The sequence below is a fragment of the Pseudoxanthomonas composti genome (assembly GCF_004122095.1).
Lineage (GTDB): Bacteria > Pseudomonadota > Gammaproteobacteria > Xanthomonadales > Xanthomonadaceae > Pseudoxanthomonas_A > Pseudoxanthomonas_A composti.
This window is the reverse complement of record NZ_SAWZ01000009.1, coordinates 1-165,691: the sequence shown is the minus strand read 5'-3', so window position 1 is coordinate 165,691 and position 165,691 is coordinate 1. Positions and strand designations below refer to the sequence as shown.

Here is a 165,691-nt window from a genome sequence, read left to right as displayed (position 1 = left end):
TCTAACTGGCCGTGATCAAACCGTCAACACCGCGCTTTTCAGCTCGTCCCCGCCAGCGAAGCAATTCGCCGTCGGGAGCAGGAAATTATGCGAGGCCTTCACAACTTCGTCAACTTCTTTTCGAAGAAATTTTCGAAGCGTTCTGCCCTGCAACACTCCCTCACCTTGCCCCGGTTCAACTTCAAACCAGGCCGCCGGTGAAGCGGCCGCGCAGTCTAGGGGAAGGTTCCGGGAAAGGAAAGCCTTTTCTTCGTGTGCCTCAGCTTCTGCAGCAGGGACTGCCCAGGGCCGCCCCGGCTGCATCGATGCGTCAGTGCTCGCGCGGTGGCGCGGGCATGCGCTCGGTGCCGGCGCTGCGGTCCTGCTCGCGCAGTTCGAACCACATGCCGTTGAGGATGGCGAAGAATGCCGCCAGGCTGACGCCGAGGATCCAGGAGAAGTACCACATGGTGCGCATCCCTCTCGATTAGTACGCGTTGGGGTTCTGGCCGACGTCGCCATCGCCGACCTTGCCGCGCAGCACGCGGTACACCCAGGCCGTGTAGGCCAGGACGATCGGCAGGAACAGCGCGGTGGCCAGGAGCATGATGAACAGTGTCAGCTGGCTGGAAGAAGCATCGAAGGCGGTCAGGCTGGCGCCGGGCTGCGTCGAGGACGGCAGCAGGAAGGGGAACACCGCAAAGCCTTCGGTGAGGATGATGCCGGCCACGGCCGCCGACGAGGCCAGGAACGCCATCCCCGCCCTGCCCGCCTTGAATGCCGCTGCGCTGGCCAGGGCACCGGCGATGCCCAGCAAGGGGAAGAGCCAGGTCCACGGACGCAGGCTGTAGTTGGCCAGCCACAGGCCGGCCCCCTGCTGCACCGACTTGATCAACGGGTTGGAAGGTCCATTGGGATCCAGGCCGCCGTGCACGGCGAAGCCCAGCACACCCTTGGCCAGCCAGATCCCCGCCAGGGCGAACAACACGGCCGTGGCGATGGCCGCGATGGCGCCGTAGCGGCGTGCGCGCGCAGCGACGGGTCCATCGACCTTCATCGCCAGCATGCCGGCGCCATGCATGGCCAGCATCGCCACGCTCACCAGGCCGCACAGTACCGGGAAGGGCATCAGCAGCTGCAGGAGGTTGCCGGTGTAGATCGGACGCAGGCTGTCGTCGAAGTGGAAGGGTGCCCCGACCAGCACGTTGCCCATGGCCACGCCGAACACCAACGCCGGCACTGCGCCGCCGACGAACAAGGCCCAGTCCCAGCTCGCGCGCCAGGTGGGGTGCTGGATCTTGCTGCGGAACTTGAAGCCCACCGGTCGCAGGATCAGCGCGATCAGGATCAGGAACATCGCCAGGTAGAAGCCGGAGAAGCTGACCGCGTACAGCGGAGGAAAGGCGGCGAAGATGGCGCCACCGCCCAGGATCAACCAGACCTGGTTGCCTTCCCACACCGGGCCGATGACGTTGAGCACCAGGCGGCGCTCGGCGTCGGTGCGGGCCACGGCCGGCAGCAGCGTGGCCACGCCCAGATCGAAGCCATCCATGATGGCGAAGCCGATCAGCAGCACGCCCAGCAGCAGCCACCAGACCATGCGCAGGGTTTCGTAATCGAGCGGAATACTTGTCATGTCAGCGTCCTCAGACGGCCTTGCCGGCGAGCGGCACACCGGATTGATGGGGTTGATGGCCACCGGCCAGCTCGGTGGGCCCCTTGAGGATCACCTTGCGCAGCAGGTAGACATCGATCACCGCCAGCGTGCTGTAGATGACCACGAAGCCGATCAGGCTCAGCACCACCTCGTAGAGCTTCAGGCCGGAGGCTGCGAAGAAGGTCGGCAGCACGCCGTCGATGATCCAGGGCTGGCGGCCGTACTCGGCGATGATCCAGCCCGCTTCGATGGCCACCCAGGGCAGCGCCAGGCTGAAGAAGGCCAGCCGCAGGAACCAGCGACGCCGGTCCAGGGTGTGCGTGGTGGCGTACCAGAACGCCAGGGCGAAGAAGACGATGAAGTAGAAGCCCAGGCCGGCCATGGCGCGGAACAGCCAGAACAGCGGCGCGACCCGCGGCACGGTATCCATCGCGGCCTTGGCGATCTCCGCGTCGGTGGCGTTGCCGATGTCCTGGCGATAGCGCTTGAGCAGCAAGCCGTAGCCCATGTCGCCCCAATGCGCCTGGAAGGTCTGGCGCGCCGCCTCGTCGCTGCGATCCGCGCGCAGGTCCTGCAACGCGGCGAAGGCGATCTGGCCATTGCGGATGCGCCCCTCTGCCCGCTGCACCAGCTCCTTGATGCCCGGCATCTGCGTATCGAGCGAGCGCGTGCCGATCAGGCCCATCACCCAGGGGATATGCACGGCGTAGTCGTTGCGCTGACGCGCCTGGTCGGGAAGGGCGAAGGGCGTGAAGCCCGCCGGCGCCGGCTCGGTCTCCCACATGGCTTCGATGACGGCCAGCTTCATCTTCTGGTTCTCGCCGGCCACGTAGCCGCTTTCATCGCCCAGCACCACCACGCTCAGCGAGGCGGCCAGGCCGAAGCTGGCGGCCACGGCCATCGAGCGCTTGGCGAAGTGCACATGGCGTCCGCGCAGCAGGTACCACGCACTGATGGCCATGACGAACATCGCACCGCAGACATAGCCGGCACTGACGGTGTGCACGAACTTGGCCTGCGCGACCGGGTTGAAGAGCACGGCGGCGAAATCGCTGATCTCCATGCGCATCGTGTCGGGGTTGAAGGTGGCCCCGACCGGGTACTGCATCCACCCGTTGGCGATGAGGATCCACAGCGCGGAGAAGTTGGAGCCCAGCGCGACCAGCCAGGTGACCACCAGGTGCTGCACCTTGGACAGCTTGTCCCAGCCGAAGAAGAACAGGCCGATGAAGGTGGCCTCCAGGAAGAAGGCCATCAGGCCCTCGATGGCCAGCGGCGCGCCGAAGATGTCGCCGACGTAGTGGCTGTAGTAGGACCAGTTCATGCCGAACTGGAACTCCATGACGATGCCGGTCGCCACGCCCATGGCGAAGTTGATGCCGAACAGCGTGCCCCAGAACAGGGTCATGCGCCGCCAGATGTCGCGGCCGGTCATCACGTAGACGCTTTCCATGATGGCCACCAGGAAGGACAACCCCAGCGTCAGGGGCACGAAGAGAAAGTGGTAAAGCGCGGTCAGCGCGAACTGCAGACGGGATAGCTCGACAACGGTCATGTCTGGCATGACGTCACTCCTTGGCGGACCGGAGGCACTGGAACGGCATGAAGCGCCTGATCCGGGCGCGGCGCTTCCCCGGAGCGCAAGGTAGGCAATGGCATGCGCTGCGGCATTGATCCGGATCAACGCCGTGCCGCCAGTGCCGGCGCAGGCACGGTCCGGGCCTTGATCACGATCAATGGCGACCTGGCCGCGCGGCGCTAGCCTGAGGATCAGGAGACCGCCCATGCCCATGCGCACCGCACCCGCCAGTCCCGCACCACCGGCCGCGGCCACCCCGGCCCGGCGCCTGCGCGCGCTCGAGCGGCGCGCCGGCAGGCCGTTGCGGCTGTCCAGCCTGTGCACGGTGCTGGCCGGCTGGCTGCTGGTGCCGCAGGCCGCGGCCATCGCCTGGTGCGTGCAGCGGGTGCTGGTCGAAGACGCGGCGCCGGCGCAACTGGGGCCAGGGCTGCTGACGCTGTTGGGCGCCGCCTTGCTGCGCGCCGGCCTGCAATGGCTGGGCCGGCGACAGGCCGATGCGGCGGTGGAGACGCTCAAGCATCAACTGCGGGAGGAACTGCTGCAGGCGCTTGCCGCGCGCGGGCCGCGCTGGATCCGCCAGCAGCGCAGTGGCGCGCTGGCCGAGCTGCCGGGCACGCATGTCGACGCCTTGGATGGCTACATCACCGGATTCGTGCCGGTGCGCACGGAGATCCTCGGCGTGCCGCTGGTGCTGCTGGCGGCGGTCTTCTACGTGGATGCGGTCGTGGGTGCCCTGCTGCTGTGCACGCTGCCGCTGATTCCGCTGTTCATGATGCTGGTCGGCTGGGGCGCGGAGGCGGCCAGCCGGCAGCAGCTGCAGGCGATGACGCGGATGGGCGCGCATTTTGCCGATCGGCTGCGGGCGCTGGGGCTGATCCGGCTGTACGGCCGGGGCGAAGCGGAGCAACGTGGCGTGCGGGATGCGGCCGATGCGCTGCGCCAACGCAGCCTGAAAGTGCTGCGGATCGCCTTCCTGTCTTCGACCACGCTGGAGTTCTTCGCGTCGGTCGGCGTGGCGATGGTGGCGCTCTACCTGGGCTTGACCCATCTGGGGATGCTGCATCTGCGGGCCACGCCGCTGCCGCTGGCCGCCAGTGTGTTCTGCCTGCTGCTGGCGCCGGAGTGCTACCTGCCGCTGCGACGCCTGGCGGCCCATTACCACGACCGCGCCAGCGCGCTGGCGGCCATGGAGGCGTTGTGCAGCGTCCTCGAAGCCGCCGCCAGCCCCACCACGACGCCGCCGCGCACATCGGCGCAGGCGCCGGCCATCGTGATCGCCCGCGGGCTGCAGCTGGGTCACGGCGCGCAAGCCCCCGCGGTGTTGCGCGGCCTGGACTTGCGGCTCGCACCGGGACAACACCTGGCCCTGGCCGGCCCCAGCGGCTGCGGCAAGAGCACGCTGCTGGAAGCCCTGGCCGGCTGGCTGCCGGCCCAGGCAGGCGAGCTGCGCATTCCCGATGCCTGGCGCATCGGCTACGCGCCACAGCGCCCGTACCTGTTCGCCGGCAGCATCGCCGACAACCTTCGCCTGGCCCGGCCGGGGGCCAGCGATGCCGAACTGCACGCCGCCGCCGAGGCCGCGCAGGTCATGCGCTTTGCCCGCGCCCTGCCGCAGCGGCTGGACACCCGCATCGGCGAGCGCGGTTTCGGACTGTCCGGGGGCGAGGCACGGCGCATCGCCCTGGCGCGGATCTTCCTGCGCCAGCCCGAGCTGATGCTGCTCGATGAACCCACCGCCTTCCTGGATGCCGACACCGAACGAGCCCTGCTGGACGCGCTGGCCGACTTCGCCTGTGGCCGCACGCTGGTGATGGCCACCCACAGCCCGGCGGCGATGCAGATGGCCGGGCAGGTGCTGTGGTTGCCCGGTGGCCAGCTGCAACAGCGCAGGCAGGCCGCATGAGCGCGCTGCATCCCTCGCGCGAGCGCCTGCTGGCCGGTGCCCTGCGCCGCCAACGTCGTCCGATCCTGTTGGCCTGCGCCCTGCTGACGCTGACCTTGCTGGCAGGCAGCGGCCTGCTGGCCTTGGCCGGGCATTTCCTCACCGCCGCGGCCCTGGCCGGCGCGTTGGCGATGGGCTTCAACCTGTTCGGGCCCTCGGCTGGCATCCGCGGGCTGACCTTCATCCGCATCCTCTCGCGCTACGGCGAGAAGCTGATCGGCCATGACGCCACCTTGCGCATCGCCCGCGACCTGCGCGCCGGGTTCTTCGCGCGCCTGCTGCCGCAGGCCCCGCTGGGGTTGGGCGGCCACCGCGTCGGCGACCTGCTGGCGCGGCTGATGGCCGACATCGAGCGCGCCGATGGCCTGCTGGTCCGCGCCGCCGGCCCGCTGGTCGGGCTTGCGGCGCTGGCAGCGACGGCGGTGGCCTGCAGCACGTGGGTGCTGCCGGCCGCGGGTGGGCTGCTGGCGCTGGCGATCGCGCTGCTGGGGATCGCGGTGCCGCTGGCGGTGGGCTGGAACACGCGCCAGGCCGAGGCGCGTCGTGCGCAGGCGCGCGCCGACCTGCACGCAGCCGTGCTCGAAGGCCTGGAAGGCGCGGCCGACCTAGCCGCGCTGCAGGCCACGGCGCCGTGGGTCGCGCGCACGCTGGCGCACAGTGGGCAGCTGCGCGAGGCCGAAGGCGCGCGCCGGCGGCGGTTGGCGCTGGGCACGGCGCTGCATGCGCTGGTCGCGGCCTTCACCCTGCCGGCGATGCTGTGGCTGGTGCTGGATGCCACTTCGCGTCACGCGCTGTCCGCGCCGATGGCGGCAGGCCTGTTCTTCCTGGCCGTGGCGGTGCTGGAAGCGATGGCCGGCGTCGGGCTGGCCTGGCAGCACGGCGCGGCAGCGCTGGAAGCCGAGCGCCGGCTGGAACGCGTGGCGGCCCAGCCCACCAGCCTGGCCGATCCTGCGCAGCCGCGTGCTCCAGCGCCTGGCGCGCAGTCGCTGATGCTCTCGGGCGTGTGGTTCCAGTGGCCCGGCCAGCCGCGGGCATTGCTGCGTGGGCTGGACCTGGTGATCGCACCCGGGCAGCGCATCGCCCTGCGCGGGGACAGCGGGGCGGGCAAGAGTTCGCTGATGGCGCTGCTGCTGCGCCTGGCCGACCCCACCGCCGGGCAGCTGCGCTACGGCGGCGTGGCGCTGCGCCAGTTCTCACAGGCCGCCTGGCACCAGCAGATCGCCTGGCTGCCGCAGGATGCGCAGGTGCTGGCCGGCAGCGTGCGCGAAAACCTGCTGCTGGGCGCGCCCGATGCCAGCGATGCGCAGCTGTGGCATGCGCTGTCCCAGGTGCGGCTGCAGGCGCACTTCCAGCAGCACGCGGACGGACTGGATGCCTGGATCGGCGAAAGCGGCATCACCCTGTCGGCCGGGCAGTCCCGGCGACTGGCGCTGGCGCGCGCCTTGCTGCGCCAGGCCCCGCTGCTGTTGCTGGACGAGCCCACCGAAGGCCTGGATGTGGACACCGCCCATGCCCTGCTGCGCGACCTGGCCGTGGCCGCGCGCGGCCGCAGCGTGGTGATCATCACCCACGACCCCCTGCCGGCGGGCGTGGTGGATGCCAGCTACCGGCTGATGGAAGGACAGCTGCTGCGCGAGTGCTGAAGCGTGTGGCGGGCCAGGAGCCGCTGAGCGCGCGTGCCTTGCTTCAAGCGGCCGCTTCGGCCAGCGCCTCGAGCCGCTTCAGATCCAGCAGCTGCACGGTGTGCGGGTCATCGGTGGCGATCAGGCCTTGGCCACGCAGCCGGGTGAAGCTGCGGCTGACGGTTTCCACGGTCAGGCCAAGATAGTCGGCGATATCGGTGCGGGTCATCGGCAACAGCACCAGGGCCGGGTCCTGGCCCTGGCGGCGGCGTTTGTCGGCCATTTCCAGCAGGAAGCCGGCCAGCCGCTCCAGCGGCGTCATCCGCGCCAGCGACATCAGGTTGTTGCGGGTGGCGTCCAGGTCGGCGCAGGCGCGCTGGTAAAGCTCGTGCTCCAACCCGGGGAAGCTGCCGCACAGGCCTTCCATGTCCTTGTGCGAGACCGCGCACAGGACGCTGTCGGTCACCGCTTCGATGGAATGCCGGTACTTGGGACCGACGCTGAAGCCGATGTAGTCGCCTGGCATGATGAAGCCGGCCACCAGGCGACGCCCATCGGGAAGTGTGCGGATGCGGCGCAGGGCGCCGGAGGTGACGGTAAAGACATAGCGGCGGGCATCGCCCTCGCGCGCCAGCAGCTGGCCGGCGTGCAGCTTCACGTCCCCGGCCAGGGTCTCCAGCGTGCGCGCGTGTTCTTCCGGCAGGGCGGTGCACACGGCCAGGTGGCGGACCAGGCAGGCGCTGCAGCCATGGCGCAGGCCGTGAGTGCTGGCGAGCTCCTGGCGCTCGGCCGTGGAGGCTTCCTGGTGACGCGGTTGGACGCGCAGGTTCATGGCGTTCACGAAACGGACGGGCTGGGCGGATTGTACGCCCCGTTCCCGCGGCGCCTCCCCGGCGGGCCCGGATCGGTTACCATATGCGCCGCCAGCAGGCGGCCGTCCGTTTCCCTTCCGGGCTCCAACGCGGGATGTTCTCCGCGAAACCCACTCCGACGCCTTCCTTCTGCTGTCCCGGCTGCGCCATCCGGCGCCCGCCGTCTTTCGTTTCTCGCAGCGCGGTTCATCGGGAACGCTTCGGGCAACACCAGCGTACGAGTCCACCGATCCGGCGGGCGGCCCATGGCCGTTGGCCGCCGGTGGCTTTGGCGCTTTCACCGGAGTTTATTCATGTCGTTCGAATCCCTGGGCCTGTCCGCCCCGATCCTGCGTGCCCTGTCCGAGCAGGGTTATGACACCCCCACCCCGATCCAGCAGCAGGCCATTCCGCTGGTGCTGGAAGGCCACGACCTGCTGGCTGGCGCCCAGACCGGCACCGGCAAGACCGCCGCCTTCGGCCTGCCGCTGATCCAGCACCTGGCCACCTCGCCGCAGGAAGTCACCCGCGGCGGCCCGCGCAAGCCGCGCGCCCTGATCCTGACCCCCACCCGCGAGCTGGCCACCCAGGTGTTCGATAGCCTGCGCGGCTACAGCAAGTACCTGCGCGTGCCCAGCACCACCATCTACGGTGGCGTGGGCATGGGCCCGCAGATCGACGCGCTGCGCCGTGGCGTGGACCTGGTGATCGCCTGCCCGGGCCGCCTGATCGACCACCTGGAGCGCCGGAGCGTGGACCTGTCCGGCATCGAGGTGCTGATCCTGGACGAAGCCGACCGCATGCTGGACATGGGCTTCCTGCCTTCGATCAAGCGCATCCTGGCCAAGCTGCCCAAGCAGAACCGCCAGACCCTGCTGTTCTCGGCGACCTTCGCCGAGCCGATTAAGGCGCTGGCGCGCGAGTTCATGCACGACCCGCGCGAGGTGCAGGTCACCCCGAAGAACACCGTGGCCGAGACCATCACCCACCGCGTGCATCCGGTCGACGCCGCGCGCAAGCGCGAGCTGCTGCTGCACCTGCTGGCGCAGGACAGCCGCGTGCAGACCCTGGTGTTCGCCAAGACCAAGCACGGCAGCGACAAGCTGGCGACCTTCCTGGAGAAGTCCGGCATCCAGGCCGCGGCCATCCATGGCAACAAGAGCCAGGCCCAGCGCCTGCGCGCGCTGCGCGACTTCAAGGCCGGCAAGGTGACGGTGCTGGTGGCCACGGACATCGCCGCCCGCGGCATCGACATCAACGAGCTGCCCAAGGTCATCAACTTCGACCTGCCGATGGTGGCCGAGGACTACGTGCATCGCATCGGCCGCACCGGTCGCAATGGCGCCACCGGCGAGGCGGTGTCGCTGGTCGCGCAGGAGGACACCAAGTGGCTGCGCCAGATCGTGCGCCTGCTGGACCGCGACCTGGAGATCCGCGACGTGGCCGGCTTCGAGCCGCAGGTGCCGATCCGCTGGGGCAACAGCGCGCCGGGCAAGGCCGAGCGTCCGGGCGGCAGCCAGGCGCCGCGCAAGCACGCCCGCCGCCCGCATCCGGGCAACGGCGCCCCGCCGCGCCATGCGCATGCCGGTCCGAAGAAGCACGGCGGCGCACCGCGCAGCGGCCAGGGCCCACGTGGCCCGCGCCAGCCGCGGAACGAGCGCTCGGGCGCCAACGCCTGACGCCTCCCGGGCGCGCCCCATCACGGGCGCGCCTGTCCCTGCCCCATCGCCGGCCCGTACCGGGCTGGCCTGCCACCTGTTGCGAGAGATCCGACTTGGACATCTTCAAGGTCTTCACCCTGGAAGCGGCCCATCGCCTGCCCAACGTGCCGGAAGGCCACAAATGCGCGCGCCTGCACGGGCATTCGTTCCGCATCGAGCTGCATGTCTCCGGCCAGATCGATCCGCACACCGGCTGGGTCATGGATTTCGCCGACCTCAAGGCGGCCTTCAAGCCGCTGTACGAGCGTCTGGACCATCACTACCTCAACGACATCCCCGGCCTGGAGAACCCCACCAGCGAGCGCATCGCGGTGTGGATCTGGGAGCAGCTCAAGCCGGACCTTCCCGGCTTGTCAGAGGTGGTGGTCCATGAGACCTGCACCGCAGGCAGTCGTTATCGCGGCGTGTAGGGAAAGTAATTCAACTTTCGTCTAATGCATTGATTGTGAAGGAAATTCGACCGCTCGTCGGTTTGTGACCAAAGTCTGTTGCGCCGCAGCAAAAGCAGGTCTACGCTGCACCACAACATCGATCAGGCCACGCATGGAGGCCGTAATGTCCGCTCAGTTCAACGATTTCAGTGCTTACACCCAGCAGTTCGCCGCCATCGCCAGCCGTGCCAACCGCCTGGCGCTGGAAAACGCCGAGTCGGCATTCAGCGTTGGCGTGAAGACCGTCGAGCGCAACGTCGAGGCCGTCACCGATTACTTCAGCGAGCTGGCCAGCGCGCGCGACTTCGACAGCTACAAGACCCTGTGGCCCAAGGGCCTGCAGATCGCGCGTGACAACGCCGAGCGCATGGTGGCTGCCCAGCAGGAAATGTTCGGCCTGAGCCTGAAGACCGGCGAAGCCTTCGGTTCGCTGGCCAAGTCGCACATCGAGTCGGCCGCCGACAGCTTCAACGCCACCGTCGCCAAGGCGACCAAGGCGACCAAGTCCGCCGCCAAGTAATCCCCGGCGCGCGAGCGCTTTACGGGCGCCCCTCCCCCGCCCGGTTCCGAAGGCCCGACAGCGTCCGCGCTGCCGGGCTTTTTGTTTGGGCCTCCGCCGCAGTGCAGGTTGCTGAAGCTTGCCGGCTGGAACATGGAGGACCGTAAAGCAGACCCCCACGCCTCGTTCCTAAGGTTGGCGATGCTTCTCGGCTCGGCCGGCCAGCCATGGCTGAGTCGTCATCGCAAGCCATCCCGATCCCAGGCGTATCGCGGTCCACCTCAATGTGAGGCAAGGCCAAGGCAAGTTGGTCCAGGGGATCTCGATCGACTCCCAACCATCCAGTGGAGCGGCTCCAGGTGGCCTAGGGCCATCAGCCGCGAAGTGGCTCGCTCGGTGACGCCCCTTCGCGGCAGACACCGCTCCCACAGGGCCTGCGCCGGGCGCCTTCTCTGCCGTAATCGCAGCGCGCGGCCTCGCCGCGCACGATCCTGCGTTATGCCTGTTGCCAAGGCGGGCAGTGCGCTGCGGCGTTCGGCGCCGCGCCGCCTCGCAGTTCCCTCAACGCGGATCGCACGCTCTAAAATCGGCCGATGTCCTTCACTTCCCAGACGCTCTCCGGCAGCAAGCCGGAACAGTACGGCCAGCTGCTCGCGCAGGCGCGTGGCCTGATGCACGGCGAAACCGACCGCATCGCCAACGCCGCCAACCTCTCCGCGCTGGTCTATCACGCCCTGCCCGATCTCAACTGGGCCGGCTTCTACTTCTACGACGGCACCGAACTGGTGGTCGGGCCCTTCCAGGGCTTGCCGGCCTGTGTGCGCATCGCGCTCGGGCGCGGGGTCTGCGGCACCGCGGCAACCACGCGCCAGACCCAGCGCGTGCACGACGTGGAGGAATTCCCCGGCCATATCGCCTGCGACGCGGCTTCGCGCTCGGAGGTGGTGGTGCCGCTGTACAAGGGCGACACCCTGATCGGCGTGTTCGACCTGGACAGTCCCAAGGTCGGGCGCTTCGATGCCGACGACCAGCAGGGGCTGGAAGCCATCGCGCACGCCTTCATCGAGACCCTGCCATGACTGTCACCGCACTGCGCAACATCGGTCCCAAGTCCGCCGCCTGGCTGCGCCAGGTCGGCCTGCGTAGCGCGGAAGACCTCAAGGCCGCCGGCGCCGTGGATGCCTTCATGCGCATCCGTCGCGCCGGCTTCCGGCCCAGCCTCAACCTGCTGTACTCGCTGGAAGGGGCGCTGGTGGACTGCCACTGGCAGGAGATCCCCGAGCATCGCCGGCAGGAACTGGTGCAGGCCGTGGAGGCGGCCTCGGCCCTGCTGCCCGCGCCGCGCGGGCGCCCGGCCGCCGCGCCGGTGACCACCACCCATCGCGAGCACGAGGACAGCGCCCCGTCGCTGGATTTCTTCGACAGCCCCGACCGCGAGGATTGAAGGTCTGCGCGTCCGGCGCCGCCTCCTGCGGCGCGCACTGGCGTACACTTGCGCCCGCTTTCAGGTGACCTCTCGCGCGTGTTCGGCGCCCTGGGGTTGAAACGGGAAGCCGGTGGATCCCTCGGGATGAGTCCGGCACTGCCCCCGCAACGGTAAGCGAGTCAATCGGCGACATCGGCCACTGTGCGCAACCGCGCATGGGAAGGCGTCGCCGGGGTGCGCTGGATGCGCCGCTCGCAAGTCCGGAGACCGGCCTGGAAGTCCACGGGTTGCGATGCGGTGGGCGTCGTGGCGTGCCGCATCGGCGTGCCTGCATGCAAGGCCGACGATGTCGCCCGCTGCTTGTCTGCCGCCTCCGATCTTCCTTCCTTCCAAGGCGTGCACCCCATTGCGCGCGCGGAGCAGACACCCTCATGCAGTACCGCCTTCTTTCCCTGGCCATCGCGCTGGGCCTTCCTTCCCTGGCCCTGGCCGAGGACGCCATCGACCTGGACCAGGTCCTGGTCACCGCGACCCGCACCGAAATCTCGCTGCAGGACAGCCTGGTCCCCGCGCAGGTCATCGACCGCGAGGAGATCGACCGCAGCCAGGCCAGCTCCCTGGTCGAGCTGCTGGCCGGCCGCGCCGGTATCGGCTTCAGCAACCAGGGTGGGCCGGGCAAGCTGACCAGCTTCAACATCCGCGGAACCGAATCGGACCACGTGCTGGTGATGATCGACGGCGTGCGCATGGGCTCGGCCAGCGCCGGCACCACCGCCTTTCAGGACCTGCCGCTGTCGCAGATCGAACGCATCGAGATCGTGCGCGGCCCGCGTTCGAGCCTGTACGGCTCGGAGGCCATTGGCGGGGTGATCCAGATCTTCACCCGCGGCGCCGCATCGGGCCTGCAGCTGCATGCCCAGGCCGGCTTCGGCAGCTACGACCTGCGCGATCACAGCGCCGGCTTCAGCTATCGCGGCCAGCGCGGCTGGGTCTCGGCCAATGCCGGGTATCAGGAAACCGATGGCATCAATGCCTGCAATGGCTCGGCTGCGCTGTTCGCCGGCTGCTTCGTCGATGAGCCCGACCGCGATGGCTACCGCAACACCTCCTTCAGTGCGCGTGCCGGCATCGAACTGGTCGAGGGTCTGAGCCTGGAGGGCAACTTCCTCAACGCCGACAGCTTCAACGAGTTCGACGGCAGCGCCTTCGGCGGCAACGAATCGGAAAACCTGCAGCGCGTGGCTGGCGGTACCCTGCGCTGGAAGGCTTCGGAGCTGTTCGCGCTGACGGTGCAGGCCGGGCGCTCGGAAGACCAGTCCGACACCTACTATCGCGATGCCGACAGCCAGGCGCGCAGCTTTGCCAGCGCCTTCGCCACCCGCCGCGATACCGCCTCGGCGCAGGCCGACTTCGCCGTGGCCGAAGACCAGCTGATCAGCCTGGGTGCGGACTGGTTGAACGACCAGCTCGACAGCAGCACCCCCTTCGACCAGACCGAACGCGACAACACCGGCGTGTTCGCCGAGTACCAGGGCCGCTTCGGCGCGCATGCGCTGCAGGCCTCGGTGCGCAGCGACGACAACGAACAGTTCGGCGAGCACACCACCGGCAGCCTGGGCTACGGCTTCGGCTTCGGCAACGGCTTCAAGTTCACCGCCAGTGCCGGCACCGGCTTCAAGGCCCCGACCTTCAATGACCTCTACTACCCGGGCTTCAGCAATCCGGAACTGAAGCCGGAGAAGTCCAAGTCCGCCAACCTGGGCATCGCCCAGTACGGGCAGGGCTGGAACTGGACCTTCAATGCCTACGAGACGCGCGTGGAGGATCTGATCGGCTTCGACAGCGCCTTCAATATCGTCAACGTGGAAAAGGCCAGGATCCGCGGCGCCGAGCTGACCGGTTTTGTCACCCTGGCCGGCTTGGACATCAACGCCCAGCTCAGCCACACCGATCCGCGCGATGACAGCGGCGGCCTGAACCAGGACAACCTGCTGGCCCGTCGCGCGCGCAACACTGCGCGCTTGGATCTGGACTACGCCATCGGCGATTTCCGCTTCGGGGTGACCGGCTTCGGCAGCGGCCATCGCTTCGACAACGTGGCCAACACCGTGCGCCTGGCCGGCTACGGCACCATGGACGTGCGCGTGGAATACGCCTTGAACGCCGACTGGCGTCTGCAGGCCAAGGCCACCAATGTGTTCGACCGCGACTACCAGACCCTGGCCTGGTACAACCAGCCCGACCGCCAATACGCGGTGAGCATCCGTTGGCAACCGGCGAACTGATCGGCTGATCGTTGCAACGAAAAAGCCGGCTTTGCAGCCGGCTTTTTCATTGGCGGAGGCGGCGCCTAGCGCCGCCGCACTGGGACTGCGGTCAGCGCGCAGCCTTGGACACCATCAGCTTGCTCGCGTCGACCTTGGTCACGCCCTCGATGCCTTTGGCCTTGGCCACGGCCTTGTCCTTCTCGGCCTTCGAGCCGACCGTGCCGCTCAGCCAGACCACGCTGTTCTTGGTCTCGACCTTGACGTCGGTGCCGGACACGCCGTCGGCAGCGAGCAGGCTGCTCTTGACCTTGGTGGTGATCCAGGTGTCGGTGCCGGGCTGCTCCGACTCCATCTTCTTGTCCCCGTGCTGCATGGCAGCGTGGTCCTGTGCAAAGGCTGGGGCGCCGGCCAGGGCGAAGGTCAGGGCAACGGCGCTGATCAGTGAAGTCTTCATTTGGAATCCTCGTTAGGCCTTGGGGGTGGCCGGACGGTGATCCTGGGCAGGTTCACGGCAAGTGAGCACCTGGCCGGCGTCGTCGTCTCCGGAAACAAACGTTCTTCACGCCCAGGCGGGCTTGGCTGCGCGGCAGCTCGGTTTGACCGGCACCGCGCCGCCGCAGTGTCTTCACGCCAGTCTCAACGCAGGTTCAACAGCGCCGGCATGTCGTCGATGACGGCATAGGCGCCGGCGCTCGCCAGATCCAATGACTTGCGATAGCCATAGCTGACCATCACCACCGACATGGTGGCGTCCTGGGCCGCGCGCAGGTCGCTTTCGGAGTCGCCTACCATCAGGCAGCGCGTCACCGGCAGGCCGAACTGGTCGGCCAGATACCGGAGCGGCACGCCGCTGGGCTTGCGCTCGGGCAGGGTGTCGCCGCCGACGATGTCGTCGAAGAACTTCAGCAGCCCCCGGGCGGCCAGCAGGGGGCGGACGAACTGCTCGGGCTTGTTGGTGCACAGCGCCAGCTTGATGCCGCCTTCATGCAGCGCCTGCAAGGTCTCGGCCACGCCCGGGTAAGCCTGCCCGTCCAGCGCGGTGTCGCCGTAATGCTTGAGGAAGCCCGGCATGACTTGGTCGATGTCCGCATCGCTTCCCGCCGCCTGGAAGGCGCGGGTGATCAGCACCCGCGAGCCCTCGCCGATCCACAGCGTGATCTGCGCCAGGTCGAAGTTGCGCAGGTTCCAGTCGGTCAGCGTGCGGTTGACCGCCTGGGCGATGTCCGGCGCGCTGTCCACCAGGGTGCCGTCCAGGTCGAAGATCACCAGCGGAAACGGAAAGGACGTGGCGTTGAACAAGGGCATGCTCCGGCTGCGGGGGCGGCCATTGTAGGGGCTGGGTGGCGCGGGCCCTCAGTGCGCGGCGACGGCGTGCTCGCGCAGTGCCAGGTCCGCGCCGACCTCATACCCGCCCACGAACAGGAACCAGGACACCGCCACGGCGGCCAGCACCCAGCCGATGATCTGCGTGCGGGGACGGAACATCAGCCCCAGGGCCTGGAACAGGAAGGCGGCGGAGAACCAGAGCGGATGGGCGCCAACGCCCAACAGGCAGAACCCCAAGCTGATCATCAGCGCCAGGCGCTGAAAGGCCGTACTGCGGAGGCGTTGCGCCAACGATTCCTGCACCTGGATCTCCCTGAGCTGTCGTGGCGTACCTGCCTGTTGCATAGTTTTGACGCCGGTCACGCCAGCGTCAATGCCGGCCTCATTCGGCGAACAAGGCGCCCTGCATCGGCATCTCCTCGCGGTCGCGAAAGCCGCCCAGGCCTACGCCGACCAGCCGGTAGCGCGTGCTGGCCGGCAGCGCCACGCGATCGCGCAGCGACAGGGCGATGCGGGTGAACTCGGCCAGCGAGGCCGGCGGCGCCTCGGGCGTGAAGCTGCGGGTGAGGATGCGGAACTGCGCGGTCTTGAGCTTGAGCACGACGGTGCAGCCGACCCGGTCGGTCTTGCGGGTGGCGGCCCAGGCGCGTTCGGCCATGTGCACGATGGCCGCATCCAGCTCGGACAGCGGCAGGTCGTGCTCGAAGGTGTCCTCGGCCGAGATCGATTGCACCGGCTGGTCCGGCTCCACCGGCCGCTCGTCGATGCCGCGCGCGCGGCGGTAGAGCGCCTCGCCGAAGCGCCCGAAACGCTGCCCCAGCTCCTCGAGGGTGAAGGCGCGCAGGTCGCCCACCGTGTCGATGCCCATCTCGGCCAGCTTGCGCTCGGCCACCTTGCCCACGCCAGGGATGCGCCCCACCGGCAGCGGCGTGAGGAAGGCCTCGACCTGGGCGGGCTTGATCACGAACTGGCCGTTGGGCTTGTTCCAGTCCGAGGCGATCTTGGCCAGGAACTTGTTGGGCGCCACGCCGGCCGAGGCGGTCAGCTGGGTGACCTCGAAGATCTGGGCGCGGATGGTCTGGGCGGTGGCGGTGGCGCTGGGCGAGGCGATCTTCGGCGCGGTGACGTCCAGGTAGGCCTCGTCCAGGGACAGCGGCTGCACCAGGTCGGTGTGCTGCAGGAAGATCTCGCGCACCTGGCGCGAGACGCGCTTGTAGCGGGCGAAATCGGGGGGGATGAAGACGGCATCCGGGCACAGCCGGCGTGCGCGCGAGCCGGGCATGGCCGAGCGGATGCCGTACTTGCGCGCCTCGTAGCTGGCGGCGCACACCACGCCGCGCGCGCTGCCGCCGCCGACCACCACGGGCTTGCCGCGCAGGGACGGGTCGTCACGCTGTTCGACCGACGCGTAGAAGGCGTCCATGTCGATGTGAAGGATCTTGCGCATGCGGCGCTCAGTATCGCGCCGGGCGTCTCGGGTGGCGAGACGTGGGGTTTGGCTGGTGTGATCTGTTACTACTTGTCATCGCGCCGTGCAGATGCGGTGGATTTGACTGCGAGGTCGAGATCGAGGGCTTTCCTTTGACTTCTCTGCAAAACGCGCACTGCGCGCTTGCGCGAAGCATCTATCGACGGGCGTGGCGAAGGGCGAGGTCAAGAGCTTTCGTGCCGCTTCGCGGCCCGACCTACTTTCTTTGCTCGTGCAAAGAAAGCTAGGCAAAGAGGCGCTTTTCAACAGACGCATGTCTGGTCAACACGCCCCTGGCGGTCGGCTTTTCGCTACGCGAAAAGTCCGCTGCGGCCGCCGGAATTTTTGGAAGGGACATCCATGTCCCTTCCAAAAACGACGCGCGTCCTGCGCGTCGCCCTTCGGGTTTGACCGTCGGCCTCCGCCCGACCTCAAGGGGGGGGGATAGGTCAAAAGCAAAGAGCAACAGCAGGAGCAACAGCGACGGCGACGGCGACGGCGACGGCGACGGCGACGGCGACGGCGACGGCGACGGCGACGGCGACGGCAGAATGAAGCATCTGGCTCTGCACCGGTCGGTACAAGCCTCCAGCTCCGCTTTGGCTCTTGCTCTGGTTTTGGCTCTCGCTCTGACTGGCTCTTGCCCTGCTTTGGCTTTTGCTTTGCCTTGGCTTTTGATCTGGCTCTTTGCTTTGCCTTTGACCTTCAACCCCCGTGAGGCACGGCGGAGGGGCGAGGACAAGACCCGCAGGGCGCCACACATGGATGTGTGGCGTTTTCCGAAGGGACATGGATGTCCCTTTGGAAAATCCCTCGACCCGCAGCGGACCCGCGAAGCGGGCGTGCCGCCCGGGGCGTGTTTCTTTGCCTACCTTTCTTTGCACGAGCAAAGAAAGTAGGTCGTGCGGCGAAGCCGCACGAAAGCTCTTGATCTTGCTTTCGATCTTGATCTTCATCTTGGCTTTCGCCACGGCATCGGCATCGGCATCGGCATCGGCTTAAAACTCAAAGCTCCCGCCCAAACCTCAACGCAGCAAAAACCAACAAAGCAAAAGAGCCGGAGCTGCTCACCAGCCCCGGCTCTCCTCATGCCATCCGCAAGAGAAAACGATCAGTCCTGCGGCATCTTCAACTCCACACCCTTCGGCGGCGTGGCGCCCATCAGATACTCGACGAAGTAATCCCAACGCCGACGCGTCACGTATGGCGTGACCTTGCCGTAGCCATGCCGCGCATTGGGGATCATCAGCATGTCGAAATCCTTGTTGGCCTTGATCAGCGCATCGGCCACCAGCAGGCTCGAATAAGGCGGCACGTTGTCGTCCAGCGTGCCGTGCGCCAGCATCAGCTTGCCCTTGAGCTTGGCCGCATGATTCTGGTTGGCCTGATCGTCGTAGTTACTCTTGCCGTCCTTGCTGATCAGCTCGCCGTGATAGCGCTCGGCCCAGTCGTCCTCATAGCCCCGGTTGTCGTGATTGCCGCTCTCGGACCAGGCCACCTTGAAGAAGTCCGGATAGCGCAGCATCGCCCCGGTGGACGCGTTGCCGCCGCCGGAATGGCCCCAGATGCCGACCCGCGCCAGGTCCATCCACGAATAGCGCGCGCCCAGCTCCTTCAGGCCCGCAACCTGGTCGGGCAGCGTGTTGTCGCCCATGTCGCCATACCACGCATCGTGGAAGGACTTGGAGCGCCACGGCGTGCCCATGCCGTCCAGGGCGACGACGATGAAGCCCAGCTCGGCCAGCGACTGGTTGTCGCCGTGGCCGGCCAGGAAGCTACGGCCGCGCACCGAGCCCACCTGCGGACCCGGATAGATGTAATCGACCACCGGGTACTTCTTGGCCGCATCGAAGTTGGCGGGCTTGAACATCACCCCGTACAGGTCGGTCTTGCCGTCGCGGGCCTTGACCGTGAACGGCACTGGCGGCACCCAGCCGGCGGCCTTCAGGCGCGTGATGTCGGCGGTGGCCACCTTGCGCACGATGCGGCCGGTGTCGCTGCTGCGCAGCGTGGTGACGGTCGGCTCGGTGGTGGTGGAGGCGGCATCGACGAACAGCTTGCCGTCGGGCGAGAGCGAGACGATGTGGTCGCTGGCCTCGGGCGTCAGCAGCGTCGGCTCGCCGCCGTCCAGGCTGACCTTCCAGAACTGCTGGTAGTACGGATTGACGCCCTCGGTCCGGCCCACGCCGCGGAACCAGGCGGTGCGCGAGGCGGCATCGACCTTGAGCAGCTCGGTGACATTGCCCTGCCCGCTGGTGATGGCGTGCTTGAGCTTGCCGCTGCCCAGGTCGTACAGGTACAGCTGGCCCCAGTCGCTGCGCTCGGAGAACCAGACCGCCTCGTTGGTCTCGGGCAGGTAGGCCCAGCTGGCCGTGCCGTTGCCGCTTTCGTAATGGGTCTTGACGTGTTCGGAGAACACGGTGCGCACCTGGCCGGTGGCGGCATCGGCGATGCGGAACCAGGCGTCCTTGTGGAAGCGCGAGGTGGACACGAAGGCCACCGTGCGGCTGTCCGGCGCCCACTTCACGTCGTCCCAGCCACCGTCGTTGCCGCAGCTGATGTCGTCGCACTGCGTGGAGCGGTGCTGGTCCGGTTCCATCTGCAGGCGGGTGAGCTTGCGGGTCGGCACGTCGATGATGACGCGCTCGATCATGGTCACGTCCTTGTCCCCCGGCAGCGGATACTTCCAGGCGTGCAGCTTGGGCGCACCGACATTGGTGGTGACCAGGTACATGTCGCTGCTCTTGCGCTGGTCCTGCTGGAAGGTGGCGATCTTGCGCGAGTCCGGCGACCACTCCAGGATGGCCGCGTCGGTGTGCTTCCAGCCGGCGTTGTCGGTGGCGTAGCCGTAGTCCTTGATGCCATCGGTGGTCAGCTGGGTCTCCTTGCCGGTCGCCAGGTCGCGCACCCACAGGTTCCAGTCGCGGATGAAGGCCTCGGACTTCTTGTCTGGCGACAGGTTGCCCGGCTCGGCGCCGGCCTTGGCGTAGACCTTGGCGCAGCGCGCCTTGGCATCGCAGGCCACGTCGGTGCCGCGCACGGTGAAGCGGAGGCGCCCCTGCGCGTCCAGCGCCATCCCGCGCGAGGAGATCTTTTCGACCTTGATCGGCTTGTCCCTGGTCTCCAGCAGCCGGTCCAGCGAGGCGGCCAGCGCCTTGCCATTGAAAAGCGGGGCGGTCTTGCCCGTAGCAGCGTCGGTCAGCAGCAGGTGGTCGCCGCGCGCATCGTGGTCGGTGTAGACGAAGCGGCCTTCGTCCAGCCAGGTGACGCGGCTGACGGCGTGGTCGACCAGCAGTTGCGCGTTGTAGCTGTTGAGCGCATCGGCCCGCAGGTAATCGGCGGCGGTCAGCGTGGAGGTCTGGGCGAGCGCGGGCGCGGCAAAGGCGCCGAGCAGCAGGGCCCCCAGCAGGGGCGAGGACGTGATGGTGGCGGACATGACCCTTCTTTTCGACGATGGAACGCGGAAGACCCAACGCCGCGGCAAGGCGCGCGGCGGGGCCCCCGATCCTACCGGCTCGCCACAGGCCCGCCCCATGCCAGAGGTCCCAGGCGGACCCTGCGAGGGGATGAACCTTGAGGAATCAGTCGCTTGCAAAGACCCCAACGCGCAGCTGCAGCATCCGGATGCGCGAAGCCGGCCCGCGCAGCGCGGGTGCGCCGCGCGGAAGACGCACCCGTGCGCGCGGGCCCGGCCCCCTGCCCTATGCTGACCCTCGATCCGACCGGCCAAGCCTCCGCCAGGCTGGCCTGCTGACGCCTACGCGCTCAACCCGCCTGCTGCGGTCCCACGCACAGCAGCATCGCCGCCCAGTGCACGATCGCCGCGGCCAGCACGTGGCCGTGCCAGATGGCGCGGAAGTACACCAGGCGCTTGCTCATGTAGAAGAACACGCCGATGGTGTAGATCAATCCGCCCGCGGCGATCAGGATCAGCACCGGCATGTCCAGGCTCTGCACGATGGGCTTGACCGCGGCCATCCCCACCCAGCCCAGCAGCAGGTAGATCGCCACCCAGAAGCCCTTGCCCAGTCCGGGCAGGCAGAGCTTGGCGAACACGCCGAACAGGGCGATGGCCCACACCGTCAAGGTCATCGACCACTGCCAGGTGCCGGACAGGGCGTGCACCAGCAAGGGCGTGTAGGACCCGGCGATCATCACGAAGATGCCGGCGTGGTCCAGCTTGCGCAGCAGCGGCTGGCGCGAGGCGCGCGCGAAGTTGTAGGCGGCCGAGCACAGGAACATCGTGGCCAGCCCGATCACGTAGACCACCACGGCCGCCACCATGGCGCCGTCGGCATGCAGGGCCGAGCGCACGATCAGGAAGCTGCCACCGAACACCGCCAGCAGCAGGCCGGAGATGTGCACCCACAGGTCGGCGCGGCGCGCCCCGCGCGTGCGGTAGTGGCGCGATGGCAGGGCGATGGTGGTCTCAGTCACGCACGCGTTTCCTCGACGGCAGGGCTGCTGACGACGAAGTGTAGCGTCGGCCTTTGTAGACTTCGATGACAACCCTCGCCACATCCTGAACTGGCGTGGCGAGGGTGCGAGCGGTCACGCGCGCCGCTTGCCGGCTTGCCTGCTTTGAAGACCTCAGGCCGCCATGCCGCTGTGGCGCAGCAGTGCGTCGATGCTGGGGGCGCGTCCGCGGAAGGCGGTGAAGTTCTCCAGCGCGCCGCGGCTGCCGCCGCGCGACAACACCTCGGCGCGGAAGCGCGCGCCGGTGGCCGCCAGCTGGTCCGGGGCTTCCTCGAAGGCGGCATAGGCATCGGCGCTGAGCACCTCGGCCCACTTGTAGCTGTAGTACCCGGCCGCATAGCCGCCGGCGAAGATATGGCTGAACTGGTGCGGGAAACGGTGCCAGGACGGCGGGCGATTGACCGCGACCTCGTCGCGCACGCGCTCCAGCAGCGCCATCACGCTGTCCTGCGCGGGGTCGAAGCGGCTGTGCAGCTCCATGTCGAACAAGGCGAACTCCAGCTGGCGCACGGTGAACATGCCGCTCTGGAAGTTCCTGGCCGCGATCATCCTGTCGTACAGCGCGCGCGGCAGCGGCTCGCCGGTTTCCACGTGCGCGGTCATCTCCTGCAGGCGCTCCCACTCCCAGCAGAAGTTCTCCATGAACTGGCTGGGCAGCTCCACCGCGTCCCATTCCACCCCGTTGATGCCGGCCACGGACAGCTCGCCGACTTCGGTCAGCAGCTGGTGCAGGCCGTGCCCCATCTCGTGGAACAAGGTGATCACGTCGTTGTGGGTGAAGGTGGCCGGCGCCCCGTCCACACCCTTGCCGAAGTTGCACACCAGGTAGACCAGCGGCGTCTGCTGCTGGCCGTCGGCGCGATGGCGGCGGTTGCGGCAGTCGTCCATCCACGCGCCGGCGCGCTTGCCTTCGCGGGCGTACAGGTCCAGGTAGAACTGGCCCACCAGCCGGCCGGTGGCATCCTGCAGGCGATAGAAGCGCACGTCCGGGTGCCACACCGGCGCTTGGTCTGCCACCACGTCCAGGCCGTAAAGCGCCTTGATCACGCCAAACAGCCCCGCCAGCACCTTGGGCTCGGTGAAGTACTGCTTCACCTCCTGCGCCGAGAAGCTGTAGCGGGCCTGCTTGAGCTTCTCGCTGGCATAGGCCAGGTCCCAGGGCTCGAGCGTGTCCAGGCCCAGCGTGTCGCGGGCGAAGGCTTCCAGCTCGGCGCGGTCCTGCCTGGCGTAAGGCAAGGCGCGGCCGGCCAGGTCGCGCAGGAAATCCAGCACCTCCTGCGGGCTGCGCGCCATCTTGGTGGCCAGCGAATACTCGGCATAGCTGGCAAAGCCCAGCAACTGCGCCAGCTCGGTGCGCAAGGCCAGGATGCGCGCGATCAGCGGGGTATTGTCGAACTTCTCATCGCCGGTTTCCGAGGCGCGCACGCCACTGGCGCGGTACAGCGTCTCGCGCAGCGCCCGGTCCTCGGCATAGGTCTGCACCGGCAGGTAGCACGGCATCTGCAAGGTGAACTTCCAGCCCGGCTGGTCGTCCTCCTTGGCCGCGGCGCGACAGGCGCTGACCACGTCGGCGGGCAGGCCGGCCAGGTGCTGCTTGTCCTTGATCCAGAACTCGTACTCGTCGGTGGCATCGAGCACGTTGTCGGAGAACTTGGCCGACAGGCTGGCCAGTTCCTCCCGCACCGCGGCGAAGCGGGCCTTGGCCTCATCGGGCAATTCGGCGCCGCCCAGGCGGAAATCGCGCAGGGCGTTGTCCAGGCTGCGGGCACGGGCCGGGTCCAGGTCCTGGGTGCCGCTGGCCTCGGCCAGCGCGCGGTACTGCGCGAACAGCGCCAGGTTCTGCCCCAGCGCGCTGGAGAAGCGCGTGACCTTGGGCAGGTTGTCGTTGTAGGCCTGGCGCAGCGCGGGCGTGTTCATCGTGCCCTGCAGATGGCCCACCTGGCCCCAGGCGCGCCAGAGCTTCTCGGTCGCGTCCTCCAGCGGCACCACGAAGCTCTCCCAGGTCACCGGGCTGACCGTCTCGGCATGCTTCACGGCAGCTTCGGCCTGGGCCAACAGGGCGTCGATGGCCGGGGTGACGTGCTCGGGGCGGATCGCATCGAACTTCGGCAGGCCGGAGAAATCGAGCAGCGGGTTGGTCATGACAGGCTCCTGGTGAATCGGGACAAACAACTTCGCAGAGATGGGGCTTGGCGCGCGGCATCCAAGCCCTGGGGCGCTCAGCCGGGCCGGCCTTCCTGGCAGGACTGCGGCAGCTCGGGCAGCGGCGCGCCGGCGACCGCGGCGGCCACGGCCGCATCGGCCTGGACGACATCGATGCCGCGCGCGCCGTACCAGTCCTCGGCATAGTAGCTATGCGCGTAACGGTCGCCGGCATCGCACAGGATGCTCACGATGCTGCCGGCGCGGCCGGCCTTGCGCATGCGCTGGGCCGCGGCCAGCACGCCGATCAGGTTGGTGCCAGTGGAACCGCCCACCCGCCGCCCCAGCGCGGCGCTGGTCCAGCGCATGGCCGCCAGGCTCAGTGCGTCGGGCACCTTGACCATGGCATCGACGCAGGCCGGGATGAAGCTCGGCTCCACGCGCGGGCGGCCGATGCCTTCGATGCGCGAGCCGCAGTGGTGCAGCAGCGAGGCATCGGCGCAGCCGTCGAGCGCGCCGCGGTAGTAATCGAAGAACACCGAGTGTTCCGGGTCGGCGCAGAGAATGCGCGTGGGGTGCTGGCGGTAGCGCACGTAGCGGCCCAGGGTGGCGCTGGTGCCGCCGGTGCCGGGGCTGCACACGATCCATTCCGGGGTCGGGTGCGGCTCCTGCGCCATCTGCTTGAAGATCGACTCGGCGATGTTGTTGTTGGCGCGCCAGTCGGTGGCGCGCTCGGCATAGGTGAACTGGTCCATGAAGTGCCCGCCACGCTCACAGGCCAGCTGCGCGGAGGTGGCGTTGATGGCGCCCGGGTCGTCCACCAGGTGGCACTGCCCGCCATAGAAGGCGATGGCGGCGATCTTCTCCGGCGAGGTGCTGGCCGGCATGACCGCGATGAAGGGCAACCCCAGCAGACGCGCGAAGTAGGCCTCGGACACGGCGGTCGAGCCGCTGGAAGCTTCCACCACCGGCGCGCCTTCGCGCAGCCAGCCGTTGGCCAGCGCGTAGAGGAACAGCGAGCGCGCCAGCCGGTGCTTGAGGCTGCCGGTGGGGTGGCTGGACTCGTCCTTGAGATAGACCGCGATCTCCGGGTAGCCCGGCAAGGCCAGCGGGATCAAATGGGTGTCGGCCGACCGGTTGAAATCGGCCTCGATCTTGCGGATGGCGGAGGCCACCCAGTCGCGCTGCGACATGGACTTGGAGACACGGTGCGGAAGAGAGGCCAATTCTACCGTGGCATGACCACGGCGCCGGCCGGGGACGATGGCAGACATGCGGGTGTCGGCCATTCGGCGCAGCGAGCGCTGCGTAGGCGCTGAACCAGTGGCGCATGCGATGCGCTCACGCCAGGCGGTCTTGCGCAGCGTCATGCAGGCCGCCTGCGGCCTTGATGCGTGGTGCACCTCCACATTGCCAGGCCCTGCGCCAAGCTGCGCTGCAGCACGCCGATGCGGGCCAAAGCCCACACGCGCGCGTATGGAACACCTGCAACCAGGCCTGCGGAAATCGCATCAAATCGCAAGGCTGACAAGCGCGGCAATCGTGATAAAAGGACGCGCGGCGTTTCCCGGCGGCCACAGGCCGTTTTACGTGCAATGAAGCCCTCGGGCGCCGCGATGGAGACCGTGCCGTCCGCATCGGCAGGCGTGCCCCGGCGTCGGGGTCGCATGTCCGGTCGCGGCGGTCCACTGCCATCCACCTTCCATGTGATCCACAGGACCATCGATGACTGCCCTGTCTACACCATCAGCCCAGGTGCTGGTCGTGCGCGAGACCGCACCCGGCGAGCGCCGCGTGGCGGCCACACCGGAAACCGTTAAGAAGCTGGTGGCGCTGGGCGCCACCGTGCACGTGGAGGCCGATGCCGGGCTGTCGGCGGGCTTCACCAACGCTGCCTATGAGGCCGCGGGCGCCAGGCTGGCCGATGCCGCCTCCCCCGGCGCGGCCAACCTGGTGCTGTGCGTGCAGTCCCCCACCGTGGCCGCGCTGGCGCAACTGTCGCCGTTCGCCGCCATCGTCGGCACACTGCAGCCGCAAGCCGATGAGGCGCGCGCCGCGGCGCTGTCCGGCGACACGCGCAAGGTCTTTCCGCTGGAGCGCCTGCCGCGCACCACGCGCGCGCAATCGATGGACGTGCTGAGCTCGCAGGCGGGCATGGCCGGCTACAAGGCCACCTTGATCGCCGCCGAGCTGGCGCCGCGTTTCTTTCCGATGCTGACCACCGCCGCCGGCACCATCCGCCCGTCCAAGGTGCTGGTCATCGGCGCCGGGGTGGCCGGCCTGCAGGCCGTGGCCACCGCCAAGCGTCTGGGCGCGCAGGTGGAGGGCTTCGACGTGCGCCCGGAAACGCGCGAGCAGATCGAATCGCTGGGCGGCAGGTTCCTCGACCTGGGCGTGAGCGCGGCCGGCGAAGGCGGCTACGCGCGCCAGCTGAGCGAGGACGAGCGCACCGAGCAGCAGCGTCGCCTGGCCGAACACCTGAAATCGGTCGATGTGATCGTCTGCACCGCCGCCGTGCCGGGCCGCCCTGCGCCGAAGATCGTCAGCGCCGACATGGCGCGCGGCATGAAGCCAGGCAGCGTGATCGTCGACCTGGCCGCCGAGACCGGCGGCAACTGCGAGCTTACCCAGCCGGGCCAGACCATCGAGGAGGCCGGCGTGGTCATCGCCGGTCCGCTCAACCTGGCCAGCATGGGCGCGGTCCACGCCAGCGAGATGTACGCCCGCAACGTCTACAACTTCGTGGCGCTGTTCCTGAAGGACGGGCAGATCGCCTACGACTGGAACGACGAACTGCTGGCCAAGACGGTATGGCCGGCCGCGCCCGCGCAGAAGCCTTCTTCCACGCCCCTCCAGGAGCCGACCCCATGAGCGACGGGTTCGTTGCGCTGTACATCTTCATGCTGGCGGCCATCGCCGGCCACGTCATCATCTCGCGCGTGCCGGTGATCCTGCACACGCCGCTGATGTCCGGGTCCAACTTCATCCACGGCATCGTGCTGATCGGCGCGATGGTGGTGCTGGGCCATGCCGACACCACGCTGGAGAAGGTGCTGGGCTTCCTGGCGGTGCTGCTGGGCGCGGGTAACGCCGCTGGCGGCTATGTGGTGACCGAGCGCATGCTGGAGATGTTCAAGTCCAGCAAGAAGCCGGAGTCCAAGCCGTGAGCCTTGCGCCTCTGCTGGACTGGCTGGTCAAGGCCAGCTACCTCGTCGCCGCCACGCTGTTCCTGCTGGGCCTGCAGCGCATGGCCTCTCCCAGGACCGCGCGCAGCGGCATCCGCTGGGCTGGCCTTGGCATGTTGATCGCCACGGTGGCCACCTTCTTCCTGCCCGAGCTGCACAACATTCCGCTGATCCTGGCGGCGATTGCGATCGGCGCCGGTGCGGCGTGGTGGTCGGCCAAGAAGGTCGCCATCACCGACATGCCGCAGATGGTGGCGCTGTACAACGGCATGGGCGGCGGATCGGCCGCGGCCATCGGTGCGGTGGAGCTGTTGCGCTACGCCTTGCTGCTGCGCCGGGACACCTCCAACTGGAGCGAGGCGGCCATCGCCGAGCTGGCCGCGCGCCACCCCGGCACCGCCACCCTGGTGCTGGCGGCGATCGGCTCGGCCATCGGCGCGGTCTCGCTGTCCGGCTCGGTGATCGCCTGGGCCAAGCTCGACGGCCGCCTGGACAAGCGCGTGACCTTTCCCGGCCAGCAGGTGTTGAACCTGGTCGTGGCCGTGGCGATGGTGCTGCTGGGCGGCTGGGCCGCACTCACGCTGGACCCGATCGCCATCATCGCCTTCTTCATCGTCGCGCTGGCCCTGGGCGTGCTGATGACGCTGCCGATCGGCGGTGCGGACATGCCGGTGGTGATCTCGCTGTACAACGCGTTTACCGGCCTGGCCGTGGCCTTCGAAGGCTATGTGCTGGGCAACGAGGCGCTGATCATCGCCGGCATGATGGTCGGCGCGGCGGGCATCCTGCTCACGCGCCTGATGGCCAAGGCGATGAACCGGCCGATCAGCGGCGTGCTGTTTTCCAACTTCGGGGGCGGCGGTACCGCGGCGGAGATCACCGGCTCGCAAAAGCCCATCGAGGCTGGCGACGTGGCCGCGATGATGGCCTTCGCCGAGCGCGTGGTCATCGTGCCCGGTTACGGCATGGCCGTGGCCCAGGCCCAGCACAAGATCTGGGAACTGGCACAGCGCCTGATCGAGCGCGGGGTGAAGGTAAAGTTCGCCATCCATCCGGTCGCCGGCCGCATGCCGGGCCACATGAACGTGCTGCTAGCCGAGGCTGGCGTGCCCTACGATTTGATCGCCGACATGGACGACATCAATCCGGAGTTTGCCAACACCGACGTTTCGCTGGTGATCGGCGCCAACGATGTGGTCAACCCGGTGGCCAAGACCGACCCGGCCAGCCCGATCTACGGCATGCCCATCCTGGACGTGGTGGAGTCGAAGAACACCATCGTGATCAAGCGCGGCAAGGGTACCGGCTTTGCCGGCATCGAGAATGCCCTGTTCTACGCCGACAACACGCGCATGCTCTACGGCGATGGCGCCGAAGCCGCCAGCGCGCTGGTCAGCGAGCTCAAGGCCATGGACGGCGGCGGGCACTGACGTCCGCCGACTCATGCGGGCGCCGTGGTGGACAAGCTTCGCGTTGTCCACCCTACGTGGGGTGGATGGCGTTTCTTCCATCCACCATCGTCGCGAAACGAATCACGTATGCGCCGCCGGGCGCCAGCCTTGGTCGCGGCGGATGACTTGGTGGACAAGCTTCGCGTTGTCCACCCTACGCTCCCGTCGCCGTAGGGTGGATGGCGCTCTTCCATCCACCATCGTCGCGAGACGAACCACTTGTGCGCGGCAAGACGCCAGGCTTGGCCGCGGCCGACGCGTGGTGGACAAGCTTCGCGTTGTCCACCCTACGTTCGCCCATCGCCCGTCGGGTGGAGGGCGCTCTTCCATCCACCATCGTCGCGGAATGGGCAACTGCGGCGCGGCGCTTGCCGAGTGCAAGCGTTTCCACATCATCCACCCTTGCAATTCAGGCCTCCGGTGAAGGCAGGCTTCACCCGGGCGCTGCGAGAATGCGCACGACCCGACCCGGACCAGCCGTTCCTTGACCACCATGTGGGCCCTGCTGCTACCGCTCGTGATCGTGCTGCTGGTGATCGCCGCTTCGGCGACCCTGGACCAGGCGATCAGTCTGCTGATGCATGTCCGCCGCCGTGCCCATGCCCGCCAGCGACTGCCGCAGTCGTTGCGCACGCACGCCACGCAGCGCGCCGCGATCCGCTGACACCCGGCCCGACGCGCACCGGTCCGCGCGTCAGCCCGCCTCCTTCGGCTGCGTGCACAGATCCAGCGTCGCCACCGTGCCGCCGCCGTTCGCGGGCAGGAAGCTCAGCGTCCAGCCCAGGTGCCCGCAGAGCTTGGCGATCAGCTCCAGGCCGATGCCGCCGCCATCGCGTGAGGCGCCCCGCGCCATGCGCGCGTAGATCGCGCTGACTTCCTCCGGGGTCATGCCATGGCCCGGATCGGCGATGCGCACCTGGCCCTGCGCCGAGAGCGCGACATGGATCACGCCGCGGTCGCTGTGCTCGATGGCGTTGCGTAACAGGTTGCCCACCACCACCTGCACGATCACCGGCGGGGCCAGCACGCGCACGCCCGCGGCCAGGTCCAGCATGACCTGCAGGTCCTTGCCCACGGCCAGGTGCGCGTGGTCGGCCACCAGCTGCCGCAGCAGCACGTCCAGCTCGACGTCCTCGCTGCTGCCGCGGGTCCGCGCCGGGTCCTTGGCCAGGACCAGCAGCGAGGTGATCAGATGCTCGACCGAGCCTGCGGTCTGGCGGATGCGCGTCAGCTGGGTGCGCATCTGGGTCGGCGTGGCGTTGTCGTCCAGGCCGAGCTCGGCCGCCCCGCCGATGACGGCGATGGGCGTGCGCAACTCGTGGCTGACGCTGTTGACGAAGGCGCGCTCGCGCTCGACGAAGCGATCGTTGCGCGCCAGGTAATCGTTGAGCGCCTCGGCGATCACGCCCTGCTCGGCGCTGGCGCGTGGATCCAACGGCAGCGACTGCCCGGCGCGGTCCGGGCGCAAGGCGCGGATGCGTTCGGCCAGCTCGCTCAAGGGGCGGATCACCCGCCCCATGCCCCAGGCCACCAGCAGGCCCAGCAGCACCACGGCCAGCACGTTCGAGGCCAGCATCCACAGCCCCAGGTTGTCCTCGTGCCCTTGCAGCTCGGTGATGTCCAGCGCCAGCACCAGGCGGCGGCCATCGACGTCGCGCACCAGGACCACCTTGTCGCCCTGCGGCGTGCGCACCCCGTCGTAGATGCCGGGCCCCAGCCCCTGGTAGGCGGCAGGCACCGGCGACTGGTCGTCGTCGCCGAACAGCTGCACGGTGTCCGTATCGGTCCAGCGGTAGCGCGCGTCCTCGCGCGAGCGCTGCAGGAAGTGCTGCAGCTCGGACTCCAGCAGCGAGCGCCAGGTCACCTGCTCGGCCTGCTCGTTGACGATGTAGCCGTGCAGGAACACCGCCAACGACAGCAGCGCGGCGTACAGCACCAGCCAGGAGGTGACCTGCAAGCGCAGGCCGCGGCGGCGGCGGGGCTTGTTCGTCATGTCAGGGGGCCGGCCACGACGTGCGCGGCGGCAGCTGGGCGATGGATGTCCATGCCGCCGATGGTAGAGCCAGCGCGTCGGAGCTTTGTCGGAAGGCCAATGCGTACCGCCGATCGCGGCTGTGCGAGCCAGCGCGGCAAGATCGACTGGTCAGCGAGGTCAGGCCGATCCTCAGGCCCACACCCGCGCCGCGACGCGTGCATGGGGTGCTCACCTGTCCGCCCCGGCCTGGCGCAGGCGCGGCCGCCGTGCCGCCCTAGCCCGCATGCAGGCTGCTGGTCATCAGGAAATCGACGAAGGCCCGCACCAGCATCGAGGTCTGGCGGTGCTGCGGGTACAGCACGCTGACCGGCAGGGGCGGCGGCGCGAACTCGGCCAGCACCGGCTGCAGCGCCCCGCGCTCCAGTCCTGCGCGCACCAGGAAATGCGGCAGGTGGGCGATGCCCTGGCCCTGCACGGCCGCCTCGCACAGGACCTCGCCGTTGTTGGCGCGCAGGTGGCCTGCGACTTCCACGCCCAGCGTGCGGCCGTCCCGCTGAAAGCTCCACAGCCCCCTGCGGCCGTGGCCGTACAACAGGCAGGCATGCGCGCGCAGTGCGGCCGGCTCGGCCGGCGCGCCATGACGCGCCAGGTAGTCCGGGCTGGCGCAGGTCACCATCTGGGTCAGGGCGATGCGCCGCCCTACCAGGGTGGACTCGGCCAGCTGACCGATGCGCAGGGCCAGGTCGTAGCCCTCCCCGACCAGGTCCACGGCGCGGTCGTTGAGGTCCACCGCCAGCTGCACGTCCGGATAGGCCTGCAGGAAGCGCGGCAGCAGCGGCGCCAGGTGCAGGGTGCCGAAGGACATCGGCGCGCTGATGCGCAGCGTGCCGCGCGGGCGCGCGCCCTGCCGGCTGATGGCGCTCTCGGCCTCCTCCACCGCCGCCAAGATCTCCCGCGCCCGTTCCAGGTAGGCCAGTCCCAGCGGCGTGGGGCTGAGCTTGCGCGTGGTGCGGTTGAGCAGGCGCACGCCCAGTCGCTGCTCCAGCGCCATCAGCTTGCGGCTAACCAGCTGCTTGGACGTGTCCAGGCGCTCGGCCGCAGCGGTGAAGCTGCCAGCGTCCAGGACTTCCTGGAAAAGACGCATGTCCTCCAATGCATTGATTGTCATCTGGTGCGTGACGGTTATTCGTTGGAAATGGAATTTATCTCCCCGGACGGTCACAACACAATGCGCTCCATGGTCAACCGACCCCGCACACCCGGAGCCCACCCCATGAACACCGCCGCGCTGTCCCCGCTGTCCAACCCCGCCGTTTCGCCCGTGGCCTCCACGGCGGCTGCCGCGCCGCTGGCCGCCGTTGGCCGCTTGCTGTTGGCGCCGCTGTTCCTGAGCAGCGGCATCGCCAAGCTGCTGGCGCCGGCCGCCACCGTGGCCTATATCGCCTCGGCCGGCGCGCCGCTGCCGCAAGCGGCCTACGCCTCGGCGGTGGTGGTGGAAGTCGGCATCGGCCTGGCCTTCCTGCTGGGCCTGCACACCCGCGCCGCCGCGGCGGTGCTGGCGCTGTTCACGGTGGCCACCGCGCTGCTGTTCCACAGCGGGAGCGACCAGAACCAGGTCATCCACTTCTGGAAGAACCTCGCCATCGCCGGCGGCCTGCTGTCCTTCGTCGCCTTCGGCGGCGGCGCCTGGAGCCTGGATGCGCTGCGCGAACGCGCACGCCTCCAGCGTGCCGAGCTCGAACACGCCCTGTCCTGATCCCTCACCACCGCCCACAAAGGAGCATTCCCATGAACGATGTCATCAAGTCCACCATGCGCGGTGTCGCCGACCACGGCTGGCTGTCCTCGCGCCACACCTTCTCCTTCGGCCATTACTACAACCCGAACTTCATCGGCTTTTCCGACCTGCGGGTGATCAACGACGACCGCGTGGCGCCGGCCAAGGGCTTCGGCACGCATCCGCACCAGGACATGGAGATCTTTTCCTACGTGCTGGAAGGCGCGCTGGAGCACAAGGACAGCATGGGCACCGGCTCGGTGATCCGTCCGGGCGATGTGCAGATCATGAGCGCCGGCAGCGGCGTGGCCCATAGCGAGTTCAATCACTCACCGGAGGCCGGCGTGCACTTCCTCCAGATCTGGATCATGCCGGCGGTCAAGGGCGCGCAGCCGCGCTACCAGCAGCAGTTCTATTCGCCCGAGCAGAAACGCGGCCGCCTGCAGCTGGTGCTTTCGCCCAATGGCGCCGATGGCTCGCTTGAGATCCGCCAGGACGTGCGCGTGTATGCCGGTCTGTTCGATGGCGAGGAAACCGCCACCCTGAAGCTGGCCGGCCACCGCCACGCCTATGTGCACGTGGCCCGTGGCGCGGTGGAGGTCAACGGCCAGGCGTTGGGCGAAGGCGATGGCCTGCGCCTGCGCCAAGTCGAGGCGATCACTCTGGCCAAGGGCGCCGACGCCGAGGTGCTGGTGTTCGACCTGCGCCCCAACGAGCTGCCCGGCATGCATTGACACCCCGGCGTCCTGCCCGCGTCCATGCGGCGCGGGCAGGACCGCACGCCGCGCGTTCCCACACCGATGCGCGCTGGATCTGGCCTCACCTCACCCAACGCGCGGGCATGCAAGCCTGCATGCCCGCCCTCTCGGCCGCGCCCGTCCAGGTAACGCCATCCCATACCTGCGCTTCAACCACCCACTGCCATAAGGATTCCCACCATGAGCAAGTTCGTGACCGTCAAAGATGGTGCCCAGATCTTCTACAAGGACTGGGGCACCGGCCAGCCCGTCGTGTTCGCCCACGGCTGGCCGCTGTCCTCCGATGCCTGGGACCCGCAGATGCTGTTCATGGGCCAGCACGGCTACCGGGTGATCGCCCACGACCGCCGCAGCCATGGCCGCTCCAGCCAGACCTGGGATGGCAACGACATGGACACCTACGCCGACGACCTGGCCGCGGTGCTGGAAGCGGCCAACGTCACCGACGCCATCCTGGTTGGCCATTCCACCGGCGGCGGCGAGATCAGCCACTACGTCGGCCGCCACGGCAGCAAGCGCGTGGCCAAGCTGGTACTGGTCGGCGCGGTGCCGCCGCTGATGCTCAAGACCCAGGCCAATCCCAACGGCACGCCGCTGGAGGTGTTCGACGGCATCCGTGCCGGGGTGGCCGGCGACCGCTCGCAGTTCTATCGCGAGCTGACCACGCCGTTCTTCGGCGCCAATCGCGACGGCGCCAAGGTCACCGACGGCATGCGCGAGAGCTTCTGGCTGCAGGGCATGGCCGGCGGCGTGAAGGGCCAGTACGACTGTGTCCACGAGTTCTCCGAGGTGGACTACACCCAGGACCTGAAGAAGATCGACAAGCCCACCCTGGTGATCCATGGCGACGATGACCAGATCGTGCCGATCGATGCCTCTGGCAAGCTGTCGGCCAAGCTCATCGAAGGTGCCGAGCTGAAGATCTACGCGGGCGCCCCGCACGGGCTGACGGTCACGCACGCCGATCGCTTCAATCAGGACCTGCTGGCCTTCGCCAGGGCCTGATCGCCGCGGGCACCGGGGACGCTGCGCAGTCAGCGCTTCGATGCTGGCGAACCGAAGGGCCGGTCCGTTTGTGCCGGCCTTTTCGTTGCAGCGCAGCTTGACCTTGCTGCACCCCAGCATGGAAGGTCGGGTTGGATCGATTGAATCCAACGAAATCCTGGTCGGCCGCTGGCGCATGCCCGTCATCGCGGCGACCGATCCTCCCACCATACCCAAGAGTGCTGCGCATGCCGATCAACGTCCCCCGCCTGGCCTTGCTTTCCACCGCCGTCCTGACCCTGCTGGCCGCGTGCGCCAAGGCGCCCGATGCCAGCCCGCCCCCGGCCGCGCCCAGTGCCGCCGCACCGGCGCAGGCGCCGCAGTCCGCCGCCGAAACCCCGGCCGCCAGCGATGACGAGACTGGCTTCACGCCGCTGTTCGATGGCAGCAGCTTCGCCGGCTGGCACCTGTACAAGAAGCCGGGCGAGCCGGTCACCGGCTGGGCCGCCAAGGACGGGGCGATCGAGCGCATCAGCGGCGGCGCGGACCTGATGACCGACCGCGACTACGGCGACTTCGACCTGCGCTTTGAGTGGAAGATTTCCGAGGGCGGCAACAGCGGCGTGTTCTATCGCGCCAACGAGAACAACGAATTCGCCTACTGGAGCGGCATCGAGTACCAGGTGCTGGACAACGACCGCCACCCGGACGGCAAGAACGGGCCGGACCGTCATGCCGGCGCGGTCTACGCGATCTACCCGCCGCAGGGCGCGGTGCCCAAGCCGGTGGGCGAGTGGAACCAGAGCCGCATCGTCGCCCAGGGCGCGCATGTCGAGCATTGGCTCAACGGCGTCAAGGTCGCCGACTACACGCTGTGGTCGCCGGAGTGGAAGGAACGCGTGGCGCAGACCAAGTTCAAGGACTGGCCGGACTACGGGCAGGCCAAGCAGGGCCGCATCGGCCTGCAGGACCATGGCGATGCGGTGAGCTTCCGCAACCTGCGCATCCGCGAGCTCTGACGCACGCCCCCCGCGCAGGCCGCTGCTCGCCAGGCAACGGCCTGCGTCGGTTTGACGCCGCTGCCTGCGGAGCTACCGCCTCGGCATTGGCGACACCCGCTTCCTCATCGCACCCGGAGGCCCCGCATGCACCGCCGCCATTTTCTCGGGACCCTGGCTGGCGGCGCGCTGGCCGGCACAGGCCTTGGCGCCGCCTTCGCGCAGACCGGCGCTGGCGCGTCGCCAGAGGCAGGCAAGAAGTTCGCGCTGAAGTTCGCCCCACACCTGGGACTGTTCGAGCATTCCGCCGGGCGCGACCCCATCCGGCAGATCCAGTTCATGGCCGACGCAGGCTTCAGCGCCTACGAGGACAACGAACTGATGGGACGCCCGGTGGCCCTGCAGGAACGCATCGGCCAGACCCTGGCAAAGAACGGCATGACCATGGGCGTGTTCGTGATCGATGCCGGCGACAACTGGAAGATCTCCTACGCCACCGGCGCGGCCGAGTTCCGCGAGCGCTTCGTCAAGCGCTGCCGCGAAGCGGTGGAGGTGGCCAAGCGCGTGGATGCCAAGTGGATGACGATTGTCCCGGGCTTCGCCGAGGCCAAGCTGCCGCTCGGCCTGCAGACCGGCCATGTCATCGATGCCATCCGTGCCGGCGCCGAGGTGATGGAGCCGCACGGGCTGGTGATGGTGATGGAGCCGCTGAGCGACCGGCCCGACCTGTTCCTGCGCACCTCGGCGCAGAGCTACGCGATCGCCCGCGCGGTGAACAGCCCGTCGGTGAAGATCCTCTACGACCTGTACCACATGCAGCGCAACGAGGGGAACCTGATCGCCAACATCGACCTGGCCTGGGACGAGATCGCCTACTTCCAGATCGGCGACGTGCCCGGGCGCAACGAACCGGGCACCGGCGAGATCCACCACCTCAACGTGTTCCGCCACATCCAGGCGCGCATGCGCCAGGACAAGCGCGACTTCGTGTTCGGCATGGAGCACGGCAAGTCGCAGGAGGGCATCGAAGGCGAGCGCCGCCTGCTGCAGGCCTATCGCGAGGTCGACGTCGGCTGAAGCGCCTTGCCGGGGTTCAGCCCTGCAGGCCCGGGCGCACGGTCAGGCACTGGGACACCATCCCCAGTGGACCCTCGATATCGTGCAGCACGCTGTGGGTCAGCCCCATGCCCTCCGGGCCGAAGGCCACGCTGGTCTGGAAGCCCACCCACTCGCCGACCGGCACCCGGAACAGGTGCGCGCCCAGGTCCAGGTTAGGAAACGCCACGCGCTGCGGCGCCACGCGCACGGCCGAACCGTTGGCCACGTCCACCAGCCCCAGCAGGCGCGCGGTGCTGCTGACCGGCGTGTCGGCCAGCAGCGGCACGGGCGTGCGCGCCCAGTAGCTGGCCGCACCAGGCGCGGCCTGGTGACGGCGCAGTTCCACGCTGCGCACGAAGCCGCCGGGCCACAGATCGCCCATGTCCCAGGCGGGCAAGTCCTCCCAGGCGGGCATCGGCGCGGCCTCGCACCCGGCCAGCGCGCGCGTATCGCAGGCGGCCATCAGCCAGGCGCGCAACACCAGGCCCACCCGTCCGCCCTGACGCAGCCGCGCCTCGACCAGCTCGATGGTCTTGCCGGGCCTGACGATCTCGATCTCCACTTCGAACGCGTCCATCGCCAGCTTGCCCAGGATGTCGTAGCTGGCCCGGCCGATGCGCAGGCCATCGTCGCGGCGTGCATCGCGATGCGCCTCGACCAGATGCGCCAGCAGGCCCATGGACGGCGCGATGTGCTGCTCTTGGATGTTCCAGGCCCCAGACACCGCCTGCGTGGGCAGGAACCGCATCGGCCCGACGGCCTGGAAATAACTCGCGTGCATCTGTGCCACACCCAACTCTGAAAAGCCGGGCGCTATTGAAACATGCGCCCGGCGTCGGCCGGGCTTGCGCGCGTTTGCGCCGCAAGGACGTGAACAGCCGCGCACGTGCGCGCGCAAGACGTGGACTGAGCCACGCGCGCAGGCGAGGACCGCGCCGGGCGCATCACCCGGCGTGCAGGCCACGGGCCAGCCCGCGGCCCTCGACCGGACTTACTCCACCGTGACCGACTTGGCCAGGTTGCGCGGCTTGTCCACGTCGGTGCCGCGCGCCAGGGCGGTGTGGTAGGCCAGCAGCTGCACCGGGATGGTGTGCACCACCGGCGAGAGCACGCCGGTGTGGCGCGGGGTGCGGATGACATGCACGCCCGCCGATTCGCTGAAGTTGCTGTCATGGTCGGCGAACACGAACAGCTCGCCGCCGCGCGCGCGTACTTCCTGCATGTTGGACTTGACCTTCTCCAGCAGGCGGTCGTTGGGCGCGATGAACACCACCGGGATGGTGTCGTCCACCAGCGCCAGCGGGCCGTGCTTCAACTCGCCGGCCGGATAGGCCTCGGCGTGGATGTAGGAGATCTCCTTGAGCTTGAGCGCGCCTTCCAGCGCGATCGGATAGCTCAGGCCGCGGCCAAGGAACAGCGCGTTTTCCTTGCCGGCGAAGCGCTCGGCCCATGCGGCGATCTGCGGCTCCAGGTTGAGCGCGTGCTGCACGCTGCCGGGCAGGTGGCGCAGCTCTTCCAGGTACTGGGCCTCGGCCTGCGCCTCGATCTTGCCATGCAGCTTGCCCAGCACCACCGCCAGCTGGAACAGCGCGGCCAGCTGGGTGGTGAAGGCCTTGGTCGAGGCCACGCCGATCTCGGCGCCGGCGCGGGTGTAGCAGACCAGCTCGCTGGCGCGCGGGATCGCGCTCTCCGGCACGTTGCAGATCGACAGCGTGTGCAGGTGGCCCAGCGACTTGGCGTATTTCAGCGCCTCCATCGTGTCCAGGGTTTCGCCGGACTGGGAGATGGTGACGATCAGGTGGCGCGGATTGGCGTAAGCGGCGCGGTAGCGGTACTCGCTGGCGATTTCCACGCTGCACGGCAGGCCGGAGATCGCCTCGATCCAGTAACGCGCGGTCATGCCGGCGTAGTAGCTGGTGCCGCAGGCCAGGATCTGCACGCCTTCGATGCCGCGCAGGACCTCATCGGCACGCTGGCCGAACAGGCTGGCCGGGAACCCGCCGGCATCGATGGCCGCCTCGATGGTGTCGGCGATCGCGCGCGGCTGCTCGTGGATCTCCTTCTGCATGAAGTGGCGGTAGGGGCCCAGCTCCAGCGAGGCCAGCGACACGTCAGAGACATGCACCTCGCGCTCCACGCGTGCATCGTCGGCGTCGTAGATCGCCACCGAGGTGCGCGAGATGTCCACCGTGTCGCCTTCCTCCAGGAAGATCACCTGGCGCGTGGCCTGGATGATGGCCGACACGTCCGAGGCGACGAAGTTTTCGCCCTCGCCCAGGCCCACCAGCAGCGGGCAGCCCATGCGCGCGCAGACCAGGCGCTCGGGCTCGGCGCGGCTGACCACGGCCAGGGCGTAGGCGCCGGTCAGCTCCTTGACCGTCTTCTGCAGCGCGATCAGCAGGTCGCTGCCGGCAGCCAGGTGGTGATGGATGAGGTGGGCGATGACCTCGGTATCGGTCTGCGACTCGAAGCGGTAGCCCAGGGCGGCGAGCTTCTCGCGCTGCGCCTCGTGGTTCTCGATGATGCCGTTGTGCACCAGCGCCACGCCGTGGCTGATGTGCGGGTGCGCATTGGCCTCGGTCACCCCGCCGTGGGTGGCCCAGCGGGTGTGGCCGATGCCCAGGGTGGCGGCGAAGTGCTCGCCCTGCGCGGCCGACTCCATCTCCGACACCCGCCCGGTGCGACGCACGCGCCGGACCTGGCGGTCGGGCGCCTTGCCGGCATCGACCACGGCAATGCCGGCCGAATCGTACCCACGGTATTCAAGGCGCTTGAGGCCTTCGATCAGGACCGGAACCACGTCGCGATCAGCGATCGCTCCCACAATGCCGCACATCCGCAAGCCACCTTATGACAACGTCCACAGACAGGACATTCTACCGGTGACGTCCGCCGTGTCCCGGAGCGGACACCGCAGTGTCCGGCGAGTGTCCGGCGGACACTGCGGACAAGGCACCTAAGCGCGCACCGTCTTACTTTTCAATGAGTTGCGATTGGCACGCGATCTGCGTTGCCTTGTGCGAATCCCAACGCGACCGCAACGATGGCCATCCGTGACACCTCCGCCCAGGACATCCCCGTCGGCCACGGCAGCGACCGCGGCCGTCCGCTGCGCAAGTGGATCTGGCCCGGGGTCGCCGTGCTGATGGTGCTGGCCGGCATCGGCTTGGTCGCCCGCGGCTGGCTGTCTTCGGCGCGCTCCTTCGATGCGGCGCGCGTGCGCATCGCCGAGGTCAAGCAGGGCGACCTGGTGCGCGACATCTCCGCCGATGGCCGCGTCATTGCCGCCAACAGCCCCACCCTCTACGCCATCTCCAGCGGCACGGTGACGCTGAAGGTGGTGGCTGGCGATGTGGTCAAGCAGGGCCAGGAGCTGGCGGTGATCGACAGCCCCGAGCTGCGCAGCAAGCTGGCCCAGGAGCAGGCCACCCTGGCCGGCCTGGAGGCCGAGGCCGACCGCGCCAGCCTCAATGCCACCCTGGCCCGCGCCTCGGCGCGCAAGGTCACCGACCAAGCGCGCATCGACCAGAGCGCCGCCCAGCGCGACCTGGACCGCTACCAGCGCGGCTACGACGGCGGGGTGATCCCGCAGGTGGACCTGGCGCGCGCCCAGGACTCGGTAAAGAAGAGCGACATCACCCTGCAGCACGCCCTGCAGGACGCCGGCCTGCAGAGCCAGGGCGCGGACCTGGATGCCCGCAACAAGCGCCAGCTGGCCGAGCGCCAGCGCGCGGTGGTGAGCGAGGTGCAGCGCCAGGTCGATGCGCTGACCCTGCGCGCGCCCTTCGATGGCCAGGTCGGCCAGGTGCAGGCCACGCAGTACACCAACGTGGCCGCCAACGCGCCGATCCTGGGCGTGGTGGACCTGTCCAAGTTCGAGCTGGAGATCAAGGTGCCGGAGAGCTTCGCCCGCGACCTGGTCATCGGCACCCCGGCACAGCTGACCAGCGGCAGCGGGCAGCCGTTCCCGGGCGAGATCTCGGCGGTGTCGCCGGAGGTGGTCAGCGGCGAGGTCGCCGCGCGCATCCGCTTCACCGACCGGCAGCCGCCCGGCCTGCGCCAGAGCCAGCGCATGAGTGCGCGGGTGCTGCTGGATACGCGCAAGAACGTGCTCAAGGTCGAGCGCGGCCCGTTCCTGGAGCAGTCCGGCGGCCGCTACGCCTATGTCATGGAAGGCGACACCGCCGTGCGTCGCCCGGTCGAGCTGGGCGTGTCCAGCCTGGGCGAGGTGGAGGTCAAGTCCGGCCTCAAGCCCGGCGAACGCGTGGTGGTTTCCGGCGCCGATCAGTTCGGCGACGAACCGCGCGTGCGGATCAACTGATGCACCTCTCTCTTTCCATCGGCTGCCAAGGCGGCGGGTCATCCACTGCACGATGGCTCTCTCTCCGGACACGAAGTTGCAACCCGCTCACGGGGACCCGCACCGGGCCGGTGGCTTTTTCTTCCCTCGCAGCACCCTCGATCCCACTCCCTCTTCCAACGAATCACCGCCAGGAGTTGTCCCATGCTTGAGATGCGCGCTGTTTCCAAAGTCTTCCGCACCGAACAGGTGGAAACCCATGCGGTGCGTGCGCTGGACCTGCACGTGAAGGAAGGCGAGTTCGTCGCCGTTACCGGCCCGTCTGGCTCGGGCAAGACCACCTTCCTCAACATCGCCGGCCTGCTGGAGACCTTCACCTCCGGGGTCTACATGCTCGACGGGCAGGACGTGTCCGGGCTCAACGACAACGCGCGCAGCAAGCTGCGCAACCAGAAGATCGGCTTCATCTTCCAGGGCTTCAACCTGATCCCGGACCTGAACCTGTTCGACAACGTCGACGTGCCCCTGCGCTACCGCGGCATGAGCGCGGCCGAGCGCCGCGAGCGCATCACCGATGCGCTGACCCGCGTGGGCCTGGGCTCGCGCCTGAAGCACTACCCCTCCGAGCTGTCCGGCGGCCAGCAGCAGCGCGCGGCCATCGCCCGCGCCCTGGCCGGCAGCCCGCGCCTGCTGCTGGCCGACGAACCCACCGGCAACCTGGACTCGCAGATGGCGCGCGGGGTAATGGAGCTGCTGGAGGAAATCAACGCCGCCGGCAGCACCATCGTCATGGTCACCCACGACCCGGAGCTGGCCGCGCGCGCCCAGCGCAACGTGCACATCGTCGACGGCCAGGCCACCGACCTGGTGCGCGAGCCGCGGCTGATCGCGGCGGCCGACGCACCCGTCCAGTCCCACGCCTGAGGCGAGGTCCGCATGTTCGGTTACTCCCTGCAGCTGGCCTGGCACAGTCTGCGCCGCACCCCGGCGCTGACCGCGTTGATGGTGCTGTCCATCGCCGTCGGCATCGGTGCGGCGATGACGACGCTGACGGTGATGCGCCTGCTCTCGGGCGACCCGCTGCCGGGGCGTAGCCAGCAGATCTTCTACCCGCAGCTGGACCCGATGCCGAACGAGAAGCCACGCCCGAACCCGCCGGACGTGCTGGACTACACCTCGGCCATGGACCTGTGGCGGGCCAAGCGCGCCGATCGCCAGGCGCTGGTGGTGGATAGCCCGGTCAAGCTGCGCGCCGCCGACAGCGGCGCACCGGCCACGATGAGCTCGATGTTGTCCACCCACGCCGACTTCTTCCCGATGTTCCAGGTGCCCTTCGCCTATGGCGGCAGCTGGAGCGCGGAGGACGATGACCGGCGCGCACGCGTGGCGGTGATCTCGGCCGACCTCAACCAGGCCTTGTTCGGCGGTGGCAACAGCGTCGGTCGCAGCCTGCGCATCCGCGACAGCGAGGTCCGCATCGTCGGCGTGCTGGCGCCCTGGCGGCCCACCCCGCAGTTCTACACGCTCGCCGGTGGCCGCTTCTCCCAGGGCGACACGGCCAACTTCTACCGCAAGACCCAGGACGTGTTCGTCCCCTTCCAGACCGCGCTGGAAATCAACGACGGGCACTTCTACCAGTTCACCTGCTGGGCACAGCCGCCCACGCCCGGGCACCTGCAGAACGCCCCTTGCGTGTGGGTGCGCCTGTGGGTGCAGCTGGACAGCGCGGCCAAGCGAGCCGACTACGAACGGTTCCTGGCCGACTACGCCAACCAGCAGCAGGCCCTCGGCCGGATCCGCCACGCCGGCAATACCCGCCTGCTGTCGCTGATGCAGTGGCTGGATTACAACCGCGTGGTTCCCAGCGACGTGCGCCTGCAATCCTGGATGGCGCTGGCGTTCCTGGCCATCTGCCTGTTCAACACGGTCGGCCTGCTGCTGGCCAAGTTCCTGCGCCGCAGCGGCGAGATCGGCGTGCGCCGCGCGATGGGCGCCTCGCGGCGCGCGATCTTCCTGCAATGCCTATCCGAAACCGGCCTGATCGGCCTGATCGGCGGCACCCTGGGACTGGCCCTGACCCTGCTCGGGCTGTGGAGCGTGCGCAGGCAACCGGTGGAGTACGCCGACCTGGCGCGGATGGACCTGCCCATGTTCGCGGCGACGTTCGCCCTTGCCATTGCCTGCAGCCTGATCGCCGGGCTGTTCCCTGCCGCCCGCGCCAGCCGCATCGCTCCGGCGATGCAGGTCAAGACCCTGTGAGGCCCCGCTTGGAGATCAAACCCATCCTGTCCGCGCTGGGCCGCCACCGCGTTGCCGCGCTGCTGATCACCTTCGAGATCGCCCTGGCCTGCGCGGTGCTGTGCAACGCGCTGTTCCTGATCGCCACGCGGCTGGACCTGATGCGCGTGCAGAGCGGCGTGGACGAGTCGTCGCTGGCCATCGTCGCGTTGAATGGCTGCGATGGCTGCGTCAACGCCGACGTCAATGCCCGTGCGCTGGCGGCGCTGCGCGCCATCCCCGGCGTACGCGCGGCCGGTGTGCTCAACAGCGTCCCCTTCGGCGAGATTGCCCTTAATGCCGGGATCAGGCTCGAGCAGGACGGCGAACACTATCTCGGCGTGCCGCACTTCTACACGTTCGGTCCGGACGCGGTGGCGGCACTGGGCCTGCGGCCGGTGCAGGGCACCGGCTTTGCTCCGGAGGATTTCCAGGCACTGGACGGTTTCCTGCCCCCGTCCAGCCGCGTCTGGATCACCCAGGCGCTGGCCACGCATCTGTGGCCGGGAGAAAACGCGCTGGGCAAGAGTTTCTGGTCGGGCGACTCGAGGCTGCAGGTGGCAGGGATCCTGGCGCATTTGGCCCATCCCACGCCCGGTGGCAGCGAGGACGGCGCGGCCGCCCAGGAATGGTCGGTGGTGGTGCCCACCCGCGACGATGCGCAGGTCGGCACCTATGTGGTCCGGGCCGATCCGCTCGATGTGTCGCGGGTAGCGCAGGCCGCCCGCCAGGCACTGGCGCGTGCCATCCCGGAGGCCGTGATCGACCAGGCCCGCAGCCGCACCTTGGGCGAATTGCGCGAACGCTATTTCCAGCGCGATCGCGCCATGACCGGGCTGCTGGTGACCGTGGCCATCGCCATGCTGCTGGTCACCGCGCTGGGCATCGTCGGCCTGGCCAGTTTCTGGGTCGCACAGCGCACCAAGCAGATCGGCGTGCGCCGCGCCCTGGGCGCCACCCGTGGCGACATCCTGCGCTATTTCCAGACCGAGAATTTCCTGCTTTCCACCGGCGGCATCGCCCTGGGCATGCTGCTGGCCTACGGCGGCAACCAGTTGCTGATGCACTACTTCGAGCTGAACCGGCTGCCGCTGTTCTACCTGCCGGCAGGCGCCGCGCTGCTGTGGGCCGTCGGCCAACTGGCCGTGCTCGGCCCGGCATTACGCGCGGCCGCCGTCCCTCCCGTCATCGCTACACGCAGTGCCTGAACCAAGGAGCTCATCATGCTGGCTTACTACTTCAACCTGGCGCTGCGCAGCTTCAAGCGCCACAAGGTGCTGACCGCGCTGATGGTGCTGGCCATCGGGCTGGGCATCGGCGCCTCGATGACCACCCTGACGGTGTTCCATGTGCTGTCTGGTGACCCGATGCCCGGGCACAGCCAGAATCTGTACACGCCGCAGATCGATGCGCGCGATACCTATCCAGGCATCGAAAGCGAGCCGCTGCCGACCCAGTTCACCCGCGCCGATGCCGAGAACCTGCTGCGCGATGCCAAGGGCGATCGCCAGGTGCTGATGGCCTGGGGCAACGTGGGCATCGAGCCTGCGCGCAATGATCTCAAGCCGATGAACGTGGAGGCGCGCTTCAACTCCGCCGACTTCTTCCCCATGTTCCGTACCCCGTTCCTGTTCGGCCAGGGCTGGGACGCGCAGGCCGATGCGAACCGCGCCCGCGTGGTGGTGATCACCAAGGAGCTCAACGACAAGCTGTTCGATGGGCAGGACAGCGTGGGCAAGGACATCCGCGTGGATCAGCACAACTTCCGCATCGTCGGCGTGCTCGACGATTGGCGGCCTACGCCGAAGTTCTACGACCTGACCAGTCCGAGCTTTTCCAAGCCCGAGCAGGTGTATGTGCCCTTCAGCACCTCGCGCGATGTTGACATGTCGCGCAGCGGCAACATGGACTGCTTCCGCCAGCGCGAGGAGGGCGTACGCGACACCGACATCGGCGCCGGCTGCATGTGGATGCAGTACTGGGTGCAGCTGGACACGCCGGCCAAGGCCGCCGACTACAAGCGCTACCTGCAGAACTACGTGCAGGAACAGCACCGTGCCGGGCGCTTCCAGCTCAACCGCGAGCCGGAGCTGCGCAACACCATGGAATGGCTAGAGTTCCAGCGCGTGGTGCCGTCGGACGTGCGCCTGCAGCTGTGGCTGGCGATGGGCTTCCTGGCCGTGTGCCTGCTCAACACCGTCGGCCTTCTGCTGGCCAAGTTCCTGCGCCGCAGCGGCGAGATCGGCGTACGCCGCGCACTGGGCGCCTCGCGCCAGGAGATCTTCAACCAGTGCCTGGTCGAGGCGGCCACCGTTGGCCTGGCCGGCGGCCTGCTCGGCCTGCTGCTGGCCCTGACCGGCCTGTGGCTGGTGCGCCAGCAGCCGGCCGATTACGCCGAACTGGCGCAGCTGGACCCGGCGATGCTGCTGACCACCTTTGTCCTGGCCCTGGTCGCCAGCCTGCTGGCCGGCCTGCTTCCGGCCTGGCGCGCCATGCAGATCACGCCGGCTGTGCAGCTCAAGAGCCAGTGAAGCAGGAACGAGTGGGGAGGAACGAGAAACGAGAGATAGGCCCACGCCGCAAATCTCGCTCGCCTCTCCTGCTCTGACTCGTTTCTCGTTCCTCTCCACTCGTTCCTCAATCCCCAGGAGCCTTCCATGGATATCCGCCCCATCCTCTCCACGCTGTCGCGGCACAAGACCGCCGCTGCGCTGATCGTGCTGGAGATCGCGTTGAGCTGCGCCATCATTTGCAACGCGGTATTCCTGATCAGCCAACGCATCGAGTCCATCAGCACCACCACCGGCATCGCCGAAGACGAGTTGATACGCATCCAGATCACCGGCATCGGCCAGGACGAACGCGCCATGGCCCTGACCCGCGAGGACCTGGCCGCGCTGCGCGCCATCCCGGGCGTGAAGCAGGCCGAGATGACCAACCAGGTGCCGCTGGTGAACTCGTCCTGGAACACCTCGGTCAACAGTCAACCCGACACCAAGGCGCCGGGCCCGAACGCCACCATGTACATGGGCGGGCCGGCCATGCACGAGACGCTGGGGCTGAAACTGGTCGCAGGCCGTGCGCTGACGCCGGAGGACTACCAGGCTTACGACGACAAGGCGGGCTTCCGCGGCATCAAGCCGGGCGTGGTGGTGATTACCAAGGCGTTGGCCGAACGGCTGTTTCCCAAGCAGGATCCGCTGGGCAAGATGATCTATGGATTCGGCCAGGACCCGGTCCGCATCGTGGGTGTCCTCGAGCGCCTGGTGCGGCCCAACGTCAACGGCTGGGGCAAGGACGAGAGCAACTTCTCGATGATCCTGCCCGTCGCCCTGCCCTACACCATGGGCGGCAACTACCTGATCCGCGCCGATGCCTCGCGCCGCCAGGAAGTCATGGAAGCGGCGGTCAAGGCGCTGCAGGCCAATAGCAACAGCCGCATCGTGCTGGAGCAGCAGCTGTTCGGCGACATCCGTGCCGACTTCTATCGCCAGGACCGTTCCATGGCCTGGATGTTGACCGGTGTGTGCCTGGCCCTGCTGATCGTCACCGCGCTGGGCATCGTGGGCCTTGCCAGCTTCTGGGTGCAGCAGCGCACCAAGCAGATCGGCATCCGCCGCGCCTTGGGCGCCACCCGCGGGCAGATCCTGCAGTATTTCCAGACCGAGAACTTCCTGCTGGCCAGCATCGGCATCGTGCTGGGCATGGTGCTGGCCTACGGCATCAACCACCTGCTGATGAGCCGCTACGAGCTGCCGCGCCTGCCGCTGATCTACCTGCCGGTCGGGGCCATCTCGCTGTGGGTGCTGGGCCAGCTGGCCGTGCTCGGCCCGGCCCGCCATGCCGCGGCGGTGCCGCCGGCCATCGCCACGCGTTCGGCGTAAGCGCAGCGGTTCCATCTACCGATCGCGCAGGGCAAAGACCTGCGCGATCGGCGCTCGAAAAACCATGGGAGCCACTTGTACACTGCGGCTCCCGTCCATCGCTGGGACTTGCCCGGCAACTGCGCTGAACGCAGTGCCAGCCGCGCCAGCGACCTGCGGAACTCAAAGGGGATATCGACGATGCGCATGACGATCCGGGCCCTGGCCCTGCTGGCCTGCACCTTCGCGGCAGGGCTAGCGCCGGCCGCCGAGCCGGCCAGCCTGCAGGACACCATCGCCGACCTGGATGCGCGGGTGTTCGGTGCCTTCAATCAGTGCCAGGATCCGGCCAGGCTGGCCGAGCATGCCGCCTTCTTCGACCCCAAGGTCGAGTTCTACCACGACACCGGCGGGGTGACCTGGACGCGCGAGCAGATGCTGGACAACACCCGCAAGTACGCCTGCGGCCACTTCACCCGCCAGCTGGTGCCCGGCAGCCTGAAGGTGTATCCGATCAAGGATTTCGGCGCCATCGAGCAGGGGCAGCATCGCTTCTGCCACGCCGGCGAACAGCGCTGCGAAGGCCTTGCCGATTTCACCATCGTCTGGCATCGGCAGGATGGGCAATGGACCATCACCCGCGTGCTCAGCTACGGTCACCGCAGCGACTGAGTGCGTGCCCGCCCATCCCGGGCGCGAGTGCGGCCAGCGCCCCCGTCATCCATCATTGATCCAGCGACGCAATGCCCAACATCCTGATCATCGATGACAACCCGGCCGTGGTCACCGCCCTGAGCGTGCTGTTTTCGCTGCACGACATCCACACGGTGCATGCGCACGACCCGCAGGCCGGCCTGGCGCTGCTGGACCGCGGGGGCATCGACCTGGTCATCCAGGACATGAACTTCAGCGCCGACACCACCAGCGGCGAAGAGGGCCAGGCGCTGTTCGCGCAGATCCGCGCGCGTCACCCGGACCTGCCGGTGATCCTGCTGACCGCCTGGACGCATCTGGAAGCGGCGGTGGAACTGGTCAAGGCCGGCGCGGCCGACTACCTGGGCAAGCCCTGGGACGATCGCCGCCTGCTGGCCACCGTCAACACCCTGCTGGAGCTGTCCGAGACCCGCCAGGAACTGGCGCGCCGCCAGGCGCGCGAGCGCAGCCAGCGCATGCAGCTGGCGCAGAAGTACGACCTGCGCGGGGTGGTGTTCGACGATGCGGCCAGCGAACGCGTGCTGGCCCTGGCCTGCCAGGTCGCGCGCTCGGATCTGCCGGTGCTGATCACCGGCCCCAACGGCAGCGGCAAGGAGAAGCTGGCCGAAATCGTGCAGGCCAACTCGTCCGTGCGCGGCGGCGCCTTCGTCACGCTCAACTGCGGCGCGCTGCCGGCCGAGCTGATCGAGGCCGAGCTGTTCGGCGCCGATGCCGGCGCCTACACCGGCGCCAACAAGGCGCGCGAAGGCAAGTTCGAGGCCGCCGATGGCGGCACCCTGTTCCTGGACGAGATCGGCAACCTGCCGCTGGCCGGGCAGATGAAACTGCTGCGGGTGCTGGAGACCGGCAAGTTCGAGCGGCTGGGCTCCAACCGCGAGCGCCACGTGCAGGTGCGGGTGATCAGCGCCACCAATGCCGACCTGCCGGCGATGATCCGCGCCGGCAGCTTCCGCGAGGACCTGTACTACCGGCTCAACGCGATCGAACTGGCCCTGCCCTCGCTGGCCGAACGGTCGGGCGACATCCTGCCGCTGGCCCTGCATTTTTCCGACAAGCCCATCGGCGAGAGCGCGCGCGCCGCGCTGCTGCGGCACCCCTGGCCGGGCAATGTGCGCGAGTTGCGCAACGTGATCCAGCGCGCCAGCCTGCTGTCGATGGGTCCGCGCATCGAGGCCGAGGACCTCAAGCTGCCGGCCGCACCCAGCGCCCCGCGCCCGGTGACCGCGCACGAGCCGGACAAGGCGCAGATCGAGTCGGCCCTGGCGCGCGCAGGCGGGGTGATCGCCCAAGCCGCGACCGAACTGGGCCTGAGCCGCCAGGCGCTTTACCGTCGCATGGACCGCCACGGCATTCCGCGCGAATGAGCCTGCCGCCGAGGAGCCGCCAGGCATGATCAAGCGCTCGCTGGCCGGCCGCCTGCTGCTGTGGCTGCTGCCCGCCTTCATCGTGGCGCTGGTACTGCCGGCGGTGGTGGGCCACTGGATCGACGATCCCTGGCTGTGCGCCTTGATCTGTGCGCCAGCCGTGCTGGCCTGGGTGACCTGGTGCGTGCACCGCGCCCTGCGCCCGGTCAACTCGCTGTTCCGCGCCCTGAGCGGGGCGACCAACAGCTACCGCGATGGCGAATACAACTTCGGCATCCACTGGGCCGGCGACGACGAACTGGCGCGCCTGGTCGAGGCGCACGGCGAGATGGGCCAGGTGCTGCGCGACCAGCGCCAGGGCCTGGTGCAACGCGAGCTGCTGCTGGACACCATGGTGCAGCACACGCCGGTGGCGATGCTGCTGCTCACGCCCGGCGGCGATGGCGAACGCCGCGTGGTCTTCGCCAACGTCGCGGCGCGCACCCTGCTGCATGGCGGGCGCCGGATGGAGGGCTACCCCTTCGACCACGTGCTGCAGCACGCGCCACGGGAAATGGTGGAAGCCCTGGAGCGAGGCGGCGACAGCCTGTTCGCCGTGGCATCCGAAGAGGAAGGCGGCGAGGAACAGGTCTATCACCTCACCCGACGGCAGTACCAGCTCAACGGCCGTCGCCAGGAGCTGTTGCAGCTGTGGCGCCTGACCACCGAGCTGCGCCGGCAGGAAGTGCAGACCTGGAAGAAGGTCATCCGCGTGATCAGCCACGAGCTCAACAACTCGCTGGCGCCGATCGCCTCGCTGGCCCACTCGGGCGGTGAGCTGGTCAGGCGCGGACGCACCGACCAGCTCGGCCCGGTGTTCTCCACCATCGAGGAGCGCGCACGGCACCTGGAGGAGTTCATTCGCGGCTATGCGCGCTTTGCCAAGCTGCCGCAGCCCAACCTGCAGGGCGTCGAATGGGCCAGCTATCTGGCCAGCCTGCGTTCGCAGATCGGCTTCCGCCTGGAGGGCCAGTCCCAGGACCTGCACAGCCGCATCGACCACGCCCAGCTCGGCCAGGCCCTGCTCAACCTGCTGAAGAACGCCCACGAATCCGGCGGCGACCCGGCGGAGGTGACCCTGCGTATCCTGCCGGTTCCAGGCCACGTGCGCCTGGAGGTCATGGACCGCGGCAGCGGAATGAACGAGGCGGTGCTGCAGAACGCGCTGGTGCCGTTCTACTCGACCAAGCGCAACGGCACCGGGTTGGGCCTGGCCCTGACGCGCGAGATCGTCGAAGCTCACGGTGGCCGCATCTCCCTGCACAACCGCGAGGGCGGTGGGCTGTGCGTGATGTTGCATTTGCCGGCGTGAGGGGCTGGGCTGGTTCGAGGAACGGATAGAGAGGAACGAGTTGAGAGGAACGAGGAACGAGTGAAAGCTCGCCTTTGGTCGCTCCTCGTACTCATGCGCCCCGTCGGGGGCCTTGGTGGACAAGCTACGCGTTGTCCACCCTACGCGACTCCAGCTGTTTCGAGCAACGCATGGAAACTCGCTTTGACTCGTTCCTCGTTCCTCTCCACTCGTTCCTCAATCCCAGCACCGTAGGGTGGATGACGCTCTGCTCATCCACCGCGCCCGTGCAATGGCCTCACTTGCCCGCGTAGGCCTTGCAGTCCACCTCCACCAGCGCGCCCATCGGCAAGGCGCTGACTGCCATCGCGCTGCGCGCCGGCAGGTGATCGGGCTTGAACGCCGCGACATACACGCTGTTGAAGGTGGCCCAGTTGCTCATGTCGGTGATCATGGCCGTGCAGTGGCTGACATCGTCCATGCCCAGGCCTGCGGACTTCAACGCGGTGGCGACATTGGCCATGGTGTTGCGCGCCTGGGTCTCGAAATCCGCCGGCAACTTGCCGTCGGCGCCCGCACCCAGCTGGCCGGACACGTACACGGTGTCACCGGCCTTGACCGCCGCCGCATACGGGGCCTTGCTGCCGGCGGGACGGAAGTACTGCAGTTCGCCGGCCGCGGCACCGCTGGCGAAGGCCAGCAGCGCGCACAGACACACGACGCGGGAGAAACCACGGGAACGGATCGATACCTTCATGCGAGGACCTCAGGGTGGGAGGAGGAACGACACACCGGCGCAGCGTCATCCCTGGACGCCCACGCCCAGCCGCGGCGAGCGGCACAAGCACCATTCCGCGGATCCCTGCGGCCGTCCCCGACCTTACTTGCTGCAGCGCCACACCGCCAGCAGGCTTGCACCTGGGGGGGGGGCGCTTTAGCGACGAAAGGCTTTCATGGGAAAGCCCCATTCGCCGATGAATCGGCTCCCACACCAGCAGTCAACAGAAGCGTAGGGCGGATCGTGATCCGCCATCGCACGAGGTCCGCGCCGATAAGACCCGCTTGCGTGCAAACCGCAACTCGGCCCTCATCTGGACCGCGAGATCCAGCATCGCGCCAGCTGGTCGCGACCCGCCCTACTCGCTGACCACCCCTTGTGTGAGTCGCTTCAGCGACGAAGGGCTTTCATGGGAAAGCCCCATCCGCAGATGAATCGGCTCCCACAGCAACCGGCGGCAGGCAGCTAAGCATCGGCATCCCGGAGCCGCAGCGCTACCGACAGCTCAGCTGCGCTTCTTCTTTGGCCGTTCCCAGCCTTCCAGCGTGGTCTGCCGCGCGCGTGCCAGGGTCAGCTTCCCCTCGGGTGCGTCGCGGGTCACCACCGAACCGGCCCCCAGCGTGGCGCCATCGCCGATGGTGATCGGCGCGACCAGTGCGGAGTTGGAGCCGACGAAGACGTTGTCGCCGATCACCGTGGTGAACTTGTTGATGCCGTCATAGTTGCAGGTGATGGTGCCAGCGCCCACATTCGTGCCGCTGCCGATCACGGTATCGCCCAGATAGGTCAGGTGGTTGGCCTTGGTGCCCACGCCCAGCACGGCCTTCTTGGTCTCCACGAAGTTGCCGACGTGCACGCCATCGGCCAGCACCGTGCCCGGCCGCAGGCGCGCGAACGGACCGATCTGCACCGCGCCCTCGGTGACCACGCCTTCCAAGTCGCAATGCGCGCGCACTTCCGTGCCCGGCCCCAGCTTGACGTCCTTGAGCCGCACGAACGGCCCGATCTGCACGCCGTCGGCCAGCTCGACCTCGCCTTCGATGATGACATCCACGTCGATCTGCACATCGCGCCCTACGCTAAGGCGTCCGCGCAGGTCGAACCGCGCCGGGTCCAGCAGGCGCGCGCCGTCGGCGCAGACCTGACGTGCCGCGCGCAGCTGCCAGGCGCGTTCCAGCTGCGCCAGCTGCCAGGGATCGTTGGCGCCTTCGGCCTCGACCGGGTCGGCCACCACCACCAGGTCGGCCGGGGTGAACTCGGCCGCAGCCATGGCGAAGACGTCGGTCAGGTAGTACTCGCCCTGCGCGTTCTCGTTGGACAGCTGCGCCAGCCAGCGCCGCATCGCGGTCGATTCGGTGGTCAGGATGCCGGTGTTGACGGTGCGGATGCGCCGCGTCTGCTCGTCGGCGTCCTTGTGTTCGACGATGGCCGCCACCTTGCCCGCCGCATCGCGCACGATGCGGCCGTAGCCGGTCGGATCCTCCGGCTCGGCCACCAGCACGGCCAGGCGCCCGGGATCGTGCAGCAGGCGCAGCAGCGTCTCGGCACGCAGCAAGGGCACGTCGCCGTACAGCACCAGCACCGTGCAGGCATCGGGCACGTTCGGCATGGCCTGGCGCACGGCATGGCCGGTGCCCAGTTGCCTGCTCTGCTCGGCCCAGAGCAGGTCGGGCTGATCGGCGAAGGCCGCCTGCACCTGGTCCCCGCCATGGCCATAGACCACGTGGATGCCCGCCGGCTGCAGCGCACGGGCCGTGTCGATCACATGCGCCAGCATCGGCTTGCCCGCGATCGGCTGCAGCACCTTGGGCTTGGCGGACTTCATGCGCTTGCCTTCGCCGGCGGCGAGGATGATCACATGCAGGGGAAGCGTCATGAGGGGCGGGTCGGTCGATGGCGTTGCGGGCAATTCTAATCGGTCGGAGGATCGCGCCCGCGCCGTGGCGGAGACGGCCTGCGATAATCCCCGGCTCCGTGCCGCCCGCTCAAGGAAGACCGATTTGTCCGCGCCCCGACCGCATACCACCCCGGCCCTGTCCTGGAAGTTCACCCTGGCCCTGGCCACGCTGCTGACCCTGCTGACCGCGCTGGTCAACGGCCAGGACCGCAACTGGGATCTGCGCAACTACCATCTCTATACCGGTTCTGCTTTGCTGCAGGGACGCCTGGACCAGGACATCGCCGCCGCGCAGCTGCAGACCTGGCACAACCCGGCGACCGACCTGCCCTTCGTGTGGATGGTCCACGCCGGCTGGCCCGGCTGGCTGATCGCCTGCTGGCTGTGCCTGCCCTCGCTGCTGGCGCTGTTCTTCGCCCTGCGCATCCTGGACCGCTGCTGGCCGCAGGCGTCCAGCCGCTGGCGGCTGGCGCTCACTGCGGTGTTGGCGCTGACCGGCGCGGCCGTCGGTCCCAGCGTCGGCTCCACCTTCAACGATGCCATCATCGCCGCCGGCGCCACCGGTGCGCTCTGGTGGGTGCTGCGCACGCGCGCCGATGCCAGTCTGTGGAAGACCTGGCTGCCGGCCGGCCTGATCCTGGGCCTGGCGACCGGCCTGAAGCTGACCGGCATCATCTACTGCGTCGCGCTGGCGGCGGTGGCCCTGCTGGCCGGCCCGTGGCGCCGGGCGCCGCTGCGCGCACTGGCCCTGGCGCTTGGCGGGGTGCTCGGCGGTGTGCTGACTGCGGGCCCCTGGGCCTGGGTGCTGTGGCAGACCTTCGGCAATCCGCTGTTTCCCTACTTCAACCAGGTGTTCCAGTCCCCGTACGCGCAGGCGGTGGCCTACAACGACGCCCGTTTCATCCCGCATGGGCTGGACGCCTGGCTGACGGTGTTTCATTTCACCAAGCGCGGCTTCCTGTTCTCCGAAGCCAGGCTGGCCGATCCGCGCATCCTGCTGGGCCTGCTGTCGCTGGGCCTGAGCGTGTTCCTGCAGCGCAGGCGTCAGCAGCCCTGGCGCGATGTCGGCCTGCTGTTGCTGTTCAGCGTGGTCACCCTGGCGATGTGGACCAGGCTGTACGGCATCTACCGCTACCTGATCGCCGTCGAGCTGCTGTGCGCGGTCGCGCTGGCGGGCGCGGCCAGCGCCTATCTGCCCAAGCGTTGGCCGCGTTTCGTCCTGATCGTCGGACTGGCGCTGGTGATCGGCCTGACCAAGCGGCCCGGCTGGGGACGCAGCCATCCGTTCACCACGCCGATGGTCCAGGTGCGCTTCCCGTCCATAGAACCGGACGCCATGGTGATCATCTCCAGCACCTCGCCGCTGGGGCATGCCGTGGCCTTCCTGCCGCCGTCGGTGCCGGCGATCTCCATCGCCAACAACTTCATGCGTCCGCAGACCTGCACCGCCTTGCAAGCGGACGCCGAGGCGCGCATCGCCCAACACCGCGGGCCGTTCTACCTGCTGCGGGAAACCCGGACCGACCTGGAAGACCCGGTCGCCACCGAGTACACCCACTACGGCCTTGCCCAGCAGGGCCCGTGCCAGCCGGTCAGCGATTCGCTTCGGCCGGTGGAGCTATGCCCGCTGCAGCGCGTGCAAGAGGTCAGCGCGCTGTGCCCGCAGGCCCGCGCTGCCCCAGCAGCTGATCGGTGATCAGCCGCTGGATCTCATTGGCGCGGCGGTTGACCGTATCCAGGATCAGCCCCGTCGCCAGCGAGACCATGCCCACCAAAGTCAGCGCCACGGCCAGCACCGCGGTGGAAGGATGGGTGACCAGGCCGGTGCGGCTGAATTCGGCGATCACGATGCTGCCGAAGGCCAGGCCGGCCAGCGCCAGCACCGCGGCAATCCCGCCAAAGAACAGTAGTGGCCGCATGTCCTTGAAAAGGAACAGCACGGTCTTGAGCACGCGCACGCCATCGCGATAGGTGCTCAGCTTGGATTCGCTGCCTTCCGGCCGCACGCCGTAGGCGATGGGATGCTCGGCCAGCACGAAGCCGTTGCCGAGCGCGAAGACCGTCATTTCGGTCTCGATCTCGAAGCCCTTGGACAACACCGGCATCGACTTGACGAAGCGTCGCGAGAACACCCGGTAGCCCGAGAGCACATCCCGCACCGGGCTGCCGAACAGCATGGCCACGCAGCGGCGCACCAGTTGGTTGCCGACGCCGTGAAAGCGACGGAACGAGGCCGCTTCGTGCGAGTCCAGGCGCGTGCCCACCACCATGTCCGCGCGCCCGGCGATCACGTCGGCCAGCAGCGGCGCTACCGCCTGCGCCGGATACGTGTCATCGCCATCGACCATGACATACACGTCGGCGTCGACGTCGCGGAACATCGCGCGCACCACGTTGCCCTTGCCCTTGGCCGCGACCGGGCGCACCTGCGCGCCTTCGCGCAATGCGATCGCCGTGGTGTCGTCGGTGCTGGCGTTGTCGAAGACCCAGATGTCCGCCTGGGGAAGCGCGGCCCTGAAATCGCGCACCACCTTGCCGATGGTGGTGGCCTCGTTGTGGCAGGGAATCAGAACCGCGACGCGCACGGGAACTCCATGGACTGAATCAGGCGCAGATCTTACAGGGCCGCGCACAGGCATCCCGCTACAATCTCACCCATGCCATCGCGCCTCCTGCATTCGCGCCTGCTGCGCCAGGGCTCCAGCTTCGCCGTGATCGGTGGACTGCAGCTGCTGGTGGACTGGGCCGCCTTCGTCGGCCTGAGCGCGCTGGGCGTGCCGGCCAGTGCGGCCAACGTGAGTGGACGGGTGTGCGGCGCCCTGCTCGGCTTCTGGCTCAACGGGCGCTATACCTTCGCCGATGCGCAGGGCGCCGCGCGCCTGGGCTGGTCGCGCTTCGCCCGCTTCCTGGCGATGTGGCTGGTCATGACCGTGATCAGCACCTGGCTGATGCTGCGCGTGGAGGCCGAGCTCGGCCTGCGCCTGGCCTGGCTGGCCAAGCCGCTGGTGGAAGGCGGACTGGCGGTGGTGAGCTTTTTCCTGGGCCGGCACCTGGTCTACCGCTGAGCATCTGGCCCGCGCCCCGGGGGCCGCCCTCGCCGACGCCGCGCAATGGTGTCGATGTCGCAACGGATGGTGCTCGCCATCGTTCTTCTCTTATGGAGAAACGAGGAACGAGGAACGAGGAACGAGGAACGAGGAACGAGTGAAAGCTTCAGACCGAGACTCGTTTCTCGTTCCTCTCCACTCGTTCCTGGCCCCTTCAGGCCTTCTCAGCCATCTTCTTGGCCCTCACGACGGTGTCGACGGCAGCGCTAGAAACGAAAACGCCGGCGCAAGGCCGGCGTCTTCGTGTCGCGTCAGCAGGCGCTCAGTGCTTGAGGTTCTTACGCAGGCGCTCCAGCGCCTGCAGCTGCACCAGGGCTTCGGTGAGCTGCTGCTGGGCCTTGGCCACGTCCACCGTCTCGCCGCGGTTGGCCAGCAGGCGCTCAGCCTCTTCCTTGGCGGCCTTGACCTTGGCCTCGTCGATGTCCTGCGCGCGGATCGCGGTGTCGGCCAGCACCGTCACCACCTGCGGCTGCACCTCCAGGATGCCGCCGGAGATGGCGAAATCCAGGTGCTCGCCCGCGGCCGTGGTCACCACAACCTTGCCCGGCTTCAGGCGCGTGATCAGCGGCGCATGCTTGGGCGCAATGCCCAGCTCGCCCAACTCGCCGGTGGCGACCACCAGGGTGGCTTCACCGTGGTAGATCTCCTGCTCGGCGCTGACGATGTCGCAACGGATGGTGCTTGCCATGGTGACTCTCTTCTAGAGGAACGAGGAACGAGAAACGAGGAACGAGTGGAAGTTTCAGACCGAGACTCGTTTCTCGTTCCTCTTCACTCGTTCCTGGCCCTTCAGGCCTTCTCAGCCATCTTCTTGGCCTTCTCGACGGCTTCGTCGATGGAGCCAACCATGTAGAACGCCTGCTCCGGCAGGTGGTCGTACTCGCCTTCCACGATGCCCTTGAAGCCGCGGATGGTTTCCTTCAGCGAGACGTACTTGCCCGGCGAGCCGGTGAACACTTCGGCCACGTGGAAGGGCTGGCTGAAGAAGCGCTCGATCTTGCGCGCGCGCGAGACCGCTTCCTTGTCTTCCTGCGACAGCTCATCCATGCCGAGGATGGCGATGATGTCCTTCAGTTCCTTGTACTTCTGCAGGGTCTGCTGGACCTTGCGGGCCACTTCGTAGTGCTCGCTGCCGACCACCAGCGGATCCAGCTGGCGGCTGGTGGAGGCCAGCGGGTCGACCGCCGGGTAGATGCCCAGCGAGGCGATCTCACGCGACAGGGCCACGGTGGAGTCCAGGTGGGCGAAGGTGGTGGCCGGCGACGGATCGGTGTAATCGTCGGCGGGCACGTACACGGCCTGGATCGAGGTGATCGAACCGGTCTTGGTCGAGGTGATGCGCTCCTGCAGCACGCCCATTTCCTCGGCCAGGGTCGGCTGGTAACCCACCGCCGACGGCATGCGGCCCAGCAGCGCGGACACTTCGGTACCGGCCAGCGTGTAGCGGTAGATGTTGTCCACGAACAGCAGCACGTCCTTGCCCTTGCCCGAGGCGTCCTTCTCATCGCGGAAGTACTCGGCCATGGTCAGGCCGGTCAGCGCCACGCGCAGACGGTTGCCCGGCGGCTCGTTCATCTGGCCGTACACCATCGCAACCTTGTCCAGGACGTTGGAGTCCTTCATCTCGTGATAGAAGTCGTTGCCCTCGCGGGTACGCTCGCCCACGCCGGCGAACACCGACAGGCCTTCGTGCGCCTTGGCGATGTTGTTGATCAGTTCCATCATGTTGACGGTCTTGCCCACGCCGGCGCCGCCGAACAGGCCGACCTTGCCGCCCTTGGCGAACGGGCACACCAGGTCGATGACCTTGATGCCGGTTTCCAGCAGCTCGGTGGCCGAGGACTGGTCTTCGTACGAAGGCGCGGCGCGGTGGATTTCCCAGCTGTCGGTGCCTTCGACCGGACCGGCTTCGTCGATCGGGCGACCCAGCACGTCCATGATGCGGCCCAGGGTGGCCTTGCCCACCGGCACGGAGATCGCCTTGCCGGTGTTGGTGGCGACCAGGTTGCGCTTGAGGCCGTCGGTCGAGCCGAGGGCGATCGTGCGCACCACGCCATCGCCCAGCTGCTGCTGGACTTCGAGCGTGATCTCGGTGTTGTCCACCTTCAACGCGTCGTACACGCGCGGCACGTCGGCGCGCGGGAACTCGACGTCGACGACGGCGCCGATGATCTGAACGATCTTGCCCTGACTCATGGTTGGAACCCTCTAGACTCTGAAATGTTTGGCGACCGATCGCCGTTGTATTTTCGGGTGGACGACACGCGGCGCGCCGCAGCCGTCCGAAACTTCTGACTCGTCAGATCGCCGCGGCGCCGCCGACGATTTCCGAGATTTCCTGGGTGATCGCCGCCTGGCGGGCCTTGTTGTAGACCAGTTGCAGCGTGCCGATCATCTTGCTGGCGTTGTCGCTGGCGGCCTTCATCGCCACCATGCGCGCGGCGTGCTCGGAGGCCACGTTCTCCAGCACCGCCTGGTACACCAGCGACTCCACGTAACGCACCAGCACGTGCTCCAGCACGGTCTTGGCGTCCGGTTCGTAGATGTAGTCCCAGTCGTGCTTGGGCGCGCCGCCCTCGGCCGGCGGCAGCGGCAGCAGCTGGTCGAAGGACGCCTTCTGGCTCATGGTGTTCACGAAGTGGTTGTAGACCACGTACACGCGGTCCACCTTGCCGGCTTCGTAGGCTTCCAGCATCACCTGGATCACGCCGATCAGCTGCTCGATGTGCGGCGCATCGCCCAGGTGGGTGACGCTGCCGACCATGTTGACGTCGATGCGGCGGAAAAAGGCCGAAGCCTTCTGACCGATGGTGACCACGTCGATCTCGGCGCCCTTGTCCTGCCAGCCGCGCACCTCGCCCAGCATCTTGCGGAACAGGTTGTTGTTCAGGCCGCCGGCCAGGCCGCGGTCGGAGGAGACCACGATGTAGCCCACGCGCTTGACCTGCTCGCGCTCCACCAGGAACGGGTGCTGGAACTCGGTGTTGGCCTGGGCCAGGTGGCCGATGACCTGGCGCATCGCCTTGGCATAGGGGCGCGAGGTCTTCATGCGGTCCTGCGCCTTGCGGATCTTGGAGGCCGAGACCATCTCCAGCGCGCGCGTCACCTTGCGGGTGTTCTGCACGCTCTTGATCTTGGTTTTGATTTCGCGTCCGCCTGCCATCTTTTTCTCGCTTCGCTCGCGGGATTCGGGATTCGGGATTCGGGATTGGCCTACGCCACCCGAGCCCCGCACCTGCGAATCCCTAATGCCTAAACCCGAATCCCGAATCCCGGCTACCGAATTACCAGCTGCCGGTCTGCTTGAACTCGGCGATGCCCTTCTTGAAGGCCGCCTCGATGTCGCCGTTCCAGTCGCCGCTGGCGTTGATCTTGCCGATCAGCTCGCCCTGGGTGTTGGCGAAGTGGGCGTGCAGGCCCTCTTCCACGGCCAGCAGCTTGTTCACCGGCACGTCGTCCAGGTAGCCCTCGTTGACCGCATAGATGGTCAGGGCCTGCTGGGCGATGGACATCGGCGCGTACTGCTTCTGCTTCATCAGCTCGGTCACGCGCTGGCCGCGCTCGAGCTGCTTGCGGGTGGCTTCGTCCAGATCCGAGGCGAACTGCGCGAACGCGGCCAGCTCACGGTACTGGGCCAGCGAGATGCGGATGCCGCCGGAGAGCTTCTTGATGATCTTGGTCTGGGCCGCGCCACCCACGCGCGACACCGAGATACCGGCGTTGACGGCCGGACGGATGCCGGCGTTGAACAGGTCGGTTTCCAGGAAGATCTGGCCGTCGGTGATGGAGATCACGTTGGTCGGCACGAACGCGGACACGTCGCCGGCCTGGGTCTCGATCAGCGGCAGCGCGGTCAGCGAACCGGTCTTGCCCTTGACCTCACCCTTGGTGAACTGCTCCACGTAGTCCTCGGACACGCGGCAGGCGCGCTCCAGCAGGCGCGAGTGCAGATAGAACACGTCGCCCGGATAGGCTTCGCGACCCGGCGGACGCTTGAGCAGCAGCGAGATCTGGCGGTAGGCCACGGCCTGCTTGGACAGATCGTCGTACACGATCAGCGCATCCTGGCCGCGGTCCAGGAAGTACTCACCCATCGCGCAACCGGCGTAGGGGCTGATGTACTGCATGGCGGCCGATTCGGACGCGGTGGCGGCCACGACGATGGTGTGGGCCAGCGCGCCGTTCTCTTCCAGCTTGCGCACCACGTTGGCCACCGAGGAGGCCTTCTGGCCGATGGCCACGTAGATGCACTTCACGCCGGTGGACTTCTGGTTGATGATCGCGTCGATCGCCAGGGCGGTCTTGCCGGTCTGGCGGTCGCCGATGATCAGCTCGCGCTGGCCACGGCCGACCGGGATCATCGCATCGACGGACTTGTAACCGGTCTGCACCGGCTGGTCCACCGACTTGCGCCAGATCACGCCCGGGGCTACGCGCTCGACCGGGTAGCTGGCGGCGGCGTTGATCGGGCCCTTGCCGTCGATCGCCTCGCCCAGCGCGTTGACCACGCGACCCAGCATGGCATCGCCCACCGGCACTTCCAGGATGCGGCCGGTGGTCTTGGCCACGTCGCCTTCGCGCAGGTGCTCGTAGTCGCCCAGGACCACGGCGCCGACCGAGTCGCGCTCCAGGTTCAGGGCCAGGGCGAAGGTGTTGCCCGGCAGTTCGATCATTTCGCCCTGCATCACGTCGGCCAGGCCGAAGATGCGCACGATGCCGTCGGACACGCTGGTGACCGTGCCTTCGTTGCGGGCTTCGGCCGACAGCTTGACCTGCTCGATGCGGGTCTTGATCAGGTCGCTGATTTCAGAAGGGTTGAGCGTGGTAGCCATGTTGGTTTCCTGGTTGGCGGGCGTGGGGCCTGCCGTACGTGATGGCGGACCACTGCCCGCCCTACGATTGCTTGATTAACTTGCCAGCGCCGTCTGCAGGCGATCGAGCTTGCCCCTGAGCGAGCCGTCGATGACCACATCGCCGGCATCGATCACCGCACCGCCGATCAGCGAGGCATCCACGGCCGTCTCCACTTCGACCTCGCGGCCGAAGCGGCGTGCCAGGGCGGCCTTGATGACCTCCAGCTCGCCCTCCGGCAGGGCCGAAGCGGAGGTCACCTTGGCCCGGACCACGCGCTCGGCCTCGGCCTTGAGCTGGTCGAACAGGCCGGCGATCTCCGGCAGCAGCGGCAGGCGCCGCGCCTCGGCCAACACCGTCAGGAAGCGCGACTGCGAAGCGCTGGCGCCCTGCGGCGACAGCAGCGCCACGGCCTGCTCCTGGGTCAGGGTCGGGTTGAGCAGCAGCGAAGCGACCTTGGGGTCGGCAGCCACCTGGGCGGAAAACCCAAGGGCCGCGGACCAGGCCGCCAGCTGGTTCTCCTCGCGCGCCGTCGAAAAGGCGGCACGGGCGTAGGGTCGGGCGAAGGTGAGAGCCTGGCTCATCGATCAGATCATCCGTTTCAGAGCTGGGCGGCGAGCTCGTCGAGCAGCGCCTTGTGGGCACCGGCATCGATCTCGCGCTTGAGCAGCTTCTCGGCACCGGACACGGCCAGCGCCGAGACCTGCGAACGCAGCTCCTCGCGGGCACGGGTGGTGGACGCCTCGATCTCGGCCAGCGCCAGGTCCTTCTGCCGGTTCGCTTCGGCGACGGCTTCGTTCTTGGCGGCTTCGACGATCTGATTGGCGCGCGCGTGGGCCTGATCGATGATCTCGTTGGCCTTGATGCGGGCTTCCTTCAGTGCCTCGTTCGCCTTTTCCTGCGCATTGGCCAGATCTTTCTGGCTGCGGTCGGCGGCGGCGAGGCCTTCGGCGATCTTCTTCTGGCGTTCTTCGAGCGCCGCGTTGAGCGGCGGCCAAATGAACTTCATCGTGAACCAAACAAGGATCGCGAACGAAATCATCTGGCCGAAGAAGGTCATGTTGACATTCATGACGGGTCCTCGACGGATTGCATGACCCGCCAGGCCTCAAGGCCCGGCAGGCGGTTCGATCAAGCCGCGCGCGTGCGCGGCGTGCGCAACGGGCTTAGCCGGCCTGCAGGGCCGACAGCAGCGGGTTGGCGATACCGAAGAACAGCGCAATGGCCAGGCCGATGATGAAGGCCGCGTCGATCAGGCCGGCCAGCAGGAACATGCGGCCCTGCAGCACCGGGATCAGCTCGGGCTGACGGGCAGCCGACTCCAGGAACTTGGAGCCCATGATGGCGATACCCAGGCAAGCGCCCAGCGCGCCCAGGCCGATGATCAGGCCAATGGCGATGGCGGTCAGGCCCTGCACGTGTGCGATGAATTCCATTGTGTTTCTCCAGCGGGTTGGTTTGGTTGGTGAGGCGAAGGGTGAAGCGAAAAGCGGGGGACGTTAATGACTCTCGCGGGCGCCGGCGATGTACACGACGGTGAGGATCATGAAGATGAAGCCCTGCAGCAGGATGATCAGGATGTGGAAGATCGCCCAGGCGGTGTTGGCCAGGATGCCGGGAACCCAGGTCACCCAGCTGGCCATCAGGCCGGCGATGAGCATGAACACCAGCTCGCCGCCATACATGTTGCCGAACAGTCGCATGGCCAGCGAGATCGGCTTGACCAGCCACTCGATGATGTTCATGGCCAGGTTGACCGGGGCCAGCACGATGGCCGCCGGGCCATGGGCGTGGAAGGGCGCGGTCAGGAACTCCTTGCCCAGACCCATGCCGCCCTTGGCGGCCAGCGCGTGGCCGATCAGGATGAAGAACACCGAGACCGACAGCGCCGCGGGCGTCATCAGGTCGGCGGTGGGCACCATGCGGAAATGCGAATGCTCGGCCGCTTCGGCACCGGCGATGTGGGTGACCAGGAAGGACGGCAGATCCAGCGGGATCAGGTCCATGGTGTTCATGAAGACCACCCACATGAAGATGGTCAGCGCCAGCGGCGTGATCGAGCGGCGGTCGCCATGGAAGGTGTCCTTGACCTGGCCGTCGACGAATTCCATCACCAGCTCGACGAAGGCCTGGCCCTTGGTGGGCACGCCGGCCGTGGCCTTGCGGGCGAAGAACGCAAACCAGGCCACGAAGGCCAGACCCAGCACCAGACCGATACCCCAGCTGTCCAGGTTGAAGCGCCCCAGGGCGCCGTCGCCGACCAGCTGGACGGAGTTGTGGCCCAGGTGGTGGGTGATGTATTCGGTCAGACCGCCCGAGCTGTTGGATTCACTCACGTAACGCACCTATCGCTTAATCGTATTGGCGAGCACCAGCGCCAGCATGGCGGCACACAGGCCGACCAGCAGCGGGAGCCCCGGCAGTCGCAGCAGCCCCAGCGCGATCGTGAACACGACCAGCACCAGCAGCCATTTCGCCACCATCCCCGCCACCAGTCGCGACAAGGCGACACCGGCGGAGCTGACGCCCCCACCCAGGGCTATCCACGTGGACAGCCACGTCCCCAGTGCAAGCGCCCCGCCGCCGACCAACGCGGCCAGGGCAGAAGCCTGTCCCTGGACCAGGAAAGCCAGCGCCACCAGCACGGTCGCGCCGGCCTGCCAGGCTATCGCGCGCTGTGCCAGTCGCCGACTCGCAGCGACGGAGTTCAGGACGTTCAAGGACCTTACAGGGGTTGTCGAGGATGGGGAGGCTTGCGAAATTGCGCCTCTTCCGAGCCGCGGAATTATAGCAGGCGGACAAACGGCGCCACAACCGACAAAGGTCTGATCGGATTGGGAAAACTTGCCCCGGCAAGAGAGGAGACCTGCCTGGGCGGGACCTGAAAACGCAGAGAACGATTTCATTGAACTTTCCCCGCACCCGGCGGTCTGTGACCTTGAGTCTGCCCACAACTCCTCGTCGAAGCACGCTGCGCAGGCTCTTCACGGAGCCCCGGGTCACCGGGGCTCCGCCTATCGCCGCTGATCTTCCGAGCCGGATCGTCGCGACCACAATCCAAAGCGTCCCGTCCCTGACGGCGCACTCCTCTCGCACGCATGGGCGTGCGCAAGACTGCGCCGACGTGTGCGGTGGTCTGGCTTTGGACTGTCATGGTGGCGAAAGTTTCGTCAGCGTTTGCGCGCCACTGCAAGCCTGAGCTGACCTTCCCGTGACCGACTCCACAGCCTGCACGTGCAGACGCGGTGATTCACCCTCTTTCGACATTCGCAAGCGCATGGTCCGTGCCCACTGGCACCACCACTGAACGTTTTTTTTACTGCACGCTTACGAGGAGTTGTTGAAATGACCCTGCGCCTGACCACGCTGTCCCTGGCCATGCTGGCCCTGACCACGACCGCATCGCCGGCCTTCGCCGCCGAAGTGGACGACACTTTCACCCTGCGCGTGGGCGCGATGAGCGCCGATGGCACTGGCCGGCTGCGTGGCGATGGCGATCTGCTCGGGCAGAACGTGAGCTTCGACGAGGACTTCGACTTCGGCAAGGACGAGTGGTCCCCGCGGGTGGATGGCGTGTGGCACATCAGCAACCGCAACCGCCTGATCTTCGACTACTTCCAGTACAAGAAAGACAACCGCCAGACCCTGGGCGAAGGCCTGAGCTTCGACGACACCACCATCCCGGCCGGCAGCTACGCCCAGCTGGACACGCGCTTCCAGCTCGCCAGCCTGATCTACGATTTCTCGGTGGTGGAGAACGAGAACTTCTCCGCTGGCCTGCAGATCGGTGCGGAGTGGGCCAAGATCGACGCCAAGCTGACCGCCGAGGCGGGCGACTTCGGCAGCTACCGTGGCACCGAGAAGGAAGACGGCGTGGCGCCGGTGGTGGGTGCGCGCCTGTCCTTCAAGCCCGGCGAGCGCTGGCTGATCAACATCCAGGGCCAGTACCTGGACGCCGAATGGGGCAGCTTCGACTACAAGGGCAAGATCAAGCGCGCGAACGCGATCGCCGAGTACCGCTTCACCGATAACTTCGGTGTGTTCGCGGGCTACGACTGGTTCAAGATCAACTACGAAGAAGAAGGCAGCGATGCCCGCGGCGGCCTGGACCTGGAGTTCAAGGGACCGATGGCGGGCGTGACGTTTGCGTTCTAAATGCGTTCTAACGCGCTCTAACGCGTGATGCGCGTTAGAGCCCCAAAGTTCGCCGTGCGAACTTCGGGCCCCAGCTTATTAGCTCCCAGATCCCCGCGCCTTCGGCGCGCCCCCTTGACTCAAGGGGGCTCTCCTTCGATGGGGTAGGTCGCGGCTCGGGCGATGCAGAGAGTGATCATGAAAAGCTCCGCCATGTCGGGGCTTTTTGTTTGGCCAGGAGCTAGCGCTCACTTCTTTTTCGGAACGCACAGCGTCGGCACGAGCCTCCTTCGAGGGCGGACCGCGATGCGCCGTACTTTCTAGCGTGGTCATTGGTGAGACGCTGTGGGAGCGGCTCTAGGTGGCCTAGGGCCATCAGCCGCGAAGAAGCTTTACCGGGAAAGCCATTCGCGGCTGATGGCCCTAGGCCACCTAGAGCCGCTCCACAGAATGGTTTCGAGGTCACTAAATGAGTAACCCAGGGCAGGTTCAAGGCTTGGGCTAGCCGAAGCACGGATCCGGACGCGGCGGGCCTGGGTCTGAGTCGGGGATGGCGGAAAGCGGGCCAGGATGGCCCGCGGCGGCGAGTCGGCCAGGGATGGCTGACCGAGCCGAGGAGCCATGCCCGGCTCAGGGCCAGGCGGGTTGGCGAAGCGGGCTTTTCGCGACCAGAGACATTGCCCCGGAAAGCTCGCCCCCCCGCCCCCCGCACTTCGGCGAAGCGCCCTCTCCTGGTCCCCCTGGTATCCCACGCTCGCGATGAAACAAAAAGCCCCGGCATGCCGGGGCTTTTTGGTGCCGCTCATCCCTAGCGCTTACTTCTTCTTCGGGATGTACAGGTCGGTGATGGTGCCGTCGTAGACTTCGGCCGCCATGGCCACCGACTCGCTCAGCGTCGGGTGCGCATGGATGGTGTGGCCGATGTCCTCGGCCTCGGCGCCCATCTCGATGGCCAGGCCGATCTCGGCCAGCAGGTCGCCGGCGTGCACGCCGACGATGCCGCCGCCGATCACCCGATGCGTGGCCTCGTCGAAGATCAGCTTGGTGAAGCCCTCGGTGCGGCCGATGCCGATGGCGCGGCCGCTGGCCGCCCACGGGAACTTGGCCACGCCGACTTTCAGGCCCTTGGCCTTGGCTTCGGTCTCGGTCACGCCGACCCAGGCGATTTCCGGATCGGTGTAGGCCACCGACGGAATCACCCGCGCCACCCACTCCTTCTTCTCGCCCGCGGCCACTTCGGCGGCCAGCTTGCCCTCGTGCGTGGCCTTGTGGGCCAGCATCGGGTTACCGACGATGTCGCCGATGGCGAAGATGTGCGGCACATTGGTGCGCATCTGCGTGTCCACCGGGATGAAGCCGCGGTCGGTGACCTGCACGCCGGCCTTGTCGACGCCGATCTTCTTGCCATTGGGCGAACGGCCCACCGCGACTAGCACGCGGTCCCAGGTGCCCGATTCCAGCTCGGGCTTCTGGCCTTCGGTGGCCGATTCGAAGGTCACGGTGATGCCCTTCTTCTCGGCGGTCACGCCGGAGGCCTTGGTCTTGAGGTGGACGATGACGCCCTGCTTCTTCAGGCGGTCGGCCAGCGGCTTGACCAGGTCCTTGTCGGCGCCCGGCATCAGCTGGTCCATGAACTCCACGACCGTCACTTCGCTGCCCAGCGCGCGGTACACCGTGGCCATTTCCAGGCCGATGATGCCGCCGCCGACGACCAGCAGCTTCTTCGGCACTTCGGCCAGTTCCAGCGCGTCGGTGGAATCCATCACGCGCTTGTCGTCCCACGGGAAGTTCGGCAGCTTCACCGCCTGCGAACCGGCGGCGATGATGCACTGCTCAAAGCGCAGCAGCTGGGTCTTGCCGTCTTCGCCGGTGATCTCGATCTCGTTGGGCGAGACGAACACGCCGGTGCCCTGCACCACGCGCACCTTGCGCTGCTTGGCCATGCCCGACAGGCCCTTGGTCAGGCTGCCGACGACCTTTTCCTTGTACTCGCGCAGCTTGTCCAGGTTGATCTTGGGCTTGCCGAAGTCCACGCCGAAGTCGCCGGCGTGGGCGACCTCGTCGATCACCGCGGCCGAGTGCAGCAGGGCCTTGGAGGGGATGCAGCCGACGTTGAGGCATACGCCGCCCAGGCTGGCATAGCGCTCGATCAGCACCGTATCCAGGCCCACGTCGGCGGCACGGAACGCGGCGGTGTAGCCGCCCGGGCCAGAGCCCAGCACGACCATGCGGCATTCGATGTCGGCCGGCTTGCCGGTGCCTGCGGCGGCCTTGGGCGCCGGCGGGGCATCGGCCGCGCTCGGACCCGAACGCGGGGTCTGCGCTGGAGCCGGCGCAGGTGTGGGCGCCGAAGCCGACGGTGCGGCCTCGGCCGAGGCCTGGCCGCCCTCGCCTTCCAGCACCACCACCAGGTCGCCCTGGTTGACCTTGTCGCCGATCTTGACCTTGATCTCCTTGACCTTGCCGGCGGCCGAGGACGGTACCTCCAGCGTGGCCTTGTCCGATTCCAGCGTGACCAGGCCCTGCTCCTTGGACACGGTATCGCCCACGGACACCAGGATCTCGATCACCGGCACGTCGGAGAAATCGCCGATGTCCGGCACCTTGACCTCGACCGGGCCGCTGGCGGCGGCCGGCTGGCTCGGCGCAGGCGCGGCGGCCTTCGGGGCCTCGGCCTTCTGCTCGACCTTCGGCGTTTCGGCCTGGGCTGGTGCAGCGGCCTTGGGCGCTTCGGCCGCGGCCTGGCCCTCCGCCTCCAGCACCACGACCAGGCTGCCCTCGGAGACCTTGTCGCCGAGCTTGACCTTGATTTCCTTGACCACGCCTGCGGCCGAGGACGGCACTTCCAGCGTGGCCTTGTCCGACTCCAGCGTGGCCAGGCCCTGCTCCTTGGTCACGGTGTCGCCCACCGAGACCAGGATCTCGATCACCGGCACGTCGGAGAAATCGCCGATGTCCGGAACCTTCACTTCAATCGTGTTCGCCATGTGCGCGGCCTCCGGTTACAGCAGGACCCGGCGCATGTCGCCGAGTACCTTGGCCAGATCGGCGGTGAAGCGCGCGGCCAGCGCGCCGTCGATGACGCGGTGGTCGTAGCTCAGCGACAGCGGCAGCATCAGCCGCGGCTGGAAGGCCTTGCCGTCCCACACCGGCTGGATCGAGGACTTGGACACACCCAGGATCGCCACTTCCGGCGCATTGACGATCGGCGTGAAGGCCGTGCCGCCGATGCCGCCCAGCGAGGAGATCGAGAAGCAGCCGCCGGTCATGTCGGCCGGGCCGAGCTTGCCGTCGCGCGCCTTCTTGGCCAGCTCGCCGGTTTCGGCGGCGATGTCGTTGACGCCCTTCTTGTCCACGTCACGGATCACCGGCACCACCAGGCCGCTGGGCGTGTCGGCGGCAAAGCCGATGTGGAAGTACTGCTTGAGGGTGAGGTTCTCACCGCTCGCATCCAGCGAGGCGTTGAAGGTCGGGTACTTCTTCAGCAGCGCGGCGCTGGCCTTGATCAGGAAGGCCAGCATGGTCAGCTTGACGCCGGACTTGGACTTTTCCGCTTCCTTGTTGAGCAGGACGCGCAGGTCTTCCAGGTCTGTGATGTCGGCCGAGTCGAACTGGGTGACGTGCGGAATCATCGCCCAGTTGCGCGCCAGGTTTGCGCCGGAGATCTTCTGGATGCGCGAGAGCGGCTTGACCTCGGTCGGGCCGAACTTGCTGAAGTCCACCTTCGGCCAGGGCAGCAGGCTCAGGCCATTGCCGCCACCGGCCGCGGCTGCTGGCGCGGCGGCACCAGCGCCTGCGCCACCGGAGAGCGCCTTCTTGACGAAGTTCTGCACGTCTTCCTTGGTGATGCGGCCGTTGCGGGCGCTGCCTGCCAGCTGGAACAGGTCCACGCCCAGCTCACGGGCGAACACGCGCACGGCGGGGCTGGCGTAGGGCACCTTGTCCGGCAGCACGCGGTCGGCATCGAAGGTCACCGGCGGGGTGCTGGTCGGCGGCGAGGGCGGCGCGCCCTGGCCTTCGGCGGCGGTGCCCGAGGCGGTGCGCGACTGCGACTGCGCGATCTCGCGCTGGGCCAGCTTGTCCGGCGTGCCGGAGGTGTTGACCGGCTCGACCGAGGTATCGGGCTCGGATTGCTTGCTGGAAGGGGCCTCGGAGGCCTTGGGCGCTTCGGCCTTGGCCGGCGCGGCGGCCTGGCCGCCTTCGGCCGGCTCGATCAACGCAACCACGGCGCCTTCGGACAGCGTATCGCCGACCTTGACCTTGATCTCCTTGACCACACCGCCGAAGGCGGCAGGCACTTCGAGCGTGGCCTTGTCCGATTCCAGTGTGATCAGTCCCTGGTCCTTCTGCACGGTGTCGCCCACCGCCACCAGCACTTCGATCACCGGCACGTCGCTGTAGTCACCGATATCGGGAACGCGTGCTTCCTGGGGTTGCGCCATGGCAAGACTCCGTCGGACATTCATTTAGGGGAGCCCAGCATTGTACGACCGCGGGAAAACCCGCCAAGCTTCGCAAGCGCATGGGGATCATGCGCGTTCGGCATATTGCGGTGCAGATGTTGCACGCACCGCACGCAAACCCCTGTCGCCCAATGATTGTTGCTACGCAACATGCCTGGCAGGCTGAACGGGTCTTTCACTAAAGTATTGCCACACTGGCGCGCATCTCGATGCCCACGCCATCGCCCCACGCCACTGGACACCCCTCACCGATGGCTGCCGTTTCGCCTCAACGCCGTGTCATGCCGCCGCACCTGGACGCGGGCTGCGCCCTGTTCCTGGATGTGGACGGGACTTTGCTGGACTTTGCGCCGACTCCCGACGAGGTGGCCTTGCCCGAGGGCGCGCTGCCAGTCATCACCCGCCTGTCCGAGCTGCTCGGCGGCGCCCTGGCCCTGGTCAGTGGCCGCCCCCTGCACGAGCTGGACCGCGTCTTCGCCCCGCTGCAGTTGCCCGCCGCCGGCCTGCACGGCCAGGAGCTGCGTGGCGCTCCGGCGATGGCCGCGGCCGCGCCGTCGCAGGCGATGCAGACCCTGCGCGCGGCTGCGGTGCGGCTGGCCCAGCAGCACCCGGGCGTGGTGATCGAGGACAAGGGCGGCAACATCGCCCTGCACTGGCGTAAGGCGCCGGAAGCGGGTGCCCACGTCACCGCCCTGGCGCAGGCGCACATCGGGCAGCTGGCTGGCTACCGCCTGCAGCCGGGCGATCACGTGGTGGAAGTGGTGCCGGCCAATGTCGACAAGGGCCGGGCGGTGCAGGCGCTGATGCGGCAGGCGCCGTTCGCGGGCCGCCGGCCGGTGTTCGTCGGCGATGACCTCACCGACGAATACGGCTTCACCGCGGCCAATGCGCTGGGTGGCTGGAGCGTGCTGGTCGGCCAGCGCACCAACAGCCACGCCATCTACCACCTGCCCGACACCGGCGCGGTTCACGACTGGCTACGCCGCAATACCGAGCCCGGCCCCACCAACACGGAGTACGCATGACCTTGCCCAGCGCACACACCCTCAACCTCGGCGTCATCGGAAACGGCACCTTCGGTGCCCTGGTGGACCTCAAGGGACGCGTGGTGTGGAGCTGCATGCCAGCCTTCGACGGCGACCCGGCGTTCTGCCACCTGCTGTCCCCGCGCGACCACGACGGCGGCGACTTCAGCGTGGAGCTGGAGGACTTCGCCTCCAGCGAACAGCACTACATCACCAATACCGCGATCCTGCGTACGGTCCTGCGCGACAGCAAGGGCAATGCGCTGGAGATCATCGACTTCGCCCCGCGCTGGCGCGAGAACCAGCGCTTCTACCGGCCGGTCAGCATCATCCGCCAGGTGCGCCCGCTGCAGGGCAACCCGCGCATCCGCATCCACGCCCGCCCCCTGGCCGAGTGGGGCGCGCGCGCGCCCGAATCCACCTGGGGCAGCAACCACGTCCGCTGGCTGCTGCCGGACTTCACCCTGCGCCTGACCACCGACGTGCCGGTGCGCTTCGTGCGCGAGGGCTCATGGTTCATCCTCAACCATCCGGTCCACCTGGTGCTGGGGGCGGACGAATCCCTGCGCCGCTCCCTGGCCGGCTACGTGCGCGAGGCCGAGGAGAACACCCGCCACTACTGGACCGAGTGGGTGCGCTACCTGTCCATTCCGCTGGACTGGCAGGACGCGGTCATCCGCAGCGCGATCACCCTGAAGCTGTGCCAGTACGAGGACAGCGGCGGCATCATCGCGGCGATGACCACCTCCATCCCGGAGGCCGCCGATACCCCGCGCAACTGGGACTACCGCTACTGCTGGCTGCGCGATGCGGCCTTCGTGGTGCGCGCGCTGAATCGCCTCGGCGCCACGCGCACGATGGAGATGTTCCTGGCCTACATCTTCAACATCGCCACCCACGACGGCTCGCTGCAGCCGATGTACGGCATCAATTTCGAGGTCGAGCTGCACGAGGAGGAAGTGCCCAGCTTGCAGGGCTATCGGCAGATGGGCCCGGTGCGCCGCGGCAACCTGGCCTGGATCCAGAAGCAGCACGACGTGTACGGCTCGGTGGTGCTGGCCTCCACGCAGCTGTTCTTCGACCAGCGCCTGGTCGACCCGGGCGATGCGCACACCTTCGAGCGGCTCGAGCCACTGGGTGATCGCGCCTTCGCCATGTACGACGTGCCCGATGCCGGGCTGTGGGAGTTCCGCGGCCGCGCCGAGGTGCACACCTATACCGCGGCCATGTGCTGGGCCGCCTGCGACCGACTGGCCAAGATCGCACAGCGCCTGGAGCTGGGCGAGCGCGCCACGCACTGGCGCCAGCGCGCGGACACCATTCGCGACACCACCCTGGAACGGGCCTGGCGCGAAGACAAGGGCTGGTTCAGTGCCTCGTTCGAGAGCGATTACCTGGACGCCTCGCTGCTGCTGCTGGCCGATATCGGCTTCCTGCCGGCGGACGATCCGCGCTACATCGCCACCGTGGAAGCCATCGGCCGCGACCTGCGCCGGGGCGATGCGCTGTTCCGCTACGTGGCCGAGGACGATTTCGGCACGCCGGAGACCAGCTTCACCATCTGCACCTTCTGGTACATCGATGCGCTGGCCGCGATCGGCCGCAAGGACGAGGCGCGGGCGATGTTCGAGCGCATCCTGGCCCGGCGCAATCACCTGGGCCTGCTGTCGGAGGACCTGAGCTTCGAGGAAGGCGAGGCCTGGGGCAACTTCCCGCAGACCTATTCGCACGTGGGCCTGATCATCGCCGCCATGCGCCTGTCGCGCTCCTGGCAGGAGGCCTCATGAGCCGGCTGGTGGTGGTGTCCAACCGCGTCGCCCTGCCCGGGGAGAACCGGGCCGGCGGCCTGGCGGTGGGCCTGCTGGCCGCGCTGAAGGAGCGCGGCGGGGTCTGGTTCGGCTGGAGCGGCAAGACCACGCGCGATGAAGGCGGCACCCTGCACGAGCAGGAAGACGGTGGTATCCGCTTCATCACCATGGACATCAACCGCGCCGACCACGATGCCTATTACAACGGCTTCGCCAACCGCACGCTGTGGCCGTTGATGCACTTCCGGCTGGACCTGGTGGACTACCAGCGCAGCACGCGTGAGGGCTACCGCAAGGTTAACGCGCAGTTCGCCGACAAGCTGGCGCCGCTGTTGAAGGACAGCGACACGGTCTGGATCCACGACTATCACCTGATCCCGCTGGGCGCGCTGCTGCGCGAGCGCGGGATCGGCTGCAAGATCGGCTTCTTCCTGCACACGCCGATGCCCTCGGCCGATCTGGTGGCGGCGGTGCCCGACCACCTGCGCTTTTTCCAGTCCATGTATGCCTACGACCTGATCGGCTTCCACACCCAGCGCGACGTGGAGCGGTTCCGCTCGTACGTGCGGCTGTACGGCGGTGGCAAGGTGATGCCGGACGGCGAGGTCGAAGCCCCGGGCGGGCGCAGGCTCAAGACCGGCAACTTCGCCATCAGCATCGACACCGACTTCATCGCCCAGCAGTCCAGGGCGGCGGTCAACAAGACCCAGGTCCGCGACCTGCGCCAGAGCCTGCGCGGTCGCCAGCTGGCCATCGGCGTGGACCGGCTGGACTACTCCAAGGGCATTCCCGAGCGCTTCCATGGGTTCGAGCGCTACCTGGCGCGCCACCGCGACCAGCGCGGCAGCCTGACCTTCCTGCAGATCGCGCCGGTCTCGCGCGGCGATGTGGCCGAATACAAGCAGCTGCGCAGCGAGCTGGAACAGCTGGCCGGCCACGTCAACGGTGGCTACGCCACGCCGGACTGGACGCCGATCCGCTACGTCAACCAGAACTTCAGCCATGCCACGCTGACCGGCTTCTACCGCGCCGCCAGCGTCGGCCTGGTCACGCCGCTGCGCGATGGCATGAACCTGGTGGCCAAGGAGTTCATCGCGGCCCAGGACCCTGAAGACCCGGGCGTGCTGGTGCTGTCGATCCTGGCTGGCGCGGCGGTGGAACTGACCGAGGCCTTGATCGTCAATCCGCATGACCTGGACGGCGTGGCCGATGCCATCGCCACCGCGGCGACCATGACCAAGGCCAATCGTATCGAGCGCTGGCGTTCGATGATGGAGCACCTGCAGCGCCACGATGTGCATGCCTGGTGCCGTGCCTACCTGTCCGAGCTGGAAGCCAGCTAGCGCCTGTGATGCATCTTTGAGGTGAGTGCGAGGCCATCTGTGGCAGGGAGCCGGCGCCACGCGGCGCTGCCAGACCACGCTGCGCCACGCGACACCACCTTTGCACCGCTGACGAGCAACGCGGCTCATCTTCAAGCTCATCGCACGCGCTAGCCGCTCAAGCCGGCTGCACGCAGCCGCCAAGCGCGTGCTCGGCATACCACAGCGCGCGCCGTGCCAGGTCGTAGGCGCTGTCGGCCGCGCGCGGGATCATCTGTTCGGCGCGCAATGGGTCCGCGCCATGCGCCAGGGCATACTCGTTGCGCTTGAGCTCGTCCAGGTGCAGGCGCACCGGCACCAGCAACTGCTGCAGCTGGCCGGGCGCGCACTGTGCCGCACGCGCCTGCAGCGCCCCGATGCCGGCCTCGATGCGCCGGCTGGCGCCGCCCTGCAGGTCCGGTGCCTTCTCGAAACGGATCGGCGCGGCCTTGTAGGCATCGCCGGTGGCCTCGCTGCCCAGGTCGGCCAGGTTCTCGTGCAGCGCAGGATTGGTGGCCACATCCGGCGGTGGGCGTGCTGTCGCCGGCCCGCCGCGCTTCTTGCGACGGAAGGCCTTGGCCAGTGCATCGTCGGCGCGCTGCAGCAGGTTTCCGTCCGAGGCCCAGGCCTCCTCGAAGCGGGTCGGTCGATAGTCGATCGGGTTCTCGCGCTCCAGGATGCCCCTGGCCTCGGCCAGGGCGCGCTCATCGGTCTGTCCTGGCGGCTGCGCCGTGGCGCCCGGCGGCGCGCGCGCGGCATCGGGGATGCGCACCCGGCCATCGGGCGTGTACAGCGAGGCACTAGTGGGCGCGTCCGCGGCGGATGCGACTTGCGCGGGTGTCGATCGCTTCGGGGTCGGCGAGGCGGTTCGGGGCGCGTTGGACGACACGGCCGCGGATTCGACCAGGCGCGGTGGCTGTTCAAAACGGGGCGAGGAAGCAGGCGCCTGCGCAGGCTGCGGGCGTGTCGGTCGCTCGACGAAGTAGACGCGCGTGCTTGAGAGCGTGCGGCGTCCGCCACCCGCCTCAGGACGCGCGGTCAGCAGCCATGTCGCCAGCATCAGCATGGCCAGCGTCGACAACACCGCGATGCCATGCGCGGCCCGCTCATCCAGACGTTCCACGCTTGCGAAGGTGTTCAACGACTGGAGACGCCTCGCATGCGCTGTCACTTGGAAGAGATGGGCGCAGTGTTCCAGACCGGCCTGCGCTGCCGAATGTCGCCCGATGCCGCACCGTTGCCGGCAGCGCGATCCTGCGAGGCTCTGATGCCACACTCCTGCGCCGAGGCATGCGGGACTGTAGCGGCCACGCACGACCGTGCACGACCTGATCGGCACGTCGGGCAGTGCGGATTCACCGCGCGTTTTGGCTTTGAAACGGACTCGGCAGCTGAACGGAAAGGTTTCGTTATTCCGTTGGAAACGTGAAGTTAAACGTCGCTGATTACCCGCAAATCCCACAACGGCGAAGTTCCCGTTTGATGAAGTTGAAGCGCTCCTGAAAACCGGCCTGAACGAATGCGGGCGGGGTGGCAAGCGTTCATGTAGGCGCGCCTACCGTTCGCCCCGCCCTAACCCCAGGGCGCTTTCAGAACGACAAGAGGAGTCCCTCACATGATGTCCATTCGCAACTTGAGCCTGGCTGTTGTTTCCTCGCTTCTGGTGGCTGCCCCCGCATTCGCGCAGGATGCAATGAGCACTTCCACCGACTCGATGGTCGCCCCGGGCCGGGCCACCAATTCCACCACCGGCGGTGACGCTGAAGCTGCTTACAAGCGCTTCGCGGTCGTCGGCAGCGCCACCCTGCTCAACCCGTCCAGCGACCCGCTCAAGGGCACGAACCTGGACGTGGACGGCGACGTCGCCCCGACCATCAGCGCCAGCTGGTACGTGACCCCCAACATCGCCGTGGAGCTGTGGGGCGCGGCCGACAAGTTCAACCACCGCGTCAACGACGGCAACGCCAAGATCGGCACGGTCGAACAGCAGCCGGTGGCCATCAGCGGCCAGTACCACTTCGGCAGCGCCGACCAGGTGTTCCGTCCGTTCGTGGGCGTGGGCTACTACGAGTCCAATTTCAGCAATGAGGACATCGGCCCGGGCGTGGGCATCTCCACGGCCAAGGGCGCCATTGGCACCGTCGGCCTGGACATGAACATCACTCCGACCTGGTTCGCCCGCACCGACGTGCGTTACATGAACACCGACAAGGCCAAGCTGACCGTGGGCGGCGAAGACGCCAGCGGCCGCCTGGGCCTGGACCCGTGGACCGTGGGCATCGGTATCGGCGCGCGCTTCTAAGCACGCCTTGCAACACGCGTTACGATCCGCGGTACTGGATCAAGACGGCGGGCCTTGGGCCCGCCGTTTTTTATGCGCGCAAGTGCGGCCCTGCGCTTGTCACTGCGGCTTAGCGACGCGCTGCGTAGCGTTGCGCCATCGCATTCATCCGGAGTGACCCCATGCCCATCGTCCGCCTGCGCCTGACCGCCGATGCCGACCGCGCCAACGAGTTGATCCACGCCATCGAGGCGATCGAAGGGATCGAGCGCGTGGAGGAGGTCGCCGACCTGATGCCGCACATGGACGATGACGACTCCAGCTCGGCAGGGCTGCCGGACGATGCATCGCCGGGCTTCCATGCGATTGAGATTGAGACACCGAACGAGGAAGGCGACCGCCGTGTGCGCCTGGTGGCCGAGCGCTTCGCCGAGGCCACCGGCAGCGCCGTGGAGATCGTCGACGAGTTCTGAGGCGCTGCGCGCCTATGCGCCGCGCGTACAGGTCTTCAGGAACTCTCGAACAACTCGGAAGCCAATCTGTAGGAGCGGCTTTAGCCGCTAAGGGTCTTGCCGAGCAAGCCCCTTAGCGGCTGATGTCCCTAGGCCACCTGGAGCCTGTCCCACAGCAAGTCCCGCGCTTCTGGACCGTGGCGAAGCGAGACGATCCGAGGCTGCCCTCAGTCCAACGTGCGTGCCGCTCTAGGCCTTATCCGCCAGTACTGCGCCCAGGCCGTGGTGGTCGCATGCGCCAGCAGCAGGCCGCCGAGCGCGAACAGGCTGGCGTGGTCGAAATTCGGGATCCACGCTAGCGCATCGGCCTGCAACGCGCGCCGCCACAGGTCCAGGGCCCCCAGCAGCAGGCGGGCTACCACAACCAGCATCAACACCGTCATCCATAGCGCGCTGGGCGTGTAGTGCCAGCTGCCATCGGGGAAGCGCTCCAGGCGTCCCAGCAGCAGGCCGATCACGCCCGAGGCGATGCCTGCCAACAGGCCCCAGCCCGCATACGCCAATGCCCCCGGCCAGGCCCAGGAGGCGATCCCCGCGCCCAGCAGGAACAGCAGCAGCGACAGCGGCGAAAGCCACGCATTGAGGCGGGCCCAGAACGGCCACAGCCGCCGCCGCGCCTTGCCCAGGCGATAGCGGCGCCATAGCCACAGCGGAAACAGCAACAGCCACAGCGCCAGCACCCCGCCGACGACCAGCAATACGATCAGCAGTGGCATGCATCCTTCCTCATGCGCGCGTCCTCAAGCGTCGGGCCTCATGGCGGTGGCGTGGCCGCGGCGGCACGGGCGGCCACGCGTTCGCGATACAGCACGTAGAGCCCGCTGCCGACGATGATGGCCGCGCCGATCCAGGTGATGCCATCGGGCAGGACGCCCCACAGGGCCACGTCCAGCAGCACGCCCCATAGCAGTGCCGAGTATTCCAGCGGCGCGATCATCGAGGCCTCGCCGCGGCGGAAGGCTTCGGTCAGCAACACCTGCGCCCCGGCGCCGGCCACGCCAACGATGCCGATCTGCAGCCCATGGGCGGACTGCAAGGGCACCCAGCCGGGCCAGGCCAGCAGGCCGGCCGCCACGCCGAGCAGCAGCACCATCCACAGGACCATGGCCTGGGTGCTGTCGCGCCGCGCCAGCAGCCGCGTAGTGAGGAAGCTGGCGGCATAGCAGCAGGCCGCCACCAGCACGGCGCCGCCGGCGGCGGTCATCATGCCGGCGCCGGTCGGCCGCAGGACCACCAGCACCCCCAGCAGTCCGATGCCCACCGCCGCCCAGCGACGCGGCCCGACGTGTTCGCCCAGCACTGGCCCGGCCAGCGCGGTGACCAGGAGCGGGGCGGCGAAGGTGATGGCATAGGCGGTGGTCAGCGGCAGGCGCGCCACGCCGTAGACGAAGCAGGCCATCATCAGCACGCTCAGGCCGCCACGCAGCAGGTGCATCGGCCAGTGCACGCGCACCAGGCTGCGCAGCGATGCGGTGGACAGCGCCCAGACCAGCACCAGCGGAAACGAGGCCAGGCCGCGGATGGCGCCCACCTGCAGCGGCGGATAGTGCGCCGACAGCGACTTCAGGCCGGCGTCCATCGCCGCGAACAAGGCCACTGCGCCCAGCATGAACAAGGCCGCGGGCGCGCGCTGCGGGGAGGTGGAGGTCATGTCGCGGATTATCCCGCAGCGGCCTGCCGCCGTCAGCGATGGCATCGGCGGGCCCCGCTGCACCTGCCCCATCGCGGGGCTGCGTTAACCTAGGCGCCCTTTTCGCAGCCATCCGCCCGCCATGCCCTCATTCGATGTCGTCTCCGAGGTCAACCGCCACGAGCTCACCAACGCGGTGGACCAGGCCAACCGCGAACTCAGCAACCGCTTCGATTTCAAGGGCGTGGACGCCAGGTTCGAGCTGGAGGACAACACCATCAACCAGTCCGCGCCCAGCGATTTCCAGCTCAAGCAGATGGAGGACATCCTGCGTGCGCGCCTGATCGCGCGCGGCATCGATGCGCGCTGCCTGGAGTTCGGCGAGGTGGAGACCAACCTGGCCGGGGCCCGGCAGAAGATCAGCGTCAAGCAGGGCATCGAGCAGAAGCTGGCCAAGCAGATCGCCGCCAAGATCAAGGAATCCAAGATCAAGGTCGATACGCAGATCAACGGCGACAAGCTGCGCGTGAACGGCAAAAAGCGCGACGACCTGCAGGACGCCATCGCGCTGCTGAAGAAGTCCGAGTTCGAACAGCCGCTGCAGTTCGACAACTTCCGCGACTGATCCGACGCCCTGGCCATGGAATCCACGCCCCCCGACGCCTCGCGCGACCCGATCGCCGATACCCGCCGCTGGCTGGAGCGGGCCGTCATCGGCCTGAACCTGTGCCCCTTCGCCAAGGCGGTCTACGTCAAGGAGCAGGTGCGCCTGGTGCTGAGCGATGCCTCCACGCCGGAGGCCCTGCTGGAGGAGCTGATGGAAGAGCTGGTGTTGCTGCGCGACACACCGGCCGAGGTCACCGACACCACCCTGATCGTGCATCCGGACGTGCTGGGCGACTTCCTGGACTACAACGATTTCCTCGACAACGCCGACATGGCGGTCGAACAGCTGGATCTGCAGGGCATCCTGCAGGTGGCCAGCTTCCACCCCGACTACCAGTTCGCCGGGGCGGCGCCGGAGGATGTGTCCAACTACACCAACCGCTCGCCCTGGCCGACCCTGCACCTGCTGCGCGAGGACAGCGTGGAACGCGCGGTAGCGGCCTTCCCGGATCCGGACGTCATCGTCGAGCGCAACATCGCCACGCTGGACAAGCTGGGCGTGGACGGCTGGCGACGCCTGCTGTCGGACTGAAGCCCGGCCCGCGCGCTCAGCGGGCGCGTTCGACCAGGTCCGGCACCAGCGCGATGGCCGGTTCCTCGTCCTCGTCGCGGAAGCTGCCGGCGATCTGCAGGATCTGCTGCTCGATGGCGACGAAGGCCTCCAGCACCACCGGGTCGAAGGTGCTGCCGTCGAGCTCGCGCATCATCGCCATGGCCTGCGCATGCGGGAATGGCTCCTTGTAGCAGCGGCGGCTGATCAGTGCATCGTAGATGTCGGCGGCGGCCATGATGCGCCCGGACAGCGGGATCGCCTGCCCTTTCAGGCCGTTGGGATAACCGCTGCCATCCCACTTCTCGTGATGGGTGGCGGCGATCTCGCTGGCGATGGTCAGAAAATTGTCGCCCTCGATGCGCTGAGCGGTGCTGAGGATGATCTGGCGGCCGAACTCGGCGTGCTTGCGCATGATCACCCACTCCTCCGCCGTCAGCGGGCCGGGCTTGAGCAGGATGTGGTCGGGCACCCCGACCTTGCCGATGTCGTGCAGGGGCGCGGACAGGAACAGCAGGTGGATGTAGTCCTCGCTCAGCGTGTCCAGGTAATGACCGGTCTGCTGCAGGCGCTGGGCGATGGCACGCACGTAGTGCTGGGTGCGCTTGATGTGCGCGCCGGTTTCCGGGTCACGCGTCTCGGCCACGGCCGACATCGATTCGATGGTGACCTGGCGCGCGTTCTCCAGCTGCTTGCGCCAGCGCTGCGCACGACGCTGGTGCACCGCCAGCCGCGCGATGACGCCCGCCGCCAGCAGGCTGCCCAGCACCAGCAGCGGTGCGGCCACCGGGATGAACAACCCGCCGCGCAGGAACAGCGCGCAGTCCACCGCCAGCAACAGCCCCGCCGCACACGCCACGTGGATGCCCAGCCAGCCCATCCCCTGGCCGCGCACGAACAGCGCGCACAGGCCGGCGGCCAGCAGCACGCCGATCAGCAGGGCGACGGGCGCGCCCCAGGCCGGAATGCGCACCACCGCATCGTCCAGGATGTTCTGCACCAGCACCGACTGGATCTTGGCGCCGGAGAAGCTGCGCTCCATCGGCGTGTCGTGCAGGTCGTTCAACCCCACCGCCGAGGAACCGATGAGGACGACCTTGCCGCGCAGGGCGGCCGGGTCCACCCTCCCGGCCAGCACGTCCACCGCCGGCAGGCTGGCATAGCGCCGGGCCGCGCCGTTGAAGTGCAGCACGGCGTGGCCGCGCCGGTCGATCGGGATGGCATGGGGGCCGATGCGCAGCGACAGGCCATCGCGCCCGCTCTCCACGTGCCCGGAAGACAGCTTCAGTGCGCGCATGGTCGCGGCCAGCGCCAGGCTGGCGTGGACCACGCCGTCGTGCTCGATCAGCAGCGGCAGGCGCCGCAGCACGCCATCCTCATCGGGTTGGGTGTTGACGAAGCCGGAGATGCGGGTCTGCGAGGCGATGGCCGGGACGTTGTCGAGCACGCCCGGGGCGCGGTCCAGGGTGAGCTGGTCCAGCGCGCCATCGAAGCCCACGCCGGGGCGCACCGGCTGGTCCTGGCGGGTGGCATGGTCGAAATAGAAATAACGCGCGCCGACCACGTCGGCCCGCGCCATCTGCTCGCCCAGGTAGCCATCGTTGTCCAGCAGGCCATCGGGCACGCCGGCGAAGGACACGTCCAGGTCGAAGTCGCGCTTGAAGGTGCGCTGGATGTCGCTCAGCGAGGCGCGGTCGGCCTCGGGCAGCAGGATGTCCATGGCGATGGCGGCCGGGCGCTGGGCCTGGATGCCCTGGATCAGCGCAGCCAGCCGATAGCGCGGCCACGGCCATTGGCCCACGGCCGACAGGCTGACCTCGTCGATGTCCACCACCACCGTATCCATGGCCTGGGCGCCTGAGGCGGTCTGGCGCTGCAGCGTGTCGAGCACCGCGCGGTCCAGCGCGCGCACCAGCGACTGCTGCTGCAGGCCGGCCAGGCCCACCAGCAAGGCCAGCACCAGGCTCACCACGAAGCACAGCGCCGCCGCGCGTGGCGACGCTTCCAGGGTGGCGGCAAGCGGCTTCATGGCCTACAGAACCACGATCTCGGCGCGACGATTGCGTGGCTCGGGCACGCCGGGCCGGGTCGGCACCAGCGGCGCCTTGTCGCCGAAGTACTGCACCTCCACCGGCAGGGCCGGGTCGATCTGCCTGAGCAGCTTTTCCACCGCGCGCGCGCGCTCGGCGGACAGGGCCAGGTTGTAGTCGGCCGCGCCGGCCGAGTCTGCGTAGCCGAACACGGTGACCTCGGTGGGCAGCCGGCTGCGCACCACCTCCAGCACCTGCGGCAGCAGCTTCTTGGACTCGGCGGTCAGCTCCATGCTGTCGAACTTGAAGTTCAGCACGAAGCTGCGCGGCGGGGTGGGCTGGGCCTGCAGCAGTGCGCGGTGGCTGCTCTCGAAGGCCTGCCGGTCCACGGGCCGTGCCGCGGCCGGCGCGGCGGTGGCGCGCTCGACCGCAACGCTGCCGTAGGCCTGGTCGATGCGCTCCTGCCCCTGCGCGGTGGCGATGGACACCGCGCCGAGGTGGCCGTCTTGGTCGGGCAGCAGGGTGATGCGCGTGGGCGCGGCGGCGCAGCCTGACAACAGCAGCAGCCATGCCAAGGCGGCGACGAGACGGCCGCGCGGGTCTTGCAGGAACGGCATGGTCAGTTCGCTTCGATCAGGAAGCGGGTGCCACGCACGCCGACGGTGGCCTTGGGCGTTTCCACCTTCACCGACGCGGGCGCGAGCTTGCCGATCTTGCCGGACTCGTAGATCGCCGAGCCCTTGGTCATGTACAGCGAGAAGGCGTACTTGCCGGCCTTGGGCTCGAACACGTAGTCGCGCACCAGCACATCGGCATTACCGCCCAGCGTGAGCAGGGTGCCGTCCTTGAACACCACCCCGGCCGAGGCGTCCGGCGCGGCGAGGATGCGGTCGGTGACCTGCAGCTGGGTGCCGCCCGCCGCTTCCAGGGTCTGTCCCTGGCGCAGCACGGTGACGCGACCGGAGACCTGTTTGACCAGGGCCACATGCGTGTCGGCCGCCCACGCGGGCACGGACAGCAGCAACAGCCAGCTCATGGCCAGCAAACACAAACGCTTCATTGATCCCCCCTCAGGGCCTGATGTCCCACACCCGGTTCAGCCATGTCGCATGCGATCCGTTGAAGGAGGCGATGACGAGATAGCGGCCGGCATCTTCGAATATTGAGGATGGCGTGACGTGAAGATGCCTTCACGCCCGATGTGCTTCAGCGCACACTTTCCACCGCGGCACGCGGCGCGCCGGACAGCCCTCGCTCTGCGCAGCGCTGTTTTCCAGCGGCCGCAGTGGGTGGTCCAGGCGCGTCACCAAGTCGCTGATGCCGCAATAGGCGGACTCAGCCGGCAGCCTCGATGAAGATCGGGTTGGAGTAGAACCACAGGTCCTCCCAGGGATCCTCGCCCGGCACGTCCTGCGCCGGGTGCGCCTGGGCGGTGGAGGTACCGCGCACGCGCACGAAGCCGCGCTGGCTCGGTCGCGGCACGCTGACGGTCATCGACAGCGTGCGGCCTTCCTGTTTCCACTGCGCGGCGGTGAGGGTCTGCACCTGCATGGTGGGCGTGCCGGTGCCGGCGCCGGGCTGGCCGCTGATGATGTCGATGTGGTGGAGGATCGGACGGGCGTTGTGGAAATTGGGCGCCGCCGGCAGCGAGATCCGCAGCGTCAGGACCAGCGTGTCGCCGTCGCGGGCGCTCAGGGTCTGGCCGCTTCCAGCGCTGGCCCGCCCGGACTGCAGGCGCATGTCCAAGCCATCGATCAGGTCTCCGGTCACCACGAACATCCGTCCGTGGCGCAGGCCATCGAGCACGTCGGCAGCCTGCGGGCGTGCCCAGACATAGGTCTTGCTGTACTCACCCGGGTAGAAGTCCGAGCCGCCGATGCCGGCGTGTCGATGCGCGTCGGAGTTGGCGGTGATCCAGAAGCGGCGGCCCTCGGCCAGCAGCTGATCCCACACGCCGCCGATCTGCGTGGTCATCTGGTCGAAGCCGCCGTCGCTGGGCGCGGCCGCATTGCGGTACAGGCCACGGGTCTTGCGATCGGCCTGGTGGCCCGGCGCGCCTTCCATGCCGACCAGCACATCGGGCGCGGCGTCCTGCCAGTGGCGCAGTTCCTGCGGGGTGACCTCGCCCCAGCTGCCGGGCGCGGTAGCCGTGCGCGAGGGATGGTTGATGAACATCAACGGCCGCGGCTGCAGGGCCCGCATGTGCGCCAGGGCCTTTCGCATGTCCGCGTCGGTGTCGCGCGCGGCCTTGTCCAGTGGCTCGCGGCGATTGAAGTCGCGTTCGATCTCGTACTGCTGCATCGCCTCGTCAGGACCCGGGGCGATGATCAGCGAGGCGTGCTCGCCCGCCGGCACGTCGAACTCCATGCCGTGAAACTGGATCAGCTCCGGCACCGCCTCGCGCGCGGCCTGCAGTGCTGGCCAAGCGCCCTCGCGGGTGACCGCTGAGTGGCCGGGGCCGCCGTGGTCGGTATGCACCATCCAGCGCAGGCCGTGGAGGCTGGCGGCCCTGGCGTTGTCCGTGCGCGTGTACGGCGAATCGCCGCCGCGGATCGGCCTGGGCGGGCTGACCGATTCGTCCCAGTCCACGCTCCATTCGCTGTGCACGTGATGGTCGCCGGCCAGCCAGCGCCGGCCGTCCTCGTTGGCATGGGCCAGCAGCGGCAGCAGCGCCAGGCAGGTGGACAACACGAGACGGCGCATCGGCGGTTTCCTCATCAATGGCAGGCGCGCCAGACAGGAGGACGACGCATCCGATGGATCGAGACGCGCGGTCGCAAGCGCGCGCGGCAGCCGCTTATTCCACACCGGCACGATGAAACGGTGATGACACCACTCCGGCTTGCCATGCGCCGGCCTAGGGTGGGTGATCCCTTCGCAGGAGTCGCCGCATGTCGCTCGTTCCCGAGATCACGCCGTGGAATCCGCAGCCGCTGGCCGGCCGCGTGGTGCTCATCACCGGTGGCGCGCAGGGCATCGGCCGCGGCATCGCCCAGGCCGTGCTCGGTGCCGGTGGCCGCGTGGCCATCGGCGATCTGGATGCCGACGCCGGCCAGGCTTGCCTGCGCGAATGGGGACGCGGCGGCGATGCGCTGTTCCGCAAGCTGGACGTGGCCAGCGAGCGCAGCGTGGCGGCGATGGTGGGCGCCACGCTGAAGGCCTTCGGACGCCTGGATGGCCTGGTCAACAACGCCGGGCCGCCGGATCCCCATGTGCCGCCGCTGGACCAACTGGACCTGCGGCAATGGCAGGCGCGCCTGTCCAGCCTGCACGGCGCCTTCCTGTGCAGCCGCCAGGCCCTGCCCGCGCTGCGCCAGGCGCAGGACGGCGGCGCCATCGTCAACATCGCCTCTACGCGTGGCCATCAGTCCGAACCGCACAGCGAGGCCTATGCCGCGGCCAAGGGCGGACTGCTGGCCTTCACCCATGCCCTGGCGCTGAGCGAAGGACCCAAGGTGCGGGTCAACGCCATCAGCCCGGGCTGGATCGCCACCGAAGCCTGGCGCGGGCCGGCGCGTCGGCGCGCGCCCAAGCTCTCGCGCGCCGATCATGCCCAGCATCCGGCCGGACGCGTCGGCACGCCGCAGGACATCGCCACCCTCGCCGTGCAGCTACTCGCGCCTGCGCTGTCGGGTTTTGTCACCGGGCAGGAGTTCATCGTCGATGGTGGCATGACGCGGAAGATGCAGTACGCGTAAGGCTGCGCCGTTGAGGGCAACTGTGCAGGCGAGCCTGGTGGGGGCATCTGTGGGAGCGGCTTTAGCCGCGAAGGGGCTCTCCCGGCAAAAGCCTCGGCGGTAATGGGCTTTACCGGTAGAGCCTCTTCGCGGCTAAAGCCGCTCCCACAGATGCATCCACAGATGCGCCCCTGGATGCCTTTCGGCCAGGCTCAGCGGCTCGGCCCGTCCTGCCGCAGCCTCAAAAATCCAGGCTGTAGCCCAGCGTGAGCGTGCGGCCGCGGCCGGCGAAGTAGCGGGCCGGTTCCACCAGGGCGCTCTGCGAGTAGTAGCTGATGTACTGGCGGTCCAGCAGGTTGGACACGGCCAGCGTCAGCTTGCCGGCCTGCAGTGCGTAGTCCAGCGAGCCATCGACCAGCGCGTAGCCGTCGAACTCCTTCTCCAGCTCGTCGAAGCGGCGCGAGAAGGCGTACTGCGCCTGGGCGAAGGAGGACAGGCGCTCGCTCCAGCGCGCGCTCCAGGTGCCGATCACGCGGTTGGGCGCGATGTTCAGGCCATCCAGGTGCGCATCCAGGCGTCCGTCGGCATCGCTGTCGTAGCGTCCGCGCGTCCAGGCATAGGACAGGCCGAGCTGGTGATCCTCGCCCAGGCGATAACGCGCGCTGGCGTCCAGGCCTTCGATGCGCGTCTTCTCGCGCGCCATCTGGAAGGCGCCATCGACCGAGATCAGTCGCGTGCCGTAATCCGAGCGCGACTGGAACAGGCTCAGGTCCACGTCCCAGCCATCGCGACGATAGCGCGTGCCCAGCTCCAGGTTGCGCGTCAGGACCGGCTGCAGCGATCGCAGGCTGGCCACGGTGGTGCCCGGGGTGTTGATCGAGCGCAGCACGCGGCCCACGTCCGGCAGGCCGAAGCCCTCGGCATAGCTGGTGAACACGTTAAAGCCTTCCACCGGCGCGTACACCAGCCCGAGGTTGGCCAGGTTCTGGCTGAGGTCGAGGGTGCCGCCCTGCACGTTCACGCGGTTGTAGCGCGCCAATGTCTGGTAGCTGTCGATCCGCAGCTTCAGGTCTTCATGGCGCAGCCCGCCATGCACCGTCAGCTGCGGCAGCAGCTGGTACTCCCCCTGCACGAACGCGGCCAGGTCGCGCAGTTCCGAGTTCGGCACGTAGGTGCGCCCGGTGCCGTAGAGATCCTGCTTGCCGCTGTCCCACAGCGTGTCCACGCCGCCGGTGAGCTTGAGCCTGCCGTCCAGCAATCCATCCCTGGACAGGCTGGCCTTGGAGCCCCACTTGGAGGCCACCGAGCGCGACTGGTCGTACAGCGTGCCGACCGGTGCGATGCGTGGGTCCTGGAAGGTGGAGGAATTGTCCGCGCCGAACAGGCCTTCGAATTCCTGGTTGAACACCATCGCATCCAGCGTCATCCCGCCCAGGTCGTGATGGCGGTAGGACAGGCCGGTGGTCCACACATCGTTCCACGGTGGCGTGCCTTCGGGGGTGCCGCGGATAGAGGTGGTGGGAATGCCGCGGGCGCGGTCCCCGCCCACGGCCAGGTACTCGGCCTTGGACTTGATGCGATAGCGGTTGGAGCTGAGCTGCAGTTCCTGGGTGTCGTCGATCCAGTAGCCCAGCTTGGCGTGCAGGTCCCAGGCGCGGGTGGCCATCAGGTCGCCCTGGGTGACGTCGGTGCCGATGGCGCGGCCATCGCCGTCCAGGTACAGGCCCTGGTCCTCGTAGCCGGCGCCCAGCAGGTATTCCACGCGGCCGGTATTGCCGCTGACGCGGTACTGGGCGCGGTAGCTGGCCGTTTCCGCATCGAGGTCGGCGCTGGGCACGGTGCCCTGGACCTGGACGTGCTGGTTGACCGTGCCGGGCTCGGGTCGCCGGGTGATCAGGTTGATGGTGCCACCGGTGGCGCCCAGGCCGTTCATGGCATTGGCGCCCTGCACGATCTCGATGCGCTCGACCATGGCGTAATCGATGGTGTGCGCCTCACGGCCGGTGGGTCGCAGAGGATTGGACTGGGGAATGCCGTCCACCAGGATCAGCGGGGTGCGACCGCGCAAGGTCTCGCCACTGCCGTTCATCTTGCCGCGGCTGGGCGTATAGGACGGCAGCAGGTTGGCCAGCAGATCCGAGGAGTTGGTGCTGATGGACAGCTGGCGGGCGATGTCGGCCTTGTCGATCACCACCACCGTCTGCGGCGCGCTCTCGGCCGGCTGGTCGGTGCGCGAGGCGGTGACCACCACGGCATCGAGCGTCTGGTCGGCGGATTGGGCGTGGGCGGTGGCGGCGGCCAGCGCCGCAGCCAGGGACAGGCAAAGGGAATGCAGGCGCACGGAGCTCCTTGAATAATGGGTCGGGGCACTCATGGGCCACCCCTAAATGAGAATGATTATCTTATCAGTTCAGCTCACGGCACCAAAGGCCATGACTGGGGCAGCGCCATCGGCAGTTGCGCACGCCATCCCGAATCCGGCCCGGTGCCATCAGGAAAGGCTTTGCCGCGCCGATATGCGAATCGGGAGAGGAAAGGCCGCGGATGCCCCCGGCCATCGACACCACCATGGCGCCCACATCCGACACCGCCAAGCTGCTCAGCGCCGAGCTTGAGTCAGCACGGCTGACCGCCTTGCGAGATCTGCAGGTCCTGGATACCGAGCCGGAGCTGGTCTTCGATGACCTGGCCTGGCTGGCCGCGCGTCTGTGCGACACCCCGATCGCACTGACCAGCCTGATCGACGCCGAGCGCCTGTGGTACAAGGCTCACTGCGGCCTGGAGGCCGACCAGGCCTCCCGCAACGGGGCCTTCTGCGCGTACGCCATTGCCGCCGACGATCTGATGGAAGTGCCGGACACCTTGCAGGACCCGCGCTTTTGCAGCGCGCCGATGGTGCTGGGACCGCCGCACATCCGTTTCTACGCCGGCGCGCCGCTGATCGGGCGCGAGGGGCATCGCTACGGCACGCTGTGCGTGATCGACAGCCGGCCGCGGACCCTGGACGCGGTGCAGCGTGAGGGCTTGCAGCGCCTGGCCCGACGCACCGTGGACGGCCTGGAGGCGCGTCGCAACCAGCATCTGGCCGAGGCCCGCAAGCAGACCCTGCAGCGCCTGCTGGAGGCCATGCCCGACGGCGTGGTGACCTGCACCGCCGAAGGACAGCTGGACAGCTTCAACCGGCGCGCGCGGGACTGGCTGGGGGTGGACCCTCGCCGCGAGCCCTCGGAGCAATGGTCCAGAGCCTTCGGGATCTATCAGGCCAACGGTCGCGAGCTATGCCCGACCGAGCGGCTGCCGCTGGTGCTGGCACTGCAGGGCGAGCTGGTGCAGGACACCGAACTGGTGCTGCTGCCCCCCGACCAACCGCCCCGGCACATCATCTGCTACGCCGATGCGCTACGCGGCGCCGATGGCCGCATCCTCGGGGCGGTCTGCGTCATGCGCGACATCACGGCCGCGCGCGCCTCGCAGCTGGCCGCGCGCATGGAAGCCCAGCGCTTCCACGAGGCCTTCCACGCCGCCTCCCAGGGCATGGCGCTGATCTCGCTGGAAGGCCGCTGGATGGAGGTCAACGCGGCGACCTGCGCGATCTTCGGCTATGGGCGCGATGCGCTGATGACCCTGGACTTCCAGCAGCTGACCCACCCGGAAGACCTGGGCGCGGATCTCAAGCTGGTCCAGGAGGTGCTGGCCGGGACCCGTGACAGCTACCAGATGGACAAGCGCTACTTCCACCGCGACGGCAGCCTGATCCATGCGCACCTGTCGGTCTCCATCGTGCGCGATGCGGAGGGCCAGCCGCTGCATTTCGTCTCGCAGATCCAGGACCTGACCCAGCAGCGGCTGGCCGAGCAGGCCCTGCGCGAGAGCGAGAACCGCCTGCGCACCATCGCCGACAACGTGCCGGCGCTGATCGGCCGGGTCAGCGCGGACCTGCGCTACGAGTTCGTCAATGCGCACTACGCGCGCTGGTTCGGGCGCGCTCCAGAAGACATCATCGGACGACACATGCGCGAGATCCTGCGGCCGGAACACTACGCCATGGTCCAGCAGCACCTGGATACGGTGCTGTCCGGGCAGCCGGTGTGCTTCGAGGTCGAGGTTCCCACCGAAGCCGGCCTGCGCCACCTGCAGGCCAACTACCTGCCGGTGGAGCGATGCGATAGCGCCGGCCTGCGCACCGGCTTCCACCTGATGGTGCAGGACGTCACCGCGCAGGTGGGCCTGGCGCGCGTGCTGCAGGCGCAGGCGATGACCGACACGCTGACCGGCCTGCCCAACCGCGCGGCGTGGATGGCCCACCTGGAGCACGCGGTGGCCATGGCCCAGCTCAACGACCAGACCGTGGCGGTGCTGTTCCTGGACCTGGACGGCTTCAAGCAGGTCAACGACCGCCATGGCCACCAGACCGGCGACGCGCTGCTGCGCGCCTTCGGCACGCGGCTGAAAACCACGCTGGGACGCGGCGACTTCCTTGCGCGCCTGTCAGGCGATGAGTTCGTGGTGGCCCTGGACTGCGCCGGCCAGGGCCAGACGGCGGCCGTGGACGCGGTGGAGCGGATCATGCGCGCCATGGAACGGCCGCTGCAGGCCGGCGCGCTTGCGCTGCACATCACCCCCAGCATCGGCCTGGCCGTGCAGCGAGGCACTGGCTGCGGCGTGGCCGCGCTGATGCGCGAGGCGGACGCGGCGATGTACGGCATCAAGCGGCGCCGTGCGTCCCAGCGCGGACAGCTGCGCAGCGCCAGCTGACCCCGGCGCTGCCGCCCCGATCCTCACGCAGTGCTGGCCACCCGCGCGGCCAGCAGCGCACGCACGTCCAGCAGCGAGCCGACGATGCGGTGGCCAAGCGCGCGTTGGGCCGCGTCGGGCGCCACCAGGTCCGGCACCTGGATCACGGTCATGCCCGCATCCAGCGCGGCGCGCACGCCCGCCGGAGAATCCTCCAACGCCAGGCAGCGCGCGGGCGCCACGCCGATGCGCTGGGCCGCCAGCAGGTAGATGTCCGGCGCCGGCTTGGGGTGGGCCACGTCGTTGCCGGCGGTGACCGAGTGGAAGTACGGCAGCAGGCCGGCGGTTTCCAGCTTGTGCGGCGCGCGCGGGCGGCGGGTGGACGTGGCCACGCCCCGCGGGATGCCCTGTGCCTGCAGCCACTGCAGCAGCTCGACGATGCCCGGGCGCAGCGGCAGGCCGGCTTCGACCTCGGCGTCGTAGAGCACGTTGCAGCGGTCCATCAGTTCGGCGATGCGGGCATCGTCCATGCGCTCGCGCAGGACCTGCTGGCAGGCGGCGGTGCTGTGGCCGACCATGCGCAGCCAGTAGGCATCCTCGATGCGCAGGCCGACTTCCGCCGCCGCGCGCGACCAGCAGCGCACCGAGGCGCGCTCGCTGTCCAGCATCAGCCCGTCCATGTCGAAGATCACCGCCTCGGGCAGCTCCGACAGCGGTCGCACACGTTCAGTGGACATGGCCGAACAGCACCTCGAGATCGGCCGGGGACAGCAGGCGCCAGTGTCCAGCAGGCAGCTCGCCCAGCCCCAGCCCGCCGATGCGGCTGCGGTGCAGCGCCTGGACATGGTGGCCGACGGCGGCGAACATCCGCCGCACCTGGTGGTAGCGACCTTCATGCAGGGTCAGGCGCACGTGGCGCGCATCGATCGCTTCCAGTTCGGCCGGCAGCAGCGGCTTGGTCTCCGACTCGAGCAGCAGCTCGCCGGTGGCGAAGATGCCGGCCTCCTCGCCGCGCAGGTCCTCGGCCAGGGTGACCTCGTAGACCTTGTCCAGCCGCGCCTTGGGCGAAATGATCCGATGCAGCAGCTGGCCGTCATCGGTCATCAGCAGCAGGCCACTGGTGTCGCGGTCCAGCCGCCCCACCGGCGAGACCAGCGGATCGCGCAGGCGATAGCGCGGCGGCAGCAGGTCATAGATCAGCCGGCCGGTGTCCTTGGTGGAGCAGGTGTAGCCCAGCGGCTTGTGCAGCATCAGGCACAGGCCCGGCGCGCTATCCAGCGGCTCGCCGTCCACGCGCATGTTGTCGTGATCGACCGGGTCGTCGGTGTAGAGCACTTCGCCAGCCGCATCGGTCACCCGGCCCTCGCGGAACAGCGCGGTGACCTGCTTGCGGCTGCCGTAGCCGAGGTTGGCCAGGTGCTTGACGATCTTCATGCGCGCGGCCCGCTGGCGGCGATGACCTTGAAGCCACCGCCCTCGGCCTTGGCCTGCACCTGCGAAAAGCGCTGCGACAGCATGTCCTCGTACGGCAGGTGGCGGTTGGCCACCATCCAGAACTGCCCGTGCGGGCGCAGCGCGTCGGCGGCCACGTCGATGAATCGGCGGCCGATGTCCGGGCGCTCACCCCGGCCCAGCCCGTGGAAGGGCGGATTGCTGACGATCACGTCGTAGCGACCGGGCAGTCCGCGGGTGACGTCGTGCCAGTGGAAGCCCAGCTTCACCCGCGCATCGACGGCCAGGTTCTCGCGCGCCATCGCCAGGGCACGGCCCTCGGCCTCGAACAGATCGATGCTGGAGATGCCGGCGCAGCGCTGGCGCAACTGGTCGGCCAGGTAGCCCCAGCCTGCGCCGAGGTCGGCGGCATCGCCGGCCAGCGAGGGTGGCAGCGCCTGCGCCAGCAGGGCGCTGGCCGCATCCACGCGGTCCCAGGCGAACACGCCCGGGCGGCTGCGGTAGCGCCCGCCCAGGATCGGGCGCGGCGCATCCAGCGCGCGCCAGCGCTGGGCCAGCGCCTCATCGTGCTGGCCGCTCAGCGGCGCGCTCCAGAACACGCGGCAGTGGTGCTTGGTCACCGAGCCGCCCAGCCCCACCAGCTGCGTGAGGTCTTTTTCCACCGAACGTGCGCCTTCGTCGTTGGCCACGCTGCAGACCAGCTGGCCGCCGGGCGCGGCCAGGGCCAGCATGCTCGCCAGCAGGGCGCGGGATTCTTCCTTCTGCCGCGGCGGCAGCGCGATCACCCGCGCCGCGCCGCCGCTCAGCTCTTCCACCCGCTCCACGGTCTGCAGGCGCAGCCGGTCCAGCGCTTCGAAGGCCGGGCGGAAGCTTTGCTGGCATTGCAGCGTCTGGCCGTCGAGCACCTGCAGGGCCGCGCCGGGACGGGCGCGCAGCAGCAGCGTCATGCCCTGCACGGGCGGCAGGCCGCCGCGCTCGAGCGCATACGCCAGCGCCTGCATGGGAAGGTCGGAATCGGTCGCCACGATGGTCCAGCTGGGTCTTGGTGAGCCGCCTATTGTAGCGGCTGGTCTGCTGCCGGCCTCTTCCAGGGTTTTTTAGCTGCGCTGTGGGATCGCCGATGGGCCGGAAGCCCGACTGGTTCTGCGAGGTGCCCATGCAGCGCAGCTGGTTGAGCTTTAGACCTTTGGGGCTTCGACTCTGTGGGACCCTTGGAGGCTGTGGGAGCCCTTGGACTCTGTGGGAGCGGCTTCAGCCGCGAAGAGGCTCTACCGGTAAAGCCTCTTCGCGGCTGAAGCCGCTCCCACAACAACCGCTCCTATCAGCTTGTTCCTCAACCCCTTGCAGAGACTGCTCAGCCAGCCGGGAATGTCAGCGCGACTTGACCCGGCGATCGCCCAGCAGCGCGCTGACCACGATGCCCGCCCCCAGCGCCACGCCCAGCAGGAACATCAGCAGCGCCACGGTGGGATAGCCGAACAGCGTGCTGCTGGTGGGAATGCGCATCATCATGGTCGAGGCCACGATCAGCGCCGCGGTCACCAGGCCAGCGGCGATGCGGTTGGCGATCTTCTGCAGGTTCTCCATCAGGTGCGATTCCTCCAGCCCGGTCACCTTGACCTGCAGCCGGTTGTCCGCCATCAGCGAGAGGATCTCGGACAGCTTGCGCGGCCCCTCGCGGGTGAGGGTCTGCAGCTCCATCAGCTCGGTGGCCAGGCTGGGCGAGGAGAAGGACTGCCGCAAGCGCGCGCGCATGACGTGCTGCAGATGGCCTTCGACCACCTGCTTGGCATCCAGCTCCGGGCTGAGGGTGCGGCACACCGTGTCCAGGTTGAGCAGGGTCTTGCCCAGCAGGCTCAGTTCCGGCGGGGTGCGCAGGCAGTTGGCCGTGGCGATGCGCACCAGCTCCAGCACCACACGGCCTTCGGACATGGTGGTGCGGTGCGCGGAATAGCGGCTGATCAGCTGCCCGACCTCGCGCAGGAAGCGCGGGGCGTCGTAGTCCTCCAGCCGCGTGCCCAGCGCGATCATCTCATCGGCCACCTGCTCACCGCGACCGTCCACCGCGGCGAACAGCAGCTTGAGCAGGCGCTCACGCTGCCGCGGCGGCACATTGGCCACCATGCCCAGATCGAAGATCGCCAGGCGCCCGTCCGGCGTCACCCGCAGGTTGCCCGGATGCGGGTCGGCGTGGATCTCGCCATGCACGAACATCTGGTCCAGGTAGCCGCGTAGCAACGCCGTGGCCAGCGGATCCATCGGCTCCTCGGTGCGGCGCAACCCCGAGACCTGGTCCACGCGCACGCCCTCGACCAGGTCCATGGTCAGCACCCGACGACGGGTCAGGTCCCAGACCGGGCGCGGTACCAGCAGCTCCGGGTATGGCGCCAGGTGCTCGCCGAAACGCTCGAGATTCTCGGCCTCGGCGATGTAGTCCAGCTCGGCCAGCAGCGCACGGCTGAACTCGTTGATCCAGTCCCCGAAGTGGACGCTGCGGCCGACCTTGGTCAGCCGGTCGGCGGCCATGGCGATGCCGCGCAGCATGCTCAGGTCCGAGGTCAGCCGCTGCGACACGCCGGGGCGCTGCACCTTGACCGCCACCGGCGTGCCATCGCGCAGTCGCGCCGCGTGCACCTGGGCGAAGGAAGCGCACCCCAGCGGGGTCTCCTCGAACGCGCTGAAGACCTTGCTGATGCGCACGCCCAGCTCCGACTCCAGCACCTCGCGGATCTGCTCGAACGGCACCGGCGTGGTGTTTTCCTGCATGCGCTCCAGCGCGCTGGCGTAAGCCGGCGGCACGATGTCCGGACGCGTGGACAGCATCTGCCCGAGCTTGACGAAGGTCGGGCCCAGCGCCTCCAGGTCGCGACTGAACTCGGCCGGGCTGCCTTCATCGCCGTTGCCGTGCTCCAGCGCCGGGTCCAGCGTCAGGCCCGAGAACACCCCCGAGTTCCGGTAGCGCAGCAGGAAGCGCAGGATCTGCGTGCGACGGGTGCTCTGTTCCATGCCCGCCGCTGCCGGAGCGGCCTCCTCACGCGCCATGTCGTTGCTCTGTTGAGACATGTGAGGAGTGTGTTGAGGCGGGGGTGAGGCGGCGGTGAAGCAGGAGGCAAGAAACGAGTGGAGAGGAACGAGAAACGAGAGAGAGCAAAAGCACGCAGGTCACACTCGTTCCTCGTTCCTCCACACTCGTTTCTGCCTCAAAGCACCGCCCCGCCCCCCGCGATCGTCACCAGCGCGCCCGAGGTGTAGCTGGACGTATCCGAGGCTAGCAGCACGTAGGTCGAGGCCAGTTCCACCGGCTGGCCGGGGCGGCCAAACGGGACCTGCTCTCCGAAGTGCTCTACCGATTCGGGGTCCATGCCCGCGGGGATAAAGGGGGTCCACACCGGGCCGGGCAGCACCGCGTTGACGCGAACCTGGCGGTCGGCCAGCAGGCCGGCCAGGCCGATCGTCATGTTGGCCACCGCGCCCTTGGTGGAGGCGTAGGGCAGGATGTTCGGGGTGGGCCGCTTGGAATTGATCGAGGCGGTGTTGATCACCGAGCTTCCCTTCGGCATGTGCGGCAATGCCAGTCGGATCAGGTTGAAGGGCGCGTGCACGTTGGTGGTGAAGGTCCGCTCCCATTCGTCCAGGGTGATCTCGTCGAAATCCTGGAAATACTTCTGGTAGGCAGCGTTGTTGACCAGCACGTCGATGCGCCCGAAGGTCTTGGCGGTTTTCTCGACCAGCGCCTGCGCATGCTGGCGGTCGCAGATGTCGCCAGGCAGCAGCAGGCATTGCGCGCCGGCATCGCGCACGTACTTGGCGATCCCCTGGGCGTCGTCCTCTTCCTCGGGCAGGTAGGCGATGGCCACGTCCGCGCCCTCGCGGGCATAGGCGATGGCCACAGCCGCACCGATGCCGCTGTCGCCGCCGGTCACCAGGGTCTTCTTGCCCTTGAGCAGGCCGTGCCCGACATAGCTGCGCTCACCGTGATCCGGACGCGGCTCGATCTCGCGGGTCTTGCCGGGGAAGGACTGCTGCTGGGGCTTGAATGGCGGACGCGGATAGGACGGCACTGGCATATGGAGGGCTCTCTGAGAGGGCGCTGCGGTGGGCAGCGGACACTTCCGAGCCTGCACCGCGGCGCGTCAAAACCCCAGCAAGCAAACGTCATGCAGACGTGAGGGCCGACGCAGGATCAGCGCGTGGCAGGAGAGCTTTCTCTCTTGTCAGCATGAGACCTGGACCACCTGTCATCGCCACACCCGAGCCGCGCTGGCGAATGCATGATTTGATGAGGGAGCGGCTTCAGCCGCGAAAGGCTTTGCCGGGAAAGCCCCATCGCGGCTGAAGCCGTTCCCACAACCGGAGTGAGCAGTGCGGTGATGCTGCTTCCGCTCACTCCTCACTCCTTACCGCTCACTCGTCACTCCTCGCTTCACCCACTCACTCTTCACCCCTCACCCCTCACCCCTCACCCCTCACCCCTAGCCCCAGGCAGCGGCGCCGGCACATTGAGCTTGCCGCCGGCGGCGACGTACTGCGCCAGTGCCTCGCCTTGGCTGAGCAGATGGCGGTTCATGGTGCGCTCGGCCTCGGCGCTGTCGCGGTTGCGGAAGCAGGCCATCAGCTCGCGGTGTTCGGTGAGCGACTTTTCCATGCGGCCTGGGGTCAGCAGCTGGCGGCCGCGGTGCATCTTGAGGATGCGGTGCAGGTCGTGAGTGACGCGGATCAGCCAGGGGTTGCCCGCATAGTCCTGTACGGTCTGGTGGATCAGATAGTTGTTCCGATAGAACTCAGCCATGTCGCCGGCCTCGGCGGCCACTTCCATCGCTGCGTGCAGCGCTTCCAGCCGCTCCAGGCCGGGCGCATCGATCTTGCGCACGGCTTCGAAGGCGCAGCGACCCTCCAGCATGGCCATCACCGGGAACAGCTCGTAGAGGTCTTCCAGCGTCAGGCGCGTCACCCGCGCCCCGCGCCCCGGCTCCATCTGCACCAGGCCTTCGGCTGCCAGCAGCTTGAGGCTCTCGCGCAGGGGGGTGCGGGAAATGCCGAGCTCCTCGGCCAGGGCCGGCTCGTCGATCCAGTCGCCCGGCGGCAACACGTAGTCGTAGATCTTCTGCCGCAGCGTGTCGGCCACCTCCTCGTACAGCGCGCCACGCTTGCGGCGCGGTGATGGCTCGGGCGCAAGGGTCATGGCGGAAGGGGGCCTCGAAGGCGGGAATGATGGATGAATTCTAACGCCTGCATGCAGCAGAACCGACGTCGCGACGCGCGCAGGGATGGGCCATCGAGCGGAGCGGACCGAACGGCGCGCTCAGTCCATCCGCGCGGTCCAGGCACACCGGGCGCGCGTTGCCATCGGCTCTGTTGCACAGTGCCGGGCCCCGCATCGGAAGCGCGTTGAACCAGCAGGCCACAAGAGGAAATCAAGTTCCCGCGCAGCATCCTGTGGGAGCGGCTTCAGCCGCGAAGGGCTTTCTCATTAAAGCCCTTCGCCGCAGATGGCCCGAGGCCACCTCAAGCCGCTCCCAAAACACCCCTCATCTGCCTTTACTCACTCCTCACTCCTCGCTTTGCCCCACTCACTCCTCGCCTCAGAGCCACCCAGGCACCACATACACCAGCCACGCCGCCAGCGGGCCCAATGCCACCACCAGCCCGCTGTAGACCAGGAAGCGGCGGAACAGCTTCTCGCGCTCGTCCTCGGCCGCCGACGCCACCACCAGCGCGCCGTTGGTGGAGAACGGGCTGACATCGACGATGGTGGAAGACACCGCCAGCGCGCAGATCACGCCGGCCGCGCCCAGCTGGCCTTGCATCAGGAACGGCACGGCCAGCGGAATGGTCGCCCCCAGCACCGCCGCCGAGGAGGCGAAGGCCGAGACGATGCCGCCGACGTAGCAGACCAGCAGGGCGCCCAGCAGCGGCCAGCCGATCTCCGACACGCCCACGCCGATGTAGTCCACCGCACCTGACTTCTGCAGCACCTCGATATAAGTCACCACACCGCTGATCAGCAACACGGTGGACCAGCTGATGCTCTCCACCGCGCCCTTTTGCGCGCTGGGCGAAAGCAGGGCCAGCACCACGGCCACGGTCATCGACACCAGGCCGACGTTGAGGTTGTAGATCAGCGCCGCCACGCCCAGGCCCAGCAGGCCCACCAGGGTGAAGATGCGGTCGCGGGTCAGGGCCACCGCTTCCAGCGCGACCGGGTTGGTCGACAAGGTGCCGCCGCCTGCGGCGACCATCGCGCCATGGCCCTCAATGGCGAACTTGCGGTGCGAGGACTGGTCCACCGCCACGAACTCCGCCTCGGCCAGCGAGGCGTGGCTGCGACGCAGCAGGGCAAGCCCGCCGAAGGCGCAGAAGCAGATCAGGCCCATGGCCAGGTTGAAGAACAGGCTGGTCAGGAACACCGACATCTCCGACACCTCCAGCCCGGCCTTCTCCACGACCTTGTTGGTGATGCCGCCATAGATGCTGATGGGCGAAAAGCCGCCGGCCTGCGCGCCATGGATCACCAGCAGGCCCATCATCAGCGGATTGATCCGGTACTGCTTGGCAAAGCGCAGCGCCACCGGGCCGATGATGGCCACCGCCGCCGGGCCGAGCGCACCGAAGGCCGTCAACAGCGCCGAGACGATGAACATCACCCACGGGATCGCGGCGATCTTGCCGCGCACGGCCTTGACCGCCCAGCTGATGAGCAGATCGATGGTGCCGTTCTTCTGCGCAATGGCGAACAGGTAGGTGATGCCCACCAGGGTCAGGAACAGGTCGCCGGGGAAGCCGCCCAGCACCGCCTTGGCATCCAGCCCCACCCACAGACCACCGATGATGAAGGCCAGGGCGAAGGCCACGGCCCCCATGTTGATCGGCAAGGCCGTGGCGACAATGAACATGACCACCAGACCGATGATCGTTGCGATTTGCGGACTCATGCACCCTCCCAAAGACGCGTGCTTCCGTACAGCTTGCGAGTGGCGACCCGCCACCCAGGGTAGTCAAACCTTGCTAGTCAAAACTGCGTGCCGCCATGCGCGCTCCTTGCGCGTGTGCTCCCTGTATGCCGTGGTTTTTGCCCGCCTGCGGCGCCCTCACCCCGCACGCGCCAGCGCCGTCGATACCCACTCGGCCACGCCATCCAAAGTCCTGAAGTCCTCCACCGAGCGCGCCTGACACGAGGGGTCGATCTCCCGCGCCATCTTCGACAGCGCCGCACCTGGGCCGAGTTCGAGAAAGACCCGCGCCCCGCGCTCGACCGCCTGCTGCATCACCTGCTGCCATTGCAGCGGCTGGGCGAGCTGTGCGGCAAGCGTGCGCGCCACTTCCGCACCGCTGGGCACCGGTTGCGCATCGATTCCCGCAAGCACGCGCAAGGCCGGGCGCTGCGGCGGCAGCGCCTGCAGCAGCTGGGCGAAAGATTGCGCTGCAGGCTTCAGCCAGTGGGTATGCGAGGGCACGGCGACCGGCAGCGTCACCACGCGGGCGCCCTGTGCTTCCAGTGCTTCGCGTAGGGCCCCGAGCGCCTGGCGCGCGCCACCGAGCACCACATGGTCCTCGGCATTGAAGATCGCAGGGACCACCGCATGCTGCGCGGCCAGCGCGACCACGGCCTGCGCAGGCAGTCCCACGACCGCCATCAGGCCCGCGTCGGCCGGGCTGCTGGCATCCATCAAGGCCGCCCGCTCGGCAGCGAGCCGAAGGCAATCCTCGGCGGAGAAGCTGCCGGCGATGGCGTGAGCCGCCAGCTCACCGACGCTGTAACCCAGTACCAGGGCCGGTGCGGGAATCGCATCCTTGAGCGCCAGCCAATGCGCAACCGTCGCCAGGCACACCAGTGGCTGGGCGATGGCGTTGTCGAAGCGCCGCGCATCGCCGGCCAGGGCCAGGACGTCCTCGTCCAGCAGCGCGCTACCGTGGCGCATCAGGGCGCTGGCGGCCGGCACCTGTTCCAGGCGCGCGAACATGCCGGGGTGCTGCCCTCCCTGGCCTGGGCACAGCAGGGCCAGCGTCACAGCGCCTCCTGCTGCGAAAGAAACCAGGCGCAGGCCAGCAGGTCGGCACTGCCGCCCGGACTGAGGCGACGCGCCACGAACTGGCTGCCGATGGCCTGCAGCTGCGTGCGCCAGTCCGCTTGCCTGACGCTGCCGCGCTGCAGGAAGGCCTGGGCGCTGCGCTTGGCCAGGACCAGACCCGACGCGCCGCCGCGATGGAGCAGGTTGAGATCGTCCACCACCGCGATCAAGGTCATCAGCGTGTGCACCAGCGCCGCCTCGCGCTCCAGGCCCCAGGCCCGCCCCTGCGCAAGCGCGGGCAGCGCGACCAGGCGCAGCAGCGGATAACCGGCCGCGGCCTGCTCGCGCACGCCGGCGATGCGATGGGCGCGCATGGCGCGCTGGCCGTGGCTGTGCGCATCCACCGGCGCGGCGCGCAGGGCCTCGGCCCAATGCGTCACACCCTGGCAGACGGCCTCGGCACTCGGCATGGTCTGTCCCTGCCGCCGGCACCGCGCGGCGCTGGCCACCAGCAGGCCGAGGCTGAAGATTGCCCCGCGGTGGGTATTGATGCCACCGGTCGCACGCTGCATCGCCGACTCCGCGGACAGCCCGAGGCTGCGCAGGGTGTCGAAACCGGCGTCGGCCAGGCCCGCCCGCGCGATCGCATGGAAATAGCCGCGCAGCGCGAACAGGCTGCGATGAAACGTGCTGGCATCCATGTCGTCATGGCTGCCCGCATCGAAAGGGGTCACCAGCCCGGGCTTGGGCGCGCACACCAGCTCGGCATGCAGGCTGGCCACGGCCAGGCGGCCCAGGCGCGCGGCGGCGTCGGCCCGGCTTGCGCGCGCGGTTGGCGCGGCGATGGGTGCATGGGCGATGGCGGGCTGAGGCTTCATGCGGCCTGCCTCGATCCAACCCACAAGGCCTGGCGCGCCACCAGCGTGCATTGGCCATGCGCCTTGACCAGCACCTTGTCCGCAGCGCCGGCGTACTCGCGCCAGCTAAAGGCGCGGCCGTCGGGCAGCACGCACTCGCCGTCGGCGCGGCGTCCATGACGCGCTTCCCACCGCCGGAGCTGCTGGACGATGGCCTGCGCCTGCGAGGGCGCCGTCACCTGCCACAGCAGGTCCAGGTCGGAGGCCGCATGGACGTAGGGCAGCCCCGTGATCGCCTGCCAGGCAAAGCCACCGAACACACCCGGCCTCTGCCCGAGCGTGCATGAAACCTCGCGCAGGTCATCGAGCGCGACGGCCCAGTCCGCGGGCGCGGCGGCACGGACCTGATCCAGCGTCGGTGGCGCGCTGGCGCGCCGGATCGCCGCCTGGCTTGCCACCAGCGCCAGGCGCTGCTTGCCCTCGCCCGGCGGCAGCGGCACGCCCAGCCGCAATACGTCCTGCGCGTCGTGCTCCTGCCGGCGCGCCACCACTGCTGGATGGCCGGCGGCGAACCACGCCGCCAGGCGCGCGTGGGCACCCGGCGTCAGCGCCTGCCACGCCGCCTGCGGCTGCAACCAGACCAGCGTGTGGCGGGCGTCCATGCGTTCAGGCCTCGCCCGCTTCCACGGCCGCGGCGACATCGCGCGCCCGGGTGCGGCCGCCGCGTTCGGCGCCGCGCGCGCGGCGTTGATCGCCTGCGACCGGCGCCTGCAGCGCCTCCACCAGGGCACCGGCCAGATCGCCTTCCCAGACCGATTCCACCGCGCCCATGGCCACATAGTTCTGCACGCCTGGCGCGAACACCGGCGAGCTCTTGCTGAGCGCCTGCAGCTTCTCCAGCGGCTGCTTGGTCACCCGCGCCATCGCGCGCAGGTCCATCACCCGCACCTGCGCCTCGGGCAGGGCGTGGATGCTGTCGGCCATCAGGCCGAAGGACAGGAAACCACCACTGACCGATTCGCCATAGACCAGCGACACCAGCCTGGCGCCGCGGCGCCGGGCCAGGTCCAGCGCCTTGGCCAGGTGCGCGAAGTACCCGTTGATGCCCAGCAGCTCATCGCGACGCGACAGGCGCTGGCCGGCGGTATCCACCAGCATCACGATCGGCCGCTGCGGATCGGCCTTGGTGCTGGCGATGACCGTGGCCGCCAGCGCCAGCGCATGATCCACGCCGACCTCCAGCTTGTTGGCCGTGCCGATGACGGTCACCTCGCCGGCGGAGGTGCTGGCCGTGCCGCTGAGCACGTCATCGCGCACGTCGATGCGATGGCCTTGCGGGAACAGCTGATCCAGGAGTGCGTTCAGAACCATGTGATCCTCCGCGTTTGCGTCGCGGCCAGGAAGGCGTCGGTCTCCAGCAGCGGCAGGCGTTGCGCCTCATCGATGCCCAGCCGCTCCCAGACCTGCAGGCCGTCGCGGCAATCGCCGAAGGCGGCGATGCGCGCGGCCAGGCGCGCGTGCTCGCCTTCCAATGCCTGCAGCTGCTGGTCTTCCGATGTCGGCGCGCGCAACTGGTCCAGGACCTGGGTCGTAGCGGCGACGAAGGCCTCCATGCGATCGGGCACCAGCTGCGCCGCTTCGCCCAGCAGGTAGCGATGCTTGCCACCGGTCACGCGCCACACCAGGGCGCGGTCGCGCGCGTCGAACTCTTCCACTCCGCGCACGGTCTCGATCACCTCCGGACCGGACAGCGACAGCCGCCCTTCCTCTGACATCAGCACTGCGCTGCAGCAGCGCGCCACGATGCCCATGCCACCGAAGGCGCCATTGCCGCTGCCGATCAGCGCCAGCACCGGCACGCCCGCCGCGCGCGTGGCCAGGGTGGCGCGCATGATCTCGGAGATCGCGATCAGGCCAGCGTTGGCTTCGTGCAGGCGCACGCCACCGGTGTCCAGCAACAGCAGTACCGCCGCGGGTCGGGTGCGCTGGGCGCGTTCCAGCAGGCCGACCAGCTTGGCGCCATGCACCTCGCCGACACCGCCGCCCATGAACTGCCCTTGCTGGGCGGCGATCAGTACCGAGCGGCCCTGCAGCAGGCCTTCGCCGACCACGATGCCGTCATCGAACGCGCCGGGCTGGTCCAGCTGCGCCAGGTGCGGGCTGGTCATGCGCCGACGCGGGCCCAGGAATTCGTTGAAGGAACCGGCATCCAGCACGCCGGCCACGCGTTCGCGCGCATCGGCCTCGTAGAAGCTGTGCGCCTGCATCGTCTGGCTCATGCCGCACCGCCTTCCAGCAGCGTTTCCACCGCCTGGTCCAGCCGCAGGCTGACCACCGCAGGCGTGGCGCCGACATCGTTGATGCTGATGCGCACGTCCCGCAGCGGGTGGCGGGCGGCGAAGTCGTCCAGCACCGCCTGCCAGATCGCGCCGAAGCCGCGCGCGGCGGTGACGATTTCGATCTCCATCGCCCCGTCCAGCGCGGCCGGCTCGATCAGCACTTCCAGGTTGCCAGAGGCGACCACGCCGACCAGCACATGGTCGAGCGTCCCCTTGGGGGCGGTGCGGCCGTCGAAGCGATACTTGAGGGTTTCCATCGTTATCCCCTTACCAATTGCGGAAGCGCTTGGGCGGGTCGTACAGACCGCCCGACCAGCGCACCAGGTCCTTGACCGTGCGCGCGGCCAGCAGGTCGCGCGTGGCCTCGCGGCGCTTGATGCCCAGGTCTTCCGGGCGCTTGATCACGCCGCGGTCGCGCAGGTTCTCCACCATGGCCTTGTCCCGGCCAAGCCCGACGGCCGTGTAGCCGGCCACGCCACGGATGGCCTGCTCGCGCTCCTCGGCGCTGTGGCACAGCAGCAGGTTGGCGATGCCTTCCTCGGTCAGCACGTGGCTGACGTCATCGCCGTAGATCATCACCGGCGGCAGCGGCATGTCGGCGCGCTCGGCCAAGTCCCAGGCATCGAGCCGGTCCACGAAGGCCGGCGCCATGTGTTCGCGGAAGGTCTCCACCATCTGCACCACCAGCTTGCGTCCGCGCGGCATCTGGCCCGGGCGCGCCGCCTCACGGCCGGCCTTGAGCCAGGCCGGACTGGCGTGGCGTCGGCCGCGCGCGTCCGAGCCCATGTTGGGCGCCCCGCCGAAGCCGGCGATGCGGTCGCGGGTGGCCGTGGAGCTGTTGCCGGCCAGGTCGATCTGCAGGGTGGAGCCGATAAACATGTCGCAGGCATACAGGCCGGCGGTCTGCGAGAAGGCGCGGTTGGAGCGCATCGAACCGTCGGCACCGGTGAAGAACACATCGGCGCGCGCGGCGATGTAGTCCTCCATGCCCAGCTCCGAGCCGAAGGAATGCACGGACTCGACGAAGCCCGATTCGATCGCCGGGATCAGCGCCGGATGCGGGTTCAAGGCCCAGTGCCGGCAGATCTTGCCCTTCAGTCCCAGGGACTCGGCGTAGGTCGGCAGCAACAGCTCGATCGCCGCGGTGTCGAAGCCGATGCCATGGTTGAGGCGCTCCACCCCGTATTCGGCGTAGATGCCCTTGATGGCCATCATCGCCATCAGCACCTGCACCTCGGAGATCTGCGCCGGGTCGCGGGTGAACAGCGGCTCGATGTAATTGGGCTTGGGCGCGTGGGTGACGAAGTTGACCCAGTCGGCAGGGATGTCGACGCGCGGCAGGCGGTCCACGATTTCGTTGACCTGAGCGATGACGATGCCGCCCTTGAACGCGGTGGCCTCCACGATGGCCGGGGTGTCCTCGGTGTTCGGTCCGGTGTAGAGGTTGCCCTGGCGGTCGGCCGCGTGCGCTGCCACCAGCGCCACGCGCGGCGTCAGATCGATGAAGTAGCGGCCGAACAGCTCCAGGTAGGTGTGGATGGCGCCGATCTCGATGCGCTTGTCGGCCACCAACTGCGCCAGCCGCGCGCCCTGCGGGCCGGAAAAGGAGAAGTCCAGGCGCTTGGCGATGCCGTTCTCGAACACATCAAGATGCGAGGGCAGCGACAGCACCGATTGCACCATGTGCAGGTCGTGGACCTTGGCCGGATCGACCTGGGTCAGGCACTGGGCCAGGAAATCGGCCTGCTTCTGGTTGTTGCCTTCCAGGCAGACCCGATCTCCGGGCGCGATGACACGCTCCAGCAGCGCCACCACGTCCTTGGACGCCACCAGCCGGCCCCTGGCCAGGCTGCCGGCCGCCTGCAGGCGCCGCTGCCGCTCCTCGTTCAATCGGGTCCACTCGGTCACGGGCCACCCATTCATTACGCCATAATTATGATGGAATCATATCCCCGCACCTGCCGCATCTAGCAATGCAACATTGGTGGTAGCGGACACGCGGACTGTGCGGTGCTTGGACGCGGCCCCGGGTCGTGGAGGCAGGCATCGGATGCTTTCGAGGCGTGTGGACCGGCGGACTGAGCGGCATCACGGATAACGCGCCATCGCGGCAGTGGGGAGGAAAGTGCACAGACCTGTGGGAGCGGCGTCAGCAGCGAATAAGCTTTCCCGGTAGAGCCCTTCGCGGCCGAAGCCGCTCCCGCAGGAGGCTCAAGCTCTGCAGGGATTGGGGATTGGGGATTGGGGATTGGGGATTGGGGATTGGGGATTGGTGGTTTGTGGTTTGTGGTTTGTGGTTTGTGGTTTGTGGTTTGTGGCGCAAGCGGCTCGAGGCTCGCGAGGCTAGCTCCAGCCGCCATCACGGTTCGCGGCATCGGCGCCTGGATGCACGACCAAAGCATGAGTGGCCGAGGTTGCGCCTGGGCGCGGCCGGCCGCCACCATGCGACCCCGGCTTGCGCCCCTCCGTGAGATGCCCGACATGTCATTCTCCCCGCTTCGCTCCTTGATCGCGGCCACCTTCGCGCTGTGCCCCCTGGCGGGATGGGCGGCCTCGGCTCCTATGGCCAAGGTCGAGACCGGTCAGCTGCAGGGCAGCAGCGCGCAGGGCGTCAACGCCTTCAAGGGCATTCCCTTCGCCGCCCCGCCAGTCGGTGAACTGCGCTGGCGCGCGCCGCAGCCGGCTGCCGCCTGGACCGGCGTGCGCCAGGCCACCGCCTACGCCAACGACTGCATGCAGAAGCCCTTCCCCAGCGATGCCGCGCCGCTGGGCACCACCCCGGCCGAGGACTGCCTCTACGCCAATGTGTGGACGCCGGCCAAGGCCTCGGCCAAGCCGTTGCCGGTGATGGTGTGGATCTATGGCGGCGGCTTCGTCAACGGTGGTGCCTCGCCGCCGACCTATGCCGGCGCCGCGTTGGCCAAGGCCGGCATCGTGGTGGTGAGCTTCAACTACCGCCTCGGGCGCTTCGGCTTCTTCGCCCACCCGCAGCTGAGCGCGCGCAACGAGGACGACGGGCTGCTGGCCAACTACGGCTTGATGGACCAGATCGCGGCGCTGCGCTGGGTGCAGCGCAATGTCGGCGCCTTCGGCGGCGATGCCAGGCAGGTGACCATCATCGGCGAGAGCGCCGGGGGCATGTCGGTGCACAACCTGCTGACCTCGCCGATGAGCCAGGGCCTGTTCCAGCGCGCGGTGATCCAGTCCGGCGGCGATGGCAATGCCCCTACCGAGCATGTCGCGGCCGCCGAACAGGTCGGTGTGGCCTTCGCGCAAGGCAAGGGCATCGACAGCGCCTCACCGCAGGCCATCGCGCAGCTTCGTGCCTTGCCGGCGGAGCAGGTGGTGGATGGTCTCAACCTCAGCTCGATGTTCGCGCCCACGCCGGGGCCGAAGACCTACAGCGGGCCGGTGATCGACGGCAAGGTCGCGGTGGGCGGCGCGGCCTATGCCAGCGGCAAATTCCAGCAAGTGCCGGTGATGGTCGGCGCCACCAGCGATGACATCGGCGGCCGCGATGGCTTCATGGTGGCCGGCGCGCGCATGGCCGCCAGCATCTTCGCCGATGCGGGGGTGCCGACCTGGTATTACCGCTTCTCCTATGTCGCCGCCTCGACGCGCACGCCCGAGACCAAGGGCGCCGGGCACGCCTCGGAGATCCCGTTCTTCTTCGATACGGTGCGCGAGAAGTACGCCGATGCGGCCACGCCGCAGGACGTGCAGGCCGGAAAGCTGGCCAGCGCCTACCTGGTGAACTTCGTCAAGCACGGCGACCCCAATGGCCAGGGGCTGACGCGCTGGCCGCGCTATGCCTCGGACACCATGCAGATGCTGGACCTGGACGCGCAAGCCAAGGCCAAGGCCGCCCGCGACCCCTGGGCGCCATAACAACAAACGTAGGGTGGATGGCGCTTCTCCATCCAACATCGCGGCAATGCGGACCCCATGGACATCGCGGCATGGCGACCTTCGCCACAACGGATGCCTTGGCGGACAAGCTTCACGTTGTCCACCCTACGCGCTCGACGCCGTAGGGTGGATGGCGCTTTCCCATCCACCATCGCGGCAATGCGGACCCCATGGATATAGCGGCATGGCGACCGTCGCCACAGCGGATGCCTTGGTGGACAAGCTTCGCGTTGTCCACCCTACGCGCTCGACGCCGTGCGGTGGATGGCGCCTTTCCATCCAGCACCGCGGCACTGCGGACCCCATGGCATCGCGCCATGGCGACCTTCGCCGCAACGGACGCCTTGGTGGACAAGCTTCGCGTTGTCCACCCTACGGGTACTCGCAGGATGGATGACGCTTCGGTATCCCGCTGCGAGGCCCGCCCCTTCAAACGAACGGATCGGGCATCTTCGGCAGCAGCTTGTCCAGGGTGATGGGGTAATCGCGCACGCGCACGCCGGTGGCGTTGTAGATCGCGTTGGCCACCGCGGCGCCGACGCCGCAGATGCCCAGCTCGCCCACGCCCTTGGCCTTCATCGGCGACACCGCCGCATCGGCCTCGTCCAGGAAGATCACCTCCTGGTGCGGGATATCCGCGTGCACCGGCACCTCGTAGCCCGCCAGGTCGTGGTTGACGAAGAAGCCCAGGCGCTTGTCCACCACCAGCTCTTCCATCAGCGCCGCGCCCGCGCCCATGGCCATCGCGCCGATTACCTGGCTGCGCGCGGACTTGGGGTTGAGGATGCGCCCGGCCGCGCACACGGCCAGCATGCGGCGGATGCGGACCTCGGCGGTGGCGGCATCCACCGCGACCTCGACGAAATGCGCACCGAAGGTGGACTGCTGCTGGCGCTTGGCCAGGTCGCCGTACTCCATCGTGTCCTCGGCGGTGATGGCGCCATCGCTGGCCGCGCTGGCCAAGGCCTTGCGCTGCTTGCCCACGCTCACCTGGCCATCGGCGAAGGCGGCCGTCGCCGGATCCAGCCCCAGCTTGGCCGCCACCGCCTCGCGCAGCTTCACGCAGGCCGCGTACACCCCGGCAGTGGCGCTGTTGGCGCCCCACTGGCCGCCCGAGCCGGCCGAGACCGGAAAGGCCGAATCGCCCAACCGCACCTCGACCTTGTCCAGCGTCACCCCCATCATCTCGGCGGCGGTCTGCGCGATGATCGTGTAGCTGCCGGTGCCGATGTCGGTCATGTCCGTTTCCACGGTGACGCGGCCATCTGTCTCCAGGCGCACGCGCGCGCCGGACTTCATGTTGAGATTGCCGCGATAGGCCGCGGCCATGCCCATGCCCACCAGCCAGCGACCGTCGCGACGGCTGGCCGGCTTGGCCGGGCGCTTGTCCCAGCCGAACCTGGCCGCGCCTTCTTCCAGGCACTTGATCAGCTGGCGCTGCGAGAACGGCCGCTCGGGCTTGGCCGGATCGACCTGCGTATCGTTGAGCACGCGCAGCTTGACCGGATCCATCTTGAGCTTCTCGGCCAGCTCATCCATGGCGATTTCCAGCACCATCAGCCCCGGCGCCTCGCCGGGCGCACGCATGGCGTTGCCCTCAGGCAGATCGAGCACGGCCAGGCGCATGGCGGTCATGCGGTTGGCGCCGGCGTACAGCAGCTGGGTCTGCGCCACCGCCGTTTCAGGGCTGCCGCCAGGCAGGTCGCCAGACCAGCTCTCATGGCCGATCGCGGTGATCTTGCCCTCGGCGGTCGCGCCGATGCGCACGCGCTGGATGGTGGCGGGGCGATGGGTGGTGTTGTTGAACATCAGTGGACGCGTCAGCGTCACCTTGACCGGGCGCTTGACCTCGCGCGCAGCCAACGCGGCCATGATGGCGTCGGTGCGCACGAAGAGCTTGCCGCCGAAGCCGCCGCCGATGTACGGCGAGACCAGTCGCACATTCTCCTTCGGGATCTGCAGGGTGGCGGCAACATCGCCCACGCCCCAGGCAATCATCTGGTTGGAGGTCCACACGGTGAGCTTGTCGCCTTCCCACTGCGCGATGGATGCATGCGGCTCCATCATCGCGTGGGCGTGGTCCGGGGTGGTGTAGGTGGCATCCAGCTGCACCGGCGCGGCGGCGAAGGCGCCGGCGAAATCGCCCACGGACTGGTCGGCGTTGTCCTTGCCCTCGGGCATCTTGGCGCCCGCCTTCGCGCTGGACAGCTCATAGGCGCCCTGCTCGCGCGCGTAGTCCACCTTGACCAGTTGCGCGGCGGCGCGTGCCTGCTCGAAGGTCTCGGCCACCACCACGGCGATGGCCTGGTGGTAGTGCTCGATCTGCGGACCGGCCAGCAGGTGGGCAGTGTTCATCTTGCCCTTGCCCAGCTTGCCGGCGTTCTGCGCGGTGACGATGCCCAGCACGCCGGGCGCGGACTTGGCCGCGGCCAGATCCATCGAGCGGATGCGGCCCTTGGCGATGCCTGCGCCGATGACGTAGCCATAGACCTGGCCTGGCGCCACCTCGTGATGTTCGTAGGCATAGGGCGCCCGGCCCGAAGTCTTGAGCGGGCCATCGATGCGGTCGTGCGGCTTGCCCACGACCTTGAGCTGGTCGATGGGATTGGTCGTGGCGGGGGTGTCGAATTTCATGTCAGCTCCTCGCTTCGGCCAGGATGCTGGCCAGCGCGCGCTCGGCCAGGGTCACCTTGAAGGCGTTGTGTTCGGTCGGCTTGGCATCGGCCAGCAAGGTGCCGATGACCGCCTTGGCGCCGCTGCCCAGCTGGGCCTCGGCCTTGGCCTCGCGCCAGGGCTTGTACGCCACCCCGCCCAGGGCCACGCGCCCGCTGCCGTCGCGCTGCACCACCGCCGCCACCGAGACCAGGGCAAAGGCATAGGAGGCGCGGTCGCGGACCTTGCGGTAGACCTGCGTGCCGCCGATGGGCTTGGGCAGGGTCACCGAGGTGATGACCTCGCCGCGCTCCAGGGTGGTTTCCACGTGCGGCGTGGTGCCCGGGGCCTTGTACAGCAGTTCCAGCGGGATGCTGCGGGTACGGCCATCGGCCTTGACGGTGTCCACCGTCGCATCCAGTGCGCGCATGGCCACGGCCATGTCGCTGGGGTGGGTGGCGATGCACGATTCGCTGGCACCGACCACGGCCAGTTGCTTGCTGAAGCCGTGCAAGGCTGCGCAGCCGCTGCCCGGCAGGCGTTTGTTGCAGGCCTGGTTGGTGTCGTAGAAGTACGGGCAGCGCGTGCGCTGCAGCAGGTTGCCGGCGGTGGTGGCCTTGTTGCGCAGCTGGCCCGAGGCGCCCGCCAGCAGCGCGCGCGAGAGCAGCGGGTAGTCCTTGCGCACGGCCTTGTCGGCGGCCAGGTCGGTGTTGCGCACCAGCGCCCCGATGCGCAGCCCGCCCTCGTCCGTTTTCTCGATCCTGTCCAGCTCCAGCCCGTTGACGTCGACCAAGTGGGTGGGCGTCTCGATCTGCAGCTTCATCAGGTCCAGCAGGTTGGTGCCACCGGCGATGAGCTTGGCGTTGGGGTTGCGGGCGATGATCGCGGCCGCGGCCGTGGGCGAGCTGGCGCGCTCGTAGGTGAAGGCTTTCATGCGCGCTCCCCCGCCACTTCGGTGATGGCCTCGACGATGTTGGAGTAGGCGCCGCAGCGACAGATATTGCCGCTCATGCGCTCGCGCACCTCGTCGGCGGAAAACCTGTCGGCCTTGTCCAGGTCGGCGGTGACATGACTGGGGATGCCCTGCTTGATCTCCTCCAGCACCGCCACGGCCGAGCAGATCTGCCCGGGGGTGCAGTAACCGCACTGGTAGCCGTCGTGCTTGACGAAGGCCGCCTGCATGGGGTGCAGCTTGTCCGGCGTGCCCAGGCCCTCGATGGTGGTGACCTTGGCGCCCTGGTGCATCACCGCCAGCGACAGGCAGGTATTGATGCGGCGACCGTCGACGATCGCCGTGCAGGCGCCGCACTGGCCATGGTCGCAGCCCTTCTTGGTGCCGGTGAGCTTGAGGTGCTCGCGCAGGGCATCCAGCAGGGTCGTGCGGTTGTCCAGCTGCAAGGTCACCGGCTTGCCGTTGACCTCCATGGTCACGCTGCTGGTGCTGCCCGCCGGCTCGCCGGTGGCGCGGGATTGGGCGGCGGCCTTGACCGCCTGCGGGCTGGCCACGGTGGCGGCCGAGGCCGCGCCGGTGATCAGCAGGTTGCGGCGGGTGAGCTTGAGGTCTTGCATGGCGGGCATCTCTCCAATGCTGGCTGTGCGGTGTGCGCGGCGGTTGGCGCCGCGATGAGCCGGTGCATCTGGCCACACGGGAGCTTCGTTCCGCATGACGATGGGCGTGCGCCAAGGGTAATGGCCCTGGCTGTGCACAACCGATGCAGAGGCGCTCAGCGCGTGCGTGACGGGCATCTATGTAAGCGCGCGCCGCATGACGGAAGCGTCAGTTTTCACGCGGACTTCCCACCGTACGCCGAGTCGCGCGCGGTGCCCGGCGCTGTGCAGGCAGGCGGGATGCGATATCCGGCATAGGCTCCATGAAAAATCACAGCTAATACCAACGGGCTAGGCCCGAAGTCCGCCCACCTACACTGGACGGCGCTGGAAGAGCCGGCATGGCGTGCTGTCCCGGGTGTCACACCCCGCAAGTGCGCCGGCCCGCCGGTTGGCTGCCGGGCGTTGGCAACACATGGCCGTGCGATCGGCTGCTCCCGGCCATGGCCGCCCCGCGGCGATGGCGGCGCATGTCAGCGGCCGGATGCCCTCTTCTTCGACCTGCGTGCTGAACCCTGGCGGTGTCCGCCCCGGGCGTGATGCGTGCAGCCCATGCCTCCAACGCATCCGGATCCCATGAAAAAGAAACTCCTGAAAGGACTGGGCGGCCTTGTGGTCGTGTTCGCCATCGCGGCGGTCGCGTTCCTGTTCTGGCCCGTGTCCAACGCCGACTCGCCCGCCCCCGAGAACGACGAACCGGTCGACGCGGTGTTCATCGGCGGCGGCATCATGAGCGTCACCCTCGCCACCTACCTGCAGGAGCTGGAGCCGAACTGGAACATGCGCCTGTACGAGCGCATGGACGGGGTGGCGCTGGAAAGCTCCAACGGCTGGAACAACGCCGGTACGGGCCATTCCGGCTATGCCGAACTGAACTACACCCCGGAGCTGCCCGACGGCACGGTGGAGACCAAACGCGCGGTCGGCATCGTCGAGCAGTTCGAGATCTCGCGCCAGTTCTGGGCCCATGAAGTGGCCGCCGGCCGCCTGGGCCAGCCCAAGGAGTTCATCAACCCCACCCCGCACATGAGCTTCGTGTGGGGCGATGAAAACATCGAGTACCTGCGCAAGCGCCACGCGGCGATGATCAAGAACCCGATGTTCTACGGCATGCAGTTCTCCACCGACAACGCGCAGATCGCCAAGTGGGCGCCGTTGATGATGAAGGGCCGCGATCCGAACCAGAAGGTGGCCGCCACCTACATGCCGCTGGGCACGGACGTGAACTTCGGGGTCATCACCAACCAGCTGACCGCCTCGCTGCAGCGCAACCCCCACTTCCAGCTGCAGCTCAGCCATGAAGTGCGCGGCCTGAACCAGAACCCGGACAAGACCTGGAACGTCACCGTGCACGACCTGAAGTCCGGCAAGGACAGCACGGTCAAGACCCGCTTCGTGTTCATCGGCGCCGGTGGCGCGGCGCTGAAGCTGCTGCAGATGTCGGGCATTCCCGAGTCGAAGAACTACGCTGGCTTCCCGGTCGGTGGCCAGTTCCTGGCCTTCGAGGGCGCGGACATCGCCAACGCGCACGTGGTCAAGGCCTACGGCAAGGCCGAGGCCGGCTCGCCGCCGATGTCCGTGCCGCACCTGGACGCGCGCAAGCTGGACGGCAAGCCGGTGGTGCTGTTCGGGCCGTTCGCCCTGCAGAGCACCAAGTTCCTCAAGGAAGGCTCGGCCTGGGACCTGTTCTCCTCGGTCAACCACAACAACGTCGCCGGCATGATGGGCGTGGGCGCGGAGAACCTGGACCTGGTCAAGTACCTGGTGCAGCAGGCGCAGCTGACCGATGCCGACCGACAGGCCGAGCTGGTCAAGTACTTCCCCACCGCCAAGCGCGAGGACTGGAAGCTGGTCACCGCCGGCCAGCGCGTGCAGGTCATCAAGCGCGACCCCAAGACCGGCGAGACCACCCTGCAGTTCGGCACGGAGATCGTCAGCGACGCCGATGGCACCATCGCCGCGCTGCTGGGCGCCTCGCCGGGCGCCTCGACCTCGCCGCCGATCATGCTCAAGGTGCTGGCCAAGGCCTTCCCCAAGCAGATGGCCGCCGGCTGGGAAACGCGCCTGAAGGAGATCATTCCCTCCTATGGCCAGGACATCAACGCCAGCCCGGCCATGACCAACAAGATCCGTCGCCAGACCAGCCAGGCCCTGCAGCTGCCGTACCTGGAAGTGCCGGCCGACCTGGACCCCAACGCGGCCCAGGACGTGGAGATCAGCCCGGAATCGCCGGTCGCCCCGGCCGTGCCGGTGGCCCCGGTGGAGTCCGAAGCCAAGTCCAAGCTGGAGTCCCCCAACGCCAACAACGAGATGCAGGCGCTGTAATCCACGCCTGACGCCAAGCTGCTGGATCGGCGAACGCCTCCCTCGCGGGAGGCGTTCTGCTTTCTGCCGTGGCGTCGTGGTTTCGCTGAACGGGCGATCTGAATGAGCAGGGTTCATCGGGCGTCCGGAGGCTTCCATGCACCGCTGAGCCCTGCCAAGCCGACCGCTGGTCACACTGACGCGCGGATTCCAGGCGCCGCGGATGAGCGCCCCGGAAGCCTCTGCCGGAGCGGCTTTGCCTTCTTGTGGGAGGCTTTAGCCGCAAAGAAGCTTTCCCGATAAAGCCCTCCGCGGCTGATGGCCTGAGGCCACCTAGCCGCTCCCACGGGCATGTGAAAGTGGCCCGCATGTGCCGCATGCCTGGTTCTTCGGAGGTGCCCTCCGGGCACCAGCCGCCCCGGTTCGCCCCGCGTGTAAAATGACGGTCTTTTGACCACCTTGATGGCCCGTGCCTCCCAGCGCGGCCCCGTTCCCGGGCCCGCGTTCATCCGCCAGCTCGCCCGCCTGACCGACGCGCAGATCCCGCAGCCCACCGCGGCGCTGTCCGATCGCCTGGGCCAGTGGGTCGACTGGAACCGTGCCCTGGTGCTGTCCAAGGCGCTGGACGGCGCCCTGCCGCCGCCCGACACCAGCGCACCGCCTTTCGATGAGGCGGCCGAGCAGGAGTGCGCGCGTGTGCGCGCAGCCCTGGTGGAGAGCATCGTGCAGGACCCGCTGCCGGCCCAGCCCAAGCCGCGCGAGCAGGAGGCATCCAGCCCCCCGGACTACGCCCCGTTCCGCCAGCGCTACCAGAGCCTGCAGCGCGCGATGCTCAGCAGCACCGGCCGCCTGCGCGGCCGCCTGCGCGACATGCTGGCCCAGCAATCGCAGGACAAGGCCCGGCTGGCCGAAGTGGACGCGGTGATGGAGATGACGCTCAGCCCGCGCGAGCAAGCGCTGCTGGCGCGCGTGCCCGACCTGCTGGGCGAGCATTTCCAGCGCCTGCGCCCGGCGGTGGCCGAAACGCGCGATCCCGACGGCCCGCCAGAGACCGGCGCCGAGCCGGCCAGCCAGGCCTGGCTCCTCACCTTCCATGCGGACATGCGCCAGACCCTGCTGGGCGAGCTCGAAGTCCGTTTCCACCCCATCGACGCGCTGCTTGCAGCGCTGCGCACGTCCTAAGCGATCCATGTCCAACAAACTGCTCCATACCGCCATCTTCCTCGTCGGCCTGCTGGCCGTGTGCTGGGTCGGCATCGGCTACCTCGGCAGCAACCCGCTGGGTGCGGCCGTCGTCCTGGTGATCGGCGCCAGCTACATCGCCGGTTGCCTCGAGCTGTACCGCTATCGCCAGGCCACCGCCACGCTGGACCTGGCCTTGCCGGATGCGCCTGCGGCGCAAGGCGACCTGCAGCCCTGGCTGGCGCGCCTGCATCCAAGCCTGCGCCAGGCTGTGCGCCTGCGCGTGGAAGGCGAGCGCGTGGCCTTGCCCGCGCCGGCGCTGACCCCCTATCTGGTTGGCCTGCTGGTGCTGCTGGGCATGCTGGGCACCCTGCTGGGCATGATGGCCACCCTGCGCGGCACCGGGCTGGCGCTGGAAAGCGCGGCGGACCTGTCGGCCATGCGCGGCGCGCTGGCCGCGCCGGTCAAGGGCCTGGCCTTTGCGTTCGGCACCTCGATCGTCGGCGTGGCCTGCTCGGCCATGCTCGGCCTGCTGGCCTCGCTGTGCCGCCGCGAACGTGCCCAGGTCGTGCAGCGCCTGGATGCCGAGGCCGCCGGCAGCCTGCGCCGCTATTCGCAGGCGCACCAGCGCGAGGAAGCCTTCGCCCTGATCAAGCGGCAGACCGAGGTGATGCCGGCCCTGGTCGAACAGCTGCAGGCCATGACCGCCGCGCTGGAACGCCAGCACCTGGCCAACAACGAGGCGCTGCTGTCACGCCAGGACGCGTTCCACCAGCGCAGCGAGGCGGCCTATGCGCAGCTGGGCGGGTCGCTGGAACGCGCGCTCAAGGCCGGCGTCGGCGAAAGCGCACAGGCGGTCAACGCCGCCCTGCAGCCGGTGGTCGCCAGCACTCTGTCCGGGCTGGCCGAGCACGCCCGCGCCCTGCAGGACACCCTGGGCCAGGGCGTCAGGCAGCACCTGCAGGCCAGCGCGGACCAGCTGGAGGGCGCGGCCCGGCAGGCCGCCCAGGCCTGGCAGGCCGCGGCCGAGATCCAGCGCCAGGACCATCAGGTCATGCTCGAGCGCTTCGATGGCGCACTGTCTCAGGTCACCCAGGCCTTCGAGCAGCGCACCACCCAGCTGCTGGATACCAATGCCGCGCAGCTGCAGGCGGCCACCGGCCAGCTCACCGGCGCCACCGCGGCCATCGCCGAGGCCTGGCGCCAGGCCACCACCGAGCAGCAGGCGCACAACCAGCGCACCGCCCAGGACCTGGGCCAGACCCTGGCGCAGTTCAGCGATCGCTTCGAGCAGCGCGCCACCGAGCTGCTGGAGCAGAGCCTGGCACGCATGGACCAGAGCACCGACAAGGTCGCCGCCGCCTGGGACAGCGCGCTGGCGCAGCAGGCGGCCGCGCACGAGGCGCTGGCCGCCCGCAACGCCCAGGCGTTGGAGCAGGCCGCCGCCACGGTCCAGCAGCATGCCGCCGGCCTGGTCCGCGCGGTGGACCAGTCGCATGCCGAGCTGCAGGCCACGCTGGCCGCGCAGGATGCGCAGCGCCTGTCGGCCTGGGCCGAGACCCTGGACAGCACCGGCCAGCGCCTGGTGCAGCAATGGGAGCGCAGCGGTGAGGACACCGCCACGCGCCAGCAGCAGATCTGCGATGCGCTGGAGCACACCGCGCGCGATATCGCCGCGCAGGGCCAGGCCCACGCCGGCCAGACCATCGCCGAGATCTCGCGCCTGGTGCAGGCCGCCTCCGAGGCGCCACGCGCGGCGGCCGAGGTGATCGCCGAGCTGCGGCAGAAGCTGTCCGACAGCATGGTGCGCGACACCGCGCTGCTGGAAGAACGCACGCAGCTGCTGGGCACCCTGGAGACCCTGCTGGGCGCGGTCAATCACGCCTCCACCGAGCAGCGCGGCGCCATCGATGCGCTGGTGTCCACCTCGGCCGAGCTGCTCGAACGCGTCGGCGGCCGCTTCACCGACCACGTGCAGGCGCAGACCGGCAAGCTGGGAGAGGTGGCCGAGCAGGTCACCGTGGGCGCGGTGGAAGTGGCCAGCCTGGGCGATGCCCTGGGCGCGGCCGTGCAGCAGTTCGGCGAAACCAGCCAGGCCCTGCTGACCCGCCTGGAGAGCGTGGAAAACGTGCTGGACAAGTCGCTGACGCGCAGCGATGAGCAACTGGCCTACTACGTGGCGCAGGCCAAGGAAGTCATCGACCTGAGCATGCTGGCGCAGCGCCAGATCATCGAGGACCTGCAGCAGGTCGGCGCGCGCCAGGACAAGGCCGGGGCGCAGCCGGCATGAGTGTCGAGCTGGACGACGAGGCCGGCACCTCCGCGCCGGTGTGGGCGGTGTTCGGCGACCTGATGTCGGTGCTGCTGGGCGCCTTCGTGCTGATCCTGGTCGGGGTGATCGCCGTGCAGCTGCAGCTGTCCCAGCAGCTGGACGAAGCGGTGCGGCAGCGCCAGGCCGAGCAGCAGCAGCGCAAGACCCTGGAGCAGGCCCTGGCCGGCCCCCTGGCCGCCGGGCGCGTCACCCTGGTCGATGGCCGCATCGGCATCCGCGGCAACCTGCTGTTCGCGCTGAACTCCGCGCAGCTGCAGCCGGAAGGTCGCGAGGTGCTCAAGACCCTGGCCGGGCCGCTGGTGGAATACCTCAAGGCCCGCAACGAGATCCTGATGGTCAGCGGCTTCACCGACGACCGCCAGGTCAGCGGCAGCAACCGCCAGTTCACCGACAACTGGCAGCTATCCTCCGAACGCGCCCTGACGGTCACGCGCGCGCTGATGGCCGAAGGTGTGCCGGCGCAGTCGGTGTTCGCCGCCGCCTTCGGCGCGCAGCAGCCGGTGGCGGCCAACACCGACGAGGAAGGCCGCGCCAAAAACCGTCGCGTGGAGATCGCGCCGATCCCCCGGCCCAAGCAGCGCGCGGCCGGCGATGGCCGCTGATCGCGCCCGCACCGCGCAGCAGATCGATGTGCTTGCGCAGGCGCAGACCCAGCTGGACGCCTGGCGCCAGGCCGGGGCGGATCGCCATGCGCCCACCCGCTTTGCCTTCCTGTCGGCGCTGACCGCGCGCACGGGCCGGTTGACCGGCAACGCGCGCAAGACGCTGGAGACCAGGCTGACGGCGCTGCTGGAGGAATACGCGGCCCTGCTGTCCGAGGCCAGCGCCAAGGCGCCAAAGGCCGGCAAGCGTGTGCCCCGGCAACCGGCGCAACGCCCGCTGCTGGCGCTGGTCGAGCAGCTCGGCCGCCAGGCGCAGGGACTGCAGGCGCCGGTCGTCGCCGCATCGTCCGCGGCCGTGGAGGCTCCCCCGGCCCCCGCCGAGATGCCGGCGCTGGAAGCGTTCCGCGGCATCTGGAACAGCGTGCGCAGCGAGCGGCAGGTGCGCAGGACACTGGAGCAGGCGCCGGTCGGCGCCGGCCCGCTTAACTCCACCGCGCTCGCGCATCGGGCCATCACCTTGATGCAGGCCTGCTCGCCGGGCTATCTGCAGCACTTCCTGGCCCACGTGGACACGTTGTCCTGGCTGGAGCAGATGCAGCTGGGCGGCGTGCTGGCCACGACCGCCACCGGCAGCGCGGGCGCCGCGCCGGCGAAGAAGCCCGCGCGCAAGGCCACGCGCAGCAGGCGCAAGGCCGCCGACACCGAGCCGGGCGAAAGCTGAGGCGCTTGCCCACGACACCTTGCAGGCGGGCAGCGCGCTAGGCTGATCCTGACACCCAACGCGGTGCGCCAACCCTTCGATCCGAGAGTCCCTTCGATGAAAAGCCTGACTGGCCTGATGCTTCGAGGCTGCGCCTTCCTGCTCGCACTGGCCACCACCTCGGCGAATGCCGCCGAGCCCATCACCGTCTTCGCCGCGGCCAGCCTGAAGGAATCGATGGATGCGGCCGCCACGCAGTACGAGCAGCGCACCGGCACGCCGGTGCGTGTGTCCTACGCCGCCAGCTCCGCGCTGGCGCGGCAGATCGAGCAAGGCGCGCCGGCCGACGTGTTCTTCTCCGCCGACCTGGAGTGGATGGACTACCTGGCCCAGCGCGGCAGGGTCGACACTGCCAGCCGCCACAACCTGCTGGGCAACACCCTGGTCGTGGTCGCGCCCAAGTCCAGCAAGACCTCGGTGGACCTGCGCAAGGCCGGCTCCCTGAAGACCGCGCTCGGCAGCGGCCGCCTGGCCATGGGCCAGGTGAGCAGCGTGCCGGCCGGCAAGTACGGCAAGGCCGCGCTGGAATCGCTGCAGCTGTGGGACGGCGTCTCGACGCAGCTGGCCGAATCGGACAGCGTGCGTGCGGCCCTGCTGTTGGTCTCGCGCGGCGAGGCGCCGCTGGGCATCGTCTATGGCTCCGACGCCAAGGCCGATCCCAAGGTGCGCGTGGTCGCCACCTTCCCCGCCGACAGCCATCCGCCCATCGTCTATCCGGTCGCGGCGCTGAAAGGTGCGCAGCCCGGCGCGGAGGCTTTCGTGCGCTGGCTGATCTCGCCGGCCGCCAGGCCAATCTTCATCCAGCGCGGTTTTACCGTGCAGCCCTGAGCGGAGGGGACACGCGCAAGCTTGCCCGCGCTGCACTGCGCGCGGCACCCTGTGGCCCCTGCGGACAGTCTCCCACTGCAAGCCGATGGAGGACGGCAGTCGCTAGAGATCCAGAACAGGGGCACAGGAGAGGCTGTATGACGGATGAGGATCGGGAAGAGGCCTGTAACGCGATCCCGCTGCCGGCGACCCTGGCCACGCTGGTGGAAGGTTATGCATGGGCGCGCGACAAGGTCGGGGAGTCTGGTGGTGCGGTTCACCGACTGCACGGCAAGCGCGGTGCACCTGATCTTTTCCTCAAGCATGGTCGCGGCGCTGTCGCGGGCGACATCACAGACGAAATGGTCCGGCTGCGCTGGCTGGCAGGACACGTTCCGGTCCCCGAGGTCCAAGCCTTCCTCGCCACCCAGGACGAGGCGTGGCTACTGATGACCGCCGTTCCTGGACAGACCGCCTACCAGCTTCTGGAAGCGCACCCTGAGGCCCGCGCAGAGATCGTCGATGCGCTCGCCGGATTCCTGCAGCGTCTCCATGCGATCCCGGTCGGCGATTGTCCTTTCACCAGCGATCACGCCTATCGCCTGGCACGGGCGCGCGAGCGCATCGACGCGGGTCTTGTCGATGAAGACGACTTCGACACCGAGCGCGAAGGCTGGACTGCCGCGCAGGTCTGGGAGGCAATGCAGAAGCTGCTGCCGTTGCCGCCCGATCCTGTGGTCACCCATGGCGATTACTCGCTGGACAACATCCTGATGATCGATGGCCAGGTCACCGGCTGCATCGACGCCGGCAGGGTGGGTGTCGCCGACCGCTACCAAGACCTGGCGATCCTGTGGAACTGTCTCGGCGAGTTCGACGCGTCCCTGCAGACGCGATTCCTCGAACGCTACGGCAGCGCCGTCGTCAATGAGCGCAAGCTGCAGTTCCATCTCATGCTGGACGAGATGTTCTGATCCGGCGCACCTGGGCAGCCCCGATGCCTGGAAGGAGCCCTCCCATGGGACACCCATGCGGTGAACCCACGGGCGGTGCCGCTGGCGTTTGCCGCAGTCCACCGCTGAAGTTCAACTGACCTACTTCAGATAGCTCTTGAGGATGCCGGCGATGTCCTCCACCGCCGATTCGCGGCTGGCGGCATCGTCCGGGCCGGCGACGTGGTGGCGCAGGTGCTCGCTCAGCAGTTCCACCATCAACCCATGGGAAGCGCCGCGCACTGCGGCGACCTGGGTCAGCAGCGCGGTGCAGTCCAGTTCGTCGGGTGCGTGCGCGGACAGCGCTTTTTCCAGCGCTTCGACCTGCCCCTTCATTCGCCTGATGCGGGCCAGCAGGCGGGCGCGGTCATGATTCAGATGTGCCATGCGGTACCTCCCGGGGGTATCCGATGTACCCTATGGGGGTATCTTACGCGAGCGCCCGTCCTGCCATGTCCACGCACGCCATCGCCGCCAGCCGCCGCCACTCCCACGCCTTCGGCAGTGGCAATCCCCTGGCCGAAGCCAACACCCGCCGCGCAGTGGCGCTGACGGCGATCATGATGGTGGTGGAGATCGTCGGCGGCTGGGTGCTGAACTCCATGGCGCTGCTGGCCGATGGCTGGCACATGAGCTCGCATGCGCTGGCGCTGGGGCTGGCCTTGTTCGCCTATGCCTTCGCCCGACGTCACGCCGACAACGCCCGCTTCGCCTTCGGGACCTGGAAAGTGGAAGTGCTGGGCGGTTACTCCAGCGCGATCCTGCTGCTGTGCGTGGCGGTGCTGATGGCGGTGCAGTCCATCGAGCGCTTCGTCGCGCCCAAGCCGATCCACTACCAGGAAGCCATCGTCATCGCCGGCATCGGCCTGCTGGTCAACCTGGTCTGCGCCTGGTGGCTGCGCGACAGCCACTCGCACTCGCACTCGCACTCGCACTCGCATGGGCATGGACATGGACATGGACATGGGCACGGGCACGGGCACGGGCACGATCATGCCGGCCATGCGCATCAGGATCTCAACCTGCGCGCGGCCTATCTGCACGTGGTGGCCGATGCCGCCACTTCCGTGCTGGCCATCCTGGCCCTGGTGGTCGGCATGCTGTGGGGCCTGACCTGGATGGACCCGCTGATGGGCATCGTCGGCGCAGTGCTGGTCACCGTGTGGGCCTGGGGCCTGTTGCGCAGCACTGCGCGTGTGCTGCTGGATGCGGAAATGGATGCGCCGGTGGTCGAGGAGATCCGCGAGGTCATCGCACAGGATCCGCACGAGGTGGCCATCAGCGACCTGCATGTCTGGCGCGTGGGCGCCGAGCGCTACGCCTGCGTGATCAGCCTGGTCACGCCCGCCGACCTGGATGCCGACTACTTCCGCCGGGCGTTGCAGGTCCACGAGGAACTGGTGCACGTGACGGTGGAAGTGCACCGGCCCGCCCGCCTGGCGCTCGCGCATTGAGCGCGCGACGCGGAAGGCATCCCTGGGTCCGCGGCACTGCGGCGGCGGGACGCGATGTCGCGCGCGGGGTTGGATTGGTGAACTGTTGATCGAGTTGGCGAGGCTGTGGATCGGCTTGTTCGGTGGGTCCGTGGTGGAAGGGTGAGGCGTCTTCCACCCTACGGGGTTGCGTCCATGGGGAACTGGTGAGGTGTCCGTGCTGGGCGCAACGACGCTGCGGCCTTGCTAGGGCCGCGCTGATCCGACGCCGTCTTCGGTCGCGGTGGCCTGGGGCAGCAGCCGCTCGGCGATCTCCAGCAGCGCGCGCAGCCGATCCATGTGGCGAAGGTCCTGGTGATAGCCCACCCAGACCTGGCGACTGGGCGGCTGCCCGAACTGGTCGATGCGCTGCAGCCCGTCCACGCCTTCGGCCAATGGCCGCGGCAGTACCGCAACGCCCTGGCCCCTGCGGCACATCTGCGCCTGGACGCTGCGGCTGGTGCTGGTGAAGGCACGCCTGGACTGCGGGAAGCGGTCCAGCAGCCAGCCGACATCGGGAAAGTGCGCCTGTGCCGAGTTCATGAGGATCAGGGGGACCGATCCGGGGTCCTGACGCACCGCATGCGCGGTCTCGGCTGATCCGTACAGGCCGTAAGGCATGGTCATCAGGCGACGCTGCACGATGTCCGGCTCGCTGAAGGGCACGATGCGAAAGGCCACGTCGGCCTCGCGACGGGACAGGTCCAGCAACCGGTAGCTGGCGATGATTTCAGGCACCACGGCAGGATGCAGGCGCCCGAGTTCGACCAGGACCGGCGCCAGGACGTAGGCGGCGAACCAGTCCGCCGATGAGATCCGCAGGATGCCTTCGAGCCGGGCATGGTTGCCCGCCAGGCGCCGCTCCATGGACAGGGCCGCCTCCTCCATGGCGTGGGCCAGGGACAGCACCGCATCGCCCGCATCGGTGAGCACCAGCCCGTCCCTGGTCCTGCGAAACAAGGGTTGCTCGGCCTGCGCTTCCAGCACCCTGATCCGGCGCCCGACGGTGGGATGGCTCACGCCCAGCGCGCGTGCGGCCTCGCCCAGCGACTTGCCGCGCACCACCGCCAGGAAGATCCGGATATCGCTCCACTCCATGCCGAGATCCCGTTCAAAAATGCACGCCGAATATGCAGGAATGACAGTGCCCAGACAATCCTGCAAGGGGCACCATGCACCTGCCCTCCAGCGAGGGCGCGCGAGCACAGGACATGCGCCTTGCGCCACGCCCTGCGCCTGGTCCTCTCCACGCGCGCTCGCTGCAAGGCCCTCGCAACGCTGGCCAGCGCCTCGGTCGCAGCCGGCTTCACATGGAGCCACCTCACATGAGCAGATTGAACGAGAAGGTCGCCCTGGTCACGGGCGCATCCAAAGGCATCGGCGCGGGGATCGCGCGCCGCCTGGCACGCGATGGCGCCAAGGTGGTCGTCAACTACGCCGCCAGCGCGCGCGAAGCGCAAAGCGTGGTCGCCGAGATCACTGACGCCGGAGGCCGCGCGATCGCGACACGCGCCGATGTCCGCATCAAGGCCGAGGTCGATGCGCTCATCGCCTCGGCCATCGCCGAGTTCGGCAGGCTGGACATCCTGGTCAACAATGCGGGCAGGTACCAGTTCGCCAAGGTCGAGGAAAGTACCGAGGCGCTGTATCGCCAGCAGTTCGACCTCAACGTGCTGGCCCCGCTGCTGGTCACCGGCGCAGCCGTGCCGTTCCTGAAGCAAGGCGCCAGCATCATCAACATCAGCTCCTTCGTCACCCGGATCCTGCCGAGCGAAAGCGCGATCTACAGCGGCACCAAGGGGGCCATCGACGCCATCACCGGCGTGCTCTCGCGCGAGCTGGGCCCGCGCGGCATCCGCGTCAATGCGGTCAATCCCGGGCTGATCGAAACCGACGGGACCCACGCCAACGGCGTGATGGGTTCGGACTTCCGGGCCTGGAACGAGCAACAGACGCCGCTGGGCCGGATCGGTCAGGTCGAGGACATCGCCTCGATCGTGTCCTTCCTCGCCTGCGATGACGCCGGCTGGGTGACGGGCGAATGCATCGTCGGGTCAGGCGGCATGCGCTGACTGCACGTCATCTCCACCGTCGCGACGGCAACGCTGACCGCTCTCGAGCACGACGTCTCGCGCTTGTCCTGCGCGTTCCAGCGCCAGGCGCCCGTTGCCCGCGTCGAGCACGCACGGTGGCGTCGGCAACGCGGGCCAAGGCCGGCGCCTTTTGCTCGCAGCTTTTGGAGTCCAAATGAACACCTCCCTTCCCGCTCCGGAGATGGAGCGCGTCGACCCGCGCCGCTGGGCCGCCCTTTGCGTGCTGCTGGCGGGGACCCTGCTGCCTCCGCTGGATTTCTTCATCGTCAACGTCACCCTGCCCAGCATCCGCTCCGATCTGCGTGCATCGACCGACGTGGCGCAGCTGGTGGTGTCGGTGTACGCCATCGCCTACGCGGTCACCCTGATCCTGGGCGGTCGGTTGGGCGATCTGTTCGGACGCCGACGCGTCTTCGTGATCGGCATGCTCGGCTTCGGGCTGGCATCGGCGCTGTGCGGGTTCGCACCGTCGACCGACGTGCTGGTCCTGGGAAGGCTGCTGCAGGGCGTCTCGGCGGCGATCATGGCGCCGCAGTCCCTGGCCTCGATCCACGCCTTGTTCCCGGACCACGAGAAGCATCGTGCGCTGGGTTTGTACGGTGCGACCTTCGGCCTGGCCTCGGTGGGCGGGCAGGTGCTGGGCGGACTGCTGGTCTCGGCCGATCTGTGGGGGCTGGGCTGGCGCAGTGTGTTCCTGATCAATGTCCCGGTCATCGCGCTGGCGGTCCCGGCCGCGGCGATCCTGGTGCGCGAGACCCGGGGCGAGGACAACGGCAGGGTGGATGTGCCGGGCACGCTGCTGCTGGCCTTGGGCGTGCTTGCGCTGGTGGTGCCGCTGATCGAAGGACGCGAACGCGGGTGGCCCTGGTGGAGCCTGGCCATGCTGGCGCTGAGCCCGTGTCTGCTTGCCGTGTTCTGGCGCCTGGAGCAGCGGCGCGAGCGCCTGGGCCGTTCGCCGCTGGTGCCGCCCTCGGCCATTTCGGCCGCGCCCGGGCTTGCCCTGGGTCTGCTGGCGGCGGCCCTGCTGTATGCCGTGGCGGCCTTCTTCCTGACCTTTGCGGTGTATCAGCAGGCCGGATTGGGCCATGGCGCCCTGGCCGCCGGGCTGGCCGTGCTTCCGCTGGGGATCGGCCAGGTGCTTGGGCCGGCGTGCGGTGTGCGGCTGGTGCGCCGGCTGGGACCGCGCGTGGCCAGCTTCGGCATGGGCCTGGAAGTGGCGGGTCTGCTCGCGGCCGCAGGCTTGGCGGCGCTGGGCGCCCCCGCGTGGCTCCCCGTACCCCTGCTGTTGATCGGCCTGGGACAGGGCATCGCGCTGCCGGCCGTGGTGCGCTTGAACGTGGACCTGGTTGCGCCGCGCTGGGCCGGCTTGGCGGCCGGGTTGGTCAGCGCGGCGCTGCAACTCGGGGCCGCCCTGGCCGTGGCGCTGATCGGCGGCGTGTTCTTCTCGCTGGCGCCTGACGGCGCACGTGCCGATCAGGTCACCTCGGGCTTTGCCGTCGCCTGCCTCATGATCGGCATCGCCATTGCGATGGCAGCGGTGCTTGCCAGGCGGTTGGTCGCGCCCAGCGCGCGCGCCGCGCCCTGAGACGCATGGGCTGCTCCTGCGCCTGTCGGCCAGCGGACCGCCTCCTCGGCGCGGCCCACCACCCGTCGCGCCACGCCACAGCGAGGTGAGTGGCATTCTTGGGATGAATGCGCGCGAAGCACCGCTCAACCAACGCGCCTGGCTCCCCCCATCCGGGATCACGCCCCTGGCCGGCAGCCAGTCTTCGGCAAGGCGAGGCCATTTGCTGATGGCTGACATCGAGGGACGCAGGCCGAACGCATGTCCACCCTCGGGATAGATGTGCATTTCTGCAGGGACGCCGGCCTTTCGCAGCGCCAGGTAGTAGACCAGCGACTGGTTGACGTCGTCGGTGTAGTCGTCCTGCGCCTGCAGCAGAAGGTCGCGGACGTGTCGGTACTGCGCGGACCAGCAGCCGATAAGCAAGGGCCCAGACGGAACAATGCCGCCCGGGCGGTGGGGTTACCTGCTGATCGGCGAGAAGTCCTGAGCTCCGCGCGTCTTTCGCCACTGGATCCACGCGATCGCGGCGATGAAGAAGACGCTGCACAGGTAACTGCCTTCCGGCCCTTCCGCGCCACCGGTCAGGGCGTCGAGGCCTTGCGGGCGCAGCGCCACCAGCAGCGCCGGCAAGTGCGCATCCATGCCGGTGACGGGCAGTTCGAAGCCGGTTGCGAGTAACCAGTTCCACCCCACATGCCAGCCCATCACGCCCCAGAGATTGCCGGCCCGCAGCGCCCAGGCGCAGGCGAACAGCGAGAACAGGAAGATGGCGAGCATGACCCGGGGCGGCTGGTGCGGACTGAAATGCAGGAGGCAGAAAGCGAGCGATACCAGCATCACCGCCACGGCGACGTTGGTCTTGCGCGCCACCACCGACAACATCCAGCCGCGGAAGATGATTTCCTCCACGCTCGCCTGGAACATGAAACTCAACAACAGCAGACCGATCTGCGGCAGACTGGCGGGCGAGCGCCAGGCCTGCCCCCAGCCCGCCGCCTGCATGCCGCCGGCCATCCAGATCGCAACGACGACCAGCGCGATCGTGCCGCATCCAACGGCCAGTCCGCACAGGAAAGTTTTCAGCGGCGCCGGACCGGTCAACCCAATGCTCGCCAGCGAGCGCCCTTCGACCAAGCGTACCCAGGCCAGCACGGCCGCCAGCGTCGGCGCGAAGCCGATCCACAGCAGCGCATGCAAGCCAGTGAGGCCGATCGGATCGCCGCGCGGCGTCGACCAATGCTGCGACTGCATCCACCCGTCCAGCGCGATCACCGGTACCGCGTTGAACAGGATCATCAGGATCGGCGTCAGCCATGCCCAAGGCAGCCAGCCGCGGGCCGGATCGGCCGAATACAGGGCAACGGGGGTCATGCGGGGCTCCAGGTCGAGGTGATCGCCGCTGCAAGGTGCCGCCCGCGCGAGGGCGTGGCAACCCGTTTGCGACCAAGCCTCAGAAGCCGCCGATGAATCACCGGGATCGCCGACGAAATGGCGCCGAGGCGTCGCCCATGGTGTCCGCTTCGGGTGGTGACCTCATATGTTCGATGGGACAAAGACAGCTGCCCCGTGCAGCAGGGGTGTCGCGAGCGCGACGAGTCCCTGTCGCGCATTCCGGTCCGTGAGAAGGAACGCGTGGTCTTCTTCGACGTCGAGGACATCATCTGGATGCGCTCCAACCGCAACAGCGTGTAGATCCACGTCCCCGGCCGCATCCACGAGCTCCGCGAGACCATGAGTGCATTGCAGGCGCGCCTGGATCCACGCCGCTTCGCCCGCGTGCACCGCTCGGCCATCGTCAACATCCAGCGCATCAAGACCATCGACCCCTGGTTCAACGGCCATCACGTCATTACCATGGACAACGGCCAGCAGCTACGCATGAGCCGCTACCAGCACGAGACGTTCCTGCGGCTGGTGAGTACGCGGCAACCGGGCATCAAGGGAGCCGATGCGTCGACATGAGGTAGATGCTCAACAACGATCCGCCATGCAGGTCGCTGGAACATTCAAGGGACACTGCGTGGGCACGAGACGACTACAAGAACCGCTCGCCCCTGGGTCAGCCCACTGTAACTGCGCAGCCAGATTCGGCTGGCGATTGAAGCGTACCTATTACGCTGACAACCCATCGCCGACCGGACCGATCATGCGGATCGGCCCGGCCGACCTTTGTCAGTGCAGCCGCAGCAAATCCGGTTGCGACATGCACGATAGGTAGACACACGGCGGCTCCTCGACTCTCATTACCTTGCCGGCACGGCGAGCGGGCGTCAGACCATAGGCGGGCGCGGCCTCTTCTACAGACCAGCGGCGATGCGCGGATGCAGGCAGCGCTTGCGTCTCGATTTCCATAAGAAGGTCATGCACCTCGACAGCGCGATCGAAGATGGTCTGGCCGAGCGTGCAAACAGTGCCGGCGGAAAACTCGGCCGAGCCATCAGCATGGACGGCATCGCCAAACGCCTTGATTCCCATTACCAGAGTGTCCAGCCTGTCGAACTGATCCAGCGTGACGCCGAAACTCCACGCGGGCTCGTCCGTCTCACTCGCTTCGCCAACCGCTTGGCTTAGCCGCTCACGATCGGTCTGCGCATCTGCGTCTTCATCGGTCGCGGCCTGTGACACGCCAATCAACCGCAGTCGCGACAGATCGTGCAGTAGCGACTCAAGTTGCGCGGCTGCTTGTTCAAGACAGCCTGCCAAGTCCGCCATGTCGGTCTGTGCCTCCCCTCCGACGGCATGGCCTGCCGTACCCGGCGACACCAGCCACGCCGAGCCCTGAAGATAGCGCTTGATCTCCTCAAGCAGCTGCCGACTGGTCTCTGACAGAACGTCGCCCTGCATCTGCTGATCGTCGAACGTGTACTCCACCATCGTGGCCTCTCCTGCTCACCATGAAGTGACCGTCCGCCGTGATTGGCGGACGGGAAGTCGGGAGGTTAGAAACCGCGTACAGACGGCGGGCGTATTCCCCTTGCGGGTGTTGTATTGGCCGCCCTCCCGACGCAGGCATCACGTCGGCTGCGCCTCGCTGAAACGCAAGGCACAAAAAACCCACCGGCTTGTCGGAGGTGGGTACCGCTGTACGAGGAGTTTCTACGCTCCTTGCAGGTGAGATTGCTACTGCCGGGCTGAGCTGTCAACAGGCGACATCGAGATAGAAGCGGGCTAGTCCTAAAATTCCGCGAGGAGCAGTAGCAGACAATTCTAGAGCCGCGGACGTCGGTCGGCCCAACCAAAGACAAGTAGCTAATGAGGAAGCACTGCGCCTCGGCAAAGCTTACGAGCCGGCAAAACAAATAGCTCGGGGACGTCACTCTCCAGAACATGGATCAGGCATCGCAGCGCTGGTCAAGAGATGCTCAGAGAAAGTCGGAGCGCCCCACCGCGACGCTCCGAACCTCGGACTGAGTCAGGCATGCCTGAGCTGTTTCTTGGTGGGCCCACCAGCAATCGCACTGGCTGAGTAATTTACTGAATTAGAAAGACTTTATCGAAGCCCGGAAATAGCCTTACTCACAGTCTTACTCGCTTTCCTCGGGCCGCCACGCCTGCGGCATCAACCCATTCTTCAGCACGAAATACAGCAGGCACTGACCGCTCTAGAGCGTGTTATGAACTTTGAAGCAGGGAAGCCGCATTGCCGCGCATGAGGATAGGTCCTGACGACGGCAAGGGACGGGGAGGGAGGATGTTCCTGCAGGGTGGCAGCCCCGGTCTGGGCAAGCGAAGTTAGGCAAAACGGCCGGGTACTAAGCAAACGGGTATTGTTACCGGGCGCGGAGGGTGGTAAAAATGTGCCGCCCGTCTAATTTGTAGGCGGGGGTGTCCTTATCACGCCAGGGCAGCGTGCGCTAGCGCACGTCGACCAGCGGAACACTGTGATCAAGATGATCCGGGTCAGTTCGACCACGATTGTCTCCATAAGTTCCTCCGTGAGCAGGCTATACAAGTATCTTGTATATGTGTGGCTAAACCCCGGTAACCGACTGGGGTGGGTAGGGTCTCCTTAGATGGGGCCTGTGCTGTACCAGCAGGGGGGGCATGCGGTCGCCACAGCCAGCCCCGCCCTGTAGATATTGGGGGCTTAATGCGAGATAGAGGTCCGCCTGGCTCTGCTCTGGAAGCAGCACTCCAGAAGAAGCGAAGCTATAAGCACTTTGATGTGCCATTGAACTCGAAAAAGTGCGAGCAGCTAGTTTCAGATCCTGTTGCAGTGAGTAGGCATGCATTCTTTCCGTTTCTACGCCTGGATATCGTGCGTCCGCGCATTAAAAGACTTGCGACGGGTAAGCTACAGAAGAGCAATAAGGTTCGGGACATTCGATACGCAGCACATGCCGATGCAGCGATCTACGCATATTACAACTATGTTCTGGCCGAACTATACGAGCAGAAGCTTAGTATTGCAGGGCTCCAGGAAGAAGTAATTGCATTCCGCCCACTTGGTAAATCGAACGTTAATTTTGCCAAGGAGGCGTTTGATTGGGTTGCTTCCAATGCTCCGTGTACGGCGCTAGGGTTTGATGTTAAGGACTTCTTTGGTTCTCTTGATCATGCGTTCTTAAAAAGCGCTTGGGCTGAGTTGCTTGGGAAAGCTACCTTGCCTAAGGATCACTATGCAGTGTATCGATCCCTTACCAGACATGCTTCGGTTGAGCTGATTGCAGCACGGAAGGCGCTTGGAATAAGCAGAAGTGCCCTTGAGAAGAGGGAAAGAATCTGTGAGGCGGCTGAGTTTCGAAGTGCTATTCGCGGAGCCGGTTTGGTCCACGTAAACAGCTCGGGTAGGGGGATCCCCCAAGGCTCGCCGATGAGTGCCCTGCTCTCCAATATCTACATGCTCGCCTTCGATAAGGAGATGAGCAAGGCTGCACGCTATGTCGGAGGCTACTATCGGCGCTACTGTGACGATATTCTTGTTATCGTTAAAGCTGAGCACGTTACCGATTTTAAGAAATTTGTAGAAGACAAGCTGGCGAATCTTCGGTTAACCATGCAGGCCGCCAAAACATTGGAATGTGCGTTCACGCCGCTCGCTGACAAACCGCTCCAGTATCTTGGGCTGGTGTTCGACGGGAAACGCATCCTTTTGCGGTCGTCTGGGGTTGCACGCTATTACAAGAAAATGCGGGCTGGTGTGCGTCAGCATACCAAGGCCAAGACCATGGATGGGGAAACACCTCTGGCGGTGCAGCGACAGAAACGTCTGCTTCGGCAGTACACAGAGCATGCGCCTGAGTTTCAGAGAAGCTACCCGAGTTACGTGAAGCGAGTTTCCATTGCAGCGGGATCGCCTGCGATCATCCAACAGCTTCGGCGGCATCGGAGGTGCTTCAAGAAGCTCATGGAGGAGTAGGATCTCGCTGCTGTCATTCCCCCAACTCCCTTCGATCAATGTTCTGCCCCCCCCCTTGACCATCTCGTAGAGCAAGCCAACAAGCGGTGCGAGTGCTTGCTTGTCGTTCTTCAACACCTGGGTCACCAGGTCCGTGTGTGACCCTAGCGCCCGCACCAGCGCCGACTGGACAGTGCCCTTGATGTTGCCGTTCATCGCTACGTCGGGGTCTGCGGCTGCGTCAGCGCACCGACCAGGTCGTTGGCCGGATTGCGGTCGGCGCGACCGGGGGCGATGGCGTAGCGGAACACCAGCCCGGCCAGTGCGCGGGCACGATGCGCTGTTTCCACGGCACCGCGTCGCTCGATCTTGCGCAGTGCCGCGCGCAGCGTGGGGACGCTCACCTCGGCCACGGGCAGGCCACCGATGGCAACAAGATCCTTCTCGACCATCCGGCGCTCGCGCTTGACCGAGCCGGGGCTCAGGCCTTCCTTGGCCCGCTTGACTAGCAATTCCGCAGCCACAACTGCAAAGGTGGTCGCGGCCTGCTCCTGCTTCGCGGCGCGCTCGGTGCGGGCGACCTGGGCCGGGTTGGCGCCACCCTTTACCAGCGCACGCAGCCGGTCGCGTTCGGCGCGCGCCTCCGCAAGCGACACGATCGGATACTCGGCGATCGTGATCATGCTCGGCTTGCCGTCATGGCGGTAGCGATAGCGCCAGACCTTCGCGCCAGTGGGGCGAACCTCGATGCACAGCCCGTTGGTATCGGCGATGCGGTAAGGGTTCGCACGGGGCTTCAGCCCGCGCAATTTGGTGTCGGTCAGCATGTGAGTCAGCCTTTTGTGAGTCAGGAGGTCTTGAACACTCCGGCCGACTCACAGCCTGACTCACACCCCACCGGGATTCAACGGAACGCCCTGGGACGCCAGGAACGAAAAACCCCCTGATTTCAGGGGGTTTTGGCACCACATGGGATTTCCTGGGACTTCAGCGTGGTGGGCCCACCAGGATTCGAACCTGGAACCAAAGGATTATGAGTCCTCTGCTCTAACCGTTGAGCTATAGGCCCTGACATGCAGCGCCCGCCATTGCGGCGGGCGTGCAGTTTACTGGACGAAGGCGCCCTCAGCGCCTCAGGCGACGCGGCGTTCGACCTGCAGCTCGGTGTCGTTGGCCGGCGGCGGCGGCGAGGGCGGCGTCGGGCCGGCGGAAGCCGGCAGGCGCAGCTGCTTGGCGCGGGTCAGGATGGCCGGGGGCTTGGTCTCTTCCGGGATGCTCAGCAGGCGGTACGTGCGCAGCCAGCGGCCCAGGGTGACCGAGGAGGTCATGGCCACGGTGGGAATGGCCAGCACCATGCCGACGATCACCGGCGACATCCAGGCGAACAACGCCGGGGAGATGAACCACGCCGCCGTGCCCAGCGCCAGGCCGAACAGGGTCACCGTGCCGTAGCGTTTGACCAGCGCCGACCACGGCAGGCTGCCGTCGTCGCGGCGCTGCGCGTCCCAGCCCGAGTCCTTGCCAGCCAGCACCTCGGCCACGCCGCGCGACTGCACGAACATCACGATCGGTGCCATCAGCGCGGCCAGGACGCTCTCGATGATCATGCTGACCAGCATGCGCCACACGCCGCCGCAGCCCTTGCGGGTCTGCTTGTCCGACAGGATCGCCAGGTAGCCCATGAACTTGGGCGCGAACAGGGCGAACATGGTCGCACCGAACACATAGACGATGCGCGCCGGGTCCAGGCTGCGCCAGTACGAGGCCGGCGAGATCAGCGACAGCTCCTTCATCCCTAAGGACATGGTGTCGCCGGTCAGCGGTATGCCTAAGCCGATCAGCATCAACATGGCCCACATCGGCGCGGTCAGGTAGTGGCCGATGCCCACCAGGAAATGCATGCGGCTGACCCAGTGCAGGCCGCGCGTGGGCAGCACGCCGATGTGCTGCAGGTTGCCCTGGCACCAGCGACGGTCGCGCACCAGCAAGTCGGTCAGCGACGGCGGGCCTTCCTCGAAACTGCCGCCCAGCGCGGGCGTCATGTGGCAGGCCCAGCCGCCGCGGCGGATCAGCGCGGCTTCGACGAAGTCGTGGCTGAGCACATGGCCCTTGAACGGCGCGATGCCCTTCAGCGGCGGCAGGCCGGCGCACTCGGCGAAGGCGCGCGTGCGCATGACCGCGTTATGGCCCCAGTAGTTGCTCTCGGTGCCGTGCCACCAGGCCACGCCGTGGGCGATCACCGGCCCGTACACGCGCCCGGCGAACTGCTGCATGCGCGCGAACAGCGTGTTGCCGTTGACGATCAGCGGCAGCGACTGGATCAGCCCCACGTCCGGGTGGGCTTCCATCGCCCCGGCCAGGCGCACGATGGTGTCGCCGGTCATCAGGCTGTCGGCATCCAGCACCAGCATCTGCGGGTAGTGGCCACCGAAGCGGCGCACCCACTCGGCGATATTGCCGGCCTTGCGCTCGCTGTTGTCCGAACGGTGGCGGTAGTACAGATTGCTGCCGCCGCCCACGCGCTCACGCAGTCGGTGGAACTCGGCCACTTCCTCCAGCCGGATCGGCCCGCGCGTGGTGTCGCTGAGGATGAAGAAATCGAAGCGGTCCAGGTAGCCGGTCTCGGCCACCGACTCGTAGATCGCCTGCAGGCCGGCCATCAGCCGCTGCGGCTCCTCGTTGTAGGTGGGCATCAGCAGCGCGGTCTTGACCGTCAGCGGCGGCAGCGGCTTGTCGCCGCGGATGCCCAGGCGGCGCTGGCGGCGCGTGTAGATCAGCAGGAACCCGGCCACCGAGCTGACGAAGGACAGCGAGACCCAGCCGAACAGCACGGCGAAGAAGCACAGCAGCACCAGCTCCAGGATCGTGACCAGGCCATCGGCGGCCAGCACGCGGAACATCTGGAAGGTGCCCAGGGCGGTGATCAGCAGCGTGCCGCCGATGATGTACAGCCGCCGCCAGAACATGTGCGGCGGCGCGCTGGGCAGCTTGCCGGGGTTCTTGAGCGTGCCGCTGGATAGCGTCTGCTTGGGCATGGCCAGCGGCGCTTCCGGGGGCATGGCTTCGTAGGCCATCGCATCTTCGTTGGGTGAAACCATCAGGACCGGGGGTGTCTATGACGGGAGGAGAGGGTGCCCGGGGCCGGCGGCTCGGACGGATGACAGCACTGCGGGGCGTTGGACACGAATCCTCCTTGATCGTCTGGCGATGGCACAACCGGACCGCGCGCAACGGCTGAACAGGATCTTGTTGCAGGGCAGTGTAACGAGATCGATGTTATGGCAACAAAATCCGGGGCGCCTTCACGCGAAAGGCCCTGCGGATGCAGGGCCTTTCGGTGTTCGCCAGGGGCGATGCGGATCAGTCGATGTCCAGGAAACTGCGCAGCTGCTCCGAACGCGAGGGGTGACGCAGCTTGCGCAGCGCCTTGGCCTCGATCTGACGGATACGCTCGCGGGTGACATCGAACTGCTTGCCGACTTCCTCCAGGGTGTGGTCGGTATTCATGTCGATGCCGAAGCGCATGCGCAGCACCTTGGCTTCCCGCGGGGTCAGGCCGGCCAGGACGTCGCGCACCGTTTCCATCAGGTTGATGTTGGTGGTGTTCTCGATCGGGGACTCCACGTTGGTGTCCTCGATGAAGTCGCCCAGGTGCGAGTCCTCGTCGTCGCCGATCGGGGTCTCCATGGAGATCGGCTCCTTGGCGATCTTCATGACCTTGCGGATCTTGTCTTCCGGCATGTCCATTTCCTTGGCCAGCTCCTCCGGCGTGGCCTCGCGGCCGTACTGCTGGAGCATCTGGCGGGAAATGCGGTTGAGCTTGTTGATCGTCTCGATCATGTGCACCGGGATACGGATGGTGCGCGCCTGGTCGGCGATCGAGCGGGTGATCGCCTGGCGGATCCACCAGGTGGCGTAGGTCGAGAACTTGTAGCCGCGGCGGTATTCGAACTTGTCCACCGCCTTCATCAGGCCGATGTTGCCCTCCTGGATCAGGTCCAGGAACTGCAGGCCGCGGTTGGTGTACTTCTTGGCGATGGAGATCACCAGGCGCAGGTTGGCCTCGACCATTTCCTTCTTGGCCTTGCGCGCCTTGGCTTCGCCGTAGGCCATGGTGCGGGTGATCTCGCGGATCTCGGCCAGCGACAGCAGGGTCGCCTTTTCCAGGTCGATGGTGGCCTGCTGCTCGGCGATGATCTGGTCCTTGACCTCACGCAGGCCCGAGGACCACTTCTGCTTGCGCTTGAGCGCCTCGTCCACCCACTCCAGGTTGGTCTGATTGCCTTCCCAGGAACGGATGAAGTCCTTGCGCGGCATCTTGGCCACGTTGCAGGACAGGTGCAGCACGCGGCGCTCGTGCTTCTTGATGTCGGCCAGCAGGTCGCGCACGGCGCGCACCAGCACGTCGGTCAGCGGGAGCGGCAGCTTGAGCGTCACCAGGACCTCGGACATCTCCTCGCGCAGCTTGGCACCGCCCTTGAAGTCGGCGCTCTTGGCGTGGCCCTTCTTGAACTTGGCCAGCGCGGTGGACATGACTTCCATGCGGCGCGCGACCTCTTCCGGGTCCGGACCGGTGGGGCCGGCGTCCTCGGCATCGCCGGCATCTTCGTCGCCGTCGTCGCTGTCGTCGTCCGAATCGGCATCGGCGTCGTCGGAAGTGGGATTGGCCGCTTCCTCGGCCGCGGCCGCAGCGGCGGCCTCTTCCTCGGCGGCGTAGTCGTTGAAGCCGACCACCACCTCGGCCAGGCGCTTCTTGCCCGCCTTGTGCTGCTCGTACTCCTCCAGCAGCATCTCCACGATGCTCGGCATCAGGCCCAGCGAGGCCTGCACCTGGCCCAGGCCTTCCTCGATGCGCTTGGCGATGGCGATTTCGCCTTCGCGGGTCAGCAGCTCCACCGTGCCCATCTCGCGCATGTACATGCGCACCGGGTCGGTGGTGCGGCCGCCTTCGCTGTCCAGCGAGGTCAGCGCGGCGGCGGCTTCTTCGGCCGCGGTCTCGTCGACTTCGCGGTTACCGGAGGCTTCGCCAGCCAGCAGCAGGGTTTCTGCATCGGGCGCAACTTCATGGACCTGGATGCCCATGCCGTTGATCATGCCGATGATGTCTTCGATCTGCTCCGGGTCGACCATGTCGTCAGGCAGGTGATCATTGACCTCGGCATAGGTCAGATAACCTTGCTCGAGACCTTTGCTGATCAACAGCTTGATGTCGGATGCCTGGGCAGGACGTTCGTTGGCCATGAGTGCTTGCGCCGCCGTCTGAGAGGAAATAAGGGAACCTAGCATTATACCAGCCGGGGGCTTTCCCGTCCGGTTTTGACCTTCCGTTCAGGAAGGCCGTTGAAGAACGTTCAAAGTCGTGTCGCAGGTTGCATCGCGCGCTCGGTGTCGCAGCTCGCACCGCGCCAACCGCAGCGACCGATCCAGTCGCCGAATATCGCGCCACGGCCGCAGGTCTTGCGGCCTGCCTGCCTCAACGTCAGCTCCGCAGCAGAAAGGTCACGGGACCGTCGTTGACCAGGCTTACCACCATATGGGCGCCGAACTGCCCGGTTTCAACGCCTGGCGCGTGTTTTTCACGGCAGATCGCCACGAAGCGGTCGAATTTCGCTTCTGCCTCCTGCGGCGGGGCGGCGCTGGTGAAGCTGGGGCGCATCCCCGAGCGGGTGTCGGCCGCCAGGGTGAACTGGCTGACCAGCAGTAAGCCGCCGGCGGTATCGGCCACCGATCGGTTCATCCGCCCTGCCTCGTCGGCGAAGACCCGGTAGCCGAGCAGGCGCTCGGCCATGCGCGCCAGTTGCGCGTCCGTGTCGCCAGGCTCGACCGCCACCAGCGCCAGCAGCCCCGGCCCGATCGCGCCGATGGTGCGGCCTTCCACTTCCACCGAGGCGCGGCTGACACGCTGGATCAGGCAGAGCATGGCGGGCTGCGACTCCATCCGCGGGAACGATGTACTGCCAGATGGCGGCGGCCTGGTGCGATTGCAAGCCGGCGCCAGAAAAGCGGGCCGTTACACTGCGCGGATGAAGCCGCACACCTTGGCCGCCCTGCTCCATCGCGCCGTCGCCCTGCTCACCGCCCTGCCTTGGCCCTGGCTGCGTCGCCTGGCCGATGGCATCGCCTGGCTGTGGCTGCGGCTGGACGCACGCGAGAGCCGGGTGGCGCGCCGCAACCTGGAGCTGGCCTATCCCGAGCTGCTGCCCAGCCAGCGCGAGGACCTGCAGCGCGCGGTCCTGCGCACCAGCGCGCGGCAGACGCTGGAGACCTTCCGCCTGTGGAGCCAGCCGGCCGGGCAGAACCTGGCGCGCCTGCGCGAGCGCTACGGCCAGGACCTGTACGACGCGGCGCTGGCCTCGGGCAAAGGGCTGATCGTGGCTGCCCCGCACTTCGGCAACTGGGAGCTGCTGAACCAGTGGCTGTCCTCGCGCGGGCCGATCTCCATCGTGTATCGCCCGCCCGAGTCGGCCGTGGGCGATGCTTTCCTGCTGCAGGCCCGGGCCGCGGAGAACATCCGCCAGGTGCGCGCCGAGGGGCCAGCGGTGCGCCAGCTGTTCAAGGTGCTCAAGGAAGGCGGCGCGGTCGGCATCCTGCCCGACCAGCAGCCCAAGGCCGGCGACGGCGTATTCGCCCCGTTCTTCGGCGTGCCGGCGCTGACCATGACCCTGGTCAACCGCCTGGCCGAGCGCACCGGCGCCACCGTGCTGCTGTGCTGGTGCGAGCGCATCGGCCCGGACCTGGAGTTCGCCCTGCACGTGCGCCCGGTCGCACCGGCCATCGCCGACCCCGACCCGGTCACCGCCGCCACCGCGCTCAACGCCGAGATCGAGCACGTCGCCCGCCGCGACCCCGCCCAGTACCAGTGGACCTACAAGCGGTACACGCTGCGGCCGCCGGGCAGTGGGGAGGCCAATCCGTATGCGACGGAACGTCATCCGCATTAGCGAGGAGTGAGTGGAGAGGAGTGAGGAGTGAGCAAAGGCAAGGGCGTGCGCAGGAGGCCCGCGATCAACCGGCTGCGCACTTGCTTCTACTCACTCCTCACTCCTCTCCGCTCACTCCTGGCTTTTACTCACTCCTCACTCCTCACTCCTCTGCGCTCACTCCTGGCTTTTACTCACTCCTCACTCCTCTCCGCTCACTCCTGGCTTCCAGATCGCAGCGTTCCGCGGCAAGCCAGCCCGGCCTGCGCGAGAATAAGCGCCCTGCCCTTCCCCGGCGCCCCTTGCCCTTGGGCCCAGCGGACGCCATGAAAGACCCGAGCGACCGCCCGCCGGCGGCTTTCGGTTCCGGACCCGTGTCATGACCCACCCCCATACCTCCACTGCCGCCCCTCCTGCCGCCCCGCTGTTCGGCAATCCGGCCGCGATCCGCTGCGAGCGCGCCGCGTCCGAGCTGCGCTCCGGGCGGCCGGTGGTGATCGAAGACGGCGAGCAGCGCCTGGCCTTCATCGCCCTGGACGGCAGCACCCAGCAGAGCTACGCCGCCTTCGTCCAGGCCGCGGGCCAGCGCCAGTACCTGTTCGTGCCGCCGCCGCGGGCGCAGGTGCTCGGCCTGGAGGCGCCCACGGGTGCCCGCTTCGCCCTGGCCCAGGTGGACTACGCCGACCTGGCCGCGCTGGGGTACCTGCGCGATGCCAGCGCACCCCGCGATTGGCAGCCCGGCGATGCGCTGGATGCGGCCGCGGTGGAAGTGGCCCGCCTGGGCCTGCTGCTGCCGGCGCTGGTGGCGGTGAGGCTTGCGGCCGAGGATCGCTGCTTCGATGGCTGCGACCGGATCTCCCTGGCCGACCTGAGCGAAGGTGCGCAGCAGGCCGCCCGCGAGTACGCGCTGGTGACGCGCTCACCGGTGCCCCTGCGCGATATCGGCATGACCCAGTTCGCGGTGTTCCGTGGCGGGGTGGCCCAGCGCGACCAGGTGGCGATCATCGTCGGCCATCCCGATGCCGACGCGGTGGTGCCGGTGCGGGTGCATTCGTCCTGCCTGACCGGCGACCTGTTCGGCTCGCTCAAGTGCGACTGCGGCGACCAGCTGCGCCATGGCCTGCTGCGGCTCAAGGAGCTGGGCGGCGGCGTGCTGCTGTACCTGGACCAGGAAGGCCGCGGCACCGGCATCGCCGCCAAGATGCGCGCCTACGGCTACCAGCACGACGGCCTGGACACGATCGATGCCGACGCGCAGCTGGGGTTTGGCGCCGATGAGCGCCGCTACGATGCCGCCGCGGCCATGCTGGGGCTGCTCGGCATTCGCCGGATCACCTTGTTGTCCAACAACCCGTCCAAGGTCGAGCGCTTGCGCGCGGCCGGGGTGGACGTGGTCGGCCGCGAGCCGGTCACCGGCCTGCTGACCGCCGAGAACGAGCACTACCTGCGCACCAAGGCCGCGCGTGCCGGCCATGCGCTGGATGTGGACGCCCTGATCCACTCCTCGCGCTGAGCGCCTGGCCCCGGCGCAGGCGAGGCAAGCCGCTGCGGGAGTGATAGGCTCCCGGCGCCCCCTCGAAGGATCGATCGCGTGTCCGCCGTCCAAGACCTTGCACCGCCCGCGACCGAAGAAGACTGGAAGCCGCTGCCCTCCCGGGGCGCCCGCCTGGCCGCGCTGGGTGGCGCGGTCGGCATGGCCACCACCCTGCTGGTGGCCGGCTGTGGGCCGCTGTTGCTGTGGCACCCCACCGGGTGGTGGCTGGCCCTGCTGGGCCTGGGCGTGGCCGGGCTGGTGATCGGCGGCTGGATCGGCGTGCGCCGGCATCGGGCCACGCAGTGGCGGCTGGATGAGGACAGCCTGGGCCTGCGCCGCGGGCGTTGGTGGCAGACCGAGACCCGCGTACCGCTTTCGCGCGTGCAGCACCTGGACCTCAAGCGCGGTCCGCTGGAGCGCTCGGTCGGCCTGTCTACCCTGGTGGTGCATACCGCCGGCACCAAGCTCAACGCGGTGGCGGTGGCCGGGCTGGACCAGCACGATGCCGAACGCCTGCGCGACCGCCTGGCGCGGCAGCTCGACCACCACGACGACGCCCTGTGAGCGAGGCGCTCGATCCGCCTTCCGCGCCGCGGGAGGACATGGCAGAACGCCGCCTGCATCCGTGGTCGTGGCTGTTCGTGCTGCTGCAGCAACTCAAGCAGTTCATCGTGCCGCTGGGCGCGCTGCTGATCTTCGGCGGCCGCACCCAACGCGACGAGCCCTGGCAGCACCTGGCCTCGCTGATCGTCATCGCCGTGCTGGTGGCCAGCTCGATCCTGCGTTACCTGACCTTCCGCTACCGGATCGGCCGCGATGGCCTGACCCTGCGCAGTGGCTGGCTCAACCGCAGCGTGCGCGAGATTCCCTTCGCGCGCATCCACAACGTCGGCGTTCACCAGAGCCTCCTGCATCGCGCCTTTGGCGTGGCCGAGGTGCGGCTGGAGTCGGCCGGCGGCAGCAAGCCGGAAGCGGAAATGCGCGTGCTGCGCCTGGACCAGGCGTTGGCGCTGGAGCAGCAGGTGCGCCACCGCGGCAGCGCGCCCCAGGCCGCCGAGGCGCCAACGGCGGCGGCCTCGGACACCCTGCTGGCCCTGCCGCCCGCCGAGGTCGTCCGCCTGGGGCTGATCTCCAACCGCGGGATGCTGGCGGTGGCGGCCGCCTTCGGTGCGACCTACCAGTTCTTCCCCGAGCGCGTGGTCGCCAACTTCATCGAGTTCTATGGCCGCCAGGCCTATGGCTACGCCAGCGCGCTGCACCTGGGCTGGATGGCGGGCGTGCTGACCGCCGTGGTTCTGGCCGGCCTGGCGCTCATTGCCCTGCGACTGCTGTCGGTGCTGCTGGCGCTGCTGCAGTACCACGGCTTCCGACTCAGCGAGCACGAGCGCCGGCTGACCGTGGAACGCGGTCTGCTCACGCGCCTGCGCACCAGCGTCTCGCGTCGCCGTATCCAGTCCTGGACGCTGGAGGAAGGCGTGCTGCATCGCCTGTTCGGCCGGCGCAGCCTGCGCGTGGACACGGCGGTGGCCGAGCGCCAGGACCAGGGCGCGCGCGCGCTCAAGGAGCTGGCGCCGCTGGCCACCCCCGCGGCCTGCGATGCGCTGGTGCACCACGTGCTGCCCGGCGTGCAGTGGCCGCCGTCGCAGTGGCAGTCGATCCCGGCGCGTCACTGGTGGCGCTTGAGCCTGCCGGCGCTGTGCCTGATTCCGATGCTTACCGCCGCGGCGGTCTGGCGCTGGGGCGACTGGGGCTGGCTGCCGCTGCTGTGGCTGCCGTGGTCGGCGCTGAAGTCCTACCGCGAGATGCGGCGCATGGGCTGGTCGATGGACCAGGACCTGATCGCCGTGCGCGGCGGCTGGTGGTCGCGCTGGTGGCGCTTTGCCGAGCTCGGCAAGCTGCAGGCCCTGCGCCTGGAGCGCTCGCCGCTGGACCGCCGCTTCGGCACCGCCTCGCTGCTGCTGGACACCGCCGGTGCCACCTCCGCCGCACCGGCGCTGCGCATCCCCTACCTGCCACTGGCCCAGGCGCAGGCGCTGCACGCCGCGCTATGCCACGCCATGGCGCGGCAACGGCTGCGCTGGTAGTTCACGCCGCCAGGCAGGCCGACGGCGCGGGAGGCTGCGGCGAACCTGCAGCGCAGGCCCGGCGACGACTCAATAACCTGCCGGCCCCCAGTAGCCGATGCGGCGGCGGATCTTGAGCTTGCGCCACAGGTTCATCGGCTTAGGTCTGCGGCTGCGTCCGCCCTCGGCCACGAACTGGTCGATGGCCTCCAGCACGCGCTCGCTTGAGCGCCCGTCGCGATAGGGATGCAGCTGGTCGGCAAACGCCTTGACCGCCGCCATCAGCTGCGGCGGACGCGACAGCGCGCGCCGGATCGCCGGCTCGAACTGTGCCGGGTCGTCGATATCGATCAGCTGCGGTCCCGGGCGACGGTTCTTGAAGGTCACCACGGGCTTGTAGGTCAGCAGGAACTCGTTGAGCGCCGAGGAGGTGTCCGAGCACATCATGTCCACCTGCGGGAACAGGTCCAGGATGTTGTCGTTCTCGGCAAAGTGCAGGTGCTCGCTTTGCAGCGCCTTGTACTTGGCCACCATCTCCGGGTTCATCTTCGGGTGGAAGGTCACGATCCAGCGGAACTCGCCCGTGCGCGAGAGGCGCGCGATCTCGTCGTAGAGGATGGGCGCTGCGCTCCACGAAGGCGAAAACGTGGAGTGGTACAGGATCACCGGCGGGCGGCGCACCGGCTCGGGTGCATCGCCCAGCTGGCTCATGAACGGATCGATCTTGGGAAAGCCGGTCTCCTTGACCGCGAAGTGTCCCAGCTCCTGCGCCAGGGCACCGAAGGCGGCGGTGTCCTTTGGCCCGGTGGTGCAGTACAGATCGAAGAACCCGCGGATGTAGATGTGGCGCGGTTTGCCGGCATCGAAACCGTGGAAGGTCTCGACCTTCACCCCGGGAAAGAAATGCGGCACGGCATTGGACGAGGTGATCACCGCGTACGGCTTCCACGCGCGCACCTGCGCCACCGTCAGCAGGGTCTCGTCCGCGGCCAGGTCCTCGGCGCCCGGGCCATCGAAGAACCAGGCCGCCTCGTCGCCGCGCGCGCGGATGGCCGCCTGGATCGGCCGCAGGATGGCCAGCGCGTAGCGCTCTGACCCGTAAAGCAGATAGTGACGCGGCACGCGGCGCTCCCGTGGCAAGGCTTACAGCTCCGGATTATCGCATCGGCCCGCTGCCCGGGTCCTGCCCGCGCGCTGCTAGGCTGTATCCCCTCGCCACCGACGACTGCGTGCATGTCCGACGCTCCCCGCCCACCCCCGGCCGCCCACGCCACGGCTTTGCCGATCTCGGCCTGCATCATCGCTTTCAACGAGGCCGACCGCATTGGCGATTGCCTGGCTTCGCTGGCTTTCTGCGAGGAAATCGTGGTGGTGGATTCCGGCTCGACCGATGGCACCCAGGCCGTGGCCCAGGCCATGGGTGCGCGGGTGCTGTCGCGGCCGTTCGACGGCTTCCGCAGCCAGAAGCAGTTCGCGGTGGACCAGGCCAGCCACGACTGGGTGCTGTGCCTGGATGCGGACGAACGCGTGGACCCGACCCTGCGCGCCGCGATCCAGGCCGAGCGCCATGCCGGCTTCTCCCGCGCGCCGGGCTATCGCTTCGCCCGCCTGTCCGAGTACTACGGCCGTTTCCTGCGTCATGGCACCGCCTATCCCGATCACGTGCTGCGCCTGTTCGACCGCCGCCGCGGCGGCTGGCGCGGCGAGCGCGAGATCCACGAGGCGGTATCCATCGACGGCAAGGTCGAAACGCTGGCAGGCGACCTGCTGCATCATCCCTATCGCTCCTTCATGCAGTTGCTGGAGAAGAAGCAGCGCTACGCGCGGATGATGGCCGAGTACGAGTTCTCCCGCGGAAAGCGCGCCAGCCTGGCCAAGCTGATCCTGTCGCCGGCCTGGCGCTTCTGGCGCGGCTGGCTGCTGCGCGGCGGCTTCCTCGATGGCTGGCCCGGGCTGATCGAGTCCTACGTCAGCGCCAACTACGTGCGCCAGAAGACCATCATGCTGTGGCTGCTGCAGCATGGACAGCCGGTGGTCACCCCTGCGCGCGCGCCGGGTCCGAAGCCGAGCGAGCCGGCGTGACCCTCGCGGCGTCCGCATCTGACGAAAGACCACGCGATGTGTCCGTCGTCCTGCTGACCTACAACTGGCCACAGGCCTTGTCGCGCGTGCTGGACAGCATCGCCTGGCAGCGCCGGCTGCCGGAGGAGGTCATCGTCGCCGATGACGGATCAAGCGAGTCCACCAGCGCCCTGCTGCGGGCCCGCGCAGCGCACTTCCCCTGCGCCCTGCGCCATGTCTGGCAGGAGGACCTGGGCTTTCGCGCCGCGCGCTGCCGCAACCGCGGGATCGCCGTGGCGCGCAGCGCGTACATCGTGCTGATCGATGGCGACATGGTGCTGCACCCGGATTTCATTGCCGACCATCTGGCGCTGGCCCGCCGCGGCGCGCTGATGCAGGGCGGGCGCATCAAGTGGACCCAGGCCGAGTCCGAGCGCGTGATGGCCGGCAAGGCGCCGGTGTTCTCGCCCTTGGCACAGGCCGACTACCGCGCCTTCGATGCGATGCCGCGGCATTACGCGTTCCGTTCGCCCTGGCTGGCCCGGCGCAAGGCGCGCAGGCCAGGCGGACGGGTGATGAGCTGCAACATGGGCCTGTGGCGCGAAGACCTGCTGGCCTGCAACGGCTTCGATGAGCGCATGGAAGGCTATGGCGCCGAAGACCGCGAGCTGGTCGCGCGCCTGGGCAACGCCGGCATCGCCAAGCACCCGCTGAAGTGGGCCGCGCTGGCCGGGCACCTGGAGCACCGCAGCCGCGCCCAGGCCGATGTGGACGAGGCGACCCTGCCGAACAACGCCCTGTTCCTGCAGACCGTGCGCGCCGGCCTCACCCGCTGCGAGGCGGGCATCGACGCGCACACCGGGATCCAAGCGCCGGATCTGCGCCTTGAGTCAGTCTCGATCGACCCCTAAAGGCAATCTGTGGGTGTTACTCAAGCTTCCTTTCAGTCCTTCTGCGGGTTCTCGCGCAGACTGAAGCCCAGCAACATGCCGACCAGCAACACATAGCTGGTCGCGGTGAGCTGGTGGGCGAACAGCGACTGGGTCAGCCCACAGATAATGAACACCAGCACCAGGGTCACGCCCGTCAGTGCCGCACTGCGCGAACGCCGCGGAAAGGGCCGGGCGAAGGAGCGCCGCGCGAACAGCCACAGCGGCAGGCCATACAGCACCACCAGCGCAACCACGCCCGGCGCGCCCATGGTGGCGCCCCACTCGGCCAGGTCGTTGTGCGCGTGGCTGAGCCGGCACACTTCCTCGCCCTCGGTACGCGGCACCTGGCAGAGCGGCTCGGCATGGATGGCGCGGTCGAACTTGCCCACGCCCACCCCGGTCCCGGGATGGGCCAGGAAGGTCTTGCCCGCCAGCTGCAACAGCTGGATGCGCGCACCGGAGGAAGAGTCCATGTCACCGCGCGAGTAGCGCGCCAGGTCGCCCTGCAGCGCGGTGATGCGCTCTTCCACCTTCGGGCTCAGCACCAGCGCGGCGGCCAGGCCGAGCGCGGCCACGCCGAGCAGCTCCCACCAGCGCGCGCGCCTGCCGGCCAGCAGGCCGGTCAGCGCGATCACGCCCAGCGCCAGCCAGGTCCCGCGGCTGCCGCTCAGCACCACGGCCGTCACTCCCGCCAGGGTTCCCAGCACCACCCAGGGCATCCGCCCGGAGGCGCGGAAGAACACCACCACCACCAGCAGCACCGCCGCCATGTCGCCGAAGACGATCGCGTTGGTCCAGCCGTCGGCGCGCGGCACCCCGTGGACGTATTGCCACAGCGCCACCCCGCAGGCGCCCAGCAAGCCGACCACCGCCCCGCCCCACAGCGCGGCACGCGGCGGGCGGAAGGCGACGGTGATCAGCAACGCCATCGGCATCACCAGCGTGCGCCCGCGGCTGTCCGCCTCGCGCCAGCCGGTGTCGTGGACCAGCACCGACATCGACACCACCAGCGATACCAGGACCGCGATGGCGGTCAGCACCAACAACGGTCGACGCAACAACCGCAGGTGATGCCACAGGCAGTCCGGCGCCAGGCCGACCGCCAGCAGGGTCAGCAAGGTCGCCGGACGCAGCCCCCAGGGGGTGGAGATGACAAAGGCCGGCAAGGCGAACACCGCCAGCGTGCACAGCGCGCGCGCCAGCCGCAGCCGCGGCGAATCGAAGGCGAAGTTCGACCTGCCATCGGACAACACCAGGCTGCCGAAGCCGTCAGTCTTCACCATCGTCCAGGTCTTCGCCGACTGGCGGCGCTGCCGGGCAGTGCACGCGCGCGGCCATCGGCACCAGCCACCAGCTGCGCCGGTTGGAGATGCCGATCATCTGCGCGATGCCGCGGTCCACGCAGGCCGGCATGGACGGCTCCTGCACCAGCAGCCAGCGCGAGCCGGGCGCCGCCGCCTGCCAGGCCAGGCCGTGGGCAAGCTGCTCCCGGAACGGCATCTTGAAGCCGAAGGTGGTGGTGCGCGAGGCGGACATGAGCAGATTTTGTTCCTTCCACGCGACCAGGCCAAGCTCCGCGTCGGGCCCGATGCGCGCGGCCACCGCGCGCATGACCCCGCGCGCCGAGCTGGAATCGTTCAACAGGCCGTATCCCACCAGGCCGTACAGCACCCACACCCCGCCCAGCGACCACAGCAGCGCCTGCACGGCGCGGCGGCGCCGGAACCACAGCACGCTGCCGGCGGCGAAGCTGCCCACGGCCACCATCAGCCAGGCGAAGGGCGCGGCGTCGTAGAGTCCGCGGTCGGCCAGGAAGCGCGCCTCGAAGCGCGGATCGCCCAGCAGCATCGAACCGCCCGCGCCCAGGGTCACCAGCGCCAGCAGGCAGGCCAGTCCCAGCGCCAGCCACTGGCTGCTGCGCTTGCGCAGGATGCCGGGCAGCAGGGGCGCCAGCGCCAGGCACGCCATCGGCAGCGCCGGCATGATGTACACGTCGCGCTTGCCATGCGGAATGCTGAAGAACAGCAGCACCAGGGCCCACCACGCCAACGGCAGCAGGTAGCGCGCATCGCGACGGCGCAGGCGGCGGCGCCAGGCCGGGATCGCCCAGGGCAAGGCCAGCATCGGCGGCAGCCACATCGTGGCCATGACCTTGAAGTGGTACCAGGCCGGCTGCTGGTGGTCCCAGGAGGCCGAATAACGCTTGGCCGTCTGCCGCAGCAGGATGTCCCGGAGGTAGGCGCGGTACTCTGGCTCGGCGTGGGTCAGCGCCACCGTCACCATCGGCACCAGCCACAGGAAGATCGCCAGGAAAAACGCCGCAGGCCCCAGCCAGAAGCGCCGGTCGCGCGCATGCACCCGCACCGCAGGCCAGCGACACAGCGCCGCGATCCCGGCCGGCACCACCATCAGCAGCGCGATGACCCCCACCCCCTTGGTGATCACGCCCAGCCCGGCGGCGAACCACCCCAACGTCCACATGCGCCAGTCCGGGCCGCGCAGCAGGTGACGCAGCAGGCCATAGTTGGCCAGCGTGATCAGGCCGGTGACCAACGGATCGATCTGCGCCTTCTTGGCCTGAAAGGTGAACTGGAAGGTAAACAGCACGGCCCAGGCCGCATACAGCCCGACCTTGCGCGTCCACAGCCGCTTGCCCAGGTCGTAGACGCACCAAAGCGTCAGCAGGGCCGCCAGCAGCGAGGGCAGCAGGAAGCTCACGCGCAGACTGCCGGTCAGCGTGAGCAGCCCGGCCTGCAGCCACATCAGCAGCGGCGGCTTGTCCGAATACAGCTCCACGCCGCGATGCGGGAACAGCCAGTTGCCGCTTTCCACCATCTGCCGGGCCACCAGCGCAAAGCGTGGCTCGTCCGCCGGCCATGGGTCGCGCAGGCCCAGGCCCGCGCCCAGCACCATCAGGGCAGTCAGCGCCAGCAGCCAGGCATCACCGGTGCGCTGCCGCGCATGGGCCTGTCCGTACACACCGCGGGACAGGTCACGAAAAGAGGAGTTGGGCATGGCGCCGAATCATAGCCAGCGGATGTCGGAACAACGTCGCCACCTCGGCGCGGGGTCAGCCGGCCTTGCGCAGCCGGGCGTAGAAGAATCCGTCCATGCCGTCCTCGCCGGGCAGGCGCTGGCGCCCGGCACCGCTTGCATGGCCGTAGGCTTGGTCCAGCGGCAGCACCTGCGCCTGCGGCTGTCGCGCGAGAAAGCCATCGATCTGGCGCGCATTTTCGTCCTTGAGGATCGAGCACGTGGTGTAGACCAAGGTGCCGCCCGGCTTGAGCATCGCCCAGGCCGCGTCCAGCAGCCGCGCCTGGGTCAGCGTGAGCTGGCTCAGGTCTTGCTCGCGCCGATGGATCAGCACGTCCGGCTGTCGCCGCACGATGCCGGTGGCCGAGCACGGCGCATCGAGCAGGACCGCATCGAACGGCGCACCGTCCCACCATGCGGCCGGCTCCCCGGCATCGCCGGCGACCACCTGGGCCCGAGCGCCCACGCGCGCCAGCGTCTCGCGCACCCGCGCCAGCCGACGCGGATCGATGTCCAGCGCCAGCAGTTGCAGGCTGGGGTCGCGCTCCAGCAGGTGCGCGCTCTTGCCGCCCGGCGCGGCGCAGGCATCCAGGACGCGTGCGTGCGCGGCAGGCGCGACGGCGTCGGCGACCTGCTGGGCAGAGCCGTCCTGCACCGACACCAGCCCCTGGGCGAAGCCGGGCAGGCTGGCCACCGGCACCGAGGCCTGCAGGCCGATGGCCTCGGCCAGCACCGCATGCGCCTCGGCCTGGATGCCCGCGGCCTGCAGCTGGGCCAGATAGTCCGCGCGGCTCACCCGGGCACGGTTGACCCGCAGCCACAGCGGCGCCGGCGCCAAGCTGGCCGCGAAGATGTCATGCGCCTGGTCGGGCCAGTCCCGGGTCACCCGCTGCCGCAGCCACTGCGGCCAGGCCAGCGAGGCATCCACCTCGGCCACGCCCTCGCGCTGGGCGCGACGCAGCAGCGCGTTGACCAGCCCGGCCTGGTGCGGCTTGCCGAGCGCGCGCGCCGCCTCGACCGTGGCCGACAGGGCCGCGTGCGCCGGCAGTTCCAGCGCCTGCAGCTGCGCCAGGCCGCCCAGCAGCAAGGCATGCAGTTCGGCATCGTGCTTGCCCGGCGGCTTGGGCATCCAGCGCCGCAAGGCGGCATCGAACCGGGCCCGCGCCCGCAGCGCGGAGAAGCAGATCGCCTCGGTCAGGGCGCGATCGCGCGGATCGTCCAGGGCCGGCAACGCCGACGCCAGCTCGGCCTTCAGCGAACGCCCGCGGTGCAGCACCGCCGCCAGCACCCGCGTGGCCTGCACGCGCGGGGCCACGCCCGAAGGGCTCATCGCCACCGACCCGTCACGGCGACGGGGTCAGGTCGCGGCGGGCGTTGAGCCAGTCCGCGGCGGTGATGGCCTTGCCCCCTTCGCGCTGCACCACGCGCAGGCGCAGGACGCCCTCGCCGCAGGCCACGTCCAGGCCCTGGCGCGATGCGGCCAGCAACGTGCCCGGGGTCGCCGAATGATGCTGCTCGACGGCGATTGCGCCATGGATGCGCAGGCGCTCCCCGGCCACGGTCGCCTCGGCCACCGGCCACGGCTCGAACGCCCGCACCTTGCGCGCCAGCACCTGCGCCGGCAGCTGCCAGTCCAGCCGCGCTTCGGCCTTCTCCAGCTTGCGCGCGTAGGTCACGCCGGCCTCCGGCTGCGGCTGTGGCACCGGGCGGATGCCGGCACGCAGCAGCCCCAGGCCATCGGACAGCACCTGCGCGCCCAGCGCGGACAGGCGGTCGTGCAGGCGGCCACCGGTGTCGTCCTCGGCGATCGGCATGGACTGCCGCAGCAGTACCGGGCCGGTATCCAGCCCGGCCTCCATCTGCATCAGGCACACGCCGGTCTCGGCGTCACCGGCTTCGATGGCGCGCTGGATCGGCGCGGCGCCGCGCCAGCGCGGCAGCAGCGAGGCGTGCACGTTCCAGCAGCCATAGCGGGGAATTTCCAGCACCGCCCTGGGCAGGATCAGGCCGTAGGCGACCACGATCATCACATCCGGCGCCAGCGCGCGCAGGGCCTCCTGCGATTCGGCGCTTTTCAGGCTTTCCGGCTGCAGCACCGGGATCCCGCGGGCGATGGCCTCCAGTTTCACCGGCGGCGGGGTCAGCCCACGGCCACGCCCGGCCGGGCGGTCGGGCTGGGTGTAGGCGGCGATCACATCGCCGCGCTCGACGGCCACGCGCAGGCACGGCACCGCGAACTCCGGCGTGCCGGCAAAGACGATTTTCATGAGCGGTGGGATTGGGGAGTGGAGATTGGGGATGGGTCACCGCAGGTCCGGCGTGCGGACAGGCCGCATCGCACCAGCCAATCCCCCACCCCGAATGCCCAAACCCGGCCCTCAGGCCACATGCTTGCGCGCCTTGGCCAGCTTCTTGCGCACCATCTCGCGCTTGAGCGGGGACAGGTAGTCCACGAACAGCTTGCCGTCCAGGTGGTCCATCTCATGCTGGATGCAGATGGCCAGCAGGCCATCGGTGCTCAGCTCCTGCGGCTGGGCCTTGCGGTCCAGGAAACGCACGGTGATCTGGTTGGCGCGGGTGACATCGGCATAGATGCCCGGCACCGACAGGCAGCCTTCCTGATAGACCTGCTCGCCGTCCTTCTGCACGATCTGCGGGTTGATGAACACCATCGGCGCGTTCTTCTCCTCGCTGACGTCGATCACCATGAAGCGCTTGTGCACGTCGACCTGGCTGGCGGCCAGGCCGATGCCCGGTGCGTCATACATGGTCTGGAACATGTCATCGACCAGGGTCTGGAACGAGGGCTGCAGCACCTCGGCAGCGTCCAGTTCGACGGCCTTGGTCCGCAGGCGCGGATCGGGGAATTCGAGGATGGGGAGCAGGGACATGACGGCAACCAGATCGGGGCGCCGGAGGAATCCGGCCATACCTCACGAATTCTACCGCGACTGCTTGCGCGACGCCCCTTTTTCTGGCGTATAGTTCGGCTCCACCTGTTGGGGAATCAGGTACATACGTTATGTTCAGACATTTCCGCACGGTCACCGCCGCTGCGTTGTTGACACTTGCCACCTATGCTGCCGCCGCGGAACTGGCGCGCGAGCATCCGGAAACCTACGTGGTCCGCAAGGGCGACACCCTGTGGGACATTTCCGCCAAGTTCCTCAGCAAGCCCTGGCTGTGGCCGGAGATCTGGCAGGCCAATCCGCAGATCGCCAACCCGCACCTGATCTACCCCGGCGATGTCATCAGCCTGGCCTACCTGGACCGGGTCAACGGCGTGGCGCTCAAGCCCGGCCCGCGCAACGAGGCCCCGATCAATGCCGTGCCGCTGTCGGAGATCGAGCCGTTCCTGAAGGACCTGCGCGTGGTCGACAGCTTCCAGGAGCTGCCCTACGTGGCCGGCATCCAGAACGATCGCCTGCGCGCGGCGGGCCAGCAGAACGTCTACGCCATCGGCCTGGACGCGGCCCAGCCGGGCCAGCGCTACGCCGTGGTCCGGGCCCGCGCGATCTACGCCGAGCCCAAGCCGCAGACCGACCTGGACGCCCGCGGCGGCCACATCAGTGGCGAAGGCAACCTGTGGAAGACCAACCTGGTGCCGAACAAGCGCAGCGAGTTCCTGGGCTACGAACTCCAGCGCGTGAGCTTCGGTAGCGTGGTGAGCGTCGGCACCGACGGCCAGGGCACCAGCCTGCTGCTGGAAGACAACGGCCATGAGGTCCGCGCCGGCGATCGCCTGATTCCGGTCGAGGCCCAGGCCTATGACCTGCAGTTTGTTCCGCACGCCCCGGCCACGCTGCCGGAGGACGGCAAGCTGCGCATCCTGGCCGTGGCCGACGCGCTGACCTACGGCGGCCCGCACGACGTGGTCGCCATCTCCGGCGGCACCCGCGAAGGCCTGGACAACGGCTCGGTGCTGTCGGTGTGGCGCACCGGCGACTACGTGATCGACCCGCTCAAGCGGGGCAGCACCTCGCGCCTGAAGGACAGCCGCGCGCCCGGCCCGGGTCGCAACGCCATGCCGGACGAGTACGCGGCCCACGTGATGATCTTCCGCACCTTCGAGAAGGTCAGCTACGGCCTGATCATGGAAGGCTCGGCCCCGGCCGGTGTGGGTTACTTCCTGCGCAGCCCGGATGCCCCCATGCCGCCAGGCACGGCCACCGCATCGCGCTGAGCGCGCCAGGCGCGGCGTTTTCCGAGCTTGAACCAGACGGCGCCCGAGGGCGCCGTCTGCGTGTGTGGCCTAGCGTGGGGCCATGGACGATGAACAGCGCTCCCTGCTCTCCCTGGTCCTGGCCGGCGGCCAGGTCGCGCCACGCAGACAGCTGCTGGAACGGCATGGCAGCGCCGCCGCGGCGCTGGCCGCAGGTCCGGCGGCCTGGCGCGAGGCCGGGCTGGCGCCGGAGGCGGCTGCGTCCCTGCGCAGGCCCGACCCGGCCACCATGGCGAGTGCGGCGCGCTGGCTTGCGGCTTCGCCCACGCATCAGCTGATCGGCTGGGACAGTGCGGATTACCCGGCGCTGCTGCGAGGCACCGGCAGCCCGCCGCTGGCGCTGTTCGTCGATGGCGATCCCGATGTGCTGTGGCAGCCGGGCATCGCCATCGTCGGTAGCCGCAACGCCAGTGCCGGCGGGCGCGACAATGCCCGCCACTTCGCCCTGGCACTGGCGCAGGCCGGTCTGTGCATCAACAGCGGACTGGCCGCGGGGATCGACGTCTGCGCCCACGAGGCAGCGCTGTCCCTGCCGCAGGCACGCAGCATCGCCGTGGTCGGCACCGGGCTGGACATGACCTATCCGGCACGCCACGCGGCCCTGCACCGGCGCATTGCCGCCCAGGGCGCGGTGGTCAGCGAGCATCCGCCCGGGACCCCGCCCAAGGCCAGCCACTTCCCCAGCCGCAACCGCATCCTGGCCGGGCTCTCGCTGGGCACCCTGGTGGTGGAGGCCGCCAACCGCTCCGGCGCGCTGATCACAGCCCGCCAGGCCGCCGAGGCCGGGCGCGAGGTCTTCGCCATTCCCGGGTCCATCCACAACCCCCTGGCGCGTGGCTGCCACCGCCTCATCCGCGACGGCGCGGCCCTGCTGGAGACCGCCGACGAGGCCATCGCCGCGCTGGCGCCGGTGGCCACCACGCTCGCCTCGGCACTGCGCGGACGCCTTGCGCCGACGCCTTCACATCCCCATCTAGGGTCTGCGGCCGCAGCGCCCCTGCCTCAAGGCGACTACCACCGATTGTGGAATGCGCTGGGCCATGACCCAACCCCTATGGATGAACTGGTGCAGCGGACCGGATTGACGAGTGCGGTCCTGTCCTCCATGCTGCTGGTCATGGAACTGGATGGGCAGGTGGCGGTCGAACACGGTCGCTATTCACGCAAGTCGTAGTTTTCCCACCTCCACAGTGCCGCTGGCACAGGCCGAGGGCAATGAAAGAGAGCATCCTGGACGTCCTGCTTTACCTGTTCGAACACTATTTCACCGAAGATGCGGACCCGGTCCGCGACCGCGACTCCCTCCAGAACGGCCTGATCCAGGCCGGTTTCAGCCCCGCAGAGATCAGCAAGGCCTTCGACTGGCTCGACGCCCTGGCCGAACAGCGCCCGGTCGCGGCCGAGCCGCGCGTGGGCGGCCCGACCCGTATCTATGCCGGGCCGGAGCTCGAGAAGCTGGACGTGGAATGCCGCGGCTTCCTGCTGTTCCTGGAGCAGCACGGCATCCTCGACGCGGACCAGCGCGAGCTGGTGCTGGACCGCGCCATGGCCCTGGACCAGGACGAGCTGGACCTGGATGACCTGAAGTGGGTCGTGCTGATGGTGCTGTTCAACCAGCCCGGTGCCGAGGCGGCCTATGCCTGGATGGAAACGCAGATGTTCGCCGACGAGCCCGAACCGGTGCACTGACCCGCACCGTAAGACGCGAGATTGCGAAAGCCGGCCCTGCGCCGGCTTTCGCGCTTTGGGGGCATCGGTTACCTTCACCGCCCTGAATGAAGGGGAACAGGATGTCCAACTGGTACTACGCCGGATCTGATCGCCAGCAGCACGGCCCTGTCAGCGCCGAGGCGTTGAAGGAGCTGATCGGTACCGGCCATATCGATGCCTATACGCTGGTCTGGCGCGAGGGCATGCCGCAGTGGGTGGCGCTTGCCGAGGTCAGCGCCGAACTGGGCCTTGCGATGGGGACCGCTTCCGTCCCGCCGCCAGTGCAGCCGGTGCCAGGCACTGCCGGCAATCCCTACGCTGCGCCTTCCACACCTGCCTACACCACGCCGCAGGCGCACACGCCGGTCGGCCCAATCCCCAACCATCTGGTCTGGGGCATCCTGACCACGCTGCTGTGCTGCTGGCCCTTCGGCGTGGTGGCGATCGTCTACGCCACCAAGGTCGAGAGCCGGCGTGCCGAAGGCGATATCGAAGGCGCCTGGGAGGCCTCGCGCAAGGCCAGGCTGTGGGCGCTCTGGTCGGCCGGGTCGGTGGGCATCGCGGTCGTCGTGGGCATCGCCTTCGCCGTCATCACCGAGATGACCCGATGAGCGACTGGTATTACGCAGGCACGGACCGACAGACCCGCGGCCCGGTGGATCGCCAGGCCCTGCTGGACGCGATCGCCAATGGCTCCGTGGCCGACGGCACGCTGCTCTGGCAGGAAGGCTGGCCGAACTGGCGCCCACTGTCCGAATGTCGCGACCTGCTGGGGCTGGCCCCTGCCCCACCGGCGCCCCCGCCGCTGCCGCCGCGGATGCCGCCCCCCATCGCCGTGGCACGGCCCACCAGCGCGCCGCCGCCAGGAATGTCCTCCAGGGCAGTGTTGCTGCTGGTCCTGGGCGTGGGCGGGCTGATGGCGCTGTTCGTCATCGCCATCCTGGCCGCCATCGCGCTGCCGGCTTACCAGGAGTACCTCAGCCGCAGCCGCCTTGCACAGGTGGCCGCCGAGGCCGCGCCGCTGCGCGCGCAGATCGATTCGGTCCTGGAAGCGGGCGGCGACTGCCCCAGCAACGACAGCGACGGCTTCAAGCCCGCCGACGCCTATGCCAGCACCTACGTGCAATCCATCCTCGTCGGCGAGTTCGACGATGACAGCTGTGGCCTGGAGCTGGTGGTCAGCGGCACCGGCAGGCAGCCGCTGGACGGCAAGCGCCTGTGGTGGGCGCGCGGGAGCGATGGGCAATGGGTCTGCTCCTCTGAGATCGAGGACCGCTACCTGCCAGCGCAATGCCGCGGCTGAGCGTTGGACGGCCGGTACACACTGCGTTAACGTTTGCGCGAACGCTTCAGGGGACACCATGACGAACTGGTACTACGCCGACCGACTGCGGCAGCAGCAGGGGCCGATCGACGACGCGCAACTGGCCCGCCTTTTCCAAGAAAACGCCGTGACCCTGGACACGCTGGTCTGGCGCGACGGCCTGGCGAACTGGCAGCCGCTGCGCGATTTCGCCGGCGAACTGGCGCTGGTCGAACTGCCGCCAACCCCGGTGGTCTCCGCCGCGCCGCCGGTCGTCGAACCGGTCCTGGCCGCCACCCAGGACCCCGAGGTCCCCGTGCAGGCCGCCGCACCGGCGCCCGAGGAGGCCCCAACCACGGGCAGGGCGGTCTTCCAGGCGCAGGAACCGCGCCACCAGGCCCAGCGCGACGCCGACCTGGCCAGCTACTCGCCCTACACGGCCCCGGCCGCGGCGGTGGCCTCGCACTCCAGCGTCGTCCAGGGAGGCGAGGTGGTCTATGCCGGTTTCTGGAAGCGGGTGGCCGCCTACATCATCGACTCGTTCGTGGTGGGCGTGGCCGGCGGCATCATCGGCGCGATCATCGGCGGCATCATCGGCGCCGGCTTCGGGTTGAACGGTGGGCTGGGCACCGGGGGCATGCTGGCCATCCAGGCCGTCACCAACATCGTCTCGATCTGCCTGTCCGCCAGCTATTACGGCTGGTTCCATGCCTCCAACCACCAGGCCACGCTGGGCAAGATGGCCATCGGCATCAAGGTGGTGCGCAGCAACGGCGAGCCGATCAGCTTCCTGCGGGGCTTCGGCCGCTACTTCGCCTTGATCATCAGCGGCATCACGCTGTGCATCGGCTTCATCATGGCCGGTTTCACCGAGCGCAAGCAGGCCCTGCACGACATGATCTGCGACACCCTGGTGGTGGATAAGTGGGCCTACACCGATCACCCCGAGTGGCAGAAGCGAGAGCTCGGCACGCTGACGGTCGTGATCCTGGTGATTGGCGGCCTGCTCGCGCTGCTGGGCATCGGGCTGATCGTATTTGCCGTCGGCATGGCTGCCTCGATGGGCCGCTGACGCGGCCGCCCCGGCACGTCTCACGGCAGGCTGCGCTTGACAACGCGGCCCGTGCCGTGATTCCACTATAAATAGAGAGGAAAGCTGAACGCCCGGGGCCGATCCCCCGGGCGTCGGCTTCTCCGCCTGTCTCAGTTACGCCACTCTTGGCCGCCTTTTCCATCCGGATCCTGGCGCCGTCATCACGGAACGCTTTCCCAAAACCCCATGCCCAAGCACCTGCTCATCGTCGAATCGCCGGCCAAGGCCAAGACGATCAACAAATATCTCGGCAAGGACTTCACCGTCCTGGCCTCCTACGGGCATGTGCGCGACCTGATCCCCAAGGAGGGCGCGGTCGATCCGGACAATGGCTTTGCCATGCGCTACGACCTGATCGACAAGAACGAGAAGCACGTCGATGCGATCGCCAAGGCCGCCAAGACCGCCGACGACATCTATCTGGCGACTGACCCGGACCGCGAGGGCGAGGCGATCAGCTGGCACATCGCCGAGATCCTCAAAGAGCGCAACCTGGTCAAGGACAAGCCCATGCACCGGGTGGTGTTCACCGAGATCACCCCGCGCGCGATCAAGGAAGCCATGACCAAGCCGCGCAGCATCGCCGCGGACCTGGTCGATGCGCAGCAGGCGCGCCGCGCCCTGGATTACCTGGTCGGCTTCAACCTGTCCCCAGTGCTGTGGCGCAAGGTGCAGCGCGGGCTGTCCGCTGGCCGCGTGCAGAGCCCGGCGCTGCGGATGATCGTCGAGCGCGAGGAGGAGATCGAGGCCTTCGTCGCCCGCGAGTACTGGTCCATCGCCGCCGAGTGCGCCCACCCCAGCCAGCACTTCAGCGCCAAGCTGGTGAAGCTGGATGGCCAGAAGTTCGAGCAGTTCACCGTGACCGACGGCGACACCGCCGAGGCCGCGCGCCTGCGCATCCAGCAGGCGGCCGCCGGTGCGCTGCACGTCACCGACGTGGCCAGCAAGGAGCGCAAGCGCCGCCCGGCCCCGCCCTTCACCACCTCCACCCTGCAGCAGGAAGCCTCGCGCAAGCTCGGCTTCACCACGCGCAAGACCATGCAGGTCGCGCAGAAGCTCTACGAGGGCGTGGCCATCGGCGATGAGGGCACGGTCGGCCTGATCTCCTACATGCGTACCGACTCGGTCAACCTGTCCCAGGATGCGCTGGACGAGATCCGCGACGTCATCGCCCGCGACTACGGCACTGCCTCGCTACCGGACAAGCCCAACACCTACCAGACCAAGTCCAAGAACGCCCAGGAGGCGCACGAGGCCGTGCGCCCGACCTCGGCCCTGCGCACGCCCTCGCAGGTGAGCAAGTACCTGTCCGACGACGAGCGCCGTCTGTACGAGCTGATCTGGAAGCGCGCGGTGGCCTGCCAGATGATCCCGGCCACGCTCAACACCGTCAGCGTCGAACTGGCCGCCGGTGCCGAGCACGCCTTCCGTGCCAGCGGCACCACCGTGGTGGTGCCCGGCTTCCTGGCCGTGTACGAGGAAGGCAAGGACAGCAAGAGCGCCGAGGACGAGGACGAGGGCCGCAAACTGCCGAAGATGGCGCCGGGCGACCGCGTGCCGCTGGACCGCATCAGCGCCGAACAGCATTTCACCCAGCCGCCGCCGCGCTTCACCGAAGCGGCGCTGGTCAAGGCGCTGGAGGAATACGGCATCGGCCGTCCCTCCACCTATGCCTCGATCATCCAGACCCTGATCTTCCGCAAGTACGTGGAGATGGAAGGCCGCAGCTTCCGTCCCTCCGACGTGGGCCGGGCGGTGAGCAAGTTCCTGTCCGGGCACTTCACCCAGTACGTGGACTACGACTTCACCGCCAAGCTGGAGGACGAGCTGGACGCGGTCAGCCGTGGCGAGGAGGAATGGCTGCCGCTGATGGCCCGCTTCTGGGGCCCGTTCAACCAGCTGGTGGAAGAGAAGAAGGAGTCGGTCGACCGCGCCGAGGCCAGTGGCGCGCGCGAGCTCGGCACCGACCCCAAGACCGGCAAGCCGGTCAGCGTGCGCCTGGGCCGGTTCGGGCCGTACGCGGCCATCGGCAGCACCGCCGAGGACGCCGAGGAGAAGCCCAAGTTCGCCTCGCTGCGCCCGGGCCAGTCGATGCACACCATCTCCCTGGAGGAGGCGCTGGAGCTGTTCCTGATGCCGCGCGCGCTGGGTCAGGACAATGGCGAGGACGTCAGCGTCGGCATCGGCCGCTTCGGCCCCTTCGCCAAGCGCGGCAGCACCTATGCCTCGCTGAAGAAGGAGGACGACCCGTACACGATCGACCTGGCCCGCGCGGTGTTCCTGATCGAGGAGAAGGAAGAGATCGCGCGCAACCGGATCATCAAGGAGTTCGACGGCAGCGATATCCAGGTGCTCAACGGCCGCTTCGGCCCCTACATCAGCGATGGCAAGCTCAATGGCAAGATTCCCAAGGATCGCGAGCCGGCCTCGCTGAGCCTGGACGAGGTGGTCAAGCTGCTGGAGGAGACCGGCAAGCCGGTGCGCAAGGGCTTCGGCGCCAAGAAGGCCGCGGCCAAGAAGGTGGCCAAGGAACCTTCCGCGAAGAAGCCTGCGGCGAAGAAGGCCGCGGTCAAGAAGACCGCCGCGACCAAGGCGCCGGCCAAGAAAGCCGCGGTGAAGAAAGCCGCGAAGAAGACCGTGGTCAAGAAGGCCGGCTGAGCATGGGCACCGCGCTGACGCTCGATGCGGCCGTGACGTCCCTGCGCAGCGGCGGCGTGGTGGCGTATCCGACCGAGGCGGTGTGGGGCCTGGGCTGCGACCCGGCCGACGAGCGCGCGGTGCACCGCATCCTGCAGATCAAGCAGCGCCCGGTGGAGAAGGGGATGATCCTGATCGCCGCCTCGCTGGACCAGCTCAAGCCCTATCTGGATCTCACCATCCTGGACGAGGGGCGGCTGCAGGCGGTCACGGACAGCTGGCCCGGCCCCAATACCTGGGTCATGCCCGCCTCGCTGCGGGCGCCGCGCTGGATCACCGGTGCGCACAGCGGCATCGCCGTGCGGGTCAGTGCGCATCCGGAGGTGATCGCCCTGTGCGAGGCCTTCGATGGCGCCCTGGTGTCCACCAGCGCCAATCCTGCCGGCGCTGAACCTGCGCGCAGCCTGGAACAGTTCGACCCCGCCCTGCGCGAGGCCATCGATGGCTGGGTGCCTGGCGCGGTCGGCACCCTGGCCTCGCCCACCGTGATCCGCGTGGCGCAGACCGGACAGGTGCTGCGCACCTAGCGCCACCCGCCGGCTGGCCCTGTCGCTGGCGTCACTTTCCGGTGCCGCGGCTTGGGCGCAAGATAGCCCCATGTCCCTGCGCCCCGCCCTGTCCATCGCCCTGCTGCTGACCGCGCTGCCGGCCGCGGCGGACACGGTCACCCTGTACCGCTGCACCGACAAGGCCGGGCACGAGACCATCCGCGATACCCCCTGCGCAGCGGGCCAGTCCCAGCGCGAGCTGGTGATGCAGCGTCCGCAGGATCCGCCCCCGCGCGCGGTCAGCGCCGGCGTGGGCGCACCGCAGCTGCCCGCCCCGGCGCCGGCGCCGACGGTGACCCAGGTGATCTACCGCACCCCGCCCCGGCTGATGTATGAGTGCGTCACGCCCGAGGGCCAGACCTATACCAGCGACAGCGGCGAGGGTAATCCGCGCCAGGTGCCGCTGTGGGCCAGCGGCTATGGGCCGGTCGGCGCGGGCGGTCCGCATCGTCCCGGCGTCTACGTGGGCACCGTGGTGCCGCTGGGCACGACCTGGGTGCGCGATACCTGCAACGCCCTGCCGCAGCAGGAAGTCTGCGCGCGCCTGAGCGACCGTCGCTGGGAGATCCAGCGCCGCTACAACAGCGCGCTGCAGAGCGAGCGCCAGGCGCTGGATCGCGAGCAGCGCGGGATCGATGCGCGCATGGCCAACGATTGCGGAAACGGCTGATGGGACGTTGCGAGTTGAAAGGCCTGGCGGCGCTGGGCGTGGCGCTGGCGCTGTCCGGCCTGCCCGGCGGCACCCGCGCGCAAAGCACGATCTACCGCTGCACCGATGCGGCCGGGGCGATGACCATTCAGAACAATCCCTGCCCCGCCGGCAGCAAGGAGGACAAGCGCACCGTCAAGGGTGTGGAGAGCCGCCCCCTGCCGACCATCGCCGCCCCGCCCCCGCGTGCGGCCGAGCCATCGGCGAGCACGCCATCGCCGGCACCGCCGACCCGCCCGAGCGGGCAGATCGACCTCGATCCGGGCGTGCGCGCAAAGCCGGCGCCGCCGGCCAGCGGCATCATCCGCGACACCACGCCACCGGCCGTGGCCGGCGAGCCGCTGCCGGACCCGACGACAGAGGCCGCCAGAGACCGTTTGCCGCCGCCGGTGATGTTTCAGTGCACCGCCTACGACGGCGGCACCTACATTTCCGAAGACCCCACGCCGCCGCCGCGCTGCGTGACGCGCGACACCGTCGGCCTGGGCGGCAACCCGCGCATGGCCGCCGGCAGCACCTGCGAGATGCTGCGCGACACCTGCGCCCGCGTACCCGACCGCGACCTATGCCGCAGCTGGCGCAAGCGGCTGGGCGAGGTGGAAGTGGCCTGGCGCTTCGGCCGCCCGGAGAACACCGAGCGCAATCGCGCCGAGTACGAGCGCGTGCAGCGGATTCTGGCGGAGAGCGTTTGCGGGGAAGGGTGAGGCGTAGGAACGAGTGGAGAGGAACGAGGAACGAGTGGAAGAGCGTGCAAGTCCCGACGCCCCTCCCCTTGATCATGTCGCCGTATGCCGCCCCGGGCTCTGAGAGAACATCAAGCGCATCAGACGCGCGCTAGCAGCGTTTGGCTTAGCGGCAAAGGGAACGGCGGGCGCAGGGAGTTCGCTGTGCCCTACTCGTTCCTCGTTCCTCCGCACTCGTTTCTCACGCTTCAAAAGCCAAACGTGCTGAACCCCCCATCCACCGCCAGGCACTGCCCGGTGACGTACGACGCGGCCGGCAGGCAGAGGAAGGCCACGGCCGCGGCGATCTCCTCCGGCTCGCCCACGCGACGCATCGGCGTGCGTTCGACCACGGCATCGTAGTAGTCCGGATCGGCCAGCACGGCCGAGGTGCGGCGCGTGCGCACGTACCAGGGCGCGATGGCGTTGACGCGCACGCCGTCCTCGGCCCACTCGGCCGCCAGCGTGCGCGTCATCTGGTGCAGCGCCGCCTTGGCCATGCCGTCGGCCACGCCGCTGCGGGTGGCGGTCAGGCCCGCCACCCCGCCAATGTTGACGATGGCCGAGCTGGCATGCCGCGCCAGCAGCGGGTGCGCGTAACGCGTCAGCTCGAAGGCGGCGAACAGGTTGGTTTCGAACAGGCCGCGCCACTGGTCCTCGGTGTAGTCCACTGCCGCGCGCGGCAGGCTGCCGCCAGCGTTGTTGACCAGCAGGTGCAGGCCATCGCCCTGGTCCTCCACCCAGTCCAGGATCGCGCGCCGGTCTTCGTCCTCGGCGATGTCGGCCGACATCGCGGCGACTTCGGCATCGGGAAACTGGTCCTGCAGCTCGTCGCGCGTGGCCGCCAGCAGCGCCGCATCGCGCGCTACCAGCAGCACGTCCGCGCCCAGCGCCACCAGTTCCTGCGCGATCGCGCGGCCGATTCCCGCGCTGGCGCCGGTGATCAGCGCGCGCTGCCCATCAAGTCGCCACCGTGATGCCATGCCTGCCCCGCCCGTGAATGCCGGGCGTAGGATAGCGCCACCTCATCGGGAGACCTGGCGCATGAACCTTCGCCGCATCGCGACCCTGGGCTGGCTGGCCCTGCTGTGCGCGGGCCTGTCCGCCTGCAAGCCCGCCCCGGCGCCGACCGAACAGAAGCCCGACCCCAAGGCCACCGAGTTACGCCAGGCCATCCAGCAACCGCTGGATCGCGCCCGCGCCGCCGAGCAGGCCACGCAGCAGGCGGCGGACAGGCAGAAGGCGGCCATGGAGGAAAGCGAGAAGTGAGAAGAGAGGAGTGAGGAGTGAGCGAAGCGATGAGGCGCTGAGCGCTGTCGTGGGAGCGGCTTCAGCCGCGAAGAGGCCTTCCCGGTAAAGCCTCTTCGCGGCTGAAGCCGCTCCCACAAAGAGCAGTGCAGCGACAAGGTCCCTGCCCACTCTTCCGCCCTCGCGACTGACCTTCGAGTCTGAGGGCGAGCAGTGGACTCACGGGGTGAGGATCAGCCCTTGCTCACTCCTCACTCCTCACTCCTCACTCCTCACTCCTCACTCCTCCCCACTCACTCCTCGCCTCACGGCCCCGCAAAGCGCAAGGAGCGGCATCAGCGGGTGGGGATCCGGCTTTCGCTCACTCCTCACTCCTCCCCACTCACTCCTCGCCCCACGGCCCCGCAAAGCGCAAGAAGCGGCACCAGCGGGCGAGGATCCAGCTTTCGCTCACTCCTCACTCCTCCCCACTCACTCCTCAATCCCAATCACATCGGATTGCAGAAGCAATACGCCAACGCCTTCACCGGCTTGCCGGCGGTGTCCTTCGCGGCCGCTTCCAGGAAGCGCAGTTGGGCGTCGGTCTCGGGCATGGCCTTGGCGATCAGGGTGCGGGCCAGGTCCGAGTCCTTCATGAAGTAGGCGCCGATGCGGCTGCCGGCCAGGCCACCCATGAACTGGGCCAACGGCGAGCTGTTCTTCTCCACGTAACGCACGCGGTACTTGTCCTGCTCGCCCAGCTTGGCGCGCGCGGCGGCGTCGGCGACGGCCGCCTGCATGCCGCCCATCTCATCGATCAGCCCGCGCTCCTTGGCCTGCTCACCGCTCCACACGCGGCCACGCGCGACCTGGTCCACCGCTTCCACGCTCTTCTTGCGCGCGGCGGCGACGCGGCCGGTGAAGTCGGCATAGCCCTTGTTGATCACGCCCTGGATGATGTTGGCCACTTCCGGGTCCATCGGCTTGGTCACATCGAAGGCGCCGGCAAAGCGCGTGGTGCCCACGCCGTCGGTGTGCACGCCGATCTTGTCCAGCGTGCGGGTCAGGTTGGGGATCAGGCCGAAGATGCCGATGGAACCGCTGATGGTGGACGGATCGGCGTAGATGCGATCGGCGTTCATGCTGATCCAGTAGCCGCCGGAGGCAGCCAGGTCGCCCATGGACACCACCACCGGCTTGCCGGCTTCCTTCAGCGCCACCACTTCGCGGCGGATCTGCTCGGAGGCGAACACCTCGCCACCGGGCGAGTTCACCCGCAGCACCACCGCCTTGACCTTCTCGTCGTCGCGCGCCTCGCGCAGCAGGGCCGAGGTGGACACGCCGCCGATCCTGCCGGCCGGCTGCTCGCCACCGGTGATCTCGCCCTCGGCCACCACCACGGCCACCTGCGGGCGCTCGTCGATGGGGCTGCGCTTGGCGTCAATCTGCGCCAGGTAGGCATCCAGGTTGATGCTGCGGAAGCCCAGGTCGGCGTCCTCGTCGGCCACGCCACGCTCGGTCATCAGCTTCTCGATGTCCTCGCGGGTCTTGAGGCCGTCCACCAGCTTCTGCTGCAGGGCCAGCTTGCCCAGGTCGCCGGCGTTGGCGGCCACGCCCTCGGGCAGGGTGTCGATGCCCGCGCTCAGCTGCTCCGGGGTGAGCTTGCGGGCCTTGGCCACGTCGCCCAGGTAGCGGTTCCAGATGTCGTTCATCCAGAACAGGTCGGCCTCCTTGGACGCGGGCGAGGCCGCATCCAGGATGTAGGGCTCGGCGGCGGACTTGTACTCGCCAACGCGGAACAGTTGCATGTCCACGCCCAGCTTGTCCTGCAGGCCGGTGCGGTAGTACTGGCGATAGCGGCCGATGCCGGTCAGCATCACCCCACCCATCGGGTCCAGGTAGACCTCGTTGGCCTGCGCGGCCAGCAGGTAATGGCCCTGGTCCATGCTCTCGCTGAAGGCCACGATCTGCTTGCCCGAGGCGCGCAGGTCGGCCAGGGCGGCGGCGACCTCGCGCAGCGAGGCGTAGCCCGAGGGCTGCAGCTTGTCCACGTTCAGCAGCACGCGCTCGATCTTCTTGTCGGCCTTGGCCGCCTGCAGCGCGCGCACCAGGTCGCGCAGCTGCACCTCGCCCCCGCCGTTGTCGCCCAGGGCCTTGGCGATGGCGCGCGAGGCCGCATCGGAGCTGAACTGCTCCACCAGGCGGCCTTCCGGCGCGATCACCAGGGTGGTGCGCTCCTGCAGCGGCTTGATGCCGTTGCCGCGGACCATCGCCACGACCATCAGCACGGCCACCAGGAAGATCAGCCCGAAGAACACCAGGTTGAAGATCAGGCGGCGGGTGAAGTTCATCACATCCCACAGGCCGACGAAGAACGCGGCGAAGAGGTTGCGACGGGGGGGCTGGCTCATGGGACGCACTCCGTGAAAGTGCCGCCAGCTTAAAGCCTGCCACGCAGGCTTTCATGCCCCTGAAGTCATCCTGCCGGAAGTCATTGCCGCGGACCGCTGGCAGGAACCGCCTGCAGCCGCGCCTAGAGCGTGCGCAGCAGGCGCAGGCGGGTGCGGCGCAGACGCAGGCCCAGCAGCACCGCCGCGGCCGTCAGCCCCAGCGTCAGGCCCAGCCACATGCCCTTGGGGCCCCAGCCCAGGCCCAGCCCCAGGCCGGCGCCCAGCGGCATGCCCAGCCCCCAGTAGGACACCGCGGCCAGCCACATGGGCACGCGCGTGTCCTTCAGGCCGCGCAGCGCGCCCGCGGAGAGCACCTGCAGGCCATCGGGGAACTGGAAGGCCGCGGCCATCAGCAGCAGGCCGCCGGCGATGGCCGCCACGGCCGCATCGGCGGTGTACAGCGAGACCACCCAGTCATGGCCGATGAGCAGGCAGCTCGCCGACAGCACCTGCGTGCCCAGCACGATGACGTAGCCGGCCCGCGCCGCGCGGCCGACCCCATGCGCGTCGCGCGCGCCCAGGGCATGGCCCACGCGCACCGTGGTGGCCTCGGCCACGCCCATCGGCACCATGAAGCACAGCGCGGCCACGTTGATGGCGATCTGGTGCGCCGCCGCCGGCACCGAACCCAGCCGCGCGATCAGCAGCGCGGTGACGATGAACAGGCTGCCCTCCATCAGCACGGTCACCCCGATGGGCAGGCCGGTGCGCAGCAGCTGGGCGATCGGCGCGCGCCGGGGCGGATCGAAGCGGGCGAACAGCCCCAGCGGCCTGAAGCGGCGCGAACGCGCCAGGTAGACCGCGTAGGTCAGCGCCTGCAGCCACATCATGCAGGCCGAGGCGATGCCCAGCCCGCCAGCGCCGCGCTCGGGCAGGCCCAGCTTGCCGAAGGCCAGCACGTAGCCCAGCGGGCCCAGCACCAGCAGCCCGCCGAAGCCGATCAGCATGGTCGGCAGGGTCCAGTGCATGCCTTCGCTCAGGTAGCGCATGCAGAAGTACAGCGTCAGCGCCGGCACGCCCCAGCGGATGCCGTGCAGGAAGGCGGTGCCGCCGGGGACGATCTCCGGCGCGATGCCCATCGGCGTCAACGCCAGCGGCGCCAGCGACAGGAAGGCGAACAGCACCGCGCCCAGGCCCAGGGCCAGCCACAGCGCCTGGCGGAACAGCGGGGCGATCTCGTCGCGACGCCTGGCACCGTCCAGTTCGGATACCGAGGCAGTCAGCGAGATCAGCGTGCCGATCGGCACCATCATCGGCAGCCACAGCAGCGCCGTGCCGATGGTGACCGCGGCCAGCGTGGCCGTGCCGTGGTGCCCGGCGATCACGTTGTCGACGAAGCCGACCAGGCCGGTGGAGACGTGGGCCAGCACCAGCGGCAGGGCCAGGCGCCCGGTAGTGCGCAGCTCCTGCCGCGCGCTGTGGGCGGGCGCGGCAGGATCGAGGGAAGCGGACATGACGGAATCTGCAGCGGCAACGGCCGCGCGCGGAATGGGCGCTGGCACCGGACCGAAAGGGGGGGTCATCTTAGTGCCTCTGGCCGACGGCCGGATGACATGCCTGGACGCGGTGCCCTGGCGGAACGACGCCGATGGGCCCGGGATCGCATCTGCGCGAGCATCAGGCGGCTGGTCACGACGCGCGCCCACGCTGCGCACGCAGCGGTCGATCCGGTTAACCTCTGCCCTGCCTTCGGGCCTGGGAACGAGAGGACGCCGCCCGCCGCTCCGCACGCCCAGGACCTCTGCCTTTGGGGAAAGCCGCAGACCATGAGCCACGCCGTGACCGACGCGCATCCGGGCGCCTGCGCCAATTGCGCCACGCCCTTGCAGGGCGCCTTCTGCCACCAGTGCGGCCAGCACGCGCACAACCCGCTGCGCAGCATGACCCATGCCATCGAGGACATCTTCGAATCGTTCTGGCACCTGGACGGCCGCGTGTTCATGACGCTGCGCGACCTGCTGGTGCCGGGGCGGCTGGCGGCGCGGTTCCTGGCCGGGCACCGGGCACCGTACATGCCGCCGCTGCGGCTGTTCGTGATCCTGTCGGTGCTGACCTTCTTCATCGCCCAGTTCGCGATCCACTTCAGCAGCAGCGAGGCGAGCGGTGGGCTGACCCCGGCCCAGGCGCAGGCGGCGCTGGAGCAGGTGGATTCGGCTGGCGACTTCGCCGCCGACACCACGCGCGCGGCGGTGGAGGCGCACCTGCGCGATGAGCTGACCCAGCTGCAGATCGCGCGCAACAGCATGCCCGCCATCGCCCCCCTGCGCGCCGAGCTGGACGTGGCCGAGCGGCTCAGCCATGCGCAGGCCGAGCTGCGCCTGAAGCAGTTGGACCCTCAGTACGCGCCGGGGTCGTTGAAGGTGACGCCCCCGCCCGCCCAGGAACTGGGCGCCATGCAATCCCCCTGGCGCCAGGGAAGCCTCTTCGATCACCAGGGCAAGCCTTGGAATCGGCAGACCAATCCGGTGGTGTTCGACACCATGCCCGCCTTCTTCAATAGCTGGGTCAACCGCAAGCTCGAGGCGGCCCAGCAGAACATGCAGCGCTACGGCGAGGACCCGGACCAGCTCAAGCAGGCCATGGTCGGCACCATTCCGACGGCGCTGTTCATCCTGGTGCCGGTATTCGCGCTGATGCTCAAGGTGCTGTACCTGGGCAGCGGGCGCGGCTATCTGGAACACCTGGTGGTGGCGCTCTACAGCCATGCCTTCCTGTGCCTGGCCTTGCTGGCGATCTTTAGCCTGATGCTGCTGGGCGATGCGGTGACTGCCCGCGCGCCGTGGGCGGCCACCGCGCTCACGGGGCTGCGCGCGCTGGTCTGGCTGTGGATGCCGGGGTATCTCTACATGATGCAGCGGCGGGTCTACGGCGAGGCCTGGTGGCTGACGGCGGCCAAATACGCGGTGCTGGGGCTGGTTTATTTCTTCCTGGTCGGCCTGGCCACGGTGGGCATCACCATCGCCAGCGTGACCGCCGGCTAAGGCCCCCGCACCGCAAGGTGGTGGTGGACAAGCTCCGCGTTGTCCAACCCACGTAGGGTGGATGACGCTCTTTCATCCACCGTCGCGGCGCATGGATCACGTAGGCGCGGGGTCACCAGCCTCACCCGCAGCGAGGCCCGGTGGACAAGCTCCGCGTTGTCCACCCTACGTAGGGTGGATGACGCTCTTTCATCCACCGTCGCGGCGCATGGATCACGTAGGCGCGGGGGCACCAGCCTCACCCGCA

At 68.4% G+C, this 165,691-nt stretch carries 143 protein-coding genes, 1 tRNA gene and 1 riboswitch; of the genes, 70 read left to right on the top strand and 74 right to left on the bottom strand.

Features of this window, described 5'->3' with window-relative positions; genetic code table 11:
• Window positions 1-310 precede the first annotated feature (310 nt).
• Genes cydX through EPA99_RS15710 form a run of 3 tightly spaced genes read right to left on the bottom strand, consistent with a single transcriptional unit; the run spans window position 311 to window position 3,200 of the window.
• Window positions 311-448, bottom strand: a complete 138-nt coding sequence (cydX, locus tag EPA99_RS15720; protein WP_129472189.1) for a cytochrome bd-I oxidase subunit CydX — start codon at window positions 446-448, stop codon at window positions 311-313.
• Window positions 449-466: 18 nt separating this feature from the next.
• Window positions 467-1,615 (bottom strand): cytochrome d ubiquinol oxidase subunit II, encoded by a 1,149-nt coding sequence (gene cydB, locus EPA99_RS15715; protein ID WP_129472188.1) that lies wholly within the window; start codon window positions 1,613-1,615, stop codon window positions 467-469.
• A 10-nt stretch (window positions 1,616-1,625) separates the two neighbouring features.
• Window positions 1,626-3,200, bottom strand: a complete 1,575-nt coding sequence (locus EPA99_RS15710) for a cytochrome ubiquinol oxidase subunit I (protein WP_129472187.1) — start codon at window positions 3,198-3,200, stop codon at window positions 1,626-1,628.
• Between the two features lie 220 nt (window positions 3,201-3,420).
• On the opposite strand from EPA99_RS15710, the gene cydD reads away from it, so the two are divergent.
• On the top strand, window positions 3,421-5,118 hold the full coding sequence (cydD, locus tag EPA99_RS15705; protein WP_129472186.1) for a thiol reductant ABC exporter subunit CydD: 1,698 nt from the start codon (window positions 3,421-3,423) through the stop codon (window positions 5,116-5,118).
• Complete coding sequence (cydC, locus tag EPA99_RS15700; protein ID WP_129472185.1) at window positions 5,115-6,800, top strand: thiol reductant ABC exporter subunit CydC; 1,686 nt, start codon at window positions 5,115-5,117, stop codon at window positions 6,798-6,800. Before cydD ends, cydC begins: the two co-directional genes overlap by 4 nt.
• Before the next feature lie 43 nt (window positions 6,801-6,843).
• Here the strand turns inward: cydC and EPA99_RS15695 are convergent, their stop codons facing one another.
• On the bottom strand, window positions 6,844-7,611 hold the full coding sequence (locus EPA99_RS15695) for a Crp/Fnr family transcriptional regulator (RefSeq protein ID WP_129472184.1): 768 nt from the start codon (window positions 7,609-7,611) through the stop codon (window positions 6,844-6,846).
• Window positions 7,612-7,944: 333 nt separating this feature from the next.
• Here EPA99_RS15695 and EPA99_RS15690 point away from each other — a divergent pair, with 333 nt between their 5' ends.
• From EPA99_RS15690 to btuB, 6 genes are all read left to right on the top strand, one after another.
• The gene (locus EPA99_RS15690; protein ID WP_129472183.1) at window positions 7,945-9,309 is read left to right on the top strand and encodes a DEAD/DEAH box helicase; all 1,365 of its coding nucleotides are present in this window, start codon (window positions 7,945-7,947) and stop codon (window positions 9,307-9,309) included.
• 95 nt (window positions 9,310-9,404) lie between these two features.
• Window positions 9,405-9,761: a 6-carboxytetrahydropterin synthase QueD gene (queD, locus tag EPA99_RS15685; protein WP_129472182.1), complete on the top strand. Its 357-nt coding sequence runs from the start codon at window positions 9,405-9,407 to the stop codon at window positions 9,759-9,761.
• 145 nt (window positions 9,762-9,906) lie between these two features.
• The gene (locus EPA99_RS15680) at window positions 9,907-10,302 is read left to right on the top strand and encodes a phasin family protein (RefSeq protein WP_129472181.1); all 396 of its coding nucleotides are present in this window, start codon (window positions 9,907-9,909) and stop codon (window positions 10,300-10,302) included.
• A gap of 572 nt (window positions 10,303-10,874) precedes the next feature.
• Entirely contained in the window at window positions 10,875-11,360 is a 486-nt protein-coding gene (locus tag EPA99_RS15675; RefSeq protein ID WP_129472180.1) for a GAF domain-containing protein, read from the top strand.
• Window positions 11,357-11,725, top strand: coding sequence for a TfoX/Sxy family protein (locus EPA99_RS15670; protein ID WP_129472179.1), 369 nt, complete (start codon window positions 11,357-11,359; stop codon window positions 11,723-11,725). The genes EPA99_RS15675 and EPA99_RS15670 overlap by 4 nt, the downstream gene beginning before the upstream one ends.
• 45 nt (window positions 11,726-11,770) lie before the next feature.
• Window positions 11,771-11,997, top strand: a riboswitch (cobalamin riboswitch).
• Between the two features lie 141 nt (window positions 11,998-12,138).
• Entirely contained in the window at window positions 12,139-13,992 is a 1,854-nt protein-coding gene (gene btuB / locus EPA99_RS15665) for a TonB-dependent vitamin B12 receptor (protein WP_129472178.1), read from the top strand.
• A gap of 91 nt (window positions 13,993-14,083) precedes the next feature.
• Here the strand turns inward: btuB and EPA99_RS15660 are convergent, their stop codons facing one another.
• The 9 genes from EPA99_RS15660 to EPA99_RS15620 form a co-directional block, all read right to left on the bottom strand.
• Window positions 14,084-14,428, bottom strand: a complete 345-nt coding sequence (locus EPA99_RS15660) for a BON domain-containing protein (protein WP_129472177.1) — start codon at window positions 14,426-14,428, stop codon at window positions 14,084-14,086.
• A gap of 182 nt (window positions 14,429-14,610) precedes the next feature.
• Complete coding sequence (gph, locus tag EPA99_RS15655) at window positions 14,611-15,279, bottom strand: phosphoglycolate phosphatase (RefSeq protein WP_129472176.1); 669 nt, start codon at window positions 15,277-15,279, stop codon at window positions 14,611-14,613.
• A 48-nt stretch (window positions 15,280-15,327) separates the two neighbouring features.
• Window positions 15,328-15,591, bottom strand: a complete 264-nt coding sequence (locus EPA99_RS15650) for a hypothetical protein (RefSeq protein WP_129472175.1) — start codon at window positions 15,589-15,591, stop codon at window positions 15,328-15,330.
• A 91-nt stretch (window positions 15,592-15,682) separates the two neighbouring features.
• A complete protein-coding gene (gene dinB, locus EPA99_RS15645; protein WP_129472174.1) occupies window positions 15,683-16,747 on the bottom strand; it encodes a DNA polymerase IV in 1,065 nt (354 codons plus the stop codon).
• A gap of 470 nt (window positions 16,748-17,217) precedes the next feature.
• Window positions 17,218-17,724 carry a hypothetical protein gene (locus EPA99_RS15640; RefSeq protein WP_129472173.1) on the bottom strand — a complete coding sequence of 169 codons (507 nt, stop codon included), beginning with the start codon at window positions 17,722-17,724 and terminating at the stop codon, window positions 17,218-17,220.
• 155 nt (window positions 17,725-17,879) lie between these two features.
• Window positions 17,880-20,204 (bottom strand): S9 family peptidase, encoded by a 2,325-nt coding sequence (locus EPA99_RS15635; RefSeq protein WP_129472172.1) that lies wholly within the window; start codon window positions 20,202-20,204, stop codon window positions 17,880-17,882.
• 329 nt (window positions 20,205-20,533) lie between these two features.
• Window positions 20,534-21,190 (bottom strand): PAQR family membrane homeostasis protein TrhA, encoded by a 657-nt coding sequence (gene trhA / locus EPA99_RS15630; protein ID WP_129472200.1) that lies wholly within the window; start codon window positions 21,188-21,190, stop codon window positions 20,534-20,536.
• Between the two features lie 168 nt (window positions 21,191-21,358).
• Complete coding sequence (locus EPA99_RS15625) at window positions 21,359-23,386, bottom strand: M3 family metallopeptidase (protein WP_129472171.1); 2,028 nt, start codon at window positions 23,384-23,386, stop codon at window positions 21,359-21,361.
• A gap of 77 nt (window positions 23,387-23,463) precedes the next feature.
• On the bottom strand, window positions 23,464-24,579 hold the full coding sequence (locus tag EPA99_RS15620; RefSeq protein WP_129472170.1) for a PLP-dependent cysteine synthase family protein: 1,116 nt from the start codon (window positions 24,577-24,579) through the stop codon (window positions 23,464-23,466).
• A gap of 532 nt (window positions 24,580-25,111) precedes the next feature.
• On the opposite strand from EPA99_RS15620, the gene EPA99_RS15615 reads away from it, so the two are divergent.
• The 4 genes from EPA99_RS15615 to EPA99_RS18775 all read left to right on the top strand — a co-directional run bounded on the left by EPA99_RS15615 (window position 25,112) and on the right by EPA99_RS18775 (window position 28,686).
• The gene (locus EPA99_RS15615) at window positions 25,112-26,257 is read left to right on the top strand and encodes an NAD(P) transhydrogenase subunit alpha (protein WP_129472169.1); all 1,146 of its coding nucleotides are present in this window, start codon (window positions 25,112-25,114) and stop codon (window positions 26,255-26,257) included.
• The gene (locus tag EPA99_RS15610) at window positions 26,254-26,553 is read left to right on the top strand and encodes an NAD(P) transhydrogenase subunit alpha part 2 (protein ID WP_129472168.1); all 300 of its coding nucleotides are present in this window, start codon (window positions 26,254-26,256) and stop codon (window positions 26,551-26,553) included. Before EPA99_RS15615 ends, EPA99_RS15610 begins: the two co-directional genes overlap by 4 nt.
• The gene (locus EPA99_RS15605) at window positions 26,550-28,001 is read left to right on the top strand and encodes an NAD(P)(+) transhydrogenase (Re/Si-specific) subunit beta (protein WP_129472167.1); all 1,452 of its coding nucleotides are present in this window, start codon (window positions 26,550-26,552) and stop codon (window positions 27,999-28,001) included. The genes EPA99_RS15610 and EPA99_RS15605 overlap by 4 nt, the downstream gene beginning before the upstream one ends.
• Window positions 28,002-28,515: 514 nt before the next feature.
• Window positions 28,516-28,686 (top strand): hypothetical protein, encoded by a 171-nt coding sequence (locus EPA99_RS18775; RefSeq protein WP_164978673.1) that lies wholly within the window; start codon window positions 28,516-28,518, stop codon window positions 28,684-28,686.
• Between the two features lie 30 nt (window positions 28,687-28,716).
• Here EPA99_RS18775 and EPA99_RS15600 read toward each other — a convergent pair whose 3' ends face one another.
• Window positions 28,717-30,015 (bottom strand): sensor histidine kinase, encoded by a 1,299-nt coding sequence (locus tag EPA99_RS15600; protein WP_129472166.1) that lies wholly within the window; start codon window positions 30,013-30,015, stop codon window positions 28,717-28,719.
• A gap of 256 nt (window positions 30,016-30,271) precedes the next feature.
• Window positions 30,272-31,141, bottom strand: coding sequence for a LysR family transcriptional regulator (locus EPA99_RS15595; RefSeq protein WP_206733779.1), 870 nt, complete (start codon window positions 31,139-31,141; stop codon window positions 30,272-30,274).
• A gap of 129 nt (window positions 31,142-31,270) precedes the next feature.
• Here EPA99_RS15595 and EPA99_RS15590 point away from each other — a divergent pair, with 129 nt between their 5' ends.
• The 5 genes from EPA99_RS15590 to EPA99_RS15570 all read left to right on the top strand — a co-directional run bounded on the left by EPA99_RS15590 (window position 31,271) and on the right by EPA99_RS15570 (window position 35,591).
• Window positions 31,271-31,753, top strand: a complete 483-nt coding sequence (locus tag EPA99_RS15590; protein ID WP_129472165.1) for a DoxX family protein — start codon at window positions 31,271-31,273, stop codon at window positions 31,751-31,753.
• Between the two features lie 32 nt (window positions 31,754-31,785).
• A complete protein-coding gene (locus EPA99_RS15585) occupies window positions 31,786-32,508 on the top strand; it encodes a pirin family protein (protein ID WP_129472164.1) in 723 nt (240 codons plus the stop codon).
• A gap of 204 nt (window positions 32,509-32,712) precedes the next feature.
• Window positions 32,713-33,537, top strand: a complete 825-nt coding sequence (locus EPA99_RS15580) for an alpha/beta fold hydrolase (RefSeq protein ID WP_129472163.1) — start codon at window positions 32,713-32,715, stop codon at window positions 33,535-33,537.
• A 227-nt stretch (window positions 33,538-33,764) separates the two neighbouring features.
• On the top strand, window positions 33,765-34,535 hold the full coding sequence (locus EPA99_RS15575; protein ID WP_129472162.1) for a 3-keto-disaccharide hydrolase: 771 nt from the start codon (window positions 33,765-33,767) through the stop codon (window positions 34,533-34,535).
• Window positions 34,536-34,661: 126 nt separating this feature from the next.
• Complete coding sequence (locus EPA99_RS15570; protein WP_129472161.1) at window positions 34,662-35,591, top strand: hydroxypyruvate isomerase family protein; 930 nt, start codon at window positions 34,662-34,664, stop codon at window positions 35,589-35,591.
• 16 nt (window positions 35,592-35,607) lie between these two features.
• Here EPA99_RS15570 and EPA99_RS15565 read toward each other — a convergent pair whose 3' ends face one another.
• Both EPA99_RS15565 and glmS read right to left on the bottom strand, forming a co-directional pair.
• Window positions 35,608-36,393, bottom strand: coding sequence for a thioesterase family protein (locus EPA99_RS15565; RefSeq protein WP_129472160.1), 786 nt, complete (start codon window positions 36,391-36,393; stop codon window positions 35,608-35,610).
• A gap of 210 nt (window positions 36,394-36,603) precedes the next feature.
• Window positions 36,604-38,448, bottom strand: coding sequence for a glutamine--fructose-6-phosphate transaminase (isomerizing) (glmS, locus tag EPA99_RS15560; protein WP_129472159.1), 1,845 nt, complete (start codon window positions 38,446-38,448; stop codon window positions 36,604-36,606).
• A gap of 207 nt (window positions 38,449-38,655) precedes the next feature.
• On the opposite strand from glmS, the gene EPA99_RS15555 reads away from it, so the two are divergent.
• The 9 genes from EPA99_RS15555 to EPA99_RS15515 all read left to right on the top strand — a co-directional run bounded on the left by EPA99_RS15555 (window position 38,656) and on the right by EPA99_RS15515 (window position 49,481).
• A complete protein-coding gene (locus tag EPA99_RS15555) occupies window positions 38,656-39,933 on the top strand; it encodes an efflux RND transporter periplasmic adaptor subunit (protein ID WP_129472158.1) in 1,278 nt (425 codons plus the stop codon).
• Between the two features lie 183 nt (window positions 39,934-40,116).
• Window positions 40,117-40,836: an ABC transporter ATP-binding protein gene (locus EPA99_RS15550; RefSeq protein ID WP_129472157.1), complete on the top strand. Its 720-nt coding sequence runs from the start codon at window positions 40,117-40,119 to the stop codon at window positions 40,834-40,836.
• 12 nt (window positions 40,837-40,848) lie between these two features.
• Entirely contained in the window at window positions 40,849-42,171 is a 1,323-nt protein-coding gene (locus tag EPA99_RS15545) for an ABC transporter permease (protein ID WP_129472156.1), read from the top strand.
• An 8-nt stretch (window positions 42,172-42,179) separates the two neighbouring features.
• A complete protein-coding gene (locus EPA99_RS15540) occupies window positions 42,180-43,397 on the top strand; it encodes an ABC transporter permease (RefSeq protein ID WP_129472155.1) in 1,218 nt (405 codons plus the stop codon).
• A gap of 15 nt (window positions 43,398-43,412) precedes the next feature.
• Window positions 43,413-44,720, top strand: coding sequence for an ABC transporter permease (locus EPA99_RS15535; protein WP_129472154.1), 1,308 nt, complete (start codon window positions 43,413-43,415; stop codon window positions 44,718-44,720).
• Between the two features lie 126 nt (window positions 44,721-44,846).
• Window positions 44,847-46,073 (top strand): ABC transporter permease, encoded by a 1,227-nt coding sequence (locus tag EPA99_RS15530; RefSeq protein ID WP_129472153.1) that lies wholly within the window; start codon window positions 44,847-44,849, stop codon window positions 46,071-46,073.
• 180 nt (window positions 46,074-46,253) lie between these two features.
• Entirely contained in the window at window positions 46,254-46,724 is a 471-nt protein-coding gene (locus tag EPA99_RS15525) for a nuclear transport factor 2 family protein (protein WP_129472152.1), read from the top strand.
• A 71-nt stretch (window positions 46,725-46,795) separates the two neighbouring features.
• The gene (locus EPA99_RS15520) at window positions 46,796-48,130 is read left to right on the top strand and encodes a sigma-54-dependent transcriptional regulator (RefSeq protein ID WP_129472151.1); all 1,335 of its coding nucleotides are present in this window, start codon (window positions 46,796-46,798) and stop codon (window positions 48,128-48,130) included.
• Between the two features lie 25 nt (window positions 48,131-48,155).
• Window positions 48,156-49,481, top strand: a complete 1,326-nt coding sequence (locus tag EPA99_RS15515; protein WP_129472150.1) for a sensor histidine kinase — start codon at window positions 48,156-48,158, stop codon at window positions 49,479-49,481.
• Between the two features lie 277 nt (window positions 49,482-49,758).
• Here the strand turns inward: EPA99_RS15515 and EPA99_RS15510 are convergent, their stop codons facing one another.
• Together EPA99_RS15510 and glmU are read right to left on the bottom strand one after the other, a co-directional pair.
• Window positions 49,759-50,217 carry a RidA family protein gene (locus EPA99_RS15510; protein WP_129472149.1) on the bottom strand — a complete coding sequence of 153 codons (459 nt, stop codon included), beginning with the start codon at window positions 50,215-50,217 and terminating at the stop codon, window positions 49,759-49,761.
• A 526-nt stretch (window positions 50,218-50,743) separates the two neighbouring features.
• On the bottom strand, window positions 50,744-52,114 hold the full coding sequence (gene glmU, locus EPA99_RS15505; RefSeq protein ID WP_129472148.1) for a bifunctional UDP-N-acetylglucosamine diphosphorylase/glucosamine-1-phosphate N-acetyltransferase GlmU: 1,371 nt from the start codon (window positions 52,112-52,114) through the stop codon (window positions 50,744-50,746).
• Window positions 52,115-52,238: 124 nt separating this feature from the next.
• On the opposite strand from glmU, the gene EPA99_RS15500 reads away from it, so the two are divergent.
• The gene (locus tag EPA99_RS15500; RefSeq protein WP_164978672.1) at window positions 52,239-53,831 is read left to right on the top strand and encodes a glycosyltransferase 87 family protein; all 1,593 of its coding nucleotides are present in this window, start codon (window positions 52,239-52,241) and stop codon (window positions 53,829-53,831) included.
• Here the strand turns inward: EPA99_RS15500 and EPA99_RS15495 are convergent.
• Window positions 53,782-54,720, bottom strand: a complete 939-nt coding sequence (locus EPA99_RS15495; RefSeq protein ID WP_129472146.1) for a glycosyltransferase family 2 protein — start codon at window positions 54,718-54,720, stop codon at window positions 53,782-53,784. The two genes, EPA99_RS15500 and EPA99_RS15495, sit on opposite strands and share 50 nt — an antisense overlap.
• A gap of 72 nt (window positions 54,721-54,792) precedes the next feature.
• Between EPA99_RS15495 and EPA99_RS15490 the strand changes: the two genes are divergently transcribed.
• Window positions 54,793-55,200 carry a GtrA family protein gene (locus tag EPA99_RS15490; RefSeq protein WP_129472145.1) on the top strand — a complete coding sequence of 136 codons (408 nt, stop codon included), beginning with the start codon at window positions 54,793-54,795 and terminating at the stop codon, window positions 55,198-55,200.
• A 304-nt stretch (window positions 55,201-55,504) separates the two neighbouring features.
• Here the strand turns inward: EPA99_RS15490 and EPA99_RS15485 are convergent, their stop codons facing one another.
• From EPA99_RS15485 to EPA99_RS15445, 9 genes are all read right to left on the bottom strand, one after another.
• The gene (locus EPA99_RS15485; RefSeq protein ID WP_129472144.1) at window positions 55,505-55,930 is read right to left on the bottom strand and encodes a F0F1 ATP synthase subunit epsilon; all 426 of its coding nucleotides are present in this window, start codon (window positions 55,928-55,930) and stop codon (window positions 55,505-55,507) included.
• A gap of 101 nt (window positions 55,931-56,031) precedes the next feature.
• A complete protein-coding gene (gene atpD, locus EPA99_RS15480) occupies window positions 56,032-57,438 on the bottom strand; it encodes a F0F1 ATP synthase subunit beta (protein ID WP_129472143.1) in 1,407 nt (468 codons plus the stop codon).
• A gap of 103 nt (window positions 57,439-57,541) precedes the next feature.
• Window positions 57,542-58,405: a F0F1 ATP synthase subunit gamma gene (atpG, locus tag EPA99_RS15475; RefSeq protein WP_129472142.1), complete on the bottom strand. Its 864-nt coding sequence runs from the start codon at window positions 58,403-58,405 to the stop codon at window positions 57,542-57,544.
• A gap of 121 nt (window positions 58,406-58,526) precedes the next feature.
• A complete protein-coding gene (gene atpA / locus EPA99_RS15470; RefSeq protein WP_129472141.1) occupies window positions 58,527-60,074 on the bottom strand; it encodes a F0F1 ATP synthase subunit alpha in 1,548 nt (515 codons plus the stop codon).
• A 75-nt stretch (window positions 60,075-60,149) separates the two neighbouring features.
• Window positions 60,150-60,677 (bottom strand): F0F1 ATP synthase subunit delta, encoded by a 528-nt coding sequence (locus EPA99_RS15465; protein WP_129472140.1) that lies wholly within the window; start codon window positions 60,675-60,677, stop codon window positions 60,150-60,152.
• 17 nt (window positions 60,678-60,694) lie between these two features.
• Window positions 60,695-61,165 (bottom strand): F0F1 ATP synthase subunit B, encoded by a 471-nt coding sequence (locus EPA99_RS15460; RefSeq protein ID WP_129472139.1) that lies wholly within the window; start codon window positions 61,163-61,165, stop codon window positions 60,695-60,697.
• Between the two features lie 94 nt (window positions 61,166-61,259).
• On the bottom strand, window positions 61,260-61,529 hold the full coding sequence (gene atpE / locus EPA99_RS15455; protein WP_129472138.1) for a F0F1 ATP synthase subunit C: 270 nt from the start codon (window positions 61,527-61,529) through the stop codon (window positions 61,260-61,262).
• A gap of 63 nt (window positions 61,530-61,592) precedes the next feature.
• On the bottom strand, window positions 61,593-62,429 hold the full coding sequence (gene atpB / locus EPA99_RS15450) for a F0F1 ATP synthase subunit A (protein ID WP_129472137.1): 837 nt from the start codon (window positions 62,427-62,429) through the stop codon (window positions 61,593-61,595).
• Window positions 62,430-62,438: 9 nt separating this feature from the next.
• Complete coding sequence (locus EPA99_RS15445; RefSeq protein WP_241688421.1) at window positions 62,439-62,813, bottom strand: ATP synthase subunit I; 375 nt, start codon at window positions 62,811-62,813, stop codon at window positions 62,439-62,441.
• 625 nt (window positions 62,814-63,438) lie between these two features.
• Between EPA99_RS15445 and EPA99_RS15440 the strand changes: the two genes are divergently transcribed.
• On the top strand, window positions 63,439-64,248 hold the full coding sequence (locus EPA99_RS15440) for a hypothetical protein (RefSeq protein WP_129472135.1): 810 nt from the start codon (window positions 63,439-63,441) through the stop codon (window positions 64,246-64,248).
• Between the two features lie 794 nt (window positions 64,249-65,042).
• Here EPA99_RS15440 and lpdA read toward each other — a convergent pair.
• Both lpdA and EPA99_RS15430 read right to left on the bottom strand, forming a co-directional pair.
• Window positions 65,043-67,214 carry a dihydrolipoyl dehydrogenase gene (gene lpdA / locus EPA99_RS15435; protein ID WP_129472134.1) on the bottom strand — a complete coding sequence of 724 codons (2,172 nt, stop codon included), beginning with the start codon at window positions 67,212-67,214 and terminating at the stop codon, window positions 65,043-65,045.
• A 15-nt stretch (window positions 67,215-67,229) separates the two neighbouring features.
• Window positions 67,230-68,669, bottom strand: a complete 1,440-nt coding sequence (locus EPA99_RS15430) for a dihydrolipoyllysine-residue acetyltransferase (RefSeq protein WP_129472133.1) — start codon at window positions 68,667-68,669, stop codon at window positions 67,230-67,232.
• Between the two features lie 302 nt (window positions 68,670-68,971).
• Between EPA99_RS15430 and otsB the strand changes: the two genes are divergently transcribed.
• Genes otsB through otsA form a run of 3 tightly spaced genes read left to right on the top strand, consistent with a single transcriptional unit; the run spans window position 68,972 to window position 72,866 of the window.
• A complete protein-coding gene (gene otsB / locus EPA99_RS15425) occupies window positions 68,972-69,715 on the top strand; it encodes a trehalose-phosphatase (protein WP_425479214.1) in 744 nt (247 codons plus the stop codon).
• Window positions 69,712-71,502, top strand: coding sequence for a glycoside hydrolase family 15 protein (locus EPA99_RS15420; protein WP_129472131.1), 1,791 nt, complete (start codon window positions 69,712-69,714; stop codon window positions 71,500-71,502). Before otsB ends, EPA99_RS15420 begins: the two co-directional genes overlap by 4 nt.
• On the top strand, window positions 71,499-72,866 hold the full coding sequence (gene otsA / locus EPA99_RS15415; protein WP_129472130.1) for an alpha,alpha-trehalose-phosphate synthase (UDP-forming): 1,368 nt from the start codon (window positions 71,499-71,501) through the stop codon (window positions 72,864-72,866). The genes EPA99_RS15420 and otsA overlap by 4 nt, the downstream gene beginning before the upstream one ends.
• 157 nt (window positions 72,867-73,023) lie before the next feature.
• On the opposite strand, the gene EPA99_RS15410 is transcribed toward otsA, so the two are convergent.
• Window positions 73,024-74,025 (bottom strand): hypothetical protein, encoded by a 1,002-nt coding sequence (locus EPA99_RS15410; RefSeq protein ID WP_241688420.1) that lies wholly within the window; start codon window positions 74,023-74,025, stop codon window positions 73,024-73,026.
• Between the two features lie 474 nt (window positions 74,026-74,499).
• Between EPA99_RS15410 and EPA99_RS15405 the strand changes: the two genes are divergently transcribed.
• Entirely contained in the window at window positions 74,500-75,186 is a 687-nt protein-coding gene (locus tag EPA99_RS15405) for an OmpW/AlkL family protein (RefSeq protein WP_129472129.1), read from the top strand.
• A gap of 161 nt (window positions 75,187-75,347) precedes the next feature.
• Window positions 75,348-75,638 carry a hypothetical protein gene (locus EPA99_RS15400; protein ID WP_129472128.1) on the top strand — a complete coding sequence of 97 codons (291 nt, stop codon included), beginning with the start codon at window positions 75,348-75,350 and terminating at the stop codon, window positions 75,636-75,638.
• Between the two features lie 206 nt (window positions 75,639-75,844).
• On the opposite strand, the gene EPA99_RS15395 is transcribed toward EPA99_RS15400, so the two are convergent.
• A complete protein-coding gene (locus tag EPA99_RS15395) occupies window positions 75,845-76,393 on the bottom strand; it encodes a hypothetical protein (RefSeq protein WP_129472127.1) in 549 nt (182 codons plus the stop codon).
• A 38-nt stretch (window positions 76,394-76,431) separates the two neighbouring features.
• Window positions 76,432-77,328, bottom strand: a complete 897-nt coding sequence (locus tag EPA99_RS15390; RefSeq protein ID WP_241688419.1) for a DMT family transporter — start codon at window positions 77,326-77,328, stop codon at window positions 76,432-76,434.
• Window positions 77,329-77,449: 121 nt separating this feature from the next.
• Between EPA99_RS15390 and EPA99_RS15385 the strand changes: the two genes are divergently transcribed.
• The gene (locus EPA99_RS15385; RefSeq protein ID WP_129472126.1) at window positions 77,450-77,932 is read left to right on the top strand and encodes a YajQ family cyclic di-GMP-binding protein; all 483 of its coding nucleotides are present in this window, start codon (window positions 77,450-77,452) and stop codon (window positions 77,930-77,932) included.
• 15 nt (window positions 77,933-77,947) lie between these two features.
• A complete protein-coding gene (locus tag EPA99_RS15380; protein WP_129472125.1) occupies window positions 77,948-78,505 on the top strand; it encodes a DUF1415 domain-containing protein in 558 nt (185 codons plus the stop codon).
• Window positions 78,506-78,521: 16 nt separating this feature from the next.
• Here EPA99_RS15380 and EPA99_RS15375 read toward each other — a convergent pair whose 3' ends face one another.
• The 4 genes from EPA99_RS15375 to EPA99_RS15360 all read right to left on the bottom strand — a co-directional run bounded on the left by EPA99_RS15375 (window position 78,522) and on the right by EPA99_RS15360 (window position 83,256).
• Entirely contained in the window at window positions 78,522-80,552 is a 2,031-nt protein-coding gene (locus EPA99_RS15375; protein WP_129472124.1) for a CHASE2 domain-containing protein, read from the bottom strand.
• Window positions 80,553-80,555: 3 nt separating this feature from the next.
• Entirely contained in the window at window positions 80,556-81,170 is a 615-nt protein-coding gene (locus EPA99_RS15370) for an OmpA family protein (protein WP_129472123.1), read from the bottom strand.
• Window positions 81,171-81,172: 2 nt separating this feature from the next.
• A complete protein-coding gene (locus tag EPA99_RS15365) occupies window positions 81,173-81,613 on the bottom strand; it encodes a FecR family protein (RefSeq protein WP_129472122.1) in 441 nt (146 codons plus the stop codon).
• 275 nt (window positions 81,614-81,888) lie between these two features.
• Window positions 81,889-83,256 carry a CehA/McbA family metallohydrolase domain-containing protein gene (locus tag EPA99_RS15360; RefSeq protein ID WP_129472121.1) on the bottom strand — a complete coding sequence of 456 codons (1,368 nt, stop codon included), beginning with the start codon at window positions 83,254-83,256 and terminating at the stop codon, window positions 81,889-81,891.
• A gap of 188 nt (window positions 83,257-83,444) precedes the next feature.
• Between EPA99_RS15360 and EPA99_RS15355 the strand changes: the two genes are divergently transcribed.
• Window positions 83,445-84,251 (top strand): SDR family oxidoreductase, encoded by an 807-nt coding sequence (locus EPA99_RS15355; RefSeq protein WP_129472120.1) that lies wholly within the window; start codon window positions 83,445-83,447, stop codon window positions 84,249-84,251.
• A gap of 220 nt (window positions 84,252-84,471) precedes the next feature.
• Here EPA99_RS15355 and EPA99_RS15350 read toward each other — a convergent pair whose 3' ends face one another.
• Window positions 84,472-86,571: a TonB-dependent receptor gene (locus EPA99_RS15350; RefSeq protein WP_241688418.1), complete on the bottom strand. Its 2,100-nt coding sequence runs from the start codon at window positions 86,569-86,571 to the stop codon at window positions 84,472-84,474.
• 203 nt (window positions 86,572-86,774) lie between these two features.
• Between EPA99_RS15350 and EPA99_RS15345 the strand changes: the two genes are divergently transcribed.
• Window positions 86,775-88,985, top strand: coding sequence for a PAS domain S-box protein (locus EPA99_RS15345; RefSeq protein ID WP_241688417.1), 2,211 nt, complete (start codon window positions 86,775-86,777; stop codon window positions 88,983-88,985).
• 23 nt (window positions 88,986-89,008) lie between these two features.
• Here the strand turns inward: EPA99_RS15345 and EPA99_RS15340 are convergent, their stop codons facing one another.
• From EPA99_RS15340 to mdcA, 14 genes are all read right to left on the bottom strand, one after another.
• A complete protein-coding gene (locus EPA99_RS15340) occupies window positions 89,009-89,701 on the bottom strand; it encodes an HAD family hydrolase (RefSeq protein WP_129472118.1) in 693 nt (230 codons plus the stop codon).
• Window positions 89,691-90,398: a pseudouridine synthase gene (locus EPA99_RS15335; protein WP_129472117.1), complete on the bottom strand. Its 708-nt coding sequence runs from the start codon at window positions 90,396-90,398 to the stop codon at window positions 89,691-89,693. Before EPA99_RS15335 ends, EPA99_RS15340 begins: the two co-directional genes overlap by 11 nt.
• The gene (locus tag EPA99_RS15330) at window positions 90,395-91,441 is read right to left on the bottom strand and encodes a class I SAM-dependent methyltransferase (RefSeq protein ID WP_206733778.1); all 1,047 of its coding nucleotides are present in this window, start codon (window positions 91,439-91,441) and stop codon (window positions 90,395-90,397) included. The genes EPA99_RS15335 and EPA99_RS15330 overlap by 4 nt, the downstream gene beginning before the upstream one ends.
• 346 nt (window positions 91,442-91,787) lie before the next feature.
• Complete coding sequence (locus tag EPA99_RS15325) at window positions 91,788-93,458, bottom strand: ABC1 kinase family protein (protein WP_338325399.1); 1,671 nt, start codon at window positions 93,456-93,458, stop codon at window positions 91,788-91,790.
• A gap of 158 nt (window positions 93,459-93,616) precedes the next feature.
• On the bottom strand, window positions 93,617-94,483 hold the full coding sequence (locus tag EPA99_RS15320; protein ID WP_129472115.1) for an SDR family oxidoreductase: 867 nt from the start codon (window positions 94,481-94,483) through the stop codon (window positions 93,617-93,619).
• Between the two features lie 392 nt (window positions 94,484-94,875).
• Entirely contained in the window at window positions 94,876-95,598 is a 723-nt protein-coding gene (locus EPA99_RS15315) for a GntR family transcriptional regulator (protein ID WP_129472114.1), read from the bottom strand.
• 400 nt (window positions 95,599-95,998) lie between these two features.
• On the bottom strand, window positions 95,999-97,348 hold the full coding sequence (locus tag EPA99_RS15310; RefSeq protein WP_129472113.1) for an SLC13 family permease: 1,350 nt from the start codon (window positions 97,346-97,348) through the stop codon (window positions 95,999-96,001).
• 156 nt (window positions 97,349-97,504) lie between these two features.
• A complete protein-coding gene (mdcH, locus tag EPA99_RS15305) occupies window positions 97,505-98,425 on the bottom strand; it encodes a malonate decarboxylase subunit epsilon (RefSeq protein WP_129472112.1) in 921 nt (306 codons plus the stop codon).
• Window positions 98,422-99,303 carry a triphosphoribosyl-dephospho-CoA synthase MdcB gene (gene mdcB, locus EPA99_RS15300; RefSeq protein WP_129472111.1) on the bottom strand — a complete coding sequence of 294 codons (882 nt, stop codon included), beginning with the start codon at window positions 99,301-99,303 and terminating at the stop codon, window positions 98,422-98,424. The genes mdcH and mdcB overlap by 4 nt, the downstream gene beginning before the upstream one ends.
• The gene (gene mdcG, locus EPA99_RS15295; protein ID WP_129472110.1) at window positions 99,300-99,944 is read right to left on the bottom strand and encodes a malonate decarboxylase holo-[acyl-carrier-protein] synthase; all 645 of its coding nucleotides are present in this window, start codon (window positions 99,942-99,944) and stop codon (window positions 99,300-99,302) included. Before mdcG ends, mdcB begins: the two co-directional genes overlap by 4 nt.
• Window positions 99,945-99,948: 4 nt before the next feature.
• Entirely contained in the window at window positions 99,949-100,653 is a 705-nt protein-coding gene (mdcE, locus tag EPA99_RS15290) for a biotin-independent malonate decarboxylase subunit gamma (RefSeq protein ID WP_129472109.1), read from the bottom strand.
• The gene (locus EPA99_RS15285) at window positions 100,644-101,549 is read right to left on the bottom strand and encodes a biotin-independent malonate decarboxylase subunit beta (protein ID WP_129472194.1); all 906 of its coding nucleotides are present in this window, start codon (window positions 101,547-101,549) and stop codon (window positions 100,644-100,646) included. The genes mdcE and EPA99_RS15285 overlap by 10 nt, the downstream gene beginning before the upstream one ends.
• 8 nt (window positions 101,550-101,557) lie before the next feature.
• A complete protein-coding gene (mdcC, locus tag EPA99_RS15280) occupies window positions 101,558-101,878 on the bottom strand; it encodes a malonate decarboxylase acyl carrier protein (protein ID WP_129472108.1) in 321 nt (106 codons plus the stop codon).
• 10 nt (window positions 101,879-101,888) lie between these two features.
• Window positions 101,889-103,529: a malonate decarboxylase subunit alpha gene (gene mdcA / locus EPA99_RS15275; RefSeq protein WP_241688416.1), complete on the bottom strand. Its 1,641-nt coding sequence runs from the start codon at window positions 103,527-103,529 to the stop codon at window positions 101,889-101,891.
• Between the two features lie 573 nt (window positions 103,530-104,102).
• Here mdcA and EPA99_RS15265 point away from each other — a divergent pair.
• Complete coding sequence (locus tag EPA99_RS15265; RefSeq protein WP_129472105.1) at window positions 104,103-105,509, top strand: carboxylesterase/lipase family protein; 1,407 nt, start codon at window positions 104,103-104,105, stop codon at window positions 105,507-105,509.
• A gap of 450 nt (window positions 105,510-105,959) precedes the next feature.
• Here EPA99_RS15265 and paoC read toward each other — a convergent pair whose 3' ends face one another.
• The 3 genes from paoC to paoA are packed head-to-tail and all read right to left on the bottom strand — an operon-like array spanning window position 105,960 to window position 109,751.
• Window positions 105,960-108,164 carry an aldehyde oxidoreductase molybdenum-binding subunit PaoC gene (gene paoC, locus EPA99_RS15260; protein ID WP_129472104.1) on the bottom strand — a complete coding sequence of 735 codons (2,205 nt, stop codon included), beginning with the start codon at window positions 108,162-108,164 and terminating at the stop codon, window positions 105,960-105,962.
• A gap of 1 nt (window position 108,165) precedes the next feature.
• Window positions 108,166-109,116 (bottom strand): FAD binding domain-containing protein, encoded by a 951-nt coding sequence (locus EPA99_RS15255; RefSeq protein ID WP_129472103.1) that lies wholly within the window; start codon window positions 109,114-109,116, stop codon window positions 108,166-108,168.
• Window positions 109,113-109,751 (bottom strand): aldehyde dehydrogenase iron-sulfur subunit PaoA, encoded by a 639-nt coding sequence (paoA, locus tag EPA99_RS15250; protein WP_164978674.1) that lies wholly within the window; start codon window positions 109,749-109,751, stop codon window positions 109,113-109,115. Before paoA ends, EPA99_RS15255 begins: the two co-directional genes overlap by 4 nt.
• A 615-nt stretch (window positions 109,752-110,366) precedes the next feature.
• Between paoA and mqo the strand changes: the two genes are divergently transcribed.
• From mqo to EPA99_RS15215, 7 genes are all read left to right on the top strand, one after another.
• Window positions 110,367-112,115, top strand: a complete 1,749-nt coding sequence (gene mqo, locus EPA99_RS15245; RefSeq protein ID WP_129472102.1) for a malate dehydrogenase (quinone) — start codon at window positions 110,367-110,369, stop codon at window positions 112,113-112,115.
• Window positions 112,116-112,556: 441 nt separating this feature from the next.
• Window positions 112,557-113,276, top strand: coding sequence for a DUF3348 domain-containing protein (locus tag EPA99_RS15240; protein ID WP_129472101.1), 720 nt, complete (start codon window positions 112,557-112,559; stop codon window positions 113,274-113,276).
• A gap of 7 nt (window positions 113,277-113,283) precedes the next feature.
• Entirely contained in the window at window positions 113,284-115,566 is a 2,283-nt protein-coding gene (locus EPA99_RS15235; RefSeq protein WP_129472100.1) for a DUF802 domain-containing protein, read from the top strand.
• Window positions 115,563-116,210 (top strand): OmpA family protein, encoded by a 648-nt coding sequence (locus EPA99_RS15230; protein WP_129472099.1) that lies wholly within the window; start codon window positions 115,563-115,565, stop codon window positions 116,208-116,210. The genes EPA99_RS15235 and EPA99_RS15230 overlap by 4 nt, the downstream gene beginning before the upstream one ends.
• Window positions 116,200-116,931, top strand: a complete 732-nt coding sequence (locus EPA99_RS15225) for a DUF2894 domain-containing protein (RefSeq protein WP_129472098.1) — start codon at window positions 116,200-116,202, stop codon at window positions 116,929-116,931. Before EPA99_RS15230 ends, EPA99_RS15225 begins: the two co-directional genes overlap by 11 nt.
• Before the next feature lie 96 nt (window positions 116,932-117,027).
• Window positions 117,028-117,798 carry a molybdate ABC transporter substrate-binding protein gene (gene modA / locus EPA99_RS15220; RefSeq protein ID WP_129472097.1) on the top strand — a complete coding sequence of 257 codons (771 nt, stop codon included), beginning with the start codon at window positions 117,028-117,030 and terminating at the stop codon, window positions 117,796-117,798.
• 137 nt (window positions 117,799-117,935) lie between these two features.
• Window positions 117,936-118,751: an APH(3')-I family aminoglycoside O-phosphotransferase gene (locus tag EPA99_RS15215; protein ID WP_129472096.1), complete on the top strand. Its 816-nt coding sequence runs from the start codon at window positions 117,936-117,938 to the stop codon at window positions 118,749-118,751.
• Window positions 118,752-118,871: 120 nt separating this feature from the next.
• On the opposite strand, the gene EPA99_RS15210 is transcribed toward EPA99_RS15215, so the two are convergent.
• Complete coding sequence (locus EPA99_RS15210) at window positions 118,872-119,156, bottom strand: metal/formaldehyde-sensitive transcriptional repressor (protein WP_129472095.1); 285 nt, start codon at window positions 119,154-119,156, stop codon at window positions 118,872-118,874.
• A 65-nt stretch (window positions 119,157-119,221) separates the two neighbouring features.
• On the opposite strand from EPA99_RS15210, the gene dmeF reads away from it, so the two are divergent.
• Window positions 119,222-120,223, top strand: coding sequence for a CDF family Co(II)/Ni(II) efflux transporter DmeF (gene dmeF, locus EPA99_RS15205; RefSeq protein WP_129472094.1), 1,002 nt, complete (start codon window positions 119,222-119,224; stop codon window positions 120,221-120,223).
• Between the two features lie 225 nt (window positions 120,224-120,448).
• Here the strand turns inward: dmeF and EPA99_RS15200 are convergent, their stop codons facing one another.
• Complete coding sequence (locus tag EPA99_RS15200) at window positions 120,449-121,339, bottom strand: LysR family transcriptional regulator (RefSeq protein ID WP_129472093.1); 891 nt, start codon at window positions 121,337-121,339, stop codon at window positions 120,449-120,451.
• 227 nt (window positions 121,340-121,566) lie between these two features.
• Here EPA99_RS15200 and EPA99_RS15195 point away from each other — a divergent pair, with 227 nt between their 5' ends.
• Both EPA99_RS15195 and EPA99_RS15190 read left to right on the top strand, forming a co-directional pair.
• Window positions 121,567-122,313, top strand: coding sequence for a glucose 1-dehydrogenase (locus EPA99_RS15195; RefSeq protein WP_129472092.1), 747 nt, complete (start codon window positions 121,567-121,569; stop codon window positions 122,311-122,313).
• A 175-nt stretch (window positions 122,314-122,488) separates the two neighbouring features.
• Entirely contained in the window at window positions 122,489-123,919 is a 1,431-nt protein-coding gene (locus tag EPA99_RS15190) for an MFS transporter (protein WP_206733777.1), read from the top strand.
• Between the two features lie 441 nt (window positions 123,920-124,360).
• Here EPA99_RS15190 and EPA99_RS15185 read toward each other — a convergent pair whose 3' ends face one another.
• Window positions 124,361-125,272 carry a CPBP family intramembrane glutamic endopeptidase gene (locus EPA99_RS15185; protein WP_129472091.1) on the bottom strand — a complete coding sequence of 304 codons (912 nt, stop codon included), beginning with the start codon at window positions 125,270-125,272 and terminating at the stop codon, window positions 124,361-124,363.
• A gap of 195 nt (window positions 125,273-125,467) precedes the next feature.
• Here EPA99_RS15185 and EPA99_RS19085 point away from each other — a divergent pair, with 195 nt between their 5' ends.
• Together EPA99_RS19085 and EPA99_RS19010 are read left to right on the top strand one after the other, a co-directional pair.
• Window positions 125,468-125,593 (top strand): hypothetical protein, encoded by a 126-nt coding sequence (locus tag EPA99_RS19085; protein ID WP_277751649.1) that lies wholly within the window; start codon window positions 125,468-125,470, stop codon window positions 125,591-125,593.
• Window positions 125,594-125,863, top strand: coding sequence for a LytTR family DNA-binding domain-containing protein (locus EPA99_RS19010; RefSeq protein WP_338325397.1), 270 nt, complete (start codon window positions 125,594-125,596; stop codon window positions 125,861-125,863).
• A gap of 210 nt (window positions 125,864-126,073) precedes the next feature.
• Here EPA99_RS19010 and EPA99_RS15175 read toward each other — a convergent pair whose 3' ends face one another.
• Window positions 126,074-126,775 carry an XAC0095 family protein gene (locus EPA99_RS15175; RefSeq protein WP_129472090.1) on the bottom strand — a complete coding sequence of 234 codons (702 nt, stop codon included), beginning with the start codon at window positions 126,773-126,775 and terminating at the stop codon, window positions 126,074-126,076.
• Between the two features lie 1,216 nt (window positions 126,776-127,991).
• On the opposite strand from EPA99_RS15175, the gene drt2 reads away from it, so the two are divergent.
• Complete coding sequence (gene drt2 / locus EPA99_RS19005; RefSeq protein WP_338325396.1) at window positions 127,992-129,260, top strand: antiviral reverse transcriptase Drt2; 1,269 nt, start codon at window positions 127,992-127,994, stop codon at window positions 129,258-129,260.
• A gap of 197 nt (window positions 129,261-129,457) precedes the next feature.
• On the opposite strand, the gene EPA99_RS19000 is transcribed toward drt2, so the two are convergent.
• The 5 genes from EPA99_RS19000 to dtd form a co-directional block, all read right to left on the bottom strand.
• Complete coding sequence (locus tag EPA99_RS19000) at window positions 129,458-130,066, bottom strand: tyrosine-type recombinase/integrase (RefSeq protein ID WP_164978670.1); 609 nt, start codon at window positions 130,064-130,066, stop codon at window positions 129,458-129,460.
• Between the two features lie 166 nt (window positions 130,067-130,232).
• Window positions 130,233-130,308 (bottom strand) — tRNA-Ile (locus EPA99_RS15160).
• A 64-nt stretch (window positions 130,309-130,372) separates the two neighbouring features.
• The gene (mdoH, locus tag EPA99_RS15155) at window positions 130,373-132,337 is read right to left on the bottom strand and encodes a glucans biosynthesis glucosyltransferase MdoH (protein WP_129472088.1); all 1,965 of its coding nucleotides are present in this window, start codon (window positions 132,335-132,337) and stop codon (window positions 130,373-130,375) included.
• A gap of 262 nt (window positions 132,338-132,599) precedes the next feature.
• A complete protein-coding gene (gene rpoD / locus EPA99_RS15150) occupies window positions 132,600-134,525 on the bottom strand; it encodes an RNA polymerase sigma factor RpoD (protein WP_129472087.1) in 1,926 nt (641 codons plus the stop codon).
• 193 nt (window positions 134,526-134,718) lie between these two features.
• Window positions 134,719-135,159, bottom strand: coding sequence for a D-aminoacyl-tRNA deacylase (gene dtd / locus EPA99_RS15145; protein WP_129472086.1), 441 nt, complete (start codon window positions 135,157-135,159; stop codon window positions 134,719-134,721).
• A gap of 103 nt (window positions 135,160-135,262) precedes the next feature.
• On the opposite strand from dtd, the gene EPA99_RS15140 reads away from it, so the two are divergent.
• The 4 genes from EPA99_RS15140 to EPA99_RS15125 all read left to right on the top strand — a co-directional run bounded on the left by EPA99_RS15140 (window position 135,263) and on the right by EPA99_RS15125 (window position 139,777).
• Window positions 135,263-136,180 carry a lauroyl acyltransferase gene (locus EPA99_RS15140; RefSeq protein WP_129472085.1) on the top strand — a complete coding sequence of 306 codons (918 nt, stop codon included), beginning with the start codon at window positions 135,263-135,265 and terminating at the stop codon, window positions 136,178-136,180.
• Between the two features lie 358 nt (window positions 136,181-136,538).
• The gene (ribA, locus tag EPA99_RS15135) at window positions 136,539-137,672 is read left to right on the top strand and encodes a GTP cyclohydrolase II RibA (protein WP_129472084.1); all 1,134 of its coding nucleotides are present in this window, start codon (window positions 136,539-136,541) and stop codon (window positions 137,670-137,672) included.
• A gap of 69 nt (window positions 137,673-137,741) precedes the next feature.
• Window positions 137,742-138,257, top strand: a complete 516-nt coding sequence (locus EPA99_RS15130; RefSeq protein WP_425479215.1) for a PH domain-containing protein — start codon at window positions 137,742-137,744, stop codon at window positions 138,255-138,257.
• 38 nt (window positions 138,258-138,295) lie between these two features.
• Window positions 138,296-139,777 carry a PH domain-containing protein gene (locus EPA99_RS15125; protein WP_129472083.1) on the top strand — a complete coding sequence of 494 codons (1,482 nt, stop codon included), beginning with the start codon at window positions 138,296-138,298 and terminating at the stop codon, window positions 139,775-139,777.
• Between the two features lie 69 nt (window positions 139,778-139,846).
• On the opposite strand, the gene EPA99_RS15120 is transcribed toward EPA99_RS15125, so the two are convergent.
• Entirely contained in the window at window positions 139,847-140,878 is a 1,032-nt protein-coding gene (locus EPA99_RS15120) for a CDP-glycerol glycerophosphotransferase family protein (protein ID WP_129472082.1), read from the bottom strand.
• Window positions 140,879-140,989: 111 nt separating this feature from the next.
• Between EPA99_RS15120 and EPA99_RS15115 the strand changes: the two genes are divergently transcribed.
• Window positions 140,990-141,838, top strand: coding sequence for a glycosyltransferase family 2 protein (locus EPA99_RS15115; protein WP_129472081.1), 849 nt, complete (start codon window positions 140,990-140,992; stop codon window positions 141,836-141,838).
• A 38-nt stretch (window positions 141,839-141,876) separates the two neighbouring features.
• Complete coding sequence (locus EPA99_RS15110; RefSeq protein WP_129472080.1) at window positions 141,877-142,728, top strand: glycosyltransferase family 2 protein; 852 nt, start codon at window positions 141,877-141,879, stop codon at window positions 142,726-142,728.
• 32 nt (window positions 142,729-142,760) lie between these two features.
• On the opposite strand, the gene EPA99_RS15105 is transcribed toward EPA99_RS15110, so the two are convergent.
• From EPA99_RS15105 to def, 5 genes are all read right to left on the bottom strand, one after another.
• The gene (locus EPA99_RS15105) at window positions 142,761-144,032 is read right to left on the bottom strand and encodes an O-antigen ligase family protein (protein ID WP_129472079.1); all 1,272 of its coding nucleotides are present in this window, start codon (window positions 144,030-144,032) and stop codon (window positions 142,761-142,763) included.
• Window positions 144,019-145,662 (bottom strand): ArnT family glycosyltransferase, encoded by a 1,644-nt coding sequence (locus EPA99_RS15100; RefSeq protein ID WP_241688424.1) that lies wholly within the window; start codon window positions 145,660-145,662, stop codon window positions 144,019-144,021. Before EPA99_RS15100 ends, EPA99_RS15105 begins: the two co-directional genes overlap by 14 nt.
• Window positions 145,663-145,819: 157 nt before the next feature.
• On the bottom strand, window positions 145,820-147,112 hold the full coding sequence (rsmB, locus tag EPA99_RS15095) for a 16S rRNA (cytosine(967)-C(5))-methyltransferase RsmB (RefSeq protein ID WP_129472077.1): 1,293 nt from the start codon (window positions 147,110-147,112) through the stop codon (window positions 145,820-145,822).
• A gap of 13 nt (window positions 147,113-147,125) precedes the next feature.
• Window positions 147,126-148,049 (bottom strand): methionyl-tRNA formyltransferase, encoded by a 924-nt coding sequence (fmt, locus tag EPA99_RS15090; RefSeq protein ID WP_129472076.1) that lies wholly within the window; start codon window positions 148,047-148,049, stop codon window positions 147,126-147,128.
• Window positions 148,050-148,160: 111 nt separating this feature from the next.
• Complete coding sequence (gene def, locus EPA99_RS15085) at window positions 148,161-148,673, bottom strand: peptide deformylase (RefSeq protein ID WP_129472075.1); 513 nt, start codon at window positions 148,671-148,673, stop codon at window positions 148,161-148,163.
• A 131-nt stretch (window positions 148,674-148,804) separates the two neighbouring features.
• Between def and EPA99_RS15080 the strand changes: the two genes are divergently transcribed.
• From EPA99_RS15080 to EPA99_RS15035, 10 genes are all read left to right on the top strand, one after another.
• Window positions 148,805-149,965, top strand: coding sequence for a LysM peptidoglycan-binding domain-containing protein (locus EPA99_RS15080; protein WP_129472074.1), 1,161 nt, complete (start codon window positions 148,805-148,807; stop codon window positions 149,963-149,965).
• A gap of 82 nt (window positions 149,966-150,047) precedes the next feature.
• Window positions 150,048-151,178, top strand: a complete 1,131-nt coding sequence (gene dprA / locus EPA99_RS15075; RefSeq protein WP_129472073.1) for a DNA-processing protein DprA — start codon at window positions 150,048-150,050, stop codon at window positions 151,176-151,178.
• A 41-nt stretch (window positions 151,179-151,219) separates the two neighbouring features.
• The gene (locus tag EPA99_RS15070) at window positions 151,220-151,693 is read left to right on the top strand and encodes a DUF494 family protein (RefSeq protein ID WP_129472072.1); all 474 of its coding nucleotides are present in this window, start codon (window positions 151,220-151,222) and stop codon (window positions 151,691-151,693) included.
• Window positions 151,694-151,794: 101 nt separating this feature from the next.
• Window positions 151,795-152,325 carry a CD225/dispanin family protein gene (locus tag EPA99_RS19170; RefSeq protein ID WP_129472071.1) on the top strand — a complete coding sequence of 177 codons (531 nt, stop codon included), beginning with the start codon at window positions 151,795-151,797 and terminating at the stop codon, window positions 152,323-152,325.
• The gene (locus EPA99_RS15060) at window positions 152,322-153,017 is read left to right on the top strand and encodes a pilin (RefSeq protein WP_129472070.1); all 696 of its coding nucleotides are present in this window, start codon (window positions 152,322-152,324) and stop codon (window positions 153,015-153,017) included. The genes EPA99_RS19170 and EPA99_RS15060 overlap by 4 nt, the downstream gene beginning before the upstream one ends.
• Window positions 153,018-153,075: 58 nt before the next feature.
• Window positions 153,076-154,089: an RDD family protein gene (locus tag EPA99_RS15055; RefSeq protein ID WP_129472069.1), complete on the top strand. Its 1,014-nt coding sequence runs from the start codon at window positions 153,076-153,078 to the stop codon at window positions 154,087-154,089.
• 207 nt (window positions 154,090-154,296) lie between these two features.
• Window positions 154,297-156,768 carry a DNA topoisomerase I gene (locus tag EPA99_RS15050; RefSeq protein WP_129472068.1) on the top strand — a complete coding sequence of 824 codons (2,472 nt, stop codon included), beginning with the start codon at window positions 154,297-154,299 and terminating at the stop codon, window positions 156,766-156,768.
• A 2-nt stretch (window positions 156,769-156,770) separates the two neighbouring features.
• The gene (gene tsaC, locus EPA99_RS15045; RefSeq protein ID WP_129472067.1) at window positions 156,771-157,334 is read left to right on the top strand and encodes an L-threonylcarbamoyladenylate synthase type 1 TsaC; all 564 of its coding nucleotides are present in this window, start codon (window positions 156,771-156,773) and stop codon (window positions 157,332-157,334) included.
• A 70-nt stretch (window positions 157,335-157,404) separates the two neighbouring features.
• Window positions 157,405-158,025 carry a DUF4124 domain-containing protein gene (locus EPA99_RS15040; RefSeq protein ID WP_129472066.1) on the top strand — a complete coding sequence of 207 codons (621 nt, stop codon included), beginning with the start codon at window positions 157,405-157,407 and terminating at the stop codon, window positions 158,023-158,025.
• Window positions 158,025-158,768 carry a DUF4124 domain-containing protein gene (locus tag EPA99_RS15035; RefSeq protein WP_129472065.1) on the top strand — a complete coding sequence of 248 codons (744 nt, stop codon included), beginning with the start codon at window positions 158,025-158,027 and terminating at the stop codon, window positions 158,766-158,768. Before EPA99_RS15040 ends, EPA99_RS15035 begins: the two co-directional genes overlap by 1 nt.
• 227 nt (window positions 158,769-158,995) lie before the next feature.
• On the opposite strand, the gene EPA99_RS15030 is transcribed toward EPA99_RS15035, so the two are convergent.
• Window positions 158,996-159,769 carry an SDR family oxidoreductase gene (locus EPA99_RS15030; protein ID WP_129472064.1) on the bottom strand — a complete coding sequence of 258 codons (774 nt, stop codon included), beginning with the start codon at window positions 159,767-159,769 and terminating at the stop codon, window positions 158,996-158,998.
• A gap of 61 nt (window positions 159,770-159,830) precedes the next feature.
• Between EPA99_RS15030 and EPA99_RS15025 the strand changes: the two genes are divergently transcribed.
• Window positions 159,831-160,055, top strand: a complete 225-nt coding sequence (locus EPA99_RS15025; protein ID WP_129472063.1) for a hypothetical protein — start codon at window positions 159,831-159,833, stop codon at window positions 160,053-160,055.
• Between the two features lie 467 nt (window positions 160,056-160,522).
• On the opposite strand, the gene sppA is transcribed toward EPA99_RS15025, so the two are convergent.
• Both sppA and EPA99_RS15015 read right to left on the bottom strand, forming a co-directional pair.
• Complete coding sequence (gene sppA, locus EPA99_RS15020; RefSeq protein ID WP_129472062.1) at window positions 160,523-162,424, bottom strand: signal peptide peptidase SppA; 1,902 nt, start codon at window positions 162,422-162,424, stop codon at window positions 160,523-160,525.
• A 122-nt stretch (window positions 162,425-162,546) separates the two neighbouring features.
• Complete coding sequence (locus tag EPA99_RS15015) at window positions 162,547-163,917, bottom strand: MATE family efflux transporter (protein ID WP_129472061.1); 1,371 nt, start codon at window positions 163,915-163,917, stop codon at window positions 162,547-162,549.
• 312 nt (window positions 163,918-164,229) lie between these two features.
• Here EPA99_RS15015 and EPA99_RS15010 point away from each other — a divergent pair, with 312 nt between their 5' ends.
• A complete protein-coding gene (locus EPA99_RS15010) occupies window positions 164,230-165,444 on the top strand; it encodes a DUF3667 domain-containing protein (RefSeq protein WP_241688412.1) in 1,215 nt (404 codons plus the stop codon).
• Window positions 165,445-165,691: the final 247 nt, after the last annotated feature.

What these genes read in the sequence shown, in the direction of transcription:
- EPA99_RS15390 (WP_241688419.1), bottom strand. Translation starts at nt 77,328, where the DNA reads ATGACCTCCACCTCCCCGCAGCGCGCGCCCGCGGCCTTGTTCATGCTG.
- mdcG (WP_129472110.1), bottom strand. Translation starts at nt 99,944, where the DNA reads ATGGACGCCCGCCACACGCTGGTCTGGTTGCAGCCGCAGGCGGCGTGG.
- atpG (WP_129472142.1), bottom strand. Translation starts at nt 58,405, where the DNA reads ATGGCAGGCGGACGCGAAATCAAAACCAAGATCAAGAGCGTGCAGAAC.
- EPA99_RS15440 (WP_129472135.1), top strand. Translation starts at nt 63,439, where the DNA reads ATGACCCTGCGCCTGACCACGCTGTCCCTGGCCATGCTGGCCCTGACC.
- EPA99_RS15535 (WP_129472154.1), top strand. Translation starts at nt 43,413, where the DNA reads ATGCTGGCTTACTACTTCAACCTGGCGCTGCGCAGCTTCAAGCGCCAC.
- EPA99_RS15595 (WP_206733779.1), bottom strand. Translation starts at nt 31,141, where the DNA reads ATGCGTCTTTTCCAGGAAGTCCTGGACGCTGGCAGCTTCACCGCTGCG.
- atpE (WP_129472138.1), bottom strand. Translation starts at nt 61,529, where the DNA reads ATGGAATTCATCGCACACGTGCAGGGCCTGACCGCCATCGCCATTGGC.
- EPA99_RS15660 (WP_129472177.1), bottom strand. Translation starts at nt 14,428, where the DNA reads ATGAAGACTTCACTGATCAGCGCCGTTGCCCTGACCTTCGCCCTGGCC.
- atpD (WP_129472143.1), bottom strand. Translation starts at nt 57,438, where the DNA reads ATGAGTCAGGGCAAGATCGTTCAGATCATCGGCGCCGTCGTCGACGTC.
- EPA99_RS15365 (WP_129472122.1), bottom strand. Translation starts at nt 81,613, where the DNA reads ATGAAGCGTTTGTGTTTGCTGGCCATGAGCTGGCTGTTGCTGCTGTCC.
- EPA99_RS15510 (WP_129472149.1), bottom strand. Translation starts at nt 50,217, where the DNA reads ATGAAGGTATCGATCCGTTCCCGTGGTTTCTCCCGCGTCGTGTGTCTG.
- EPA99_RS15465 (WP_129472140.1), bottom strand. Translation starts at nt 60,677, where the DNA reads ATGAGCCAGGCTCTCACCTTCGCCCGACCCTACGCCCGTGCCGCCTTT.
- EPA99_RS15215 (WP_129472096.1), top strand. Translation starts at nt 117,936, where the DNA reads ATGACGGATGAGGATCGGGAAGAGGCCTGTAACGCGATCCCGCTGCCG.
- EPA99_RS15345 (WP_241688417.1), top strand. Translation starts at nt 86,775, where the DNA reads ATGCCCCCGGCCATCGACACCACCATGGCGCCCACATCCGACACCGCC.
- EPA99_RS15710 (WP_129472187.1), bottom strand. Translation starts at nt 3,200, where the DNA reads ATGCCAGACATGACCGTTGTCGAGCTATCCCGTCTGCAGTTCGCGCTG.
- EPA99_RS15420 (WP_129472131.1), top strand. Translation starts at nt 69,712, where the DNA reads ATGACCTTGCCCAGCGCACACACCCTCAACCTCGGCGTCATCGGAAAC.
- mdcB (WP_129472111.1), bottom strand. Translation starts at nt 99,303, where the DNA reads ATGAAGCCTCAGCCCGCCATCGCCCATGCACCCATCGCCGCGCCAACC.
- EPA99_RS15385 (WP_129472126.1), top strand. Translation starts at nt 77,450, where the DNA reads ATGCCCTCATTCGATGTCGTCTCCGAGGTCAACCGCCACGAGCTCACC.
- EPA99_RS15025 (WP_129472063.1), top strand. Translation starts at nt 159,831, where the DNA reads ATGAACCTTCGCCGCATCGCGACCCTGGGCTGGCTGGCCCTGCTGTGC.
- EPA99_RS19170 (WP_129472071.1), top strand. Translation starts at nt 151,795, where the DNA reads ATGTCCAACTGGTACTACGCCGGATCTGATCGCCAGCAGCACGGCCCT.
- EPA99_RS15600 (WP_129472166.1), bottom strand. Translation starts at nt 30,015, where the DNA reads ATGACGAACAAGCCCCGCCGCCGCCGCGGCCTGCGCTTGCAGGTCACC.
- paoA (WP_164978674.1), bottom strand. Translation starts at nt 109,751, where the DNA reads ATGCAAGACCTCAAGCTCACCCGCCGCAACCTGCTGATCACCGGCGCG.
- EPA99_RS15200 (WP_129472093.1), bottom strand. Translation starts at nt 121,339, where the DNA reads ATGGAGTGGAGCGATATCCGGATCTTCCTGGCGGTGGTGCGCGGCAAG.
- atpA (WP_129472141.1), bottom strand. Translation starts at nt 60,074, where the DNA reads ATGGCTACCACGCTCAACCCTTCTGAAATCAGCGACCTGATCAAGACC.
- EPA99_RS15675 (WP_129472180.1), top strand. Translation starts at nt 10,875, where the DNA reads ATGTCCTTCACTTCCCAGACGCTCTCCGGCAGCAAGCCGGAACAGTAC.
- EPA99_RS15380 (WP_129472125.1), top strand. Translation starts at nt 77,948, where the DNA reads ATGGAATCCACGCCCCCCGACGCCTCGCGCGACCCGATCGCCGATACC.
- cydX (WP_129472189.1), bottom strand. Translation starts at nt 448, where the DNA reads ATGTGGTACTTCTCCTGGATCCTCGGCGTCAGCCTGGCGGCATTCTTC.
- cydB (WP_129472188.1), bottom strand. Translation starts at nt 1,615, where the DNA reads ATGACAAGTATTCCGCTCGATTACGAAACCCTGCGCATGGTCTGGTGG.
- sppA (WP_129472062.1), bottom strand. Translation starts at nt 162,424, where the DNA reads ATGAGCCAGCCCCCCCGTCGCAACCTCTTCGCCGCGTTCTTCGTCGGC.
- EPA99_RS15395 (WP_129472127.1), bottom strand. Translation starts at nt 76,393, where the DNA reads ATGCCACTGCTGATCGTATTGCTGGTCGTCGGCGGGGTGCTGGCGCTG.
- EPA99_RS15570 (WP_129472161.1), top strand. Translation starts at nt 34,662, where the DNA reads ATGCACCGCCGCCATTTTCTCGGGACCCTGGCTGGCGGCGCGCTGGCC.
- dprA (WP_129472073.1), top strand. Translation starts at nt 150,048, where the DNA reads ATGGACGATGAACAGCGCTCCCTGCTCTCCCTGGTCCTGGCCGGCGGC.
- EPA99_RS18775 (WP_164978673.1), top strand. Translation starts at nt 28,516, where the DNA reads ATGTGGGCCCTGCTGCTACCGCTCGTGATCGTGCTGCTGGTGATCGCC.
- EPA99_RS15400 (WP_129472128.1), top strand. Translation starts at nt 75,348, where the DNA reads ATGCCCATCGTCCGCCTGCGCCTGACCGCCGATGCCGACCGCGCCAAC.
- rpoD (WP_129472087.1), bottom strand. Translation starts at nt 134,525, where the DNA reads ATGCTAGGTTCCCTTATTTCCTCTCAGACGGCGGCGCAAGCACTCATG.
- rsmB (WP_129472077.1), bottom strand. Translation starts at nt 147,112, where the DNA reads ATGAGCCCTTCGGGCGTGGCCCCGCGCGTGCAGGCCACGCGGGTGCTG.
- EPA99_RS15115 (WP_129472081.1), top strand. Translation starts at nt 140,990, where the DNA reads ATGTCCGACGCTCCCCGCCCACCCCCGGCCGCCCACGCCACGGCTTTG.
- EPA99_RS15240 (WP_129472101.1), top strand. Translation starts at nt 112,557, where the DNA reads ATGGCCCGTGCCTCCCAGCGCGGCCCCGTTCCCGGGCCCGCGTTCATC.
- EPA99_RS15190 (WP_206733777.1), top strand. Translation starts at nt 122,489, where the DNA reads ATGAACACCTCCCTTCCCGCTCCGGAGATGGAGCGCGTCGACCCGCGC.
- otsB (WP_425479214.1), top strand. Translation starts at nt 68,972, where the DNA reads ATGCCGCCGCACCTGGACGCGGGCTGCGCCCTGTTCCTGGATGTGGAC.
- fmt (WP_129472076.1), bottom strand. Translation starts at nt 148,049, where the DNA reads ATGAAAATCGTCTTTGCCGGCACGCCGGAGTTCGCGGTGCCGTGCCTG.
- EPA99_RS15490 (WP_129472145.1), top strand. Translation starts at nt 54,793, where the DNA reads ATGCCATCGCGCCTCCTGCATTCGCGCCTGCTGCGCCAGGGCTCCAGC.
- EPA99_RS15615 (WP_129472169.1), top strand. Translation starts at nt 25,112, where the DNA reads ATGACTGCCCTGTCTACACCATCAGCCCAGGTGCTGGTCGTGCGCGAG.
- EPA99_RS15285 (WP_129472194.1), bottom strand. Translation starts at nt 101,549, where the DNA reads ATGCAGGCGCACAGCTTCTACGAGGCCGATGCGCGCGAACGCGTGGCC.
- EPA99_RS15070 (WP_129472072.1), top strand. Translation starts at nt 151,220, where the DNA reads ATGAAAGAGAGCATCCTGGACGTCCTGCTTTACCTGTTCGAACACTAT.
- glmS (WP_129472159.1), bottom strand. Translation starts at nt 38,448, where the DNA reads ATGTGCGGCATTGTGGGAGCGATCGCTGATCGCGACGTGGTTCCGGTC.
- ribA (WP_129472084.1), top strand. Translation starts at nt 136,539, where the DNA reads ATGACCCACCCCCATACCTCCACTGCCGCCCCTCCTGCCGCCCCGCTG.
- EPA99_RS15590 (WP_129472165.1), top strand. Translation starts at nt 31,271, where the DNA reads ATGAACACCGCCGCGCTGTCCCCGCTGTCCAACCCCGCCGTTTCGCCC.
- gph (WP_129472176.1), bottom strand. Translation starts at nt 15,279, where the DNA reads ATGCCCTTGTTCAACGCCACGTCCTTTCCGTTTCCGCTGGTGATCTTC.
- tsaC (WP_129472067.1), top strand. Translation starts at nt 156,771, where the DNA reads ATGGGCACCGCGCTGACGCTCGATGCGGCCGTGACGTCCCTGCGCAGC.
- mqo (WP_129472102.1), top strand. Translation starts at nt 110,367, where the DNA reads ATGAAAAAGAAACTCCTGAAAGGACTGGGCGGCCTTGTGGTCGTGTTC.
- EPA99_RS15485 (WP_129472144.1), bottom strand. Translation starts at nt 55,930, where the DNA reads ATGGCAAGCACCATCCGTTGCGACATCGTCAGCGCCGAGCAGGAGATC.
- EPA99_RS15430 (WP_129472133.1), bottom strand. Translation starts at nt 68,669, where the DNA reads ATGGCGCAACCCCAGGAAGCACGCGTTCCCGATATCGGTGACTACAGC.
- EPA99_RS15545 (WP_129472156.1), top strand. Translation starts at nt 40,849, where the DNA reads ATGTTCGGTTACTCCCTGCAGCTGGCCTGGCACAGTCTGCGCCGCACC.
- EPA99_RS15195 (WP_129472092.1), top strand. Translation starts at nt 121,567, where the DNA reads ATGAGCAGATTGAACGAGAAGGTCGCCCTGGTCACGGGCGCATCCAAA.
- EPA99_RS15310 (WP_129472113.1), bottom strand. Translation starts at nt 97,348, where the DNA reads ATGAGTCCGCAAATCGCAACGATCATCGGTCTGGTGGTCATGTTCATT.
- glmU (WP_129472148.1), bottom strand. Translation starts at nt 52,114, where the DNA reads ATGACGCTTCCCCTGCATGTGATCATCCTCGCCGCCGGCGAAGGCAAG.
- EPA99_RS15555 (WP_129472158.1), top strand. Translation starts at nt 38,656, where the DNA reads ATGGCCATCCGTGACACCTCCGCCCAGGACATCCCCGTCGGCCACGGC.
- EPA99_RS15030 (WP_129472064.1), bottom strand. Translation starts at nt 159,769, where the DNA reads ATGGCATCACGGTGGCGACTTGATGGGCAGCGCGCGCTGATCACCGGC.
- EPA99_RS15670 (WP_129472179.1), top strand. Translation starts at nt 11,357, where the DNA reads ATGACTGTCACCGCACTGCGCAACATCGGTCCCAAGTCCGCCGCCTGG.
- EPA99_RS15520 (WP_129472151.1), top strand. Translation starts at nt 46,796, where the DNA reads ATGCCCAACATCCTGATCATCGATGACAACCCGGCCGTGGTCACCGCC.
- EPA99_RS15185 (WP_129472091.1), bottom strand. Translation starts at nt 125,272, where the DNA reads ATGACCCCCGTTGCCCTGTATTCGGCCGATCCGGCCCGCGGCTGGCTG.
- EPA99_RS15265 (WP_129472105.1), top strand. Translation starts at nt 104,103, where the DNA reads ATGTCATTCTCCCCGCTTCGCTCCTTGATCGCGGCCACCTTCGCGCTG.
- mdoH (WP_129472088.1), bottom strand. Translation starts at nt 132,337, where the DNA reads ATGGTTTCACCCAACGAAGATGCGATGGCCTACGAAGCCATGCCCCCG.
- EPA99_RS15515 (WP_129472150.1), top strand. Translation starts at nt 48,156, where the DNA reads ATGATCAAGCGCTCGCTGGCCGGCCGCCTGCTGCTGTGGCTGCTGCCC.
- EPA99_RS15640 (WP_129472173.1), bottom strand. Translation starts at nt 17,724, where the DNA reads ATGAAGATCAAGATCGAAAGCAAGATCAAGAGCTTTCGTGCGGCTTCG.
- drt2 (WP_338325396.1), top strand. Translation starts at nt 127,992, where the DNA reads ATGCGAGATAGAGGTCCGCCTGGCTCTGCTCTGGAAGCAGCACTCCAG.
- EPA99_RS19000 (WP_164978670.1), bottom strand. Translation starts at nt 130,066, where the DNA reads ATGCTGACCGACACCAAATTGCGCGGGCTGAAGCCCCGTGCGAACCCT.
- EPA99_RS15325 (WP_338325399.1), bottom strand. Translation starts at nt 93,458, where the DNA reads ATGGCGCGTGAGGAGGCCGCTCCGGCAGCGGCGGGCATGGAACAGAGC.
- EPA99_RS15315 (WP_129472114.1), bottom strand. Translation starts at nt 95,598, where the DNA reads ATGACCCTTGCGCCCGAGCCATCACCGCGCCGCAAGCGTGGCGCGCTG.
- EPA99_RS15010 (WP_241688412.1), top strand. Translation starts at nt 164,230, where the DNA reads ATGAGCCACGCCGTGACCGACGCGCATCCGGGCGCCTGCGCCAATTGC.
- EPA99_RS15635 (WP_129472172.1), bottom strand. Translation starts at nt 20,204, where the DNA reads ATGTCCGCCACCATCACGTCCTCGCCCCTGCTGGGGGCCCTGCTGCTC.
- EPA99_RS15015 (WP_129472061.1), bottom strand. Translation starts at nt 163,917, where the DNA reads ATGTCCGCTTCCCTCGATCCTGCCGCGCCCGCCCACAGCGCGCGGCAG.
- EPA99_RS15405 (WP_129472129.1), top strand. Translation starts at nt 74,500, where the DNA reads ATGATGTCCATTCGCAACTTGAGCCTGGCTGTTGTTTCCTCGCTTCTG.
- EPA99_RS15140 (WP_129472085.1), top strand. Translation starts at nt 135,263, where the DNA reads ATGAAGCCGCACACCTTGGCCGCCCTGCTCCATCGCGCCGTCGCCCTG.
- paoC (WP_129472104.1), bottom strand. Translation starts at nt 108,164, where the DNA reads ATGAAATTCGACACCCCCGCCACGACCAATCCCATCGACCAGCTCAAG.
- EPA99_RS15370 (WP_129472123.1), bottom strand. Translation starts at nt 81,170, where the DNA reads ATGCCGTTCCTGCAAGACCCGCGCGGCCGTCTCGTCGCCGCCTTGGCA.
- modA (WP_129472097.1), top strand. Translation starts at nt 117,028, where the DNA reads ATGAAAAGCCTGACTGGCCTGATGCTTCGAGGCTGCGCCTTCCTGCTC.
- EPA99_RS15100 (WP_241688424.1), bottom strand. Translation starts at nt 145,662, where the DNA reads ATGGTGCTGGGCGCGGGCCTGGGCCTGCGCGACCCATGGCCGGCGGAC.
- EPA99_RS15525 (WP_129472152.1), top strand. Translation starts at nt 46,254, where the DNA reads ATGCGCATGACGATCCGGGCCCTGGCCCTGCTGGCCTGCACCTTCGCG.
- EPA99_RS15175 (WP_129472090.1), bottom strand. Translation starts at nt 126,775, where the DNA reads ATGGTGGAGTACACGTTCGACGATCAGCAGATGCAGGGCGACGTTCTG.
- cydC (WP_129472185.1), top strand. Translation starts at nt 5,115, where the DNA reads ATGAGCGCGCTGCATCCCTCGCGCGAGCGCCTGCTGGCCGGTGCCCTG.
- EPA99_RS15230 (WP_129472099.1), top strand. Translation starts at nt 115,563, where the DNA reads ATGAGTGTCGAGCTGGACGACGAGGCCGGCACCTCCGCGCCGGTGTGG.
- otsA (WP_129472130.1), top strand. Translation starts at nt 71,499, where the DNA reads ATGAGCCGGCTGGTGGTGGTGTCCAACCGCGTCGCCCTGCCCGGGGAG.
- EPA99_RS15585 (WP_129472164.1), top strand. Translation starts at nt 31,786, where the DNA reads ATGAACGATGTCATCAAGTCCACCATGCGCGGTGTCGCCGACCACGGC.
- mdcC (WP_129472108.1), bottom strand. Translation starts at nt 101,878, where the DNA reads ATGGAAACCCTCAAGTATCGCTTCGACGGCCGCACCGCCCCCAAGGGG.
- EPA99_RS15360 (WP_129472121.1), bottom strand. Translation starts at nt 83,256, where the DNA reads ATGCGCCGTCTCGTGTTGTCCACCTGCCTGGCGCTGCTGCCGCTGCTG.
- lpdA (WP_129472134.1), bottom strand. Translation starts at nt 67,214, where the DNA reads ATGGCGAACACGATTGAAGTGAAGGTTCCGGACATCGGCGATTTCTCC.
- EPA99_RS15355 (WP_129472120.1), top strand. Translation starts at nt 83,445, where the DNA reads ATGTCGCTCGTTCCCGAGATCACGCCGTGGAATCCGCAGCCGCTGGCC.
- EPA99_RS15565 (WP_129472160.1), bottom strand. Translation starts at nt 36,393, where the DNA reads ATGCACGCGAGTTATTTCCAGGCCGTCGGGCCGATGCGGTTCCTGCCC.
- EPA99_RS15575 (WP_129472162.1), top strand. Translation starts at nt 33,765, where the DNA reads ATGCCGATCAACGTCCCCCGCCTGGCCTTGCTTTCCACCGCCGTCCTG.
- EPA99_RS15340 (WP_129472118.1), bottom strand. Translation starts at nt 89,701, where the DNA reads ATGTCCACTGAACGTGTGCGACCGCTGTCGGAGCTGCCCGAGGCGGTG.
- btuB (WP_129472178.1), top strand. Translation starts at nt 12,139, where the DNA reads ATGCAGTACCGCCTTCTTTCCCTGGCCATCGCGCTGGGCCTTCCTTCC.
- EPA99_RS15680 (WP_129472181.1), top strand. Translation starts at nt 9,907, where the DNA reads ATGTCCGCTCAGTTCAACGATTTCAGTGCTTACACCCAGCAGTTCGCC.
- EPA99_RS15235 (WP_129472100.1), top strand. Translation starts at nt 113,284, where the DNA reads ATGTCCAACAAACTGCTCCATACCGCCATCTTCCTCGTCGGCCTGCTG.
- EPA99_RS15125 (WP_129472083.1), top strand. Translation starts at nt 138,296, where the DNA reads ATGGCAGAACGCCGCCTGCATCCGTGGTCGTGGCTGTTCGTGCTGCTG.
- EPA99_RS15580 (WP_129472163.1), top strand. Translation starts at nt 32,713, where the DNA reads ATGAGCAAGTTCGTGACCGTCAAAGATGGTGCCCAGATCTTCTACAAG.
- EPA99_RS15080 (WP_129472074.1), top strand. Translation starts at nt 148,805, where the DNA reads ATGTTCAGACATTTCCGCACGGTCACCGCCGCTGCGTTGTTGACACTT.
- EPA99_RS15610 (WP_129472168.1), top strand. Translation starts at nt 26,254, where the DNA reads ATGAGCGACGGGTTCGTTGCGCTGTACATCTTCATGCTGGCGGCCATC.
- dinB (WP_129472174.1), bottom strand. Translation starts at nt 16,747, where the DNA reads ATGCGCAAGATCCTTCACATCGACATGGACGCCTTCTACGCGTCGGTC.
- dtd (WP_129472086.1), bottom strand. Translation starts at nt 135,159, where the DNA reads ATGCTCTGCCTGATCCAGCGTGTCAGCCGCGCCTCGGTGGAAGTGGAA.
- EPA99_RS15055 (WP_129472069.1), top strand. Translation starts at nt 153,076, where the DNA reads ATGACGAACTGGTACTACGCCGACCGACTGCGGCAGCAGCAGGGGCCG.
- EPA99_RS15690 (WP_129472183.1), top strand. Translation starts at nt 7,945, where the DNA reads ATGTCGTTCGAATCCCTGGGCCTGTCCGCCCCGATCCTGCGTGCCCTG.
- EPA99_RS15320 (WP_129472115.1), bottom strand. Translation starts at nt 94,483, where the DNA reads ATGCCAGTGCCGTCCTATCCGCGTCCGCCATTCAAGCCCCAGCAGCAG.
- EPA99_RS15550 (WP_129472157.1), top strand. Translation starts at nt 40,117, where the DNA reads ATGCTTGAGATGCGCGCTGTTTCCAAAGTCTTCCGCACCGAACAGGTG.
- EPA99_RS15625 (WP_129472171.1), bottom strand. Translation starts at nt 23,386, where the DNA reads ATGACCAACCCGCTGCTCGATTTCTCCGGCCTGCCGAAGTTCGATGCG.
- EPA99_RS15375 (WP_129472124.1), bottom strand. Translation starts at nt 80,552, where the DNA reads ATGAAGCCGCTTGCCGCCACCCTGGAAGCGTCGCCACGCGCGGCGGCG.
- EPA99_RS15335 (WP_129472117.1), bottom strand. Translation starts at nt 90,398, where the DNA reads ATGAAGATCGTCAAGCACCTGGCCAACCTCGGCTACGGCAGCCGCAAG.
- EPA99_RS15620 (WP_129472170.1), bottom strand. Translation starts at nt 24,579, where the DNA reads ATGTCGCAGCGCGACTGGGTGGCCTCCGCCATCCGCAAGATCGAGGCC.
- def (WP_129472075.1), bottom strand. Translation starts at nt 148,673, where the DNA reads ATGTCCCTGCTCCCCATCCTCGAATTCCCCGATCCGCGCCTGCGGACC.
- EPA99_RS15210 (WP_129472095.1), bottom strand. Translation starts at nt 119,156, where the DNA reads ATGGCACATCTGAATCATGACCGCGCCCGCCTGCTGGCCCGCATCAGG.
- EPA99_RS15050 (WP_129472068.1), top strand. Translation starts at nt 154,297, where the DNA reads ATGCCCAAGCACCTGCTCATCGTCGAATCGCCGGCCAAGGCCAAGACG.
- EPA99_RS15040 (WP_129472066.1), top strand. Translation starts at nt 157,405, where the DNA reads ATGTCCCTGCGCCCCGCCCTGTCCATCGCCCTGCTGCTGACCGCGCTG.
- EPA99_RS15060 (WP_129472070.1), top strand. Translation starts at nt 152,322, where the DNA reads ATGAGCGACTGGTATTACGCAGGCACGGACCGACAGACCCGCGGCCCG.
- EPA99_RS15035 (WP_129472065.1), top strand. Translation starts at nt 158,025, where the DNA reads ATGGGACGTTGCGAGTTGAAAGGCCTGGCGGCGCTGGGCGTGGCGCTG.
- EPA99_RS15105 (WP_129472079.1), bottom strand. Translation starts at nt 144,032, where the DNA reads ATGGTGAAGACTGACGGCTTCGGCAGCCTGGTGTTGTCCGATGGCAGG.
- EPA99_RS15255 (WP_129472103.1), bottom strand. Translation starts at nt 109,116, where the DNA reads ATGAAAGCCTTCACCTACGAGCGCGCCAGCTCGCCCACGGCCGCGGCC.
- EPA99_RS15695 (WP_129472184.1), bottom strand. Translation starts at nt 7,611, where the DNA reads ATGAACCTGCGCGTCCAACCGCGTCACCAGGAAGCCTCCACGGCCGAG.
- EPA99_RS15530 (WP_129472153.1), top strand. Translation starts at nt 44,847, where the DNA reads ATGGATATCCGCCCCATCCTCTCCACGCTGTCGCGGCACAAGACCGCC.
- dmeF (WP_129472094.1), top strand. Translation starts at nt 119,222, where the DNA reads ATGTCCACGCACGCCATCGCCGCCAGCCGCCGCCACTCCCACGCCTTC.
- mdcE (WP_129472109.1), bottom strand. Translation starts at nt 100,653, where the DNA reads ATGGTTCTGAACGCACTCCTGGATCAGCTGTTCCCGCAAGGCCATCGC.
- cydD (WP_129472186.1), top strand. Translation starts at nt 3,421, where the DNA reads ATGCCCATGCGCACCGCACCCGCCAGTCCCGCACCACCGGCCGCGGCC.
- EPA99_RS15225 (WP_129472098.1), top strand. Translation starts at nt 116,200, where the DNA reads ATGGCCGCTGATCGCGCCCGCACCGCGCAGCAGATCGATGTGCTTGCG.
- EPA99_RS15460 (WP_129472139.1), bottom strand. Translation starts at nt 61,165, where the DNA reads ATGAATGTCAACATGACCTTCTTCGGCCAGATGATTTCGTTCGCGATC.